Source organism: Photobacterium sp. DNB22_13_2, from assembly GCF_052873915.1.
The window spans coordinates 1-230,686 of record NZ_JBNNXU010000003.1 but is presented as its reverse complement, the minus strand read 5'-3'; the positions used below and the strand labels follow the sequence as shown (position 1 = coordinate 230,686).

Annotated in this window: 207 protein-coding genes, 1 tRNA gene and 1 pseudogene (1 of these 209 cut by a window edge); 128 read left to right on the top strand and 81 right to left on the bottom strand. The window is 46.8% G+C overall.

From position 1 onward, the window contains the following. A protein-coding gene (gene rne / locus ACVA58_RS06560; protein ID WP_446509803.1) for a ribonuclease E crosses the window boundary here: on the bottom strand, nucleotides 1–3,322 show its 5' portion. The gene continues 59 nt to the left of window position 1, outside the view; only the first 3,322 of its 3,381 coding nucleotides appear in the window; it begins with the start codon at nucleotides 3,320–3,322; its stop codon lies beyond the left edge, outside the window. Nucleotides 3,323–3,769: 447 nt separating this feature from the next. On the opposite strand from rne, the gene rluC reads away from it, so the two are divergent. After that, entirely contained in the window at nucleotides 3,770–4,720 is a 951-nt protein-coding gene (gene rluC, locus ACVA58_RS06555) for a 23S rRNA pseudouridine(955/2504/2580) synthase RluC (RefSeq protein WP_446509802.1), read from the top strand. Nucleotides 4,721–4,838: 118 nt separating this feature from the next. Here the strand turns inward: rluC and ACVA58_RS06550 are convergent, their stop codons facing one another. Further along, entirely contained in the window at nucleotides 4,839–5,420 is a 582-nt protein-coding gene (locus ACVA58_RS06550) for a Maf family protein (protein ID WP_446509637.1), read from the bottom strand. A 302-nt stretch (nucleotides 5,421–5,722) separates the two neighbouring features. Here ACVA58_RS06550 and yceD point away from each other — a divergent pair, with 302 nt between their 5' ends. From yceD to ptsG, 14 genes are all read left to right on the top strand, one after another. After that, nucleotides 5,723–6,238 carry a 23S rRNA accumulation protein YceD gene (gene yceD / locus ACVA58_RS06545; protein WP_255041421.1) on the top strand — a complete coding sequence of 172 codons (516 nt, stop codon included), beginning with the start codon at nucleotides 5,723–5,725 and terminating at the stop codon, nucleotides 6,236–6,238. 19 nt (nucleotides 6,239–6,257) lie between these two features. Continuing rightward, nucleotides 6,258–6,428: a 50S ribosomal protein L32 gene (gene rpmF / locus ACVA58_RS06540; RefSeq protein WP_006231206.1), complete on the top strand. Its 171-nt coding sequence runs from the start codon at nucleotides 6,258–6,260 to the stop codon at nucleotides 6,426–6,428. A gap of 9 nt (nucleotides 6,429–6,437) precedes the next feature. Beyond that, entirely contained in the window at nucleotides 6,438–7,463 is a 1,026-nt protein-coding gene (gene plsX, locus ACVA58_RS06535) for a phosphate acyltransferase PlsX (protein ID WP_446509636.1), read from the top strand. 5 nt (nucleotides 7,464–7,468) lie between these two features. Continuing rightward, nucleotides 7,469–8,425 (top strand): beta-ketoacyl-ACP synthase III, encoded by a 957-nt coding sequence (locus ACVA58_RS06530; RefSeq protein ID WP_446509635.1) that lies wholly within the window; start codon nucleotides 7,469–7,471, stop codon nucleotides 8,423–8,425. Nucleotides 8,426–8,521: 96 nt separating this feature from the next. After that, nucleotides 8,522–9,445: an ACP S-malonyltransferase gene (gene fabD / locus ACVA58_RS06525; protein ID WP_446509634.1), complete on the top strand. Its 924-nt coding sequence runs from the start codon at nucleotides 8,522–8,524 to the stop codon at nucleotides 9,443–9,445. 25 nt (nucleotides 9,446–9,470) lie between these two features. Continuing rightward, nucleotides 9,471–10,205, top strand: a complete 735-nt coding sequence (gene fabG, locus ACVA58_RS06520; RefSeq protein WP_428652796.1) for a 3-oxoacyl-ACP reductase FabG — start codon at nucleotides 9,471–9,473, stop codon at nucleotides 10,203–10,205. Nucleotides 10,206–10,362: 157 nt separating this feature from the next. Then, nucleotides 10,363–10,599: an acyl carrier protein gene (gene acpP, locus ACVA58_RS06515; protein ID WP_016961388.1), complete on the top strand. Its 237-nt coding sequence runs from the start codon at nucleotides 10,363–10,365 to the stop codon at nucleotides 10,597–10,599. An 88-nt stretch (nucleotides 10,600–10,687) separates the two neighbouring features. After that, complete coding sequence (gene fabF / locus ACVA58_RS06510) at nucleotides 10,688–11,926, top strand: beta-ketoacyl-ACP synthase II (protein ID WP_446509633.1); 1,239 nt, start codon at nucleotides 10,688–10,690, stop codon at nucleotides 11,924–11,926. Nucleotides 11,927–12,015: 89 nt separating this feature from the next. Then, a complete protein-coding gene (pabC, locus tag ACVA58_RS06505) occupies nucleotides 12,016–12,825 on the top strand; it encodes an aminodeoxychorismate lyase (RefSeq protein ID WP_446509632.1) in 810 nt (269 codons plus the stop codon). Beyond that, entirely contained in the window at nucleotides 12,819–13,829 is a 1,011-nt protein-coding gene (gene mltG, locus ACVA58_RS06500) for an endolytic transglycosylase MltG (RefSeq protein WP_446509631.1), read from the top strand. Before pabC ends, mltG begins: the two co-directional genes overlap by 7 nt. A 2-nt stretch (nucleotides 13,830–13,831) precedes the next feature. Next, nucleotides 13,832–14,461: a dTMP kinase gene (gene tmk / locus ACVA58_RS06495; protein WP_446509630.1), complete on the top strand. Its 630-nt coding sequence runs from the start codon at nucleotides 13,832–13,834 to the stop codon at nucleotides 14,459–14,461. A 1-nt stretch (nucleotide 14,462) separates the two neighbouring features. Further along, the gene (holB, locus tag ACVA58_RS06490) at nucleotides 14,463–15,440 is read left to right on the top strand and encodes a DNA polymerase III subunit delta' (RefSeq protein WP_446509629.1); all 978 of its coding nucleotides are present in this window, start codon (nucleotides 14,463–14,465) and stop codon (nucleotides 15,438–15,440) included. A gap of 51 nt (nucleotides 15,441–15,491) precedes the next feature. Then, nucleotides 15,492–16,271 (top strand): TatD family hydrolase, encoded by a 780-nt coding sequence (locus ACVA58_RS06485; RefSeq protein ID WP_446509628.1) that lies wholly within the window; start codon nucleotides 15,492–15,494, stop codon nucleotides 16,269–16,271. A 464-nt stretch (nucleotides 16,272–16,735) separates the two neighbouring features. After that, entirely contained in the window at nucleotides 16,736–18,166 is a 1,431-nt protein-coding gene (ptsG, locus tag ACVA58_RS06480) for a PTS glucose transporter subunit IIBC (RefSeq protein WP_446509627.1), read from the top strand. A gap of 327 nt (nucleotides 18,167–18,493) precedes the next feature. Here ptsG and ACVA58_RS06475 read toward each other — a convergent pair whose 3' ends face one another. From ACVA58_RS06475 to ACVA58_RS06465, 3 genes are all read right to left on the bottom strand, one after another. Next, nucleotides 18,494–19,393, bottom strand: a complete 900-nt coding sequence (locus ACVA58_RS06475) for a lysine exporter LysO family protein (protein ID WP_446509626.1) — start codon at nucleotides 19,391–19,393, stop codon at nucleotides 18,494–18,496. Between the two features lie 194 nt (nucleotides 19,394–19,587). Then, nucleotides 19,588–20,511, bottom strand: a complete 924-nt coding sequence (locus tag ACVA58_RS06470) for an HDOD domain-containing protein (RefSeq protein WP_446509625.1) — start codon at nucleotides 20,509–20,511, stop codon at nucleotides 19,588–19,590. A gap of 98 nt (nucleotides 20,512–20,609) precedes the next feature. Beyond that, the gene (locus tag ACVA58_RS06465) at nucleotides 20,610–21,191 is read right to left on the bottom strand and encodes an LON peptidase substrate-binding domain-containing protein (protein WP_446509624.1); all 582 of its coding nucleotides are present in this window, start codon (nucleotides 21,189–21,191) and stop codon (nucleotides 20,610–20,612) included. 290 nt (nucleotides 21,192–21,481) lie between these two features. Here ACVA58_RS06465 and ACVA58_RS06460 point away from each other — a divergent pair, with 290 nt between their 5' ends. Both ACVA58_RS06460 and dsdC read left to right on the top strand, forming a co-directional pair. Further along, nucleotides 21,482–22,069 carry a TfoX/Sxy family DNA transformation protein gene (locus ACVA58_RS06460; protein ID WP_446509623.1) on the top strand — a complete coding sequence of 196 codons (588 nt, stop codon included), beginning with the start codon at nucleotides 21,482–21,484 and terminating at the stop codon, nucleotides 22,067–22,069. A 143-nt stretch (nucleotides 22,070–22,212) separates the two neighbouring features. Then, complete coding sequence (gene dsdC / locus ACVA58_RS06455) at nucleotides 22,213–23,115, top strand: DNA-binding transcriptional regulator DsdC (RefSeq protein ID WP_446509622.1); 903 nt, start codon at nucleotides 22,213–22,215, stop codon at nucleotides 23,113–23,115. 102 nt (nucleotides 23,116–23,217) lie between these two features. Here the strand turns inward: dsdC and ACVA58_RS06450 are convergent, their stop codons facing one another. The 4 genes from ACVA58_RS06450 to ACVA58_RS06435 all read right to left on the bottom strand — a co-directional run bounded on the left by ACVA58_RS06450 (nucleotide 23,218) and on the right by ACVA58_RS06435 (nucleotide 27,576). After that, nucleotides 23,218–23,766, bottom strand: a complete 549-nt coding sequence (locus ACVA58_RS06450) for a hypothetical protein (protein WP_446509621.1) — start codon at nucleotides 23,764–23,766, stop codon at nucleotides 23,218–23,220. A 231-nt stretch (nucleotides 23,767–23,997) separates the two neighbouring features. Beyond that, on the bottom strand, nucleotides 23,998–24,987 hold the full coding sequence (locus tag ACVA58_RS06445; protein WP_446509620.1) for a 2-hydroxyacid dehydrogenase: 990 nt from the start codon (nucleotides 24,985–24,987) through the stop codon (nucleotides 23,998–24,000). Nucleotides 24,988–25,120: 133 nt separating this feature from the next. Beyond that, nucleotides 25,121–25,627 (bottom strand): response regulator, encoded by a 507-nt coding sequence (locus ACVA58_RS06440; protein WP_446509619.1) that lies wholly within the window; start codon nucleotides 25,625–25,627, stop codon nucleotides 25,121–25,123. Beyond that, on the bottom strand, nucleotides 25,624–27,576 hold the full coding sequence (locus ACVA58_RS06435) for an ATP-binding protein (protein WP_446509618.1): 1,953 nt from the start codon (nucleotides 27,574–27,576) through the stop codon (nucleotides 25,624–25,626). The genes ACVA58_RS06440 and ACVA58_RS06435 overlap by 4 nt, the downstream gene beginning before the upstream one ends. 268 nt (nucleotides 27,577–27,844) lie before the next feature. Between ACVA58_RS06435 and ACVA58_RS06430 the strand changes: the two genes are divergently transcribed. The 6 genes from ACVA58_RS06430 (at nucleotide 27,845) to ACVA58_RS06405 (ending at nucleotide 34,917) form a co-directional block, all read left to right on the top strand. Continuing rightward, nucleotides 27,845–29,158: a DUF945 family protein gene (locus ACVA58_RS06430; protein ID WP_446509617.1), complete on the top strand. Its 1,314-nt coding sequence runs from the start codon at nucleotides 27,845–27,847 to the stop codon at nucleotides 29,156–29,158. A 279-nt stretch (nucleotides 29,159–29,437) separates the two neighbouring features. Beyond that, nucleotides 29,438–29,854, top strand: coding sequence for a CBS domain-containing protein (locus ACVA58_RS06425; RefSeq protein WP_446509616.1), 417 nt, complete (start codon nucleotides 29,438–29,440; stop codon nucleotides 29,852–29,854). A gap of 176 nt (nucleotides 29,855–30,030) precedes the next feature. Further along, complete coding sequence (locus tag ACVA58_RS06420) at nucleotides 30,031–31,452, top strand: MATE family efflux transporter (protein WP_446509801.1); 1,422 nt, start codon at nucleotides 30,031–30,033, stop codon at nucleotides 31,450–31,452. 231 nt (nucleotides 31,453–31,683) lie between these two features. Further along, nucleotides 31,684–33,099, top strand: coding sequence for an SLC13 family permease (locus ACVA58_RS06415; RefSeq protein WP_446509615.1), 1,416 nt, complete (start codon nucleotides 31,684–31,686; stop codon nucleotides 33,097–33,099). Nucleotides 33,100–33,109: 10 nt separating this feature from the next. After that, a complete protein-coding gene (locus ACVA58_RS06410; protein WP_446509614.1) occupies nucleotides 33,110–34,432 on the top strand; it encodes an ATP-binding protein in 1,323 nt (440 codons plus the stop codon). Nucleotides 34,433–34,443: 11 nt separating this feature from the next. Continuing rightward, nucleotides 34,444–34,917, top strand: a complete 474-nt coding sequence (locus tag ACVA58_RS06405) for a response regulator (protein ID WP_428652774.1) — start codon at nucleotides 34,444–34,446, stop codon at nucleotides 34,915–34,917. 59 nt (nucleotides 34,918–34,976) lie between these two features. On the opposite strand, the gene ACVA58_RS06400 is transcribed toward ACVA58_RS06405, so the two are convergent. Beyond that, entirely contained in the window at nucleotides 34,977–35,258 is a 282-nt protein-coding gene (locus ACVA58_RS06400; RefSeq protein WP_446509613.1) for a hypothetical protein, read from the bottom strand. A gap of 192 nt (nucleotides 35,259–35,450) precedes the next feature. On the opposite strand from ACVA58_RS06400, the gene ACVA58_RS06395 reads away from it, so the two are divergent. The 5 genes from ACVA58_RS06395 (at nucleotide 35,451) to ACVA58_RS06375 (ending at nucleotide 41,572) form a co-directional block, all read left to right on the top strand. Next, nucleotides 35,451–37,880: a zinc/cadmium/mercury/lead-transporting ATPase gene (locus ACVA58_RS06395; protein WP_446509612.1), complete on the top strand. Its 2,430-nt coding sequence runs from the start codon at nucleotides 35,451–35,453 to the stop codon at nucleotides 37,878–37,880. A 207-nt stretch (nucleotides 37,881–38,087) separates the two neighbouring features. Further along, a complete protein-coding gene (locus ACVA58_RS06390) occupies nucleotides 38,088–40,214 on the top strand; it encodes a methyl-accepting chemotaxis protein (RefSeq protein WP_446509800.1) in 2,127 nt (708 codons plus the stop codon). A 216-nt stretch (nucleotides 40,215–40,430) separates the two neighbouring features. After that, nucleotides 40,431–40,880: a methyltransferase family protein gene (locus tag ACVA58_RS06385; protein WP_446509611.1), complete on the top strand. Its 450-nt coding sequence runs from the start codon at nucleotides 40,431–40,433 to the stop codon at nucleotides 40,878–40,880. A 46-nt stretch (nucleotides 40,881–40,926) separates the two neighbouring features. Beyond that, complete coding sequence (locus tag ACVA58_RS06380) at nucleotides 40,927–41,229, top strand: antibiotic biosynthesis monooxygenase family protein (protein WP_446509610.1); 303 nt, start codon at nucleotides 40,927–40,929, stop codon at nucleotides 41,227–41,229. Between the two features lie 82 nt (nucleotides 41,230–41,311). Continuing rightward, entirely contained in the window at nucleotides 41,312–41,572 is a 261-nt protein-coding gene (locus ACVA58_RS06375; RefSeq protein ID WP_446509609.1) for a hypothetical protein, read from the top strand. A gap of 107 nt (nucleotides 41,573–41,679) precedes the next feature. On the opposite strand, the gene ACVA58_RS06370 is transcribed toward ACVA58_RS06375, so the two are convergent. After that, nucleotides 41,680–41,841, bottom strand: a complete 162-nt coding sequence (locus ACVA58_RS06370) for a CCGSCS motif protein (RefSeq protein ID WP_446509608.1) — start codon at nucleotides 41,839–41,841, stop codon at nucleotides 41,680–41,682. 107 nt (nucleotides 41,842–41,948) lie between these two features. On the opposite strand from ACVA58_RS06370, the gene ACVA58_RS06365 reads away from it, so the two are divergent. Then, entirely contained in the window at nucleotides 41,949–42,392 is a 444-nt protein-coding gene (locus ACVA58_RS06365) for a CopD family protein (RefSeq protein WP_446509607.1), read from the top strand. Nucleotides 42,393–42,456: 64 nt separating this feature from the next. Then, entirely contained in the window at nucleotides 42,457–43,221 is a 765-nt protein-coding gene (locus ACVA58_RS06360; RefSeq protein ID WP_446509606.1) for a GNAT family N-acetyltransferase, read from the top strand. Between the two features lie 6 nt (nucleotides 43,222–43,227). Here the strand turns inward: ACVA58_RS06360 and ACVA58_RS06355 are convergent, their stop codons facing one another. Next, entirely contained in the window at nucleotides 43,228–43,851 is a 624-nt protein-coding gene (locus tag ACVA58_RS06355; RefSeq protein ID WP_446509605.1) for a LysE family translocator, read from the bottom strand. A gap of 393 nt (nucleotides 43,852–44,244) precedes the next feature. Between ACVA58_RS06355 and udp the strand changes: the two genes are divergently transcribed. Together udp and ygjK are read left to right on the top strand one after the other, a co-directional pair. Beyond that, nucleotides 44,245–45,012, top strand: coding sequence for a uridine phosphorylase (udp, locus tag ACVA58_RS06350; RefSeq protein WP_107349594.1), 768 nt, complete (start codon nucleotides 44,245–44,247; stop codon nucleotides 45,010–45,012). 660 nt (nucleotides 45,013–45,672) lie between these two features. Further along, a complete protein-coding gene (ygjK, locus tag ACVA58_RS06345; RefSeq protein WP_446509604.1) occupies nucleotides 45,673–48,249 on the top strand; it encodes an alpha-glucosidase in 2,577 nt (858 codons plus the stop codon). An 85-nt stretch (nucleotides 48,250–48,334) separates the two neighbouring features. Here the strand turns inward: ygjK and ACVA58_RS06340 are convergent, their stop codons facing one another. Continuing rightward, nucleotides 48,335–48,646, bottom strand: a complete 312-nt coding sequence (locus tag ACVA58_RS06340; protein WP_446509603.1) for a hypothetical protein — start codon at nucleotides 48,644–48,646, stop codon at nucleotides 48,335–48,337. Between the two features lie 18 nt (nucleotides 48,647–48,664). After that, complete coding sequence (locus tag ACVA58_RS06335; protein WP_446509602.1) at nucleotides 48,665–48,856, bottom strand: hypothetical protein; 192 nt, start codon at nucleotides 48,854–48,856, stop codon at nucleotides 48,665–48,667. A 328-nt stretch (nucleotides 48,857–49,184) separates the two neighbouring features. Between ACVA58_RS06335 and ACVA58_RS06330 the strand changes: the two genes are divergently transcribed. The 7 genes from ACVA58_RS06330 (at nucleotide 49,185) to ACVA58_RS06300 (ending at nucleotide 55,595) form a co-directional block, all read left to right on the top strand. Next, on the top strand, nucleotides 49,185–49,865 hold the full coding sequence (locus ACVA58_RS06330; protein ID WP_446509601.1) for a TetR/AcrR family transcriptional regulator: 681 nt from the start codon (nucleotides 49,185–49,187) through the stop codon (nucleotides 49,863–49,865). Nucleotides 49,866–49,891: 26 nt separating this feature from the next. Continuing rightward, nucleotides 49,892–50,641 (top strand): outer membrane lipoprotein-sorting protein, encoded by a 750-nt coding sequence (locus tag ACVA58_RS06325; RefSeq protein WP_446509600.1) that lies wholly within the window; start codon nucleotides 49,892–49,894, stop codon nucleotides 50,639–50,641. Between the two features lie 23 nt (nucleotides 50,642–50,664). Then, nucleotides 50,665–51,894, top strand: coding sequence for an ABC transporter permease (locus ACVA58_RS06320; protein ID WP_446509599.1), 1,230 nt, complete (start codon nucleotides 50,665–50,667; stop codon nucleotides 51,892–51,894). A gap of 1 nt (nucleotide 51,895) precedes the next feature. Beyond that, entirely contained in the window at nucleotides 51,896–53,152 is a 1,257-nt protein-coding gene (locus tag ACVA58_RS06315) for an ABC transporter permease (RefSeq protein ID WP_446509799.1), read from the top strand. Nucleotides 53,153–53,193: 41 nt separating this feature from the next. Further along, nucleotides 53,194–53,877, top strand: coding sequence for an ABC transporter ATP-binding protein (locus ACVA58_RS06310; RefSeq protein ID WP_446509598.1), 684 nt, complete (start codon nucleotides 53,194–53,196; stop codon nucleotides 53,875–53,877). A gap of 29 nt (nucleotides 53,878–53,906) precedes the next feature. Further along, nucleotides 53,907–55,097: a hypothetical protein gene (locus ACVA58_RS06305; RefSeq protein ID WP_446509798.1), complete on the top strand. Its 1,191-nt coding sequence runs from the start codon at nucleotides 53,907–53,909 to the stop codon at nucleotides 55,095–55,097. 93 nt (nucleotides 55,098–55,190) lie between these two features. Next, on the top strand, nucleotides 55,191–55,595 hold the full coding sequence (locus tag ACVA58_RS06300; RefSeq protein WP_446509597.1) for a VOC family protein: 405 nt from the start codon (nucleotides 55,191–55,193) through the stop codon (nucleotides 55,593–55,595). A gap of 14 nt (nucleotides 55,596–55,609) precedes the next feature. On the opposite strand, the gene cyaB is transcribed toward ACVA58_RS06300, so the two are convergent. Both cyaB and ACVA58_RS06290 read right to left on the bottom strand, forming a co-directional pair. Beyond that, a complete protein-coding gene (cyaB, locus tag ACVA58_RS06295) occupies nucleotides 55,610–56,164 on the bottom strand; it encodes a class IV adenylate cyclase (RefSeq protein ID WP_446509596.1) in 555 nt (184 codons plus the stop codon). A 26-nt stretch (nucleotides 56,165–56,190) separates the two neighbouring features. Then, a complete protein-coding gene (locus tag ACVA58_RS06290) occupies nucleotides 56,191–56,754 on the bottom strand; it encodes a sugar O-acetyltransferase (RefSeq protein ID WP_446509595.1) in 564 nt (187 codons plus the stop codon). Nucleotides 56,755–56,873: 119 nt separating this feature from the next. Between ACVA58_RS06290 and ACVA58_RS06285 the strand changes: the two genes are divergently transcribed. After that, nucleotides 56,874–57,818: a LysR substrate-binding domain-containing protein gene (locus tag ACVA58_RS06285; protein WP_446509594.1), complete on the top strand. Its 945-nt coding sequence runs from the start codon at nucleotides 56,874–56,876 to the stop codon at nucleotides 57,816–57,818. A 9-nt stretch (nucleotides 57,819–57,827) separates the two neighbouring features. Here the strand turns inward: ACVA58_RS06285 and ACVA58_RS06280 are convergent, their stop codons facing one another. The 8 genes from ACVA58_RS06280 to ACVA58_RS06245 form a co-directional block, all read right to left on the bottom strand. After that, on the bottom strand, nucleotides 57,828–58,700 hold the full coding sequence (locus ACVA58_RS06280) for an AraC family transcriptional regulator (RefSeq protein ID WP_446509593.1): 873 nt from the start codon (nucleotides 58,698–58,700) through the stop codon (nucleotides 57,828–57,830). 113 nt (nucleotides 58,701–58,813) lie between these two features. Further along, the gene (locus tag ACVA58_RS06275) at nucleotides 58,814–59,038 is read right to left on the bottom strand and encodes a hypothetical protein (RefSeq protein WP_446509592.1); all 225 of its coding nucleotides are present in this window, start codon (nucleotides 59,036–59,038) and stop codon (nucleotides 58,814–58,816) included. Continuing rightward, nucleotides 59,035–60,306, bottom strand: a complete 1,272-nt coding sequence (locus tag ACVA58_RS06270) for a 4Fe-4S binding protein (RefSeq protein WP_446509591.1) — start codon at nucleotides 60,304–60,306, stop codon at nucleotides 59,035–59,037. The genes ACVA58_RS06275 and ACVA58_RS06270 overlap by 4 nt, the downstream gene beginning before the upstream one ends. 76 nt (nucleotides 60,307–60,382) lie before the next feature. Further along, nucleotides 60,383–60,700, bottom strand: a complete 318-nt coding sequence (locus ACVA58_RS06265; protein ID WP_446509590.1) for a hypothetical protein — start codon at nucleotides 60,698–60,700, stop codon at nucleotides 60,383–60,385. Further along, complete coding sequence (locus ACVA58_RS06260) at nucleotides 60,700–62,214, bottom strand: reductive dehalogenase (RefSeq protein ID WP_446509589.1); 1,515 nt, start codon at nucleotides 62,212–62,214, stop codon at nucleotides 60,700–60,702. Before ACVA58_RS06260 ends, ACVA58_RS06265 begins: the two co-directional genes overlap by 1 nt. Before the next feature lie 16 nt (nucleotides 62,215–62,230). Beyond that, nucleotides 62,231–63,370: a tetratricopeptide repeat protein gene (locus ACVA58_RS06255; RefSeq protein ID WP_446509588.1), complete on the bottom strand. Its 1,140-nt coding sequence runs from the start codon at nucleotides 63,368–63,370 to the stop codon at nucleotides 62,231–62,233. A 192-nt stretch (nucleotides 63,371–63,562) separates the two neighbouring features. After that, nucleotides 63,563–63,868 (bottom strand): isoamylase early set domain-containing protein, encoded by a 306-nt coding sequence (locus ACVA58_RS06250; RefSeq protein ID WP_446509587.1) that lies wholly within the window; start codon nucleotides 63,866–63,868, stop codon nucleotides 63,563–63,565. A gap of 340 nt (nucleotides 63,869–64,208) precedes the next feature. Beyond that, complete coding sequence (locus ACVA58_RS06245) at nucleotides 64,209–65,375, bottom strand: Card1-like endonuclease domain-containing protein (protein WP_446509586.1); 1,167 nt, start codon at nucleotides 65,373–65,375, stop codon at nucleotides 64,209–64,211. Between the two features lie 435 nt (nucleotides 65,376–65,810). Here ACVA58_RS06245 and treR point away from each other — a divergent pair, with 435 nt between their 5' ends. The 3 genes from treR to treC all read left to right on the top strand — a co-directional run bounded on the left by treR (nucleotide 65,811) and on the right by treC (nucleotide 70,195). Beyond that, nucleotides 65,811–66,755, top strand: a complete 945-nt coding sequence (gene treR, locus ACVA58_RS06240; RefSeq protein WP_446509585.1) for a trehalose operon repressor TreR — start codon at nucleotides 65,811–65,813, stop codon at nucleotides 66,753–66,755. A gap of 219 nt (nucleotides 66,756–66,974) precedes the next feature. Beyond that, a complete protein-coding gene (treB, locus tag ACVA58_RS06235; RefSeq protein WP_446509584.1) occupies nucleotides 66,975–68,399 on the top strand; it encodes a PTS trehalose transporter subunit IIBC in 1,425 nt (474 codons plus the stop codon). 116 nt (nucleotides 68,400–68,515) lie between these two features. Further along, nucleotides 68,516–70,195, top strand: a complete 1,680-nt coding sequence (treC, locus tag ACVA58_RS06230) for an alpha,alpha-phosphotrehalase (RefSeq protein ID WP_446509583.1) — start codon at nucleotides 68,516–68,518, stop codon at nucleotides 70,193–70,195. A gap of 109 nt (nucleotides 70,196–70,304) precedes the next feature. Here the strand turns inward: treC and ACVA58_RS06225 are convergent, their stop codons facing one another. The 3 genes from ACVA58_RS06225 to cfa form a co-directional block, all read right to left on the bottom strand. Beyond that, nucleotides 70,305–70,715 (bottom strand): hypothetical protein, encoded by a 411-nt coding sequence (locus ACVA58_RS06225; RefSeq protein WP_446509582.1) that lies wholly within the window; start codon nucleotides 70,713–70,715, stop codon nucleotides 70,305–70,307. A 162-nt stretch (nucleotides 70,716–70,877) separates the two neighbouring features. Continuing rightward, the gene (locus ACVA58_RS06220) at nucleotides 70,878–71,384 is read right to left on the bottom strand and encodes a hypothetical protein (RefSeq protein ID WP_446509581.1); all 507 of its coding nucleotides are present in this window, start codon (nucleotides 71,382–71,384) and stop codon (nucleotides 70,878–70,880) included. Between the two features lie 113 nt (nucleotides 71,385–71,497). Continuing rightward, nucleotides 71,498–72,640 (bottom strand): cyclopropane fatty acyl phospholipid synthase, encoded by a 1,143-nt coding sequence (gene cfa / locus ACVA58_RS06215; RefSeq protein WP_446509580.1) that lies wholly within the window; start codon nucleotides 72,638–72,640, stop codon nucleotides 71,498–71,500. 368 nt (nucleotides 72,641–73,008) lie between these two features. Between cfa and ACVA58_RS06210 the strand changes: the two genes are divergently transcribed. Beyond that, nucleotides 73,009–73,239 (top strand): hypothetical protein, encoded by a 231-nt coding sequence (locus tag ACVA58_RS06210; RefSeq protein WP_446509579.1) that lies wholly within the window; start codon nucleotides 73,009–73,011, stop codon nucleotides 73,237–73,239. Nucleotides 73,240–73,321: 82 nt separating this feature from the next. On the opposite strand, the gene ACVA58_RS06205 is transcribed toward ACVA58_RS06210, so the two are convergent. Beyond that, complete coding sequence (locus ACVA58_RS06205; protein WP_446509578.1) at nucleotides 73,322–73,960, bottom strand: LysE family translocator; 639 nt, start codon at nucleotides 73,958–73,960, stop codon at nucleotides 73,322–73,324. Nucleotides 73,961–74,545: 585 nt separating this feature from the next. Here ACVA58_RS06205 and ACVA58_RS06200 point away from each other — a divergent pair. The 6 genes from ACVA58_RS06200 (at nucleotide 74,546) to ACVA58_RS06175 (ending at nucleotide 80,563) form a co-directional block, all read left to right on the top strand. Next, complete coding sequence (locus ACVA58_RS06200) at nucleotides 74,546–76,984, top strand: DMSO/selenate family reductase complex A subunit (RefSeq protein WP_446509577.1); 2,439 nt, start codon at nucleotides 74,546–74,548, stop codon at nucleotides 76,982–76,984. Between the two features lie 12 nt (nucleotides 76,985–76,996). Continuing rightward, on the top strand, nucleotides 76,997–77,614 hold the full coding sequence (locus ACVA58_RS06195) for a DMSO/selenate family reductase complex B subunit (protein WP_446509576.1): 618 nt from the start codon (nucleotides 76,997–76,999) through the stop codon (nucleotides 77,612–77,614). 3 nt (nucleotides 77,615–77,617) lie between these two features. Then, entirely contained in the window at nucleotides 77,618–78,394 is a 777-nt protein-coding gene (locus tag ACVA58_RS06190) for a dimethyl sulfoxide reductase anchor subunit family protein (RefSeq protein WP_446509575.1), read from the top strand. 111 nt (nucleotides 78,395–78,505) lie between these two features. Beyond that, nucleotides 78,506–79,096, top strand: a complete 591-nt coding sequence (locus tag ACVA58_RS06185) for a molecular chaperone TorD family protein (RefSeq protein WP_446509574.1) — start codon at nucleotides 78,506–78,508, stop codon at nucleotides 79,094–79,096. A 92-nt stretch (nucleotides 79,097–79,188) separates the two neighbouring features. Beyond that, nucleotides 79,189–80,019 (top strand): MaoC family dehydratase, encoded by an 831-nt coding sequence (locus ACVA58_RS06180; RefSeq protein ID WP_446509573.1) that lies wholly within the window; start codon nucleotides 79,189–79,191, stop codon nucleotides 80,017–80,019. 148 nt (nucleotides 80,020–80,167) lie between these two features. Then, nucleotides 80,168–80,563, top strand: coding sequence for a DUF2391 family protein (locus ACVA58_RS06175; RefSeq protein ID WP_446509797.1), 396 nt, complete (start codon nucleotides 80,168–80,170; stop codon nucleotides 80,561–80,563). Nucleotides 80,564–80,623: 60 nt separating this feature from the next. Here the strand turns inward: ACVA58_RS06175 and yccS are convergent, their stop codons facing one another. After that, on the bottom strand, nucleotides 80,624–82,822 hold the full coding sequence (gene yccS / locus ACVA58_RS06170; protein WP_446509572.1) for a YccS family putative transporter: 2,199 nt from the start codon (nucleotides 82,820–82,822) through the stop codon (nucleotides 80,624–80,626). A 515-nt stretch (nucleotides 82,823–83,337) separates the two neighbouring features. On the opposite strand from yccS, the gene helD reads away from it, so the two are divergent. From helD to ACVA58_RS06115, 11 genes are all read left to right on the top strand, one after another. Then, nucleotides 83,338–85,425 (top strand): DNA helicase IV, encoded by a 2,088-nt coding sequence (helD, locus tag ACVA58_RS06165; RefSeq protein WP_446509571.1) that lies wholly within the window; start codon nucleotides 83,338–83,340, stop codon nucleotides 85,423–85,425. A gap of 321 nt (nucleotides 85,426–85,746) precedes the next feature. Continuing rightward, nucleotides 85,747–86,445, top strand: coding sequence for a hypothetical protein (locus ACVA58_RS06160; RefSeq protein ID WP_446509570.1), 699 nt, complete (start codon nucleotides 85,747–85,749; stop codon nucleotides 86,443–86,445). Between the two features lie 193 nt (nucleotides 86,446–86,638). After that, nucleotides 86,639–87,070, top strand: coding sequence for a GNAT family N-acetyltransferase (locus tag ACVA58_RS06155; RefSeq protein WP_446509569.1), 432 nt, complete (start codon nucleotides 86,639–86,641; stop codon nucleotides 87,068–87,070). 368 nt (nucleotides 87,071–87,438) lie between these two features. Next, complete coding sequence (locus ACVA58_RS06150; protein WP_119912617.1) at nucleotides 87,439–87,696, top strand: type II toxin-antitoxin system Phd/YefM family antitoxin; 258 nt, start codon at nucleotides 87,439–87,441, stop codon at nucleotides 87,694–87,696. Continuing rightward, on the top strand, nucleotides 87,684–87,986 hold the full coding sequence (locus tag ACVA58_RS06145; protein ID WP_446509568.1) for a type II toxin-antitoxin system RelE/ParE family toxin: 303 nt from the start codon (nucleotides 87,684–87,686) through the stop codon (nucleotides 87,984–87,986). Before ACVA58_RS06150 ends, ACVA58_RS06145 begins: the two co-directional genes overlap by 13 nt. A gap of 383 nt (nucleotides 87,987–88,369) precedes the next feature. Next, nucleotides 88,370–88,723, top strand: coding sequence for a DUF6404 family protein (locus ACVA58_RS06140; protein WP_446509567.1), 354 nt, complete (start codon nucleotides 88,370–88,372; stop codon nucleotides 88,721–88,723). A gap of 82 nt (nucleotides 88,724–88,805) precedes the next feature. Then, nucleotides 88,806–89,495, top strand: a complete 690-nt coding sequence (locus tag ACVA58_RS06135; RefSeq protein ID WP_446509566.1) for a pseudouridine synthase — start codon at nucleotides 88,806–88,808, stop codon at nucleotides 89,493–89,495. Between the two features lie 938 nt (nucleotides 89,496–90,433). Next, nucleotides 90,434–91,312, top strand: a complete 879-nt coding sequence (locus ACVA58_RS06130; protein WP_446509565.1) for an efflux RND transporter periplasmic adaptor subunit — start codon at nucleotides 90,434–90,436, stop codon at nucleotides 91,310–91,312. A 22-nt stretch (nucleotides 91,313–91,334) separates the two neighbouring features. After that, nucleotides 91,335–92,564 (top strand): ABC transporter permease, encoded by a 1,230-nt coding sequence (locus tag ACVA58_RS06125; protein ID WP_446509564.1) that lies wholly within the window; start codon nucleotides 91,335–91,337, stop codon nucleotides 92,562–92,564. Between the two features lie 35 nt (nucleotides 92,565–92,599). After that, nucleotides 92,600–93,280 (top strand): ABC transporter ATP-binding protein, encoded by a 681-nt coding sequence (locus ACVA58_RS06120; protein WP_446509563.1) that lies wholly within the window; start codon nucleotides 92,600–92,602, stop codon nucleotides 93,278–93,280. A 176-nt stretch (nucleotides 93,281–93,456) separates the two neighbouring features. Further along, entirely contained in the window at nucleotides 93,457–94,233 is a 777-nt protein-coding gene (locus tag ACVA58_RS06115) for a ribonuclease H1 domain-containing protein (protein ID WP_446509562.1), read from the top strand. Between the two features lie 69 nt (nucleotides 94,234–94,302). Here the strand turns inward: ACVA58_RS06115 and ACVA58_RS06110 are convergent, their stop codons facing one another. Together ACVA58_RS06110 and ACVA58_RS06105 are read right to left on the bottom strand one after the other, a co-directional pair. Beyond that, nucleotides 94,303–94,542, bottom strand: a complete 240-nt coding sequence (locus ACVA58_RS06110; RefSeq protein WP_107351609.1) for an RNA recognition motif domain-containing protein — start codon at nucleotides 94,540–94,542, stop codon at nucleotides 94,303–94,305. Nucleotides 94,543–94,615: 73 nt separating this feature from the next. Next, nucleotides 94,616–95,491 carry a radical SAM protein gene (locus ACVA58_RS06105; RefSeq protein ID WP_446509561.1) on the bottom strand — a complete coding sequence of 292 codons (876 nt, stop codon included), beginning with the start codon at nucleotides 95,489–95,491 and terminating at the stop codon, nucleotides 94,616–94,618. Between the two features lie 266 nt (nucleotides 95,492–95,757). Here ACVA58_RS06105 and ACVA58_RS06100 point away from each other — a divergent pair, with 266 nt between their 5' ends. Together ACVA58_RS06100 and ACVA58_RS06095 are read left to right on the top strand one after the other, a co-directional pair. Beyond that, entirely contained in the window at nucleotides 95,758–96,747 is a 990-nt protein-coding gene (locus ACVA58_RS06100) for a zinc-dependent alcohol dehydrogenase family protein (RefSeq protein WP_446509560.1), read from the top strand. A 182-nt stretch (nucleotides 96,748–96,929) separates the two neighbouring features. Next, nucleotides 96,930–97,838, top strand: a complete 909-nt coding sequence (locus ACVA58_RS06095) for a LysR family transcriptional regulator (RefSeq protein WP_446509559.1) — start codon at nucleotides 96,930–96,932, stop codon at nucleotides 97,836–97,838. Nucleotides 97,839–97,876: 38 nt separating this feature from the next. Here the strand turns inward: ACVA58_RS06095 and ACVA58_RS06090 are convergent, their stop codons facing one another. From ACVA58_RS06090 to torT, 8 genes are all read right to left on the bottom strand, one after another. Next, nucleotides 97,877–99,196 (bottom strand): ferredoxin reductase family protein, encoded by a 1,320-nt coding sequence (locus ACVA58_RS06090; RefSeq protein WP_446509558.1) that lies wholly within the window; start codon nucleotides 99,194–99,196, stop codon nucleotides 97,877–97,879. A gap of 141 nt (nucleotides 99,197–99,337) precedes the next feature. Then, nucleotides 99,338–100,753 carry an MATE family efflux transporter gene (locus ACVA58_RS06085; protein ID WP_446509557.1) on the bottom strand — a complete coding sequence of 472 codons (1,416 nt, stop codon included), beginning with the start codon at nucleotides 100,751–100,753 and terminating at the stop codon, nucleotides 99,338–99,340. A gap of 161 nt (nucleotides 100,754–100,914) precedes the next feature. Next, nucleotides 100,915–101,346: an EamA family transporter gene (locus tag ACVA58_RS06080; RefSeq protein ID WP_446509556.1), complete on the bottom strand. Its 432-nt coding sequence runs from the start codon at nucleotides 101,344–101,346 to the stop codon at nucleotides 100,915–100,917. Between the two features lie 20 nt (nucleotides 101,347–101,366). Then, a complete protein-coding gene (locus tag ACVA58_RS06075; protein ID WP_446509555.1) occupies nucleotides 101,367–102,554 on the bottom strand; it encodes a multidrug effflux MFS transporter in 1,188 nt (395 codons plus the stop codon). Next, nucleotides 102,554–103,198: a recombinase family protein gene (locus ACVA58_RS06070; RefSeq protein WP_446509554.1), complete on the bottom strand. Its 645-nt coding sequence runs from the start codon at nucleotides 103,196–103,198 to the stop codon at nucleotides 102,554–102,556. Before ACVA58_RS06070 ends, ACVA58_RS06075 begins: the two co-directional genes overlap by 1 nt. Nucleotides 103,199–103,322: 124 nt before the next feature. Beyond that, nucleotides 103,323–104,306 carry a zinc-binding dehydrogenase gene (locus tag ACVA58_RS06065; protein WP_446509553.1) on the bottom strand — a complete coding sequence of 328 codons (984 nt, stop codon included), beginning with the start codon at nucleotides 104,304–104,306 and terminating at the stop codon, nucleotides 103,323–103,325. Between the two features lie 220 nt (nucleotides 104,307–104,526). Further along, on the bottom strand, nucleotides 104,527–104,985 hold the full coding sequence (locus tag ACVA58_RS06060; RefSeq protein WP_446509552.1) for a methylglyoxal synthase: 459 nt from the start codon (nucleotides 104,983–104,985) through the stop codon (nucleotides 104,527–104,529). Nucleotides 104,986–105,275: 290 nt separating this feature from the next. Then, the gene (gene torT, locus ACVA58_RS06055) at nucleotides 105,276–106,346 is read right to left on the bottom strand and encodes a TMAO reductase system periplasmic protein TorT (protein WP_446509551.1); all 1,071 of its coding nucleotides are present in this window, start codon (nucleotides 106,344–106,346) and stop codon (nucleotides 105,276–105,278) included. Between the two features lie 149 nt (nucleotides 106,347–106,495). Here torT and torS point away from each other — a divergent pair, with 149 nt between their 5' ends. Further along, nucleotides 106,496–109,462, top strand: coding sequence for a TMAO reductase system sensor histidine kinase/response regulator TorS (torS, locus tag ACVA58_RS06050; RefSeq protein ID WP_446509550.1), 2,967 nt, complete (start codon nucleotides 106,496–106,498; stop codon nucleotides 109,460–109,462). Between the two features lie 38 nt (nucleotides 109,463–109,500). Here the strand turns inward: torS and ACVA58_RS06045 are convergent, their stop codons facing one another. The 5 genes from ACVA58_RS06045 to ACVA58_RS06025 all read right to left on the bottom strand — a co-directional run bounded on the left by ACVA58_RS06045 (nucleotide 109,501) and on the right by ACVA58_RS06025 (nucleotide 114,457). Beyond that, on the bottom strand, nucleotides 109,501–110,811 hold the full coding sequence (locus ACVA58_RS06045) for a rhodanese-like domain-containing protein (RefSeq protein ID WP_446509549.1): 1,311 nt from the start codon (nucleotides 110,809–110,811) through the stop codon (nucleotides 109,501–109,503). Nucleotides 110,812–110,895: 84 nt separating this feature from the next. Then, nucleotides 110,896–112,419, bottom strand: a complete 1,524-nt coding sequence (locus ACVA58_RS06040; RefSeq protein WP_446509548.1) for a DEAD/DEAH box helicase — start codon at nucleotides 112,417–112,419, stop codon at nucleotides 110,896–110,898. Between the two features lie 177 nt (nucleotides 112,420–112,596). Next, the gene (locus ACVA58_RS06035; protein WP_446509547.1) at nucleotides 112,597–113,442 is read right to left on the bottom strand and encodes a TPR end-of-group domain-containing protein; all 846 of its coding nucleotides are present in this window, start codon (nucleotides 113,440–113,442) and stop codon (nucleotides 112,597–112,599) included. Nucleotides 113,443–113,652: 210 nt separating this feature from the next. After that, nucleotides 113,653–113,808 carry a hypothetical protein gene (locus ACVA58_RS06030; RefSeq protein WP_446509546.1) on the bottom strand — a complete coding sequence of 52 codons (156 nt, stop codon included), beginning with the start codon at nucleotides 113,806–113,808 and terminating at the stop codon, nucleotides 113,653–113,655. Between the two features lie 157 nt (nucleotides 113,809–113,965). Then, a complete protein-coding gene (locus ACVA58_RS06025; RefSeq protein ID WP_446509545.1) occupies nucleotides 113,966–114,457 on the bottom strand; it encodes an NUDIX hydrolase in 492 nt (163 codons plus the stop codon). Nucleotides 114,458–114,603: 146 nt separating this feature from the next. Here ACVA58_RS06025 and ACVA58_RS06020 point away from each other — a divergent pair, with 146 nt between their 5' ends. Continuing rightward, nucleotides 114,604–115,098, top strand: coding sequence for an RNA-binding S4 domain-containing protein (locus tag ACVA58_RS06020; protein WP_446509544.1), 495 nt, complete (start codon nucleotides 114,604–114,606; stop codon nucleotides 115,096–115,098). A 78-nt stretch (nucleotides 115,099–115,176) separates the two neighbouring features. On the opposite strand, the gene ACVA58_RS06015 is transcribed toward ACVA58_RS06020, so the two are convergent. Further along, complete coding sequence (locus ACVA58_RS06015; protein WP_446509543.1) at nucleotides 115,177–116,934, bottom strand: sigma 54-interacting transcriptional regulator; 1,758 nt, start codon at nucleotides 116,932–116,934, stop codon at nucleotides 115,177–115,179. Between the two features lie 560 nt (nucleotides 116,935–117,494). On the opposite strand from ACVA58_RS06015, the gene ygeW reads away from it, so the two are divergent. The 5 genes from ygeW (at nucleotide 117,495) to arcC (ending at nucleotide 124,208) form a co-directional block, all read left to right on the top strand. Next, a complete protein-coding gene (gene ygeW / locus ACVA58_RS06010) occupies nucleotides 117,495–118,682 on the top strand; it encodes a knotted carbamoyltransferase YgeW (protein WP_446509542.1) in 1,188 nt (395 codons plus the stop codon). A 187-nt stretch (nucleotides 118,683–118,869) separates the two neighbouring features. Next, nucleotides 118,870–120,072 carry a diaminopropionate ammonia-lyase gene (gene dpaL, locus ACVA58_RS06005; protein WP_446509541.1) on the top strand — a complete coding sequence of 401 codons (1,203 nt, stop codon included), beginning with the start codon at nucleotides 118,870–118,872 and terminating at the stop codon, nucleotides 120,070–120,072. 204 nt (nucleotides 120,073–120,276) lie between these two features. Further along, the gene (locus ACVA58_RS06000) at nucleotides 120,277–121,488 is read left to right on the top strand and encodes a YgeY family selenium metabolism-linked hydrolase (protein WP_446509540.1); all 1,212 of its coding nucleotides are present in this window, start codon (nucleotides 120,277–120,279) and stop codon (nucleotides 121,486–121,488) included. Nucleotides 121,489–121,733: 245 nt separating this feature from the next. After that, the gene (gene hydA / locus ACVA58_RS05995; RefSeq protein WP_446509539.1) at nucleotides 121,734–123,191 is read left to right on the top strand and encodes a dihydropyrimidinase; all 1,458 of its coding nucleotides are present in this window, start codon (nucleotides 121,734–121,736) and stop codon (nucleotides 123,189–123,191) included. A 99-nt stretch (nucleotides 123,192–123,290) separates the two neighbouring features. Beyond that, complete coding sequence (gene arcC / locus ACVA58_RS05990; protein ID WP_446509538.1) at nucleotides 123,291–124,208, top strand: carbamate kinase; 918 nt, start codon at nucleotides 123,291–123,293, stop codon at nucleotides 124,206–124,208. Between the two features lie 110 nt (nucleotides 124,209–124,318). Here the strand turns inward: arcC and ACVA58_RS05985 are convergent, their stop codons facing one another. Next, nucleotides 124,319–125,203 carry a LysR family transcriptional regulator gene (locus ACVA58_RS05985; protein ID WP_446509537.1) on the bottom strand — a complete coding sequence of 295 codons (885 nt, stop codon included), beginning with the start codon at nucleotides 125,201–125,203 and terminating at the stop codon, nucleotides 124,319–124,321. 149 nt (nucleotides 125,204–125,352) lie between these two features. On the opposite strand from ACVA58_RS05985, the gene ACVA58_RS05980 reads away from it, so the two are divergent. Next, nucleotides 125,353–125,958 carry a short chain dehydrogenase gene (locus tag ACVA58_RS05980; protein WP_446509536.1) on the top strand — a complete coding sequence of 202 codons (606 nt, stop codon included), beginning with the start codon at nucleotides 125,353–125,355 and terminating at the stop codon, nucleotides 125,956–125,958. A 243-nt stretch (nucleotides 125,959–126,201) separates the two neighbouring features. Here the strand turns inward: ACVA58_RS05980 and ACVA58_RS05975 are convergent, their stop codons facing one another. Both ACVA58_RS05975 and ACVA58_RS05970 read right to left on the bottom strand, forming a co-directional pair. Next, nucleotides 126,202–126,981 carry a hypothetical protein gene (locus ACVA58_RS05975; protein WP_446509535.1) on the bottom strand — a complete coding sequence of 260 codons (780 nt, stop codon included), beginning with the start codon at nucleotides 126,979–126,981 and terminating at the stop codon, nucleotides 126,202–126,204. Nucleotides 126,982–127,279: 298 nt separating this feature from the next. After that, nucleotides 127,280–127,507, bottom strand: coding sequence for a hypothetical protein (locus ACVA58_RS05970; protein WP_446509534.1), 228 nt, complete (start codon nucleotides 127,505–127,507; stop codon nucleotides 127,280–127,282). Between the two features lie 284 nt (nucleotides 127,508–127,791). Between ACVA58_RS05970 and ACVA58_RS05965 the strand changes: the two genes are divergently transcribed. Beyond that, nucleotides 127,792–129,555: a glycerophosphodiester phosphodiesterase gene (locus tag ACVA58_RS05965; protein WP_446509533.1), complete on the top strand. Its 1,764-nt coding sequence runs from the start codon at nucleotides 127,792–127,794 to the stop codon at nucleotides 129,553–129,555. Between the two features lie 283 nt (nucleotides 129,556–129,838). Here ACVA58_RS05965 and ACVA58_RS05960 read toward each other — a convergent pair whose 3' ends face one another. The 5 genes from ACVA58_RS05960 to ACVA58_RS05940 all read right to left on the bottom strand — a co-directional run bounded on the left by ACVA58_RS05960 (nucleotide 129,839) and on the right by ACVA58_RS05940 (nucleotide 138,892). Next, nucleotides 129,839–130,057 (bottom strand): dodecin, encoded by a 219-nt coding sequence (locus ACVA58_RS05960; RefSeq protein WP_446509532.1) that lies wholly within the window; start codon nucleotides 130,055–130,057, stop codon nucleotides 129,839–129,841. Between the two features lie 215 nt (nucleotides 130,058–130,272). Then, nucleotides 130,273–130,410: an adenosine deaminase gene (locus tag ACVA58_RS05955; RefSeq protein WP_446509531.1), complete on the bottom strand. Its 138-nt coding sequence runs from the start codon at nucleotides 130,408–130,410 to the stop codon at nucleotides 130,273–130,275. 23 nt (nucleotides 130,411–130,433) lie between these two features. Beyond that, complete coding sequence (locus ACVA58_RS05950) at nucleotides 130,434–130,676, bottom strand: hypothetical protein (protein ID WP_446509530.1); 243 nt, start codon at nucleotides 130,674–130,676, stop codon at nucleotides 130,434–130,436. A 429-nt stretch (nucleotides 130,677–131,105) separates the two neighbouring features. Next, entirely contained in the window at nucleotides 131,106–133,874 is a 2,769-nt protein-coding gene (locus ACVA58_RS05945) for a sulfide/dihydroorotate dehydrogenase-like FAD/NAD-binding protein (RefSeq protein WP_446509529.1), read from the bottom strand. 2 nt (nucleotides 133,875–133,876) lie between these two features. Continuing rightward, nucleotides 133,877–138,892, bottom strand: coding sequence for a 2-oxoacid:acceptor oxidoreductase family protein (locus ACVA58_RS05940; protein ID WP_446509528.1), 5,016 nt, complete (start codon nucleotides 138,890–138,892; stop codon nucleotides 133,877–133,879). Between the two features lie 364 nt (nucleotides 138,893–139,256). Here ACVA58_RS05940 and yddG point away from each other — a divergent pair, with 364 nt between their 5' ends. The 4 genes from yddG (at nucleotide 139,257) to ACVA58_RS05920 (ending at nucleotide 142,137) form a co-directional block, all read left to right on the top strand. After that, nucleotides 139,257–140,144 (top strand): aromatic amino acid DMT transporter YddG, encoded by an 888-nt coding sequence (yddG, locus tag ACVA58_RS05935; protein WP_446509527.1) that lies wholly within the window; start codon nucleotides 139,257–139,259, stop codon nucleotides 140,142–140,144. A 26-nt stretch (nucleotides 140,145–140,170) separates the two neighbouring features. Next, the gene (locus ACVA58_RS05930; RefSeq protein WP_446509526.1) at nucleotides 140,171–140,362 is read left to right on the top strand and encodes a hypothetical protein; all 192 of its coding nucleotides are present in this window, start codon (nucleotides 140,171–140,173) and stop codon (nucleotides 140,360–140,362) included. Nucleotides 140,363–140,426: 64 nt separating this feature from the next. Beyond that, nucleotides 140,427–141,125 (top strand): IclR family transcriptional regulator, encoded by a 699-nt coding sequence (locus ACVA58_RS05925; RefSeq protein WP_446509796.1) that lies wholly within the window; start codon nucleotides 140,427–140,429, stop codon nucleotides 141,123–141,125. A gap of 19 nt (nucleotides 141,126–141,144) precedes the next feature. Continuing rightward, a complete protein-coding gene (locus tag ACVA58_RS05920; RefSeq protein ID WP_446509525.1) occupies nucleotides 141,145–142,137 on the top strand; it encodes an arginase family protein in 993 nt (330 codons plus the stop codon). Between the two features lie 16 nt (nucleotides 142,138–142,153). Here the strand turns inward: ACVA58_RS05920 and ACVA58_RS05915 are convergent, their stop codons facing one another. After that, nucleotides 142,154–143,011 (bottom strand): polysaccharide lyase family 7 protein, encoded by an 858-nt coding sequence (locus ACVA58_RS05915; RefSeq protein WP_446509524.1) that lies wholly within the window; start codon nucleotides 143,009–143,011, stop codon nucleotides 142,154–142,156. A 250-nt stretch (nucleotides 143,012–143,261) separates the two neighbouring features. Between ACVA58_RS05915 and ACVA58_RS05910 the strand changes: the two genes are divergently transcribed. Further along, nucleotides 143,262–143,990: a DUF1007 family protein gene (locus tag ACVA58_RS05910; protein WP_446509523.1), complete on the top strand. Its 729-nt coding sequence runs from the start codon at nucleotides 143,262–143,264 to the stop codon at nucleotides 143,988–143,990. Between the two features lie 59 nt (nucleotides 143,991–144,049). Next, nucleotides 144,050–145,003: a nickel/cobalt transporter gene (locus ACVA58_RS05905; protein ID WP_446509795.1), complete on the top strand. Its 954-nt coding sequence runs from the start codon at nucleotides 144,050–144,052 to the stop codon at nucleotides 145,001–145,003. Nucleotides 145,004–145,077: 74 nt separating this feature from the next. Here ACVA58_RS05905 and ACVA58_RS05900 read toward each other — a convergent pair whose 3' ends face one another. Next, nucleotides 145,078–145,653: a cytochrome b gene (locus ACVA58_RS05900; RefSeq protein ID WP_446509522.1), complete on the bottom strand. Its 576-nt coding sequence runs from the start codon at nucleotides 145,651–145,653 to the stop codon at nucleotides 145,078–145,080. Between the two features lie 236 nt (nucleotides 145,654–145,889). Between ACVA58_RS05900 and ACVA58_RS05895 the strand changes: the two genes are divergently transcribed. Both ACVA58_RS05895 and ACVA58_RS05890 read left to right on the top strand, forming a co-directional pair. After that, the gene (locus ACVA58_RS05895) at nucleotides 145,890–146,483 is read left to right on the top strand and encodes an MliC family protein (protein ID WP_446509521.1); all 594 of its coding nucleotides are present in this window, start codon (nucleotides 145,890–145,892) and stop codon (nucleotides 146,481–146,483) included. A gap of 44 nt (nucleotides 146,484–146,527) precedes the next feature. After that, nucleotides 146,528–147,229 carry a DUF3157 family protein gene (locus tag ACVA58_RS05890; protein WP_446509520.1) on the top strand — a complete coding sequence of 234 codons (702 nt, stop codon included), beginning with the start codon at nucleotides 146,528–146,530 and terminating at the stop codon, nucleotides 147,227–147,229. Here the strand turns inward: ACVA58_RS05890 and ACVA58_RS05885 are convergent. The 4 genes from ACVA58_RS05885 to ACVA58_RS05870 all read right to left on the bottom strand — a co-directional run bounded on the left by ACVA58_RS05885 (nucleotide 147,194) and on the right by ACVA58_RS05870 (nucleotide 152,900). Beyond that, nucleotides 147,194–147,469, bottom strand: coding sequence for a hypothetical protein (locus ACVA58_RS05885; RefSeq protein ID WP_446509519.1), 276 nt, complete (start codon nucleotides 147,467–147,469; stop codon nucleotides 147,194–147,196). The two genes, ACVA58_RS05890 and ACVA58_RS05885, sit on opposite strands and share 36 nt — an antisense overlap. Nucleotides 147,470–147,684: 215 nt before the next feature. Beyond that, a complete protein-coding gene (locus ACVA58_RS05880; RefSeq protein ID WP_446509518.1) occupies nucleotides 147,685–149,085 on the bottom strand; it encodes a nucleobase:cation symporter-2 family protein in 1,401 nt (466 codons plus the stop codon). A gap of 75 nt (nucleotides 149,086–149,160) precedes the next feature. After that, nucleotides 149,161–149,649 carry a (2Fe-2S)-binding protein gene (locus ACVA58_RS05875; protein ID WP_446509517.1) on the bottom strand — a complete coding sequence of 163 codons (489 nt, stop codon included), beginning with the start codon at nucleotides 149,647–149,649 and terminating at the stop codon, nucleotides 149,161–149,163. Then, nucleotides 149,646–152,900, bottom strand: coding sequence for a molybdopterin cofactor-binding domain-containing protein (locus tag ACVA58_RS05870; RefSeq protein ID WP_446509516.1), 3,255 nt, complete (start codon nucleotides 152,898–152,900; stop codon nucleotides 149,646–149,648). The genes ACVA58_RS05875 and ACVA58_RS05870 overlap by 4 nt, the downstream gene beginning before the upstream one ends. Nucleotides 152,901–153,445: 545 nt before the next feature. On the opposite strand from ACVA58_RS05870, the gene ACVA58_RS05865 reads away from it, so the two are divergent. Further along, nucleotides 153,446–154,819: an 8-oxoguanine deaminase gene (locus tag ACVA58_RS05865; protein ID WP_446509515.1), complete on the top strand. Its 1,374-nt coding sequence runs from the start codon at nucleotides 153,446–153,448 to the stop codon at nucleotides 154,817–154,819. Nucleotides 154,820–154,915: 96 nt separating this feature from the next. Here the strand turns inward: ACVA58_RS05865 and ACVA58_RS05860 are convergent, their stop codons facing one another. From ACVA58_RS05860 to yqeC, 4 genes are all read right to left on the bottom strand, one after another. Next, the gene (locus ACVA58_RS05860; RefSeq protein ID WP_446509514.1) at nucleotides 154,916–155,494 is read right to left on the bottom strand and encodes a rhodanese-like domain-containing protein; all 579 of its coding nucleotides are present in this window, start codon (nucleotides 155,492–155,494) and stop codon (nucleotides 154,916–154,918) included. Nucleotides 155,495–155,544: 50 nt separating this feature from the next. Then, nucleotides 155,545–155,991, bottom strand: a complete 447-nt coding sequence (locus ACVA58_RS05855; protein WP_446509513.1) for a MauE/DoxX family redox-associated membrane protein — start codon at nucleotides 155,989–155,991, stop codon at nucleotides 155,545–155,547. 118 nt (nucleotides 155,992–156,109) lie between these two features. Continuing rightward, nucleotides 156,110–157,708, bottom strand: coding sequence for a selenium-dependent molybdenum cofactor biosynthesis protein YqeB (gene yqeB, locus ACVA58_RS05850; RefSeq protein WP_446509512.1), 1,599 nt, complete (start codon nucleotides 157,706–157,708; stop codon nucleotides 156,110–156,112). A gap of 26 nt (nucleotides 157,709–157,734) precedes the next feature. After that, nucleotides 157,735–158,646 carry a selenium cofactor biosynthesis protein YqeC gene (gene yqeC, locus ACVA58_RS05845; RefSeq protein ID WP_446509511.1) on the bottom strand — a complete coding sequence of 304 codons (912 nt, stop codon included), beginning with the start codon at nucleotides 158,644–158,646 and terminating at the stop codon, nucleotides 157,735–157,737. A gap of 36 nt (nucleotides 158,647–158,682) precedes the next feature. On the opposite strand from yqeC, the gene ACVA58_RS05840 reads away from it, so the two are divergent. From ACVA58_RS05840 to ACVA58_RS05805, 8 genes are all read left to right on the top strand, one after another. Further along, the gene (locus tag ACVA58_RS05840; protein WP_446509510.1) at nucleotides 158,683–159,276 is read left to right on the top strand and encodes an NTP transferase domain-containing protein; all 594 of its coding nucleotides are present in this window, start codon (nucleotides 158,683–158,685) and stop codon (nucleotides 159,274–159,276) included. A 448-nt stretch (nucleotides 159,277–159,724) separates the two neighbouring features. Next, nucleotides 159,725–162,841: a putative selenate reductase subunit YgfK gene (ygfK, locus tag ACVA58_RS05835; protein ID WP_446509509.1), complete on the top strand. Its 3,117-nt coding sequence runs from the start codon at nucleotides 159,725–159,727 to the stop codon at nucleotides 162,839–162,841. 14 nt (nucleotides 162,842–162,855) lie between these two features. Beyond that, nucleotides 162,856–164,184: a putative aminohydrolase SsnA gene (gene ssnA, locus ACVA58_RS05830; RefSeq protein WP_446509508.1), complete on the top strand. Its 1,329-nt coding sequence runs from the start codon at nucleotides 162,856–162,858 to the stop codon at nucleotides 164,182–164,184. A 14-nt stretch (nucleotides 164,185–164,198) separates the two neighbouring features. Next, nucleotides 164,199–166,430 (top strand): xanthine dehydrogenase family protein molybdopterin-binding subunit, encoded by a 2,232-nt coding sequence (locus ACVA58_RS05825; protein WP_446509507.1) that lies wholly within the window; start codon nucleotides 164,199–164,201, stop codon nucleotides 166,428–166,430. Next, nucleotides 166,420–166,890, top strand: coding sequence for a (2Fe-2S)-binding protein (locus tag ACVA58_RS05820; RefSeq protein WP_446509506.1), 471 nt, complete (start codon nucleotides 166,420–166,422; stop codon nucleotides 166,888–166,890). Before ACVA58_RS05825 ends, ACVA58_RS05820 begins: the two co-directional genes overlap by 11 nt. Continuing rightward, nucleotides 166,884–167,765, top strand: coding sequence for an FAD binding domain-containing protein (locus ACVA58_RS05815; RefSeq protein ID WP_446509505.1), 882 nt, complete (start codon nucleotides 166,884–166,886; stop codon nucleotides 167,763–167,765). Before ACVA58_RS05820 ends, ACVA58_RS05815 begins: the two co-directional genes overlap by 7 nt. A 253-nt stretch (nucleotides 167,766–168,018) precedes the next feature. Beyond that, nucleotides 168,019–169,422 carry an ApeA N-terminal domain 1-containing protein gene (locus tag ACVA58_RS05810; protein WP_446509504.1) on the top strand — a complete coding sequence of 468 codons (1,404 nt, stop codon included), beginning with the start codon at nucleotides 168,019–168,021 and terminating at the stop codon, nucleotides 169,420–169,422. A gap of 475 nt (nucleotides 169,423–169,897) precedes the next feature. After that, the gene (locus ACVA58_RS05805; RefSeq protein ID WP_446509503.1) at nucleotides 169,898–171,535 is read left to right on the top strand and encodes a hypothetical protein; all 1,638 of its coding nucleotides are present in this window, start codon (nucleotides 169,898–169,900) and stop codon (nucleotides 171,533–171,535) included. Between the two features lie 136 nt (nucleotides 171,536–171,671). Here ACVA58_RS05805 and ACVA58_RS05800 read toward each other — a convergent pair. Further along, nucleotides 171,672–172,951: pseudogene (locus ACVA58_RS05800) on the bottom strand (SGNH/GDSL hydrolase family protein). Nucleotides 172,952–173,360: 409 nt separating this feature from the next. Between ACVA58_RS05800 and ACVA58_RS05795 the strand changes: the two are divergent. Continuing rightward, complete coding sequence (locus tag ACVA58_RS05795; RefSeq protein ID WP_446509502.1) at nucleotides 173,361–174,269, top strand: dienelactone hydrolase family protein; 909 nt, start codon at nucleotides 173,361–173,363, stop codon at nucleotides 174,267–174,269. A 123-nt stretch (nucleotides 174,270–174,392) separates the two neighbouring features. Here ACVA58_RS05795 and ACVA58_RS05790 read toward each other — a convergent pair whose 3' ends face one another. Continuing rightward, entirely contained in the window at nucleotides 174,393–174,953 is a 561-nt protein-coding gene (locus ACVA58_RS05790; protein WP_446509501.1) for a hypothetical protein, read from the bottom strand. 551 nt (nucleotides 174,954–175,504) lie between these two features. Between ACVA58_RS05790 and ACVA58_RS05785 the strand changes: the two genes are divergently transcribed. The 9 genes from ACVA58_RS05785 to ACVA58_RS05745 all read left to right on the top strand — a co-directional run bounded on the left by ACVA58_RS05785 (nucleotide 175,505) and on the right by ACVA58_RS05745 (nucleotide 187,695). Further along, nucleotides 175,505–176,317, top strand: coding sequence for a hypothetical protein (locus ACVA58_RS05785; protein WP_446509500.1), 813 nt, complete (start codon nucleotides 175,505–175,507; stop codon nucleotides 176,315–176,317). Nucleotides 176,318–176,390: 73 nt separating this feature from the next. After that, nucleotides 176,391–176,972, top strand: a complete 582-nt coding sequence (locus ACVA58_RS05780; RefSeq protein ID WP_446509499.1) for a hypothetical protein — start codon at nucleotides 176,391–176,393, stop codon at nucleotides 176,970–176,972. A gap of 444 nt (nucleotides 176,973–177,416) precedes the next feature. Further along, a complete protein-coding gene (ygfM, locus tag ACVA58_RS05775; protein ID WP_446509498.1) occupies nucleotides 177,417–178,211 on the top strand; it encodes a molybdopterin-dependent oxidoreductase FAD-binding subunit in 795 nt (264 codons plus the stop codon). Nucleotides 178,212–178,213: 2 nt separating this feature from the next. Continuing rightward, nucleotides 178,214–181,084 carry a molybdopterin-dependent oxidoreductase Mo/Fe-S-binding subunit gene (locus tag ACVA58_RS05770; RefSeq protein WP_446509497.1) on the top strand — a complete coding sequence of 957 codons (2,871 nt, stop codon included), beginning with the start codon at nucleotides 178,214–178,216 and terminating at the stop codon, nucleotides 181,082–181,084. 244 nt (nucleotides 181,085–181,328) lie between these two features. Continuing rightward, nucleotides 181,329–182,735, top strand: coding sequence for a nucleobase:cation symporter-2 family protein (locus ACVA58_RS05765; protein ID WP_446509496.1), 1,407 nt, complete (start codon nucleotides 181,329–181,331; stop codon nucleotides 182,733–182,735). 89 nt (nucleotides 182,736–182,824) lie between these two features. Further along, on the top strand, nucleotides 182,825–184,141 hold the full coding sequence (guaD, locus tag ACVA58_RS05760) for a guanine deaminase (protein WP_446509495.1): 1,317 nt from the start codon (nucleotides 182,825–182,827) through the stop codon (nucleotides 184,139–184,141). A gap of 305 nt (nucleotides 184,142–184,446) precedes the next feature. Then, nucleotides 184,447–185,829 (top strand): NCS2 family permease, encoded by a 1,383-nt coding sequence (locus tag ACVA58_RS05755; RefSeq protein WP_446509494.1) that lies wholly within the window; start codon nucleotides 184,447–184,449, stop codon nucleotides 185,827–185,829. A gap of 221 nt (nucleotides 185,830–186,050) precedes the next feature. Further along, nucleotides 186,051–187,262 (top strand): serine hydrolase domain-containing protein, encoded by a 1,212-nt coding sequence (locus ACVA58_RS05750; protein ID WP_446509794.1) that lies wholly within the window; start codon nucleotides 186,051–186,053, stop codon nucleotides 187,260–187,262. Between the two features lie 16 nt (nucleotides 187,263–187,278). Beyond that, entirely contained in the window at nucleotides 187,279–187,695 is a 417-nt protein-coding gene (locus ACVA58_RS05745) for a hypothetical protein (RefSeq protein WP_446509493.1), read from the top strand. 13 nt (nucleotides 187,696–187,708) lie between these two features. Here ACVA58_RS05745 and ACVA58_RS05740 read toward each other — a convergent pair whose 3' ends face one another. Continuing rightward, nucleotides 187,709–188,434 carry a sulfite exporter TauE/SafE family protein gene (locus tag ACVA58_RS05740; protein WP_446509492.1) on the bottom strand — a complete coding sequence of 242 codons (726 nt, stop codon included), beginning with the start codon at nucleotides 188,432–188,434 and terminating at the stop codon, nucleotides 187,709–187,711. Between the two features lie 467 nt (nucleotides 188,435–188,901). On the opposite strand from ACVA58_RS05740, the gene ACVA58_RS05735 reads away from it, so the two are divergent. Further along, complete coding sequence (locus tag ACVA58_RS05735; RefSeq protein ID WP_446509491.1) at nucleotides 188,902–189,654, top strand: hypothetical protein; 753 nt, start codon at nucleotides 188,902–188,904, stop codon at nucleotides 189,652–189,654. A 53-nt stretch (nucleotides 189,655–189,707) separates the two neighbouring features. Here ACVA58_RS05735 and ACVA58_RS05730 read toward each other — a convergent pair whose 3' ends face one another. Beyond that, a complete protein-coding gene (locus tag ACVA58_RS05730) occupies nucleotides 189,708–190,169 on the bottom strand; it encodes a DUF302 domain-containing protein (RefSeq protein WP_446509490.1) in 462 nt (153 codons plus the stop codon). 149 nt (nucleotides 190,170–190,318) lie between these two features. Here ACVA58_RS05730 and ACVA58_RS05725 point away from each other — a divergent pair, with 149 nt between their 5' ends. Both ACVA58_RS05725 and ACVA58_RS05720 read left to right on the top strand, forming a co-directional pair. Beyond that, the gene (locus ACVA58_RS05725) at nucleotides 190,319–190,660 is read left to right on the top strand and encodes a MerR family transcriptional regulator (protein WP_446509489.1); all 342 of its coding nucleotides are present in this window, start codon (nucleotides 190,319–190,321) and stop codon (nucleotides 190,658–190,660) included. Nucleotides 190,661–190,717: 57 nt separating this feature from the next. Beyond that, entirely contained in the window at nucleotides 190,718–191,290 is a 573-nt protein-coding gene (locus ACVA58_RS05720) for an NAD(P)H-dependent oxidoreductase (RefSeq protein ID WP_446509488.1), read from the top strand. A 48-nt stretch (nucleotides 191,291–191,338) separates the two neighbouring features. On the opposite strand, the gene mobB is transcribed toward ACVA58_RS05720, so the two are convergent. Then, nucleotides 191,339–191,860 carry a molybdopterin-guanine dinucleotide biosynthesis protein B gene (gene mobB, locus ACVA58_RS05715; RefSeq protein ID WP_446509487.1) on the bottom strand — a complete coding sequence of 174 codons (522 nt, stop codon included), beginning with the start codon at nucleotides 191,858–191,860 and terminating at the stop codon, nucleotides 191,339–191,341. Nucleotides 191,861–192,229: 369 nt separating this feature from the next. On the opposite strand from mobB, the gene ACVA58_RS05710 reads away from it, so the two are divergent. The 6 genes from ACVA58_RS05710 to ACVA58_RS05685 all read left to right on the top strand — a co-directional run bounded on the left by ACVA58_RS05710 (nucleotide 192,230) and on the right by ACVA58_RS05685 (nucleotide 197,182). Further along, nucleotides 192,230–192,715, top strand: a complete 486-nt coding sequence (locus ACVA58_RS05710) for a hypothetical protein (protein ID WP_446509486.1) — start codon at nucleotides 192,230–192,232, stop codon at nucleotides 192,713–192,715. 117 nt (nucleotides 192,716–192,832) lie between these two features. Then, the gene (locus ACVA58_RS05705; RefSeq protein WP_446509485.1) at nucleotides 192,833–193,060 is read left to right on the top strand and encodes a hypothetical protein; all 228 of its coding nucleotides are present in this window, start codon (nucleotides 192,833–192,835) and stop codon (nucleotides 193,058–193,060) included. Next, a complete protein-coding gene (locus ACVA58_RS05700) occupies nucleotides 193,026–193,979 on the top strand; it encodes an endonuclease/exonuclease/phosphatase family protein (protein WP_446509484.1) in 954 nt (317 codons plus the stop codon). Before ACVA58_RS05705 ends, ACVA58_RS05700 begins: the two co-directional genes overlap by 35 nt. Nucleotides 193,980–194,067: 88 nt before the next feature. Continuing rightward, nucleotides 194,068–195,201 (top strand): bifunctional 2-methylcitrate synthase/citrate synthase, encoded by a 1,134-nt coding sequence (gene prpC / locus ACVA58_RS05695; RefSeq protein ID WP_446509483.1) that lies wholly within the window; start codon nucleotides 194,068–194,070, stop codon nucleotides 195,199–195,201. After that, the gene (locus tag ACVA58_RS05690; RefSeq protein WP_446509482.1) at nucleotides 195,188–195,793 is read left to right on the top strand and encodes an alpha-ketoglutarate-dependent dioxygenase AlkB family protein; all 606 of its coding nucleotides are present in this window, start codon (nucleotides 195,188–195,190) and stop codon (nucleotides 195,791–195,793) included. Before prpC ends, ACVA58_RS05690 begins: the two co-directional genes overlap by 14 nt. 222 nt (nucleotides 195,794–196,015) lie before the next feature. Next, nucleotides 196,016–197,182, top strand: coding sequence for a DUF3541 domain-containing protein (locus ACVA58_RS05685; RefSeq protein ID WP_446509481.1), 1,167 nt, complete (start codon nucleotides 196,016–196,018; stop codon nucleotides 197,180–197,182). Nucleotides 197,183–197,285: 103 nt separating this feature from the next. Here ACVA58_RS05685 and amrA read toward each other — a convergent pair whose 3' ends face one another. Both amrA and amrB read right to left on the bottom strand, forming a co-directional pair. Continuing rightward, the gene (gene amrA / locus ACVA58_RS05680) at nucleotides 197,286–197,876 is read right to left on the bottom strand and encodes an AmmeMemoRadiSam system protein A (RefSeq protein WP_446509480.1); all 591 of its coding nucleotides are present in this window, start codon (nucleotides 197,874–197,876) and stop codon (nucleotides 197,286–197,288) included. Beyond that, nucleotides 197,845–198,648 carry an AmmeMemoRadiSam system protein B gene (gene amrB, locus ACVA58_RS05675; protein ID WP_446509479.1) on the bottom strand — a complete coding sequence of 268 codons (804 nt, stop codon included), beginning with the start codon at nucleotides 198,646–198,648 and terminating at the stop codon, nucleotides 197,845–197,847. The genes amrA and amrB overlap by 32 nt, the downstream gene beginning before the upstream one ends. A gap of 139 nt (nucleotides 198,649–198,787) precedes the next feature. Between amrB and amrS the strand changes: the two genes are divergently transcribed. The 3 genes from amrS (at nucleotide 198,788) to ACVA58_RS05660 (ending at nucleotide 201,138) form a co-directional block, all read left to right on the top strand. Continuing rightward, complete coding sequence (gene amrS / locus ACVA58_RS05670) at nucleotides 198,788–199,876, top strand: AmmeMemoRadiSam system radical SAM enzyme (RefSeq protein ID WP_446509478.1); 1,089 nt, start codon at nucleotides 198,788–198,790, stop codon at nucleotides 199,874–199,876. A 100-nt stretch (nucleotides 199,877–199,976) separates the two neighbouring features. Further along, a complete protein-coding gene (locus tag ACVA58_RS05665) occupies nucleotides 199,977–200,285 on the top strand; it encodes a glutaredoxin domain-containing protein (protein ID WP_446509477.1) in 309 nt (102 codons plus the stop codon). Between the two features lie 166 nt (nucleotides 200,286–200,451). Further along, entirely contained in the window at nucleotides 200,452–201,138 is a 687-nt protein-coding gene (locus tag ACVA58_RS05660) for a TPR domain-containing protein (RefSeq protein WP_446509476.1), read from the top strand. 347 nt (nucleotides 201,139–201,485) lie between these two features. Here the strand turns inward: ACVA58_RS05660 and ACVA58_RS05655 are convergent, their stop codons facing one another. The 5 genes from ACVA58_RS05655 to ACVA58_RS05635 all read right to left on the bottom strand — a co-directional run bounded on the left by ACVA58_RS05655 (nucleotide 201,486) and on the right by ACVA58_RS05635 (nucleotide 206,681). Further along, nucleotides 201,486–202,718: a hypothetical protein gene (locus ACVA58_RS05655; protein ID WP_446509475.1), complete on the bottom strand. Its 1,233-nt coding sequence runs from the start codon at nucleotides 202,716–202,718 to the stop codon at nucleotides 201,486–201,488. 244 nt (nucleotides 202,719–202,962) lie between these two features. After that, nucleotides 202,963–204,060 carry an alkene reductase gene (locus ACVA58_RS05650; RefSeq protein WP_446509474.1) on the bottom strand — a complete coding sequence of 366 codons (1,098 nt, stop codon included), beginning with the start codon at nucleotides 204,058–204,060 and terminating at the stop codon, nucleotides 202,963–202,965. A 10-nt stretch (nucleotides 204,061–204,070) separates the two neighbouring features. Continuing rightward, entirely contained in the window at nucleotides 204,071–204,700 is a 630-nt protein-coding gene (gene grxB / locus ACVA58_RS05645; protein ID WP_446509473.1) for a glutaredoxin 2, read from the bottom strand. A gap of 38 nt (nucleotides 204,701–204,738) precedes the next feature. After that, nucleotides 204,739–205,926 (bottom strand): MFS transporter, encoded by a 1,188-nt coding sequence (locus tag ACVA58_RS05640; RefSeq protein ID WP_446509472.1) that lies wholly within the window; start codon nucleotides 205,924–205,926, stop codon nucleotides 204,739–204,741. A gap of 86 nt (nucleotides 205,927–206,012) precedes the next feature. Next, entirely contained in the window at nucleotides 206,013–206,681 is a 669-nt protein-coding gene (locus ACVA58_RS05635) for an SDR family oxidoreductase (protein ID WP_446509471.1), read from the bottom strand. Nucleotides 206,682–206,803: 122 nt separating this feature from the next. On the opposite strand from ACVA58_RS05635, the gene ACVA58_RS05630 reads away from it, so the two are divergent. Then, nucleotides 206,804–207,736, top strand: a complete 933-nt coding sequence (locus tag ACVA58_RS05630; protein ID WP_446509470.1) for a LysR family transcriptional regulator — start codon at nucleotides 206,804–206,806, stop codon at nucleotides 207,734–207,736. 52 nt (nucleotides 207,737–207,788) lie between these two features. Here ACVA58_RS05630 and nrfA read toward each other — a convergent pair whose 3' ends face one another. Then, nucleotides 207,789–209,228: an ammonia-forming nitrite reductase cytochrome c552 subunit gene (nrfA, locus tag ACVA58_RS05625; protein ID WP_446509469.1), complete on the bottom strand. Its 1,440-nt coding sequence runs from the start codon at nucleotides 209,226–209,228 to the stop codon at nucleotides 207,789–207,791. Between the two features lie 550 nt (nucleotides 209,229–209,778). Here nrfA and nrfB point away from each other — a divergent pair. From nrfB to ACVA58_RS05590, 7 genes are all read left to right on the top strand, one after another. Continuing rightward, nucleotides 209,779–210,384, top strand: a complete 606-nt coding sequence (nrfB, locus tag ACVA58_RS05620; RefSeq protein WP_446509468.1) for a cytochrome c nitrite reductase pentaheme subunit — start codon at nucleotides 209,779–209,781, stop codon at nucleotides 210,382–210,384. Nucleotides 210,385–210,394: 10 nt separating this feature from the next. Then, the gene (nrfC, locus tag ACVA58_RS05615) at nucleotides 210,395–211,084 is read left to right on the top strand and encodes a cytochrome c nitrite reductase Fe-S protein (protein ID WP_446509467.1); all 690 of its coding nucleotides are present in this window, start codon (nucleotides 210,395–210,397) and stop codon (nucleotides 211,082–211,084) included. After that, entirely contained in the window at nucleotides 211,081–212,040 is a 960-nt protein-coding gene (gene nrfD / locus ACVA58_RS05610; protein WP_446509466.1) for a cytochrome c nitrite reductase subunit NrfD, read from the top strand. The genes nrfC and nrfD overlap by 4 nt, the downstream gene beginning before the upstream one ends. Before the next feature lie 65 nt (nucleotides 212,041–212,105). After that, nucleotides 212,106–214,079: a heme lyase CcmF/NrfE family subunit gene (locus ACVA58_RS05605; protein WP_446509465.1), complete on the top strand. Its 1,974-nt coding sequence runs from the start codon at nucleotides 212,106–212,108 to the stop codon at nucleotides 214,077–214,079. A gap of 40 nt (nucleotides 214,080–214,119) precedes the next feature. Then, nucleotides 214,120–214,677, top strand: a complete 558-nt coding sequence (locus tag ACVA58_RS05600) for a DsbE family thiol:disulfide interchange protein (RefSeq protein WP_446509464.1) — start codon at nucleotides 214,120–214,122, stop codon at nucleotides 214,675–214,677. Beyond that, nucleotides 214,670–215,140, top strand: a complete 471-nt coding sequence (locus tag ACVA58_RS05595) for a cytochrome c-type biogenesis protein (protein ID WP_446509463.1) — start codon at nucleotides 214,670–214,672, stop codon at nucleotides 215,138–215,140. The genes ACVA58_RS05600 and ACVA58_RS05595 overlap by 8 nt, the downstream gene beginning before the upstream one ends. A 370-nt stretch (nucleotides 215,141–215,510) precedes the next feature. After that, nucleotides 215,511–216,131 carry a hypothetical protein gene (locus tag ACVA58_RS05590; RefSeq protein WP_446509462.1) on the top strand — a complete coding sequence of 207 codons (621 nt, stop codon included), beginning with the start codon at nucleotides 215,511–215,513 and terminating at the stop codon, nucleotides 216,129–216,131. 291 nt (nucleotides 216,132–216,422) lie between these two features. Here ACVA58_RS05590 and ACVA58_RS05585 read toward each other — a convergent pair whose 3' ends face one another. Next, on the bottom strand, nucleotides 216,423–217,373 hold the full coding sequence (locus tag ACVA58_RS05585; protein WP_446509461.1) for a hypothetical protein: 951 nt from the start codon (nucleotides 217,371–217,373) through the stop codon (nucleotides 216,423–216,425). 152 nt (nucleotides 217,374–217,525) lie between these two features. Here ACVA58_RS05585 and ACVA58_RS05580 point away from each other — a divergent pair, with 152 nt between their 5' ends. After that, a complete protein-coding gene (locus ACVA58_RS05580; RefSeq protein WP_446509460.1) occupies nucleotides 217,526–218,002 on the top strand; it encodes an Lrp/AsnC family transcriptional regulator in 477 nt (158 codons plus the stop codon). A 97-nt stretch (nucleotides 218,003–218,099) separates the two neighbouring features. On the opposite strand, the gene brnQ (ACVA58_RS05575) is transcribed toward ACVA58_RS05580, so the two are convergent. Beyond that, nucleotides 218,100–219,401, bottom strand: a complete 1,302-nt coding sequence (gene brnQ, locus ACVA58_RS05575) for a branched-chain amino acid transport system II carrier protein (RefSeq protein ID WP_446509459.1) — start codon at nucleotides 219,399–219,401, stop codon at nucleotides 218,100–218,102. Nucleotides 219,402–219,967: 566 nt separating this feature from the next. Continuing rightward, entirely contained in the window at nucleotides 219,968–221,302 is a 1,335-nt protein-coding gene (gene brnQ / locus ACVA58_RS05570) for a branched-chain amino acid transport system II carrier protein (RefSeq protein WP_446509458.1), read from the bottom strand. Nucleotides 221,303–221,724: 422 nt separating this feature from the next. Here brnQ (ACVA58_RS05570) and gloA2 point away from each other — a divergent pair, with 422 nt between their 5' ends. Beyond that, nucleotides 221,725–222,108 (top strand): SMU1112c/YaeR family gloxylase I-like metalloprotein, encoded by a 384-nt coding sequence (gloA2, locus tag ACVA58_RS05565; protein ID WP_446509457.1) that lies wholly within the window; start codon nucleotides 221,725–221,727, stop codon nucleotides 222,106–222,108. 12 nt (nucleotides 222,109–222,120) lie between these two features. Here the strand turns inward: gloA2 and ACVA58_RS05560 are convergent, their stop codons facing one another. Both ACVA58_RS05560 and ACVA58_RS05555 read right to left on the bottom strand, forming a co-directional pair. Beyond that, a complete protein-coding gene (locus ACVA58_RS05560; protein WP_446509456.1) occupies nucleotides 222,121–222,321 on the bottom strand; it encodes a hypothetical protein in 201 nt (66 codons plus the stop codon). Nucleotides 222,322–222,574: 253 nt separating this feature from the next. Further along, a complete protein-coding gene (locus ACVA58_RS05555; RefSeq protein WP_446509455.1) occupies nucleotides 222,575–223,849 on the bottom strand; it encodes an amino acid deaminase in 1,275 nt (424 codons plus the stop codon). A gap of 173 nt (nucleotides 223,850–224,022) precedes the next feature. On the opposite strand from ACVA58_RS05555, the gene ACVA58_RS05550 reads away from it, so the two are divergent. From ACVA58_RS05550 to ACVA58_RS05520, 7 genes are all read left to right on the top strand, one after another. Then, nucleotides 224,023–224,886 (top strand): MurR/RpiR family transcriptional regulator, encoded by an 864-nt coding sequence (locus ACVA58_RS05550; protein WP_446509454.1) that lies wholly within the window; start codon nucleotides 224,023–224,025, stop codon nucleotides 224,884–224,886. A 67-nt stretch (nucleotides 224,887–224,953) separates the two neighbouring features. Further along, on the top strand, nucleotides 224,954–226,393 hold the full coding sequence (locus tag ACVA58_RS05545; RefSeq protein WP_446509453.1) for an N-acyl-D-amino-acid deacylase family protein: 1,440 nt from the start codon (nucleotides 224,954–224,956) through the stop codon (nucleotides 226,391–226,393). A 53-nt stretch (nucleotides 226,394–226,446) separates the two neighbouring features. After that, nucleotides 226,447–226,839: a RidA family protein gene (locus ACVA58_RS05540; RefSeq protein WP_107348617.1), complete on the top strand. Its 393-nt coding sequence runs from the start codon at nucleotides 226,447–226,449 to the stop codon at nucleotides 226,837–226,839. Between the two features lie 279 nt (nucleotides 226,840–227,118). Beyond that, complete coding sequence (locus ACVA58_RS05535) at nucleotides 227,119–228,609, top strand: sodium:solute symporter family protein (protein ID WP_446509452.1); 1,491 nt, start codon at nucleotides 227,119–227,121, stop codon at nucleotides 228,607–228,609. Nucleotides 228,610–228,736: 127 nt separating this feature from the next. Continuing rightward, on the top strand, nucleotides 228,737–229,630 hold the full coding sequence (locus ACVA58_RS05530; protein WP_446509793.1) for a sugar kinase: 894 nt from the start codon (nucleotides 228,737–228,739) through the stop codon (nucleotides 229,628–229,630). Nucleotides 229,631–229,658: 28 nt separating this feature from the next. After that, complete coding sequence (locus ACVA58_RS05525) at nucleotides 229,659–230,291, top strand: bifunctional 4-hydroxy-2-oxoglutarate aldolase/2-dehydro-3-deoxy-phosphogluconate aldolase (RefSeq protein ID WP_446509451.1); 633 nt, start codon at nucleotides 229,659–229,661, stop codon at nucleotides 230,289–230,291. Nucleotides 230,292–230,610: 319 nt separating this feature from the next. After that, nucleotides 230,611–230,684 (top strand) — tRNA-Cys (locus ACVA58_RS05520). The last annotated feature ends 2 nt before the right edge of the window (nucleotides 230,685–230,686 follow it).

The following is a 230,686-nucleotide window of genomic DNA, read 5'->3' as shown; positions in this document are numbered from 1 at the left end:
GGCTACCGGCCTGGCGAGCAGCAAAGCGAGCATCGCGAAGTGGTGCAATAGCAACCACAGTCGACTTAGCGGCTTCAACTGGAGCGGGGGCCTTAGCCATCGCAGCAGTAGCATGTAGCCCTTTCGGAGACGTTGCACAAACCTGAGCAGCCGCTTCAACGTTCGAAACAACCGTTTCCGCGCGAGTTACAACAGCTTCTGGCGCTTTGGTTTCAGTCACTTCCACAGGTGCTTCAGGCTCAGTAACCTCTACAGCTGGTGCTGCTTCAGTCGCTTGTTGAGTCTGCATACCCAGCATTGCGGCTTGAGCAGCTGCGATAGCGGCGGCTACGTCTGATTCTGCCGATTGTGTTTCAGCAGATTCAGCAGCAACAGGTGCTTCAACCTTTGGCTCTTCAGTAACTGGAGCTTCAACAACAGGCGCTTGCTCAGTTGTTTCCTCTGCAACATCAGCACGTAGCGGGAAGGCTTTGCCCATTGCTAGCTCCGGCATGGCAACACCACCCAATACTGCAGCAGTTTCAGCAGTTGCTTGCTCAGCAACAGCTGGTGCTTCAGTTTCAGTTGCTTCAACAACGTCTGCTACTGGCGTGTCAATAGAGACAACGGCAGGCTTAGTTGCAGAAGGCCATACTTTGCCCATTGCCATTTCAGGCGATGCAACACCGCTTTTCAGGCGAGCAATCGCTTTAGGCTTCTCGACGATAGAAACAACATTTTCGATATCGTTAAGCGTATCTGTCGCTTCAACAACGGCGTGACCAACAGCCTCTGTTACCATCTGTTCCATTTCTTCACCCTTCTCTGGGCGAGTATCACGGATACGGCGACGGCGTTGGCCGCTTGCACGAAGGTGGCGAGGAGAGCGACGGTTGCGGCGTTGGCCTTCTTGCTCACCGTTCTTCTCTTCAGCATTATCAGTCACAGACTTCGCTTCCTGAGCCATGGCAGTGCCAAGCTCTTGTAGCTCAGACTTAGCAACAGGTGCTTCAGCTACAGCAGGTTGAGTCGTTTCAACTGCTTTCACTTCTGCATTATCAGTAATACGTACGGTTTTACGCATTTCACGACGCTGGCGACGTTGTTTCACCTTGACCGTTTTTTCCTGATCTTGACGTTGCTCTTGACGTTGCTCTTCAACAACCGGTTTTTCAGCTTTGGCTTTTTGCTCCTGATCGCGTTCGCGACGAGGTTTTTGAGCCTGGACATCATCACGGTCGCGACGCTGGCGTTTCTGATCTTTGTCTTTACGCTGCTGCTGGGTTGGTTTCTCATCGTTTTGCTCTGGCTTGTCTTTCGCTTTTTCATTGCGACGACGAGCTTGGCGTTGTTCACGCTGTTCAGCAACCTGCTGCTTTTTGTTATCAGTCTCTTGGCGATCCTGACGCTCCTGACGGTCAGGGCGCTCCTGACGACCACGGCGGTTATCTTTGCCACCACGACGATTGTCTTGCTGGCGATCTCCACGGCGGCCTTCCTGACGTTCACCGCGACGGTTGTCTTGATTACGACGGTTGTCCTTGCGGTCACGACGGTTACGCTGGTTGCCTTCTTTCTTCTCTTTTGGCTGCTCTTCCTGCTCAGGGCCTGAGAAGAAGTTCGCAATGGCAGAGAAAATACGGCTGAAGAAACCTGGCTGTTCTTCGACAGCTTGTGCCGGTGCAGCCGCTTTCTTTGCTGGCTGAGGCTTAGCTTTCGGAGTAACAGGCGCTTGAGTTGGCGCACTGAAGCCCTGTAGAACAGGCTCTTCACGTTTCTTCGTCACACGCTCTTGCGGTGCAGAAGACTCCGCCGCTTCAGCTTCGCGCAGTGCTTCTAGGGCGCTTGGCAGGTTGTAAGACAACGCATCGTGCTCATCACCAGAACGGACACGGACCACTTCGAAATGAGGTGTTTCCATGCTGGCGTTAGGTACGATGATTGCACGTACATTGTGCGATTTCTCTATGTACTGTACAGAACGACGTTTTTCGTTGAGCAAGTAAGAGGCAATCGCCACAGGCACTATTGCCAACACCTGAGAGGTGTTGTCTTTCAGCGCTTCTTCTTCAATAAGACGAAGAATTGAAAGTGATAGTGATTCGCTGTCACGAATGACACCTGTACCCGTACAGCGAGGACACACATGGTGGCTGGCTTCAGCTAGCGATGGGCTTAGGCGCTGGCGCGACATTTCCAATAGACCAAAGCGAGAAATTCGACCGATTTGAACGCGTGCACGGTCCATGCGGACGGCTTCGCGTAGTCGGTTTTCAACTTCACGCTGGTGGCGTACTGGTGTCATATCGATGAAATCGATAACCACTAGACCGCCAAGGTCACGTAGGCGAAGCTGGCGCGCGATTTCGTCAGCGGCTTCAAGGTTGGTCTGTAGTGCTGTTTCTTCGATATCACCACCCTTGGTTGCACGGGCGGAGTTGATATCAATAGACGTCAGTGCTTCAGTCGGGTCGATAACAATAGAACCACCAGAAGGCAGACGAACTTCGCGCTGGAACGCTGACTCAATCTGGTTTTCGATCTGGTAATGGTTGAACAGTGGTGTTTCACTGTTTTCGTATAGTTTTACCCGTGACAGGAAGTCTGGACGAACCTGTTGGATATGATCGCGGGCACGGTCAAAGATTTTTTTGCTGTCGATAACGATTTCACCGATGTCACGGCGAAGGTAGTCACGAATAGCTCGGGCGATGACGTTACTTTCCTGGTGGATAAGGAAAGGCGCAGCAGCCGAGTCAGCAGCGTCTTTTACACGCTCCCAGTGGCTAAGTAGGTAGTTAAGATCGTATTCCAGATCTTCTGCTGATTTACCAACACCGGCAGTACGTACAATCAGACCCATGCCCTGAGGCAATTCCAGCGTGCTAAGTGCCGCTTTTAGCTGTGTACGTTCTTCACCCTCGATACGACGGGAAATACCGCCAGCACGTGGGTTGTTCGGCATCAGTACCAGGTAGCTACCTGCTAGAGAGATGAAGGTAGTAAGGGCGGCGCCTTTGTTGCCTCGCTCTTCTTTATCAACCTGAACTATTACTTCCTGACCTTCTTTCAGCACTTCCTTAATGTTCGGTCGGCCTTGGTAAGAGTAGTCAGAAGGGAAATAGTCACGGGCGATTTCTTTAAGAGGGAGGAAACCGTGGCGTTCGGCACCATAGTCAACGAACGCTGCTTCCAGACTTGGTTCGATGCGTGTGATGCGTCCTTTGTAGATATTTGCTTTTTTAGATTCGTGGCCAGGACTTTCGATATCAAGATCGAACAGCTTCTGCCCGTCAACTAATGCGACGCGCAACTCTTCCTTCTGAGTTGCGTTAATCAACATTCTTTTCATTATATTGTACTCGTTTTTTTTCATGTGCTAGTGCACTTAGTTACGTGTCTTTACTGGTGGTGCCGGACCCCAAGTCTGATCTTAAATGCAACCTCACGGCTGGAATTCAGGGGTGCTATGTGGCAACACGTATCATCCAACTGTACCAAGATGTTTAGATCTGAAAATGCACAGCTGGTTCACCGATGGTTACGGCGGTATCTGTCACACCAGTAATTTTTTCGTTGCTAAAGGACACTAAAAAAACACTCCGAAGAATTAAACGTCTTACGCCACATGCTGCGTTTTTCATCAGAGCGGTATATATAGTCATCAATCGGGTGTTATTCTGTTCACCCTGTCGGCAAAGTAGGCAAATTTTCCTACCTGTGCACGCCAATGATAGCAGGGTGACTTTTTTGCGGCAATCTGCTTTGCATGCATGTTAGAATGAAACCCATGAAAGATGATAAACCAAAAGTGCACTTCATCGAAATATCTGATGACTTTGCAGGCCAGCGGATCGATAACTTTCTCCGTGCACGGCTAAAAAATGTACCAAAAAGTATGATTTACCGCATTTTGCGTAAAGGCGAAGTGCGAGTGAACAAAAAACGTATAAAACCAGAATACAAATTGCAGGACGGTGACCTGGTTCGGGTTCCTCCGGTAAAGATACCGGAAAAAGAAGACCAAGCACCGATCAGCACCAAGTTGGATAAAGTGGCAGAGCTTGAAGCATGCATTATCTATGAAGATGACCACATGCTGATCCTCAACAAGCCATCCGGTACGGCAGTACACGGTGGGAGCGGCCTGAAGTTCGGTGCTATCGAAGCATTGCGTGCATTGCGTCCCGATGCACGCTTCCTCGAATTGGTACACCGCATCGACCGCGATACGTCAGGCATTCTGCTTGTGGCAAAAAAACGCTCCGCGTTGCGCAAGCTGCAAGAGCAGTTCCGTAATAAGACAGTACAGAAGTACTACTTTGCCTTGGTGATGGGGGAATGGAAGGCGAACTGCAAGAAAGTGACTGCGCCGCTTCTGAAGAACGAGGTGAACAGTATCGTCCGGGTCAACCCGAATGGTAAGCCGTGCGATACTCGCTTTAAGGTACTGGAGCGTCTTGACCAAGCGACCTTGGTGCAGGCTAGCCCGGTAACGGGCCGTACCCACCAAATTCGCGTGCACTGCCAATATACCGGTCACCCAATTGCATGGGATGATCGCTATGGTGACCCACGTTTTGATGCCTTTACTAAAAAGGTAGGTTTGAACCGCTTGTTCCTGCACGCAGCGAACATTAAGTTCACTCACCCGCAAAGCGAAGAGCTGATGGACATCAGTGCGCCGATGGAGCGAAAGCTTCAGCTGGCAGTGGAGAAGTTACGCAGTAGTAAGGTGTAATAATAAAGGTGTAACTTTTTCCATAACGCGAGTTCAATACAGTAAAACGGCAGGATTTCCTGCCGTTTTTTGTTCGCGGTGATGGTGGGGCTACAACATTGCCTTTATTTAACCATGCTTATAGTACGCTGATACCTTGCTTGGCAAGCATTTCTCGCAGGGCAATCAATGGCAAGCCGACAAGGGTATTAGGATCTCGGCCTTCAAGCCGTTCAAACAGGGCGATACCTAGTCCTTCACACATAAAGCTTCCCGCGCAGTTGAGTGGTTGCTCGCGTTCAACATAATGGTGGATCTCGGTATCAGTGAGCTGGCGGAAGTGGACATGGAAGGGTTCGCAGATCACCTCGCTCTCGCCTGTTTTGGCGTTGTGCAGACACAGACCAGTATAAAAGGTGATGGTTTTACCACTAGCAGCCTTCAGTTGGCGGCAGGCATTCTCAACCGTGTGGGGCTTGCCGATGATCGCGCCATCAATCACACAGACCTGATCGGAGCCTATAATGAGGTGCTTGCTATGCTCGCCGGCACATGCCATGGCTTTGGCCTGGGCTAAGCGGCTGACGAGCTGCTGTGCTTGTTCGCCGGGGAGTGGTGTTTCATCGGTATTAGGCTTGGCTGTCGTAAAAGGAAGGCCGAGTTTTTGCAATAACGATTGGCGGAAAGGGGAGGTTGAAGCCAAGAGTAAAGGTTGGCGCATGACTATTACCGGGTTAATGCTAGGTTGTGATAGTCTACGCACCTTGCTTTGCGATGGCTACGTTATAATGGTAGGTAAAGCAGGTCTATCGGTTGGGTTTTCGCCAGTTTTTGTGTGTTATTTGAGCTGATATTTACTGCCGCACAAGTTATTGGTGGATAGGCAGATAACAGACAAAATGGTGGAAGTGGCAGTGCTGCAGTGCTTGTATCTGACACTGAGTATACGAATTGGCTAAATGCTGTTAATTCACGCACATTTCCTTTGACTCAAACTGATTACAAGGCTAATATTCGCGCCCTATGCAAAAGGTAAAATTGCCGCTTACGGTTGACCCGGTTCGCGCTGCTCAAAAAAAACTCGACTATGATGGCATCATCAAAGCCGAACTACTTGAGCGTTTGACCGAGTCAACGCAGAGCGTAACACGTGATGCAAACGTCACCTTGTCATTTGACTTGGATCAGCGTCGAATCGCATTTATGCGCGGTAGCGCAGATGTTGAAGTGATGCTGACCTGTCAGAGATGTCAGGAAGGATTCAAACACGAATATCGTGTTGAGTTCTGTTACAGTCCGCTCCTCAAACCAGAGGCAGCAGACGATTTACCGGAAGCTTATGAGCCGGCTGATGTCGACGAAAATGGTGAGATCAATCTGGTTCAAATCGTCGAAGACGAATTGATTCTGGAATTACCTCAAGTCGCTATGCATGAGGAAGCTGACTGCAAAGCCAGCGGAAACATGACTTTTGGTGAGATCCCCGTTGCTGATGAGCGTCCGAATCCGTTTGCAGTATTGAAAAATCTAAGTAAGTAATTTAACAGGAGTAGGGTTAATGGCCGTACAAAAGAGCAAAAAATCACGTGCAGCACGTGGCATGCGTCGTTCACACGATGCACTAACAACTGCAGCTGTGTCTGTAGATTCTGCAAGTGGTGAAACTCACCTACGTCACCACGTGACAGCTGACGGTTTCTACCGTGGCCGCAAGGTTATCAACAAGTAAGGTTGAGCCTTGAATGGTCTAACCGTTGCACTTGATGCAATGGGTGGGGATTTCGGTCCTCAAGTAACAGTGCCTGCCTCCGTGCAGGCACTGTTGCAATTCCCTGAGCTCAAAGTCATATTATTTGGTGATCAAAGTGCGATCACTACCCAACTATCCCTCCTGAATCAAACGAATCACTCTCGTCTTCGCATTGTCCATTGCGATCACGTCATCGCAAACGATACCCGTCCTTCTCAGGCTTTGCGCCGGAGTCAGGGATCATCCATGCGCGCCGCTTTGGAAGCTGTTTCCGAAGGCACTGCTAATGCCTGTGTCAGCGCTGGTAATACCGGGGCTTTGATGGCTTTGTCTCGTTATATCCTCAAGCAATTACCCGGAGTGGATCGTCCCGCGCTGGTGTCTGCTATTCCAACTCAGAACGAGACCAAGACCTGGCTGCTAGACTTAGGGGCCAATGTGTCATGCGATGCCGATACCTTGTTCCAGTTCGCGGTAATGGGGGCGGTGCTTGCTGAACAAGGCCATGTGACGCCCCCCCGGGTTGCGTTGCTCAATATCGGTGAAGAGGAGATCAAAGGTAACGATCTCGTCAAGCGCTGTGCTGAGATGCTGGCCGAGTCACCGGATATCAATTACATCGGCTATATCGAAGGGGATCAGCTCTACAGTGGTAAAGCCGATGTTATTGTCTGTGATGGCTTTGTAGGCAATGTCAGCCTTAAAACCAGTGAAGGGGTGGCAAACCTATTTATTGGTGCGATTAAACGTGCTATTTACGGTAATCCACTGAAACGGTTGATAGCGAGGTGGCTATTTAGTGACCTATTTAACAGCTTGAAACAGTTGAACCCCGACCAGTATAACGGCGCGAGTCTGTTAGGATTGCGCGGTATTGTGGTGAAAAGCCACGGAAGTGCTGATACAACCGCCTTTACTAATGCGATTGGTGAAGCGGTACACGAGGTCAAACGACAAATACCGACAAAAATCAGTGATCGTTTGGAAGAAGTCTTACTCGAGAGGCATTATTAGTCTTCATGTATAGCAAAATTTTAGGTACTGGCAGCTATCTGCCAGAGCAAGTACGTTCTAATGCCGACTTAGAACACATGGTCGAAACCAATGACGAGTGGATTGTCGCTCGCACCGGTATCCGAGAGCGTCGCATTGCCGCCGAAGACGAAACTGTCGCGGTGATGGGGTATCAGGCTTCATTGAATGCTATTGAGATGGCAGGCATTGAGAAAGATGACATTGACTTGATCATCGTTGCGACGACCAGTGCGAGCCACGCGTTCCCATCGGCGGCTTGTCAGGTTCAGGGCATGCTCGATATCAAAGGCTGTCCGGCGTTTGATATTGCTGCTGCTTGCTCTGGTTTTGTCTACGCGTTGAGTGTTGCCGATCAGCATATCAAAACAGGTATGGCGAAAAACGTCCTGGTGATTGGTGCTGATGCGTTATCGCATCGTTGTGATCCAAATGATCGTTCGACGATCATCCTGTTTGGTGATGCTGCTGGTGCTGTTGTTATCGGTGCCAGCGAAGAGCCGGGTATTATCTCGACCCACCTTCATGCTGATGGCCACTTTGGTGGGCTGTTAAGCCTTGGCTTGCCTGAGCACGGTAAAGACTTCAGTGATGATAAGTGGTTATACATGGCCGGTAACGAAGTGTTCAAGGTAGCTGTAACCCAACTATCTAACTTGGTTAAAAACACTTTGGCAGCCAACAACATGGATAAGTCCGAGCTGGATTGGCTGGTACCGCACCAAGCTAACCTGCGGATTATCAAAGCGACAGCGAAGAAGCTTTCGATGTCGATGGATCAGGTTGTTGTCACCCTTGATCGTCACGGTAATACCTCGGCGGCAACCGTGCCAACGGCACTGGACGAAGCGGTACGTGATGGCCGTATCCAGCGTGGCCAGACATTGCTGCTTGAAGCCTTCGGTGGTGGTTTCACCTGGGGTTCGGCGCTAGTGAAGTTCTAAGCACCTTCTTTATATTTAGTTTGGGCGGATTGGCGTTGCCATCTCGCCCGATTTAGCAAAACTGAGTTTTCAGTTACATAGAATAAGGATTCTCGAATGTCTAAGTTCGCGATTGTATTTCCGGGTCAAGGCTCTCAAGCCGTAGGTATGCTGGCTGAATTGGCTGAGCAGTATGATGTGGTTAAGCAAACTTTTGCTGAGGCATCTGAAGTATTAGGTTATGACCTGTGGGCATTGGTACAAAACGGCCCAGCTGAAGACCTAAACCAAACTCACCGCACCCAACCTGCGCTGCTGACATCTTCAGTTGCTATCTGGCGTGTATGGCAGGAGGTTGGCGGTGCCCAACCTGAAGTAGTGGCAGGCCACAGCCTTGGTGAGTACTCAGCATTAGTATGTGCTGGTGTTATCGATTTCAAAGATGCGGTTAAACTGGTTGAATTACGTGGTCAGTTGATGCAAGCAGCAGTACCAGCGGGTGTTGGTGCAATGTCTGCCATTATCGGTTTGGACAACGACGCTATTGCAAAGGCGTGTGCAGAAGCCGCGCAAGATCAGGTGTGCTCACCGGTAAACTTTAACTCTCCAGGCCAAGTTGTTATCGCAGGTAACAAAGACGCTGTTGAACGTGCGAATGTACTTTGTAAAGAAGCAGGTGCCAAGCGTGCGTTGCCGCTGCCTGTGTCTGTGCCTTCACACTGTGCACTGATGCAGCCTGCTGCTGATAAGCTGGCAGAAGCGCTGGAGAGCATTACTTTCTCAGCACCAGTACTACCGGTTATCAACAATGCTGACGTGGCGACTGAGACGGATCCTGCGGCAATTAAGGCTGCGCTAGTTAAGCAGCTGCACAGCCCTGTACGCTGGACCGAGTCTGTTGAGCGCATGGCCGGTGAGGGTATCGAGTCTCTGCTTGAGTTTGGCCCTGGCAAAGTATTGACTGGCCTAACCAAACGAATTAATCGTTCAATGAGCAGCGCAGCGGTCAACGACATCGCTAGCCTTGACGCTGCCAAGTAACCAATTTCATCAAAGAGGATTAACAATGAGCCTGGAAGGAAAAATTGCGCTGGTAACAGGTGCGAGCCGTGGTATCGGCCGTGCAATTGCCGAGATTTTGGTTGAACGCGGTGCGAAAGTTATCGGTACCGCAACCTCTGAGAGCGGCGCAGAAGCGATCAGCGCTTATCTGGGTGACAATGGTAAAGGCCTTGCGCTGAATGTCACTTCCCCTGAATCTATTGAAGCTGTACTTAAGCAGATCAAAGAAGAATTCGGTGATGTTGACATCCTAGTTAACAATGCAGGTATTACCCGTGATAACCTTCTGATGCGTATGAAAGATGACGAGTGGCAGGACATCATGGATACCAACCTGACGTCTATCTTCCGTCTGTCTAAAGCGGTATTGCGCGCAATGATGAAAAAGCGTCATGGCCGTATTATCAGCATCGGTTCGGTTGTGGGTACCATGGGTAACGCAGGTCAGACTAACTATGCAGCCGCTAAAGCGGGTCTGATTGGCTTTACCAAATCGATGGCTCGTGAAGTGGCTTCTCGTGGCATTACAGTAAATGCTGTGGCTCCGGGCTTCATTGAAACGGACATGACCAAGGCTCTGACAGACGATCAGCGCGCCGCGACACTGTCTGGTGTTCCGGCTGGCCGTCTTGGCGATCCGCGTGAAATTGCAGCCGCTGTGGCTTTCCTAGCCTCTGAAGATGCTGGTTATGTGACCGGTGAAACATTGCACGTCAATGGCGGCATGTACATGATTTAATCAAAAAAGTTGCATAACTTGATGATGCAAGTCAAACTCAACTTGTTTTCACTGAAAATCGTGGTTTGACCAGCATCTTGAGTATTGCAACTTTTGCAGTATTGAATAAACTACAGCAAATCGCATTAGCGAATTCTTGTTTTAAGGAAATAGATTAATGAGCAACATCGAAGAACGCGTAAAAAAAATCATCATCGAGCAACTAGGTGTAGACGAAGCTGAAGTTAAGAACGAAGCATCTTTCGTTGACGATCTAGGCGCTGACTCTCTAGATACAGTTGAACTAGTAATGGCTCTTGAAGAAGAATTCGACACTGAGATTCCAGACGAAGAAGCTGAAAAAATTACTACAGTACAAGCTGCAATCGACTACGTTGTTGGCGCTTCTGAGTAATTAAAGAACTCCCCCCAGGCGGTCACCATGACCGCCTGACTTTTTCTATTGAAATCTGTTTTATCCTCAATTCCCGGAGAAATAAATCGTGTCTAAGCGTCGCGTAGTTGTTACTGGCATGGGTATGCTGTCACCGGTAGGTAATTCTGTTGAATCATCTTGGAAAGCACTTCTAGCCGGTACTAGCGGTATCAGCACTATTGAACATTTTGATGCTAGTGCATTCGCTACTCGTTTTGCTGGTTTGGTCAAAGACTTCAATTGTGAAGAATACATGACGAAGAAAGATGCCCGTAAAATGGACTTGTTTATCCAATACGGCATTGCAGCAGGCGTGCAAGCATTAAATGACTCTGGTATTGAAGTTACTGAAGAAAATGCAGCCCGCGTGGGTGTTGCTATCGGTTCTGGTATTGGTGGTCTTGGCTTAATTGAAGCTAACCATCAATCTTTGATGGAAAAGGGCCCGCGTAAAATCAGCCCATTCTTTGTTCCATCAACAATTGTAAATATGATTGCTGGCCACCTGTCGATCATGCATGGTCTACGTGGTCCAAACATCGCAATCTCTACCGCGTGTACAACTGGCCTTCACAACATTGGTCATGCTGCACGTATGATCGCATACGGTGATGCCGATGCGATGCTAGCAGGTGGTGCTGAGAAAGCATCTACACCTCTAGGTATGGGTGGCTTCGCAGCTGCGAAAGCACTATCTACCCGTAACGACGATCCTCAGGGTGCATCTCGCCCGTGGGACAAAGACCGTGACGGTTTCGTACTTGGCGACGGCGCCGGTATGATGATGCTTGAAGAATACGAGCACGCAAAAGCACGTGGTGCGAAAATCTATGCTGAGCTTGTTGGCTTTGGCATGAGTGGAGATGCTTACCACATGACATCGCCAAGCGCAGATGGCTCTGGTGGCGCATTGGCAATGGAAGCATGTATCCGTGACGCGGGTATCAATGCTGATAAGATCGGCTACATCAATGCACACGGTACATCCACCCCTGCTGGTGACGTGGCTGAGACGCTTGGCATCAAGCGTGCAATGGGTGCGGCGGCTGACAAAGTGTTGGTGTCTTCGACTAAGTCTATGACAGGTCACCTTCTGGGTGCTGCGGGCTCTGTTGAAGCTATCATCACGGCGATGACGCTGATTGATCAGGTTGTTCCGCCTACAATCAACCTTGAAAATCCTGATGAAGGCTGTGATCTGGACTATGTACCAGGTGAAGCGCGTCAGGCTAACCTTGAGTACGCATTGTGTAACTCGTTCGGTTTCGGTGGTACAAACGGCTCATTGCTGTTCAAGAAAATCTAGCGATAACCTGTTATCATAGAACGGCCTGGTGTTATGCACCGGGCCGTTTTTTTTTATCTATCTTTTGAATAAATCGAGCAGGAAACTTGATGATCCTGATCAACGGAAAATCTGACAACCATGTATCGGTTACCGATAGGGCGCTGCAATACGGTGATGGCTGTTTTACGACTATGCTGGTAGAAAGTGGTGAAATCCGGTTGTGGCTCTTTCACCTCGAAAGGTTGAAGGAAACGCTCGCGTTACTGGATATTACCGAGCCTGACTGGGATGAATTAGCTGTAACCGTCAATAAGCTTGCAACCCATTACCCGGACAAGGGTGGTTTGAAGGTGTTGATAAGCCGCGGAAGCGGTGGCCGAGGTTACAGTGCTTCTGGCTGTGCTGATACACAAGTTATTGTGTCGGAGTTTACGTGGCCCACACATTACCGACAGTGGCAGCAAGACGGTATTGTCTTGGGAATTTGCCAGCAACGCTTGTCGCACTCGCCGATGCTCGCTGGGTACAAACACCTTAATCGGCTTGAGCAAGTGCTGCTCAAGCGGGAGGCAGAGCAGAACCAGTGGTTGGATGCCGTGGTGCTGGATGTCACTGGCAATGTGGTGGAATCTATTGCTTCGAATATCTTTTGGCGCAGAGGCAACACGTTATATACACCAAGCTTAAAACTGTCTGGGGTGAGGGGAGTGATGCGACGGCATATATTACAGTTGGTAACTGAACTGGATTATTGTTTAGAAATTGTCAATTCGCCGCTCGATGACTTGCTTTGTGCTGATGAAGTCTTTATTACTAATGCCCTTATGGCGTTAGTGCCGATTAATGAAATCAATGGAATAACATTTACCCAGCAGACCTTGCTGGGTGAGTTGAACAAGAGGTTGTATTCGTGCTAAAGAAATTGGCGATTGCTGTAATCCTGCTGGGCCTAGTGGCTGCCGGTGGACTGGGTTGGTCGTATCAGCAAGTGAAGTCATCACTTGATGTACAAGTGGGAAACCAACAAGAAGTCTTATTGACGGTAAGAGCCGGAACATCATACCGTGGATTGCTCAATCAGTTGGCTAGCCAAGACATCATAGTTGAGTCGCCATGGACGCGATGGATCCCAAGGCTAGAACCGCAACTGGCAAACTTGAAGTCAGGTACCTACCAAATTGCCCCTGCAATGACACTGAAAGACGTGTTGGCTTTAGTGGCTTCTGGGCGCGAATACCAGTTTGCTATCACGTTGGTTGAAGGCGAACGTTTCGTTGATTGGCTTGCTCAACTACAGCAGGCTCCTCATGTGACCCATGCAACCGAAGGTATGAGTGAAGCCGATATCGCCAAGGCGCTGGGCGCTGACGTTGAAAAACTTGAAGGTTTCTTACTACCAGAAACGTACCATTACACTGCAGGTACATCAGATCTTGAACTTCTGCGCCGAGCGTACCGTGATATGCAAAGCTTACTGGGTACCGTCTGGGACGAGCGTGATGCCGAAATTCCACTGAAGAATGTTTATGAAGCATTGATCATGGCCTCGATCATCGAAAAAGAAACTGCGGTTGATGATGAGCGTGGCTTAGTGTCATCGGTATTTATGAACCGCCTCCATAAAGGAATGCGCCTACAGACGGATCCAACGGTCATTTATGGCATGGGCGATAGCTATGAAGGGAATATCCGCAAGCGTGATCTGCGTAAGCCGACACCGTATAACACCTACACCATTTTCGGCTTACCACCAACACCGATTGCTATGCCGAGCAAAGCGTCTGTGCTGGCTGCCGTGAACCCGGATGACAGTACCTATTACTACTTTGTGGCTGATGGCAAAGGCGGCCATAAATTTTCGAGAACACTGACAGAACATAACCGTGCTGTGCGTGAATATCTAAGAACATTAAGAAAATAATAATGACTGGTAAATTTATCGTAATTGAAGGGCTGGAAGGCGCAGGGAAAAGCACTGCCATCCAGCAAGTGACCCAAGTGTTGGCTGAGCAGGGGATCGAAGAGTTTACGTCGACCCGCGAACCGGGCGGTACACCGCTGGCCGAGCAAATGCGAGCCTTGGTCAAGGAAGGTCACCCTGATGAGCCTTTGACAGACATGGCGGAGCTGTTACTGCTTTATGCCGCTCGCTCGCAATTGGTCGAAAACGTGATCAAACCGGCCTTGAACCAAGGCCGTTGGGTGGTTGGTGATCGCCATGATATGTCTTCTCAAGCCTACCAAGGTGGTGGTCGTGGTTTTGACCGTGCCGTCATGGAGAGCCTCCGTGATACGGTGCTGGGAGATTTTCGTCCTGATTTTACTATATATATGGACATTGACCCGGTACTTGGTCTTGAGCGCGCTCGTGGCCGCGGCGAGTTGGATCGTATCGAAAAAATGAATATTGACTTTTTCCACCGTGCTCGTGCCCGTTTTTTGGAATTGTCAGAAGCCGATCCTAGTGTTGTCATTATCGATGCTAGCCAGTCGCTAGAAGTCGTTACGGCTGATATTCGCGGTGCGGTAAAACACTGGCTGGAGCAGCGGTAACATGCTTTATCCGTGGCAGGAAAACGTATGGCAAGGTTGGCAACAGCTACTGGCACAGGGACGGATGCATCATGCTATCCTTCTTGTGGCGCCTAACGGTAGCGGACGAGAAGCGCTCGCTAGACACTTGGCAAAAACCGTGCTGTGCCAGAATGGGGCAGCAGGAGCTGGTGGTGAGTCTTGTGGTGTATGCCATAGCTGTAAGTTGTTTGAAGCTGGCACCCACCCTGATTTTCATGTAATTGCCCCTGTGCAAGAAGGCAAGCAGATCGGCGTTGACGCGGTCAGGCAATGTAACCGCTGGGCTGTTGAAACCTCACAGCTTGGTGGTGAGCGGATTATCATGATCGATGGTGCGGATGCCATGGGGGAAGCGGCGGCAAATGCACTGCTGAAAACCTTGGAAGAGCCTCCATCGGGCTGCCAGTTTGTTTTGTTGGCATCATCGCTGGATAACTTGTTGCCTACCATCAATAGCCGCTGTAACAAATGGCGGTTGGCGATGCCGCAAGAGCAGGAAACCAAGCGTTGGGTGGAAAAGCAGTTGATGCAAAGCATCAAACTGGAGACTGTTAGGCTTAATGGCTCAGCACCGATTGCGACCCAGCAGTTTATCGAGCAGGGACAAGACATCCGTTATGGGAAGTTATTGACTGCCTTTGCTGAATTTTTGCGCCCACCCTTTTTCGGCTTATATGATGTCGCTGGTTTATGTACCAAAGAAGGCCACCACAGCCTGAAATGGCTGAGTTACTTCCTTGTTGATTGCATGAAGTGGCAGCAGGGTGTGACGTCGCATTTGGTCCACAGTGAATCTTTGCCATTGGTCGAGCAGGCTGCCGGGGCAATTGCACCCATGACCCTGATTGAGCAAACCAGACAAGCCAATACCTTGTATCAGAAACTGGAACGCCATCCGGGACTGAATGCTGAGCTCTTGATTGTCGAGTGGTTGACAGGTTTCATGAACCACACATAGTACCTCTATTAGAGAGGTATCGTAACTTTATAGAATATTAAGGAAAAAAACGTGCTAGTTGATTCGCATTGTCACCTGGATAAATTGGATTACGAACAACTTCATACAGGGATTGATGATGTGTTGGCCAAGGCAAAAGCCCGTGGCATTGATTACTGCCTGTCGGTTGGTGTAACGCTGAAAAGCTTCCCAACCATGATGGAGATGATTACGCCGCATGACAATGTATTTGCATCATGCGGTGTCCATCCTCTGGATATTGAAGAAGGCTTTGATTTCGAGACGCTGAAAGAGTTTGCCCAGCACGAGCGTGTGGTAGCTATCGGTGAAACTGGCCTTGACTACCATTACCAACCAGAGCTTGCCGAGCAGCAAAAAGAGATTTTCCGTCAGCATGTGCGCTTGGCGGTTGAGCTTAATAAACCTCTTATTATTCATACTCGCATGGCCCGTGAAGATACCTTGCAGATCTTGCGCGAAGAAGGAGCCGAAAAGTGTGGCGGTGTACTGCACTGCTTTACCGAGAGCCTTGAAATGGCGCAGGCTGCTATCGAGTTGGGTTTCTATATTTCGATCTCGGGTATTGTTACTTTCAACAAAGCCTCTGAGCTTAAGCATGTCGTTAGTCAGTTGCCACTGGAGCGCCTGCTGGTCGAAACGGATTCACCGTATCTTGCCCCGATCCCATACCGCGGCAAACAGAATCAACCGGCTTATGTGCGTGAAGTTGCGGAACATATTGGCCTGCTGAAAGGTGTTTCGGTCGATGAAGTCGAACGGGTAACCACCAACAACTTCTTTACCCTTTTTTCGCACGCAAAACGAAGTTAAGGGTGAATAGGGATATAAAAGGAGCTAAGGCTCCTTTTTTTTATACTATTTGTCTCCCCGTCATACATAATTCAAAATAATTAAATTAATCCTGCAATTAAAAGAAAAAAACACTAAAAAAAGTTGATAGTTAACTTCGTAACGTAAAGTAACACAGCTTACATTACTGAAAGATAATTACAGGTTGTTGTAGGTGTTGATTTTGATGTTATTTCTTTTTTATTTCAGTTGTTTATATTTATTTCGCGTCTTTAGTAGTCGAAATTTCAACTGTGATCTATATTGAGTTTTGAAATTATATTTCATGACCTGTTGGTAATTTTGACGGCCATCAAGTTATATTTAGCACCACATTTTATACTTAACCTGTATTAAAAATGACGGTCTTATCAGCAGATGGCTACGGGGGTAGGCCGCTGATAAAGACTGAAAATCTAAATAAAACACTCACTCAGGAGCACATTATGTTTAAGAACCTTTTTGCAAACCTGCAAAAAGTCGGTAAGTCGCTGATGCTGCCAGTATCAGTACTTCCGGTTGCTGGTATCCTACTTGGGGTTGGTGCTGCCAACCTTGGCTTCATCCCTGAAATCGTATCTAACCTGATGGAACAAGCAGGTGGTTCAGTATTCGGCCAGATGGCCCTTCTATTTGCTGTTGGTGTAGCGCTAGGCTTTACTAACAACGACGGTGTTGCAGGTCTTGCGGCTATCGTTGGCTACGGCATCATGACTGCAACACTAAGCGTAATGGCTGGTGTGATGGGTGTTGAGTCAATCGATACAGGTGTACTAGGTGGTATCCTAGTCGGTGGTGTTGCGGCTTGGGCTTTCAACCGCTTCTTCCGTATCCAGCTTCCAGAATACCTAGGCTTCTTCGCTGGTAAGCGTGCTGTGCCAATCATCACTGGTTTCTCAGCTATCGGTCTTGGTATCCTGCTGTCTATCGTTTGGCCACCAATCGGTGCTGCTATCGGTGCATTCTCTGATTGGGCTGCTCACCAGAACCCAACAGTAGCATTCGGTATCTACGGTATCGTTGAGCGCTCGCTGATCCCATTCGGTCTACACCACGTTTGGAACGTACCTTTCTTCTTCGAAGCAGGTACTTGTGTTAACGCTGCAGGCGAAACACAGAACGGCGTTCTTACTTGTTACCTAGTTGCTGATGAAGCTTCTCGTATCGCTGGTAACGGCTTCGGTCAGCTAGCGGGCGGTTACATGTTCAAGATGTTCGGTCTTCCAGCTGCTGCAATCGCAATTGCTCACTGTGCTAAGCCTGAAAACCGCGTAAAAGTAATGGGTATCATGGCGTCAGCTGCTCTGACTTCATTCCTAACAGGTATTACTGAACCAATCGAATTCTCTTTCCTATTCGTTGCACCAGTACTGTACGGAATCCATGCTCTACTAGCAGGTTCTGCATACGTTGTTGCTAACACGCTTGGCTTTGTACACGGTACATCGTTCTCACACGGTCTAATCGACTTCCTAGTTCTGTCTGGTCACGCACAGAAGATGGTTCTAATGGTTGGTGTTGGTCTAATTTACGCTGCAATCTACTACGTAGTATTCCGCACTGTAATTACTAAGCTAGATCTTAAAACACCTGGTCGTGAAGAAGAAGAAGCTGGCGAAGGCGTTGCTTCTGAAGGTACTGAGCTAGCGAAAGACCTAGTTATGGCATTCGGTGGTAAAGACAACATCACAGGTCTTGACGCATGTATTACACGTCTACGTGTTGCTGTAGCAAGCGTTGACAACGTTGACCAAGATCGCTTGAAGAAACTAGGTGCAGCCGGTGTGGTTGTAGCTGGTGGCGGTGTTCAGGCTATCTTCGGTACTAAGTCTGACAACCTGAAATCTGACATGGATGAGTGGATTCGTAACAACTAATACGAATTACTAATTCATAATTCAAAAGGGAGCTTCGGCTCCCTTTTTGCTTTTAAGAGCTTGGCTAGAGGCGCTAGGCCATGGGCTAGTGGTAAAGAGATTGGCACTACTGGCTGGCAGTAAAGTGACTTAGCCTAAGGCACACAGTTATTGGCTAGTGTTATAGGAATGCATTGATAAGAGTAAAAGAGGATACCTGATATTTTGGGTACCCTCATTTAGGTAAACAAGGATCTGAGTTAATTGACGCAAAAATAGCTTTGCTTAAACTCTTTTAGCCAATAGCCAATAGCCAATAGCCAATAGCCAATAGCCAATAGCCAACTCTTACAACGACAAGAAAAACAGCATCAATATAGGCACTAATAGGCTGAGGATAAACCCGCTGACAATCGCAATCGGTACACAGCGGATTCCGCCGCAGTTCTGGATCACCGGTAGAGTGAAGTCCATGGCGGTGGCTCCGGCATAGCCAATAGCAGTACTTGGATAGCGGCTGATCATCATAGGGATCAGGCTAAGTGCAACCAGTTCGCGCAATAATTCGTTAAGGAAAGCAGCTCCCCCCATAACAGGGCCAAGGTTGTCACCAATCAAAATACCCGCCAGTGAGTACCAGCCAAATCCGGACGCCATCGCTAAGCCTTGGTTGTAGGGTAGGTCAAGCAGCCATGCGGCAATTAAGCCACCGGGCAGAGAGGTTGCGATAATCGTTAAGGCGATGATCATGCCTTTCTTGTTGAGCAGAATCTGCTTCAACGTCATCCCGCTGTTTCTGAGCTGGATCCCGATGAGGAAGAGTAACAATAGCAATATTACTTCACTGGCTTGATCGACCCAGCCTAGTTCAATACCTGTTAAGAGCCCGACAATTAACCCCCCTGCGACCACCACAATGAGTTTCATTGACTCTAAAATCATGTCGCGAAGGGGCAGTGTTTGTTGGCCATGTGCGGTTTCGGTTGGCATCAATTTGTCTAGCAGCGGTAGGGCAAGCAGATTACAGGCGCTGATCACCGAAAAAAACACAAATGTGTAAGTGATGATTTGGTTAAGGTTTTGCCCAATATTGTCCAGTCCGGCCAAGCTGAGTCCCATAAGGGTCAGGATCACCAAGATCAGTCTGCTGGTTTGGGTGTTGATAAACGCCAGTACCGTAGGCTTATTAACGGTAATGAAGTAGCCGATAATCAGCGGCAGGAAAATATAGAGCATGCCAGAGAACATGTTGGTCCTTTTTATTGTCGGTGGGGCATTAGACGGGGTTATCCATAAACCCGATTTTATGAGCAGGTGATCAACATCACTATTTTCAGCAGCTTATCAGCTAGGCTGAGAACGGGTCAATATCCATTCTCAGCCAATTTATGTAGGTATGGTATGTTGGAGGAAGAGTTACAGGGCCAGAACCTGTAAGAGCGCTAAAGGCCGCTATTGCTAATGACCATTTTGAGGCGCAGATTAAATTCTTGCGGAGGAAGGTTGGTTAAATCATACATCACTTCGGCACCAGCAAGATCTAGCTCGACATGGTGCTCGTCGATAGCGTCGTCGTTGCTTTTAAACATCAGGAGGTGATGGGCCATACGTGCGACATCAAGATAGCCAGTATTGTCATTTAGCGTTGGGTGTTTAAGAGGTTGGTTGGTTGCGACTTCAAGGTAATCATCGTCGAACCCCCAGTGCTTAAGGATCACCTTGCTGGCTTCTTGGCAGCTATGCTGGAAAACATACTTGGCGATATCGATATCGAGATAGTTGCCACTATCAAGATAAGACTGGTATTCATGGATCAGGCTGAATAGGCCAATATCGGCAAACAGTCCTGCGAGCAGCGCTTTTTCCGGCTCTAGCTCTTTGGGAAACTCCTCGTGATTGGCCAAGTCATGGCTGATCAATGCCATGGTGGCTGCGAGTTGACGCGAGCGCACGGCACTCTGCTTGAGTAACTGGTTACACTCTTTACTGAAGTGATAACGTAGCTTGAGCTCCTCGATGGCCTTTGCGGTAATGATATCCCTTACTCTAAAAATGCCTAACCGACTGACTGCGTTGTAGATATCATGGCAAATGACATTGCGCCGGTTGAACATCATGGTGTTTGAAATTTTGACGATATAGGCGGTGATACCGGGATCATCGATAAGTAGATCGGCAACATCACGGACGGTTGTTTCGTCGTCATTGCATAGCTGTTGAAGTTTGCTGAGAACGGACGGGATAGGGGGAAGGATAAGCCGGTTTTTTTGCACGGCTGATTTAACTAGAGAGCAAAACTCTGACTCTAACCCCTTGATTATCTTGTCGTTTTCAGGGCTTAGCCAAAAAAAAGATACGTGAGTCATTACTGTATTATGAAAAGTCTGGACACGACTATTCTATCGGGACTGAGAGGGGATAGATAGTAGCGATGGCACAAATTCATTACAGGATGTTTATCTGGTTAAATATCAGGCGAGTGAAACAGTCTGTGAAGAAAACGGGTGGTTAACTTTGCATTATCTTGCGTGATCAACAGTTGTTTGTAGTGGACTTCAAGTGGGAGTACTTCAATCCACCGCTGGCAAACCCAAGATATATCATCCCACTGTGGCGACGGATACAGGGAGCCGATCTCTGGCATGGACTGGAAAAAGAGTTGTAGCTTATCAACCAACTCTTCATGCTGGAGTTCCAACGATGCACTTTCCCAGTTGGGATAAAGTGTGCAGTTGCCCTTCATCAATCCATCTCGTTCGAGGTGAATGTCATGAATACGAATTTTCTGGACCCCTTCAACAACAATAGACAATAAGCCGGACTCCAGCTGATCAAAGTTGATGATGGCGCATTGGGTTGCAATAGCTGGAATTTGTTTGAGTTCGCTCTCAGCCTCAGATTCGTTAATCATACAAACGGCAAAGGGAGGCGCATGAGCTAACGCTTCCTTCAGCATCCTCAGGTAACGACTTTCTATCAGGGTAAATGCAGCCCTGCCACCTGGCAGTAGATGGATACTGGATGGATAAAGGGCGATTTCATTCATGATGTTGCCTAATAAGGATACCTGATACGAGCATGATGATGATAAGAATAAAGATAGTGTCTACTGTATATTTTGGGATATTCGTTCAACTTTCACCCCAAAAAATACGGTCGAAATTGCCACAAGATGCTTATTTTTTGCTCCGTAATATGTCTGAATTCTCACTTTTAAGTGTTCATTGTTTCATATGTGGCGAATATTATTTTTGTGTGTCAAAGTCAATTTAATGACGCTATGCAGTGCGGCGCTTCAGGAAAAATAAGCCATTAACAATTAATGGGAGATAAATTTTGCTAGGGTTCAGGGAAGAGATCTTTAATTATTTGCGCGAATTTGGTGGGTTTGAAAAACGTTCCATGTTCGGTGGTACAGGTATCTTTATAGAGAGTGCAATGTACGCAATCATCAACGATGAGGCTATATTCCTTCGTGGTGGTAGCAATCTCGACCAACATTTTACTTTGCTCGGTTGCGAAAAGTTCAGGCACATCAAACGTAGCACCACTGCGGTTGTAAACTATTACGATATTACCCATATATACAAAACAGATTCAGAGACTTGTTCGGGCTTGGTCAAGGAGTCAATTGCCATCTCAACCTCTGATAAATGTTATAAAATGTCTGATAAAAGCAAAAGAATCAGGGACTTGCCTAATATGCGGTTGACACTGGAGCGAATGGTGAAAAAAGCCGGCGTTCCGGATGTCAGTAGCTTCCTCTCATTGGGAGCCGTAGAGGTTTTTCGTAAAGTCCGACAGAGCCATGGTAAAGATCTTGATGTGAAGTTGCTGTGGATGTTTGCCGGAGCCATTGACGGTTGTCATTGGACATTGCTGAAAGAAGAGCAGAAGCAGCGCTTATTACGTGATGTTCAATAAGTTGTAACCATTAATTTTAAAAGATAAATAAGCCACTGCCATAAGCAGTGGCTTTTGTCTTTATGCTCTTGATGGGTCGAGGGAGGAATCTCAGGACATTTAGGTATATCATGTGTTGATAAATCCATGTTGTTTAAAGATATATGCGACTACCACGTTTGACTGGACCCGTGCTGTCTGGGCTCCATTGCTTTCTTATTGCAGCCGATCAAATGAGTTTTACTCGTGCGGCGGAGATTCTATGCCTGACGCAAAGTGCGGTAAGCCATAAGATCAAAAATTTAGAAGATTCTTTAGGCGTAAAGTTGTTTATCCGCCAGCCTAGAAAGCTCACACTGACCGATGAAGGCAAACGGTTAAAGGAAGTTCTGGCACTTAACTTTGGCGATATAGCCAATGAGCTAAGGGATTTACGTACCCTTGAGTTAAGCGGCGATCTCAATGTGTCTGTGCCGCCGACTTTTGCCCAGCGTTGGCTGTTACCAAGACTGAGTAGTTTCTTGGAAAAATACCCCGCACTACGCTTTCACTTGCGAACCCGAAATGAGCTAGTGGACTTCCATACCGAGTCTTTCGATTGTGCTATTTATTTTGGTAATGGGAAATACACTGGACTGCATGTGGTCAAGCTGATGGACGAAAGCATGGTACCTGTTTGTAGCCATGAGTATGCCCAGCAGCATTGTTTATACGGTAACCCTGCAAAATTGACCTCGTGCATGTTGTTGCATGATGCTGCGCCATGGGCTAGAGCAGGAAAAAACGATGAATGGCAATACTGGGCACAGCAAAATGGTGTGGTGCTACCGGAGGCCGGGTGTACTTTTGACCGGGCTGATTTGGCTCTGCAGGCTGCGGAGCGGGGTATTGGTGTCGCTATCGGGCGGGCGTCGTTCATCGCCGAGCAGCTCGAATCCGGACGGCTTGTTACACCCTTTACACTTTCGGTATCTTCACCTCAAAACTATTTCTTGGTGTGCCGTAACGAGATGGCGACGTCACCTCGGGTGAAAGCGTTTATCGATTGGCTGGGTGAAGTGCAGTAGTACTTATACCAGCCCACATATCCAGGTTGGTATTAACCTTCACAAATAAAAACGCCCTGCATTAGCAAGGCGCTTGTAATCTGTCTGTGTCTATATGGAAGATTAGAACTTAAATCGCGTTGACAGCATGACTTGATCGCCGTAAAGCTCGTTGAAACGACCGGTAACGCCGACAGAGAATAGTTCTGTGGCGTGGAAGCGGCCGTAAACACTGCCAGTGACTTCTTCGAACTCGTCAATGTTAATGTGCCCGATAGTACCGCCAACTTCTAGTTGTGGACCTAGCCACTGGCGAACACCCAAGTTCACTTCAACACCAAACTTACCGCTTGAACTTTTCAGTGCGCTTTTGTTTTTAGCACTGCGTGCTTTGAGTTCACCGGTGATATCTGCCCAGTTGTTAACGGGGGCATGGAAGCCTACACCGAGTGTTGCATCCCAATCGCTCTCGAACTCAGTGTCGACGCTACCGGTGATGTGGGCATTCGGGTGGATTGAAGTGCTGAAACCAGCACCGTAAGTCAGCGGGCTAATACCAATACGCGCTTCAGCGTAGTCGTAGCTGAAGTTGCTCATTGTCGGCTGGGCATTCGCCTGTACCGCTGAAACAGATGCCAGGACAAGACCTGAAGCAATTAGGGTTTTACGCATGACAAATTAGTCCAATGGGCTAAAAATAATTGAACTATTTTAATAGACATAAGCGAGTGTTCATAGCAGTTTTGTAGAATTTTGCTGTCTTGTTTTTAAAGTATTGAACATAAAAGCCGACAAAATTGGTAAAATTATGTGATCAGTCCCCATGGGATGGTAATGATGGGGCGAAGGGCAAGAGTAAGCCTACCCTTCGTTTATATCCGTGCATGTTGTAACGGTGAACACCTACACCAGCTCGTTACCTGAACGCTGTCCACTCTCAAACTGCTTCATACTGCTCAGCGTGGTATCCGCGATGTTGCCCAAGGCTTCTTCGGTCAGGAAGGCTTGGTGCCCAGTAAAGAGAACATTATGGCAGGCTGATAAACGGCGGAAAACATCATCTTTGATTACGTCATTAGACTTGTCCTCAAAGAACAGATCTTTTTCATTTTCGTAGACATCAATGCCCAAAGAGCCAATTTTACTATTTTTCAATGCCTCGATAGCATCTTTGGAATTGAGTAACTCCCCGCGGCTGGTGTTGATAATCATCACTCCATCTCGCATTTTGGCAAATGCGTCGGCATTGAGCATATGGTAGTTTTCTTCGGTCATCGGGCAATGCAAAGTGATGACATCTGCTTGGTGGTATATTTTTTCCAAGCTGGTGTATTCCACGCCTAACTCAATAGCAATTGGGTTTTCATATGGGTCATAGGCCAAAATATTCATGCCGAGTCCTTTTAGGATACGGATTGTTGCAATACCTATTTTACCCGTACCGATCACCCCGACCGTTTTACCATGGAAGTTGAAACCTGTCAGGCCTTCCAGCGAGAAGTTGGCATCGCGGGTACGCTGGTAAGCGCGGTGGATCCGGCGGTTGAGGCTCAGCATCAGGCCCAGTGTATGTTCGGCAATGGCTTCTGGGGAGTAGGCTGGAACGCGGACAACTTGAATGCCCAATGATTTTGCTGCCTCAAGGTCGACCTTATCGTAGCCGGCACAGCGCATTGCGATCAGCTTCACTTGGTTTTGCGCGAGGGCTTCTAGCACCGGACGGCTTAAATCATCGTTAACGAAGGCACAGATTGCATCATAGCCCTGAACGATTTTGACAGTCTGTAGCGTCAGACGGAAATCATAGAAGTCGAGCTGATGGTGATAGTGTTGATTAATCAGTTCGAAGGCGTTTTGGTCATACTTTTTGGTGCTGAAGACTGCAACTTTCATGGATCACCTTTTCGGGTTGACTCTACCTCGGCATAAGCCTTGGAATAGTGTAATTGATCTTGTTGTTTTGTGACCAAGATAACACTTTTTGCCCTATCCCGAAAAGGTTTGTATGACAATTAAATTTGTAGGGTTATACGTCAGACAGCGATAACCTGCGATGGCTCAGTGCTTCCATGATCCGATTGGCATCAAGGATCTGGATCCATGCCATCAACCCCGTATCCGATTCGTTGTCGATCACAAAGGTGGTCAGCTGATCAATAACGATCTGTTTGAGTTGGTCACCGTTCCAAGGCTTGGCGATGTAGTAATCCAAGCTGGCATTGTTGACTGCTTGCACGGTTTCCTCAAGGCCTGCTTGCCCGGTAAGCAGCACCTTTCGGGCATTGCTGGATTCTTCCTGGTGCTTGAGCTCAATGAGGAAATCGATACCTGTTTCACCTGGCATAATGTGGTCACACAGGATCAGTGCTAACGGAATATGATCGGCAATGGTATCGGCGAGTACCTCTTTGGCTTCGTCAACCGATTCCGCTGCTTCGATAACGAAATGCTCTTCCAGCGAGCGCAGATCATTGATGACGCTATCGAGTACTTCCCGCTCATCATCTACGCAAAGGATCAGGTATTTGTTCATAGGCTCTCCTTAAGTGCCTCGCCCAAAGGCAAAGTAACTATCATTCTGGTAAAAAGGCCGGGTTCGGATTCGACCCTGATACTGCCATTATGTTGGTGGATGATCTGCTGGCAGACAGATAATCCAATCCCAAGGCCGAAGTTGCCTTCTCGCTTGGTGGTGAAATTGAGTTCGAAAATTTTGTCTTGTTGTTCTGGCGGGATCCCCTTGCCATTGTCCTCAACCATGACTTCAATCGCTTGTTTTGCGGGATCATCAAGTGTGACTTGTCGGGTGGTGACTTTAATTTGTCCCGGTTCGTCAACGGCATCAAGCGCGTTGGAGATAAGGTTAGTCCAGACTTGTTGCAATGCGATAGGTTGGCAATGCAGTGGCGGAAGCGAGCTGTAATCTTTGATTAATTGGTGACGCTTGAGTTTGTTTTCGAAGATCACCAAGGTGTCTTCCAGCCCTTCATGGAGGTCAACAGAATGTACGGACTCATCATCTTGCCGCGCATAGCTCTTCAGGCTTTTGACCAGATCGGCAATCCGCTGCGCGCAGATATTAATAGATCGCAGGAAATTACCCATCTGATAGTAATTCTCCCACTCGGAAAGTACTTCTGGAAGCTTGCCTTTTTGCGGGAGTAACCATTGACGAATATGGTCGTCGTCATCAATTCCCATCTGTACCGTCTTACGGGCAAGCTGCCTATCACCGAGCACATCGGTTAATTGCTTGGCACGTTGCCGGGCTTCAGAGGTAGACAGCGGTCTTGATAGCATTGCCTGTTGCATGATGTCGTTACCACGATCTTGGTTCTCATGACTGAGTGTGGTTTTGGTAATGCTGCCGATGGTTTGTTTGAGGGTATCACTGCCGCGCAAGATTGCAGAAACGGGGTTATTCAGCTCGTGGGCCACACCTGCTACCAACTGCCCGAGCATCGCCATTTTTTCTTTGTCGATCAGCTGGTGATAAGCTTCATCCAATGATTTCAGGGTTTGTTGCAACCGCATTTCGGTTTGAATGCTCCCTTTCAGGCGGCGGTTGAAGTTGCGCATGAGAAGGTTAGTAAACAGGGGAAGTAACTCACTGCGTGAATTCATGACTTTATTAAAGAGCTCCCTGTCAAGTTTGATGACATCGGTGCCGCACAGAGTCACGCCGGTTGAAAATGATGTTTCCCCAGAGATAAACGACATCCCGCCGACGAGATGGCCGGGTCCTGCCCTTACCACCTCATGGCGACACCCATGCTCATCCTTTTTATATAGCGCAACCTCGCCACAAGTGATGAACCAGAGGAAGTCATTGGGTTCGCCTTCCTGGGTAAGGATATGATTGGCGCTGTAGCTGCGGCAAGCGCGGGTGTCATCGTTGCTGGCAAAGAAATCATGCAGGGCATCGATCACCTGAGTGGCCAGGGTGGTATCGTCGAGGGTGTGGCTATGCTGGATAAACCCTGAGCGGAATCGCGACATCTGTCGTTCTATATGGGCATTGAGGATCCTACGGTGATCAAGCAGTTGGCTGTACTTGAGGCAGTCTTCATCCGGATGTTTCAGTACGAAATGCGTGAGTTCTTTCACGAGGACTTGTTTGAGCTCTTGTGGCTTCCACGGTTTGGTAAGGCAATAGTGCAGACGCCCTTCGTTGACCGCCTGCATGATGACATCAAGCTGCGGCATATCATTGAGTAGCACTGAGCGAGCCTGCTTGCTGGCTGGATACTGGTCGAGTGAAACCAGGAAGTTGACACCTCTGTCATCGCCCAGCTCGTTGTCACAAATCACCATCGCAACCCGCTGATTCTTAGCTTCGATATCAGCCAGTATCTCGTTGGCTTCGTTAATGCTGTAGGCATTATAGATATCGAACAGGTCGGCAAAAGCCGCTAAATCCTGATTGAGCTTTTCCACGACAAGCGGGTCGTCGTCCAAACAGACAATCGCAAAACTATTCACCTTTACACCCTTCACGTCAAAATATTGCTATGTTGCTGTTATGATTAGATACTTTGTATTAAGTGTATAAGAATTCAACACTCCTGACTGAGAGCCATCTAGCAATCGTGTGAGAATAATATTGCAGATGATCCAAGGTGTGACTGTGGACTAATCTGCGGGAGCACTGACAACAATGCTCTCTAAATCAATGAATATTGATAAATTTATTGTTCAGCAAGCTATGATAGACTGAGTTTTTCATCTTTAGATCTGGGACCTAATAATAATGCTAGGAAAAATCGGTGCGGTTGGCGGTGCTGTGGTTGTGGCACTGTGCTGGCCTTTTGCCACGGGGCAAATTGGCGAGCGCATTTATCTTGATACGCTTGGTCAATATGAAAACCCGTATCTTGCCGTGTCCAATGACACCTATAAGCGCGGATACCTAACATCCGAAGCGGTATCTAAAATTGAGCTAAAAGATGAGCTGAAATTTCTTTTTGAAGATGAAGGCTTACCAACCGTTTGGTTTGTTAAGCACCACGTAAGCCATGGCTTTATGAGTGTTTCTTCCACGAGTGAGCTGCTGGTGGATGATAAACTCAAGCCAATGGTGAAGACATTATGGGGTGAGGGTGTTGCACCTGTTACCTTTACGACCAACACGGCGATGACCCGTAAAACGGACTTTACTTTCCAGATCAATCCTATCGAAGAGACAGAAGTTAGCGGAACCAATGTTGCTTTGTCATCGTTTGTTATGCAGGGAACGGTCAATGCGAAAGGCGCGGGTGAATTCCAATACCAACTTCCATCCGCGAACCTCACCACAACAGCGCATGAAGAGATGGTGCTTAAAGGCTTAAAAGGGGGCGGTAAAGGATATCTCGACGGTCAGTTCTGGATTGGTGACCAATCTCTGAGCCTTGATGAAGTGCGCTTTAGCGATTTGAATTCCGATCAGAGTGTGGATGTGGCGCAGCTCGTCGTTGGCATGGAAAATGTGCTTATTCAGCCTGAAACTCCGGAGGGAGAAGAAAAGCCTGAACTTCAGCTTTCTAATTCAAACCATATTCAGGTGGGTAATCTGGTAATGCTGGACGGCAGCGAATACCAAAACTTCAACTTCCAAATGGCTTTCTCTGAGCTCGATTACCCGTCGTTGAGTCTATTGGGAGATATGACTGATGATTTGGAAGAACCATTGACTGAACAACAAGCAATGGAAGTGTCTGCAGCATTGGATTCGTTGGTAGCTAAAGGACTTACCTTTTCTATTGGTGATTTAAGTGTTTTAGCCCCGGAAGGGCAGGTAACTAGCAGTTTGAACATGGCTGTCGAGCCGGGTATCAGCAATATCTCCCAAAATATCGGTCAAATTGCCGAGAAACTGGGTGGTGATATTCACCTTAGCTTGCCTGTAGATTTAGTTGAAGCAGATCCGCTACTGAGTGAGCGTGTTGACATGCTGGAGCAGAGTGCGATTGTGGAACGCAATGCCACCCATTATCTATTGGATATGAAGATTGAAGGTGACAAGGTGATCCTCTCCAATGGTGACCAACTGCCGTTTGCTATGTTGTTTATGTTATTCATGTAATCTTTCAATTGGACCTCCATAATGAAAAACCGCCGTTTCCAACGGCGGTTTTTTGTTTTCTATTTCCCTCAGAGAACTGCCTTATCAAAGTGTTTTGGTATGATGATAGGTAATCTCTATTGATAAAATCGCTTATTTCAATTTAGTAATTTCAAGGAAATAGACGACACTTATATCAAAAGGAGGTGCTCCCGGAGTGGGAGAGCCAATCTAAAAAGTTATAGTCAGGGCAATCAGCAGAGTAGTGGGTTGTCCGGCGATCATGAATTAGGGGGATGTATGGAGTCGTTGAAGGTTAAGGATTATATGAATGTGCGTCCGGTGACATTCGAACCAAAAATGTCTCTTTCCAAAGCTCTGGACAAGCTACTTTCAGCAAAGCAGATCGGTGGGCCGGTTATTGATGAAACTCGAAAAGTGGTTGGTTTTCTGTCTGAACAGGACATGATTCATAAACTCCTCAAGGTAGGGTATTACTGTCAGGACACCCATACGGTTGAAGAATGTATGCACTCTGAAGTGCTTACTGTATCTCCTGAAGATTCTATTATTGAGCTGGCAGATACAATGGCTGGACAAAAACCGAAAATCTACCCTGTTGTAGAAAACGGTCGCTTGGCAGGGGTTATTACTCGACGTGATGTGCTAACGGCGATTAGTAATCAAATTGGTGACTGTTTCAAGCACCCTGTTTAACAGCTATCGACTAAATTAAAATAGAAAAGGCGCCATGGGCGCCTTTCTTATATACCTAGCGTTAGGGGTAGCCTGAATACCAGCAAGGAGAACCTGTGGCCAAACATCCCCGTCGTCCCTCTTTAGATGTGAACAAATCACATCCTAAAGACGCTAAATTCATCATCGGATCTACCATGAAGCATATCGTAGTGATGTCCGGTACTGGTGCGGTTGGCTTGATGGCGCTTTTCTTGGTCGATTTGCTTGATATGTTCTTCATCAGTTTGCTTGGTGAAATTGAATTAGCGGCGGCGATTGGCTTTGCAGGTACCCTGATATTTTTCTCTACCTCCGCCTCTATCGGCACCTCTATTGCCATGGGGGCCTTAGTATCTCGGGCCTTGGGGGCCAACCAACGGGATAAAGCCCGCTTGGTTACGGTCAACGTAATGATATTTGCCGTTATTTTCAGCGCTCTTCTTGTCTATGGAATGATGTCTAATCTTCAGGCTTTGCTATCTATGATTGGGGCTGAAGGAAGAGTAGCGGAAGCCGCAACGGATTATCTGACCATTTTGTTGCCTAGCGCGCCGATGATCGCGATTTCCATGTCGGCTGGCGCGGCATTGCGTGGTATCGGTGACGCTCGCCGTTCGATGTATGCCACATTGATCGGTGGAGGTGTGAATGCCGTGCTTGATCCCTTGTTCATCTTTGGCTTTTCGATGGGGGTTGAAGGGGCCGCGATAGCTTCCGTTTTTGCTAGGCTTGCGGTAATGGTGTTCTCCTTATACGCCATTATTGTTCATCATAACTTGGTCGCACGTCCCAAGGTATCAGCATTTTTCTCCTCTTTGTTGCCTATATCTGCCATTGCCTTACCAGCGATACTAACCAATACTGCGACACCGATAGGTAATGCCATCGTAACCAGCAACATTGCGCAGTTTGGTGAGAGTTATGTCGCTGGGTATGCTGTTATAGGCCGTATCATGCCTGTGAGTTTTGCTCTGGTCTTTTCTCTTTCTGGCGCAATTGGCCCTATCATTGGGCAAAACTTTGGTGCCGAGCGTTGGGATCGTATTTTACGCTCACTATCAGATGCGTTGTTATTTGTGAGTGGTTACTGCGTGCTGGTGTCTATCATACTGTGGTCTTCGCAGGATTGGCTGATAGCAGCATTTAGTTTGCAAGGCGATGCTGCCAGCATACTGTCGGTGTTTTGTAGCTATGTTGCGATTACCTTTATTTTCAATGGCGCAATGTTTGTCGCCAATGCGGCCTTCAATAACCTCAATCGGCCGACATGGTCGACGGCACTCAATATGGGCAAAGCGACCTTGGGGACGATTCCTTTTGTCTGGCTGGGCGGAAAACTTGGCGGAGCCGAAGGGGTATTGTTAGGTCAGGCTGCGGGAACCATAGTGTTCGGGATTATTAGCGGTATGTTAGTGGTTAATCAGGTCAGAAAAATGGCCACTGAGCATGAACAGAAACTGGAAGAGCAAGATATTCTCGAGCCAAGTGTGCCATTAACCCCGTTCTGTTCATCACGGACCTATATGGGGCATGAAGACGTGATTGAAGAGACGCTCGCAACAGAAACCAAAGTTTGATTTTTTTTGGTTAATGTCAACCATCAAAAAGAGTTATATTTCACTGGTTTATTGATCTGTTTCGGTGAAACTTCCTACCTTTAGACGCACAATTACCCAATCTAGATTTTTACCGGTAGACAAGAAGCGCTACCGGTACCGCTGATCCTGCTGCGCTAATTCATTGATGAAGTATCTCTATCAGCAGTGACAGACACAAAGATTCTGTGTTTTTAAGGGAATAATGTAAACATGCGTCAATATCTAAGGGTGATCATACCCGTTCTCATTCCACTCATCATTCTGATGTTACCAGCGTCAGCGTTTCCCGTCGAAGGGCTAACTATTGTCCAGCAGCGTGTCATCGCGATCTTCTTATTGGCGGCCTTGTGCTGGGTGTTGGAGCCGATACCTATTTATGCAACTTCCGTTGTCATTATCGTATTGGAACTCATGTTGCTCTCCGATAAAGGGCTATATTTGTTCCGCTCGGCAGAAGGGCAGCCGCATTTTGGTGAATTGCTCAGCTACAGCGACATTATGGCGACTTTTGCTAGTCCAATCATTATGCTGTTCTTGGGGGGCTTCTTTCTCGCAATGGCGGCAACCAAATTCCGCCTTGATGTCAACTTGGCACGTGTGTTGTTGAAGCCATTTGGTACCCAGCCGAAATATGTCATGTTCGGACTGATGTTGATCACCGCGATTTTCTCTATGTTCATGTCGAACACCGCGACCACAGCGATGATGCTGTCTATTTTGGCGCCGGTTATTGCGCTATTTGGTGCCAAGGATCCAGGTAAAATTGCGTTTGCTCTGTGTATTCCAGTAGCGGCAAACATTGGTGGTATTGGTACTCCTATCGGTACCCCGCCTAACGCGATTGCACTGAAATATCTGACCGGTGACAACTTGATCACTTTTGGTGAGTGGATGTTCTTCGGTGTACCGTTTGTGGCAGTGCTGCTGGTTTTTGCATGGGTGCTGATCAATGCATTTTATCCTGCCAAGCAGGAAAAAATAGAGCTAACCATCAAGGGCAAATTCTTGATGACGCCGAAGGCAATCACCGTCTATGTCACCTTCGCCCTAACGATTATTCTGTGGTTGATGGGCTCATCCCACGGTATGAACTCTTACACTGTTGCCTTGATCCCGGTTGCTGTGTTCTCACTGACCGGCATTATTAATAAGGAAGATTTGAAAAAGATCTCCTGGGATGTGCTTTGGTTGGTATCGGGTGGTATTGCGCTTGGTTTAGCCTTGGATCAAACAGGGCTGGCAAGGTTGATGGTGCACAGCATTCCGTTCGATAGCTTCTCGCCATATATCGTACTGGCTGGCTCAGCGCTACTATGTTTGGTGATGGCTAACTTTATGTCCCATACCGCGACGGCGAACTTGTTGATGCCAATTATGGCCGCATTAGGTACGTCTATGGTGTCGCTTGTACCGCTGGGTGGCGAGATTACCTTGATCCTAGTTGTAACTTTTGCTGCATCGCTGGGTATGTCGTTGCCTATCAGTACCCCCCCGAATGCCCTTGCCCATGCCACCGGTCATGTGCAGAGTAACCAGATGGCCCGTGTTGGGGTGATCATTGGCGTTGTGGGTGTACTGCTGAGCTTTGTCATGATTTGGCTGTTGCACTTGATTGACCATATTTAAGAGAGACACCATGCATCAACCAAAAGCCATGCAGCGGATCATCGATGTGTACTTCTGTGACCCAGCTAGGACTGAAGCGGTCAAGGCCGGGACACAGGTGTTGGTACAAGATGGTTACAACGACAAACTGTATTGGGTGAAAAAGGGTGAGTTGTCTGGTTACCTCAAGAACGACGCTGATGTGACGGCAAAAGTGTTTAGGGTCGAGCAAGGGATGTTCTTCGGGGTTCATAGCTTCTTTGCCCAAACATTGATGGCGTCGACAACGGTTGTGGCGGAAAAAGACAGCGAAATCGCGTGGATTGATCTCAAAACCCAACCAGTTGAACCTACAACGTTTGGTTCTCTGGCCGAGCAGTTTATGCCCGTCATGGTCCATGAACTGGCCCAGCGGCAAATGATGACTGGACTGCAGGCGATCGAAAAAGAAAAGGCACTGCAAAAGCTCTATGCGGCTGAGCAGATGACGACTTTGGGTCAACTCGCTGCTGGTATCGCCCATGAGCTCAATAATGCGGTCGGGGTCTTGAGCAGTAAAACTGAAGGGTTACAGCACGGCATTTGCCGCTTTCTGGAAGAGAACAAACCGGAAGTCAGTCCGTTTCTTGATCTTGGTATTTGCGATGGTCAGGCTGTGACTTCGGCACAGGCCCGCAAACGCGCTAAACAGCTACAGCAAGATCTTGGTCTTGAAAGGGAGCCGGCCAGACAGCTTGCTCGTGCGGTGCCAGACGGTGAAGTACCAGCTTACTGGCTCGAGAATCTCGATGAGGCCATACAGTATTGGGATATCGGACGTGATCTGCACGATATGCGGCTGGCCTCGAAACATGCCGCCAGTATTGTCCGCTCGGTGAAGCAGCTTGGTGGGACAGACAATGCACGCCAGCCTGAGGTTGATGTTAACGATACAATCCACAAGTCACTGGCTTTGCTACAAAGTAATTTAAGGCGGGTCAATGTGGTCTTGCGCCCGGCAGTACTGCCGACCATTACCGCCAGTACCACTGAGCTGGTGCAGGTGTGGGTCAATATTATCAAGAATGCGTGTGATGCCATGGAGCATACCGGTGAGCCGCATATCGAGATCATAACGCGGCATTCTAAAAACCGTTTGTTGATCACGATTAGCAACAACGGGCCGATGATCGATGAAGCGACACGGCGCAAAGTATTTCAACCTAACTTTACAACCAAAAAAGGTGGGTTGTCGTTCGGATTAGGGCTGGGCCTTTCGATAGTACAACGGATCGTCAACAGTTATGGTGGCACCATTGCACTGAAGAGTGACCCGGAAAAAACGAAATTTCGTATTAAATTGCCAATCGCGTAAGGGAATGGTTCATGGAAAAACTAAACATTATCTGTGTAGATGATCAAAGGGAAGTACTCAGCGCTGTATTGAAAGATTTGTCACCGTTGAATGATTTCTTCCATGTTGAAGATTGTGAGTCAGCGGACGAAGCACTTGAATTGATGGACGAACTGGATGCCGAAGGCGAGTTCATTGCGTTGGTGATCTCAGATCATGTGATGCCGGGTAAAACTGGTGTAGAGCTTCTGACAGAGATCTCGCAGGATGCCCGTTTTCACAAAACCAAGAAGGTCTTGCTGACCGGTCAGGCAACACACCAAGACACGATCGTGGCGATTAACCGCGCTCGTATCGAAAGCTATTTCGAAAAGCCTTGGAAAGCCGATAGCTTGCTGACGACAGCACGCAGCCTTATCACCGAATATATCTTTGATATGGGGATGGATTACCAGCCATGGATGGAGATCCTTGATAATGGTGTAGTTTTCAGGCGTTTGAGTTAAGGACGTAAATAAAACAAAAAAGCAGGCACAGCCTGCTTTTTTGTATATGAAATTCTTGTCTAGGCAGCCACAATATTATTTCTAACCAAACCACGCTTGATGTTCCGGCACATTTTGCCAAAGCGAGAAATGTCGTCGAAATCCGGCGAATCGCCTCGCTCTAATGAACACTCCCAGTAAGAAACCTCAGATTCCAACATTTCCATCAGTTTTTTGGGGCAACCGATGCAACTGTTATCAGGGCCACAGACAAAAGTATCTGAATCATAAAGTGGCAGCTCAAGCTTAACTTGCTCGATTATCTGTAGCATTGCCGTGCGGCGATCGGGTTTACGGGACATAGTGAGCATTCATTAGGAGTAAGGAGCGTGATTATAAAGTGCTTGTAGTAATTGTCTATGACTCAAAAGAGGAGATTTTAGTAGGTTTAAACGTTGAACTGCATTTTGAATCTTGACCTTAGACTTAGCTCCAAGGTTTATAGTTATAGACATGGTAAGCAAACCATAGATAACAAAAACAAGGAGAAGGCCATGTGTGCCCAATGCAATAATAAGAAGTTACATGTTCATTCTGTGAAAGCGGCCAGCGTAGGCCAGTCTTCGGTTGTGGTTGAAAACAGCAGCCCCGATTCGTGCTGCACATCAGGCAGTTGCCAATCAACGTCAACGCAAGCCTCATCAATTTCGCAAGAATCGGAACTATCGTCGGGTGATGACGATCCTGCTTCCGGTGCCTCTCCAGGATTTTCAGTTAATAAAATCACTTCCGCAGAGGTAGCGGCTGAATCGTCGTGTTGTAGCTCTGGTGGCTGTAGCAGTCCAGCGAGCGAAGAAAATACGACCGATGATGTTCCTCCTGCCCCTCATAGTACAACGTTAAGTTGGAAAGTCGGCGGTATGGACTGTCCAAGTTGCGCCAGTAAATTAGAAAAGGCCATTAATGGTCTTGATGGTGTTGCTTCCGCGAAAGTGATGTTTGCCACTGAAAAGTTGGTCGTCAATTGTCAATCTGCTGCAATATCGGACGATATTGTAGCTAAAAGCCGAGAAACGGGGTTCCCGCTTTATACCGCTGGTGGCGCATCAGAAGAAGATAAGCCTGCAAGCTTACTCAAGGAAAACCTGCCTGTTCTGATGATTGCGGCGATGATGCTGATTTCATTTTTAGTTAGCAGGCAGTCTGAAACCATGGGGTTAGCGGCATTTACGGCAACCACGCTGGTAGGGTTACTGCCCATCGCACGCAAGGCCATCAGGCTGGCAAAAAGTGGGTCACCATTTTCTATCGAGACCCTAATGAGTGTGGCTGCCATTGGTGCTCTGTATTTGGGTGAAACCGCAGAGGCGGCCATGGTGCTGCTGTTATTCCTTATCGGTGAGCAATTGGAAGGCTATGCCTCAGCAAAAGCGCGCAGTGGGGTGAAATCGCTGATGGCCTTGGTGCCGGAAACAGCTAGCCGTATTTTGCCCGATGGGAGCAAAGAGCAAGTGTCGGCCAGTGAGCTTCAACAGGGTGATGTCATCGAAGTGGCACCGGGTGGTCGTTTGCCCGCGGATGTAGAGCTATTGGATACGGCGGCTAGTTTTGATGAAAGTGCATTAACCGGCGAATCCGTACCGGTTGAACGCTTGCCTGGTGAGCAGGTAATGGCGGGCGCTCTGGTGGCAGATAAAGTGGTGCGCCTGCGTATAATTTCAGAGCAGGGCGCGAATGCCATTGATCGTATTTTGCACCTGATCGAGGATGCGGAGTCGCGCAAAGCGCCACTTGAGCGTTTTGTGGATCGGTTTAGCCGTTGGTATACCCCTGCCATGATCGTGTTGGCGACTTTGGTCGTCGTTATCCCACCGATGTTATTCGGGCAAAACTGGGACGAATGGTTGTACAAAGGCTTAACCCTACTCTTGATTGCTTGCCCATGTGCTCTGGTTATTTCGATTCCGGCGGCGATTACATCTGGCTTGGCAGCGGCAACGCGCCGTGGTGCCTTGATTAAAGGCGGTGCAGCGCTTGAACAGTTAGGAAGAATCGACACCGTTGCTTTTGATAAAACCGGTACCCTGACTGAGGGTAAACCTGTGATGACAGATATTGTCAGCTGGGATGGTGATGAAGTGCGCTTATTGCGTCAGTCAGCAGCGGTAGAGACGGGCTCTGCCCACCCGTTGGCACAGGCTGTGGTCAATGCTGCCAAAGAACGTGGCTTGTTAGTTGAAGAAGCACAAGAACGACAAGCGTTACCTGGACGTGGTATTCAGGGGAATATCGAAGGTGACACTTTGATGCTGGTAGCCGCAAATCGCTTGCCTGAAAGTGTCGTGCTAACAGCGCAGCAGTCAGAGCAAGCTTATGGCCTAGAGGGAGAAGGGAAGACCTTGGTGGTTGCGCTTCGGAACTTGCAGCCAGTAGGGCTCATTGCTTGGCGTGATAACTTGCGTGCAGACAGTGCCAAAGCGGTACAGAAGCTCAAAGAAATGGGGATCCACTCGGTGATGCTAACGGGTGATAACCCGCGAGCTGCAGCCGCAATTGCTGGCGAAATCGGTATAGCGTTTGAAGCAGGCTTGTTACCGGAAGACAAGGTACAGCATGTAGAGTTGGCCAACCAGCGTACCAATGTCGCTATGGTCGGAGACGGTATTAACGATGCGCCTGCAATGAAAACGGCATCGATTGGTATTGCGATGGGCGGTGGTACCGATGTGGCACTGGAAACTGCCGATGCAGCGTTGACTCATAACCGGGTCGCTGAACTACCTATGATGATCGCGCTGTCGAAAGCTACCTTGGCCAACATCAAACAGAATGTATTCTTGGCACTGGGGTTGAAAGGGGTTTTCTTGATTACCACTTTGCTGGGTATGACAGGCTTGTGGGTTGCGGTATTGGCCGATAGCGGAGCAACGGCATTAGTCACCCTTAATGCACTGCGTCTGTTGAAGTTCAACTACAAGGAATAGATTGACTTGGAATGATTCGCCCAAAATTGGTGCAACACTTCAATGTGATGCACCAATTTTGACTGGAAGTGGTCATGCTAAGTTTTTTATCATTTATCTCAGTGTGTTATCCCTATGATCCACTATCAAACCATAAAATACCAAATTGTTGAGTTTGGTATTTTTTTTGCATTTAAAACAATAGGATGATGTATATGGATGGATACAATGCAGCTCTCACAGCAAGAAAAGAACTGGCTCCCAATTTTTGGCCCTAATGGTAAGCTGGCGATGCGCAAAGCGTGTTGGCTAAACCGAGATAAGATCTCTTACCTTGAAGAGACATTCGACAGTATTTCGAATACGCGGGTAAGGCTGCTCCATACTTGGACAGAAACACAGTGGGACTTCCTGCAAGATGCGATGTTCTACCTCGCGACAAAACCCACACAAGAGCAGCCTAATGTTCTGGGTCAATTGCTAAAACGAAATAATGACTTTTCAGAACTATTTATTGTTAATGCCGACGGCATGATCACGGCAAGCAGTTTTCCCGCTCATGCTGGTCAAGTTCATCGCCAACAAGACGCATTGGCTCAAGGGCGTGAAAAGCAATTTCTGCATGGGCCGTATATCGATAAGCAGACGTTGGCACCGGGCCCTTCAAGTTCAAGTTTCCACGATGAAGTCACATTGATGTTCTATCAGCCGATAGAAGTGTCTGGCACTTTCATCGGTTGCCTATGTGGCCGCGTTCCGAATGATGTGCTGGGGGATCTGATCCAGCGAGAAGCCGGGCATATCTATAGTGAGTCGGGTGATAACTACATATTCATGGTTGATTCGAAGTTCGAACCGTCAATTCAGCCTGGCATTGCCCTTTCTCGTTCACGTTTTGAAGACAGCACGTTTTCTCATGGCGAGAACCTGAAATCGGGTATTGGAACTGATTGGGGGGCGGTCAAGATAGAGAAACATACCGAGTTTGAAATTGTATTCACCGATCCGGCGACCAAGAAGCTGCATCCAGGCGTCAGGGAGACAATTGCCAAAGGTGAAAACCTGTATGTTGAATATCCTGGTTATTCCGACTATCGCCATATTCCGGTGATAGGGAAGGGGGTGACATTCCAGCTTCGTGGCTCTCCCGACCGCTGGGGGATGATGTGCGAGGCCGATCTTGAAGAAGTCTACCGTCACCGTTCCCTTGCCAAGAAATTGAGTAATAAGTACTTACTGATTTGGTTGTTTACCGTTGTGCCTCCTTTATTTCTCGCGCACTTTCTGTCATTGAGGATCCCAGCTTTAGGCCTGATGATGGTCATGTCACTGCTGATTGGCTACGGCGTGTTCAAGTATATGGTCGCAATGCCTATGGTAAGGCAGCTTGAGCAAATGACAGGGGTGATAAAAACCATTGCGGAAGGTGATGGGGATCTAAAGCGCAGACTTGATAGCCAGCAATTTCATCCCGATGAGACGGGTGATTTAGGCCGATGGATTAACAGCTTCATTGATAACCTCGAGGGAGTGGTCGGCGGCATTATCTTTGCCTCCAGTGAAGTTGAACAGGTGAGTAATTCAATGCTGCGCCGCTGCAGTGTGGTGGATGATTGTACCGTTCAAACCTCTGGCTCTATCGACTCCCTGTTAACATTAACCCACCATCAGCAAGCTGAAATCCATAAAGCAGAGCAATCAGCGCAGCAGTTACAAGAATTGATGCAGAATATGGTCGATTCCGCACAAGAAGAGTATCAGCAAGCGGTAAGTAATACTCAAGAGATCAAAGATATCGTGAAAGCATCCGCAAATAGTGTGAATGATATCAACGATGAAATGAAGCATATAGAAGAGGTTGTGCGGTTGATTTCTGAAATTACTGAGCAAACAAACTTGCTTGCGCTGAATGCGGCAATAGAGGCAGCAAGAGCGGGTGAGCACGGGCGTGGGTTCTCTGTGGTGGCCGATGAAGTTAGAAACTTAGCGACGAAGACATCACAAGCGGCTAACCATATTGGAGATACGGTTAGTAAATTGCGGGTGCAATCTAAAACTGCCGTGGGCTATATGGAACAAGGGGTTCAAAATGTAGAGCAAAGCTCGTTAATCTTAGATGCTAGCCAGCGAAGTGACACGCTTCAACAGGCCGTAGAGTCAATGTTTAGCACTATTAACGTTATTGCATCTACCAGTGAACGTCATAGCTATACCGCGGAAAAAGCGCAGAGCAGTATGTCATCCTTGGAAGTGTCTTCACAGCAGTTGACGCGCCGAACCACTTTGGTCAAAAATTCAATTATTCGATTGCATCAATTAGTTGATCGTTTTGAAGTGTCTTCACAAGCTAGATAAAGTGATAAATTTACTGACGGGCATCTTTGGGTGTCTTTTTGCAGCCTAGTTGAAAGTGTTAACTGGCACGAAATAAACCAGTAAGTAGTTCGGAATTTCAACAGATGAAATCCATCACTGCAGGTTAGATGTACAGGCAATAAAGGTATCAAGGTGGATGTCGATAGTAGCAGTAGTAACCAGTGCAATAAACGGTATAAGCCAAGGAGAGACCGTATGCTTGAGTTAAAAATCCCCCCCTTATTGTTGTTTAATATCTTTGCTGCGGTGATTTTAGTCCCTGCAGGTTATCCTATCGCATTGAATACCTTGGGCTTCTTTACCGGTGCTTTATTACTGAGTGTAGCGGTCGGTATAGCGCTGGTCGCGACAATGACGTTCAAACAGGCTAAAACAACGGTCAACCCTTATAGCTTTGATAATGTGAATACCTTGGTGACTTCCGGTGTGTTTGGCTATTCAAGAAACCCAATGTATCTTGCGATGGCTATCGCCCTATTGGGTGTTGGGTTAATTGTAGGCTCTGCGGTAACGGCAGTGTTGGCCGTTATTGGGTTTGTTAGCTATCTCACGAAATTTCAAATCCTTCCAGAGGAGCGTTTGTTGGCTAACTTGTTTGGCTCGGAATATAGCCAGTACTGCCATCAGGTTCGGCGTTGGATATAGCAACCGGTATACGAATTTCTAAATATCTATTACCAAGGAGTGGTTAATGTTTGCGGTTATTTTCAGGGCGAAAGCCGGTATTCAGGATCCCCAGTATTCAGAAATGGTAGCTGTAATGCGTGAGCTGGCATTTGAAAAATATGGGTGTTTGGATTTTATTGCCGTAACAGAAGGCAAGCAGGAAATTGCCATCTCCTACTGGGAAACGGAAGCCGATATTCAGCGTTGGCACCAAGACAGCCAGCATGCAGTGGCCCAGCAGTTAGGCCGCGAGAAGTGGTATCAGTCATATACAGTACAAGTGGTTGAAGTGAAAAGGCAATATAGTTTCGATCGGGATAAGGTTTAATTTTATCTAATTGTTATTGACCTCATAAAGTGCGTAGCAGAAAAGGGTTATGTTTCTTTCTCATCTTTAATTGAGGCTAACAATGATGAAATCATCAAGAAACAAAAAAATCGCCATAATTTCAGCGCTCTTTTTTCTTATAGGACTCGCGACATTTAATGTGAGTGGACTCGGTATTGTTCCGATATTTATTATCGTGATCTCCTTTTTTACGTCGCTGATACATGGCTGGTTATACCTATCAGGTCAAAAGGATGTTGATGTTTTTACTGCTTATCAGGATGGCACCAAGACCAAAGCGAAGGCATTACATTCTGGTTTGAAGGGAAAGTCAGGAAAATAAAGATGCTATTGCTTCGTATACTGTCGTGCCGGTGGAACTGATTAAGCGGCAGGGATATATGCTGTTGATGCAAGCATCATATGAAATATCCCTGTATGCACTCGTGGTTACGAGCAAGAACCGCAACAAAAACCGGGTTCACCATGTTTCTTCGCTGGTTTAGTCTCTTCAGCCTGCTGAACTTCACTTGAAGCAGGATGCTCCACAAGTTTTTTATCTTCGGATTTCTCGTTGTCTTTCTTAAAAATCTTGGTAAATGAAATAGCCATTCGACTTCTCTCCTGATGCTGTTGGGTGATAACTTAACTAAGTTGTATTCTGAATGCATGTTATGATGAGTTTATCATGACTGTCAATGATCATTTAGGGAGAAAGCATGTTTGGCTTGTTACTTTCATTACACATTATTTCTGCAACTATTTGGACTGGTGGGCATATTGTGTTGTCGCTGGTGATCCTTCCGTCGGTGTTAAAAAATCGTAACCCACAGCAATTAACGGATTTTGAGCAGGTATATGAAAAAATCGGTATGCCTGCGTTAATCGTTCAGGTTGTAACGGGGTTAATGCTGGCTTATCGCATGTTGCCAGATATCACGCTGTGGTTTGATACCAGTATTCCACCGGCCCATGGAATCATGGCTAAGTTACTCTTGCTGGCAGCGACCGTACTCTTTGCGCTGGACGCAAGGTTCAGGGTGATCCCAAAACTGTCCCCCGCTAACTTATGGGATATGGCTTGGCATATTATTCCCGTGACAGTGATCTCGGTATTGTTTGTACTGGTCGGTGTCTCCTTCCGTGTTGGATGGTTGGTATGATAAGCAAATACAAAGGGTAGATAGAAACAAACAATTTCAGTGGGTTAGTTAAGATTAGGGCATCATGAATACAATGGACGTAATGCATGCTTATAACAAGTATGAAAGAAAAATCATAAAGCCGATAGACGGTACGGTGATTGCGACTGACAACGTCGTTAAATTTGTCGCAGATAATCCTGAGGGCAGCTATGTTTCCTTTTTCTCTGTGACAGAAGAAAATGCAAAATCTGTCATTGAGCGGGAGAAGGCTTATTTTATTGAGCACGGCCAATCGTTCGAGTGGAAAACATATTGTACCGATTCACCGCATAATATCGGTGAGCTATTGAAAAAAAGTGGCTTTATAGAACAAGAGCCCGAGTCATTTATGGCATTAGACCTCTCAACCGTATCTGAAAATAAGATTGATGAAAGCCTGTATGTTGAGGTCTTTGACGCCAAAGGGATCAGAGATGCTGTCAGCGTGCAGGAGCATGTATGGGGTGGGAATTATGATTGGCAATATACCCACCTGTTGAACATGAAAACCCAATCGCCCGATGATATTTCAATCTACGTGGTATATGACGACGGCAAGCCAGTGACTTCCGCTTGGATTGTATTCAATGGCAATAGCCCTTTTGCTGGGATTTGGGGCGGTAGTACCGTAGCAGCTTATAGAGGAAGAGGACATTATTCACTATTACTCAATAAGCGGATCAATGAGGCAAAAGCTCGAGGTAAGCAGTATCTGATTATCGATGCATCAGAGATGAGCCGGCCGATAGTCGAAAAGCGTGGTTTTGTCTTTATCTCCAAAACCACGCCTTACATTTTCCAAACCTAAACGGGGTTACCCTGCCGCTAGCCAGATCCCGACGCCCATCATCAGTGAGCCGGCGATGCGGTTGAGCATCTGTACATTGCCACGCTGTTGCAGAAACCGGCGTAATGTTCGACCACCGCTGGCATAAAGCAATAGGCAGCTGAATTCAGTGATTAGGATAATGGTGATCAGTACTGATAACTGCGGCACTAATGCTTTGTCAGTATTGATAAAAGGGGGCAGTAACGAAATCATAAACGCCCAGCCTTTAGGGTTGGCGATAGCGGTTACAAAGCCTTGAATCGCCAAACCGATTGGTGAGGTATCAACCTCATTATCAAGGTTATCAGGAATAGCCAGCTTGCCCCGAGAACGCCACATCTGAATGCCCAGCCAGAATAGATAGCCGCCACCGATATATTTTAGGAATAAGAACACGGCGGGGTAGTTGAGCATAATGGCTGCAACACCTATTACTGAGGCAATGGATACAAGCGCCACCCCGATAAGCTCTCCCCACATCATGGGCAAGCTTTTGCGAACCCCTATGGTCATACCTAGTGTCATCGATAAGGTCATACACATGCCAGGTGTCACTGAGACGAAAAAGAAAGTGGGAATAAAAACAGCCAATATGGCGAAGTCGATCATTAAATAACGTCCTTGCAGTTAACTATACTGACGGGGCAGTGTGGGAAATAGATAAAATAAGGGGCTATTATCGTTTAACTCAGTAATAAAAAATAGTGTGATAAGCCGCACGAGCAAACGATTTTTGGTGATCTGCGTCACTAATACTTGCAACGTGAAATTACTTCAATTTCTCTTAGTGTGATTGTGATCACTCAAAAGCTTTTTTTTATCGGCTATCGTAATTAAGTGTTCTACGAGCTCTTTTATGAGTATGTGTTTATACCCAAGTGACTTCAATATATTGATTAAGCTGTTAAAACAGCGTATTGAAATTATTTAGGTATAAACAAAACTAACCAGCCGCTGACCTCAAACTCCCTATCAGGCGGCAAAGATAGAAAGGATATGATTATGTCTGACAACGCAGTATTCCATTTGGGTGTGAACAAAGCGGACCTTAACGGTGCAGAACTAGCGATTATTCCTGGCGACCCTGCTCGTGTGGAAAAAATCGCTAACCTAATGGACAACCCAGAGTTTCTTGCAAGCTCTCGTGAATACACGGTGTACCGCGCGAAGTTAGATGGCAAATCTGTTGTTGTTTGTTCTACTGGTATCGGTGGTCCATCAACGTCTATCGCTGTTGAAGAATTGGCACAGTTGGGTGTACGTACTTTCCTTCGTGTTGGCACCACTGGTGCAATTCAGCCACATATCAACGTAGGTGATATGATTGTTTCAACAGGCTCTGTTCGCCTAGATGGCGCGAGTCTGCACTTTGCACCAATGGAATTCCCTGCAGTTGCTGACTTCGATGTAGCAACAGCAATGAAAGCGGCTTGTGTTGCCGATGGCGCTAAAGTTCACACTGGCGTGACAGCATCAAGCGATACTTTCTACCCAGGTCAAGAACGTTACGACACATTCTCAGGTCGCGTTGTTCGTCGTTTCCAGGGCTCAATGAAAGAATGGCAGGAAATGGGCGTGCTGAACTTCGAAATGGAATCAGCAACCTTGCTAACTATGTGTGCAAGTTCTGGTCTACGTGCGGGTTGTGTTGCCGGCGTTATTATCAACCGTACTCAGAAAGAAACACCAGATCACGCGACGTTGAAAGAAACAGAAGCGCGTTCAATCAAGGTTGTAGTTGAAGCTGCTCGCCGCATGCTTGCAGAGTAATAATTTAAATTACATAGCCAACTAATATAGAGAAGCCAGCTCAATAGAGCTGGCTTTTTTTATGTCCTTTTTACGGGAGGGCGGGAGCTGATGTGTAGATTGTCATCTATTGATGACTGCATAAATATACAGCCTGTATTTTGCTCGTACTGATTAGTGTTTTCGTTGTTTCCACTGTTACATAAGCAAGGTTGGCGTTACATTTGCAATGAAGTGTTGTTGAGATTGTTACCCGAATAAATAGTGCTTCGATTATTTATGATAATGAACAAGTAGTATTGTGTGATGTTAAGCTCAACCTTACCAGTATTGCCCAAACTGGAGCGTTTCTTTAGGTAACAAATAAACTGTTTTACCAACAGTGATCTGCTTTCAATAAAGTAAAAGTTAGTAAAATATTAACTGTGATATTGATTCCGTGTTTATGGTGCATTTGTGAATTATTTTTCAGTGGGTTACGGATGGTTATTCAAGTTTATGTGATTAATTGTTTTACTAAAAAAATTTACTGTGATGGCGATCTGTTTTACTTAAATCTTTACTCTTTATTATCCCTCTTGAAAATAAACAAGCTTGTTATGTCTTAATAAAAATAGCGCCTGTCAGCCAATACAAGAATCAAACAGATCACGGCGGCGGGTGGCATTAGGGGATTTTTTAATGATTTTTCGTAAAACGTGTTTAGCCGTGTTGATGGGCTCTGTCTTCGCATTGGCGGGATGTAATAGCAGCAGTAGTACGAACGAAAAAGTAGCAGGGCTACCAAGCAGTGAGTTCATTGATGTAATAGACCGCAGTGGCTCGCCAGAATTTCTGCGTGATTACGATCAATACAGTAATTTGAAGTTTAATGCGTTTGTCGATAACGGCGCTTGGCATGGTCATTTGCTACCTGCTGATGAACAAGGTTACGGTTCGTTTGGTGGGATCATGCAGGTGACCCAAGAATATGCTCACTTCATGTCAGGCCAGACTTTCGACAAACTTCATATCACAGATACTATCAGCGGTGAGGTCATTGACTTATCTTCTGCTGACGCCAAGGTGTATAGCACGCCAGGCGCACTGGTGCAGATCCTTAAGACTGACAAGCTTGAAGTGCAAATGGTACTGCGTTTTGTCACCGATCGTACCTCGTTAGTTGAAACCACATTGACCAACCTTACAGCGCAAGAGATGGATCTGCAGTTGTTGTGGGATGGTGAACTGTTGCAAAAAGCCCGCTCGACAGAAGGTTATGAAACACAAACGGTTGAACAAATGTACCCAGACTACAACCGTCAGATCCACACCACGGATAACGGCTTAACCATCACCTTTGGTGATATGAAAGGCAACTGGGCGATCCGTAATGACGATGACAGTGAGCTCCGTATTGCCCGTTCTGTCAGCACCCAAACCCACGTGATGCCTAACGAGATTTCGTTTGCCTCAGTGGCTCAACAGCCCCTAGCAGCAAAGGGAACCGCGAGTATTTACACCACTTACTCCCATTTGCATAACAGCGACGAAGTCAGCAAAGAGAAAGCCAAGATTTCTGATATCCTCGCTAATCCTCAGCCTTACATGATTGCGGCGGATGAGCGTTGGGCAGGGTACCTCAATTCTGGGATGGTGAACGACCAAGCCACGGATGCACAGGCCCGGGTAGGCGTAAAAGCCATTATGACCCTGAACGGTAACTGGCGCTCTGCGGCTGGGGATGTTCATCAAGCAACAGTCACACCATCGGTAACGGCACGTTGGTTCTCTGGTAACTTGACGTGGCCTTGGGATACGTGGAAACAAGCTTATGCCATGGCGCACTTCAACCCTGATGTCGCGATGGACAATATTCGTACGGTATTCGAATACCAAGTACAGGAAGGCGATCCTATCAGACCGCAAGATAAAGGTTATTTGCTCGATGTAGTGACCTATACCTTACCGGAAAGCCGTGATGGTGCTGGCTCAGAAAACTGGAACGAACGGAACACAAAACCGTCATTGGCAGCTTGGTCGGTGATGGAAGTCTATAATGCGCTGAAGCATGAGTTTGACCGCCCAGCAGATGCCCAAGCGTGGATTGATGAGATGTATCCTAAGTTGGTGGCCTACCATGACTGGTGGCTGACTAACCGTGATCATAACAATAACGGTGTGCCGGAATATGGTGCAGCGGTTGATCCGGCGCATAATACCGAAGATGGCCACATGTATGTGTGGGTGACGACAAAAGAAGATCTTGTCGCTAAATTTGGCCAAGAGAATATCCTTGAACAAGATGGCGATGAATACAAAGTTAAAGGAATGGATAACTACAATACCATTCTGGATGACGTTATATACCAAGAGCTGCATGTCGGCGCGCAGGAAGCGGCTGGCTGGGAGTCGGGTATGGATAACGCTGCCCGCTTTGGCTTTATCTCTGCAGAACAACTGAAAGACTACGCTGATGCTAACCATAACGGTGATGTAGAAGCGGCGAAGAAAGACTGGGAAGTCCGCTTTGCCGAGAACCGCGGTAGTAATGATGAACTGCTAGGTTTCTCTATGTTGCAGGAGTCAGTCGACCAAGCGTCATACATGTATTCTGACAACAAGTACTTGGCAGAAATGGCGACCCTTGTCTCAAGCAGTGTCCCAGGTAAGCAACGCGGCCAGGAATTCTTGGATGGCGCTGCAGATATCAAGAACTACATTAATACCTGTATGTTCGATGCTGATACGGAATTCTTCTACGATATTCACATGAATGTTGACTCAAATGGCACACCAGTTCCTGTAATGAAAAATGGCATTGCTTGTGCGGGTGAGCCAATTGTTGAACGTGGACGTGGCCCTGAGGGGTGGGGACCATTATTCAACGGCGCTGCGACTCAAGAGTTGGCCGATAAAGTGGCGCAAACCATGATGAATCCAGAAGAGTTCAATACATCTGAAAAGTATATCGGCGAGGGGATTTCGCTTCCGACGGCATCACAAACGAACCCTGCTTATCATGCTGATATCTATTGGCGTGGCCGAGTATGGCTAGACCAATTCTACTTTGGTGTCCGTGCGATGGAACAATATGGTTATGGCAGCGAAGCGGTTCATATGGCCAATGAGCTATTTGCTAACGCCGAAGGAATGACAGAAGACGGCGCGATTCGTGAAAACTACAACCCAGAAACTGGCGCTGTCCAGGGCGCAACTAACTTCTCGTGGAGTGCAGCCCATATGTATATGCTTTATCGTGAATTCTTTAAGAACTGATCATCAGTTGCTTGATGCATAAAATGAAGCCAGCTCAATAGAGCTGGCTTTTCTCATTGAGGCTCTTAGAAGTGCTCATTTCCGGTTAATCAAAGCTATCAGTATGCAGACTCAGGCGAGTATATTCATTCCACTCTTCCGTAAGTATTGAATAAGTTAAGGTGCTGGAATTGTGGGTATGCAAAGGGATAAAGACTTCACCGTGTTCATTGGTTTTATACACTTTGCCGCGGTTGGAAGGATTGCTAACACTAACCCTTGCGTTGGCCGCGGGTTTGCCATCTTCCATCACTTTGACCCAACTACCTGCTTGGGTATCAATAATGCGGATATCAGCAAAAGCTAACGAACTAGCAGACAACATGAGTGCTGCGATACTTGCTTGTTTGAATGTCATGTAAACCTCTCAGACAACTTACCCTGACATTGTTGTGTTACCACCTTCTTCACTGATCACATGTTCAATAAGAAGAAGATGATGCTTGGTTTCGATAGAGTAGCGAATAGCGTCGGTAGATAGTTTCTTCAGATCAGTATAGATAAGGTAGTTCACACCCGAGAATAAACTGACGACGAGAACGAGCGTCATGACTACTCTACGCCACATTCTTCGTTCCATTTCAGCAAGGTGTCGCTCAAGCAGGCGAGTGACATCATAGTTGGTTAAATTAGGTCTGATTGGTTTCATCGTGATAAGAAAAGTTAGGCTATTGCAGCAGTGTAAATCAGCCAAGGTCAACGTGATCCGTTGAAGTGCAAAGCTATGTAAAGGCAGGCATGTAAGCGGACTAAAAAAGATGGACGTTGAGCGCTCAAAAAGAAATTGCCTGTAGCAAAACAAGTAATAAGCTTTAGCCTTGAAACTTGAGATATTTATGGGTAAGGCATAAGGTATATACATACCGACCGTCGGTCGGTCTGTGGCAGAGTATGTGATGGTCAGAGTGATTAAATCACCGCAAGAGCGGCGGGCAGAGTTTATTTCGGCGGCCAATGCGCTGTTTTTCTCCAAGGGGTATGCCAATACCTCGGTCAATGATCTTATTCAGTATGTCGGTGTGTCTAAAGGGGCGTTCTATCATCATTTTGATTCCAAGCAAGCCGTGTTGGAAGCCTGGAGTAATGACATGCTGGTGCAATACCGCAAGATGATTGGAGGGCTGGTGGATGATCCCAGTTTAAGTGCTTTGACCAAATGGACTCTTCTGTTGCGCCGAACCAACCAGTGGGAAATTGGCCAGAAAGAGATCATGTTGGGGTTTGTAAAAATCATCAACCTGGATGAAAACCTTCAGTTGAAGCATAGCTTTATGCAAAAAGTGAGTGCCTTACTGGCCAGTTATTACGAGGCCATCCTCCGCCAAGGTAATCAAGAGCAGGTATTCGATGTACCTTCGCCTGCGGTGACGGCTAGGTTAATGGTGACCGTTCTTAACGGTTTTTCTGAAGAGCTCACTCGAAAAATGCTTCAAGCCGAGCAGATGCAAGATCTGTTTGATGGTGTAGTTGAAGAGGTGGAAGCGACACAACAAGTTCTAGAGCGAATGGTAGGGGCAGAAGCAGGCAGTATGCCTTTAATTGATGACGAACAGCTACATGCGTGGTTCACCGATTAATATTCAGTTTGATAAAAGGATTAGAGATGCGATTACTTACCGTTTTACTGGTTATCTTGCTGAGCTTTCCGGCTTGGGTTTCGGCTGAGACGGCGACATCCATTATTACTCAATCTGATCAACAGATGCGCGGTGATTCAAGCTATACCGAGGCAACGATGCGAATTGTCCGTCCGGATTGGACCCGTACCATGAGCATGAAAAGCTGGACCAAAGGGCAGGACTTGTCCCTGGTGTTGATTACCGCTCCAGCCAAAGATAAAGGCAGTGCCTCCCTCAAGCGATACCGAGAAATGTGGAACTGGTTACCGAGTATCGAGCGAGTCGTTAAAATCGCCCCTTCGATGTTGGGACAGTCGTGGATGGGCTCGGATTTCACCAATGATGATTTGATCAACCAGTCATCCATCGTGGTCGATTACACCCATAAAATGGTGGGTAAAGAAGTGTTCGATAACGATCCGAGTTGGGTGATAGATGCTAAAGCAAAGCCGAACGCACCCGTTGTTTGGAGCAAGGTGAGATTATGGGTTTCACAAAAGACCTACTTGCAACGCAAGGTGGAGTTTTACGATGAATTCGATGAGCTTATCAATACTATGAATACCTACGATGTGAAGATGTTGGGTGGGCGCCAGGTTGCTTCACGAATGGAAATGATCCCCGCCGATAAACCGGGAAACAAAACCGAGATCATTACCCATCAGGCCCAGTTTAATTTTCCGATCAAAGAGAGTTTTTTCTCCCAAAGCCAGATGAAGGCCCTGCGTGACTAATGTGATTTTCACAAGGAAAGACCATGTTACTGAAATTGGCTTGGCGTAATATCTGGCGACAGAAGAGGCGGACAATTTTAACCGCGTCTGCTCTGGCGCTGACGTTGGCATTGTCGTTGTTCATGCGCAGTCTGCAAGAAGGTACGTATGCCAATAACATTGAAAATGCGGCGAGGTTCTATACCGGACTCATTCAGCTTCAGCACCCAGAGTTCGCCGAAAGTCACAGCATTGATGACTTGTTGCCGATGGATGATGCTTTTCTTCAGCCTGCAGCGTCTCATTCGAACATAGCCCGTATCTTGCCGCGTATAGAGTCGTTTGCCTTGGCCGCCTCAGAGGATAAGTCCAAAGGAGTTATGGTGCTTGGGGTCGATACTATGGCAGAAGACCGTTATTCAGGTATTTCCAACCGCTTGGCGAAGGGGGAGTTTCTGGCGCCTGATGATCAGCAAGTGTTGATTGGCGAAGGTGTTGCCCGTTATTTCGGTTTGGATGTCGGTAATGAATTGGTTCTGTATGGGCAAGGATACCGGGGGCAAACCGCTGCAGGCTTGTATCGGATAAAAGGGATCCTAGATTTTCCTGTGGCCCAACTCGATAACCAATTGGTGTATATGCCTATCGCACTTGCCCAAACCCTTTATAGCACAGGAGAGCAAGTGACGGCGTGGGTGATGGATGTTAAGCCACTGGCTCAATTACCCATGACGCTCAAACAGTTGAGTGATGACTATAAAGGCGAGGTGAATGTCAGGGATTGGCAGGATCTGGCGCCGGAGATGGCTCAGCAGATATTAATGGATAAGGCCGGCGGTATCTTCATTATGTATTTGCTTTACGGTGTGGTGGGGTTTGGCTTATTCGCCACCTTGTTGATGATGACCTTAGAGCGACAGCGTGAATTTGGCGTTATGCTCGCCACAGGCATGCTCAAACGCAAGATCATCGCGCTGATTGGGTTGGAGTCGTTGATGATAGGGATACTGGGTGTTGTGGTCGGTATGGTGATCACCTTGCCTGTGTTGGTGTGGTTCTACTTCAACCCGATTGCGTTAACTGGGGAAACAGCCGAACTGGTAATGGAAATGGGCTGGGAGCCGATTTTGCCGATGGCACTGGATCCTTTACTGATGCTTGACCAAGTGTTCATTGTCTTGGTGCTGTTAGTTATTTGCCTGGTATACCCGATGTGGCGGATCCGCCGCTTGGATGTGGTGAGTGCCTTGAAAGGGGGTAGCCATGCGAACTGATATGTTATTCAAATTGGCGTGGCGTAACCTTTGGCGTAATAAATTACGTACCGGGATCATGATGGGGGCAATGATATTTGGCCTGATGGGTGTAGTCGCCATGATGGGTTTCCTTTCTGGCATGTACGGTAGCATGGTCCACAATGCCATTGCTTGGCAAACCAGCCATATCCAAATCCAAAATCAGCTGTATCTCGATGATCCTGACATTAAAAATACGGTTGTTGATTTGGCCGAGGTTGAAAAAGCGATAGCGACCTTACCGGGGTTGAAAGGTTGGTCAGCAAGGTTTGTGGCCGATGGCATGGTGGCATCCGCGCGCAGTAATCGTGGTGTGCGAATCAATGGCATCGATTTTGAGACCGAATCAACAGTCACCCCACTGGCAGAGAACATAACCCAAGGTGAGTGGCTAAGCGAAGAGGGGAGAAATCCGGTTTTAGTGTCAGAGAAAATAGCATCTCGCCTCAAGCTGCGTATTGGATCCAAAGTGGTGCTGACTTTTACCGATGCGGTCGGCGAGGTCGGTGGGGCAGCGTTCAGGGTAAGGGGGATGTTCAAGACCCCTTCAACTAGTTTCGACGATGGTAATGTTTTTGTCCGCCGAGTGGACTTAACCGCACTTGCTGGTATTGATGGTGCCCACGAGATTGCCATTTTGCTCGATAGTGATAACGCCGCTATGGTGCAAGCTAAACGGCTGAAAGAAGCGCTATTGATAACGAATAATCGGATGAATCAGAACACTAGCAAATATATTGGAAACCGCATCAGGGACTGGCAGCAGGTACAGCCGATGTTGGCCTCGATTATCAATCAGCAGGGACTGAGCAATGCCATTATGTTGGGTATCTTCGTCGTCGCAATGGGCTTTGGTATCGTTAATATTATGCTGATGTCGGTTTTTGAGCGAACGCGGGAGTTTGGTGTGCTGATGGCTGTTGGCATGCAAAAACATCGGGTCTTTGTACTGATTATGCTGGAAACTGCATGGTTAGGGATTGCCGGGGCTGGACTTGGCTTGCTAGCAAGTATCCTGTTGATTAGTGTGCTGCAGTACACCGGGATCCCGTTAGGGGCGATGGCGGAAGGGTTGGGGGCATTTGGTGTTGATACCTTGCTATACCCTCATGTGTCTTTTGCCGAATACCTCATGATTTTTTTAACTGTCGTTGCGGCAAGCCTTCTTGCGGCGCTTTATCCTGCGCGGCAAATTCTCAAGCAACGCCCTGTTGATGCCATGGCAGAAAAACACTGATAGGCACGAACTGACAGATCAGCAACGATAGCGAGAAACGGATGACTATTTCAATAAACCAACTGTGCAAAACCTATAATCCGGATAGTGACTTCCCTGTTCACGCTGTCAAAGATCTCGATCTAACGGTCCAGCAAGGGGAGTTTGTCGCGATCATGGGGCCATCAGGTTCAGGAAAAACAACCCTGCTCAATATGATCGGTGGTATTGATACTCCCAGTTCAGGCAGCGTCCATATTGATGATTGCGATATTTGCCAGCTGGATGAGAAGGCACTGATTGCTTTTCGCCGTGATCACATTGGCTTTATCTTCCAAGATTACAGCCTGTTGCCGGTATTGACAGCGTTGGAAAATGTCGAGTTCGTGATGCAGCTGCAAGGGCATGATGAAGCGACATGTCGCCAGCGGGCCAGTGAGCTGCTGGCTCAGGTTGGCCTACAAAGTCAGCAGTATAAGCGTCCTGCTAAACTGTCTGGTGGGCAGCAACAGCGAGTTGCGGTGGCGAGGGCGCTGGCTCCTCGTCCGCGTTTTGTCATGGCCGATGAACCGACCGCTAACCTTGATGCGCAAAGTACCGCAGAGCTGCTTGATATCATGCAACAACTGAATGAAAAAGAAGGGACAACCTTTATTTTCTCCACCCATGATCCTAGGGTGATAAGACGAGCCAAGCGAGTGATTGTATTTGAAGACGGGCAGCTGAAAGAGGATCGCCGGCAGTGAGTAGTTATCAATATGCTCTTTCCAAAGCCATGACTAGGTACCCGATCAGAAACGTATCGCTGCTACTGGCTTTATTGGGCGTTTTTTCCCCGAAGGTAGATGCACAGATCCCGGGATTAGAGCCGGAAAAAGATTGGGATCTTAATGGCTACGTGAAATACATGGCAACAGGAACTTTGCCTGATAGTGGCTCCAATGGCCTCGATCACTTAATTCATCAACGTTTCAATTTTGAATATCGCTTCAATGAGCAGTTGCGATTTAACGTAGGTATGAGAAACCGTTTATTGTTTGGTGATACCGCAGACATACCCGGTTACGGCGATTTGGTGGCGATAGATACCGGTTATATGGATCTGTCGAAAAACTGGCTGGATAAGAAAGGGGTGGTGGGTAATAGCCAGTTTGACCGCTTGTATGTGAATTGGCAACGTGATGACTGGCAGGTACGTGGTGGGCGGTTCCGTATTAACTGGGCAATGGCAACGTTGTGGAATCCGAATGATATTTTCAATTCCTACTCTATCTACGACTTTGATTATGAAGAGCGCTCTGGATCCGATGCGGTGATGGTCAGCCGTAAGCTAGGATTTGCCAGCTCAGTGGATCTGGTCTTCAACCCAAACTCAGATAGCGACCTAAACAGTTATGCCGGGCGCTATTTGTTTAATCACAACGGCTGGGACTATCAGATGTTGGCCGGAAAGTCCCTGCTGGATAATGTGATAGGTGCGGGCTTTGCCGGCGATATTGAAGGTGCAGGGGTAAGAGGAGAATTTAGCTGGTTTGAACCTGATCAGGACGAGTGGCAAGGAGAGGCGCTTGAGCATACCGCAGTCGCTACCCTCGAAACCGATTACAGTTTCGGTGGTCAGAGAAACTGGATGGCGCGAGGGGCGGTGTTGTATATATCGAACCCGCAAGACCCACAAAATGCCATCGCCTTTTTGAATTTGCCCCTGACCGCCAGAACGTTGAGCTTTACCCGCTGGACCACTTATGCTGATGCCAGTTTAGATATCACGCCGCTTAGCCGCCTGACTTTATCTGCGTCGTATTATGATGACGGGTCGTATTTTGTCGGTGCAAGCAACAGCTATTCGCTGGCCGATGACTGGCAATTGCTCGGAGTGATTCAGCGTTTTGATGGCAGTGGCAATAGCTTGTTTGGGGAAACGGCCAGTACTTTGCTATTTGCCCAGATTCGCTGGAATTTCTGAATTAGTCCAAACTGGGTAATCGCTCGCAATAAAGGCAATAATTGTTATTTATGCGTGCTTATTGGTATCAATGACAGTGTAACGGGAAATGTGATGATAAAACTCGAAGGGATTGACCATGTGGTGCTCAGGACCACCCAACTGCCAGATATGCTGCATTTCTATTGTCAGGTATTAGGCGCGCATGTGGAGCGTGAGTTGCCAACGGATATGGGGTTGGTACAACTTCGTGCTGGTAATGCTTTGATTGATCTCGTAACCGTCGATAGTCAGTTTGGCCAACTTGGCGGCAAACCGCCAAGACAAAATGGCCGTAACCTCGACCACTTCTGCCTGCAGATAGCATCCGTTCCAGAAGAAGAGCTTCTTGCCTATTTACGTCAACACAACATTCCTTGCGAAGGCTTTGCTGATCGCTACGGGGCCGAAGGCTTCGGTCGCTCGGTATACATTCATGACCCCGAAGGTAATGTGGTGGAGCTCAAGCCGAAGGTATAGCTGACATACCTAAGCTAGAGCGTTGACTGCATTTGATATAGCGTGCGGTATGAGCGATGTTCAAGATCATCATCCTTCAAGCCAAACTGGCCAGCCAGCTGCTTAAGCTCTGTTTTATATTCTGCTAATTTCGATTCATCATCCGTCATGATGGCAAATTCAGCAAAATGCCCAATGCCTTCTAGATAGTCCAAGGTAATGTGGTACTGACCGACGAAGTATATGCTGCGTATTTTATTCATCACCAAGCAGGGCTCATAACCCATAGTCGCCAGCATACTTTTGGCTGCGTTGGCATTGGTGATATTGGTTGCTTCGCAGCGATCAGCCTCTGGGCCTTTCACTATCCATAATTTGATGCCGGAAGGTTCCATTTCGCGAATAGAAACACTCTTGTTTTGGGCTGAAAGAGAATGATCTGGTGTGTCAAAGTACCAATCGGTTTCGCTGTTGTCGATCACCATAACCTCATGGGGAATAGCAATGAGTACCTGTAAAAAGTCAGGCTTAGATTGAACCTTGTACTTGAGTTCAACCTCATATTTACCTTTGAAATGCTCAACGCTCATTCTGGTTTACCTTTCCGTATCTGTTTTCAATCTTGCTCATTTTCGTGAATGTGGCGGATCAGTCTGGCTGGCGTACCGCCGTAGAGGCTATCAGGCGGAATATCGGAATTGACGACTGAGTTGGCTGCAATCACAGAGCGGGCACCGATGGTGACTCCTTGATTGATGATGACGTTTCCACCTACCCACACATCATCTTCGACAGTGATTGGTTTGCACACCGTTGCCCATTTACGGCGTTCGAGGTAGTTAAGTGGATGACTGGCGCAGTAGAACTGGGTGTTAGGGCCAATGAGCACATTGTTACCAATGGTAATTTTGGCACCGTCCAGCATGGTGACATTCATATTGATGAAGGTTTTTTCGCCAATAAATATGGTTTTACCGAATTCGCAGTGAAAAGGAGATCGGACGATACTACAAGCAGCTATGTCACCCATAAGGTTGTTGAGAAGCACTCCACGTTGTTGTTCATCGGTGGTTTGGTTAAGGGTGTGCATTACTTTTGCCGCGTTGTCACGAATGTGATTGATCCCCTGATCACCACCATCAAAGTCTTCGCCTGCCAGCATTTTTTCGAATTCGGTCATTGTCTTTCCAATCTGTTTCTAATTGGGCCTGTTAAACAGCCAAGTACGTATTCTACCAAGAACTATAGCGACCTCATGATATGATTAGAAGCTTAATACAGTAGGATCAAGGGAATATCATGATTGATCTATCGCGCTTACTAAAAAATGATATGAACCTGTTGATTTGCCTGTATGTGTTATTGCAAGAGCGCAGTGTCAGCCGGGCGGCAGAAAAACTGTATTTGTCGCAATCTGCGGTCAGTAAACAGCTGACAAAGCTTCGCCAAGTATTTGATGACCCCTTGTTTGAGCGGGAGTCAAAAGGTTTGCTGCCAACCCCTAAAGCGCTGGCGTTGGAATCCAAGCTACAACAGATTTTACTTCAGGTTGACCAACTCAGTGATCCTGACCGGTTTGAGCCTGAAACGAGTACCCGGTCGTTTAATATCGATTTGATTGAAACGGCCTATTCGACGATTTATCCCCGTTTTGTGCCAGCGGCGCTAACCGAAGCTCCTAATATTAGTATCAATAGCCGAGACTGGAATGAAAATAGTATTCAGCGTTTGCAGAGAAGGGACGTTGATTTTGGCATCGGTATTTTTGAGTGGGACAACCGGGCGAAAACGCATGTCCAGACCATTCCAAACTCACTCAGTTACGTAGAACTGGTGCGAGATGCTTCCGCTTGTGTGATGCGCAGAGGACACCCTGCGTTGCAAGAAGTGTGGAGCTTAGAGACGTTTTTGAAATACCGCCATATTCAGGTTGTAACAGGCGGGGTTACCAGCTGGCTGCTGCATGAAGTGCTGGATTCAAAACGGTTGAAGATTAACAACGCGGTGAATATGTCGGATATTGCCAGTGCGGTTAGGTTGTGTGAAAAGAGTGACCTGCTAACGACATACCCTTATGAATGTGTGCGAGAGTTTGTCGATAGCGCCGATATAGAGATCAAGAACTTGCCTATAGATCTGGAGCCAGGCGGCCAGTTTTTGCTGTGGAATAAACAGTTTGATAATGATCCTAGCCACAAGTGGTTACGCGAACTCATTATTAATCAGTTTGCTGGCAACGAATAGAAGTAAGGGCTACTTCTGGTGTAACCCCATTTTGCACAGTTGTCTGAAGTCCTTGGGGCTAACATCGGTATGGCGCTTGAAGAATTTGGTCATGTTAGTGGCTTCATTGAACCCCAACCGGTTGGCGACATCGGTAATCGAATGCTGGCTGAAGGCCAATAGGCGCTTGGCTTCAACCAAGACCCGTTCATCGACTAACTCTTTGACACTGAGGCAGGCATGATCTTTAGCGAGCTTGTCTAATTGCTTGATACTTTTCCCCAAGGCTAATGAGATATCACCTGCTGTTGGCCTGTCCTGAAAATGCTCATCGATATACTTTTTTAACCGGTAATAGTCGTTGTGGCCGATGCGCTGAGTCGATTGCAACTGTTGCTGATAACTTGGCACCACCGCTTTGAGAATGATAGAACGGATGAGATTGCGGATGATCTCATCTTTAAATTCTGAGGTGGATTTAAATTCATCAACCATGGTATGGAATAATAACCCGATGTCATCTTCAACTTGGTGTATGCAATTAATGTGGCCCATGGCGGCTAGCAACAGGTCAAAATAAGGGTCGTTTTGGCCGTTGGATAGAAAGCTGCAATCAAAGGAGAGTACGTAGCCATCGACTGTTCTTTCTTTGGCAAATGCATGGATTTGGTTTTTACCCAAAGCCAGAATGGAGCCAGTCCGAAGCCGGTGTTGTTGATGTTCGACATAGTGTAATCCTTGGCCTTCAGTAATATAAATTAACGCACTGAAGTTCAAGCGATGCGGACGCGAGACGGCTTCTAGCCCTCTGAGGGTATAGAGATCTGATATCCGATTGATGAAGGGGCTGATAAGGTTCACTTCTCTTTTCAACCGCTCGAGGGGGATGCACTGACTCGTCATATGTCTCTTCAAAAAAAGGAGCTTAATGGTATTAGAAGACATTAAGCTCTTATTACTCGATTTAATTTAGAGCACAGAATGTAAAGTAATTAGCCGAAGCTTACTTTCTCGCTCTAGTATTTTTCTTGTGTTAAATCTTTAGCCATTTTCTGGAAGTCGATTTTCGGCTCTGTGTTCTGCTTAATCATCTTGGTTTGCGATTCAGATTGACGCGATACCATATGCACTAACGAATGTTGGTTTTCCTCACCACTCAATGCCATCAGGCTCGATGCAATTTGCAGCATGATGATACCCGATGCCAAGCAATAGAAAACGAAGGAAATACGCTGCCTCATTGTGTGCCTCCACCTTGCTTTTCGTTTGCAGATCGCTGCTTTTTCACCGCACGCTTAGGCTTGGTCATCTGTTTGAGCCAGTGCTTATTGAATACGACAAAGTCAGTGAGAGTATTGATCGGACACAAACTTTGACACCACGGTCGACGGACGATGAGCGAGGTTAGGAGGATCATCACAGTTAGGATAAACAGGTACATACCACCAATCATGCCAAAAGCGATACCGAAGGGTTCATAGACAAAAGCTGCTGGGTTACGGAAATAGGCCCCAAGACACAACGTGGCCAGTAGCAAGAAGCGTGGAAACCAGATAAAGAACGTTTGGCGTATCGGTGATGCCTTGGCCTTACCGACTTTAGCCAAGCATTGCTGAACAGCACCGAACGGACAGAGACTTTGGCAATACACGTTGCGGTTGTAGTAAAGGATGTAGCCAATACTCAGGACCAGCAAAATAAATGGGGTGTAGTTAGCCACACCACCAATCCAAGTACCGAAAATCAAGCCTCCCATGGTTGACGCCGAATAAAGCGATGCGGAGTGGAAACCAAACAGAAGGGTAGAGCCTGCCAACAGGGCAACATTCATTTTGACCTTGTGTTCGGAGCGGGTGCGATTGACCCATACTGCCGCGGCGAAGAAAACGAAGGCTGCCACATCAAGCCATTTCAGGTAATGCCATGCAGGTTTTGTCTCGGTAAAGTGGTAGCCAAAGAGCTGCATCCGTACCGGATCCGCCGCTTGGTTCAATGCCTGGGTATAGGCTTCTGAGGTCAGTGTCGCACCGGATATCGCATCTACCGACAGGGCCGTTTTGATATTTTGGGCGAGTAATGCTTCAGGTAGTTTCTGCTCGACCACCTTATCGAAATATGACGTCGTTTCTTTGGTGTTTAGTAAGGCTATTGTTTCCACTTCTCCTTGGTTGGAAAAGACCGCGCCAATCGTTAATTCGCCACCATACCCCACACCAGAGCCAAAGCCGATCCATTTCAAAGGCTCGGATGTGTTGCTGTTTTGCGGCTCTATGTCTGCGCTATGTCCTGGAGTGCTATGCCCAGAACTATTTGCCATAACCAGATAAAGCTGAGGTGTTACTTCAATCAGTTTTTCGTCACTGGCTATCACGGACTCAAAGAATTGAGCTTGGGAGTCATTGGTGCGTTGTCCGCCCAAGTACCAAGCAAATACTAATACCAATATCGACAAGATGCTGACGAACTTATCGAAGGTGTTGTTACGACGGGATTTGGTCTTTCTTTCCATAGCTTTCTAAAGCCACAAGGCAATCTATTGAGAATGCCCTATGGCTTGTTCCTATCATCATAAAATCAAAACGGATTTAACTCTCGATACCGTGTTTAGGCTTCAAGGCAATGAGTACCCTTAACAGAACGGCACCGGCGATGATGAGGCCTGTACCGACAAAGCCAAGGAAGTACCAACCAGCTAGTCCTTCGTTTTCACCCAGCAAGGTGAATGCCCCTGCAATGGTGAGAACCAGTGATGCCCACCAGGTACCGACCAAAGCCCATTTCCAGCTGTTCATGCCTAACTGATATTGCTTGGCCCACTGATTGGCACCGGCAAAGACCAGTACTTGCAATGCGCCGAATGCCATCCAAAATAGCGGGTCTAAAATTGTTGATTGCGGAAACATTAGAAGCCCTCCCAGTTACCGTCATAATCCCAAGTCTTTTCGACATTGAGGTAGTCTTCACTGCGCAGCCATTCCGGTGGCTGGTGGTAACCCGCAAATCGTCCACCGTTCCAATCGCCGTGGTACGCATCAGCTTCTGGGTAGTAGAAGAAGTTATGCTGCATTGCCAACAGAGTTTTGCGTGTCAACCCGGTTGGATCTCGTGGATCGGTTTCTTTAACCAAGGCGTGGATCCAGTTGTTCTTGCGGGTATACGGGCATACCGCAATACACACTCGGCACCCCATGGCTGTTTCGGTTGGGCCTTGGCGCCACATGGTCCAGCAACTGTCTTGGTTGAAGTCGAACTTGCGAAATCCCCTGACGACGGCATCGGGTTTATCGGCTTTGCTGATAGAGCCACTTGGGCAAGAATCTGCGCAAATTTTGCACTCTTCACAAAAGTGTTTCACCTTGGTATCGATAGGCCTATCTGGCTCTAAATCTAAATCGGTGATCACGGCGGCAAGGCGGATATTTGGTCCAAGCTCCGGAGTAAGTAAGATGCCATTACGAGCGGCTTCACCCATACCGGCTTGAATCGCAAGCGGCGGGACAACAATTTCATAATCTGAGCCAGGCCATTGTGGGCGGGCGGCATAGCCTAATTCACCCAAGAAGGCTGCCATCAAGCCTGAGGCATTCTTGGCGCGGAAGTAGCCGTCATAGGAGGTTGAGTAACCGATAGATGCGTACATCGGATCCCAGTTCATTGGGGTGCCGAAGATAATAACGTTCTTCCAGTGCTTAGGAATGCTTTCGTCCCAATCGGGCATACCACGCATAGTATTTTTGAACACAAAGCTTGGGTCTAGTTTAGTAATACCGACAATGCTCATGCCGAACTTAAACGCCATCTTCTTGATGAGCTCTGAGGCATGTTTCGGCGATTTAAACGGCTTAGGCTCGCGTTTTACCCATTGAAAATCAACTTCTTCGGGGTGGCCCTGCGGTTTAGGCGGAAAGTTACTGCTATTGCCTTTTAAGTAAGCTGCAGAATAGGCCCAAGCGAGAGCAAACCGGTCTCGATGCTGCTCAATATTTTGTTCGTGTTTGGCTTTTTCTTCGAACGATTGGTACATATCATCCCACCGTTCAGGGTGACGGGAGTAGTACTCCTTGACCCGCTCATTGGGAATATCGCGCCAGTCTCGGGTGGGTACCCAGCCATTGCTCATATCTTTACCCAAAGCACGGGTTCGGTGGAATAGGAAGTCGTTCCATTCAGGACGAATCGGCTCGCTGACCACTTCCATTGTCGGTGGGACATCCACTCGGAAGGGTTCGCGGTTAAAATACATATCTTTTCCCGCTTCGGTACGACCCCAGCCGACATTGGCATCCGGATCGCGTCCTAGCACAAAGCCAGCCCCAGCAGCAGCTCCGACGGTGGCTGTCGCAGCTGCCACACCACCTAGCTTTAAGAAGTCGCGCCGCGATGTATTGGCAACGCCTTGTTCTGTTTTCTCTCTCACGTTTGCTCCCTGTGTATTAGTTTAATTCGACAACGTCGAGGCTCAGTTTCTTGTTGATGGTATTGATGAGCTCTCGGTGAGTAATTTTGTAGTGGGCTGATAACTTGTTGAGGTCAACCATGACGTGCTGTGCCTCTGCCCATTGCTCGGTATGGAAGTAGCAAAGGAAAAGTTGTTCGAGTCCCCACTCGTCATGTGGCTCAAAGGTCAGTAGTTGCTGTAGATCAGGCTCCAAGTCGTCATAGCGCTTGAGTTCAGCTTTGATGTGGGTACGGATATTGAGCACATCAAAGTTGTTAGGGGTGACGCTGAGGTATTGATCCAACGCCTCTAAGGCTTCCTCAAGACGACCCTGTTGATGGGCACAAATCCCCGCCAGTCGCACCAGCTCTATAGATGAAACGTTGTTATCGAAGGCGCGAGTGATCCAGTTATCAGCTTGATCGTTTGCTCCCAGCGCCAAATAGCTGCTGGTGGCCGTAATGTAGGTAGATATCAGTGATTGGTCTTTTGAATAGGCCTGCTCTGCATATTGGGCTGCAAGATCAAATTTACCTTCTTGGTAATACAGCCCGGCAAGGTTTTGGTATCCGCCGATAAAGGCTGGATCGGTTGTAATGCTCTGTTTGAAGCTCTCTTCGGCAAGCTCACTGTCACCAAGATAAAGATGGGTAAAGCCAAGGTGGCAGTGCAGTAATGGGTTGTCGGCATTGAGGGCGATCGCTTCTCCAAACATCGATTTTGCCATGTCGTAATCACCTAGCTGCTGGTACACCAAGCCACAGCTAGTTTTGAATTCGTCTTCAGTTAGCAAGTGTTTATGCTTATTGATGGCCACCATCGCGAGCTGACACATTTGTGCGGCCATCAGGGTTTCGAACAAAAATTTTAGCTGGGTAGGGTTGAGTTCTAGCCGTGCTATCTCGTCACTCATGACAAAGGTAAAAGCTTCATGCTCTAACCAATCGGCATGACTTTGCTCTTGTGTCTCGTCCAAACCCCAATTCGCGTGTTGGCGATGCTGTTTTTTGGGAAACTGCACCTCTAGAAACAACAGGCGCTCATTGAGCGGTGTTAATACGTCGGCAGAATCAGGGAGGTGTTCAATGTGCCCCTTGATATATTGGTAAAGCTCAATCCACTTACTGCTAATCATTCGAGTGTCCTTGGTGAAAGATCAGCTTAAGTATTGTGGAATCAGGAAATGGTCAAAAGGTATAAATTCCCCCGTTTTAGGTAGAAAATATCCCTTTGCTAGTAATTATGATTTTGATCAATAGATTTAGTCGGGATGAAAGGGCTAAATGACTCTTAGCCCTTTGTATTTATTGGTAAATATTTCTAATTGTTACAAGTTACTGTGTGTTGATAGCAGCCCATTGTCACTACCAAAACTATTTTGAACATAGTCATCCGCACTAGGATCGTTTTCCCACTCTGACCCATTAATTAAATATCGGAATTGATACTGACTATTTTTGGGCAGACGCAGCTTCAAGCTGAAGATTTTCTTCTTATTGAGCTTCAGCGGGGTTGCCTGCCAGTGGGTAAAGTCACCTGAAACAGCCACTGTTTTTGTTGTACTTCCCCCTTTGGGCCATTCAAAGGTCACTTCCACTTCATCTTTGGTTTTAAAAAAGCGCTTTTTAATCATTTTCACTCCTTGGAAAAATCCATTGAATAAAAATAAGCAAATTAAATGCCAATAATCAGAGGGTTAGTTGGTAGGAGGTGCCGGGTGTGCACTGGTTAAAATGAAGATAACTGCTCCACAATGGTGCATCATTGCACTGAATTTGTACTCCATGACTATTTGGTGTTGTGTCAGAGGATAATTTGTGGGGGAGGGCTGATGGCCTCTGCGGTACTGTTTGTCTTCATTCCTGAACGACGGGACGTTGTTACTGGGTAGTTATGTCGTCTGTAGGGGCAAAGAAAAGGGCGCTGTATTTACAACAGCGGCCCTCTTGTTCAGTGGTTAGCCTTCTTCTTAACTAGGCAATATTGTGGCTCTGGCCACCGGCATCTTTGAACCAGTTATGGAGATGCGTTTGCAAATCACTCAGCTGATCGGGGCCGATAATTGCCAGACCAAGATCTTGAGCGCGAACCAAATCGTGGTGACGCAATGGACGGAAGCTAACCAGCATGGCGCGGGCTTGAAGGCCACCAAGGAGATCTCGTAGCGATTCAAGTTTGTATAGGGTATCGTCACCGTCGTCACGCATTCCCTTGGTTTTACATTCGATAATATGGAGCTTGTTGTTCACCACTGTCGCGACATCAAGCTCGTTACGAACTTCTCGGTCGCCAATTTGACGGTAAACCTGAACCCCTAGCGAATGATCTTGAATGGTCGGAAGATCATTCTGGATAGCGCGAACAGTACTGTGCACCAGGTTCTCCAACCATTCACCATTGGCAAAGCGGCGAGCTTCTTCATGTTTGAAGGTTAGGATGCCGTCATGGTAGGTCGCAAGGCCGGTTTCTTCCAAGTCGTTGAGCAACATGCCCAACTCTTTGTAGCCTTGCTGTTTCTCGCTCAATCCCACATCCAGCTTTTGCTCCTTTCGGCACGTTGTCGCCAAATAATTGAGGGTCGCAAGGCCAGGGCCAAGTTCTAGCGCTGAGCTCGCCCAGCGTTGCCCCAACTCCCACAGTTGGTCGTTAAGCTCTTCTGGCACCAAGTTTTCTGGTAGCTCACAACGGGCACCGAAAATCGTTAGGTAATCGGATAATTGGATGCGGTCTTCAACTTGCTGTTGTTCACGATCTGCTGGATATAGCCAACACATTTCATCACTGAACGGTTCAATCACATAAATTGGCCAGTGGTAGGTGCGAAAGACTTCATAGGCGGATAACAAGCGGTGACGTAGGCCGCAGCTGGCATTGAACCAGATTTCGGTTTGCGCCGCTTTGAGTGTTTCAGCAAGTTCGATAATACGCGCACGAATGCTGGTGATGTTAATGGAGTCAGGGATGATGAAAAATTCGGCCTCAATATTACGAGGTAGAAGAATAGACGCCAGTCGGTCGTATTGTTCTTGTTGTGACTCTGTACCGATAAAAATCATCTTATCGGCTGGGACGCCGTGGTCGAGAAGTGGGGTGATCAGCCTTACGGGGTCCAGATCGATAATGCCAACATGTGTAATCATATTTATCCTTACGCGTTATCTGCGACTGCGCCGGCTCATCGATAATGGAATACAAAGGGTGGCCCGTGCTTACTAGTCTGTCAGTGACGCTTTTTATTTATCATACTTAATATATGCGGACAGTGTTCAATAAAATCAAGTCGCACTGTTGCGTATGCCCATATTATTTCAGTTTGATATTCAGTGTTGGGAGCCATTTGGCTAACCAAGTAGTTGAATACATAACTTAATTGAATAATTTCAAAGAAATGTCTGAGCTATGTAAGTGTTTGTCAGGATAAATGAAGTTTTGTTCCCTAAATTGCACATATTTTGGCAGAAAATTGTGTAGCCTACGGCACCCTGCTGATTTGCAGCAGGAAAAGCATTGAAATTATTACGCTGTCGGTGACAATAGGGGTTAACTAGGCTGTTGCCCTAAAAACCAGAATGATTATGACCCAAAAACTTACAATCCTAGATATTGCCAAGCTGGCAGGAGTTGGCAAATCAACCGTTTCCCGCGTACTCACCAATGATCCGAAAGTTAAACCCGCGACTAGGGAGAAGGTGGAACAGGTGATCCGCGAGTCTGGCTATGTGCCGTCCAAGTCAGCGCAAGCGATGCGGGGTGGCAGCGCCAAGGTGGTTGGGATCATTTTGTCGCGTTTGGACTCTCCTTCGGAAAACAAAGCGGTCAGCGGTATCCTCGACGTTATCTACCAAGCTGGGTACGACGCCGTGATTATGGAAAGTCAGTTCAGTGCCGATAAGACCAATGAGCATCTTGCGGTGTTGCAAAAGCGGAATGTGGATGGGGTGATTGTGTTTGGTTTCTCTGGGTGTGATCTTTCGAGTATCGAAAAGTTGGGTCATAAAGCTGTCGTTATCGCCACGGATACCGATACCATTTCCTCGGTCGATTATGATCACCAAGGCTTGATTTCACTTGCCATGGATAAACTGGTGTCTAACGGTAAGAAAGTTATCAGCTATATTGGGGTCGATGAGTCTGACCGCACTACGGGTTTGCTCCGCCTTAATGCTTACCTTGATAGCTGCCGTAAGCTGGGGATCGAACCTTGCTATCAGACCGGCCAACTCAGTTATGACAGCGCCTATCACATCACTGACCAAGTACTAAGCGAGGGCACCGAAGCGATTGTCTGTGCCAGTGATACCTTGGCGATGGGGGTTGCCAAGCGCTTGCAGGAACTTGGCCGTACTGATATTCAAGTCTCCGGTGTAGGGGCGACGGATCTGCTATCGTTTTTATTCTCGAATACCTTCAGTATCGATCCTGGCTATTTTGAAGCTGGTAAAGTGTCAGCTCAGTTACTGATCAAGCAATTGTCCGGCCAACAAGAAATCACCCATCTGATCCAGCAAGCTTCTTACTGATTGATGAACAACTGATAATCTAGATCTAAATCACATTATTGCTACTAGCCTATAGATGTGGGGTGTGAACTGATTCACGAAATGGGAATGTTCCCATTTCAATCAGATAAGGGATCTGAGAGTATTTGAGTTATCGAGTGGGAACATTCCCATTCGTTCGAGACAAATAATGACAGACAACCCAACACAGACCTATTTTTATAACGATGGACAATCGGCATGAGTAAGATTAACCAACAGCAGATAGAGCGTTTGGTCGAGTTAATCGGCGGAAAGGACAACATAGCAAGCGTCAGCCACTGCCTAACCCGTTTGCGCTTTGTTTTGGCAGACACCGACAAGGCACAAATCAAAGAGATCGAAAAACTGAGCATGGTGAAAGGCTGTTTCACCAACGCCGGCCAGTTTCAGGTCGTGATCGGTACTGAAGTGGACGAGGTGTACAAAGCACTGAATGCGTATACCGGCAACTCTGGTGCCAGCAAGGAAGAAGCCAAAGTTGCTGCTCGCCAGAATATGAGCCTGTTGGAGCGTGGGATTTCCCATCTTGCTGAAATCTTTGTCCCATTGCTTCCTGCAATTATTACCGGTGGTTTGATCCTCGGTTTCCGTAATGTCATCGGCGATATCAAGATGTTCGATGGCCAGACATTGACTGAAATCAGCCAGTTCTGGGCAACCGTCCACTCTTTTCTATGGTTGATTGGTGAAGCGATCTTCTTCTTCTTGCCTGTCGGCGTCTGTTGGTCAACCGTGAAGAAGCTGGGCGGCACCCCAATCCTGGGTATCGTCTTGGGGGTAACACTGGTTTCCCCGCAATTGATGAATGCTTATTTGATAGGGCAACAACTGCCTGAAGTGTGGGACTTTGGCCTCTTCACCATTGAGAAGGTTGGTTATCAAGCCCAGGTGATCCCAGCGATGCTGGCTGGTATTGCGTTGGCATTGATTGAAACCAACCTGAAAAAAATCATTCCCGCTTATCTATACCTGGTGATTGTACCGTTCGTCTCGATCATTACTGCCGTTATTCTGGCTCACGCATTTATCGGTCCGTTCGGCCGTATGCTAGGCGATGGTGTAGGTTACGCAGCACAAGCAGCCATGACCGGTGATTTTGCCATCTTCGGTGCGATGATCTTCGGCTTCCTATACGCCCCATTGGTGATTACCGGTATCCACCACACAACTAACGCCGTGGATTTGCAGTTGATGCAGTCGATGGGCGGGACGCCGATCTGGCCTTTGATTGCACTATCAAACATTGCCCAAGCTTCCGCGGTAGTGGCCATCATTATCATCAGCAAGAAAACCAATGAGCGTGAAATTTCGGTTCCGGCAGCGATTTCGGCTTACCTTGGTGTGACAGAGCCAGCGATGTACGGCATCAACTTGAAATACAAATTCCCAATGCTTAGCGCCATGATTGGCTCTGCGATTGCAGCTGCGATTTGTGGTAGCGCGGGTGTGATGGCGAACGGTATCGGTGTCGGTGGACTACCGGGTATCCTATCGATTCAGCCACAGTATTGGCTGGTGTACTTCATCGCGATGGTCGTTGCGATTGTGGTACCGATGGCACTGACCTTGTTCATGTACAAGCGTGCCGAAGCGAAAGGCGAGCTGAGTGAAGCGACAGCCTAGCTTATGGCCGAAATTACGGCCTAGGAGCAGGAAACCCCCTGAGTGATTTTGTAGCTGGTCGAAACGATTTCTAGGGCCAGCTACCTTTTTCTGATTTATTAAGTGTGCAGGTTATTATGTTGAAAGAGCAACTTGAATGGTGGCGTACTGCTACGATTTACCAGATTTATCCAAAGAGCTTCTGTGATAGTGGCAGCAAGGGAACCGGTGATATTCAAGGGATCATTGCTAAGCTCGACTACCTCAAAACTTTGGGGGTCGATGCGATTTGGCTAACGCCGGTATATAGCTCGCCAATGATTGATAACGGTTACGATATTTCTGACTACTATAATATCAACCCTGATTTTGGCACCATGGCCGACTTTGATCAGCTATTGGCACAAGCGCATCAGCGCGGTATCAAGATTGTCATGGATATTGTGGTTAACCACACTTCAACCGAACATGCTTGGTTCCAATCGGCGCTGGGTGATATGAACAGCCCGTACCGTGATTACTACATCTGGAAAGATCCGGTAGACGGCGCTGAGCCGACCAATTGGCAGTCGAAATTCGGTGGCAATGCCTGGGCACTGGACGAAGCCACTGGCCAATACTATTTACACCTGTTTGCCAAAGAGCAGGCTGATCTGAACTGGGAAAACCCTAAGGTTCGTGAAGAAGTCAAAGGCGTGATCAGCTTCTGGGCCGAGAAAGGCGTTGATGGCTTCCGCCTGGATGTGATTAACCTAATTTCCAAGCAGCAGGATTTTCCTAACGATGATATCGGTGATGGCCGCCGTTTTTATACTGATGGCCCTCGTGTCCATGAATACCTGCAGGAAATCAGTGAAGCCGTGTTCCAGAAGTATGGTTCGGTGACAGTCGGCGAGATGTCTTCGACCACACTTGAGCACTGCCAGCAATATTCATCGCTCGATGGCAAAGAGCTGTCGATGGTGTTCAACTTCCACCACTTGAAAGTCGATTACCCAAATGGCGAAAAGTGGACCAAAGCACCGTTTGATTTCCATCAGCTCAAATCGATTTTCAACCACTGGCAGTTAGGGTTGAATGGCAAAGGCTGGGGCGCATTGTTCTGGTGTAACCATGACCAACCCCGCGTCGTGAGCCGATTGGGCGATGACAAGCAATTCCGTGTCGAATCAGCCAAGATGTTGGGGGCATCGGTTCACATGATGCAGGGAACACCGTATATCTTCCAAGGTGAAGAAATTGGCATGACCAACCCGGGTTATACCTCGATAGAGCAATACCGAGATGTAGAAAGTACCAACATGTATGACATCATGGTGAACCAACAAGGTGTAGCCCATGATGAGATGATGGCTATTCTGGCACAAAAGTCCCGTGATAATGCCCGTACTCCAATGCAATGGGACGATAGTGAGTTTGCCGGTTTCTCTAAAGCGCCGCCTTGGTTGCAAGTCGCGGACAGCTATCCACAAATCAATGCCAAAACTGCAGTGGAAGATGAAAACTCCGTATTCCACTTCTACCGTCAGCTTATTCAGTTGCGAAAGGAAGTCGCAGTGATCACCGACGGTGATTACACTGATTTAATGCCAGAGCACGACCGTATCTACTGCTATAAGCGAGAATCAGACAGCCAGATCTTACTGTGCGTAAATAACTATTACGGTGAGGACGTGGAGTGTCAGTTGCCACTTGAGCTGGATGTAGCGAGCGGCGAATGTTTACTGTCGAACTATGCTGAGTCGATGACAGTGGTTCAGGAGAATCACTTCACATTGAAGCCTTATGAGACGCGGATTATCGTCATTGCCAAGTAAGCCGGAATTGACTTGAAGTGGCTGAGAGCTCCTGCATAGTTTAATGATCAAAATGGTAAAATAAAAAAAGCGCCGAGTGGCGCTTTTTTTGTCGTTGAACTCCCCCCCATCATGACGCCATTGCCAGATAACCTTGAGTAGGAGCCGTATTGGCTGTCACGGAGTCTTTAAGCTGACAGTATGTTTCAATACGGGCATTTGCTCTTTCTACCTGTCCCGGTAGCGGCCGCGCTGAAGCATAGGGACGAGTTCCCCAATAGAACTGATAGAAGGTCTCGAAGCAGCGGGCAACGCGATTGGGGGTAGACTCTTTTAGGCAACCATCAATGAGCTTCCATGCTGGGCCCTGAGGGGGAAAGTTTGGCTTAACTTTAGTGAGATATGCCGTTATCCACCGACCGCGATCGAGTGGCTTGTTCATACAAACACCAATCGCAGTATGCGATAAGACCGTCATTAAATCATCCGTATTGGCATTGAATTCATAGTGGGTTTCTAAAATGAATTTCAAAGGCGTCATAAGTTCGTCCTCTTTTTTATACTCTAATTAGTGAATATATTTTGTTAGGTAGTTATTTATTTTTGTGTTTATTTTCAATACTGAGCGCCACCTTAGCGGCAATGATCAGGAATACTGCAAATATTACGATGTTGTGCAGAACTGCAAGGAAATCATGAATATTCATATGACGGCATTCGCCATCATATATACTTGCGAAAATTCATTAACATTAATTTCAGATGGCATTTTTTCGGTGTCTTTTTTTATAAGAGCAACTTTGAAATCTTTGATATCGGGAAAATGTGTCTTCAAAGACATTCTGGCTAAGTCACTAGCACGGAGTGGGTGACTGGATGAATAGTGATAATGGCCATCGGCGATATCGACTTGAAAGATATACGTGCATGTGTCACGTACCGCCTGAACATATACTTTGACGGTGGCAGGGAAGTAATAGGCATAAACCGTCAACTCAGTGTGATCTCCAGACTGTGCCAGTACTTGGATGTCTCTTATTTCCACCGTTCCTTTCGCCGCAATATTATTACAGACCAATAGCTTTGCTACAGCCTCTGTCCGAGACATGGAAAAGTCAGTCATGAGCTCGTATTTCTTTGAGTGTATGTTGGTGGTGTAGAGTACAGAGGTTTCTGACTCGAAAATTTTTACAACGGTAGATTCCATCATATTTCTCAATGTGGGTGTTTTGAATGCGATACAGTTGATCTATTGAAGGGCAGAAGCCGCAGTGGTCAGTACGGCTTCTTGGTCGGACTTGATGCAACGGTCCTAACGATAGGTCAAACAGCGCGAGCGAATTGAGGCAACTGGGTGCCTTCTTTAGTGAGGGCGAGTTGCCAAACACTTAAATTGCGGCTGCGGAATGCGCCGGCACATGACAGCAGGTAATAACGCCACATTCGATAGAAGGTATCATTGTATTTATGGGAAATTTTATCCCAGTTATCTTCAAAATTACGGCACCAGGCCATGAGCGTTTTATCGTAATCTGGGCCAATGTTATGCAAGTCTTCAATATTGAATGTATCTTCCATCGCGGTCCCTAGCTGGGAAATTGATGGGATCACACCATTAGGGAAGATGTACTTGTTAATCCAAGGGTCGGTTTCGGACTGAGACTTTGGACTTCCGATGGTATGGAGTAAAAACATGCCGTCGTCTTTCAGGAAACGGTTAGCGCAGGTAAAGAAATCTTTGTAATTATCTGGCCCGACATGCTCTATCATCCCGATAGAGACTACACGATCATAGGAAATAGCGGGGACATACTGTCGATAATCCTGAAGGATAAAGCTAACTGGCAGTTTTTTGCTGCGAGCTGTTTCTATTCCTAATGCGGCTTGCTCTTTAGACAATGTCAAACCATGGCATATCACGCCATAATGCTCGGCGGCATAGTTCATGAAGCTGCCCCAGCCACAACCAATGTCTAGTATGTGCATACCTGGTTGTAAATCCAGTTTGCGGCATATCAAATCGAGTTTTGCTGTTTGGGCGCTATTTAAATCAAAAGACTCTTTCCAGTATCCACAGGTGTAGGTCATTCGGTCATCAAGCATAACCTTGAATAAATCATTACCAAGGTCGTAATGAAAAGGGACATCTTTATTACAACGTTCCACACTTTGTCGATTAAAGAAATTAACGACTTTTTGTCTGCCAAAGTGCGCGCCCAGTAAGAGCTTCGCTTTGACCCCGAGCTTCTCTTCTAAGTTGTGTTGTGTGATACGACTGACTAACTCGTCTATCCTGTCGCAGTCCCATAAGCCTTCCATGTAAGTTTCACCCAACCCCAATGAACCATCGATAAGGATTCTGTCGAGTACAGTCTCATCGTGTAGTCTAATATCCCAATCTCGTGTACCGTTTATTTTAATATCGGCTGGGCTTAATAGTTCATTGAAAAGTTTTAAATATGACATAACTTACCTGCTGAGTTTTACATAACAGTGTGAGATTTGAAAGTATCATGATATTGATATTTATGATGTTCATTTTTATCTAACATGCTATTTAGAAGAATTAACACTGGAATTATGTAAATGATGATTCAGGTTAATATTGATTGTTATTAATACAAAAAGTAGCCAAGCGATATTTGGAATGTATATATGTATGTGATAATAATACATTGTAATTTCGATGATTTTATATCAGCTAATGTTTATAGTAATGCCCGCACCCATTGATTGCGCTATTTTATAAACCTTAAAGATAATGGAATTGTCTTTGTATTCATCGGCTGATCTGCAAATAGGAATAATAGTCAGCATGTATATATGGTAAAACAATGACTGATACCACTACGATAAAATTGGCACTAAAAGCCAGATATGACATTCAAAAAGCAAATTCGTCAGTATTAAAACTTCTTCCCTTTATTGATCTTGAACATAGCTCGGTTGCTTTTCTGCCAAGTGACGTAGATGAGCTTAAGCTTGCAATTCTCAATATTCAGCGCTTTATGTATTACGTTGAGGCTGTTGCTGAAGAAGGAAGGATTATCAAAAAAAAGATGTGATGATCTAGAAAAAAGGCGGGCAGGATAAGCAAAAGGGCATCTTGATAGATGCCCTTTTTTGATGGGGGATTAATACTGCAAGCTATACGGTAGGAACCTGCGAAGCTAATAGCCAAATCGCCAATACAAAGAAGATCAGGCCCATAAATTTGTGCTGATTGGTACGGAACTTTTCATTTTTTAGCAGCGGCTGACCTAGGCTGCCGATCATGGTCACCAAGAACAGGTTGAACAGTAGACCGAGTACGTTAAGAAGTAGGCCTAGTACCAGCATTTGTTCGCCGGAAGTCGCTGTGACTTGAGTGGATACAAACTGCGGCAGGAACAGAACAAAGAATATCAACGCTTTTGGGTTAAGTAGGTTACTTACCACCGCGCGGCGATATAGGGTTTTGGCTATGCTTTTGCTTTGTTCTACTGTCGGTGCGTCAGAAGGTTGGGTACGCATACAGTCCCAGCCCATTTTTAATAAGTAAGCTCCACCTAGTAGGCGAAGAACTTGCAATGCTATAGGGTTCATGGCAATTAAAGCTGAAACACCCATGGCTGCAAGCAGTGTAAGAACCAACCCTGAAGTCGCATTGCCCAAGCTGGCAAAGACACCCACTTTTTTACCGTAGCTCAAGCTAGAGCTGGCGATTAGCAGCATATCAGGACCTGGAATGAGTAGCAGCGCAATAACAGCGGTCAGATAAACGGGCAAAACGGATAGATCAATCATGGCAATTCGGCGTTGGTTTACAAGGTGCTGGATTCTAGTCCTTTTTGTGGTCGATTTAAACGCATAGATTGTATTTTTTAGTTTGTTTATTTGCTTTGTGAGTGTTTTGTTTACTATTTGTTCTGTTGGTGTTTGCTTTATATCTGCATGTATTTTAAACGTGCGCTGAGTGTGAATTGATATCAACGTGGAATAAAAACAGTATATGCAGATGTTACTCAGTGTAACGAAATTTATCATGCAGAGGTTTGAAGAGCCGAAATACTCAAATAAATAATGCTATTGGTTTGATATATCAAGCAATAACTCCCCTTGGATTGTGGCTGATAAGCATGTTTTACTACTGTGATAGCAGTGTAATCAGCTCTCTTAAGGCGTAATTTGACGTCGAAAGGTCATTAAGAATGGTTAGTATTTATTGCTGCTTATTAAGCTGTTGTTTTAATTCAATTTTTATTTAAAGTAGAAAGCATTTAATAATGTGTTACAAACTTTAATAATGAGCCCTGTTGGCGTTGATAGAGATCATATTTACTTACTACTTATTAGTTAATAGTGCCTGTAAATTAAAAAGAGGCATTATTAATGACTATAACAAAAAAAGTTCAGTCCTACTTATTAAGTAGACGGAAGTTTATGCAACAATCAGCAGCTGTTACTGGTGCAGCTGCTGCAGCTAGCTCAATGGCCTTACCCTTTAAAGCGACTGCTTCTAATAATCCAGAGGTCGGTGAAGAGTCTATTAAGTACAGCGCGTGCTTGGTTAACTGTGGCAGCCGTTGCCCATTCAAAGTGCATGTGCGTGACGGTGTAGCTGTGAAAATTTCTCCAGAGGATGGTGTAGATGAGGCGATTTTTGGCCAGCATCAGATCCGTCCTTGTTTGCGTGGTCGCTCGGCACGTTTTCGTGCCTATAACCCAGATCGCCTGAAGTACCCGATGAAGCGCGTTGGTAAGCGTGGTGAAGGAAAATTCAAGCGCATCAGCTGGGATGAAGCCACTACGATTCTTGCCAATGAATTAACCCGCGTTATCGATACCCACGGTAATGAAGCGATTTATTACAACTACGGCTCTGGCTTGACTGGCGGTAACCTGCAAGGTCCGAACACCTGTCGTCGCTTGTTGAATGTGGCTGGTGGTTTCTTAGGCTCGCACAACACTTATTCAGAAGCGCAGATGAATGCTATCCAGCCATATGTCTTTGGGCAGGCTGGAAACATTTACGGGACTGAACAACAAACGCTGTTTTCTGAGATCAAAAACTCTGATCTTGTTGTGATGTTTGGTCAAAACTTGGCAGAAACCCGTATGTCGGGTGGTGGTCAGATTGCCGAGATCTACCATGCACTTGAACAAAGCAATGCCAAGGTGATCCTGATTGATCCTCGCCGCACCGATAGTGTGACAGCATTCGCCAGCGAATGGCTGCCAATTCGTCCAGGTACCGATGCTGCCCTTGTTGCCGCGCTTGGTCATACATTGATCAAGGAAGATCTTCTCGATGAGGAAATGTTGAACCGATTCGCTGTCGGTTGGGATGAGTCTACTCTGCCTGAAAGCGCACCGGAAAACAGTTCTTATAAGTCATATATCCTTGGTCTTGGTGAAGATAAGGTTGAGAAAACGCCTGAGTGGGCAAGCGATCTAACCGGAATTCCAGCTGTCCGTATCAAGCAACTGGCGCGTGAAATTGCAAGCGCGAAAGCGGCGTGGATTTCTCAAGGCTGGGGGGTTCAGCGTACCCAAACTGGCGAGCAGGCTTCCCGTGCAATCATGATGCTTCCTATCATGACCGGCCATTTTGGTCGCCACGGTACCAACATCGGTACGTGGGGCGGCAGCGTCCCTTATGTGCTATCGGGTCTTGGCTTGCCTAACCCGGTGAAAGCCTCTATCCCTTGCTTCCTTTGGACGGATGCTATCGTTCGTGGCACGGAAATGACGGCCAAAGCGGATCACGTCCGTGGTGTCGAGCAGCTATCGAGCAGCATCAAGTTCCTGTGGAACTACGCCAGTAATGTTGCGGGTAATCAGCACTCTGATCTAAACCGCACCCATGAAATTCTGGCTGATGAGTCTTTGCTTGAATTCAACCTGGTGTGGGATAACCACATGACGCCGACAGCACGCTATGCAGATTTGCTTCTGCCGGATGTGGCGACGATGGAAACGGATGATCTGATCAATAACTCTTACCAGTCTGGTGCATACCACTACATGGTTCGTGTACAGCAAGCGATTGAACCTATGTGGGAAAACCGCCGTGTGTACGATGTTTTGGCGGAAGTGGCCCAGAAGATGGGCTTGAAAGAAGCGTATACCGAAGGTCGCACCTACGAGCAGTGGTTAGAGCACGCTTATGGTCAAGTTCGTCAGAACAACCCAGCATTGCCAACGTTCGCAGAAACCGACGGTATGGGTGTGGTTGACCGCCGCTTGGCAGATTCTAGTGAGCATATCGCGCTGAAAGACTTCCGTGAAAACCCGGAAGCGAATCCGCTGAAAACACCATCAGGAAAAATTGAGATTTATTCTGAGGCATTGGCTGAACTTGCGAGTGAGCGTCCGTTACTTGAAGGTGATGATATTTCTCCAATTCCGGTTTATCACCCTGCGGTGGAAGGGGTTGAAGATCATGAGATGCTGAAGAAATACCCGCTACAGCTAACAGGCTTCCACACTAAAGGTCACACCCATTCGACCTATGCGTCGGTTGCACAGCTTAAAGAGGTCGCACCGGATACTGTGTGGATCAACGATATTGATGCAATGCAACGCGGTATTAAGCACGGTGACTTGGTCGAGGTGTTCAACGGCCGTGGCCGTTTGCGCATGCCTGTTAAAGTGACAGCACGTATTATTCCTGGAACGGTAGCGATTCCAGAGGGTGCTTGGGCACAGAAGAACAAAGATGGTGTTGATGTCGGTGGTTGTATTAATACCTTGACGACACAAAGGGCGACAGCCTTGGCGAAGGGTAACCCGCAGCACACCAACCTAGTTGAAATCAAGCGAGTCTAAGGAGAATAACAAATGAAGCAATACGGTTTTTTCGTAGACTCAGCGAAGTGTACTGGCTGTAAAACGTGTTCGGTAAGCTGTAAGGATGAAAAGGATCAGGATATTGGTCCTAAATTCCGCCGTGTTTATGAATATGGTGGCGGGATCTGGAAGAAAGACGGCAACACTTGGACCCAGGATGTCTTTAACTACTACCTATCAATCTCTTGTAATCATTGTGATGAGCCAACATGTGTCGCGGGCTGTCCAACGGGGGCGATGCACAAGCGTAAGGAAGATGGCCTTGTTGTTGTCAACCAAGATGCGTGTGTGGGGTGTCGTTACTGTGAAATGCGCTGTCCGTATGGCGCGCCGCAGTTTGATGCCGAGAAGAAGGTGATGTCCAAGTGTGATGGCTGCTTTGAGCGTGTCGCTGAAGGCAAGAAGCCGGTGTGTGTGGATTCTTGTCCACAGCGCGCGTTGGATTTCGATGAAATTCAGGTGTTGCGCGAGCGTCATGGCCAGCAGAATGCGATTGCGCCACTGCCAAGTCCAGAAATGACCAAGCCAAACCTAGTCGTAAAGGCACATACTGATTCGCGTCCGACCGGTGACTCGACAGGCGCCGTACTGAACCCTGAGGAGATTTAAGCCATGCATGAATTACCATTAGTCTTTTTTACGGTATTCGGTCAGGCAGCTGTCGGTATCTTCCTTTTGTCGCTATTGGCACATACTTCTAAGCAGATTGACGATGTTCAATTGAAAACGGCGAATATTGTTGCTGCAGCCTTGTTGCTCATTGGCTCAGCTGTGGGCGGTCTTCACATGGGACAACCACTGCGTGCGTTCAATTTGCTGTTCGGTTTGGGCCGTTCACCAATGAGTAACGAAATCATCCTGAGTGGTTTGTTCATGGCGTGTGCTGCTGCGACGGTGGCGTTTAGTTTCATGCCGGGTAAAGAGTCACTGTCGAAACTTGCCAACAAGGCGACGGTTGTGGCCGGCTTGCTGTTTGCTTGGTCTATTCCTCAGGTTTACCAACTGACGACAGTGGCAAGCTGGGATACGGCTCACACGTCACTACAAATGTGGCTGACCGTCCTGGTTGCCGGTGGTGCGTTTGCCTTGATGTTAGGTGCACACAAGCTAGGCTTTGCGACATTGGTTGTTGGTGCGCTGGTATCTCTGGCGGCAAAACCTGATTACATTGGTTTTGTTACTCAGGCAGCGCCTGAGTTGGCTGTAAACCAATATGGTTTGTGGGGAACACAGGCCGCTGCGCTGTTGGTTGCTGTGCTGATTGGTTGCGGTATCTTCACCCAAAAAGGGGTGGCAAAACCATTGTTGATTGCAGGTGCTGGTGTCATGCTAGCGGGTGAGCTGATTGGTCGTGTTGCCTTCTATAATTTGTGGGCAATTCCAATGTAAGCTGATGCTTAATGTTGCCCGGCTAGACCATATTGCTCGAAGGCGTATGGTAGGGTTGGGCAACGGCAGGCTTCTCGTTGGTATAATCACATTTCGTTCAGGGAAAAATAGATGATAACCCTTGTACCTAGACTTTTAGGTTTCCTTTTTTACTACTCTCCAACGCACCCATCCGCTGAAGCAATTCTACCGGCTCTTGCCGATTTGCCAGAGCATTTTGAATCGCAAGGCCAAGAACAAGTCAGTGCTCTAATCCAAGAGATAAATGGCTTACCTGTTGAACAACTTGAATGTGAATTCAGTCTGTTGTTTGAAGGGTTGGGTGAGATGTCTGCGCCACCATGGGGATCGGTGTACCTTGATAAGGAAAGCATCGTCATGGGAGAGTCCACGGTTGAATATCGACGTTTTTTGGCCAGCAATGGGATAACGCTCGATACTCACATGCGTGAGCCGGATGACCAGTTTGGTTTGATGTTGTTGGCTTTCGTTGAGTTGATGGAATCAGAAAAATACGATGCCAGTGCCGAGCTACTTGAACAGCACCTGCTGCCATGGGCTTTCCGCTATCTGGAAACGGTACAACAGGTCGACAACATTTCGTGTTTCTATCCCAACCTTGCCAAAGTGGCGCAATGTTATCTCACTTCATTGGTTGAAAGATTGGAGCTATCACCAGCCTCTAAGCCTTTACACAAATAAGGCCCGGCCAATGTAATGGGTAAGAGCATAGTCCTAAGGAGCGTGACGTTACTTGGGACTATGACTTTCAGCCTCAAAGTCAGGATGAAGATGTGACCATTGTTTCCATCAACCAAAGCCAACTACCGTCTTCCGTTTCACTGTTGGTAAAAGCGGTGTTTAAAAAGGGCTTTGAACCTTTGCCAAAGATAGCGGTTACTATCGACGGCTTTATTTTTGAGAGCGATGACGTCAACCGTTACAACGCTTGCTGTGGCTTACCGCAAGATACCCTCCCACTTCCTTTCTTGTTTGTCGCTACTCAACCCGCACAGCTGTTGTTGCTTACCCATCCTGAAGCCTCACTGAAGCTACTGGGTATGATCCATACCTATGTCAGTTTTCAACAAGAAATGCCGTTGGAAATAGGAAAGCCGTATGATTTCACTCTTGACGTTATTGCGTGTCGTAAAACTGATAAGGGAATGGAATTTGAGCTGGAAGGGGTCTTCAAACTAGAGGGGCGCTATCAGGCGGGATATCGCAGCCGTTGTTTGGTTAGAGGGCGAAAGTCAGATTCAGGTAAGCAAATAAAGCCTCCCTGTCCTTCCGAAGCACAAGAGGAGCATACTTGGTCAAGGCTTGAAACTTTATCTCTAACTCCTAAGTTAGCACGTGGTTATGCTTCTGTCTCTGGTGATTATAATCCCATTCATCTCCATTGGGCGACGGCCAAGATATTTGGCTTTAGAGCACCAATCATCCATGGCATGTATTCGGTGGCACGGATGTTCGCCGCGATTGAATCTCCTGTTCAACATGCTGAGTTTACTTTCCGTCGACCTGCTTTCTTGCCATCGAACGTAGAATTGGAAGCGCAAGAAGGGGAGTTAAGGATACTCAACAGTGAAGGGAAGCCGTTGGTCGAAGCAAAGTACGGCTGATCCGAACTTGCTGGTTGAAATGGCGTTTGTAGCGGCGGCGGGATAATTTCATCAGCGCGCTCTATGAAAAAAACCAGCCTTACGACAAAATTTTCTTTTTTGGCGTGATGAGCCATCATGATGTTGTACGTTAATGTTGCTGGATAACATCATGTTGAATTTTAATATGGAAGATGCAAGTCAGGTGTGCGTAGGCGCATTTGCACTTGCTGTCCCAATCTCTTTCTCTGAGGAAGCATGGCGATTAGGTGAAACGTTACCCACGTTAAACTTGGTGATGTTGTTCTGTTTAGCGGTGTTTTTCCTTGGTATCTTTACCTATGAGAGTGTATTTCAGAGAAACATAAAGCACCGCCTTGGTGGTTTTATCTTCCGTATCGTGATTGCTTATATTATTACTGCGGTCGTCGTCTCTCTTATCTTATTGGCATTAGATAAATTACCGCTACTTTCAGACCCTCTGATCTCATTCAAGCGCATTGTCGTTATCGCGATGCCTGCTTCGATGGGCGCGATTATTGTTGATAGCTTTGATAAAGAATAAGCCTAAACGAAAAAGCTCCCCAAACCATACCAGGTTTCAAGGGAGCTTGTTCTCATTCAGTTAAGTGGCTTCTTTGCTTTTAGTCTCAATATCTCCACTTGTTCTCGCCGCGAGTTTATTGGCAAGAGAATGGAGCTCAGGCAGCATGCGCTGAATAAGGTGCAGTTGCTGCAACACCATACGAGCCGATGTTGAATCTTCATCTCGCCATAACGATAGGCGTTGATCCAGCTCGCTATCTGACTCTGGCGCTTGGGCGCAGTGGTTTCCTTCCAGTTGGGCTGCCAAGCAATCCAAATGCTGGTGGATTTGCCTGTGGGCCAGCGAAACTAAGTGATGGGTACTTTCATCTTCCAGTTGGGTACGGTGGGCACCCAGCGCTGAAATATAGCTCAGCATGGCATGGTTTAGCGTGAGGAAGCGGAAGCTCTCATCGGTTGCCATGCGATAGCGACCTGGCTCCAGCAACATATTACTGATCGCTGAACTAAGCTGGGCATCGGTGTTGTGGGCATCGCGGCGGGCAATACGATAGCTCAAGCAGTCTCTTTTGCCGATACGGTACTGGCCAATAATTTGCGCCAAATAATCACGGTTTTTCTCTACGGCAGTCGACATCACCTTGTGTAAACGGCGAGCCTGCCAATCCGGCAAGATAAAACTGACCGCCAATACTGCCAGTAAACAGCCCAGTAGGGTGTCGCCAAGACGAGGCAAGATAACCGCAAACCCTTCGCCAAGCTGGTTGAAACAGAACAATACCAGCAAGGTGATAAACATCGTCGCTACCCCATAGTTGGCGGTACGGAAAGCAAAGAACATCACACCGGTAAATACCATTAATACCAGCTGGCCTTCTTGCCCCGGGAACAGGAATAGTAAAGGCATACCGATAAGCAAACCGGCGATGGTGCCGATAACACGTTGTTTGAGTCGCTGGCGGGTCGCACTGTAGTTAGGCTGGCAGACAAACAAGGTTGTCAGCAAGATCCAATACCCCCGTTCGAGATCAAGCCCGAGAATGATCCCATAACCGACCGTTAGGGCGATAGCCATCCGCAGCGCATGACGAAACAGCATTGAGCTAGGGTCAAGCTGAGTGCGGATCCGCTGCCAGCGTTCTTTCATGCTGCGGGCTTCGGTATCTGATAGCTCATTATCACGGGCGCTGTCGGTGGTCGACACATCCGGGTTGCTGACGTTCGATAGCTGGCGCTCAACCGTCGCGAGGTTGTTAAACAGATACTCTAGCTGGTTGATAAACACGCGACGCTTGGGGTCGTTCTGGTTTTTGAGGTAGAACAAGGACTCTTGCAGTTCATCCAGCGCCTTTACGCTAGCAATGCCATGACTGTAGGATTTCCCCATTGCCAGGGCATGAGCAATTTCTCGACACGCTTTCGCTTGTTGCGCGAGCAAACGCTGGAACCGGAACAGTACATCACTGCGCTGGAATTCTGCGGCCAAATCCTGGTAGCGGTAGTGGGAGGAGCTCGCACGCTCGTGGATATCCTGCACCAAGAAGTAGATATTGAGGAACTTATCTCCGGTTTCATTCGGGTGGCCGCGTCGGGCACGGTGCAGCAGCGTCGCTTTGGCATCGTTGAGTGCACTAACCACTTTGGCATTCTTGGTCGCGGCTTGTAGGCGAAGCGGTTGCGGGACCAAATCGGCAATAGGATCGAATAGTTGGCTTTTGCTATCAAGGTAACAGGCCAGTTCGTTAAACACTTTTGATAGGCTCTGCTGAACCGGTTGGTTCGGCCATATAACCTGCCAGCTCAGTGACAGTAGTCCGTACCATGTTGCGCCACCGAGCAGCAGCATGGGCTGATACCATAAATTCGTACTTTGATCGGCACCCAGCATGGTGTAAACCGCCAGTAGCAGCGAAGCAAAAGCGATGCTGGCGTATCGAGCGCCCATTGACCCCAGCATGATAAAGCCAAAGGTGGAAGTAAAAAGTCCAATGGCAAACAGTGGTGGGTAAGGGAATAAGATTTCGATAGAAAAAGAAGCGAGAACGAAACAAAGCAAGGTGGTGATTAAGGCCTTGATCCGCCCGGTCAGGTTGTCATCGGTTTCAGCCAATGCTGAAGCAATGATCCCGAGTACTAATGGTGTAACTTCTGACGTTGCTTGTAGGTACCAACAGGGGAGAGCAACCCCAACCAAGGCGATCAGTACGCGTATGCTGTAGTTTATTCGGTCGTTCGCCCAGTAACGACGCAAAGTCAATTGTAAGCGGCTATTTGTCATTGTTTTTATGGTCTTCCTAGTGAAGCGCTAAAGATAGCAAACTTACGTAACCAAGCGGAATAAATCCCTATAAAAATCATTGTTTCTAGGTCGAGCTGACCGTTTGCGCTTAAGTTTTGTTCGCCAGGGGGCATCTAGCCGAAGCCTTCGGGCAGCGTTTGTTGGCAATGTCTATTGCGTTAGCGGTTTATCAAGTCACTCAACGACATATGAAAGCCTTGTCTGTATAAAATCCCAACAACTCACTGTAAAAAACATCACAAAAGGTCAGCTTACCCATATTAATTAGCAGAAAATTTACGCATAAATTATTTTTGGACGCTATTGTATACCCAAGTGACTTTGAGTGGCAGAAATGGCACCTTGGTGAACGCCCGCAGGGTGAGTGTGCTTGGGTAAATTTATATAACTTGATACTCTAAGTCCAAGTCGTTTTTTCGTTATTAGGTTAGATATATCTAATAATATGCGCAAAAGTTAGCGTAAGTAGAAGTAAGTTGAGTGTTGGTGACAGAATGCGTTTAACAGCAGGGTGGCTGGCCCAATGGCTCGCCCAAGGTGATTATTGCAGTATCGCTCTTGGTGATAATTGTTTAGTACTTGATAGCCAGACAGAAACAGAAGAAATTCCTTTCGATGAGTGGGATGGCGCCATAGAGGTTCATCGTGGTGTGATGTGGGGCAGTTTTGAATTGACCTCCGCTGATCAAGAGTATTGTTGGACAATACATGGTTTGCCATGGCAGCAGTGTAAGGCATTTGCCAACATGTTGCTTGAAGCCTACCGTAACTGGGCGCAGGGTCGGGTAGAAAGGCTGGATAACATGTTACCGGAAATGCTAACCCGTATTAATGGCTATGCTGAAGCCGAAGGGTATCTGCGTGAATCTTCCCACCGCCAGTTACACCGTTACCTAGAGAACTCCTTAGCGGCAACCGGGTTAACCCGTGAATTGGCGGCATCCTTCCGACCGTTGGCATTCGAGAAAGTTGAGCCATGGCTTGAAGGGAATGAAGAATGGGTGGAAGAGGCTAACAGCCTGTGGTTGGAAAAAGAAACCGAAAAGTGGTCATCATGGTTCGATAAGTTTGAATCTTCGCCGTTAAACCCAACTCAGCGTGAAGCGGTATTGATTAACCAGGACCATAACTTGGTGCTTGCAGGTGCCGGTAGCGGTAAAACCAGCGTGTTGGTTGCCCGTGCTGCTTACCTGATTGCCAATCAACAGAGCCAGCCAGAAGAAATCCTGATGTTGGCCTTTGGCCGCAAAGCCGCCGAAGAAATGAGCGAGCGCTTGGCTGCCAAGGTCAGCGATCGTATCAAGGTTGCCACCTTCCACAGTTTGGGCACACAAATCATCAGAGCTGTTGAGAGTGAGATGCCAAGCGTCTCGCCGGTGACGCTGGATGAAAAAGCCCGTGCAGAATGGATCTCTAAAATATTGACTGAGCAATGGGAAGCGGCCGCTTCAGCTAAACGTTGGCAGAAGCACCTTACCCAATGGCGTATTCCTGGTTTTAAATCGGATAACTCGATGGAAAAGCAGGCCAAGAGTGAGCAACTGGCCGCTTGGATTTGGCGTCATATTGAATTGATTGGCCAGCGCGGTGCGAACAAGTCCCAGTTGGTCGAGAGTATTGAGCAGCACGAGAACGAATCGGCGCGTGCTCGGATGAAGAGCGAGCTGGCGTTGCTGTGGCCGTGTTACCGTGCCTACGAGCAGCACTTGAAGACCAGCAAACAGATTGACTTCAACACCATGATCCAGCGGGCGACCGAGTACGTCAAAGAGGGCAAGTTCATCCCGCCTTGGAAGTTTGTCATGGTAGATGAATACCAAGATATCTCACCGCACCGGTTGGCGTTGATTGAAGCACTTTGCCAAGCCGGTGACAAAGTGCACCGACCGACCTTGTTTGCCGTCGGCGATGACTGGCAGGCGATTTACCGCTTTGCCGGTGCCGATGTGAACCTGACAACTGGATTTGAACAGCGCTTTGGTGCTTGCCATATTACCGAGCTGGATACCACTTACCGCTTCAATAATATGATCGGCGAAGTGGCGAATGCCTTTATTCAGCAGAACCCGAACCAGCTGAAAAAAGATCTCACCAGCTTCAAAAAGCAAAAGCGCAAAGCTGTGACCTTGTTATGTCAGGATTTGATTGATCAGGAATTGGCACAACTGGCGACGCAACAAAAAGGCGACGTGACCACCTTGCTATTGGGGCGCAATAACAACCAGCGACCTGAAAAGCTTAAGCAATGGCAAGAGAAGTGGCCGCATCTTGGTCTGAACTTTATGACCTGCCATGCCAGTAAGGGCCGTGAAGCCGACTTTGTGTTTATCTTGGATGTTAACCGCGGTGTGTTCCCGGCGCCTGACCGTGATACAGGATTGGCTGCTTGCCTGCAAGCCCGCGGTGAAAGCTTCACCGACGCCGAAGAGCGCCGATTGTTCTACGTTGCAATCACTCGTGCCAAGAAACACGTATGGGTTTGCGCCGAGCCAGAGAAGCCATCAACGTTCGTCAATGAACTGATCGATGATGGTTATCCGGTAATGAACAAAATCAAGCGAGTGAAGACGAAGCAAAAGTAATATTGCTTTAACCTTCAGCCACTCATTAATAAGCGAGTCAGCTACCGTTAGCTGGCTCGTTTTTTTGTCGCTATCGCTCGATCATTCTTCAAATTTGAAAGGTACAGATAATAATTGCGAGGTACATTAATTATCACAAATAATGAATGTGATATGACGAATTATTCATCATTGCAACTCACAGAGATTGATGTATGCCATTGTTTTATAAGTGGATTAATGGATGATCAAAATATCTGTTTTGAGTGGTATGATGAATTGTAATGATGCACGATTCTTTATATAAAGCTGTTAGGTGCTAATTTGGTTGAGGAAATATCTGTGCTAAAGACAATTTATGATGGAATGTGGGATTCTTCTTATCCAAGAATAGAAAGTGGTCAATGTGATATCGATACGTTAATTAATGATCCTAACGATACTCGAAGAGGTATTACTGCTTTAACTTATCTACAAAACAATGGTAATGAAGTTAGCCGAAAGATAACTGATTTCTTATGTGAATTACAGAAAGTTGAGCCAGAGCAATATTACTATCCAGAAGAAGAATTACACCTAACTATTCTCTCTATTATTAGCTGCATATCTGGATTCCAACTGGATGACATCAATGATTTTTCATATGTTGAAATTTTTAAACAATGTATGCAAGCCTCAGAGCCGATAGATATTAAATTTGAGGGGATTACAACGTCAACATCTTGCGTTTTAATTCAAGGGTTTCCTATTGGGGAAGGTTTGAATGAGTTACGAAATAAATTTAGAAATAGGTATAAAGAATCTTCACTACGCACCACGATTGATAGCAGATATAGACTTAGTACAGCTCATGTAACAGCAGTTAGATTTACGTCTCAATTAATTAATCAACAGAAAGTGACTGATGTACTAAATAGATACAGATATTATGATTTTGGTACGGTGTCTTTTACTGAATTTGAATTGGTTTTTAATAATTGGTATCAAAACTTATCAGAAACTAAACAATTAGCTAGCAGTTCAATTAAGCTGCGCGTATAACAAATGCATCAACACGATTAACACGCGGCATTTTCAGTTTGAATTGGCTTTTGTGATTACGGTGTAATGTTTGGATTTAAGGCGGGCAACTTCACAAGGGCGTTATGTGATTTGTGGACAATTTATACATCTTATCGCTAGAATGCGAGTTCGCGGCTGCACATGAATTTCAGTCAACTTTAGAGCAAACACAATGATTGTAGAAAATGTGCTTCCTGACAATTACGCAGAAATGCTTAGTGTTTGGGAAAATTCAGTCCGAGCAACTCATGATTTCATCTCAGAAGAAGATATTGAGTTTTTTAAACCAATTATCATTGAGCAGGCTTTTCCTGCTGTCACGTTAAGGTGTGTGAAAAATGAAAGTGGTTCAATTCTAGGTTTCGTGGGTCTTCACGACTCAAAGGTTGAAATGCTGTTTATCTTAAATGAGGCAAGAGGACAAGGTGTTGGAAAAGTGCTACTGCAATACGCAATAGGGCAGTTAGGCGCAACCAAAGTCGATGTAAACGAACAAAATCCACAGGCAGTAGGTTTTTACGAGCATATGGGTTTCAAAGTCGTTTCGCGCTCACCACTTGATGATATGGGAAACCCCTTTCCAATTCTGCATATGACACTTTAAAGCTCGGTTTGTCGTAACCAGTTTGTTAGAAGAAGCGCCCAAAGCTAATAACTTTGGGCGTTTCCGTATGTGGTGAGAAAAATCACATATACCCAAGCTACTTCAAGATGCAGGTTCAGCGATAATTTATAAGCTTATAGACAAGGCATTGTTTTGAAGATCTAGTGGCTCTAAATCAAGAGTATATAAGCAATTCAAGCACCAAAAACACGAGGCAGTTTAGATGTGCAACGGCTTGGGTGTTTACGGCGGTGTGCTGAAGTTGCAGTTATTGTTTTGGCTGCTTAGCGAGGCATTACTCGTCATGGGGCTTGCTATACTAAAGTGATAGAATAGTATCACTTTAGTATTCCTCTGGAGCGGCTCTTATGAAAGTAGAACTAGTTACATCACTCAAACGTCAAGCAACTAAAATTCTTGCAGATCTCCACGATACTAAGGAACCTGTCTTAATTACCGAACACGGCAAGCCATCGGCATATTTGGTTGATGTTGATGATTACGAGTTTATGCAAAATCGTTTGGCAATTCTTGAGGGAATTGCTCGAGGCGAGCGTGCATTATCTGACGGTAAAGTGGTTAGTCACGAAGAAGCCAAGGACAAGATGTCAAAATGGCTGAAATAATCTGGACTGAACCAGCGTTATCTGGCCTCACTGATATCGCTGAATACATCGAACTTGAAAATGTCGTAGCGGCAAAACAATTGGTTCAAACGTTCTTCTCTAAAGTCGAACGTCTAGAGGCTTTTCCTGAATCGGGTCGTATTCCGCCTGAGTTAGAACATCTAAGTTATCGTGAAGTTGTCGTGAACCCGTGCCGTGTTCTCTATAAACAAGATGGCGACAAAGTATATATTCTATTTGTTATGCGTGTTGAGATAGATTTGCGTAAGTTCCTGTTGAGTAAACAATAACCTTTGGGGATGAGCGGCCATACAAATTGTTTAAGTAGGCAGTGACTTCTGGTTCCAATGATTTTAAGTGTAATCGTCGTGTTGCTTTAGGTTGCTCATTGCGTTGGTCTGCAACTTAACAGGGCTACATGTACTCCCCCGGTTGTCAACAACAGCGTCAAGTAATGAAAGGTTGGGATTGCCGCTCTACATTCGGTCTGTTTACTGGCTTTCGATGCCATGACCCTGGTGACACTACGCGGTTGCGGTTCCTCATTCGTTAGAAGGACTTATCGTTTTGTGAGTCAGTAACTTGTTTTGGTGATCTTCGCTGTGGATACTAGAATTAATTCTGGTTAGTAGGTTCTTCCGCCGTCAAACACGGAAGTCATGGAGTCAGTGTCATGGATTATGAAACGAAGCTTAAATTCGCACATAAAGAGCTGAATGAAAAGGGAGTATGGAAGTCAAATTACAACCCACCAATGGCTAAGCTACTGCGCAGAATTGGTCTGTGCTTTCCGCCTCCTTACTATCAGACTTTCATTAATAATTGTGCAATTTCAACGGTGACTTTTGCCCCGATTTGGGGAGTTCTAAATTGGTTCATGGCTTGGAACGATGCAGGTAAGCCAGTACTAGAAGCTGTTTATATGGCGCTGATTGGTGGCGTTCTGTTTGGGCTAATTATGTCTACGTTTTATTTTGTTAGGCGGACACAATTAAAACTTACGGACTGGCGTTCTTTGGGGGAATAGCTCTTCTTTTTTGTGAATTGTTGATAATTGGTCGTAAGACAGGATAATGGGCAACCGCTCTTCACCTTGAGAAATACCTGTAATGCGCCTTGATAAGTTTATTTGTAAAAGTACCGAGTTAACCAAAGCCGAAGCCGTCAAACGGATCAATTCTGGGCAGGTGGATGTTAATGGCATGGTTGTAACAAATGAAGCCGCTCAGGTTCATGAAAATAATACGATATTGTTGAATGGCATGAAGTTGAAGGCACGAGATTTTCGCTATATTCTCATGCATAAACCTGCGGGCACTATTTGCTCTAATATTGATGAAGTTTACCCATCTTTATTCAATCACTTAAACGTTGAGAACGTTTCTGAACTTCACATAGCGGGTCGTTTAGATGCAGACACAACGGGTATGGTTTTGATTACCGATGATGGACGCTGGTCATTTAATATCACTACGCCAACGAAAGAGTGCAGTAAGGTTTATCGTGTCGGTTTGTCTCGTGCGATTGCAGACGATGTAGCGTTAAAGTTCAAAGAAGGCATCCAGCTGCAAGGCGAGAAACAATTGACACGGCCAGCGGTCTTAGAAATTCTTGGTGCCAAAGAAGTTCTTCTAACAATTACCGAAGGTAAATTTCATCAGGTAAAACGGATGTTTTCTGCAGTTGGTAACCGAGTGGTTTCACTTCACCGGGAAGCGATTGGAGACGTTCGCATTGATATTGAGGTTGGTCAATGGCGCTATTTAACTGACAGTGAAGTGCAGTCATTTGTTAAGTAAGATCAGAGATTTTTAACGCTTGGCATTCTCCCTTCAGGTTGCGGTATTTCATCCAGTTGGTAACCCAACCCTTAAGGAACTCTCCTGACAAGTTACACTATGCGTGGACTCCGAGTGTTGAACACACTCGTGCTGCTCATGTCGACAACCATTATACCGTCTAGTTAATGTATAAAACGCATTGGTAGATGCTGTTAAATAGCCGTAATTCACCCCGCTTAATACTTAATGGTTAACGCTGAAGTAGTACATAGGATAAAATATCGCGTTTTTTTGGCTTTTTAGCTGGAAATAAATAACCGCTTGGAATTGTTAATAAGATAGTTAGTCCGTCTCAAAAATAGGATGGTTGTTTATCTTTGTTTTTTGCATATTTATTAGCCTGTACCTATAAATATTACCTGTCTAATGGAGTAGACATGTGAATACAGGAGTAACATCAATATTGATAACTAGGATACTATTCCAATGAATATTAAGTTAGTTGGCATATTCACTGCCTTAGCACTGGCAGCTGCGTCATCAGGTGCTCACGCTTACAGCTATAAATCCTATTATAAACATGATTATAAGCCTGATTATAAACACGAATACAAGCCACAAATTAAGTATAAAAAAGCCAAGTATAAGTCGAAAAGCTGTAAATCTAGCAATGAGTATTACGGGTCTAAGAAAAAATACAGTTATTCCAAGTGTGACCACTACTATGGTTACTAACTAAATATATGGTAGCGACAGCACAAGTTGTTGTCGCTAACTCATTGTCTTGTATGCAAAGGATGTTTTTCTTTAAGGTGATATATGTTTTTTAGTTCGGAGTTATTATATCGATGTATTCTGTTTATTGGTTTCGCTCTATAATTTACCTCATATTTCCTTTGCTTGTGGCTTGTAATGATTTTAACCATGAGCCGGAATATTCCCCACCACTTGGATTAATGCAACCGGATAAGCCTGATTCCACCTATGAACCGGAACCCTTGGTGATTGCCTCGGGAACCTTGAAGCCCGTAGGTGAAGTAGAAGTCGGATCTGAAGTATCAGGCAGGATAATTGAGTTACTGGTTGATTTTAATGATGTTGTCCAAGAGGGACAAACGATCGCACGTATCGACCCGAAATTTTTTGAAGCCCAGATTCGTCAAGCCGAGGCCTCTTTGCTTAATGCAAAGGCGTTGGTCGCAATGAAGAAGGCATCTTTACGTCAATCTATACGTTCTTTGAAGCGAATAAAGGCCCTTAATAAACGTAAAGCTGTGTCGCAGAATAGTTTGGAAGAAGCAGAGACGAATGTATGGGTTGCGGAGGCTGAACTGGAGCAGGCACTGGCTGTTGTGATTAGCCATGAGGCTGAGTTGGAAGAAGCAAAAGTGACCTTATCCCGCACCGAAATTCTTGCCCCCATTGATGGTGTAGTGCTATCCCGTGAAGTAATGAGTGGACAAACCGTTGCGGCGAGTCTCGAAGCGCCTAAGTTATTTAAAATCGCCCACACTTTAAATGAAATGGAAATTCACGCCAGAATTGATGAAGCCGATATTGGCCAGATCCGTTCAGGACAGGAGGCTGAATTTACCGTACCGGCTTATGGTGAGAGACGGTTTATAGCTAAGGTTGAACAAATTAGAGTCGCCCCATTGGTTGTTGATAATGTCGTGACCTATACCGTTGTTTTATCGGTAGAAAACACAGGTGACTCATTACTGCCCGGCATGACAGCCGTGGTTGAGATCACCACCGATGAGACATCTGACAGCACAAATGCGAGTTACACTTCACGCATTGAGGAGTCGATGACGTCAGGCGGGATACGCTAAATGTTAATTAGGTTTTAACGCAATGAGCTACTGGTTGTATCTTTCTAATGCGCTGAGAGTTATATATCGTCATCGACTTCGTAGTGCCCTGACGATTTTGGGCATAATGATTGGTGTGACGGCAGTCGTTACCGTGATAGGCGTTGGTGCGGGCAGTCAGCATCAAGTATTACAGCAGGTCGAAAGCTTAGGTGCCGATTTACTGTTTATCGAACCCGATGTGATGGAAAGCGGTGGTGTGAGAATGCAAGGGCACTCATCGACGCTCACAGTCGATGACATTACGGCTATACGGAATTCAGTCCCCAATGTCTTAGCCACCTCTCCGTCTGTCTTTGCCGAGGGGCGGGTCATTTACGGATCTCGTAACTGGATCAGCAGGATACAAGGTACGACTCGTGACTATCTAGTACTCAGAAAGTGGGGAATAGCGCAAGGACGCATGTTCAGCGAGTATGAAGAAAAGCGAGCAAAGAAGGTAGCAGTACTGGGAGAAAGTGTCGCCACTGCATTGTTTGATAGTGATAGCGCTATAGGCAACACCATTCGAATAGGACAAACCCCTTTTAAGGTTATTGGGGTATTACAACGTAAGGGGCAGTCCCCTGGAGGGATGGACCAAGATGACAGGGTACTTATACCTCTTTCTACGGCCAAGCTACGTATTATTGGGTTGAGTAAAACCCGTCCAGGAACTATCCACTATGCCCACATTCGGGTTGATGACCAAGATAAGATCAGTGAGAGCATCAGTCATATACAGCGACTCTTGCGGCGTCAGCACCGACTTCCAGATAATAAACCCGATGACTTTATCATTAATGATTTAACTGAACTTCAAGAGAGCATGGCCGATGCCACTCGCTCGATGACCTTTTGGTTGGCATGTGTTGCGGCCATATCGCTGGTCGTGGGCGGAATTAGCATTATGAATGTGATGCTGGTGGCGGTTCGTGAAAGGACCGAAGAAATTGGCCTGCGCCGGGCATTGGGAGCAACGCATAAAGACATCAGAAACCAGTTTATTATTGAGGCAACTTGTCTTACCACGATTGGGGGGCTTTCTGGTCTCGCTTTGGGAGCTGTGCTGGTGTTTGTGGTTGCAACAATGCGTAACTTTCCGGTGATGATCACACCAAGCGCCCTTGTGTTAGCGCTTGGCTCAGCTTGCTTAGTGGGACTTGTTTCGGGGCTGTATCCTGCTCTAGTTGCCTCTCGGCTTGACCCTATTCGGGCGCTGAAGCGAGAGTAATTTTTGCCGATACGAAAAAGCATGAGGATAAATACATGGGGGAAAGTGTATCGTCATTGGTGCAGTTGGACACAGTTAGCCGAATTTACGCGATGGGCCAAACGGATGTCACTGCGCTAAACGCTGTTTCTCTTTCCATATGTGCCGGGGAATACATTGCGATAACCGGTACGTCCGGTTCTGGCAAATCGACTTTATTGCAGATCATTGGATGCTTGGATACACCGACAACAGGGCGGTATGTCCTCAATGGTACCCGGGTGGACGAGCTCTCAGACTTTGATCTTTCCCATGTACGCAACCATCAAATTGGGTTTGTCTTTCAAGCTTTTCATCTGCTGCCGCAATTTAATGTTTGCGAGAATATCGAATTGCCTCTTCTTTATCGAAAACTAACTAGCCAGCAGCGCGAGAAAAAAGTCAAAGAAGCGTTGGGCAAGGTCGGATTGAACAAGCGTGGTCTCCATAAACCTCATGAGCTTTCAGGTGGTGAGCGGCAAAGGGTCGCGATAGCCAGAGCGTTGGTTGGCTCGCCGTCACTTTTGCTAGCTGATGAGCCGACGGGTAACCTGGATCATAAGACCGGTGAAGAAATCATGCATATTATTGAAAGACTAAACGCTGAGGGAGTGACGGTGGTTATGGTGACGCATGATCTCGAAAAAGCACAGCGTGCTCGTCGTCGAATTGAAATGCAAGATGGCAGGATCTTTTGACCTTAACGGTGATCACCGTACCGAGTATGTTCAATATCAAGTTTTAATAACAAGATGATTGGCCATGAAGTGACGTTAGTATAAATGCATACTTTTCAGTTTGGTCGCTTGCCTTGATGATCTTTGCCATAGATACTGGTTGTCGATTTAAGGAGCTTGCTTAGGAGATCATTGGGTTGGCTAAAAAGTATTATGTCGTCTGGAAAGGACGAAAAACGGGCATTTTTACATCTTGGGCTGAGTGTAAGGCGCAAGTTGATAAATTTGCAGGCGCAAAATATAAGTCGTTTCCAACGAGAGAAGAAGCAGAGTGTGCATTTGGGGGACAGCGAGCGGGCAACCCGTCGGCTCAGAAACCAAGCAGTGCTAAATCCGTTTCTAAGACAAGCAAGCCTAAAAAAGCACCGCTGACTCAGGCTCAAATTGATGATATGCCATTTGAGATAAAGATATTCACTGACGGCGGTTGTGATCCTAATCCCGGTGAAGCTGGCTCAGGGATTTCAGTTTACGAAAACAATACATTGACCGAGTTGTGGTACGGCATGTATCAATCATTAGGTACCAATAATACCGCGGAGCTCAATGGTTTAAATCAGGCATTTTTACTGGCAAAAGAGAAAATAGCTAAAGGTTATACCGTGGCTATTTATTGTGACTCTAATTATTCGATCCAGTGTATCACGCAGTGGGCGAAAGGCTGGAAATCGAAAGGATGGGTGAGGCCTGGAGGTGATATTAAGAACCTCGATCTGATTAAACCTATGTATGCGTTATACCAAGAAATCGAAAAGAAAGTGGTGATACATCATGTTAATGGCCACGTCGGGATTGAAGGTAATGAACTGGCTGACCGTATGTCGATTGTTGCCATTGACGCTAAAGAGGAAGGTTTGAGTTTGTATCGTGAGACCTCTGATATTTCAAAAATTCTCGCATTGCGAGCTGGCTAATTAAGCGTAGACCCAGAAAAACAAAAGCCAGCGTGTTACACGCTGGCTTTTTCAGTATTAGAAACTGAATTACGCGTCAGCTTTCTTAACTCGAATTTTGCTTTTAGCCAAACTGGTCAGATTCAGGGCTGTGATGGCTGCTTTCGCTTCATCGTCATTTGGCATTTCAACAAATGCAAAACCTTTTGACTGGCCTGTTTCTTGGTCTAAAACCAGAGTACATTCTGCTACTGAACCATGAGTTGAGAATAGAGCACGGATTTCATGCTCAGCAGTGGTGCGCGCTAGGTTGCGAACTAATAGTTTCATGATTATCCATCTGGATGATAAGTTACGTGCGGATTGTCGCAGGTTCGCCTACGCAAACCAAGATAAATAATACCTACCAAGCAAACGTCTGAATCATGTTCTGTTTAGTGATGGGATTATGGGCAATATCCTGATTGATTTTGTCCAAGAACGGCTGGCGTGCCGCTGGTAACATACCGCGCATTGGCGAGATATTATTACCGTGGTCGCCCCAGTAGTAACACGGAAAGTCAACCAAGCTCTCCAGCAAGTATTTTTCTTCTTCCAGTATTTGCAGGGGAGTCGGCAGGGTGAACTCACCGCGATTAATTTCCCTTTCTAACTCCGAACCCGGTTGTACTGCCAGCGCCATCGGCGCAATGGCATCCGGCTGCATGATATTGAGCAGGCTAGTGGTATTGACCGCATGCTCCACAGAGCGTGCTTTTCCACCAAGGCCGAAAATAAATGATGCCAGTACCTTTATTCCCGCCTCTCTTGCCATATCCATCCCTTCGATAGCGTGTTCACGGGTCATGCGCTTCTTGATCCGTTCTAGGACAATCGGATCACCCGACTCCAAACCGGAATAGGCCATGCTCAAGCCTGCCGATTTCATTTCTTTTAGTTCAGCAATGCTTTTGCGACGAAAATCATTGAAGCCAGAATAAAGCGAGATGTTCTTGAGCTCTGGAAACGTGGTTTTGAGCTTGTCCAAAATCTTCAGCAGCATGTCAGTTCTAATTGCCATCACATTGCCATCGATCAGGAAGATTGATTCTACACGAGGGTAAAGCATTCGCGCCTCGTCAATATCGTTGAATATGTCTTCAATATCCCTGACTTTGAACCGCTTATCGTCAAACATGGTACAGAAAGTACATTGGTTGTTACTGCAGCCGAGTGTTGTTTGGATAAGTACGCTCTCGGCCTCCATCCAAGGGCGATAAATTTTACCTTCATAGTGCATAAGACACTCCTCGAACATGAATCGGAATTGATGCGGTGCAGTCTAGCGAGACGTAATGACGTTGATAACTCGGCTGGACGTGAAATGACAGTTAATGAAAATTTAATAATGAAGGAATTGTTAATAAAAACTTAAAACTCATTCGCTGTTGAGCTGAATTATCATTTTCGGTACGCCACATATAATTGTCGCCAAGCAGTCAATGATGAGCCCGACTGAAGTGTGTTGGGCCATTTATCACGCATTCTATAAAGAGGTTATTTCCCATGAAAGCAATGGTCATTCGTGAATTTGGTGGTGTTGAAGGCTTTGAACTGGTACAGCTTCCTAAACCAGAGGTAAAAGCCGGTAATGTGTTGGTGCGCATTGCCTCAACCAGTGTGAACACTATCGATATGATGATCCGTGAAATGGGTGAGGGCCTACCGTTTTCACCTCAAGCTCCAGCCGTATTGGGTATGGACTTCGCGGGTGTTGTTGAAGCCGTTGGTGAGGGCGTCACAGAGTACACAATAGGCGATGAAGTCTTTGGTTGTGCGGGTGGTTTGGGTGATTTACCAGGCACATTGGCTGAATATATTTTGGCGGACGCTAAGCTGATTGCATACAAGCCGAAGAATTTATCGATGACAGAAGCCGCAGCCCTACCATTGGTTGGCATTACGGCTTTTGAAGGCTTGCAGCGTGCTGGTATCGACCAAGGTCAGAAGGTATTGGTACATGGTGCTGCTGGTGGTGTGGGTCACGTTGCCCTTCAGCTTGCCCGTCATTTTGGTGCTGAAGTGTATGGTACTGGTGGTGCAGGCGAGCAAGCAGCCCTTATCGAAGAACTCGGTGCGACAGCGATTGATTTCAAAGCTGAGTCTGTGGCGGATTATGTGGCAAAGCATACTGATGGCGAAGGTTTTGATGTGATTTTTGATTCGGTCGGTGGTGCAAACCTCAATAACTCTATTGAGGCGGCAAAGCTCAATGGCCAGATTGCGACGACCTTGTCGTTCCTGGAGTTGGACCTTTCGATGGTTCACATGAAAGGCCTTTCGCTGCATGTGATCTTCATGCTTATTCCGATGATCCACAACAAAGGCCGCGAAGAGCACGGCAAAATTCTAGAGGCGCTGGCTAAAATTGCAGAAGCCGGAGAGCTGAAGCCAGTCGTTGATGCTCAGCGTTTTGCTCTGGAAAATGTTGCAGCGGCACATAATCACCTCGCGAGCGGTCAGGCGATTGGCAAGGTCATGATTGATATAGCTTAAAGGACAGAAGCTCTTCTCTTATTTTAAGGCTTGCCTAAGTGCAAGCCTTTTCATCTTTTCATACCCCTATCAACCTCGTTGGCTATTTGGAGTACATTGGCCAAGCAAAACAAAAGTGAGATTCCGCTATCAGGGGATGTTGTTGTAAGCTAATAAAACCTTCGTGTATTTGGTTCCTGTTGATGAATATTGAACACCTTCGGCTGTTTGTCCGGATAGCGTCTACCCATAACATTAGTCAGGCTGGGCAGGAGCTAGGCCTTTCACCGCCTGTGGCTAGCATGCATATCAGTAAGTTGGAGGAAAGTTTGGGCGCGCGTTTGATACATCGTACAACGCGCAAGGTGTCATTGACCGAGGAAGGGATGGCATTTTTGCCCCACGCCGAAGAAGTGCTACGAAGTGTCGACTCGGCCCGTGCGTCAGTGGGTACTGCTGCTGGTGGATTGCCGCATGGGACATTACGCATCACTGCTCCGGCGTCTTTTGGCCGTATGCACCTTATTCCCGCACTTAAAGGCTTTTTGGCTAAATATCCCGATCTTTCGGTTGATATAAGGCTGACCGATTCCATTATTGATCTGGTTGAAGGGGGATTTGATGTTGCTATTAGAAATGCCGAACTACAGGATTCGAGCCTGATCGCCCGCAAGCTCGCCGTTGATAAGCGCATCATGTGTGCCTCGCCGCAATATCTTGCTGAGCATGGTAAGCCGTCTTCCCCAAAAGAACTTATTAACCACCTTTGTATTAATCATACAGGGTTGGAAGGGTGGCGCTTTGATACCCCTGACGGTGTACAGAATATCAAGGTGAAAGGCAGTATCAGAGTCGACCATGGTGAAGCGGTGCGTGATGCCTGTGTGCATGGGATGGGCATTGCAATGTGTGCGACTTGGATAGCCTACGAGCACTTGGCGCGGGGAGATCTTGTCCAAATTCTCGAAGACTACCCGTTGGTGGATGAAGCTGCGATTTGGGCAATTTACCCTAGTTCACAGCTCCTTGCGCCAAAAGTGCGGGCATTTGTCGACTATTTCGCCCAGCACTTCGGTGCACCACCTTATTGGGATCTGGAATTGAAGGGGTAGGGCCAAGAACATTGCTTCGCCCTCGATGATTGATGTCACTAGCGGAAATCAAATAACTCTGTATGGAAATGTGCCATATCGAAATCTTCATTTTTCAACTGCTGGGTAATGGCCTTGCCAAATGCCGTAGGGCCGCAGAACCAAACGCTCGAATTCAATAAATCGTCGGTGCGTTGCTTTATATCGGCAACAGTCAAAAAGCTATTTAGGCGATTATCAATAACATGGAACTCAACATTCGTCCCATAGGTCGCTGATTCTAAATCGCGAATGAGCTGAGGTGATGGGTGTTCAGTACAATAGTAAAAGATCACCCGTTTATTGCTACTGTGTGATTTCAACTCGGATAATCTTGCCTTGAAAGCTGCACAGCCTATACCGCCTGCAATCCAGATCTGCGGCTTGTTGTCATTGAAGTGAAAGTGCCCATAAGGACCTTCTACTTCAACCTGCTCACCGACCTGTATTTGGTTGTGGATATTCGAGGTGAAGTCACCCAAGGCTTTTACCAAAAACTGCACGGTTTTGTCTTTGCCTCCCGCAGACGTGATGGTAAAGGGGTGCGGCTCCTCCCCTTTGATGGTTAAGAAAGCAAACTGCCCAGAGTCATGACCTTTCCATTTCGGCACATCAATATCGATAAGAGTGGTTTTGTTTAGCTCGTCGTGTTGGAGGTACGTTACTGTGCCTTGATATTTTTGCTGTTTGCCAATGAGTCCGAGTAGGCTAATAAACGCACTGACCGTACCTATTAATACGATGCTGATAACGACAGGGGTGATTAAGCTGCTCCAGTATGCATGTTTTAGCAATACTACAGAATGATAGGCAATAACTATAAAAGCGACCGCCATCAGCTTATGGATAAGCTTGAATCGCTTGTATTTTATCGGGGCGAATAGCGCAATCAATGTTAGCGCGATGAATAGATACAATGTCCATTCACCCATCGATTCAGCACTACTTCGCAGACCGCGGATCGTGTTGTAAAACGAATCAGGATCGATCGCGTGGTTGGGTTTGGCTCCTCTATCGAGTAGACCGTAGCGAACTAGTTGCTTTGGAATGATCGCGAGTAACCAGTGAACGGCACCTAGCAGTACACCGTAAATAGCTAACCATTTATGCAATCGATATGACTTGTCGAGGCCAGAGGTTAATCGCTCAATAAACGGTAGGCGTAATGCCAGGACCATGACCATGGTCAATAGTAGGATCGAAGTGATCCCTGTGATTTGGATAAGGGGGCTCCGCCATTGCATCAATGTGGAGTTACTGAATAAGTTTGGCTCAGCTTGTAGCCAGATAAGGGCGCATAAGACAATAAGCCCAACAGCTGTCAGATAGAGTTTTTTCATAGTACAAGCTCCTGTTGAGCTTATACTTTACCGCGCTGAATGTAATCGAACGCCAGTTGGGGTAAAGGTGTGTAAAGGGCGGGAACTTTCCCCCTTAAACAGAAAAGTTGTTCTGGTTAAGGGGGATATAATTCACTTTAATTAGGCCGGTTGAACTTGCTGAATGCCGATAGCATCCCGGTTGCGGATAACAAAGCGAAGGCGAAGTAGCATCAGTAGCGCTGCAACGGTCAGGCCGGTAACAATCCCGACCCAAAATCCGGTCTCGCCCATGGCGGGTACCACTTTATCTGTTAGCCCCATCACCATACCCAGAGGCAGGGCTAGGCCCCAGTATGCGCTAATCGCCAAGATCATCGGTATCTTGGTATCTTTGTAACCACGCAGGGCACCATTTGCTGAGGTTTGCAGCGCATCACTCATCTGGTAAACCGCGGTATACACCAGCAGTGTTGCTGCTGTTGCACTGATCACCGGATCGTTTGTGTAGAGGCGGATGATCCAGTCTGGGAACAGCAGGAAAAATGCCACAGAAACCAGTGATAGCATAGCGGCGACGATAATACCGAACAGGCTTCTTTCCTTCGCACCTTGTTCGTTCTTCGCACCCAGCGCGTGGCCGACACGGATAGTAATACCGAAAGACAGGCTCATCGGGATCATATAGGTCATGCTGGAAATGTTCAGGGCGATTTGCGCGGCTGCCACATTCTCGGCACCGATACGGCCGATAAGCAAGGCAATAACTGCAAAAATACTGCCGCATACGGCGATATTCATACCAATTGGCACCCCAAGTTTTAGCAGGTGCAGACAATCTTTCAGCCTTGGTTTGATGTCGGCGAAATGAATGATTTTCTTATAGTGATGATGTCCCTTGATGTATGAATACAACAGCCCAGACATAACCCAGTAGACAATACTGGTTGCCCAGCCACAACCAACGGCGCCAAGGGCTGGGAAGCCAAACTTACCGTAAATCAGCACATAGTTAATTGGGATGTTGAGCAATAGTCCGATAACCGAAACCAGCATCGGGGCGCGGGTGTTGTTCATTCCCTCACAAAAGCCGTTCAGGGTGTAGAACAGGGCAATGCCTGGTACACCGAAAGCCAGTGCCAGTACATAATCACCGGCAATAGGAATGATCTCCGGTGCAACCCCAATACCACTGAGTATATTGCCACCTTGCGACAGGTAGATGATCACTAGGCTGCTGACGAAGGCCGCAACCCAAATCATTTGGATAAATTCGATACGTACCTTGTCGAGCTTATTCGCACCACGGTGAAAAGCTACCACCGGTGTTAATGCCATTATGATCCCGCGCAGCAGCAGCGAAACGGGTAGCCAGAGGCTGGTCCCCAGAGCGATAGCGGCGAGATCGGCTGCACTGACCTGTCCGGCCATAGTGGTGTCGACAAAGCCCATCGCTTGAGTCGCGAGCTGAGTCATAATGATAGGGATCGACAGATGTAGCAGCGAGCCGGATTCTCGGCGAAAACGAGAAAAAAATGTTGTACTTTGTTGAGCGAGTTTTTGAGTCTTATTTTGCATTAGGATTTGATAACACCTATATAAATGCACCAATGAAAGCAGGATGGCGGGTGTGCATTTTAGGGTGTGCCCTTCAGGGCGGGGGGAATATATCCAGCCTTTGCATAAAGTGCAAGGCCAGATATGTAAGTGGTTATGGTAATCAGACGATTAAGTGCTAGCTATGCTTGCCACGCCACCAAAATCACCCCAAGGGTGATCAAGGCAACACCCAGCCAGTTTATGGCACTGAGGTTTTCGCCAAGTAACAACACGCCAAATACAGCGACCAGAACCACACTGAGTTTGTCTACCGGCGCAACCTGTGCAGCTTGGCCTAGGCTCATCGCCCGAAAATAACATAACCAAGAGGCCCCCGTCGCTAGGCCAGATAGCACCAAGAACACCAAGCCTTTTGTCGATAAGGTGTCCAGTGATTGAAATTGTTTGGTGAAAAAAGCAATGCTGCCGACCATCACCAAAATTACACAGGTACGGATAAAAGTGGCAAAGTCGGAATTTATGTTACTTACTCCGAGCTTGGTTAAAATAGCCGTGAGTGATGCAAATATCGCGGACAAGGCTGCCCAAAAAAGCCAAGATGTTTGAAGCATGGTGATATCTCTGAAGTCAATTAGATCGCTTGTACGTCTGGGCTTACTTTGAAGCCCCGGATGATATTGCTCAGGGTGATTAATGCAAAGACAATAATGACACTTGATAAGTGCCACGGTTGGCTAAGACCTAATTTCACCAACCCCATACTGACAATTGATGAAGCGATCATTTGACCGCCGCCCGACATGGCCGCTGCTGCGCCGGCTTGCTTTTTATATGGCTGCATCACCATCGCCTGTGAGCAAGGAAGGGCAATACCGTTACCTAGAATCATCAGGAACTGACCCAGCATCAGGTATAGCGGTTCAACTGGGCAGAAGAACAGCCACAGCGCGGCACCTACATGCAATACAGGAGTGAAGTACAGCATTTTTTGTGTGCCGATCTTAGGTCTTACCCTGTTCGTCAGGGTGGTACCTATCAGCATGCCTAGGGCTGGGATCAATGCCCACATTGCGTATTCATCGGACGTCATGCCAATCTGGTTCTGCATAATAAAAGGCATCACCGACACGGTAGTGATCATCAGGCTGAAGTTGAGCCAGCTAATACTGGCAAAACTCATGAAGTAGCTTGAAGTAAGCAGTTGCCAGTACTGCTGAGCCATTTTCTTGGGGGATGGCACTTTTGAAGTCTGTTTCATGGTTTCCTTGAAGCGAAAAGCAATCACCAGCCAGACCAGACTGACATAGCCAAGCAGAGAGGTAAAAACCATGGTCCAGCCAAAGTGGAAGTTAATGAAGCCGCCAATGACAGGTGCCATCAACGGGGTCAGTGAAGCGGCCATTGCGATGTAAGACATCGCCAATGGTAGCTCTGCACCATTGAATCGGTCACGGGTCGAAGCTCGAGCAAGTACTGCGCAGCAGCCGGTCCCCAGGCCTTGGAGAAAACGCCCCATTACCATCCCGGTAAATGAATGGCTTAGCGAGATGATCATTAACAACCCACATAGAGCAATCAATAAACCGGTCATCAGAACTTTCTTGCGACCTAAGGCATCCGAGACTGGGCCATAAAGAAACTGCGAAGGACCAAAGCCAAGTAAGTAGACACTGACGAGAAGCTGTGCTTGGTCGAGGGATATTTCAAAGTCTTTAGCAATCCAAGGCAGGGATGGGAACACCAAACCCATACTCAATTGGCCAACACTGATGATCAGGCACACTAGCCCCAAGGCTTTCCAGAAATTACGGTCGGTCATTACAGGTTATTATCCTTGTGGCGAGTATTTTTGTGACGGGTACGCAATGCGCCTTCATCATCGAATTGGCTTAGCTTGCTTTTCACACGTTTGACGGTGGAAATACTGACCTCACAGCTGTCTGCAACATGCTGGAGCTTGTGGCCTTCAAGTAGCAAGGCGGCTATTTGTTGGTGCTTCTCGCGATCAGCTGGGCGGCCACGGAATTTTTGCTGCCATAATTCAGGATCTTGCTTCATGGCTTTACGGCTATGCTCGGCGGCAAGCAGTCTGCGACGGGTTTGTACTGTGCCATAACCACTGAGCAGTGATAGCAGTACTCGGCTAGATTCTGAGTCAGGAATAAAGGTCAATGGTTCGGACAGTGTTATTAGCGTTACCCCTTTGTCGAGTAGTGCTGATACGGTTGCCTGAACCTGATTGAAATCATGCCCAAAGGCCGTTAGCCACCATACCCATACCCGATCCCCTCTTTTGAGGTTATCGAACATGTGGCGAAAGCCCATACGCTCAAATGGTTCGACATCTCCACGCACACGATCTTGCACCTGTTCAGCTTCTGGTTCGGCGGAAAGCAAGGCATCAAGTTGTTGCTGGTGGTCGGTATTTTTGGGGGAATAGCGTGAATAGATGTATTTCGCCATAAAGCAAAATTCAGCTCACTTGATGTAATGGCTCATAAATATACCTTGAGAGGTCCATAAACGCAATGAATAGAGATTGGCGAGGGTCTATTCTGCGTTGACCGTCAGTGACTTCACCAGGCTGTTATTTATTCACTTGCATCACCAGCTTACCGCTATGTTGCTGCTCTCTAAGGTGCTTGAGAGCCTCGGGAAGCTGCTCAAATGAATAGGTGTGATCCACCATGGGATCTAGCTTACCTTCGCTTACTAGGTTGGCGAGTTGGTTACCGATATCGGCGAGATGCTGAATATGTTCGATGTGCCCGTGGGCGTAGGTGCCGTGCAGCGCGACCTCATGCAAGCTGAGTGCTTTAGTGGTGGCTAATAGAGGGATCTGGTTGAACTGATCGGCTATCATCACAATATGGCCGTTGTAGCGAACCAAGGCGCTCATGGTGCTGCCGGATTTGGCCGATACACAATCAATCACCCCGTGGACAAGCTTATCTTCGGTGTATTCAATGAGCCGCATGGCGATATTTTCAGTCTGTGGGTCAATGACTTCGTCAGCGCCATAAGAAAGAAGCCGTTGGTGATGCTGTCCGCCGGCAATGGCATAGACGGTGGCGCCTAACTGTTTTGCCAGTTGGACCGCGAATCCACCCACGCCACCCCCGGCGCCGGTAATGGCAATGCTTTGTCCTGCTTCAAGCCGCAACTTGTCATGAATCGCAATCCAGGCTGAATAGCCAGCACAGGGAAGAGCGGCAGCTTGAGTAAAGCTGACATTATCGGGCAAGCGGCTAACCGCATAGGCTTTGGCTTTGGCGTATTGGGCGAAGCCACCGCCGTCGCGTGGATCGATAAACGCCATTACCCGATCGCCTGGTTGGAAGTGGTGTACATCTTTTCCGACTTTGGTGACTGTGCCTGCAATGTCCAATCCGATAATTTGCGGGTAGTCCCAGGTAGCGTAACCCCAATGGGCAAGCTTATAGTCGATAGGGTTTAGACCGACAGCTTCAACCTTGATACAGACATCGTCAGCTGATGGAGTCGGTGTCGAGGCCGTTGTCAGTACCAATTGGTCGATACCTTCCGGCTGGTTTAATTTCCATGCTTTCATTGGCCACCACTGTAATCTTTATTGTATTTTTTTTCCTTTATTAACAATAAACCAAATTTTCTATTTTGGGCTGTAAGACAAGAGTTAGTCGGATTGAAGTGCAAGTAGATGTTCGAAGGCGATGAAATAGGGCTGTTATAGGTCAGGTTGAGCCAATAAAAAACGCCTCTTGATCAAGAGGCGTTTGATATATAGAGCACTGAAGCGAGATAGGCTTGGCTTAGCCTAGGCGCTCGTTGAGGTACGCTTCGTAATCTGGGATTTCGATTTCTACTTTTTCCGCCAGTTTTGGCGAAGAAATCATAAAGTTTGCACTGGCGCGGTTGGTGGCAACCGGAATGTTCCATACCGCAGAAATACGAAGCAGTGCTTTCACATCGGGATCATGCGGTACTGCATTGAGCGGATCCCAGAAGAAAATCATCATATCAATCTTGCCTTCGGAAATCAGTGCACCAAGCTGTTGATCACCACCCATTGGGCCGCTTAGCAAACAGTTGACTTCAAGACCCGATTCTCGCGCAATCATATGGCCGGTTGTACCTGTGGCATACAAGATATGATTTGTTAATTTATCTTTGTGCTCATTGACCCAGCGAAGCAGGTGGGTTTTACAGTTGTCATGAGCGACAAGCGCGATATGTTTTGATTCTTCCATTGTTCGGGTTGTTACGTGCATCTACTACTCCACAGAGACAAAATTGATAACAGCTATCGGACACAGTGTATTGCTAGAGTGTGACAGCTGTGTGGTACTATCTTTTAGCCATATGTAATGGATTGCACTTGATGTGAGAAAGCTTGTGCAACTCAATTTGAGGCGTTGAGTATAAGTACCAGAGCTCGTATAGGAAGTACAAATAAATCTTTCCAAACCATTGGTTCGGTAACAGAAATCGACTATGTGGGACCAGCGATTGCTGGCCCCAGGATAGAATTACAGCAAACTGAATATTATTGAGGTTGATATTACGGTGCTTCTACATGGAAGACTGGGCGAAACTCTGCAGGGGAAAGGGACTCGGCGATCACCTTACTGTCTAGGTTTTCTGGTGTCAGTAGAGCAAGGATCGGGGCGAGATCTTTTTTCAACGGTTTGCCTTCAAGATACCTGACTGCTTGATCGACAGACAACATCGCCTGCTGGGCCATTTTGTCGGTTGGAGCGAAGAGAATCTTGCCGCGAAGCAGTCCACGGTAAACACCATGACTGAGGTAGGTCGATAGGATCTTGGTTTCTTTGTTTAAGTCTTTGGCCCTTAGTTCACTTATCGCCACTTCTGCCGACACTGCGCCTCCGACGATGTAGTCGAAGTGCTGCTCGGATGCCAGTAGTTGCTGGATCAGGTTGCGTTGCAACTCTTTGCTATGATCAGCCCACAATGTGGTGACAATATGAATATCGCTACCTTCCGTGGCATCATAAAAGCCTTGCACAACGGGTTTTGTTCCGCCACGTTTCTGTGGGCCAGGCAGTAGGGCTACATTGACCATACCACTGCCACTGGGGTGGCGCTTAGCTAAAAATTCACCAGTACTATAGCCCATTTGATACCAATCTACTCCCACACGGGCGATGACTTTGTCATTGCTGTCTTGGTTACTGGTATCGAGATAATTGATGGTGGCAAAAACCGGAATGTCGTCAGTTAATTGAGTCAGCCTATTTTCATAGGCTAGGCTATCAACTGTACCCAAAATAATGGCGTCAGCATGCCATTCTCGGCAGTCCGCAAGTTGGCTCTGCTGTTTGTCGAGGTTCGGATAACCACCGGCTTCGAGCACTTTAAGCTCAACGCCTAGTTTTTTTGCATGTTCTACCATGCCGTAATTGACGGACAACCAATAGGAGTCCTTCAGGTGCGGGTATACGGCACAGAGCTTCCAGGGTTTACTGGCTTTATCTAACGGTTGGTATTGGATGTGTTTAGCTTGTTTGTCGGCCTCAAAAGGAGGGGTATAGGCGATAACCTCCGCTGCATAGGCGGTTTGGCTGATACTGGCAATTGCCAGCAATGTCATCGCTATGGTCTTTATCATGTTGTAACCGTCAGGAAATAGGGCTGTTTGGGTATCTTAAGCTGGTATAATAGCATTTTTACTGTTTCCTGTTAGGTGTGCTTGCCCGTTCCCATGTTGTCATGGTTGATTGAGCTGCAGGCCTTCTTTCTCTGCCACGGTTTATATATATGACCCTTACTCCCAGTAGCATTGGCCAGAAACTGCTGATTGCTTTTTCCATGATGGCTGGCTTGATGATCATTGCAGTGGTGATTGGTGTTGCCGGTTTTTCCCTGGTGGCCAAAACCGAGCGGACGGTGATCAATACAGCTGTTCCTGCCTTAGTTGAAGCCCGCCAATTATCTGATCTCAGTACTCGTATTATCTTCAACGCCCAGGTATTGGCTAAATCGAAAGATGAAAAAGAGCGCGAGCAGCAAGGGAAGTCGTTGACACTTCATATTCGCGCACTCAATAACAGCCTGAATTCCCTTGATCAATATGCGTTTGAGCCTGAGTTGATGACACAGCTAGAAACGGATGTGAGGAACATCGTTAACAATCTGGCCATGTTGGGGATGTTGGTCGGCAAAAAGCTTGAGTTAAGTGCTCAAGTGCGGGGGCTTAATGACACCATGACGCTGGCGACTAAACAAATCGATGAGCTATCCCAGTCACAAGTATCCAATGCTAATACCATTGCCGTTGCGAATGTTTCCCGTATCTATGATTTGGTTGAAAGAGGCAACAAGGAGGCGGTGTTTAATGCCCTCGATAGTTTGGTTGAGGTCGATATGGATCTCAGTGAGCGCCTTTTCGAGCTGCGTTTTCTCTCATTGCAGGTTATCAATATGCTTGATGACAGCGAGCAAGTAAGCACCCTCAACGACTTGAATAAACTGAAGCAACGTTTTGAGTATGCGGTAGGTGTGATCCAGCAACGGGTGAAATCGGTCGAAGATCCAAGCCGTTCTGAACAATTATTAGAGCAGGTAAAGGCGCTCAATAATGATGGTGACTTCTTCGCAGATATGGAAGCGTTGATCCATGCCAATCAGGATGTCGAACGGATGGAGCAGCAAAACTTGGTGCTGTTCCAGCAGTTGAACCAAACTGTAGACGGTATTATTCAGGCAGCCAATATCGGTACTCAAAAGGCGGTAACCCAAGTTGATGAGACCCTTACCATCGCAAGAAATAGCCTGATTGCGATTTCTGCTTTGGGGATGGTGGCACTGGTGTTGATCATGTGGCGGTACGTTTATGCTCGAGTGATCCGTCGAATCAATGATTACAGCAAGGCCTTGATGGCGCTGGCACGGGGTGACTTGGAAATTCGGTTGCCAACACAAGGTGATGACGAATTGGCGCAAATGGGACGGGCTATTATGGTTGCCCGCGATACTGCTTACGAACGCCATAGGTTGGCACAAGTCGAGTCGAAAATCCGTTCCGAGTTGCAACAGCACAAAAACAGTCTTGAGCAATTAGTGGCGGAACGAACTAGCCAATTGGAAAAAACCAACGAGAAGCTAAACCAAGAGGTTTATAACCATGCTAAGGCCCGCTCGGAAGCTGAGCAAGCCAACCGGGCGAAATCAGCATTCTTAGCCACGATGAGCCACGAGATCCGAACGCCGATGAATGGGGTTCTTGGGACGGCATCCTTGTTAGCCGATACCGGGTTAAATGACAAACAGAAGGAGTATTTGAAGGTCATTAACCGTAGTGGTGAAACCCTCCTCGATATCCTTAATGATGTACTGGACTACTCGAAAATCGAAGCGGGTCACTTGGATATCCGTCCTGCGAATTTCTCACTGCATACTTTGGTGAAAGACGTCTATAGCCTGTTTGCTGGCAGGGCGCTGTCTAAGCACATTCGCTTGGTTACCGACATTGATGACACTGTCGGTGAGCACTGGGTAGGAGATGCGACACGTATCCGCCAAGTTCTCGCCAATTTAGTCGGTAATGCCATCAAATTTACCGAAGATGGACAGGTTACCGTGCTGGTATCGGCATCGGCCCATGAGCCGTCTCGTTTGCATATTGAAGTGGAAGATACCGGTGTTGGTATCCCGTTGCATGAGCAGGAAATGATGTTCACTGCTTTCCACCAGTCCAGTGAAGGCCGTCAGGCTGTAGGAGGGACTGGGCTAGGCCTTGCCATCAGCAAGCGGATCATCGAAGCCATGGGCGGTGAGATTGGTCTTAGTTCGTCGCCCGGCGAGGGGAGCTGTTTCTGGTTTACCTTAACGCTTGAGTCCGGGGAGCAGACTGAGAGCCTGAGTGTTGAGATGGGAGCGAGCTTGCCTGCGGCGAAGGTACTGCTGGTGGAAGATAACCCGGTAAACAGCTTGGTTGCCGAAGGCTTCTTGCGCCGTTTGGGCCACCAAACGTTGATTGCAGAAGATGGCCATCAGGCAAGAGAGCTCTATGCTGAGAATGACTTTGATATTGTATTGTTGGATATCAACCTGCCAGATACTGATGGTGTAACCTTGCTGGGCGAACTCAAGCAGCTGAAAGCAGCGAGTGATAGCGAAGGGGAGGGAAACAACACCCCGTTTGTCGCTTTTTCTGCCCATGTCTTTAATGAAGAAGTTGAACAATATTTGGCGGCGGGCTTTGCCGGATTCTTGCCAAAACCACTGGTAGAGCACCAGTTAGTCGATGTGCTGAATACGATTCTGGGCGGTATTGAACGTGTTGGCGTTATTGAAGAAGATAGCGCTGGGGAGCAAGTCCCAGCTGAGCGAAACAGTGATAATGATAAAGAGCATGAGGTAACCACAGCAATGACAGGACAAATGCCGATATTGGATAAATCTGTATTGGGAAGCGATCTTCAAGTGCTAGGCCAGGAAATGGTCGAGAAAATGATATCCCTGTTTGCACAGTCGTCGAAAGAGACAATGGCGAAATTGCTTCCTGCGATGGAGAGCGGCGATCTAAGCTCTGTATCCAGCTTGTCTCATAATCTTAAAGGGGCTGCAGGTACCATGGGGCTGCGCCAGCTTCATCAGGTGTGTTTGGAGATTGAGCAGTCGGCAAAAGAAGGATATGTTGACCCAGGGGCGGCCAATGAATTGGGAGCAGTGCATCAACAATCACTTATCGCATTGAACCAGACTTTTTCACCTGGAAAATAAAAGGTATTGTAAAAGGCTGCGAAGTCGCAGCCTTTTTATTATTTTTCGCTATAGAACGCTGATTTTGGTGCGTTGGGGATGTCACCCGTTTCGGTCGGGTTGCTAGGATCCCCGCTCCATTCAAACCAGCCACCATCATAGACACTGATGTCTTTCCACCCCATCACATGGGCGTAGAAAAAGACTTCTGACGCCCGCCAGCCTGTTCCGCAATAGAATGAAACGGTCTGTGATGCGTTGATCCCCCAATCATTCCAGAACTGGGTCATGATACTTGGGCTCATCATGGTGTCATCCGGGTTGCGAAAATCTTCCAGATGATAAGCATCCGAACCGCCGTGGCCCCATTTTGAGCCCTTAATCCGGCCTTTGGGTTCGATGTAGCGGTAGCCGCTGGTTTCACCGGTATATTCCGCCCAGCTACGAATACTGACCAAAGACTGGTGCTGAGGATCAGCCAGAATGTCTCTGGCTTGCGGGACATCGACAATATATTGCGGGTTGGCCGGAATTGCTCGGCCGAATTCTACTGGCTCGGCGCGGTTGCGTAGCGGTTGGGTCGATAGTCCTGCATTGACCCAAGACTGCCAGCCGCCATTGAGTAGGCGAACATCATCGACACCGGCGTACATTAACAAGCTTGCGACGCGGGCGGCAGCGGTATTGTCGCGGCCATACAGGATCACAGTCGTGTCGTGGGAAACACCCAACTCTCTGATAACGGCTTCCAGCTTTTCATCATCAACGCGGTTCCACCAAGGTTCAGACTCTATGGTGTTGGTATTGAGGTAAAGGGCTGAGGGAATATGGGCTGCTAGGTATTTCGTTGGCGGTCCCCAAGCAACTTCTACGATTTTAAAGCCTTTGGCTGGCGGGTGGATCACCTTTTCGTCATTAATCAGCTGATTAAGCCATTGCGCAGGTACTAGCTGCTGGTAGTTGTCTAGCGCAGTCAATTGCCCTGAATAGTTGGCAATGGATTGGTCGATTGACTTAACGTTATTGCTGCCTAAGGCTTCAAGCTGAGACTGTAAAATGTCGGCTTTCTCTGGCTGACAGTAGAGGTATGTTGGCTTAGTAAGGTCAATGCCACGGTTTTCTAACTCGGCACGGACAACCTGAGGGCGAAGCGTTGATAGCCAGTCGGCATCGAAATTGATAGCGCCGGGGAAGTGGCCACCACGTGTATGGTTGGCTTCAGGCCAGCCGATATAGTGATTACTCGACCGACAGTCGATGACTTGGAAGTCTTGGTTATTATCGGCGGCTAACTGGTCAAAAGTTGCCGCCATAAGTTGGGGACTGATAATTGTGGCGGTGGAAAGTAGTGTCCACTTCATGAATTTCATATGAAATACCCAGCATAAACAACAAAGCCAGCATTATATAATGCTGGCTAGGTATTTTATTGATATAAGTAACGTTTGAGTCGCTTAATTGGCTGGCGTCGCCGTATTTCTCGAGCGGCTCACATTATTACCATTAGGCTTACGGTTACGTTGACCCGGCTTTTGGCCGCGTGGCTTTGCATCGCTACTACGTGTATTTTTGCCATTGCCATTGCCATTGCCATTGCCATTGCCATTGCCATTGCCATTGCCGCTGTCCTGACGTTTGCGCTGCTGGCCATTAGCATTGCGAGGATTTTTTTTGTCGCCTTGCGATGAACGATTAGCACCACCATTGCCGCCCCGGCGTGGGCCAGATGAACGTTTTGGCTGGTTGCCCTTCTCAGCGTTGTTTTCCGCAGACTCTTTAGGAGCCTTAGCTTTCTTTGGTTTTTTCGCTTTTAGCGGTTTGATCGCTAGCGAATTAGGCAGTGCAGCTGTTGGCTTAAAGCCCACCACATCTTTACGCTCTAGGTGTTTTTGAATTAATTGCTCAATGGCATTTAGCTCTTTGACTTCTTCTGAACATACTAGAGAAACAGCATGACCATTAGCACCAGCACGGCCTGTACGACCAATACGGTGAACATAATCTTCTGCAATATTTGGCAGGTCAAAATTCACAACTTGTGGTAACTGATCAATATCAATACCACGAGCGGCTATATCTGTTGCAACCAAGATGCGAACTTCACCGGTTTTGAAATGTGCCAATGCTTTGGTACGCGCTCCTTGGCTCTTGTTACCGTGAATAGCCGCTGCTGTGATATCACGCTCTTCAAGGTATTTTGCCAATCGGTTAGCACCATGCTTGGTACGAGTGAAGACAAGCGCCTGTTGCCACTTTTTCTCTTGGATAAGCTTGGTCAGCAGGGCTGGTTTTTTCTTTTTATCCGTTGGATAAATCCATTGCTCTACCGTTGTTGCTGTACTGTTGCGCGGGGTCACCGAAATCTCAACCGGGTTGTTGGTCAGATCACGAGCCAATTCACGAATTTCTTCAGAGAAGGTGGCAGAGAACAGCAAGTTCTGGCGTTTAGCGGGTAGCTTCGCCAGAATTTTTTTGATGTCGCGGATAAAGCCCATATCCAGCATACGGTCGGCTTCGTCCAGAACCAGAACTTCAAGTTGGTTGAACTTAACGGCATTCTGACCCATAAGATCCAGCAAGCGGCCAGGAGTCGCAACCAGTACGTCAGCACCTTGGCGCATGCGCATCATCTGTGGGTTAATTTTTACACCACCGAAAACAACAGCAGAGCTAAGCGGAAGACGCTTTGAGTAAGTTGCTACATTTTCGCCCACCTGAGCGGCAAGCTCGCGGGTTGGGGTCAGTACCAGTGCGCGGACTTGGTTTGCGCGTACTACTGGGCCTTTAGACAGAAGCTCGAGAATTGGCAGGGTAAAGCCTGCAGTTTTACCTGTTCCTGTCTGTGCAGCTGCCATGACGTCACGGCCTTCCAATACCGCAGGGATAGCCTGAGCTTGGATCGGAGACGGGGTTTCATAGCCTTGGTTGGCAACAGCTTCAAGGATTGGGGTACAAAGGCCCAAAGAGGCAAAACTCATAGATAATTCTCATTCGGAAGAAAAATTTGATCTGCCTCACACAGGCAGCAAGCCGGCTAGCTTACAGCAGGATCGAGAAAAGTCCTAATTCTATGCGTTTGAAGTCTGCAGTAATAATCTCAATATGTTGTTGTCTCAATACAGTATCGTCATGTTGCCGATACAGTTTGTATACTGTCAGCTCTCTACGGGCGCAATGAGAAACTCAAACCGTTCATTGCCACGGAGAGATTCAAAGTCTGGTTCTTCTGCGGCTAGCTCACGTAATGAGGCACTGTCAGTCACGGCTTTCTCTAAATCATCAATGGCCAATTCTTCGGATCCGAGACAGGCATAAGCGCAGGCGCGTTGGTAAAGAGCGTGGGCATTGCTAGGGTCAAGTTCCAGTACCCGGTTACAAAGGCTCAGCCCCCAGTGGAACTCGCGAATTTCGATGATGGCATCGGCTTTATAGATCAACGCTTCCAAGTCACCGGGGCGAATTTTCAAGATATCGTCATACACTTCGATTTTTTGCTCAGGGGTCTGCAGACCTTGCGAGCGTAGCCACAAATTGTGGATTTCGTTGATGGTTTCAATCTCTTTGTTATTCTGCGCAATAATCCGAGTTTTGCGTTTCAGATCTTGCTCTAGGCGCTGGAATTTCTGCTCATACTGTTGGGCGATAGATTGAAGCTGTTGGTCGGCAGCTTTCTTGGTATTTTCACGAAGTTCGCGCAGTGATTGCCAGCCGACGAAAGCAAACAGCGAAGCAGCGCCGGCGATAAGATAGAAGAAATAGGTGACGGTGACGTTGGCATAGTTCATCGACTTATCGGCGACGGCTAGCTCTCGGTCGGTGATCTCTATGACCATGCGGCGTTCGAGATCTTGCTGATCAGTTCGAAGGGATTTCAGTTCATCAAGGACATACCTTTCCATTAAAGGACGTTCCAGAATTTTATCTTCTGCTTGTTTCATCTCGGCACTGGCCAAAGCCGATGGTGCGAAGACAATAAATAAGAGTAGATAACGTAAGAACATAGGGACTTCCTTGAGCAAATATACTTTAAGGAATAGTAGTCTAAAGGAATGTGATTTTGATGGGAAATGGATGTTAGAATAGCGCTGACGGCCTGAGTATGTTGATTGCTTACTAACAACGAGGCACAGGAAGAAATTGGTTGGCGGCCAAAACCTTGGTTACCATCAGCGCTGGAGAGACGTCGAATCAGGATTGCTTTGGTAGTTAAATCACTCTACCAAACCACCTTCTTGTTGTACTGAGGCTAGCATGGCTTTGCGTTTCAGCTCTTTGTCGGCTTCTTGCTGGCAATGCACATTCTTGGCTTCTTCGAAGCTGGTTTCTGCGTTGTTTGAAAAAACATAATCTTTATTAAAAGTCAGCATGACGTTTTACCCTCAAGTCATCATGTTGGTTATGGGTCACATCCTGTCTTGATTTGGTTAAAAAACCATCATCCCTGATTAATTATTTTAAGGAGGAGGAAAGAGGCGTAGTTCACACTTATTCCATTCCTGTAGGCGTAGAACGACCAAAAGGCCGTTATTCTACACCTAGAAGTTTTAGTGCGCTTCTGGCTGAATCGAAAGCAAAATCCATTGGTTTAATGTTATCGCGCTTGACCCAACGTATAGCTGCAACATCATCATTTGCTTGCATTTTTGGTTTGTTATCAAGCGCTATGTGATAGAAAGCATCGCAGGTTTTGTATTCGATATCTCGGTAAACATAAGTATTAGGAGCCGAACCAATGTAGTGAACCTCGGTAGGCTGAAAGCCTAGCTCCTCTTGCAGCTCTCGGCACAATGCTTGCTCCAGGGATTCGTCATAATCAACAAAGCCACCAGGAAAATCGAGCATACCTTTTCCGGGCTCTCGTGCTCGCTCGGCCACTAAAATCTCATCTTCAAAGCAGATAACAGCCAATACTGCTGATGCCGTATTGTGAAAATAGGTAAATTGGCAGTGTTCACAGCGAAAAGCTTTGTCGTCGGTGCGCGCTAGTGTGGCTTGTCCGCAAGAAGGACAGTACATGTGGCTTCCTTTACTGGAGAGGTTAGCTGAAGAAACAAGCGGCGAGAATAACGTAGCTAACCCGTGAATGCCAAGCGGGAATAGGTTAAAATTCAGTAAGAACGTCAGCGTGAGCTGAATAATTGAAGTCACCACTGGTTGAAAGAATGTCTGAAGAACACGAAGAATATGAAGTTGAAGCCCTTGGGGTTGAGGTGAATGCCCAACCTATTGAGCTTTATAAGGTGTTGAAAATTGCCAATGCAGTAAGTGGTGGCGGTGAAGCGAAATTTGCCATTTCCGAAGGCTACGTGGCTGTTAACGGTGAGTTAGAGCAGCGCAAGCGTCGCAAGGTTTACGATGGCGACGTGATTGAATTCAATAACGAGTTCTATTTGGTGCTTTGCGATCAGCCTGTGACCGAAGTAGCCGAAAGACCGAAAAAGGAAGCAGAGCCTAAGCCTGCTCCCCGTGCTAAGCCAAGTTCAAAAGCGGCAAAAGGCAAAGAGCAGGGGACAAAAGCGCAAGATGCTGGCTCTAAAGATAAAGGCTCTCGCAGTCAAGCGGCTAAGGCTAATAAAGGCCGTAGAGGTAATGCAGCAAAAGAAATTAAAAAAGGGCCAGCAGATAAAGCGACGGGCCGTAAGCCGATTAGCTTTTAAGTCCCAGTGAACATGAAGTAATACAAAAAAGGCCGCATTTATTGCGGCCTTTTTAAGTTTCAGAAAGCTTGATGATTGTTATGCTGGGCGATGGTTACTGAGCCCGAATTTCTTGATTTTACGGTACAGGGTAGCAATACCAATGCCTAGTTCATCTGCCACCATCTTGCGGTTGCCCAGTCGGGATATCGCCTCTTCGATACGTATCTTTTCCATTTCTTCTAAACTCATTGAGCAATCATCACTCAATACTTCCTGTGGAATGGCGCATTCAGGTGTTTCTTCAAAATAAGGAGGAAGCAAATCGACGTCGATCTGGTCGCCTTCAGGCACAACATTGACAAGATATTCCACTAAGTTGCTAAGTTCTCGCACGTTACCCGGCCAGTGATAGGCATTGAGACGACACATGGCCTCGGCACTGATCCCTGGATACGTCACACCGATTTTTTGGGTGTGGTGCTCAAGGAAGTAATTAATCAGTAGTGCAATATCTCCTTCACGCTCCTTGAGTGGTGGTAAATTAATGGGGATCACGTTTAGGCGGTAGTAGAGATCCTCGCGGAATTTATTAGTAGCGATCATTTCCTGGAAATTCCGGTTAGTGGCCGAAATAATACGGATATCCACCGGCACGGCTTTGTTCGAACCGATCGGCATCACTTCTCGCTCTTCTAGCACGCGTAATAGTTTGGCTTGCAAAGTCATCGACATGTCGCCAATTTCATCCAGGAACAAGGTGCCTTTGTTAGCGGCTTGGATCAGACCTGTTTTACCTTTGGTGGAAGCGCCAGTAAAGGCCCCTTTAACGTAACCAAACAGTTCGCTTTCCAATAGCTGATCGGGGATAGCAGCACAGTTGATAGCAATGAAAGGGGAGTGACCTCGATCGCTGAGGTTATGTACTGCATTGGCGATTACTTCCTTACCGGTACCGCTTTCACCGTTGATCAATACACTCGAAGGACTGTTGGCAATACGAGTAAGCAACTTTTTCAATTGGCGCATCTTGGTACATTCACCAATGACCGTAGCGAACTGTGGTTCGTGATCGGGGATCATTAATGCACTATTTGGCTGGTGGTAAGCCATGAGGAAAAGTTGATGGCCGTGGGCGTTGTAAAACTGCCCGACTAATAATTCCTGCCTACCTCCCAGTGAAATAATATGCTGCTGGTGGCCTTTCATTTCATTGTTGTGAAGGGACAACGGTTGGATATTTATTTCAATGCTATGCAAGGCATCTTGCGTTATATTTAAGTTATTGAGTGCCGGTTGGTTGCCATATTTTACCCGGTTGGTTTCATCGAGAACTAATACGCCCTGGTCCATGTTTTCAATAAGATTGGTAAACACCTCATCAAGAGCTTCACTATTACTGTTTTTCTCAACAACTTTAGATACCACAATTTGGGCAATATGTTTGATGTAGTCTGAGAATAGCTGAACATTATCTTTGATCCGCTCGCGTGATTCCTCGGTAAATGCCACCAAGCTGATCACTCCTAAGCAGCGCTCTTCAATCATGATTGGCACGCCTAAAAAGGCCATTTCACGACATCCGTTTTTGTTGGTACAGCCTTCACACAAAGGGTCAGTACGTGATTTAACGACAACCTTTTCCTCATGTGTTTCAAGGATGTACCTGAATATTCTTGAGCTGGTATTTTGCTTTTTTCCAAAAAACTTACTATACGGACCAGTACCTGCAATTCGTACCAAATCGGCATCGACCACTTCGGCATCTATTTTCAACACTGCCGATAGCATCTGCGTGAAGCGTAGGATGGTGGGTTGCAACTGCATTAATTCTGATGGTCTTGGTGTATTCAGCATATTGACTGGCTTATTCCTTTAATGACCGAATTAACATAAAGAAAAACCCTGCCATGCTGTTTGATATGTGTCAGGGTTTTTCAAATGAACTTTTTTCAAAGAAATATTTTGCAAGCAATGTCACACGGGAATATCAATATGATAATCCCCCTTTTTTATCACTATCATTTTGGTCTCAAGGCATGATACCTCGGTGATAGCGTACTTTTATCAATGCGTCTTCTTATGGCTTTCAAAAAATTAATCTGAAGAGCGAAACCCTTTATGAATGCGGCCTGTAGAAGTGAGATGAGAAATTATTTTCCGCAAAAAGAGTTTTGGCACAGTTATTGATTGTTAGTTAATTAAGTACGAAATCATATAATTTTGTTAACCCTTAATTTAAGCCTGAAGATTAATAGACATTTACCTTTTGCTTGCAATCTCAATGCCTTAAATCAAAACCCAAAGAATGACTGCTGAGTGAGCAATGCTAAAGGCTGTCATAACCCATTAAGTCGCTGGTCAGTACTGTAATGCGCTGCCAGGGAAGAATAACAATTGAAACCGGGAAGAAAATCATGAAGAGCATCAACGAACTTATCAAGGAAATTAACGAGCTAAAATCTGAACTACATGACAAAGACTTTTTGTTGACGTGGGAGCAAACCCCGGAAGAGCTTGAACGTGTATTGAAAACGGCCCAAGCCCTAAAAGCGATGCGTCAGGAAAATATTGCCACTAACGTGTTTAATAATGGCCTCGGAATTTCCCTATTCCGCGATAACTCAACACGTACCCGCTTCTCATATGCTTCAGCTATCAACATGCTAGGTCTTGCACAGCAGGATTTGGATGAAGGCAAATCTCAAATCGCTCATGGTGAAACCGTCCGTGAAACAGCCAACATGATCTCATTCTGCGCTGATGCTATCGGTATTCGTGACGACATGTACCTAGGTGCGGGTAACGCTTATATGCGCGAAGTCGGTGCGGCACTGGATGACGGTGTGAAAGAAGGTGTGCTACCTCACCGTCCTGCATTGGTTAACCTACAGTGTGATATCGACCACCCAACCCAGTCTATGGCTGACTTGGCATGGTTGGAAGAACACTTCGGTGGCTTAGATAAGCTGAAAGGTAAGAAAATTGCCATGACTTGGGCTTACTCGCCAAGCTACGGTAAACCACTGTCAGTGCCTCAAGGCATCATCGGTCTGATGACACGCTTTGGTATGGATGTGACATTGGCTCACCCTGAAGGCTATGACCTGATCCCTGAAGTGGTTGAAGAAGCGCGTAAGAATGCGGAAGCATCTGGCGGTAGCTTTACTCAAGTTGCCAGCATGGAAGAAGCATTCGAAGATGCCGACATCGTGTATCCAAAATCTTGGGCACCTTACCAGGTCATGGGCCGTCGTACCGAACTATTACGTGCTAACGACCATGATGGCCTGAAAGCACTAGAGCAAGAATGTCTGGCACAGAATGCCAACCACAAAGATTGGCACTGCACCGAAGAAATGATGAAGCTGACCAAAGCAGGCGAAGCGTTATACATGCACTGCCTACCAGCGGATATCACTGGTGTGTCTTGTAAGGAAGGCGAAGTGGAAGAGTCGGTATTTGAGAAATACCGTATTGCGACATACAAGGAAGCCAGCTGGAAGCCATATGTGATTGCGGCAATGATCATGAACCGTAAATACCAGGAGCCAGGACTTATTCTGCAAGAGCTGCTGGACGATGCGAAGAAGCGCGTTAAATAACGCTGTCGCATTACTCACTTTCACCTGCCTTGACGATACTTTTAAGGTGTTAGCAGGGCAGGGAAAACCTAGTCGATCTATCTGTATCTTTATGCTTGGGTCATGCTAGCCCACTAGCGGGGGAATACCCTTGGGTTATTTAATAAACCCCCGCCTTTTTCTTTCTCTTATTCTACGAGGTCTGGTCGTGTCTACATTCACTCTAAAAATGGAGATCGCCGATAACCGCCACTTTAACGGTCAGCTTTCTCCACTATTTACCGCCGCCGAGGCTGAAAAAGCCCGTGCTTTCCACCAAGCAGTGGAAGGTTACCAACCGACACCATTGCACTCTCTTGACTGCCTGGCCAAAGCAATCGGTGTTGGAAAAATCTTAGTCAAAGATGAAGCCTACCGCTTCGATTTGAATGCTTTCAAAATGCTGGGGGGCGCTTATGCGATTGCCCGCCTGCTGTGTGACGAGTTCAAGCTAGATATCAATGCCTTTGATTTCGGTAAGCTGAAAAACGACATCACAGAAAAAATGACTTTCGCAACCGCAACCGATGGCAACCATGGTCGTGGTGTTGCGTGGGCTGCTGATAAGCTCGGTCAGAATGCCGTGGTGTACATGCCAAAAGGCGCGGCAGATGAGCGTGTGAACAACATCCGGGCCTTGGGTGCCGAATGTATTGTCACCGATATGAACTATGACGACACCGTGCGCCTTGCCATTAAAACCGCTGATGAAAACGGTTGGAAAGTGGTGCAAGACACAGCGTGGGAAGGGTATACCGAAATTCCTACCTGGATCATGCAGGGCTACACCACCATGGCGGCAGAAGCCGTCGATCAAATGAAAGCCATGGCTGTTGAACGTCCGACTCACGTTTTCCTTCAAGCTGGCGTTGGTGCGATGGCCGGTGGTGTGCTTGGCTACCTTTGTGACCAGTACGGACCTGATAAATTGCACTCTGTCGTCGTTGAACCTGATCAGGCTGACTGCATCTACCGTTCTGGCGTTAGCGAAAAAGGCGAAATGATCAATGTTGATGGCGATCTTGCCACCATCATGGTCGGCTTGGCCTGCGGTGAGCCAAACCCTATTGGCTGGCCTGTGCTTCGCGATTGCTCTACCCAGTTTGTTTCCTGCCAAGACAGTGTTGCAGCTCTCGGTATGCGTGTACTGGGTAACCCGCAAGGCAGTGACCCAAGAGTTGTTTCTGGTGAATCCGGTGCCGTTGGTGCTGGCTTGCTTGCAGCAGTGCACTTCCATCCTGAGAAAGAAAAACTGATGGAAAAACTGGGCCTGAACAAAGACTCAGTGGTACTTCTGATTAATACCGAAGGGGATACCGACCCTGTCCATTACCGTGAAGTAGTGTGGGGCGGTAAACACCAAACTATTTGACCATTTATTTTTGCTAGTTAGCACAATGACGGTATCGAAAGTGCCGGCCTTTGCACTAACTAGCGTCACTAAGTGCCAAAAATAATTAGCTCAAATCCAAAAATTCTTAATTTAGCGCTGTGTTGGTGTCATCAAAAAACAGGGTGCCATGAAAATCGATCATACCGGGTGTGATGACCACCGCTCGGTTCAAGGAGAATTATAATGAACGTCCCATTTGCCCAAGTACTAGAAAAAGCCCAAGAATACAAAGCGGATATGACCCGCTTCCTTCGTGACATGATCGCTATCCCAAGTGAAAGTTGTGATGAAGAAAAAGTAGTACTGCGCATTAAAGAAGAAATGGAAAAAGTCGGTTTTGACAAAGTAGAAATTGACCCAATGGGCAACGTACTGGGTTGGATTGGTCACGGTCCTCACCTTATTGCGATGGATGCACACATCGATACAGTGGGTGTCGGTAACATGGATAACTGGGACTTTGACCCATACGAAGGTATGGAAGATGACGAAGTGATCGGTGGTCGTGGTGCGTCGGATCAGGAAGGCGGTATGGCGTCTATGGTTTACGCCGGTAAGATCATCAAAGATCTGGGCCTAGAAGATGAATACACCCTGCTAGTTACCGGTACGGTTCAGGAAGAAGACTGTGACGGCCTGTGCTGGCAGTACATTATTCAAGAAAGCAATATCCGTCCTGAGTTCGTGGTATCCACTGAGCCAACAGATTGCCAGATTTACCGTGGTCAGCGTGGCCGTATGGAAATCCGTGTTGAGGTTGCAGGTGTGAGCTGTCACGGCTCTGCGCCAGAGCGTGGTGACAACGCCATCTTTAAGATGGGCCATATGCTAAGCGATATCGAGACTCTGTCTGCCAATCTTGGTGATGACCCATTCCTAGGTAAAGGCACACTCACCGTTTCAGAAGTATTTTTCACTTCGCCAAGCCGTTGTGCGGTAGCCGATAGCTGTGCTGTTTCCATTGACCGCCGTTTAACTTGGGGTGAAACATGGGAAGGTGCAATCAAGGAAATCGAAGAGCTGGAATCCGTTAAGAAGTTTGGCGGTAAAGTGACTATGTATGACTACGACCGCCCAGCCTACACGGGTTTGGTTTACCCAACTGAGTGTTACTTCCCTGCTTGGGTTATCGATGAAGAGCATGTCGCAACTAAAACATTAGAAGCTTCTTACGAACTACTGTTCGACAAGAAACCAACAGTTGATAAGTGGACTTTCTCTACCAATGGCGTTTCTATCATGGGCCGCTACGGTATCCCTGTCATCGGCTTTGGCCCAGGTAAAGAGCCAGAAGCTCACGCGCCAAACGAGAAGACTTGGAAAGACCACCTAGTGACTTGTGCTGCGATGTACGCTGTTATCCCGCAGATGTATTTGAAAGAGTTAAATAAGTAAGTATTGCAATGACAGGGCACTGATATAAGGCCCTGCTCATTCACCCTTTCCGTCCTGGGGGCGCCGACTGCTCTGCCTAACGTTGGCCACATATCCCCCCCAGGATGGATTTCTTGTTTATAGCTGTTTCTTTTGTCCATTAATTCGAGTTGACGATCCTTAGTGGGCAAAATAAATAGTTAGTGAAAATAAAACCCTCGAATGGGTCTGCAGCAAGGCAGAGAATAAATCGAAGGAATAGGAATATGTTTTCAGCGGCTTCGAAAAAATCATCAGAATCCCAAGCGGCCATCTTGAATCAGCCCCGTCCGGGGACCATGTTGATCCGACAAGGGATAGTCGTTGATCACCTACAAGCTCAAAAAGCCGATATCCTCATTGTTGACGGCAAGATCGCCGATATTGCGCCTGAAATCCACATCATTCCCAAGCAGTGTGAAATTATCGAAGCTGCTGGCTTGTATGTGATGCCGGGGGGAATTGATGTCCACACCCATTTCAACATTGATGTCGGTATTGCCCGTAGCTGTGATGACTTCTACTCTGGTACCCGATCAGCCGCCTGTGGTGGTACCACGATGGTGGTAGATCATATGGGGTTTGGTCCCAAAGGGTGTAGCCTCCATCACCAGCTCAATGTCTACCAACAGTACGCCAAAGAAACAGCAGTCATTGATTACAGCTTCCATGGTGTGATCCAGCATGTAAATGACGATATCCTCGGCGAAATGGCATCGATGGTCGAAGAAGAGGGGATATCCAGCTTCAAGTTGTATCTAACCTATGGCTACAAGCTTGATGACGAAGAAGTGCTTAGGGCGTTGAGTCAGCTTAAACAAGTTGGTGCGTTGGCAACGGTACATCCCGAAAACGATGCTGCGATTGCCATGCGACGTACACAGCTGCTTGAGCAGGGTAAAACAGAACCTAAATACCATGCCGTAAGCCGTCCGCTTGAATGTGAAGCCGAAGCCATTGCCAGAATGATCAACCTGGCCAAACTTGCCGGTGATGCACCTTTGTATATAGTTCATCTTTCTAATGGGCTGGGATTGGATTACACCCGCCTTGCTCGTGACAATCACCAACCGGTGTGGGTAGAAACGTGCCCGCAATACCTGATGTTGGATGATAGTTGTTACGAGCGCGAAGATGCGCTGAAGTATATTCTTAGTCCGCCATTACGCCCGGCAGCCGAGCGAGAAAAGCTATGGTTAGGGCTGGTGGATGGCAGTATTGATACCGTTGCAACTGATCACTGCTCGTTTACCTATCACGATCAAAAACAGCGCGGCAAAGACAATTTCAGCGCCTGCCCTAATGGCATGCCTGGGGTTGAAACTCGAATGCCGTTGCTTTTTTCCGAAGGCGTAATGAAAAGCCGGCTCAGTCCGAGCCGCTTTGTGGAGCTAACCAGTTATCTACCTGCCAAACTGTTTGGTCTCTATCCGCAGAAAGGGGCGCTACAGACAGGATCGGATGCCGATTTAGTACTGTTTGATCCAGAACAGCACGTCACGATTACTCACGATTTATTGCACGACAACGCAGATTATACCCCGTTTGAAAATATCCCCACCCAAGGCTGGCCCGTGATGACCATTAGCCGTGGGGACGTTGTTGCGTGTAATGGCGAATTTATGGGGAAAGCCGGGAATGGCCGCTTTATTCGCCGAAAACCGTTCGATGCCAGTGCGCTATGAAACATCACTAGCTCAAGAGAAGAGCCGAGTTTAAGACCAGAGCCGAGCGGATAGGGGGTGTATAGCCCCAATACAAAAAGGATAATTCAAGGAGTTACAATGAACACCCCAACCAAGAAGAGTACTGCTGTTGTCGCCCTAGGGGGAAATGCACTGTTGCGCCGAGGCGATGCACCCAGTTTTACCAACCAGTTAGCCAATATTAAAATTGCCGCCAAAGCGATTGCGGAAATTGCCAAGGAATACCAGGTGGCAATTGTCCATGGTAATGGTCCTCAGGTGGGCTTATTAGCCCTACAGAATCTGGCTTACGACAAGGTTCAGCCATACCCACTGGATGTACTGGGTGCCGAAAGTGAAGGTATGATCGGTTATATGCTAGCGCAAGAGCTGCAAAACCTGATGCCGGAAACAGAAGTCACCAGTTTGCTAACCCGCATCGAAGTCGATCCAAACGATCCGAGCATGTTGGATCCAACCAAGTTTGTTGGGCCGGTCTATAACGAAGAAGAAGCGGGTATTTTAGCTGAAGCGAATAACTGGACCATGAAACGTGATGGTGAGTTCGTCCGCCGCGTTGTGCCATCGCCAAAACCACTCAATATTCTCGATAAGAAATCGATCGAAACGCTATTAAATGCCGGTGATATCGTCATTTGCTGCGGTGGCGGCGGGATCCCTGTACGTAAAACAGACTTAGGTTTCACTGGGGTAGAAGGGGTGATCGACAAAGATCTGTCTGCCACCTTGCTTGCCAAGCAGCTAAAAGCCGACAAGCTGTTGATCCTGACCGATGCCGATGCGGTTTACCTTGATTGGGGCACCGAAAACCAGCGTGCACTGCGAGCAACAACTCCATCACAGTTGAGTGAATACCAATTCCCAGCAGGTTCAATGGGGCCGAAAGTCGAAGCGGCAGCAGACTTTGCTCAATTCGGTGGCAGAGCCTATATCGGTGCCTTGGAAGAAGGGCTTGATGTACTGGCTGAGAAAGCTGGGACGTGTGTTAGTGCCTAGATGCCAGTTACGTTATTGCGAGTTGCGTTAATGCGAATGGATTAATTCCGAATAATGAAAAACAGCAATCCAGTCATTGGGTTGCTGTTTTTTAGTTTGAAAGCCATTAATTACTCAGTGTCGAGCAAGGACACGACCCACAGCTGTAATGGGTCATCATGGTAGCGAGGGTGCCATGCCGCAATGACATCAAAGCTATCAGGGGAATGGTCGAGCGGAATGGTGACGACATCCAGTCCTTCTATGGCTCGCGAGGGTAAAAATGCAATAGAATCTGTTGTTTCCAGATACATAGGTACAATAGAGAAGCAGGGTGCTGAGACAACAACGTTTCGTTTCAAGCCAAACTCTGAAAACCAATCATCGATAGAACCTTTGAAATTCGGCCTGGATGGCGAGGCGATAATCGTCGGGTACTCGGCCACTTCGGCTAATGATGGTTTTTTTCCTGAGATGGATGACGTTGATGAGGTTACGCAGACATGGTGTTCTTCAAACAGTTTTAAAACCCGGTAGCTTTCAGGAATGTAATCAGGAAATGCGATAGCTAAGTTGACCTTGCCACTTTCCATTAGCTCATGAAGTGTGTCTATTTCGAAATCCCTGACAATTAACTTTAGGCTGGGGGCTTGTTTTCTTAGCTTGGCAATCAAAGGGGGTAAAATAACTTGCTGGGCATAGTCCGTTGCAGATATCACAAATGTCCCTTTGGTCTTTTCAGGTACAAAACGGCTGGTTGCCATTAGTGCATTGAAGTCAATCAATAGCTTATCGACTTTAATGGCGAGTTCTTCTGCAAATGGCGTGGGAACAAAGGCATTGGTTTTTCTGACGAATAATCTGTCATCAAACACACCTCTGAGCTTTTTCAGATGCTCACTGACCGCTTGTTGAGTCAGTCCTAACTGGCTCGCGGCCTTGGAGGCGTTCTCTTCACGTATCAGTGCTTGGAAAACCCTCAATTGCTTTATGTCTAACCGATCTAACCTGCTCACATTTCACCTTGCTTCAAACGCTGCTTTGGTTACGATTGTATCGAATAACAAGTTTGGCTTGTATCATGTACAAAATAATATTGTTTCAGGTTGTTTTAGTGGTTGGTTAAAGTCTCTCCATCGAATAAATCCAAAGGCTGGAGAGAAATATGAAAACTGTCATTCTAATTGGTGCACTGGGTAAAATGGGTCAGGCTGCGCTGTCAGGGCTAGGTAACCACAAGGTGATCACGGCGGGTCGCTCTGGTGATGTTGACCACATCGTGGACATTACCGATGAAAAATCCATTGAGGCACTTTATGAGAAAGTCGGCCATTTTGATGCGGTGGTCAATACTGTCGGTGTCTGTGAATATGAGACTTTTGCCGAGATGACAGAAACGCAATGGATGACTACCGTCATGAGCAAAATGATGGGGCAAATTAACCTAGTGCGCATTGGCCAGAAATACATTGCTGATGGTGGTTCTTTCACCTTGATCAGCGGCATTTTGAATGTGAAGCCAATTCCCTATGCTATTGCCGATGCCACTACAAGTGGCGCGATTGACACCTTTGTCAAATGTGTTGCCTATGAAATGCCACGCAACACGAGGATTAATGTCGTAAACCCTACTGTTCTTGCCGAAGCGTGGGATGTCTATGGTGAGATGATGCCAGGGTTTGAACCGGTACCGGGTAAGTTAGTCGGTAAAGCATTTGAGCGCTCGGTTGATGGGTTTATAAATGGTGAAGTCTTATTCGTTGATGCTTAAATAGTACTGGAGTTTAAACACGAGCACACTTTTTAAAGGTGTGCTTTTTTGTGTAAATAAAGTGCTAACGTTAACAACGTTTGGGGCAAAGGCGAATTAAGTTAGGCTTGGTCAGCACACCTTTGGACAGAAATCATTTACAGGCTTTTGATAATTTAGCGTCTAGTGGATTATCTGAGGTATTGAAAATCTTCCAATTGACTAGCCAAAATCACTCATTCACTACAGTTCATTTAGTCAGCATCAATGAACTGCACTAATAGATACAAAAGCAAAATATGCAGAAGCCAATGCAGCCATACAAGTAGCAAAAGTTGTGACCTTGGTAACACGGAGAACTTGAATATGTTTATTCATTTCTGATTCCATTTTTTGGAATGTTAGAAATAATTTGGGTCGAATTACATAACCCATTCCATCTGATTCAATGTCACCAGATTCTACTAAAGCCTCTAGTATCAAGCGATAATGAGCCTTTGCTGCCTCATAATCTTCATGAGTATTCTTTCCCTTCCGCATATCAAAAAGTTCATCTAAAAAGGGATTGAAAGCCTTTAATAATTCATCTTCGTCAATGTGAGGTTTTCTATAGCCAGCTTTTGCCGCCTTTTCGACAAGTATTGCTACTGTAGTGTGTAGGTCTGTTCTCTTCACTGACCATTTCATTAGGATGTTGTGTTTTGTATTTCTAATGAACCGCCTAAGTCGAATGATGGGATTCCGATGGAAGAAGTAATAGCTAGCTAGGCTTTTATAAATAAAACTCTCGTACAAGTTACCGTATGAAATTCTGAAGTCTCTATTACTGAGATCACTGTATTTAATTTTTATTGAGTCCGAATCCTCAGTAGAGCCAAACTCAGCAGTAAGCTCATCAAGACCAATGTTAGTAATATAACCCTTACGATTTCCACTAGTGACTATTATACAGAACACATACTCCTCATTGATTGAGCGAACCAACAAATCATTGCTTACATAATTCTGGGCTTTAACCAATGCATGCTTAACAAAGGTTTTCATTAGCTTTTCCACCAATAATTCAGGTGGTTAGCATACACGTATAGAAGAAAGCTGGTCAAATGGTGAAATGAGAGACAGTTGGTAAGACCCAGATTCAGAAGAGACACTCGAGGTATGAACAAAAGTATGGAAAGTGCTAGTAGCCTTCACTGAGACCACACTATCCCAAACGCGGAATGGGGCAAATTCGAGCTAGCGGTTCTGTTTGGATTCCGAACATCGGAGCTGTGTTAGTCATAATTGAGGCTGCAACATATTAGTTCCCCCCTTGAAGTGAAATAGACTAACGGCGTTGTTGCTAGGTGAGATTGTCGTTAATCGTTTTTTTACCGCATTTTTCGCAAATACTATGGCGTGAAAAGTCATCCATAGTGGCTTCAAACGCTCCAACAGCAGAGCTTTTAATAAAACCTTTCAAAAAATCTTTAATTTTATTTTGTTCAGGTTCATCACGAACTAAAATAACCACATGCTTAGTTTCCATTGAGCATATGGAACAGTAGTGAATTTCTTCATTTGTTAGCATAAGGCGTCCTGATGTTATGTGTAGAGTCTTTGAACCGTAACATATTTGGAAGTATAAATTTGCAACGTGGTTCTGAGTTAATACATCGAAGCTAGAACACTCTGCCTGTACCAAGCCTTTCCATCACTCTTCTTCAGTGAGCACCAAATCAACTCCGGTGTTATCATACTCATACAAAAAGAACACAACCTTGGCGAAACACACTTTTGAGCAGCGCAATTTTTCATCGCAGTCGACATATTTTATATTTCATTTGGCATCGGCTCAGAACCAGTGGTTTGCAGATGCTGGCCAGTTTCCTCTTTGTACGGTGCGCACTGCTGACCTTGTTTGTCCCCCTTGATATATGGATCAGTTCCAAGTTGATGGCGCTTCACGGGGTAAGTGCGATTGCCAACCAAGAGCTACTTGCTTTTTTCCTCTCGCCAGCGGGTTTTTTGCTCAGCTTGTGGTTTGTTACCCAACTGAGTTTTGCTTTCTTTGTAGAGCACTCAACCATCAGTATCCTGCTAGCCCAACATGATTTAGGCAAACGCTCGATATTAGATACTTTTGGACTGCTCCTTCAACGCAGTTTTCGGGTGGCTAAAGTACTGCTGGCCCAGTCAGTAGGGATCAGTTTACTGCTTTCCACTTTGGTTTGGTGCGGGCGCTGGGTCTACGGACTGATGCTCAATGACTGGGATATAAATTATTATCTCAGCCATCAAATGAGTTCATTGTGGCTTGCTGTTGGCTTATTAGTTTTAATCACTTTGCCATGTGTATTGTTAGTTCTTCGCTATTGGGCAAGCTGGTGGTTGGCATTACCGCTGAGCCTTTTTCAAAATTGCTCCCAATGGCAATTGTTCAAACAAGCTCAGCGTTTAAGTCAGGGAATTTATCCGCATATCTTATTGGGCCATATCGCTTGGTTGTTAGGCCGGGTCGTTGTTATTGCCATTATCGCCAAGAGCATTTTGTTTGTTCTTGAGCCAGTACTGCACTGGGCTACTTATGATCCTGAGCGCTATCCTTGGTTAATGCTTGCTACAATCCTGCTGATTGGGGTCGGATTTCTACTTAGTTTTGTTGACCGGTTTATCTACGCAAGTTGCCAATATTATGTGCTGCGGCTGCAAACCAAACGCCTCAAATTGGTCAATGAAGAAGATCGTTTTGCTGGTTTAATGCAAAGTACAGAGCGGCGCATTTTGCTCAGCTGTGTGATGGCGTTGCTCATAATCTTTGCTTCCGTCAATGGATACTCAGATGTTCGCCATTTCGTTGGACATTTACAAACGAATACATCGGGCTATGTTACAGCGCACCGTGGGGGTGGTTTTAAACATCCTGAAAACAGTGAAGCGGGTATACAGTACTCAATTTCACTGGGGATCCAAAGCACTGAAATCGATGTGCAGGTCACCAAAGACGGGCAAGTTGTTGTGTTTCATGACCGTGATTTAGGTCGCATGATTGGTGCTCCCTTGGTGGTTGAAAATTCAAATTATTCCGACATTGTCGCAGCCTACCAAACACGCAATCGCGTACCACCGCCATTGTTAACACACCTACTCGATAATTATGCCCAAGATATCGAATTCAATATTGAATTAAAACGCTATAACCGCGGCTTTGATCTTGCTCTCGCAATGGCTGAGCTGTTACCAAATTATCAGCCAGCAATGATTGTTTCGAGTCTTGATGCAGAATTACTGGCGCGGGTGATGAGTAAGATGGAGGCTTCACGCCCTGAACAACTTCGCTATGCGTTGATCTATGCGGCAAGCGTTGGTGAATCTCAGCTCGAACGAGATGTTGATATGTTGATGATCAGCGATCAATGGCTCAATGCGTGGCGAATAATCGAAATACAACAACGTGGCCAAGAGGTTTTAGTTTGGACAATTAACAATTCAGCAGCCATGCAGCGGCTTTTCTTACTCGGTGTTGATGGCATTATTACTGATGAACCAAAACTAGCGTTGGATACAAAAGCTGCGATTGAGAACATGGATTTTTCCGAGCGAGCACTTCGTACCTTGCGTCACTGGTTACTACTTTAATAACAGCTGTGACTTTAATTAAAAAAAGGGGAGTGAAACCTCCCCAGACAGTCGCTTATCTAAAATAGGTGATAAACACAATTAGCAATCATTGAATAGGATTCAACGTAGTTAAGGATCACTTTCGGCATTGATAATGTTACGGAATGGATAGACAGGCAATAGGTACTGCGAGGGTTTAATATTTCTTTTATGGAATTTTATATCTTTAAGTTTACCCATTAAGCCTTAATAGGGTTGAGTTGCCGCTGGCATTCAGGCGAACGATCCAGCAGCTTTTAGCTTACTCGTTTAACGTAAACCCGATTTTTATGGTGACTTGCCAATGGGCAACTTTGCCATCTTCAATGTGCCCACGGGTTTCAACTACCTCAAACCAACGCATGTTTTTAATGGTTTCATTAGCACGTTCTATAGCGTTACTGATTGCATCTTCAATACCGTCTGGTGACGAGCCAACGAGTTCCATTTTCTTGTAGGTATGATGATTCGAACCACTCATAAACATTCTCCTGAGATGGATAATGCTGTTAAGTGTAGTCGGTTTTAGGCTTACTCATCGTGAAGTACGAGTGGCTTTAGCTGCAGTTCCTAGGAAGTACCGATTCTGTTTGTCTTGAGTGGGTTCCGATCACCGACAAGGTTTGCCTGCATGCAAAGATATTAGCTTTAGTGTGGGTGATTTTAACCCTTTTGAAGGGGGATTTGACAGCGTAATTACATATTGAATAATTTATCAAACTCTCGCTTATCAAGAATATCTTCAATTTTTCTTCGTGTCACATTAGCGCTTTTATTCTGGTTTTCAGCCGGTATGTTTTTCTTTTTGGATGACTTTTTTTGATTCTTTTTCATTTTTACCCCATTGTTAAAAGATATCACTGCGTGATTTTAAAGGTTCCTAGTTTGACGCCATGCTCTGACAAGATGTTTCCTTGGCTATCTAGTTCAGAGTATGAGAACTGAAGGTCATACAGGTTAGCGTTTATCTTAGGATAAATATGACGACGTAAGATATCGCTATTTAATTGGTTGATTTCTGTTGACCAATTTTTGTTTTCACTTTCTAAATAAAATTCTATTTTAAACATATTTTCTTTTTGATATTTGTGATTTTTCATCACATGATTTCTTGTACCAGAATCTCTGGCGGCTTGTTCTTCTAGACATTATATTCCTAGGTATTACGTGTAATATGAATATTAAAAAAGCAATAAAAGAAGCTATCACAGGAGCTAAACGAAGAAGATCGAAAGATAACTGAGAGGTGGCTTGAAGTAGACTTTCTTTAACAGCTCTTTTACAAGAGCTTCATATACTATACAGGTTGTTTGGATAATGAACAGTTTTATTTTTACTTTTAATTTTTTAGGTGGCTTATCCTAAAACCGTCTTTTCACATTTATCAGGCTCTGAATCCTCATAGGGGGATATAGGCTATGTTTAACTAAAAAAAAGACCCTGCTGTATGCAAGGTCTTTTTAGCGTTACTGGCCTGAGCTGAGGTGACCATTTTTATCAATCGGTGACGTTTTTCTATCTCCGATTATTTACTCCTCAATCAACCTATGCGCAATCTGGCTCTGGCGCTCTTGAGGTTTAAATTGATTAAACCTTGGCAAGAATTTGTCCCAGTCGATGACATGGCTGTTGATTTCAGGACCATCGATACAGGCGTGTTTACGGATCAGCTTGCCATTCTCCATGACGGGTACCATACACGCGCCGCACATACCGGTAGCATCGACCATGATGGAGTTAAGGCTGGCTACACAAGGTACCTGATAGCCCAGTGTCTGATCGCTCACCGCGCGCATCATCATAGGTGGGCCAATGGTGATGACTTCTGCAATCGTATGATCGGAGTCAGCATCGTTCGCTTCTCTATGCTGTACCAAGCGCTCTTCCAGCGGGTTAGTCACAAAGCCTTCGAGGCCGAAAGTACCATCATTACTGGTGTAAACCACATCAAATAAATCAGGGTAGGCCGTACGGAGGTTTTCAACCTTGTCACCGTCTTCAGTCCAGAAGCTATGGGTTTTGCTCCTGAAACCGGAGATAAGGGTGACCTTATTACCGATTTCCAGATGGGCACGCATGATTGGATGAACAGCCGGTAGACCAACCCCGCCTGCAGTGAAGATTACACTCTGGTTGTCCGGGTGTTTCACTACATGGCTAGCTTGTCCTAAAGGCCCGGCAATGGCTTCGAAACAGTCACCTTCCTGCATCTGGTTTATCAGCTTGGAGCTGGTACCCAAACCTTGGATCACCAGTTCAATCGTACCGGCCTCGGCATCCCAGTCAGCAAGGGTTAACGGGATCAATTCACCTTTTTCATCCGCGAGCACCCTGACAAATTGTCCAGCTTTAGCCGACTGAGCGATCAGCGGTGAGGTGATGGTGAACTCGACAATTTCATCAGTTAATTGACGACGTTTGACAATCTTAGGCTCAGTTTGGCCAATGTCCGTATATCGACTGGCTTGTGCCACCAGACCTTCAACTTCCTTAGCATTGAAATCAAGGTGGCCCATGATCTCTCTCGCCGCTGCCTGTCCGTCACCGGCTGCCTTGATGGCGGTAGAACCACCACGGGTGGCATCACCACCGCTGTACACACCGCTTAGCGAGGTCTCTTGCGAGCCTTTGTTGAGCAGTAATGTACCCCACTTGGAGGTATTCAAGTCTGGGTTGGCATCTTTGACGATTGGGTTCGAGCTGTTGCCTAAAGCCATAATGGCAAAATCAACCTTCATCAACTCAAATTCACCGGTAGACTGCGGGCGTCTTCGGCCTGATGAATCAGGCTCGCCGAGCGCCATCACGTCCAGTTTTGCGCTGGCCAGGGTATGGTTTTTATCGCCGTTGAATTCGCAAGGTGAGCGTAGCTCTTTGAACATAACCCCTTCTTCGAGTGCATGGTGCTGCTCTTCGACACGGGCTGGCATCTCTTGCTGGGTACGACGGTAGACAATGGTGACATTAGCACCCAATCGACATGCGGTTCGGGCGGCATCCATCGCGGTGTTACCACCCCCGATGATCATCACTTCCTTACCTTCCATATCAGGCATTGGTGTTTCGTAGTCAGGTTCGTTAGCGTGCATCAGGTTGACACGGGTCAGGAACTCATTGGCCGACATGATGTTCAGCAAATGCTCGCCAGGTACATTCATAAAGCGCGGCAAACCCGCCCCAGTACCGACGAAGATACGTGTGAAGCCTGCGCGTTTCAGATCTTCAAGGGTCGCTGTTTTACCTACGATGTAGTTGGCCACAAAGCGGCCGCCGAGTGCTTTGATTTTCTCGACCACATCATCAACCAATTGGTTAGGCAAGCGGAATTCAGGGATCCCGTACCTCAGCACGCCGCCCAAGACATGGAATGCCTCGAACACCGTGACGGGGTAGCCCGCTTTGGCAAGCAGGTAAGCATTGATCAGCCCTGAAGGCCCAGATCCGACAATCGCAACTGGCGGCTTGGTTGCTGCAACCCAAGGGTTAACCTCGGCCGGTGTTGGTGGTTTGCCGTTGGAGAGCTCGCGCTCACGCTGGGGCAGGAACCATTCCAACTGTCCAATTTCGATTGGTCGGTCGTTGTGGGTACACACCCCTTGGCATTGCAGCTCTTGCGGGCAGACCCGCCCGGTGACATTTGGCAGTGGATTGGCATCGCGAACCAGCTCGAACGCGGCTTTAAAGCGGCCTTCACCCATCAGGTTTAGGACCTGAGGAATGTGGATCTTGACCGGACACCCACCGTCATTTTCTTCCGCTGGGTTGCCGTCACGGTCGCATTGGGGAACGCCGATTTCACACGGACGATCTTCACACTGCTTATCGCGGATCACTTCTAGCCATACGAATAGTTCGACTTCGCGCAGGCTATAACCCAATCCCATGTAACCCAAGTAGCCTTGGCTGACCAAGTCAAAGTCTTTGTTGCGCTCTTCGGCTGGGCGCACGTATGGCGGTATGTTATTGCTACCGGGCCATCCAACGGAAAGCCCTTTGAACATCGGGTAGCGCACAGATAAATGGGTATCCAATGCTTGCACAAAAGCACGCTTTTGTTTGAGCGGGATACGCCATAAATAACGCTGCAGGGCGACACTGAGTTCATTGTTAACGAGCAATAGCTGCCACAGTTTCTCGGTAAACTCGGCAGAGAGTTTACCTTGTTTAAGTGTCTCGCGGATGAGCTGCATACTCTCTTCGATGACCATCTGTTGGAAGCGCTGTGGATTTTGTTCCATGCGCTGCAACATCAGCTCCCGTTGAGCTTGTGATAGTTCTGGTTTTGTAAGGGTTGCCATAACTACACCTCCACCGACGCAGGCGCGTTGAAGTGAATGATCTCTGCATCACACTCATCGGCAATACGAGAAGCGCGTTTCACTAACTCATCGCTGAGCTGAACGGTTTCCAGTGCGTTAGGGATCACCTGGCTGATGACCTTGGCTTCTCCGTTCTCAACAATCGTGGTTTTCTCGAACAACTCGCTCAATTGCTGGTAACAGGTTTTGCAGTCGGTACACTGGCCCTTTTCATCCTCATTGATGGCAACGAGGGGGAGGGTACCTTCAGCATGACTGGATGCTTGCGGAGCCGTTGAACCTGCCTCTATTTGGGTGACCGGAATGGCGTTGGCAACATTGGGTGACGCTGCCATTGCCAACTCAGCCAAACCATTGGCAATCGATTCGATGGTCTGCTCGTTGCTATCCATCGCGTTCTGATAACGCTGTTTCCACTCATTGATTTGCAATTGGTATTGCTGGTCAATGTTGGTGACATGCTGGCCGCTAAGGTATTGCAGCATATGCCAGTTGCGTAAACGCTCTTCGGTCAGTGCTACAATCGAGCTGGAGACTTGCAGCTTGATCAGGTGCTGCTGTTTGTCGGTTGCCCAGATAAACGGTGTTTTGCCATTGCGTTCATCAGCACTCATTGCAACGTATTCTGCCACCTCAATGGCGCTTTGAACTTCCGTTACTGGGGTGAAGTGCTTCTTGAAGCGTCCTTCATAGAGTGAGAAGTCAGCCGGGGTGAACGGCACTTGTTTCAACTGAGTCATACCATCGCTGTCGATATAGCTGATGGTATGGGTTGCCCAATCCTGTTGCAGTTCAGGGTTCCCTTCGATACAGAAGCGTTCGGACAAGGTTTCGCCCTTACGTGGGTCATGAACAAAGACCGGACTCATGCGGCTTTCAACCGCCAAGCGTGAGTGGCGAGTACTGGCATCATCGGCAATACCGTGTTCGCCCATACATGGGGTATAGACATCAAACAGCGCAGGGGCATCTTGATAGTTCAAGTACTCCATCAAGTTCGACATAAAGTGTCCCTGCAAGGCTGTCGAGGTTTGTACCACCATAACTTTCGGGTGGAAGGTCGCAATAATCCCAAGTTCTTTACGCGATTCCTGCTTACCACTGTGGGCACTGCCAAAGCGGCTTAAGTCGGAGTCCTGTGCAGTGAAGCTGGCAGTAGACGCCTGACCACCGGTGTTGGAGTAGCTACCGGTATTGAGTACTAATACCTTGATTGGGGTGCTGGTAGCCAGCAAGCGCGATAGGGCACCGAAGCCGATGTCATAGGTCGCGCCGTCACCACCGATACTGAATACGGTCGGTAACAGTCCGAGCTCCTGATCAGATAGATGGCTCCATTCTAGGTAACGAAGCTGGCTATCATGCACGTTGGTATCGTACATATCTTCCAGCTCAAGCTTGGCGGCACGTAGCGCCTTGAACTGCTCTAGTTGGTTCGCTGCTTCACCTTCGAATAAGCCTTTTGCAACCGCTGGGGTGTCTTGGAACAAGCTGTTCACCCATGGGTCGTTGTATGGATTGGCTGGGAAGGTGGATGCGTAGACACTACTACAACCGGTCGCGTTGGCAATCAAAGCATCAGAAGGACCATTACCTGTTGGGCCGTGCTCGAAGTGGAACAAGCGTTTCTCAAGCACTTTAACGGTGCGGGCAATACGTTCGGCACGTGGTTGTTCTGCCTCGATATTAACCAGTGATTCACACTTATCTTCCAGCTTCTCAATCATGTCCTCAAGGCTAACAATGTGCGACTGGTAACGCTGTTGTTGCAAGGCGCGGTTAACTGAAGTCGCAAGGCGCAGTGCGGTGACCTCACCACACCCACGGCACGCACCGTGACCTGAGCTCATGGCATAGTAGTTACTGCGATCAAGCAGCAGGCGCTTCGATTCGCTGGCATCGGTGATACCTTGCTGCAGGAAGCGGGCAGGAGTATTTGGCATTTCAGCCAATGTAGTGAACAGCTCGTGCATTTGTTGATTCATTTCAGTGGTCTGGCGAACCTTCTGCAGTGCGTTTGGTCCGCAGACATCAACACACTCCATACAACCACTACATTTGCTTGGATCGATGGCGACTGAGAATAACCCACCGCTGCCGGGAACCGCTTTCTCCATTGCGTCGAAGAATGGCTTGGTACGGCTGACAGGTAACGATTCTAATGCGACACAAATACCGGCCATTTGCTGAGTGACAGCAGGGTCGTCGAAGGTCATGGTGTCGACCACGTTGGCAACAACTTGGTGCAGCGGCAGTGACTCGTTTTTAGGTGCGGTGCGGTAGTACTGGCGCACTGCATCCAAAATCGGTGGCATCTTCGCTTTCAGGCCATCACGCTGCATAGGTGGGATATTAAGCTTGTCGATAGCCACGTACAGGATATCGTGCAGTTCATGTACCGCATTAGGGATCGCGCCGTCAGGACAGGCAATGGTACATTCCATACAGCCGGTACACTTATCTGCGTCGAACTTAGGTGCATTGAGCCTGAACAGGCCTTTATCTTTGGTGATTGCGCTGGCTGGTGGCATAAACATGCCTGAGCCTGGAATAACCGGTGCTTCACCGATTGTGCCATCAGCGTAGTGCTGACCTGCGATATTACTGAAGTAGGATGGATCGAACAGGCCACAGCTGGCTTGTTTTTGTTTTGGTGCTTCGCTAGTTAATGCAACGGTTGCCTCAACCTCAATATCGTTGAAATCGGCGTAGCAAACCTGCTGGGTCGCGTGGATCCCTTCGCGGATCACCGCCATGTTACTTTCAACAACTCTTTCACCCTTGGAACCAAACTTCTTGGCAATTTGTTGGGTGATACGCTCAAGCATCGATGACTCGTCGGACCCTTGGGTAACTTGAGTGGCGTGACCACAAAGCGCACCGATAAAGGCGATACCCATCATCCTGATCTCAAGATCAGCTGATGGTGCTTGTTCTCTGGCAACCTTAAAGGCATCGACGATGTAGAAGTTGATATTGTTTTCACGAATAAACTGACGAGCACTGGCTGGGATCTCTTGCCACACTTGCTCTGGTTCGTGGTGGGTTTGCAGAATGAAGGTACCGTTGCGAGTCAAGCCGGCCAACGGGTTGGTGTGCATAAACACCTTATGGTCTGGCGACAGGACAATTTCAACTTCCTGCAATTCGGCATTGGTGATCTTTATTGGCTCTGGCGATAGCGTGATAAAGAAGTTGGTTGGCGCACCACTTTTCTCCGAACCATATTTAGGCATTGACTTAGAATGCAGTCCCAACGCGCCGGATAGGATATCTGTCAACAACTTACCGGTTGCAATGGTGCCGTAGCCACCGACAGAGTGGAAACGTACCCGCATGGCAGATTCTGGCAGCAGATTAGGATTGTCGCCGGTTTCCAATGCCATCAGCTCGGTATCAGGGTAAGCTTCGCGCAGGCGGTCTTGGATTTCCTTCAATTCGCCGGTTGCTTTGGCATCAAAGAACTGGCTGCCCAAGTAGAAGAATGGCTTGGTGTTCTCTTCACGCATGTTATCAAATGCGGCGATGAGGTGTTTAGGCTGTAGGTCGTGACCGCCAAGCCCGAAGATGCCGGTGTTGATCATCGGGATATGCTGTAGCGGTTTAATGCCATGGTGGCGAGTCTTCTGAACATTTTCTTGTGCTTTGAATAGTGCGCGGGAAATACGAGCAGTTAAGCGAGTTTCATCACAGCGCTCAAGAACGGTTACCGCTAATTTGCCTGCGAGTTTCTCGACGATCTGTGCTTCTGGGAATGGGTGCAACTGTTTGATCGAAATAACACCGACTTTCTGTCCTTGGGCACGCAAATGCGTCGCGACAGCTTCGGCATCATCAGTGACTGAGCCTAGGCCTACAATCACGTAGTTGGCATCGTCACACATAAAGTCCATTACCGGCTCATAGAAGCGACCGGTTAGCTCGCCATATTCCTGCATTGCTTGTTCGATGAACTGCGGCACATCGTTCTGGAAGTGGCTGCGATGATCGACGATCCCTGCTTGATAATCAGGCTGGTTTTGTACCCCACCGGTGAGGCCTGGGTTGTGGGTATCGACCAGTGCTGGAACACGTTGACGGGTGTCTTTTTCATAGGCGTTGAGCCAAGCGCGTTGCCATTTCTTTTGCAGGCCGTCAGGCAAGAATGCTTTGGTCGACTCGATGAATTGACCTTCACTGTCCGTTTCAATCGCTTCGCTGTTGTTAGCGATGACGCCTTTTAGGTCATTGAGTTTTTCAGGCCAGAATTGGTCTTGGTATTTATCGATAAATTGACCTAGCTGCCAAACACGTCCTTTGGCACCGTAAAGCATACGCTGCGCTTCGGTTGGCGCCACAATACGGTCGGTTGGATCACCAAGGTACTGCTTGAGTAATTCAGGCTCGGGAAGTTTCACTTCACTTTGGATATGGCTGGTGGCAAAACCATCCATGGTATTGGCAACCGGGATCAGTGACTGGGCGCTGACTCGGTATGAGATCGCCGCGAGATCCGCAGCTTCTTGCGCGTTACTGGCAAACAGGGTGGTGTAGCCTGCAGAAAGCAGGGCGTAAACATCATCATGCCCGGCCATGACATTCAATGAATGGCGAGAGACCGAACGCGCAGCAACATGAAGCACGAAGCCAGCGGTTTTTTTACCTACCGTGACATAGTGTGATTCCAAAGCATAAAGAATACCTTGGCTGGAAGAGGCGTTTGAGATGTATTTTCCGCCGGTCAGAGCCGCGCCTAGTGCACCACTTTGTGCTGAATGCTCGCCTTCAGGTTCGAAGAAGAAGGGGTGCTGTCCCCAAACATTACAACCACCTTGCGCCCTGAATGCTTCGTATAATTCTGATATTTCAGTCGAAGGGGTGATGGGGTATCCAATGACACCGCCACAAACATAATCCATGACATGCGCGACGGCGCCATTTCCATGTATTACGGTTGATTGGCCTGGGTAAGTTGGTGTGCCCTGGGACGTATTGCTCCTTTGTGTCAGTGTAGACATACGACATAGCTCCTTGGTATGTGATTATTATTTAGCCGACTTCCTTAAGGGTCGATTCTTTACTTCCTCACCAAAATACTTCACGGCTTATGTGCCGCATTGCACCTTATCAACCAGAGCATTTTGGTGAAAAATCACATAAAACAAGTGATAGCTCTCGATTTGACCAACTGATGCTTATAACAACAGATGCTACACTAGTTGCATTTGTAGCTTTGCTCATGCGGTCACAAATTAAACACAAAAACCTCAATAAAAATGCGTGTATATGCTAACTGATAATCGATAACAAAATAGGTTAACTGCCTTGTCCAAAAGCTTGATAATCTAGCCGCTTTCCTTGTTTACTTGTGGTGGTTTTTCTTTGTTTTCTCAGCACAAATATACCTTGGCCGGATGTGTCGCGATCTTGCTGTGGAGCACCATTGTTGCCTTCATCCGCAACGTCGCCGAGCAATTGGGGCCAGTCGGTGGTGCAGCGATGATTTATACCCTGAGTTCGGTATTGCTGGTGGTGGTTGTCGGCGCGCCTAAACCTAGCCGGTTTTCTCCTCGTTATCTGCTAATTGGTGGCAGCTTGTTCGTTAGTTATGAGATGTGCTTGGCACTGGCGTTGGGGATGGCTAACGACAGGGTCCAGACGGTTGAAATGAGTGTGATCAATTATCTCTGGCCTGCCTTAACGGTGCTGCTAGCAGTAGTCGTAAGCCGACAACCAGTCAGTAAATGGTTGTATCCAGCGATGGCGATGGCGTTCTTCGGGGTGGCTTGGACAGTTTCCGGCGATCAAGGGCTATCACTGACTCGGCTAGTAGAAAATGTCGCGACCAATCCGGTGAGCTATACCCTTGCATTCACCGGTGCGTTTATTTGGGCTATCTACTGCAATATCACCAAACGCTTGGCTAACGGCCAGAACGCGATAGCCTGGTTTTTCATTGCCACCGCAATGGCACTGTGGGTGAAGTACTTCCTGAGCGATCAACCGCCGATGATATGGAGTAGCGAAGCGCTGTTGAACTTGGTATTGGCGGCGGTCGCTATGGCGGGTGGCTATGGACTTTGGAATATAGCCATTATTGGCGGCAACATGGTACTGCTCGCCACACTATCGTATTTCACGCCCATTTTATCAGCCTTTTTCTCTGCCATGATATTCGGCATTAGCTTGGGGGCGACTTTCTGGCAGGGCGTGGTGATGGTGACGCTTGCCTCGCTGAGTTGCTGGTATTTGACTCGTAAAAAGCACTGAGTGAATGTTACGTAAGAATAGGTAAGATGACGAACCTCAAAACGCCGGCCCACAAGGTCGGCGTTTTTATTGTCACTATTCCATTATCAGATGGTGGGAATGAATGGTTTGTATATCATGGTAATTATCACCCTGTAAGAATGGTGGTTGAACCATGGCTAGCGTTGCGCGTAAATAGAGGGGTCGGCGCGATGGTAGCTACTGAACGTGTCGCCTAACCAGAGAATACCGACAGGAAACGCTTTGAAAACAGATAAATATAAATTAAATGCAAATGAGAAGATGCTTCAGGTACTGATGCATATTGCGTCAGAAAATGAACCTGTAACAGCACAAGCGATAAGTGAACAGACAGGTATGCCGCAAAGTAGCGTTTATCGCTATTTGGTAATCCTTAAGAACTGGAACTTGATTGAGGAGAGCCCGAGACAGAGCTGTTACAGCATTGGTCCGGCGGCGCTACAACTACTGCGTAATTTCCAGCAATTCTCACCGCTTTCGAGCGGGGTACATCAGGTACTGAAACGGATCCAGCAACAGACCGGAGAGATGGCCGCTTATTTGGTGCCTGTTGGTTTCAGGGCTTTGTGTACAGCTAGGGTAGACAGTCCTCATGCGTTGCGTTGTGCCTATGAGGAAGGCCAGAGTCAACCTTTGATCCGTGGTGCTTCGGCCAAGGTGATTTTGGCTCACCTGCCGGAACAAAGGGTAATGTCGACATTGCATCATTTTGGTATTACAGAGCCTGAAGACGTTACCCATTGGCTGCAAGATTTAGCGCAGATAAAAAAAGACGGCTACGCCATCAGTACTTCGGAATATGACGTTGGTGTTTCTGGAGTGAGTGCCCCGGTATTTACCGGCAACAAGATTGTTGGGGCGGTGAGTGTTATGGCGCCGCAAGAGCGGGTTCAGAAGAGTAAGAACGCGATAATTTTTTCAGTCCTTCAGGCGGCGAGGGTATTGCCACCGGACTTGTAACCGAACATAAGGAGCAATCATGCTGGATGTAAAACGTTGGTTTCCATTTTCCTTCCTAGGTCACCCCGTCAATACGCATTCTAGAGTCATGATTGAGCCTTATGCCGAGCAGCGAAAGGTTGGGGCCGTGATATTGGGGCTCGCCAGTGACTTGAGCCTAAGTGATTACGATATATACACTGGGGCCAAAGAAGGGCCGGACAGCATCAGACAGATGTTGGTTAGAACGCCGTATTCAGGCGCATTACCTATCTATGATGCGGGTGTAATTGAAGCAAAGAGCTACTTCGGTATCAAAGAAGACGAATTTGATACCATGAGGACTGCTCAGTATGCCAAGTTGTGTGGAATGCTCAAGCTTGGTCATTTACCTGTGATGCTCGGTGGAGGACATGAAGTAGCGATCGGTAGCTATCAGGCGCTATCTGATACCGTGAATCAAACGGGTAATGACAGCTCTGGTGAAGAGAGCCAGAGCTTACCGTTTTTAGAAGGCAATCGGATAGGTATTATCAATATCGATGCCAATTTCCAGCTCCGGCGATCACTGGCTGTGAAGGCTGGCTCTGCATTTCACTCCGTTGCCGCCTTTTGCCATACCAATAATCGTACTTTCCATTATTTGGGGTTGGGGATGTGCGATCACATCAATACAAAGGCGACCATGGCCTATGCCAATGAACTAGGAGCGCAATGGTTGCTTGATAGCGAAATGAAGATGAAAAATCGTAAGCGGATCCAGGCGATCGTTGCGAAGTATCTTGATCGAGTCGACCATATCCAGCTGAGTATCGACTTATCGGTATTTTCCTCAGCTATCGCGGGCGGGGTGAGTTTATCTCGGGTCTTCGGCGTCAATTTGGCGGTGGTAGAAATGGTGATTAGCCAAGCGATGGCCAGCAATAAAGTGAGGGTTGTCGATATTGCTGGCCTCAATCCGGAATATGATTATCAGAACCAGACGGCGCGTTTGGCTGTCTCACTGCTTCATCATGCCCTAAAGTCTCGCTGAGTATTAATATGAAACGTTAGTGTGATACATCAATTCGATAAAACGTCGCTTTCACATAGTCTTCTGCAAGGCCGGTACTATTTTGGTTATAGACACCGGCTTTGAAATACATGTACTGGCCACCTTGGTCATAACCGCTTTTCGACATATCGATTGTCTTATTGATGTCTGGCTTTCCTTCTCTAATGATCGTAGTGCTAAGTTGATTGCCGACCACTTCAATACGATATGAGAAGCGCTCATTTAGCTCGATACCATCTTCAGGCTCGTCGATTGCACTCGATTTGCCACCAATCATTTCATACCACTGCTCATCGCCAGATAATGGCTCGTGGGCAAAATAAATCGAGCCTTTGCTGTGATGCGGAAGCTTCCTGTAATAAAGGCGGATAGGTTCATCGTCATTGGCATGGATCTGGCCAATAATTACACGTCCAACCTGGTTTCTCTTACCTGTTGTAGTGACATGGTTTACCGACAAGTCGGCCTCCAGTATCCCATCGATTCCACCAGCTGCATGCTGATCTTCTTCAGGCGCTGACGAGAATACCCAGTTGTTGGTAGTGACGCCCTTAGTGCGAATTTTTGTATCGCCACGCCGCATCATTTCACGTAACTCTGAACGGGTATATTTAGTGTTCTCTGACGTTTTTGGCCCTGCAATAGGAGCGAGAAAAATAAGGCTACCATCTGCATTTTGCTCAAAATACGGAGAAAGCTGATAACTGTCGGCTAACTGATTTTCCGAGATATTGTCAGAGCGACCTTCTCCCGTTGTATCGACGGGGACACTGAGTGTCCATTGTTGAAGGTCAGTTGCAGCGAAGCTACTGCTAGCCATTAAGCCAAGGGTTAGTAACATTATTTTGCGCATAAAAATCAATCAAATTAAGAGCTAAGGTCGGCAGGCTACCAATCTGAGGTATGGGTTTATGTCAGGGTTATGTCAATAATAATACAAATAGATTAACGCCAATTTGACATGCAAGGATTGTTGTTAGGCTGGTATTGTAAATATCGAGTAAAGGTATCACTTTTTGATAAAGAAATAATTGGTGGTGGCACTCTCTGATGTTATAACATAACACCTGTTCATGAAGACAACGCAATACACAAGGCTTTTAATGTTTTACCGCAAAAAGGCAAACAACCGGACATATGCCGCAATCAAGCTTGCAGTCACCGGTCTCTTTTTTCTCTTCTTTCCGCTGTTTGCTTCAGCGCATCCTCATTCCTGGATTGAAATGAAAACGTATGTCGATGGCAAAGACGGCATGATCACCGGCTTTCGGATGGAATGGTCTTTTGACCCAATGACGTCGGCGTACATGCTGGATGGTGAAGATACCTCTCCGGAAATGGAAGCCCATACCTTCACCAAGGTCACGGCATCAGTGCTTGATAACATGATGTACGAGCATTACTTCACGTACTTTTATGACGGTGAAGAGCCAATCAAATACCAGCTAGCGCGCTATGGAAAGCTCACCAGAGATAGAGCACGGTTAGTGCTCACTTTCGAATTGCCACTATCAAAACCACAGCCGGTAACGTCTGACTCGCTTAAACTGCTGATTTTTGAACCAAGTTACTATGTGGATATGTCCTGGCTATCAAAAAGTGATGTGGAATTATCTGGCGACTTAGCTGACTACTGCGAGCTTGAGATGATTGCGCCAAATCCAACACCGGAGCAAATGAGCTACGCCATGTCGTTGCCAGCTGATGCAGATCCTGACAATGCACTTGGTCAGCTCTTCACACAATCTGTTCGATTCCATTGCAAAGCTGTTGACCGTGAAAATACAGGCGACAATCCGATAGTGACCAAAAAGCATGAGGGCGCCAATTAATGACACAGCAAACCAATAATACACAAGCGCGTAAGCCCTTGGTCAAAAAAGAGTGGTTGATGCTCTCGCTGCTGATGGTAGCGATGCTGATAGGGGGCTATCAACTATGGTTGGCTTGGCCAAGCATGGTACTCAAAAGTATTGAATGGCAGAGGGCAGTGAACAACCAACTGGCCGACTTGCTCTATGACGCTAAGGATAACCCGCTGGTATCTGGGGGCTATTTGGCAGGTTTCAGCTTCCTATACGGGGTGCTACATGCTCTAGGCCCAGGCCATGGTAAGGTGATAGTAACGACTTACTTAGCAACCCAGCCGACCAAGGTGAAAACCAGCCTGATGCTGACGCTGGTGTCGGCGGTTTGTCAGGCATTGGTCGCAGTTTTACTTGTAAGTGTGCTGTTGTGGGGTTTCAATGCATCGATGCGTGAGGTCAGTTCACAGGCAGTGAAGTTCATGACCATTAGCAGTGTCCTTGTTAGTGTGTTGGGGGTAATGATCTGCTGGCGTGCGTTCAAGGGAGTACGACGCAGTGTTGCTCAATCCCAAAAAATGGGCTGCGCTGACCACCATGACCACCATCATTCGACTGAATGTGGTTGCGGACACCGCCATATCGCTTCGCCGGAAGAGGTTGACAATGCTAAGACCTTGCGCGAGTACATTGGAGTGATCATGAGTATTGGTTTGCGGCCATGTACAGGGGCAATCATGGTATTGCTGTTCGCCAATATGGTCGGCCTATATTGGATGGGAGTAGTTAGTGCCCTCGTGATGTCTTTGGGTACGGCCTTGACGACCTCAGCTTTGGCTTTGTTGACCTTGTCTGGTAAGCGTATTGTCCATCGCTATTTACAGCAAGGGAATGGGCAGCCTGGAAAGTCAGATTCACGCCTTGGTTTAATATGGGCCGGATACAGCTTGCAGCTAGTGGGAGGTATCATTCTGGTGCTGCTTGGTTTATTGCTGGCCAGTAGCCAGAGTACAGGGTTATCGCCAGTCCTACTTGGTTAATGACACTTGGAAGTGGCCCCACTTTCGTGAGGCCTGTCGCCTAGCCAGGTGACGTTTTTATAATTCTTTCCAGATTATTCTATTGTCGGCTCAGCCTTTGGCTGGGCCGCATTTGTTTTACGCGTGGGCATTATACGAATAAGCGTGTTGTCTTTTATGATGTAGTGGTGAAAAAGCGCAGCGATAGCGTGGATTGTAATGAAACTAAGAAGACTAAAGCCCAACAATGCATGACGTTCTCGAATTGTGGCCGTTAAGGCCCGATTGGGTTCAACAATGGCCGGTATATCAAGGCCAGCTATCGATAGTTGGCTCCCTGTACTATTAAGCAAAGCCAGACCAGCGAGTGGGATCAACAGCATCAAAACATACAATGCGAGATGAACGAAGTGGCTCAATTGTGTCTGTAGTCGGCTTGGTTGTGGCTGTATTTCTGGCTTGCTGCTGAATTTTCTGACGACTAAGCGAAAAAGTGTTACGACAAAAAGAGTGGCGCCGAGATAGTAGTGAATATGGCTGAACAGATCACGGGTAGAGGAGCCTCGTTCAAAGCTGATTGCTATTTCAATCGAAGCGAAAAGGGCTATGACCGTGCAGAACGTCAGCCAGTGTAGGAATATACTGACAGGGTTGAAATGTTTTTTATCCATATTTTGTGTTTATCCATGTTGATGTTGAGCGTGTGAGCACGGCTCATACTATGGATTTGCGACATTGCGACAAGATAAGCGGGTGATAATTTATATGAATTATTGAAGAACCGATCATTATGATATTTCTTGAGATAATTTAGGTGTCAGGCTCAAAGATGAAAAAACACATTGGAGCGGAAGCGCTAATAATATAGTAAGCGCTTGTTGATATTAGCTGGCAACGTGGAGTCTATGTGAACAATTTGCAGTGGAATAAACAATTACTGGTTCTCGGCGCTTGGTGTTTGATGGTAACCCCATCTGTTGCCAGTGAACCCGCTTTTGATTGCACAAAAGCAGATGGGGCGGTCGAAACCCTGATATGCCAAGATACATATCTGGCCTCAATGGATCAGAAGATGCAGCAAGTGTTTGATAAGGCTATGGCCCATCTGCCTGCTGAAGATGTGAAAATCCAAAAGGCGATGCAGCGTGGTTGGATAAAAGGACGAAACGATTGCTGGAAAGCCAATGATGTACGTGACTGCACAGACTTTGCGTATAAAAGCCGGATTGTCGAACTGCAAGTTATCAGCGGTCAGCTAGAAGTACCAAAAGGTGTTTCATTAGACTGCGACGGTAACAGCCAGCCATTTACTGCGGTATTTTACAATCAGACAGACCCGGCAAGCGTGGTATTAACGCGTGGCAATGACCAGGTGATTGCATTGGCTGAGCCGATGGCAAGTGGTATTAAATATTACGGACAAAACGTGGAATACGGTGAACATCAAGGTGAGATCATCATTAAGTGGTTCGATAACACGTTCGAATGCCAACAGAAGTAGTAAAACAGGCAAGGCAATAAAGAGAAACGTTGAGGGGACAGAGCATGCGTTTAGCTCGGCAAGTTTTTATAAAGGTAGCGATTGCTAGCCTTTTGTTTGGCTTTATTCAATTTGTCCAGGCGGCATCAATGATAGCGACGCTACCTGATGGCAGGGAAGTTATTTTACTTGATGATAATACCTGGCAGTTTGTGGGCGAAGATAAAACCGCAGAGAAAACGGTGATAGCTGGCGGCGCTGCGGCCGTGGGTACATCTGCTGTGGTTGGTAGTGTAAAGGCTGAGGGGGCCAAATCGGGAGAGCCTAGACCTGAGGAAACTAGATCGGGAGAAGTTAAGACTGTGCCTTCTTTATCATCGGTTGCCTCTGCCTCTGCTTCTGCGAGGACAAACGGTGATCTCGTTGCCCCTAATACTGGTAGGGTCGTCGGTGAATATCAACGCAGCGGAGTCGTCGTCGTCGCTCAATCTGCCAGTTATCAGGAGGGTCGGTTAACGATCCCGATTTCGTTAAGAAATGAAGGTACCGATTCAGTGATTTTGGTTGAAGTGGCGACCATACTTCGCAATGAAAAAGGCGAGGTGCTCAAGCGTGATAATCATGTTGTCTGGACATCCATCAAGCGAATGCCTGAAACCTACTTTCGACCGGGCACCGAGCGGGAAGGAAAAATTCTGACATTTTCTGTTCCCAAGCAAGAACATTATTTCTTAGAAACTGACATTACAACTGTCGAGCGTTGGTGAGGCATCTAACGGTTTGTTGATGCTATGATATTTGGTTAATGCCAGCTCGATATGGGTATTCTCAACCTCAAGTAACGTATCTAAATGATTAGGGTATTCATTGCCCTGGCTTTTCATATAGGCTGCCAGTAACTTAACATCGTCAGGCCTTGGGCGATAACTCAAGTTTGGAAACGTCTGATAAATATTGGTAATCGCTGCTTTTAGCGTATCTGCAATAGGTGCCACTGAAATTGTCATATTTTGCTACGTCTAGGGTTAAGTTAATTGATAATGGTCGTCAATGTGAGCATGGGGATTGTAGATGTGGTTTATGACAGGGATTTTTCAGAGCTTAAAATCTCTTCAGATTGTTTCATGGAACGGTCTAGGAAAAAAGCTCTCAGCTAACTTGTCGAGATAACAAGGTAATTGAGAGCATATCGTTAGTGATATTCGGTAAAACTGTATAGATACTATTTTGATGCTGCCAGTTGTTCGGCACGGCGAGCTTTTGCTGCCACCAAGCGAGCAGCGCGCTTATCAGGTTTGATTAAAATACTTTTCGCAGTAACTTGGGTATCTTCAGTGCTTTTCTTACTTTTCGGTAGCAGTTGGTTTAATACGATAGTGGCTAACGTCCCTGTAGTGATCCCGGAGTGAAACACCGTTTTTAATGAGTCAGGGAAGTGCTGAAGCAAGTGCGGCTCAAGGGTTACCGCCATACCTGACGCCAAGCCAACACAAACAACGAGCGCATTTCGACGAGAGTCAGCAGCTTTGAGCAACATACGGATACCAGCATAGGCAATCATACCGAACATAACGAAGCCGACGCCACCTAATACTGGTTTCGGAACGGTAACGGCCAGCGCTGCGACTTTTGGAAATAAGCCTCCCGCGACCAAAAGCAAACCGGTTAGTGCAACCACATAACGGCTGGCGACACCACTGATCCCCACAATTCCAACATTTTGGCTAAAGCTGGCTACCGGCATTGCCGAGAACATAGCCCCAAAAGTACTGCCAAGGCCATCGCCAAGCAATCCTCGTTTGAGGTCTTTTCCTGACACATCAACATGACAGTTGCTGCCCAGTGCCATAAAGTCGCCTGTAGCCTCAGCAACGACCACTAGGTATACCAAGGTCATACTGATAATCGCTGGGATTGAGAAAGTCATTCCGTATTTGAAAGGCTCAGGGGCTGCAACCCAATTCGCTTCGTAGAGTTGGGTCAGGTCAACCATGCCAAGCGGTATTGCCATCAGGTAGCCTGCGGCCAAACCGATAACGATAGCCGAGGCGGCGATGGCTCCTTTACAGAATACTGATACGCCGATCACAACGGCTAGAGATGCGGCAGCAAGAAATATCTTGGGCAAGGAGGCAAAGCTGGGATCGCCAGCCGGCGCATCGCCGATCCAGTTCATCGCGACGGGTAAAATCGTCAGACCGATAAGGGTGACGACCACACCGCTAACCAGGTTGGGAAACAGCTTGCGAATTTGATCCATATAGAAGCTGGCGATGATGACAAAAAACGAGCCAACAAAGGCGGACCCGAGAATCGTCGACATACCGCCGGTTTGGCCAATGGCAATCAATGCGCCGAGAAAGGCGAAGCTGGCACCCATGACCACAGGTAACCTTATCCCCACGGGACCAACTCCGAGACACTGGACGATAGTGGCAATGCCGGACACAAACAGAGAAGCGCTGATAAGGGTAACGACATCGGGCTCAGGTAACCCGATGGCCCCACCGACAATCAAAGGTACGGCGACAATACCGCCGATGGAAGCCAGCATGTGCTGGAGAGCAAGGAAAAAGGTGATCCCATGGGGGGGCTTTTCATTGAGTTGGTAGAGTAGCTGCATTGTTCAATCCTTATGTACAACAACATGTATTTTGGATAAAAAAGCTCCCCTGCGAGTTAGGCAGGGGAGAAAGACTTACGGTGTGATGTCTTCAATGACAGCATTGATGGCATTCAGGATGGGTTGATAGCCCGTACAGCGGCATAGGTTACCCTCTAGGGCATCTAACACCTGCTGTTGGCTGGGGCGATGATATTTCTTCAGCAAGGCCCAGGTACTCATCAGAACGCCCGGCGTGCAAAAACCACATTGCACACCTCCACGCTTGATAAAGGACTGTTGCAGCTGCTGGGCGAGAGGATCGGCTTTTAGCCCTTCGATAGTCACCACTTGGCTGTTTTGGCATTGGGCTGCCAAAATCATGCATGAGCAAACAGCCTCGCCGTCCATGACCACGGTGCAGGCGCCACACTCACCAACGGCACACCCTTCTTTAGTACCTGTTAGCCCGAGATCTTGCCGTAGCAAGTCGAGTAAGCGGGTATTACCAGTGACCGACAATTGGTACGGGCGGTCGTTGACAGAAAGTGACAATGGGATCAGGTTTTCAGCAAGCAGGCTCATTGCACTTCTCCTTGTAGTGGCTGATGGGGTTGCTGATAGCGAATATCGTTCATGAGATCGCGGAACATATTAAGGTAGACCGGCTGCTTGTAAGCGGCTGACCAGCGTCCGCCGATAGCTTGGTCAATCATCTCTTCGAGTACGGTACAGGCGTGCTCTATGTTCTCAGTGTTAAGTGTGTGGCCGAGCAAAATGTTCTCAACCGGAGTTAAGTGCTGTGGTTTACTAAACAGCGCACCATCAACCAAGCAGCAAGTGGTGATTACACCACTGTTGTTGCGCTCCATTATGCAACTTAGGCTTAGCCTAGTGATGTTGAGCGCATTACGCCTGCCAAGCTGGCGGTATTCTTGGATCCTTCCTGATGGGTTGTGTTTCGCTGGGCTTGGGATCGGCAAGATAACCTTAGTGAGTAACTCTCCGGGTTTTAGCTCGGTGCGATAGCCCCCAGTAATAAATTCACTGATTGGAAGCGTCCGGCGACTGTCATGGCTTTGTAGCATTATCTTGGCTTCATAGATCACCAATGGTGGGACAGAATCAGCACAAGGAGCGGCATTGACAATGTTGCCACCGATAGTTGCGCGGTTGCGGATCTGGTGCGAGCCAATGGTGTGGCAAGCTTGGGTGAGTAATGGATAGTGTTGCTTGATGTCCGGATGTTCGGTCACACGGGTGAAGCAAACGCCTGCGCCGATATGCCACTCGCCTTTGACGCGTTCAATTTCAAGCAGCTCAGGCAGTCGAGCAATATTGATCAATGTCTTAGGCTCATTTTGCAATCGGCCTTGAACTATCACATCGGTCCCACCTGCCAACGGGGTGGCACTACCGTCAGCAAGCAGGGCCAATGCCGAGGCTAAGGACTCGGGGTTCTTAACCGAGAAACTATTGAGGCGATGGGTTTGCTTTTTCTCGGCAGCGGCATGAAGAAGCTCGCTCTGGCGGGCTGGCTTTTTCAAGTTATAGCCAAGGACAACCTGTTCGAGAGTCAGCGGTAGTTGGCGATGGCGATTTCCGGTCGCAAAGGCGACGGCATTGGTAATCGCCGCTGCGGCAAGCTCTGCCGCTGGCTCACCGATACTCTTGGCACCGAATGGCCCTCCATTGTCTTCATTTTCGACGGCATGGATAGAGAGTGAAGGGATGTCTTTAATGGTAGGGAGCAGGTAGCTATCGAGGTTTTCAGATTTCACCTGACCGTGCTCGATGTTGTAGTCCTCTAACATGCCAAGGCCAACGCCTTGGGCAATGCCTCCGGCCACTTGTCCTTCATAGCCAATTTGGTTGATAACCTGACCAACATCATGAACAGCTGTAATATCGAGAAGATCGATTTTCCCCGTACTGGTATCGACTTTTAGGTCGACGATTTGGCAGCCATACACCCAAGTGAAGTACGGTGATCCTGTCCCTTTCTCTTCATCCCAATGGATTGCAGGTTGGTCGAACCAACCATAGGCCGCAAGGTTAACCCCCGCCCATTTAGTGGCATTGGCCGCCTCAGCAAAGCTGACCGACTTATCCCGCGCATGGCGGTTGCAGATCACGCCATCGGCCCACCGTGTGTCTTTAAGACTGGTAACACAAAGTTGCTCTTTGATGACCTCGAAAATGCGTTGCTTGATTTGCTCAGCACCGTCTTTAACGGCATTACCGCCCGTGACGGTGGCACGGGAAGCAACGGTTGGTCCGCCATCGGCAATCAGTGAGGTTGGTGGCTCGACAAAGGTGACTTTGTCTACTGATAAGCCAAGGACTTCAGCAGCAATGGTCGCCATGGTCGTTTGTAGCCCCTGGCCATTTTCACATACACCGGTCGAGACATTGACGCTGCCGTCACTGTTCACGGTGACCAATGCACTTGAGGTGTCTACCCCTTCAGCGCCCATCGAACAACCACGGTAACTCAGCGCCATGCCGATACCGTATTTAATGTGTCCTTTTTGGGCATTGATTTCCGCATAGTGTTCACGTTTGGCTTGGAACTCACTGCGTTGAACTGCTTTGTCGAGTACTTCTATGGCTGATACATTATGGTTATCAAACACTTGATTGGTAATACTGCGACCGCCCTGACGCAGGGCATTACGCTCCCTGACTTGTACCGGGTCGAGCTGACAAGCCTGGGCGATTTCATCCATCAGCGATTCGTTGGCAAAGATGATTTGCGGCGAGCCAAAGCCACGCATTGCACCGGACATGCTGTTGTTGGTATACACGCCTTTGATATCGACCCGGACATTCTCGATGTCATACGGACCTGCTGCTTGAATCACCGAGCGCCAGGTTACAAAGGGAGTACATGCAGCATAACCACCGGCATCGGCCAAGATATTGACCTTCATACCTTGGATTTTACCGTCTTTACTGACCCCGACCTTGTAATGCATGTGATAAGGATGACGCTTGGTACTTTCGATGATGGATTGTTCACGGGTGTATGAGAACTTCACTGGACGCCCGGTTAGCGAAGCGAGCAATGCAGCACGGCAGGCCAGATGATCAATACCATCATCCTTACCGCCAAATGACCCACCCATCACGGCCCGCTTGATATTGACCTTGGCTTGGTCAATATCCATAAAGCTGGCAACGAAGCCTCTTACCCGGTGGGGGTTCTGGATCGAACCTGTGATCACGAGTTCACGCGACGTCGGATCGATGTAGGCCGTTACCGATTCTGGCTCAATATAGCCATGTTCCTGAAAACCGACCTGATAGGTGTGTTCGAGGACAATGTCAGCATCGGCGATCGCTTGTTCGGCATTGCCTTTTTCAGTGTGGTGACGGTTGACCACATTCGAACCGCTTTCTGGATGGATCAGGCGCGCACCATCGGCAAGGGCATCATGCACATTACCTATGGGGGTAAATGGTTGATAATCGACTTTGATCTTATCGGCTGCCAAGCAAGCCGCTTCGTAGCTTTCTGCGGCGACGATGGCAACAATATCACCACTGTAGCGAACTTGTTCGTTACATATAGGGTGGTAATCACGAATTATGACCCCAGTCGAAGGGTCTCCGGGGATATCTTTGAAAGTGGCTATCCGTACTACGCCTTCAATGGCGTCAGCTTCAGATGTGTCTATGCCTAGAATTTTGCCCGCTGGAATATCGGTATAGCGACACACACCATACAGCATGCCGGGCAGTGAAATATCATCTCCATATATGGCCGTACCGGTAACTTTGGCTTGGCCGTCTACGCGGGGTAGGCTTTGGCCTACATGATTGAAACGCGTCATTAAACACTCCCTCTTACATTGGCGACGACGATCGCCAATGACAAACAATGTGCAAAAGATTGCTGCATCGAGGATGTCTAACTAGGAAATTACGCGAAATGGATAGTGAGTTAGCGTCATTTCGTAGCGACTTCGACCCAGCTACAGAGGCATTAATCAGGCCATAACCCAGCTTGTTTTTGATTGTGCGAGCAAAATGTGAACTCAAGGGGGGAAGTTTGTCGGTAGGTTGAGCGTTTTGTTGCTTACTGAGATCGGGGTCAAAAAAAAGTAATATTTATCATATTGATTAATAATACTTATTTTCATTTAAGCTCAAAGGGTATCATTTTGATAGTCTCACTTTGGGAATGAGAGTTGTCCCGGCCGTTACTGATACCATGAGAGTATTGGTTTATCAGTGGCTTGGAATAGTTTTCGTGGACTAGGTAACGTCTTTGCAAGACTGGTAGGGGTAATATAAAAGCGGTTTTTGTGTTCAATAAAAAGTACTTAACAAAGTCCTTCTCCCCTGCAATGGTTGCGAAGGCTAAGGAATACTATGGATGAAAACAACCTGGATTAAAAATCCTCTGGCTATCTTTACTGCCAATCAGCAAGATAATCATACTGGCCAAAATATTAAAGGCGGTATTGTTATAGAAGGTAACCGTATTCTCGAAACCGTTGTCCTCGGTGAACGCCCTTCCGTCCCCATTGATATCACAGTCGATGCCAGTCAGCATGTCGTGACACCGGGACTCATCAATGCCCACCACCACTTCTACCAAACCCTGACCCGTGCCTATCCCAGTGCACTCAACAAGGAGCTGTTCCATTGGCTTAAAAGCCTTTATCCCGTCTGGGCCGGGCTTGATGAAGAGATGATGCAGGTAGCGACAGAGTTGGCTTTGGTCGAGATGATGATGTCTGGCTGTACGACAGCGTCTGATCATCATTATTTACTCCCGAATGGGCTTGAGCATGCTATCGATATTCAGGTTGAAGCCGCCCAGCAGCTCGGGATCCGAGCGATCTTAACCCGTGGTTCAATGAGCTTGGGGGAAGATCAAGGTGGCCTACCGCCACAACATACGATCCAAAATGAAGATGCGATTATTGAAGATAGCCTAAGATTGATCCGTCAATACCATCAAGCGGAAGAAGGCGCCATGATACAAATTGCGCTGGCACCGTGTTCGCCTTTCTCTGTCACTACCGAGCTAATGAAAGAGACAGCTCGAATAGCCCGCCTGCATGGCGTTATGTTGCATACTCACCTATGCGAAACTAAAGATGAAGAGCAATTCTGTCTCGACAGTTTTGGTTATCGTCCGGTGGATTATCTAGACGAAGTCGGTTGGTTGCATGAGCGAACCTGGCTTGCCCATGGTATCCATTTCAATGATGAGGAAGTGCGCCGATTGGGGCAGGCGCAAGTCGGGATATGTCATTGTCCAACCTCGAATATGATGTTGGCATCGGGTATTTGCCGCAACAAAGAGCTTGAAGCGGCGGGAGCCAAAATAGGGCTCGGTGTTGATGGTTCGGCCTCCAATGATGGCTCGAATATGATAGCCGAGGTACGAATGGCGATGTATTTACAGCGTTTGCGTTATGGCTCGGCGGAAGTGACCCATTTCGATGCGTTGCGCTGGGCAACAGCAGGCTCTGCAGCCGCAATGGGGCGCAGTGATATTGGTACGCTGCAAGCAGGAATGCAGGCGGATATCGCGATGTTCAAACTGGATGATATCCGCTTTTCAGGGAGTCATGATCCATTGGCCGCTCTATTGCTATGTGGAGCTCAGCAGGCCGATAAGGTGATGGTGGCTGGTCAGTGGCGGGTACTTGATGGCAGAGTTCAAGGTGTTGACCTTGATGACTTGATGGCTAGACATTCTGCTGCGGCCCAACGGTTAGCAGTAAAAGCTGGCTAGTTGTTTATTGTCTGAATAAGAAAAATTGAAATGAAAAGGCTGAATCTTTGAATAAAAGATCCAGCCTTTTTAATGTCGAGTTCTATTTAGTAAAAACTACAGCGATGAGGTGTTAAACCCAGCACCTTTCCAGGCAAATATGCCGCCTGGGTAACGGTAGACATTGGTGTAACCCAGCTTCACCGCCCAAGCTGCTGCATTATGGCTGCGACCACATTTCACAAAACCGCAGTAGAAAACCAAGGTTTTAGCTTTGTCTTCGCCTAGTAACTGAGTAAATTCCTCTACGGTTTGCTGATTGGTTAATGCAGGATCCCATTTGGGCATATCCGGGATCGGGAATTCGAATTGTTTGGCGCTAGGGATATGCTCTTTTTTGTAGCTGTCTTTGAAGGGCATGGCATCGACGATCATGACATTGGTATTTTGTTCAATGAGTGTTTTCAGTCCATTGGTATCAATAAGCTGGTAGCCACCGGCAAGCGTATCGTTATGGAGTTTGATCGCAACCTGCTCGGTTTCTACTTCTGCTTTGAACTTACCGCCAAACAGTGCAGCGTTAGCGCTAAAGGGTAGGACTAACAATGCACTGGCGATAATGAACAGGTTGAGCCAAAAGCTGCGCCCAGCTCGCCGGAAAGAAAGAGCGTGCAGAGAAGCCTTGTTCTTGATCATGATCGTATCCTTATCAAAGACTACTTTCACTACGTCACACGTTTAATAAATCAAACTGCTGGTGTAACAGAGCGGTGAGTCGTTAAGTTGTTGAAGTAATAGAGTGCTGCAGAAACGAGAAGTACTAGCAGCATGATGAGAAATTGTGGCTCAAGGGTACTGTAGACATCTGATTGCACCGTACCCGGTAGGTAGCAGCCGCAATCAAAGTGCAAGCCTTGGTACAGAGCGAGTCCAGACAGTGCAATATGTAAGCCAAAGCCAGCAACGACAGGGAATAATGTGGTAATACCCAAGTAGGCGGTGAGTGCACTGATGCCAAGGGCGAGAGGTATAGCAAAAGCGATAGGTTCGACGTACATAGCTGGCACGATACCGGTGTCGGTTAGCAGCAACCCAGTATGTTCAGGTAAGAAAAAGCCTTTTACCGTCAGCGCTGCTGCGCACATCAATACAAAGGAGGTGACAAAGTGATGTAAATAGCCTGTCGTTTTCATAATTAGATCTCTTCCTGTCGTATAACCCAGCACCTGTTTGAGGTTGTAAACCCAATCAGATCTGGGTAAAAATGTCTGGCCTGAATCCATCAAGCCAGACTGCAAGTGGCCCTAGCCCTTAACTCATTCTGCTTTGCTCCAGGTGTAACATGGCTTCCAATACACTGCCGGCAATTGCCCGTGCTTTATCCGATACGGTGGTGTAATCCGCTTCAGGGCCTCGTGGGTCAATATCACCAATCTTGAAGCCTTCGCGAACGGTAAGACCGTTGTTCAAAAGCCCGCGCATCATACCGGTAAGTGGTGCCACTACCGGGCTGTCACCGATATGGGCAATGACATCACCCTCTTCAACCAGATCACCGAGTTTGACGTGGTTATGCATGACGCCGGCGCATGGCGAGCGAAGTACTCTCTGGTGGGTGTAACCGGCAATATTGCCGGGAACACCGGTATTAGGTTGGGTTGACCCTTGATAAATTACCCGGCCCAAATGGTGGCCACGGTTGGTTTCAATCACCGCATCACAATCCTTGCCAGCGGTAAAACCTGGGCCAAGGGCGATGGTAATAGGGGCCATGTCTTTTTGGGTGCCGACGTTGTGTTTGGCGAGGATGGCATCGACCAAGAAAGTCGGCTTGAGGGTATCAGCCGAGCTGCAGTCTTCATCAACCACGACCGGAATTTGGTTACGGTCGATGATGTCGAACACTTCGTCTTTGTTGTTGGCTTTACAGGCTGTGATCCCTTCGACTTGCACCGGTTCGCCATAGAGACATTGGCCAAATGATACGGTGCAGCGGATCATGGTTGGCTTGGCGATATCGGTCATCACCACTTTGTAGCCAGCATTGAACAACCTGACAGCGACACCGGTCGAGATATCTCCGGCCCCGCGAAGCAAAACCAGCTTGTTACGGTTAAGGCGGGTATCGTCTTTCATCTGGCCGCCAACCGATTCATGTTTCACCTTGAGGATTTCAGCCATGATGCTGATAGCAATCTCTTCCGGGGTTTCGGCACCGATATTGAAGCCGATAGGGGAGTGGATATTCTTGATCCGGGTCTCATCGACACCGCTTTGGCGCAGGTGGGTAAACAGTGTCTGTACTTTACGCCGACTGGCCATCAGGCCGGTATAGCGAGTTTCGCAATCCACTACCTTGGAAATGGCATCCTGATCTTGGTGGTTAGTCGCGATGACAATATAGCTGTCTTTATTAATATCCAGCTGCTCGATGGCCCCTTCCATGGTATCGCCCAGTAAACGCTTGGTACCGATCGGGAAATGCTCCTCGGCGAGGCTGTCGGCGTAGGCATCAGCGACCGAAATATCAAAACCCAGCACATGGGCTGCTTGGGCGACGGCACGGTTGACGTGCCCGGCACCGATGAGAATTAAACTAGGGCGAAGGCCGTAGACATCGATAAACACCGTCATGGCGCCACCGCAGTCCATGTCCATAGCATCAGGGCCATTGCGGGTCATACGCCCTTTTACAACACGGGGTTTTCTTTCTCTCAGTGCTTCCAAGGCTTGTTCGATCACATAGCGCTCAATCATCCCACCGCCAACGGTGCCGATGATTGTGCCATCGGCCTTGACGATCATTTGGCCTGAATGGCGCGGCGCGGAGCCGCGAGTTTCTATAATATTGGCAAGAGCGAATGGAACGTTGTCTTGTTCTAATTGGGCTGCCTTGGCAAAGATGTTCATTTTCAATGACCTCTGTACTGACGAAGTCAGGTAGCAATCGCTACTTGTTCCTTCAAAATTACTTTTTTGATTGGTGTTTCCGCCTGCATTTCCGCTAGCCACACAGCATCGAGTTGAGGGCTGTTAACCAACACCTCTTGTGCAATCTGGCTTATCACTTGGGTATTATTTGCCTTATCTATTTTGTTTATCAGCCAGATTTTTTTTGCTGTTTTGGGGGTCGACTTAAAGAGACCCAACGGATGAGAAATCAGCGGTTGTAACACTTGGGCGTCAATCACATCACCTGATTGGCATTGAGTCAGGGCTGAAAAATCCTGCCATCGATGTATGTGTTCAGGGATCGCCCTACGGTTAATTGCTTCTGCGCCGGTGACACCAATCACCATATCCGAGTAACTTGGAATGCAAGGCTCATGCCCGTGTGGGGCTTTTATTGGTAATGAGCGCGAGCCATCGCCTTCAATAATAAAAACTGTGAAGGGGAAATCATTTTTAAGCTTTTTAATCTCTTTTTCAGATAAGCCTAATACCTTTAATTGGTCGGGTTTTAATAAGTCGGCAAATAAAGATTTGTAACAAAAAGTGATAGCTGGATCAGAAAAATTAAAATCATCTTGTGCTAAAGACTTATTAGGTTCTTTTACTTTTTTTCCATTTTCTTTTTCATTACAGTACATCGCATCTAACGGAAGTATATAATCCGTTTGATGGGCATCGGGTAAATACATCTTAGTTGTGGTTGTTAGGCAGACAGCATGCCCCCATTGTTTGAAGATTCTGGCTAGCCAGAAAGCGGCAGATGTCTTTCCTCCGCCACCGACGAGGGTAATAAATATTGGCTTTTTTTGCGCGGTCAAATGACGTTGATATAACTCCGATAAGATAAATTGGTCTGGAGTTTGCTCTATTAATCGTGCGTGAGTGTTATATACCATACGACCGCCATGAATTTCAGTTAAGGAGTAGATTAAGTGATTGATAAATCGATACGTCCCGAACGTTTAGACTGCGTTATGCCTGCAGCAGGCTTATCATCTAGGATGGGGGACTGGAAGCTCATGCTACCTTACCAACAGTACACAATCCTTGATGCAAGTATCGAAAATGCGCTCTCGTTTTGTCGCCGTGTTATTTTGGTTGTGGGATACCGGGGCGCGGAACTTATTGAAAAATATAAATTTGATCCGCGAGTAAAAATTGTGGTTAACGGTGATTATCAAGAAGGTATGTTTGGTTCTATTCAGCAGGGAGTAAAGCATGTTGAAAGTGAGTATTTCTTTATTACTCATGGTGATATGCCTTGTGTCCCGCCACATATATTTCGCGATGTGTGGTTCAACAGAGGGGGATGTACGGTATTCCCTGGTACCTCTGTACGCCCCGGTCATCCGGTATTGATCCCTAGTCGCTTAAAGAACATGGTTATCAATGCAGATATTCACTCGTCGATGAAGAGGATTATATTTCGCTATCCTGTTAAATATTTAGGTCTTAACTGCGACGAAATATATTTAGATGTCGATACGCCACAAGCGTACGATGAATTGTGTGCAGCGTCACATTAGTGCTATCAACTTGATAGTTGAGAGAGGTGTTATTATCAATCTGATATAGTAAGTGTGTTTATCTCACAGTTTATTTTTATTTTTTCTAAGATGTTTATTTTCTTATGGCAGTTAAAATCTATCATTATAGCTGATATCAAACTGATAGCTTTTTATTAATATGATAGATAATTATTTCTAATCAATAATCATCCTCATTTGTGAGGAATTAATCCTTGCTGTTTTATTAATTTAATTGAATTTATTTATTGGTTATCCGTCACAAAATGTAGCTAACTTTCGACTTTGCTCACGAATTTAATTAATAAAATCGCTTGTTTGGCAGGGTCTGAAAAGTTTGGCTCAGTAGTTGCTCCATAGCCAATAACTATTTTTCACATTATTAGCCCTACACATTGCGCAAATAAATGTGCCAAGAAGAACAAGAATAGCATCAAGGAGATCCATCATGGGAGACATCATGCGCCCCGTCCCGTTCGGTGAGCTACTTAACCGGATGTTTAGTGAATACAAGCAAAGTAAGTCTATCTTTGGTATTCCAGAAAAGCAGTTCTACCGTAAAGCGATCGACTCGTCTTTGTCGGTATGGGGAGAGAATTGTGAAACCCCTGTCGGCCCAGCGGCTGGACCACATACCCAACTTGCCCAGAATATTATTACATCATGGTTGGCCGGTGGCCGCTTCATGGAGCTGAAGACCGTCCAGAAGCTCGATCAGCTTGAGATTGCCAAGCCATGTATTGATGCTGAAGATGAGTGTTTCAACACTGAATGGTCAACAGAATTTACGCTGATCAAAGCTTATGACGAATATTTGAAGGCGTGGATTGCCCTGCACTTATTGGAAGAAGTGTTTGCTCCAAGAGCTGATGGTGAGGCTAAGTCATTTATCTTCAATATGAGTGTTGGCTATGACTTGTCTGGGATCCAGACTCCCCCAATGCAGAAATATATCCACGATATGCTCGACTCTAGCGATCACCCCAATTTTGGTGGTTATATCAGCGAGATGAAAGCCTTCATCCAGCAGCCTGAATTCATTCGTGAGTATCAACTAGAAGAAAGACAAGATCGCTTAAATGCGATGGTCGATGCTATTCCTGCCCAGTTAACCCGTGGCGTTACCCTTTCAACCATGCACGGTTGTCCTCCTCATGAAATTGAAGCGATTTGTCGTTACATGATTGAAGAGAAGGGGATTAATACGTTCGTTAAGCTTAACCCAACGTTATTGGGCTTTGAGCGTGTCCGTGGCATTCTCGACAACGCTGGTTTTGATTATGTCGCACTGAGCGAAGAGTCTTTCAGCCACGATCTACAAATCGACGCGGCTAAAGAGATGCTGCACCGTTTGGTTGACCTAGGTAAAGAGAAAGGCATCGGCTTTGGTGTCAAGCTCACCAATACCCTAGGCACTCTAAATAAAAAAGGTCGCCTGCCTGATAAAGAAATGTACATGTCTGGCCGTGCCTTGTTCCCGCTGTCTATCAATGTGGCGCTAGAACTGTCCCGCGAGTTCAACGGTACTTTGCCAATTTCTTACTCCGGTGGTGCCAGCAAATTTAATATTCGCGAGATCTTCGAAGCGGGTATTCGCCCTATCACTATGGCCACTGATTTGCTTAAGCCTGGTGGTTACCTTCGTCTGTCAGATTGTGCCAAAGAGCTGGAAGGCAGCGACGAGTGGGGCATGGGCAAGGTGGACTTGGTCAAGCTAGAGGCATTAGCAGCAAAATCATTAGATGCTGATTATGTCCAGAAGCAGTGGCGTGGTCCTGAAGAAATCAGTGTTAAGAAAGCGGTACCGCTGACTGACTGCTATGTCGCACCTTGTGTAACCGCATGTCCTATCAGTCAGGATATTCCTGAATATATCCGTTTGATGGGCGAGCATAAGTACACCGAAGCGCTAGAAGTCATCTACGCCCGTAATGCATTACCTTCTATCACCGGCCATATCTGTGATCACCAGTGCCAGTACAACTGTACCCGCCGAGATTATGAAGGTGCGCTGAATATCCGTGAAATGAAGAAAATCGCATTGTCCAAAGGCTGGGATGAGTACAAGGCTAAATGGCATGAGCCAAGCCTAGATACTGCCAAACACCCTGTTGCGGTGATCGGTGCTGGTCCTGCAGGACTTTCTGCCGCTTACTTCATGGCACGTGCGGGTCATCCTGTCACCGTGTTTGAGAAAGAGAAAAATGCCGGTGGGGTGGTGAAGAATATTATCCCTCAGTTCCGTATTCCTGCTGAAGCGATTGAACACGATATCCAGTTCGTGAAAGATCACGGGGTCAATATTGAATACGGTTGTAACCCAGATCTGACGGTGGATGTACTTAAGCAAAGTGGCTTCAAATATGTCTGCTTGGGTATAGGTGCTGATAAGGGCAACCCAATTGCACTGGCTGGTGGTAACACCAATATTTACAAGTCGCTGGAATTCCTACGTAGCTTCAATGATGGCGAACTGCAGCAGTTAGGTAAACATGTGGCCGTTGTGGGTGCCGGTAACACCGCAATGGACAGTGCTCGTGCTGCATTGAAAGTACCGGGTGTTGAGAAGGTGACGATTCTTTATCGCCGTACTATCGCTGAAATGCCTGCCTACAAAGAAGAATATGAAGAAGCAGTGGAAGATGGCGTGCAGTTCATGTTCTTGACCAACCCAGAGCAGTTTGAGGCCAATGGTAAGTTGACCGCACGTGTGATGGAACTTGGTGAGCCAGATGAGAAGGGTCGTCGCCGCCCTGTTGCTACAGACATGACGGTTGAACTTCAGGTTGATGCCTTGATCACTGCGGTTGGTGAGCAGTCTAACTGCGAAGTGCTTTCTCGCATGGGAATCCCTATGGGTGAAGACGGCTGGCCAGTTGTAGACAGAGATAGCTGTGAAACAGAGGTTGAAAATGTGTTCTTGATGGGTGATGCCCATACAGGCCCATCATCAATCGTGTCGGCAATCTCAGGCGGCCGTAAAGCGGCAACAGCTATCTTGGCCCGTGAAGTACAGGCCGATGAACAACTTGAAGCTAAATCTGATGTTCAGGTTGAAGCGGTATACGCTCGTAAAGGTGATATCCAGGTTAAGTTGATTGCAGCAAACCAGCTGGAAGAAGCGGACCGTGAGGAATTCATCGATCAAGAAGCAAAACGCTGTTTGGAGTGTTCGTACATCTGTAGCAAGTGTGTCGATGTCTGTCCGAACCGCGCCAATATTTCGCTGCCAATTCCAGGCTTCCGTGACCAGTTCCAGACATTACACCTAGATGCATACTGTAATGAATGTGGTAACTGTGCTCAGTTCTGCCCATGGGACAGCAAGCCGTACAAAGACAAGTTCACGCTATTCAACTTGCGTGAAGATTTCACCAACAGCACCAATGCCGGATTCTTCGTTGATGGTGAAGAAGTGTTGGTTCGCAGTTACAGTGAGATTTATTCCTTCCGTATTAATGAGCAGGGCAATGTGGACATGCCAGAATCGCTAGCTGATGAAGCAACGATTATCAATTATGTCATAGCTAACCACAGCTACCTGCTAGGCAAAGTAGACGTATAGTGAGGAGCCAGGGAATGTTAGTACTCAGAAACGCAACAGCGGTGCAGTTTGAGCCTGCACTGATCAAAGAAGGCGTCGATATTGTTATTGATGGCGATAAAATCAAGGAAGTTGGGGCCAATTTGGCCGCCAACTACCCTGGTGCCGTAGTCAAGGATATGAACGGCAAACTGGTTATGCCGGGTATTGTCTGCTCCCACAATCACTTCTACTCGGGATTGGCGCGCGGGATCATGGCGGATATCAAGCCAAGCCCTGACTTCATTTCGATACTGAAGAACCTGTGGTGGCGAATGGACCGGGCATTGGATGAAGAAGCTGTGTACTACAGCGGCTTGATTTGTTCACTGGAAGCGATCAAGTGCGGTTGTTCGGCGGTCATTGATCACCATGCATCGCCAAACTATATCGCGGGCTCTCTGAACACCTTGCGCAAAGGGTTCATGAAGGCGGGCTTGCGTGGCATGACCTGTTTCGAAACGACTGACCGTAACCACGGTATGAAAGAAATGGTGGCCGGCGTTGAAGAAAATATCGCGTTTGCCCAGTTGATTGACAGTGCTAAGGAGAAGGGTGAGGAACCTTACTTGGTTGAAGCCCATATCGGTGCACACGCTCCGTTTACCGTAACCAATGATGGCTTGTCTATGATGGCCGAAGCGGTGCAGGCAACGGGTCGTGGGATCCATGTTCATGTGGCAGAAGATCGTTATGACGTGACCCATAGCCACCACCACTATAGCCAAGACATTGTTGAGCGTTTAGATAGCTTCGGCTTGATCAACGAGAAGACGTTGCTGGCGCATGGTTTGTTCTTATCTGAGAAGGACATTGCCATTCTGAACGGTAAAAACGGTTTCTTGGTCCATAACTCCCGTTCGAATATGAACAATAACGTGGGGTATAACGACAAACTGACACGCTTCCAGAATGTCGCGTTGGGTACTGATGGTATTGGTGCCGACATGTTTGAAGAATTGAAGTTTGCCTTCTTCAAGCATCGTGATGCGGGTGGTCCGTTATGGCCTGATAGTTTCCTACGTCATTTGTGGAACGGTAATGAAATTCTGGCTCGTAACTTCGGCGCGAAATTCGGTCGTCTAGACGCTGGAAACAAAGCCGACTTAACCATCCTTGATTACACCAGTCCGACGCCATTGGTTGCGGACAACCTAGCGGGGCATATTGCCTTTGGTTTTAATGCCGGCAATGTAAACAGCGTGGTGGTTGAAGGTCGCTTTGTTTATGAAGACCGAGCATTCCCGTTCGATGTCGCGCCGATATACGCAGAAGCCCGCAAGGTCGCTATGCGTCTATGGCAAACAATGGATAAGTTAGACTAATGTGAGATCCCGTTATGGATACGGTTAATACGCGCTTTAAGTGGGAGGAAGCCACAGGAGCTGCGAAATATATTGCCGATCGCCATTACGAGGGACTATTAGAAGGGCGGTTTTACCGCTCTTCTTGCCCTCGCGGGCGGATTAAATCGGTAACACTTCCATCCTTGCCTGACGGCTACCATATTTTTGGCGCAGATGATGTCCCTGGACAGAATGTGCTGCCAATTGTCGAAATTGACTGGCCGGCTTTTGCTGATCAAGAGGTGCGGTTTGTCGGTCAGGTGATCTTCTTGGTCGTCGGCCCCGACCCCGATGTCGTCGATTCACTGCTCAATGATATTGACGTTGATTATGAACCACTGGCACCCGCCTACACGATTGAGCAATCCAAGGCGCTGAAAGACGGTGCCATCCATGCAACAGACAATGTTTTGGATACCCATGCGCTGACCAAAGGGGACATCCAAGCCGGCTTTGCTAATGCGGTCACGATCATTGAAGAGACCTGCTCGACCGGTTATCAGGAGCATATCTACCTTGAGACTCAAGGAGCTGTTTGTTATCCACAAGATGGCAAGGTGGTGTTGGAAGGCTCGATGCAGTGCCCTTGGTATGTCCACCATACCATGGCAGTGGTACTGGGCCATGACAATGTCAGGGCCATTCAGTGTCCAACCGGTGGTGGATTCGGCGGTAAGGAAGACTTTCCTGATGTGCTGGCAGCGCCATTAGCCGTCGCGGTCGCGAAGCTGCAACAGCCAATCAGGCTTATCTTCGAGCGCGGGGAGGACATTGCGACCACCTCAAAGCGTCACCCTGTCACTTTTCATTATAAAACCGGTGTTGATGCCGATGGCAACATTGTTGCTATGGATATCAAGTTCGATGTTAATGCCGGTGCCTACCTGAGTTTGTCGGGCATTGTGCTGCAACGCTCCATCACGACCGCAACCAATGTGTATGACATTCCCAATGTCCGGGTAGAAGGCCATGCCTGGGCCACCAATACGGTCCCAACAGGTGCATTCCGAGGCTTTGGTTCGCCACAAAATTGCTTCTGTATGGAAACCCATATTCATCACGTCGCCAAACAGGTCGGTGTTGATCCGCTAGCCTTCAAGCAGCGGCATATGCTGACATCTCATTCTCATTCTCTGACTGGCGCTGAAATATTTGGCGAACTGGTGCTTGATGAGATGCTGCAAAAAGTGCTCGATATGTCGGATTATCAGCGCAAAATTGCTGAATATAGCCAATTAGAAACCAGTAACTCTGAGTGCCACAGCGGTAAAAGCAAAGGTATAGGTTTGGCAATATTCCAGCACGGCTGTGGTTTTGCTGGCGATTTGGAAGACACCTTAGTCAGGGCTAAGGTCAAACTGCTTAAAGAGCCTGACGGTACGGTGCAAATCCTCGCCTCCAATACTGATATTGGCCAAGGTTTGAGTCTGACTTTCCGTAAGATCGTCGCAGATACCCTCAATAAACCGCTGGATCAAGTTCAGGTAGCAGTGCCGGATACCGGTATTGTGCCAGATTCTGGTCCGACAGTGGCATCACGCTCGATCTTGATTGTCGGTTACATCCTCGAAAAAGCAGCGAAAAAATTGAAAAAGTCGTGGATAGACGGAGAACCACAAGAGATAGTCGAAGTGTACTGTAAACCAGATTATCACCAGTGGGATCAAGATACCTATCAAGGCAATGCCTACCAAGCAACCAGTTACGGCGCCAATGTCGTAGAGGTTGAGGTCGATATGGCAACCGGTGAAGCGGATATTACTGGTGCCTGGGCTGTGTATGATATCGGCAAGGCCATCGACGGCACCATATTCAGAGGCCAAATTGAAGGCGGTTTGGTGCAGGCGCTGGGCTATGGCAGCTGTGAAAAATTAGAGCTCACCCAGGATGGCGTCTTTGCCCAGCGTTCAATGGCAGACTATGTGATCCCGACAGCGCTCGATGTACCTGCTATTGGCAGTGATCTCGTCGATAACCCCTACCCATATGGGCCAAATGGTGCAAAAGGGGGCGGCGAATTGACCCATAATGGTGGCGCGGCAGCATTTGCTGCAGCGGTTGAGAATGCCATTGGTATGCCACTTTCGTCGATACCGGTGACGCCTGAAAAAGTGTGCGAGGCGCTTGCTAGTGGTAATACACCTCAGCTAAAGGTGACTCAGCTTAAAGCTAATCAAATCAAAGCAACGGGTTTTGGCAAAGGAGAGCCTATCAATGAAGATTGAATTTTATCTCAATAGCCACCTTGTCGTTGTCGACGTCGAACCGATGCAGTCACTGCTCCATACCTTGCGTGGCGCAATGAGTCATACCGCAACCAAAGAAGGCTGCGGAGAAGGGGAGTGCGGTGCATGCTCTGTGCTGTTCAATGGACGGTTGGTCAATGCTTGCATGATGCCTATCGGCCAAGTTCAGGGCGGCGATGTCATGACCCTTGAAGGCTTACGGGAGACAGAAAAAGGTCAGTGTGTGATCAATGCGTTGCTTGAAGCCAAAGGGGTGCAATGCGGGTTCTGTACACCGGGAATGGTATTGGCGCTCTATGCCTTGCTTGAGGTTGATCCTAACCCCACCGAACATACCATTCGCACTGCTATTTCAGGCAACCTGTGCCGCTGTACAGGCTACGGTATGATTGTCGAAGCGGCTAAGATTGCGGCTCAGAAAGGAGAAGGCTTATGGTAAATATCTATCGACCAGAGTCTTTGGCACAAGCACTCGATACTTTGTCGATGGGCGAGCTAATGCTGTTCTCCGGTGGTACGGACTTGATGGTTCAGCATGGCGTGAGGGCGGGGATGTCGCCAAGGTTTGAACAAGATGTCCTGTTTGTCGATGCCATCGAGGAGCTGCAGTATATTACTGCTTCTGAACATGAGCAGGCCCTGTATATCGGGGCTGGGGTCGTACTGGCTGATATCGAGCAGCACCCTCTGGTGCCATCGGTATTACGCCAAAGCGTTGCTAAAATCGCCGCGCCAGCATTGCGAAATCGTGCCACTTTAGCTGGCAATATTTGCAATGCTTCACCTGCGGCTGACTCTCTGCCTGCCTTGTACTTGCTTGATGCCCGCGCTGTATTGTCATCAATCAGAGGGCAAAGGGAAGTGCGGCTGGAAGATTTCATCTTGGCCCCACGGGTCACTGCCTTGAAGCCGGATGAAATGCTCACCCATATTGTGATCCCACAGCAGGATTTACCCGAAGTGTTCTATCACAAGGTAGGCACACGGGCAGCCAATGCCCTGAGTAAGTTATCGGTCGCTGGTTTGGCGCGTATAAAGCGATACCCGAAGAAAGCACCAGTACTTGAAGATTGGCGAGTGGCATTTGGCGCTGTAGGGCCAACAGTGGTTCGCAGCCGCGAGTTGGAGTCCTTGGTTATCGGCCAGTCACTAGAAACGCTCGCTAAACCGGGTTTTATTGCACAGGTCACCGACTGTTATCGCGAAATTATCCGACCTATAGATGATCAGCGCTCAACGTCAGCTTACCGTCAGCAAGCTTCGCTTAATCTACTCACCCGTTGGCTTGAGCAGCTGTCTCATTGCAACGGTTAACAAATCCCTTCTTGTATATATTTTTAGTTTACCTTTTTGGTTGGGGCCGCTAGGCCCCTTTTTTTGGTTAGGCTCCAAAGTCGTTTTTGCCCCGAAATGTGTTAGAACAGATACGGGCAACATTTCCTCCTGCTCCTCTTTGACTTAATTAATCTAATACATTTAGTATGAAAAAATGTCTATCAATTCGGTAGTGATTCACTTGTCTCAGATGATAGTATGATTTCAGTTGAGTATCTGTTTGAAGGAATTGATGTTGCTTAGTGAAGATAAGATTTTGAACCTCAATCAATCATACGAGTTTAAGGTTTCAGTAGAAGATGAAGATAAAAAGTTCGCTGGTAGGCTTATTCTATCCCCTGAAAAGTGTACTCTGAGGGTAATGGGAGAGCGTGAACCGTCAATGGATTTCTTTTTATCAAAAGAGATAAAGTGTAATTCTTTCAATAGGTACTTTTGGTTATTTGATTTGTCTGAGGTTTACAGGGGGAGTCAGTGTTTAAGAACGACGGTAGATGAAAATATAGGATTCTTTGAGTTTGAATTTGAAATCGGCTTTATTGTCAGTTCAGAAACCTATTATCCTTCAGATTGCGCTGCACTTGGGTTTTCTATCGATTCTACAATGATTGGGAAGTGGGTCGGAATGACCAAAACTCAAAATAACCTTGTAGAGAAGTATCATAAGAAAACACTAAGACCAATGACTGACGATACTACAGAAGTCATACAACCTATTAATGGTTATGGTGCCTTGATTCTTTACTATCATCTTGAGACACATTATAACCCTAAGAGGTTTAGTTCAGGTTTAAACTTTCCACCAAGGCTAAATATTGCTTTCGAATCCTATATACCGCTGAACAAATTAAGTCATGAAATACACAAACTGTATGACCTTATGACTCTTTATGTCGGTTCAGATTTTGATATGGAAACGATTGAGATTAGCACTTCTCAGATAGGCTTCTCAGTGAAAACTAGTGCCTACTACCCTAGAACAAACAGAACTCATGAAATGGATTATCCTGTTTATCCGTTAGGGCATGACTTGCAGTTTAATGACTTACCAATTCCTGCTCTTTCTCTAGATAGTGTTAATCAATATTTCAACCTATCAGAGGGGGATAGAGTTTCGTTTTCTAAGTATCTTAGATACAAAAGAATGAAATCTGACGAAGAAAGATTCTTAGGATATTTCAGGATATTAGAGAGGCTTACCAACAAGAAAGGAACTTATGTTGAACAAGGCTCCCTCGATAACCTGCTTGATAGATCGGAGGGATACCTTCGTAAGAAGTTGAATGGTAAAAAGAAAGATGTAAAGAACTTAATTGGAAGAATCAAAAAAATGAATGGTGCTAAGTACAATACAGATAAATGTATTGGTGATTTTTATGATTGCCTGCCCCCTGAGCTAAAAGATGGTTTATTGTACGACAAACAAGGCATTCAGAAAATTTGTAAACTTAGGAACGATATCACCCATGCTAATGATTATGTAGTCAGCGATAGTGATTTATCTAAGTACTCATCATTTATTGAAGTGTTGTTGTACTTAGCATTGTTGAACAAGATTGGGATTCATCCCGAAGTTAGTTCTTCACTAGCTCATCGCCTTAAAAGATTTCATTTTGTTCAAAAGTTTGATGGTTGAGAACGTTAAAAAGTGTGTTTAAAAATGAGTACATAATTATTGTAGTGGACTAGCGAATCTGGCCACACATTTATAGCTTATTACCATGTTTTGGCATATTAGAAGTTATCTGAAATATCAGTATTCCCCAAACTTCGTAACAAGGAAATGTCCAGCTTCGAGCTAGCGGATAAGGCTAGTCCAGAAGATGGGGAACCTATGTGATGGGAACCAGCCCCAACAAGATTCGACATTGCCGGGGGTGTCAAAACACCATGATGTAGACAAAGACATAACCCTGTACTTGGAGCATCACCGGGCAGGTTTTTTACCTATACTTTCTTCAATCAAGCTTCTATACCGCGTTATTGTTTCTTGATTTAGATCCACTAGATCATCAAAACAATGTCTTGTCTATAAGCTTATAAATTCTCGCTGAACCTGCATCTTGAAGTAGCTTGGGTATAACCAATTACCTATGTTCTGGAGTAAGAAGATGAGTATGAATAGTCGGCATGGCCTGCGATTGATGGCGGCCATATTTATCAGCTCAACATTCCTTGGCCAGAGTGCTCACGCAACAAAACACTCCGATGACAAGGACAAACTAGGCACCGTTCACTTTGCTACCTCTTGCAATTCAGAAAGCCAGCCTAAGCTGGAAAGAGGGCTGGCTTTGCTGCACCACATGACCTATGTCGGTGCTCAGGCAACGTTCGAAGACGTCATTAAAAGTGATCCTGATTGCGCTATGGCCTATTGGGGAGTGGCAATGTCAATGATACATCCTCTTTGGTCTGATCCGCCTGATCAAGATGAATTTGCTAAAGGCCAGTCAATGCTTGAGTTAGCCGCTAGCAAAGGAGAGAAAACTCCGCGGGAGCTTGCCTATATTGAGGCGGTGGAAAGTTACTATGCTCAGGGCCGCAATACCAAAGAAGCGGCTAACCTCAGCGCTTTCGAGCAAGGCTGGAAAAAAGTGATGGAGTCGTTTCCGGATGATCCTGAAGCAACCGCCTTCTATGCGCTGGCCCATTTGGCGACGGCTTCACCAGATGATAAAAGCTATGTAATACAGAAGAAGGCGGGTGAGACCGCAGCCACTGTTTTGGAAAAGATCCCTGAGCACCCGGGAGGGCATCACTATATAATCCATGCTTATGATTATCCCGAGCTGGCCCCCAAAGCATTAGATGTAGCTCGCAATTACGGTGATATTGCCCCATCTATTCCTCATGCTTTACATATGCCAACGCATATTTTTACCCGGCTTGGTTTATGGCCAGAGTCAATCACCATGAATATCCGCTCGGCCGAAGCTGCCAAGAACCATCCTGCTGGTGATATGCTCTCTCTTCATTACCTCCATGCATTTGATTACTTGGCGTATTCATACCTTCAACAGGCACAGGACGCGAAAGCACTGGAAGTAGTCGAAACTATTCAAGGGCTCGATGCTCCGATTCAGCCGCATGTTGCTTCGGCCTATACGCTGGCCGCTGTGCCGGCAAGGTATGCACTAGAAAGACAGCAATGGTCAGCAGCAGCAGAACTAGTACCTAAAACACCTAGCAGTTATCCATGGGATAACTATCCGGCTATGGAGGCGATTACTCACTTTGCCAATGCACTTGGGGCAGCCCGAACGGGTGATAAGCAAGGCGCCGAGAAAGCGCTAAAAAGGCTGGGAGAACTGAAGGCTCAAGCCGAACAAAACTCGGCCTATTGGGGTAAACAGGTTGAAATCCAGCGCCTGTCTTCGCTGGCCTGGCATCAATTTGACCTAGGCGAGCGTGAACAAGCATTGCAGACCATGGAAAGTGCTGCTGATCTAGAGGCGACTACTGAAAAGCATCCTGTGACACCTGGCGAAATCATACCGGCTAGAGAGTTGCTGGCTGACATGCTGTGGGAATTGGAAATGTATCAACAAGCATTGGATGAATATGTCATAGCCTTGATCCGAAGCAAGAATCGCTTTAATAGCCTCTATGGCGCAGCCCGTTCGGCGGAGATGGCTGGAGATAAAGACAAGGCTGGGCAATATTATCAAATGCTGATTGATGTTGCTGGAGAAGGGGATGCCGATCGGCAGCGATTACAGCAGGCAAAAGAGTTTCTCGCTGCCAAGTAGCATTACGAGAATAACAGTAATAAAGGGTAGGCCTCTATATTCGGGGCTAATGCAAAGCCACCTTCTTTAGAAGGTGGCTTTTGACTTGTCATTTAGATAGCTAACTTCTAGTTTAAATTCGTATTGAAAATCGTAGTTAAAAAACGTAATGATTGATAACCCCAGCTAGGATCTTGTCAGCAATGTATTTGTGCGTTGAGGTGGTTGGGTGGGTGACACCCCAGAACACATATTTGTCAGAGCCATGATAAGCACAGTCATTGGTTAGGCTGTGGCTGTAAAGGTAATCCATCGCGCTGCTGCGGTTGATATTAAGGCATGCGTCTTTGGCATTATCAAAACCATGGGCTTTTGGTGCTGTAGTTATATCGTTGAACATCTGCGCGGCATCGACCAGCGCGACGTTGATTCCTTTGTCTTGATAGAGCTGAGCCTGTTCGCGGATATAGACATTGAATAGCTGAATTTTAGCCCGAACTTTCTCAATTTCATCCTGGGTCGAGTATTTAAACTGCGGAGCCTTGGTGGCATCCGGCAGGGTAAACAACATAATATTTTGCGCACCAGCGTCTGTCAGGTGAATAAGCGCGCTACTGAAGTCTGATTTGACTTCAGACACATCACGGTTGTAGTTCATGAAGTCGTTGAGGCCGAACTCCAAGGTAAACAGAGTACGCTCAGGCTGATAGTTTTGTGCCATTTTCATATAGGTCAGATAAGAGGTGACCTGATTATATATACCGGTCAGCGCTATGTACTGATTGGTGCCTGCTGCGCCACCGACTGCCCAGTTGTAAAGCGGGATATTTTTGTCACGGGCTAGGTATTCTGTCCATACCAATCCATTGGATAAGCGACCCAAGAACCAAGAACCAAGAACCAAGAATTAGGGTTGGGGAATAGCCATTGTGAGGCGTTAAATATATTGCCGGTATCAGACAGGCTATCACCAAAGGCAACCATTTTATTGATGGTACTTGGCTGGAAGACAGGATCATTGAACCAAATAGAATGGTTAAAAGATAGCCGGTTATCTGCGGCATAGTAACTCATATCAGCCGTTTCATGTTCGACGCCAAGTGTCGCCTTGCAGCGCTCGATAATTTTTTCTTGGCTAGCATCGGTATAGAACATATTTTTATATGACACCGATGACCACCAATATCCGTCTAGAGTGAAGTAGTCACCGTTTTCGTCTAGCGCCCATTCCCAGGTAGTCGCCGGGTCGTCATGATTATAATGGGGGCGGTACCAGCAGCGAACATAGGTATAATTTTGGTTAGCCTGAACATTGCTAACCTGATATGAAGTAATGGCCTCAGGGGTAAGCGGTTCTAAAGCTGCTGTTTCTAAACCTACAGCCTCTGAAGCGTATGCCGCGAAAGACAATAATAGAGAAAGTAGTAATTTATTCATTGTATTCTTCTTCTTGTTAATGAAGTTAACGCTATTAACTATATGATTAATTGAATAATTGTTGGTTAACGTGTTGAAAGCGGCATTTTGCTTGTGAATGGTTTTATATCAATGGCTTTGTTTTTGAAATGTAATAACTTGGTATAAGGATCGCTTTATAAACAGAAATGGAAAAATAGTTTTGTCAATAAAGTTATCTGGAAGTGAGGAGCAGTTAGTTGAAGCCTCATCTATATAGCGCTTTATTACTTACCATATTTTATTTGAAGTTATTTTTGAGTGACCGTTCAATAATGTTGAGATTTCTACTATAGTTATCGGGACTAACTAAGGGACGCAGACATTAAGGCTGTACAGCATGATCATTAGGTAAGCTAAGACTGAAAACTAATCAGAACAAGGAAAAGTTATGAAGCAGAATACCGAGTCTTTATCAACATCAACAAGACCTATTCCACAAGAAGCCTTTGATTGGTACGACGAATATGCCCACGGTTTAATTGATCGACGGGAGTTTTTGACAAGGCTCTCAGGGTTGGCTGTGCTTGGGTTTACCATGACGACATTAACGTCTGCTCTAATTCCTAATTATGCGCAGGCGGAGCAGGTATCTTTCAATGACCCATCAATCAAGGCAACCTATGAGAAGTTTCCTTCCCCTAAAGGGCATGGCAAGGGACAAGGTTATCTCGTCGTCCCAAGAGAGTTGCAAGGCACGGCTCCAGTTGTATTGGTTGTTCATGAAAATAGAGGGCTCAATCCATATATCAAAGATGTAGCACGAAGGCTTGCGGCTGCGGGTTATATTGCTTTTGCACCGGATGCACTATTCTCGTTAGGCGGTTACCCCGGTAATGATGATGAAGGTCGTGAGATGCAGAAATCTCTGTCGAGAGAGCTTATCGAAGAAGACTTTATCGCGGCAGCTAACTTCATTAAATCGCATGAAAAAAGCAATGGGAAATTAGGCGCTGTAGGGTTTTGCTTTGGTGGCTATATTGTCAATATGTTGGCTGCTGTTATCCCTAACCAGTTAGATGCGGGTGTCCCGTTTTACGGTACCCCTGCAGCTCAAGATTTAAGAAAAAATGTCAAAGGTCCGTTGCTGATACATTTTGCCGGAATCGATAAACGTGTAAATGCAACTTGGCCGGAGTATGAAACGGAGCTTGAAGAGATTGGTGCAGAATACACTGCTCATGTCTATGAAGGTGTTAATCATGGCTTCCATAACGATTCGACAGGCCGGTATGCTGAAAAAGAGGCGGAGTTAGCCTGGAGCCGTACACTTGAGTTCTTTTCTAAACAACTAGCATAATTTTGTTAGCTGATAAAAGGGCAGATAATTTATCTGCCCATATATTTCTCATGTTTTTATTTCTATACCTGTTTTAGTGACATTTAAAGAAATAAACAGTAGAACAGTTTAATTACCTTCACTCTAACGAGTCCACTCCTGATAATACCTTATACAGCGTATTTCAGATGCTTTTTGAGGGAATTTAATATCGTGGCCTGTCACTTTGATGTTTCTTTCATCTCCGTTATAGTCAATTGAATATAAGCGGTAGTTTTCTGCGTACAATATCGGCCCGCTGCAATCGCGTTCGCCGTGAAATGAGGCCCTCAACCATAATACCCATGTCACGCCTTCATCCGTGCTTGTGTTGCGATAGTTAGCGATGCGATCGGCGTAAAACTCCCAACCCCCGTTATAAAACATTGTGAATTGAGCCGGGTTTTCGTAATCGAGGCCTTCTCTGAAGAAGTCTAAATTTTCCAATAAGAAGATAGGGTAAGAAAGAGATCCTGGTTTACCTTTTGGCGGAAGAAGGCTCTGTGTTATTGCAACAGCAGTAATTTCTGGCCCTTCTTCATTGACAGGCTCGTTGGCAGCAGCGTCAACACTTTCGTCTTCATTCGACGAACTGCACCCAAACAATAACAGAGAGAGAATACAACTTACTAAGACTGACTGAATACGACTAGTTTCAAACAACATAACAGCCCCAATCTATAGACAGTTTGATATGTAGTACAATTAAAGTTTGCCACATAGAATGTTCGATATAAGTTTCAGTCAGGCATGCCCCTAAAGGAGCTATCACTCCCATCCATATCATTTTGATAGTACCTCCGTGTTTGGTGGTAACTGTTATTATATAACTGATATTAAAGGGTTTTACCCTGTGTGGAAAAGTGACATGTGCTCTGAACGTGTTCGCATTTTTGTTCAAGTTTCGACATTCAATAAGCAAAAATAAACCTATAACAAGGCCAAATTTACACTTTTATTAAGTCATCGATACTGAACGAATTTGTAAAAAGAAGTCAGCTGTTTTTTTGAACGGTATACCTTTAGTGTAATTTGTATTCGTAGCAGTTTTGCTTATCTCTATGATTTAAAAGCATTATTTTGTGTTCTTTAGTGTGTTGGATCACATATCAGAAGTGCAATAGCATGAATAATGACACTTTTCTGGTTGCTTTCTGTACACGGGAAATGGAACCAATATCATACTAATACCTTTGTTGTGATAGGAAACTTGTTGTATGAAAAAGGAATTGCTTTTAACTTTTCTTGCGTCATTTCTACTTGTTGGTTGTGGGGGGGGATCTGGCGGTGGTGATAGTATTAATGATGAAGATCGTGATGGTGAGGCTGGTAATGGATCAGTAATCGGTTCAATAGATACTTCAGATTATAGTGGTGCATATTTCGGTGCAGGGGAAGACATAACTCAAGTGCTAGGAAAAATTTATAATTTTGATGTTACAGATAATGGTTATGTGGAGTTTTCCTATATATCTACTAGTAGCCAGACTTATCAAGGTGGTGGTTATATTGACACTGGTGAAAACTTCACAATTAAAGTTCCATTTTTCAAATTGTCATTGTTTGGAGGTACAGAGTATGTCGGTGATGCTACATTAAATACTACTTTTTTGCCGTCGAATAACCCTCAAGTACCTTATCAAATTAATTATACATTGAGCACTCCAATAGATGATTCTTCCATTGGTAAGTTAATTTTTACCAGTCGGGTTAAGCTTGACTCTGATTTATCCATGCTTGAAGGAATAATGACTAGTAATACAGAGTTTACCTATGATTCTTCAGAAAATTTGATTGTATTCGTTTCAGATCAGGGTTGTAAGTTTTCTGCAACACCAAACCCCAGCAAATATGTTGGTTTGATGCGGTACAATTTTGATGCGGTTATAAAGTCTGCTACATGTGACGTTAGAAAAAATACAGCAGTTGCGATCAGTGCAATTAATGATTTAGTTATTGGGACGCAAGTAAAAATTAATGTTTTTGCAAGTGATGAGATACATACATTTTTTGGCACTATTAAAAAATAAATGTACTTTATTTTTTGTTGATATGTTTTATGTATTTTAATTCTCAGTACGGAATATTAACAGGGAGATTGTTATGATCTGGTTTGTTTTGTGGGTTATTTTTGGGGTTTTTGTTGGGATTTATGCTTCTGGAAAAGGTATGTCAGGAATCCTTTTCTTTATATTATCTCTTATTATCTCACCTCTAGCTTCGTTTCTGATTGTTTTCATCGTGAGTAAAATCACAAAGGACTCGGTTAATCAGAGCAAAGTTGAAGGGAGTGTTAATCAAGATGATTCTAAATGGGATACAGCATTGAAATATGTTGATTCAATAAAAATTGCTAACCAGTCTTTAATTGAAAGGGTTTCACCGAAGTACCTCCCTCAAGCACAATCTGAGTTGAAGTCGATATACTTCAATTTGGGCGAAGAGGCCATAAATGCTTCAACAATAGAAAAGATCATAGAAGAGACACGGCAAAGCAGAAAATATCAAATATTTAATAAAGGATCTTCTACAAAGGCGATTGATATAGGGATTTTCACTAGTCCAGATGATATTTCAGATTGTTTAGAATCTGGATATAATTCAATAGGCTTTGTTAAGGCGGAAACAGCTGAAGAAGCTATTGCTAAGTATACTCGAGGTGAAGTGCTCGAGCCTACTGCATAATCAGATATAGCTTAATATAAGGCCGGTATTCCGGCCTTATGTTTGTTTATAGTCGCGTTGATCATTATACATACTTGTAACACAATTTGCTCGAAACCGACTGCTTCTACTGATAGAAACACTATCACTCCCACTCATATCATTTTGATAGCTCCCTGATATTATTTTGATATCACCTCTTCGTTTAGTGATAACCGTTATTATCTGCCTGATAACCTAGGGATTTATCCGGTGTGGAAAAAGTGACATGTGTCCCGACAGTGATCTCATTTTTACTGAAATTTAGGACTATGCTCACGAATCTTTGCCTCAGCAGGCCAGTTTCAGCAGTTTGGCGTGTTTGTTGCCTTTTAAGTATTCAAGACATCAATAACGTTCCGTAAAAGCCATTAGGCCGAACGCATGGTGCAGGAATAACAATGAGAATGCGAAAAGGCAAATAACATGATTGAACAATATCTAACGCCTGATACCCCTGCTCAGGCACTTGAATTAAAGCAACAGCATGGCTGTGAGGCCATCTGGTTTGCAGGCGGATCCAAAATCAATGCAGCACCAACCAAAACCGACAAAACTGTTGCTATTTCTTTGGGCAAACTGAATCTTTCCCATATCGAGCAGCAAGGCGATAGCCTACATATCGGTGCAATGTGTCATATCCAGCAATTGATTGACCACGAACTCGTGCCTGTGGCCTTGAAGCAATCTGCTGCCTTTATTTACTCCCGTCACATCCGTAACCAAGCCACCTTGGGTGGTGAAATTGCCGCACGACAGCCAGAGGCATTATTGATACCTAGCCTGCTTGCGCTAAAAGCAAAACTGAAGCTGGCTAATGGGCAAGAAATGGATGTTGAAGATTACATCAATAGTGAAGAGCGTGATCTCATCGCGACTGTCATTATCCCGGATAGAAGCCTGACTTGTATCGGTTACAACATTGCCCGCTCAGCGGCGGGGTTAGCGATTGTGACTGCTGCAGTATCTATTGATAAGCAAGGCAACAAGGTGATAGCGCTTGATGGCGTTTCGCCTCTGCATCAAGGTGCGGCCCGTCCAGTCCGTCTGCGCGATGTAGAAGCGCAAGATTTAAAAGGGGAGCTGCTGGAACAAGCAGTTGCCGATGCCATTTACCCTGAAGCCGATATCCGCGGCAGTGTGGAGTATAAGCGATATATCGCAGGCGTTGTAATCACGGATTTGATGGCTGAATGTCAGCACTTGGTAGAGGAAGCATAATCATGACGATTCAATTTACCTTAAATGGCCGCCCTCAATCTTTGGATTGCCGTCTTGGTGAAAATGTTCAGACATTGCTTCATTCCATGGGCTTTCACTCGGTTCGTAACAGTGATGATGGCTGGGGTTACGCCGGATCAGATGTGGTCTTGCTTAACGGTGAACTGATCAATGCCTCTTTGTTGATTGCCGCCCAACTTGAAGGCGCGGAAGTTAAAACCGCAGAATCCTTGGGTGAGTGGAACCAATTGAGCTTGGTTCAACAGGCGATGATCGATGTGGGTGTGGTGCAATCAGGCTACAACGATCCAGCATTGGCGTTGATCTTAACTGAAATGCTGGAACGTATTCCGCAACCAACCCGCACGGAGATTGATGATGCTTTATCAGGGCTATTTAGTCGTGATGCCGGTTATCAGCAGTTTTACGAAGTGGTCGAATTGGCTGTGAAACGCCTTGGCGACCCCGCATATACCCAGCAATTTGCCCCAGAATTCCGTGATGACTTGGCAGTGGTCGGTAAGAACTGTCCGAAGATTGATTCGGCGAAAATGGTGCAGGCCAAGCCTTGTTATGTTGAAGACCGAATCCCTGCCAACGCTTGTGTTATCAAGATGCTGAGAAGCCCTCATGCTCATGCATGGATCAAGCATTTGGATGTCTCCAAAGCAGAAGCACTTGCGGGTGTGGTATCGGTTATCACCTATAAGAACTGTCCAGATATTCCGTACACCCCTGGTGGCCAGAGTGCCCCAGAACCATCGCCGCTCGACCGCCGTATGTTTGGTCAGAAACTGCGCCATGTGGGTGACCGTGTTGCAGCTGTAGTGGCTGAGTCGGTGGAAATCGCCGAGCAGGCACTGACGCTTATCGACGTCGAGTTCGAGGTGTTGGAGCCAGTGATGAGCATTGACGAGGCGATGGCTGCCAATGCGCCGATCATTCACAATGAGCCTATCGAATATGGTGTAGGCGCGCCTGAAGACTTGGAAGAGCAGAACCGCAACGCTGATCCGCGTGAAGGTAAGCTGATTGTGAACTTCCCTATTGGTTGCTTCCCGCGCAAGAATATTGCCGCTAGCGTCCGCGGTCATATCGGTGATCTCAATAAGGGCTTTGCTGAAGCGGATAAGATTATCGAACGTACTTACGAGTCGAAGCAGGTTCAGCAGTTACCGGTTGAAACCCATATCTGTTACAGCTACATGGATGGCGATCGTATCGTGATGCACGATTCGACTCAGGTGCCTTGGCACGTGCGCCGTCAGGTTGCCAAAATCCTCGATGTGAAGCAGAACAAAGTACACATCGTTAAAGAACGTGTTGGTGGTGGATACGGCTCGAAGCAAGATATCTTGCTGGAAGATGTGTGTGCATGGGCAACATGGACCACTGGCCGTCCGGTGTATTTCCACCATACCCGTGAAGAAGAATTTATTTGTAACTCAACCCGCCACGTTGCCAAAGTGACGGTGAAACTCGGCGCCAAGAAAGACGGTACGTTAACCGCCATTGATATGGACTTCCGTGCCAATACTGGCCCTTACGGAAACCATGCGCTGACCGTACCATCAAACGGTCCTGCCTTGTCGCTACCTCTGTATCCTTGTGACAATGTGGACTTCAGGGTAACGACTTACTACTCCAACATCTGTCCGACCGGGGCTTACCAGGGCTACGGTGCGCCGAAAGGTAACTTTGCACTGACCATGGCGATGGCCGAAATGGCTGATGAATTGGGTATCGACCATCTTGATATGGTTGAGAAGAACCGTGTGGTTGAAGGCCAAGAGCTGAAAATCCTAGCAGCAATCGGCGAAGGTAAGATGCCGACCTGTGCACCGAAAGTTCACAGCTGTGCGCTTGAGCCAATCCTACGCGAAGGGCGCAAGCTGATTGAGTGGGACAGTCCGAAGCAGGATGATGGTGAATGGAAAGTGGGCCGCGGTGTGGCAATTATCCAGCAGAAATCCGGTATTCCAGATATCGATCAGGCTAACTGCCAGATCAAGATGGCGTCAGACGGTACCTTCATTGTTCATTCAGGTGCTGCCGATATCGGTACAGGCCTTGATACAGTGATCAGTAAACTGACCGCTGAAGTGCTTTGTTGCCCGATGGATGAAATCACTATTCATTCTGGTGATACCGACCACGCACCGTTTGATAAGGGGGCCTACGCCTCATCAGGAACATGCTTCTCTGGTAATGCGGCCAAGCGTGCTGCTGAAGCAATGCGCGAGAAAGTTCTTAAGTGCGGCGCTGAAATGCTGGGTGAACCTGTGGAAGATGTCGCTATTGTGGCACCGGGCATGGTGAAAGGTAAGCAAGGTGAAGTGAGCTACTTCGATATTGCTCACAAAGCGGAAAGTGGAACAGGCTGGGGACAATTATTGGCTTCAGGTTGCTTCACCACTCCGGAATTTGCCTTCCCATATGGTGCGAACTTCGCCGAAGTTGCGGTGAATACTCGAACTGGTGAAATCCGTCTTGATAAGTTCCATGCTTTACTCGACTGCGGTACCCCGGTTAACCCAGATTTGGCTCTTGGTCAGATTTATGGTGCCAGTATGCGAGCCATCGGCCATAGCTTATATGAAGAGCTGATTTACGATGAGCAAGGTGTGCCCGTGACCCGTGATTTGAAGAGCTACGGTGCACCGATGATTGGCGATATACCTCGCGACTTCAAAGCGGTGTTGGTACCAAGTGATGATCCGGTTGGCCCTTACGGTGCGAAATCGATCTCTGAAATTGGTGTTAACGGTGCAGCCCCAGCCATTGCCAGTGCGATTCATGATGCATGTGGTGTGTGGATGCGGGATTGGCACTTTACACCAGAGAAGGTTCTACAAGGTCTGAATAAGCTTTAATCAATGCACAAGCGGCCGTTTCCAGGGGATGGGAAATGGCCGTTTTGTTTTCGGCCACGGTTTACCGGGCTGGTGTTATGGCAATTACGCCGTCATAACTTGGCGAGTATCGACTGTTTCCCATGAATTTGGGGCGGTCAGGGTATAAGCGGGTAGGCAGGCACAGGCTCTGGTTGAGCTTGTTGTAAAGGGCCCAGGAGTTTCTGGCTAGGTTATCAAATCATAGATTACGGATGGAACTGAAATGAAACTGCTTTATAACGTGGAAGACAGGCCTCCTATGGGCGCAGCGATCCTCCTTGCTCTTCAACATATGCTTGCCGCGATGGGGGCTATCATTGCCGTCCCTTTGGTGGTCGGTAGTGCGATTGGCCTACCAACCGATCAAATGGTGATTTTGGTCAACGCAGCCCTGATGGTATCGGGCGTGGTGACTATCATCCAGTGCAAAGGAGTAGGTCCTGTTGGGATCCGGCTTCCGGTGGTGATGGGAACCAGCTTTACCTTTGTTGCCATCTCCATTTCCATTGGTATGGACTCGGGAATTTCCGGGATATTTGGCGCATCATTAGTCGGCTCGTTGGTGATGATCATCGGTAGCCGCTTCATGCCGCAAATCAGAAAGCTCTTTCCACCAGTGGTGTCCGGTACCGTGGTGGTCTTGATTGGTCTGACAATTTTACCGGTATCTGTTGACTGGTTCGCGGGTGGCTTTGTCGGGCAGGAGCATTACGGTCAAATCAATAACCTGATGTTGGGTCTGTTGGTGTTGGTTGTAGTGATTGTGCTGTCGCAACTTGGCAAAGGGCTAGTCTCTGCTGCTGCAATCGTCATTGGTATGATGGTTGGCTACATTGTCGCGATATTCATGGGTGTGGTTGACTTTACGCCAGTAAAAGAAGCCAAGTTTTTCTCCTTGCCTGAATTATTACCATTCGGATTGAGCTTTACCGTCAGTGGCGTTATTGGGATGTCTATCGCTTATCTGGTCACTATCATGGAGTCGACGGGTGACTTCCTGGCCTTGAGTGATGCAACCCATACCAAATTGACCGGAAAGAAACTGTCGAAAGGTATTTTGTGTGACGGTATCGGTAGTGCCCTTGCCTCGGTATTTGGTGCCACCCCATTTTCATCCTTCAGCCAGAACGTCGGTATTGTATCAATCACCGGTGTTGCTAGCCGTCATGTGGTTGCGGTAACTGGTGTGATCATGCTGATCGCCGGTATGTTCCCGAAACTGGGTGGTATTGTGGTTACTATCCCATCTCCAGTACTAGGGGGAGCTGGACTTGTGATGTTCGCCATGATCATCTCGGCCGGTATTGGCATCCTGTCACGAATTAATTTTACCAAACGCAATATGCTTATCATCGCGGTCGGTGTAGCCTCAGGTATGGCGGTTACCGTTCGTCCCGAAATCTTGACCTATATGCCTGATTCAATGCGCGTCATCCTAGGCTCGGGTATTACTACGGGCTCTCTAGTGGCACTGGGTCTTAATATTGTTTTGGGTATTAACCGCGCCGATGAAGCAGAAAGTGCGAATGAAAAACGCGAAGCGTTGAAAGAGCAAATCAAAGAATGTGAAGAGTGTGAAAAAGCATTGGCCGAGGAAGAGGCAGTGCAGTCACGTGAGCAACAAGTTTAAGTCCCACAACAGAACGAATTTAATAAAAATAAGCGCTGGAAACAACGGTGTCCCTACCACTGACCAGCACAGAAAGATAAGAGGTAATCATGGAATATACCCAATCAGTTAAAGCGATTAGAGCGTCTATCTTAGATATCGCAAAGGTTGTCGACAAACCGGAAGATATAGAGCAAAACATCCGCTTTATTGAAGATGGTTTGATGTTAGTCGACAACGGGCGTATCGAGTGGATCGGCGAATGGGAAGAAGGTAAAGATCAAATCCCGCCAACGGTCCGGATTCGCAGTTATCCTGGTAAAATTGTGATGCCCGGCTTCGTCGATACCCATATTCACTATCCACAGGCCGAAATGGTGGGTGCCTATGGCGAGCAGCTACTGGAATGGCTGAACAATTACACCTTCCCGACCGAAGCGCGTTATAAAGATAAAGACTACTCCCGCGAAATGTCGACGTTCTTTATCAAGCAGCTACTGCGAAACGGCACCACAACGGCCTTGGTATTTGGCACGGTTCACCCTGAATCAGTTGATGCACTGTTTGAAGAAGCCGAGAAGATCAATATGCGGATGATCGCCGGTAAGGTGATGATGGACCGCAATGCACCGGAGTACCTGCTGGATACGCCGGAAATCGGCTACAACCAAACAAAGGAATTAATTGAGCGTTGGCATAAACGTGGCCGTTTGCTCTATGCCATCACACCGCGCTTCGCACCTACCTCGTCGCCTGAGCAGCTTGCGATGGCTGGGCGCCTCAAAGAAGAATATCCTGACACCTATGTTCATACCCATTTATGTGAAAACAAGAATGAAATTGCCTGGGTGAAAGAGCTTTATCCTGAACAAGACGGTTACCTGGATGTTTACCACCACCACGGTCTGACGGGCTCTAAGAGTGTGTTTGCCCACTGTATCCATCTTGAAGACGAAGAATGGGACTGCTTACAGGAAACCGACTCGGCCGTTGCCTTCTGCCCAACTTCAAATCTCTATCTTGGCAGTGGTTTGTTCAAGTTACAGGAGGCGTGGAAGCGTAAGGTGAAAGTCGGCATGGGGACTGATATCGGCGCAGGAACCACCTTCAATATGATGCAAACCCTCAATGAAGCCTACAAGGTCATGCAGTTGCAGGAGTACCGTTTGTCGGCATTCGAGGCCTTTTATCTGGCGACGCTTGGCGGGGCTAAATCACTATCGTTGGATCATTTGATCGGTAACTTCGAAGTGGGCAAAGAAGCGGATTTCGTCATTATCGACCCATGCTCGACACCGCTCCAGCAACTTCGTTACGACAGTTCGAAAGATTTGCCTGAGAAATTGTTCATGCTAATGACCTTGGGCGATGACCGTAGCATCTACCGAACCTATGTTGATGGCCGATTAGTGTACGAACGCGGTTAAATTTTACGCAAACGGTTTCGGTGGAAATAATTTTTTGACAATGCAGGGTGAGTGAAGCGTATAATCGCCGCCAATTTACCTTGCCCAGCCCCGGTTATTTGCTCTAGGGATATTCCAATTTGGAAATTGATGGGTTCTGTTAACTGGGGTTGTGTCGATAAAAGTCAGCAACATTTATTACGTGACGGACAAGTCACAGCCCCCAAAAAGCAATCGATTGCGACGGGGCGGGTTGAGAGGAAGCTCAACATTTTTCAGGTGATTAGGCCAAGAGCCTGACACTAAATTTTACAAGGAATCACATCATGTCTGAAAATAGTTCGATTCATCATGAATCTACAGTAGTAGCAGAAGACACTCCCCGAAAAGGCGGGTTGGATGGGTATTTTAAGATTTCCCAGCGCGGCAGTAGTGTAAAGCAGGAAGTAGTCGCCGGTTTGACGACATTCCTGGCAATGGTTTACTCAGTCATTGTTGTACCTAGCATGCTAGGTGCCGCTGGGTTTAACCAAGGAGCGGTATTTATCGCTACCTGTTTGGTTGCCGCGTTTGGTTCGCTACTGATGGGTCTATGGGCAAACTTGCCAATGGCTATTGGTTGTGCGATCTCCCTTACCGCGTTTACCGCATTTAGCTTGGTATTGGGGCAGGGGATCAGTATTCCGGTTGCACTGGGTGCCGTATTCCTGATGGGGGTGGTGTTTACCGCCATTACCGTCACCGGTGTACGTCAGTGGATACTGACTAACCTGCCGTCTGGTATTGCGCACGGAACAGGGATCGGTATTGGTTTGTTCTTGCTACTGATTGCTGCCAATGGTGTTGGCTTGGTAGTGCAGAACCCTCACGCGGGCCTGCCTGTCGCGCTGGGTGAGTTCACGTCACTACCTGTAATAATGTCGATTGTTGGTCTGGCAGCGATCTTTGGTCTTGAGAAGCGTCAAGTTCCTGGTGGTATTTTGCTGGTGATTGTAGCTATTTCGATCTTCGGCCTGATCTTCGACCCGAATGTAACCTATCAAGGTCTGTTTGCGATGCCATCGTTTGGCGCGGAAGGTGAGTCGCTATTGGGTACCATGGATATCATGGGGGCATTGAACCCAATCGTGATCCCAAGTGTGTTGGCATTGGTGATGACAGCGATTTTCGATGCAACCGGTACTATCCGTGCGGTTGCCGGCCAAGCGAACTTACTGGATAAAGACGGTCAAATCATTGATGGTGGTAAGGCTCTGACTTCTGACTCAGTAAGTAGTATTTTTGCGGGCTTCGTTGGTGGTGCGCCAGCGGCTGTGTATATCGAGTCTGCTGCAGGTACTGCTGCTGGTGGTAAAACGGGTCTGACCGCAACGGTTGTTGGTGGTCTATTCGTATTGCTACTGTTTTTATCTCCGATCAGCTATTTGGTTCCGGCTTACGCAACGGCTCCGGCTTTGATGTACGTAGGTCTGCTGATGATGAGCAACGTGAGTAAATTGGATATGGCTGATTCGGTTGATGCGCTATCCGGCCTGATGTGTGCGGTGTTCATCGTGCTGACCGGTAACATTGTCACCGGTATCATGCTGGGCTTCGGCTCATTGGTGATTGGCCGTGTTATTTCTGGTGAAGCGAAACGCTTGAATGCAGGTACAGTGATCATTGCGATTGTACTGGTGGCTTTCTACGCTGGTGGCTGGGCTATTTAAGTTCCGTTAAAGCATCACTTTTTACGACAATAAAATTAGCGCCCCTCATTGAAAAATGAGGGGTGTTTTTGTTATTTGACTCGCAATATTTTCAAGCACTAACAACCGACTCAACAGTTGTCGTAAAGGCCACTTTATTCCCTTTTATTAATAGCCTACCTTCACATTGATTGTTTGTGAGTAGTGGAAATTCCGTCTTGGGAAAGGGAGTATTATTGGCTATGGTGGAAAGTAGAGCGAAGGTAACAAATAAAGCTTTCAAGCGTTTGGTTATCGCTTTGTGTGTGATGATGCCTGCGTTAATTATTGTTTGGGTCATTTCCAATCCGCCAACAGCTGATATGGAAGGTTTCCACTGGGTGCAAACATCAAATCAAAGTGATTGGGAGGTTAACCTACCCGAGCAACAAGGTTTTAACGCTGTGATACTCGTCGACCTGCACAACCAGGTTACATTACGAAAAACCAAGAAAGTGCAGTCTTTATTGATAGCACGAAATGGTAAATTGGTGTTCGAGCAATACTATCCAGTAAGAAGCTCGGCGGATGGTACACCGATGCCAATGTATTTTCCTCCTTCGCCTGACACCTATCACCAAATGCGATCGGTCACCAAAACGATCACCTCGACCTTGATCGGCAATCTACTCTACCAACAAGCGATACCGAGCAAAGATATATCATTGTTTGATTATTATCAGGATGAAGTCGTTGCAGATACGGTGCGCAAGCAGCCAATTACCATCAGGCATGCGCTCGATTTCAACAGCGGGTTAGATTGGAATGAATGGGGCGCTTACCCCAGTGATGCGATGGAGATGTGGTTATCCAAGGATCCGTATCAATATATATTTTATAAACCAATGGCTTACCAAGTCAGCGAGGTGTGCGTCTATCAAGGTGCTATGAGTGTGTTGCTCGGGGGTGTTGTAGAAAAAATTACGGGAATGAGCCTAAGGCAATATGCCGAACAGGCTTTATTTCACCCCCTTGGTATCAGTCATTATGATTGGTTTGCTCATGAAGTGACTGGTGAATATTTGGGCTCCTCTGGCTTGTATCTCCGTTCAAGGGATTTAGCCAAACTAGGGCAGCTTTATCTCAATAAAGGGGTATGGAATGGTCTGCGTATCTTTACGGAGGAGTGGGCCGAAGCGAGTTTAAAGCCCAAAGGAAAGTTCTGGACCAACAAAGCGATAGAATATGGCCACAATTGGTGGTTTCCATTCATTACTGTCGATGGGGAGAGGCTGACAATTGCCGGGATGCGCGGTTTTGGTGGTCAGGAGATGTTTATCATTCCAGAGTTGAAGTTAGTCATCACAATGACATCCGGGGCTTTTATTGGTCAAGATGAAGATTATCCCTTTGAGTTAATTGTTGATTATATTTTGCCTTCACTCGGAATAAAAAAAGCAAAATATATTAGTTAATACTAAAGAGATTAAAATGAATAAAGGTTTCTATATTTTCACAGTTGCCGGCCTACTGGCCTTTATGATAGTAAAGTTAGGCAATAATGAAAGGCAGCCGATTAATGCTGCATTACCGGAGAAGCCCTCATTCGCTATATCAACCGCATTTGATGGGCAATGGGAAGGCGAGAGAATAGATATCAGCGGTGATAAAATTTGTCTTGAAACCCGAGTGACTGGCACGATAACGCATGGCGAGGTTAAGTTGACACTGATGTATAACAATACCGTACTTCGCGGTTGGATCTCTAAGAATGGAACGTTGGAACTCTATGCTGATAGCCCACGCTGGGGCTACCGCTTTACCGGTACGGCACAAAAGAACCGTATCGACGGAGAATGGAGAGTGACTAACGCGCCATGTAGTGGGATATGGTACGTTGAACAGTGAATTTTATCTTCGTTTACCAGACAGTGGACAACATTAAATTTGCACCAAGTAAAAAAAGTAAGTAATTGACTATCTTTTTGTGTTTGTCGGGTGATATTTTATTGTGAGCCCAACTTCCAATGAAAACACTTAAAATAACAACAGGTAAGCAATATAAGTAAGCTGTTATTACTTCCATGTTGTAATTTCCAACTAGTTGATGACTGGCGATAGCAAAAATATTAGTAGCAAAGACATGTGCCTGAATTGTTGTGCGAAATTTACTAGGTGTCCAACCGACTAAAGAAGCAAAAAGAATGACGGGTGGACCTCCCATACCATATGCGCCAGCAAAAACACCTGAAATGAAGCCAAACCAATGTGCTGATTTTTCACTTACTTTATTGGTCTTTTTTATTTTTAGTAGATTCAGTGTTGAAAACAAGATGATAGTTGCAGCTAACGTTGATTTTACAATTGACTCATCTAAACTAGCAACAAAGTAGATACCGATTGGTATACCAATACAAGAGGATATAATAAGTCGTGATGCGCTTTTGAAATCAATGTTACGCCATGAGCTGGCCAAAACGAAAATCGAAACCGTAAAAGACATTAGGGTCATCAAGGCGGCAGCATTACCAACGTCAAAGAAGTATATGAGTAATGGCAATGCAACTAAGGCTCCACCGAAGCTAAATGTAGATTGGATAACACTTGAGAGCAATATTATTCCTAGTATTAAAATGTAACTATCCACAATGACCTCTGTTATGTGCGAGTATTTAACGGCATGTATACAGCTGGAATAACAATTGGCCTTTTCACGGGTAAACACAATTGACTGCCATAATATTAAACTTTTTATCGTGGTAAATATATGCCTCATTATGATTTTTTGTGGTGGTAGAAAGTTGCTGATGATAAGGAGGGGGGATTTTAATGTAATATTGGGTGGTGAATTGTTGCTATCAATAGAAGTCGATGACTGGAGAAATCCGATTGATTATCGAATTTTTGGAAAGCACAAAGGGACGCAATAATTAACTTATATTAAACGCTTTGAGTAACTTTAGCGTTTTTGATTACATAAAACAGACAAACTGTTTGGCTCGACATCACATATCTCATTTTTTTGGGGGGCTTTACATTAAAAACTGTTCATCCCTCGTCGCTTTTCAATATCAGAAATTTTAATAGTTAAATGTAATCGACGGGAAGGTTTGTATGGTATCTGAAAAGGTTTGGCCATGGATTGGGATAGCCATACTCTTTTTTGGGACTTCGGTTGTGTTTGCTCAGACATCTGATGATGAAATATTAGAGCTTTTTGTGGTTCCTTTTCATATTGAACTCAGCGATGGTGAAACGCTAAAAATGTCAGCGGATGCATTTTATGCTGACGGGACATATGTAAGAGATGTGCAAGGTGTTGAGTGGCACAGTAGTGACCCCGAGAGTGTGTCGATTGTTCAAAAAAGAACTATTTTTGCCGCAAAACCTGGTGCAGCTAGTCTTTATGCAACTCTTAACGGCTTTGAATCCGCTCAGCCTGGTACGGTTATTGTCGGTGACTCTTCGGTTGATGAGATGAATATTGAAATGAACATCACTAACGTCATGGTAGGGCAGACTGTTGATGTTAAGGTGTCGGCCACTTTTAATGATGGCGAAATAGAAGATATTACCGGCGCTGTTACTTGGCAGCGGGTGACGAATGATGATGCATTTGAAGTTGATGGACGCCAATTGACGGGTCTTAACGAAGGCTACGGATATTTGATTGCTCACTTTGATGGTAATAAATCAGATGCGCTTCGAATTGATGTTAATGATTCGGGGCATTTGGACTTGAAGTTGTTGGAGGGCGCGACAACGCTGGCGGTTGATTCCAGTGTTACACTCACTCCCCGTGCTGGTTCTTTAACGGTAATTGATAGCGATGATGTCGATGTTTATGTCACTGCGGGCATTATTTAAAGCAGCCAGTCTGTGGCTGCTAACGTAGAGAAACAGCTGTCCCTAAACAATGCTTACTTAGTTGCGCTGGTCATAATAGCATTGAGCGCTTTACTGACATTTTCTATCACAGTACGACACTTTTCATCCTCCAGGTTAATCACGTGGCGGTTCGCCAAGTAGGTCGGGTTGTTGTACATCACCCAGACGTCTTTGTTCTCATCTTCCATCACTAAGGCTTTTTGTGGCAGGTCGATGGCCGACGATTGTTGACAGGCCATAATCTTAGATCCGACTTTAGGGTTGCCGAAGATCAATAGTTCTGTTGGCCGTAATTCAATACCCACTTCTTTTGCTGAATTGCTGTGTTTTATATGGGCAAATAGAGTCATGCCTTTCTCGTTCAATACCCGTTTTATCTTTGCGGTGGTCTCTGGGGCTGTATAAGGGCTTTTGATGGAAACTATCCCATTGCTTGCCAATGCGGGGTAGCTAACATTAATGAAAAATAAAAATAGTAACAGTTTGATTTTCATTTGTTTATTCTCCATTAATACACTTGTCCTTGTTCGTTTAAAACGTAATGAATATAGACTTAAGTGACTTGTTTATAGTCATGAAGATCAGATTTAGCAAGCTGGCTAAGTAAAGAAAAAATGAACCATAGACTTGGAAAGGGAGAGCCATGTACATAGGCGAAGCTGCGAAAAAATCCGGTGCTTCGGAGCGGGCAATTCGGTTGTATGAGTCGATGGGATTGCTGAGGGTATCGAGGGCTGGAAAGTATCGTGTTTTCTCTGAAGCTGATGTTGAGTTTATTCGCCTTATCAAAGAGGGCCAATCTCTCGGGCTCCATCTTTCAGAGTTGAAAGAGTTGGTAGATGGTGAGCAGGATTTCAATTGGACCAAAGTGTTACAGCTTCTTGAAGAGAAGCAACAGAGCATAGCATCTCAGATAAAAATGCTAGAAATGCAATATTTACGTATTGGTGAATACCGGCAAGCGATTGATCAGTGTAACTATTGACTCTGACCCTAGGGTCAAGGTTTAAGATGCCTCTAGCTCGAATAAGGAGGTACGGTGATGAAAAAAGTCTTGGTTATCAATGCAAATCCAAAGCAAGAAAGCCTTTGCCAGTCATTGGCGGAGCACTATGCCAGCATTGCAGGCAAAAAACACGAAATCAAACAAGTGAACCTTGCTGATATGTCGTTTGAGATGGATCTTCAGCAAGGTTATGACAAGGAAACCCCACTGGAAGATGATTTGAAATGCTTTCAGCAACACGTGACTTGGGCGGAGCATATCGTCATTGTCAGCCCAGTTTGGTGGGGCACGATGCCAGCTAAATTTAAAGGGGTGATTGATCGGACGTTCCTTCCCGGCTTCGCGTTTAAATATCAAGAAGGGAAATCGATACCACAAAAGTTGTTGAGCGGACGTACATCGGAATTGATCATTACCCTCGATACACCGCCATTTTGGTATAAGTATGTTCAGGGAAACCCGATCTATAAACAATTGAAGCACACGATTTTGAGTTTCACTGGCATCAAAAATCGGACATCGACCTATTTGGGACCGGTGCTAACCGCAACAGAACAACGACGTCAGTCGTGGTTTGATACGGTCTCCAAGCGGGCGGCACAGCTTTAGTTTTATTTAGCCCTAGCTCGTATTTTACTCTTAGTTATTAGCCATTGGTTATTTATCACGGATTTTTAGCCACTGAAAAATAAAATCAGCGATGCTCTGAGGGGTGTTCAAATCCAAGTAAGGGAGGTGGCATCCCTCAGGAGCAGGTTGATCGCTGGCAAAAGCAATAATGTTTTCATCGTTAGGGTAGAAAAGTGGTTTACCGTAACTTGGGCGGTGTACTTCAATTTTTGTGATAGGCTGGTCGCGAAATCCTTCAACCAAAATCAGATCAAGCTGGCTGTGATCCAGTTGTGATAGGCACTCATCAAGTTGAGGCTCCTCTCGCTCAGGCTCTGGGTATTCGAAATACAGCATGTGTCTTTCTTTTGTCGCAAGCAGTGTTTGACTGCAACCGGCATGGCGTAAACGGTAGCTATCTTTGCCGGGTTTGTCCGGGTCAATGCTGTGATGGCTATGTTTGACTAAGCCAATGCGAAGCCCCTTAGATTTCAGCAACGGAATGAGGTTTTCTAGAAGGGTTGTTTTGCCTGAGCCACTATAGCCAGCAAAGCCAATAATTGGTGCCATGTTGAGTCTGTATCATTTATAAATAATCTCCTGAGTGTAATATTAAACTGAGTCATAGTCTTTTAATATCAGTGTTATCTCTGTCGTGTGAGAGAACAATAAATTGATAAGGAAAGAGTCACTCCACATCCAAGCCATTTAGGGTATATCTCGAGCTACAGCGTTTCAAACGGTGTATCAAAGTTGAGTTTCTTTAGTTTTTTCTCCAACAACATCATGTTTCCTACTACATTTATTGAGTACATCGCAGGCATCTGCTATTACCTTAAAGTAAGGTATCAACATGCCTTAATCGCTTGCCATACAGTTTTTTGACAGGAAGTCGTGGTATTGGTGGTAAGTACTCATAATCGCATCAGGGAGAGTGCAATGTGGGCAACATTGGATTTTGAAGCATCCGGCCTTTCCGGCCAGTCCTATCCTATTGAGGTGGGATACTCGTTACCAGACGGTTCTGCAAACAGTCTGCTGATCAACCCGCTCACCGCAGGTGATCCTTGGCAACATTGGGATGATCATGCTGAGCTCAAAATACATCAAATTTCTCGCCAGAAACTTCATAATGAAGGGCTTCAGGTCGTTGATGTGTGTCATCATCTCAACGCTGTGTTGGGAAAGTACGAACGTGTCTTTTGTGATAGCCAATGGGATCTTTTCTGGCTCGGTCGGTTATATCATGCGGCGCATATGAGGCCCTCATTTACCCTGACTGAAGTGGGTCTGTGGCTGTTGCAGGAAAATGGTATCGAGAGGGCGCATTTCCAACAAACAATGGCAGAGCTTGGCCCGGTATCGCATCGTGCAGAATCGGATGCCAAACAGATCAGGATGGCGATCACGCAGCTGACTGAATAAGCCTTTTTACTCAGTAAGATAATCCAGTTTTCTTAAGTACAGACAAACCCATTTCTGATGTGTGGAATATCAGAAGTGGGTATACTGATTACTAATATTCAGTTCTGAGTGAATCGCTTGCAGACCTCATCTTTTCATCAAGTATCGCCAAGTACCTTACCGCCATCTATTCGTGCTGCTGTGTTTAACATTTCGATGTCAGCCCCTGTTGCTGGCGAAATTCTTGGGCTGTTGGCGCAGTCTAAAAACGAGCGCTTTTCAAAACTTGCCGCCATCATTCAGCATGTCAGTCCGGATGTGTTGATGCTGTGTGAATTTGACCACCCCGGAGAGGGGGGGGGATGATGGGGCGCTAGAGAGATTTTGTCAGCAATACTTGGCCTCTTCTCAGCATGCTCAGCAAGCCGTGTCTTATCCCTATCGGTATTGCCCGCCATCGAACACCGGGTTGGCAATGGTGAATGATCTTGATGGCGATGGAAAAATCACGTTACCCAATGATGCACAGGGATTTGGTGAACATCATGGTCACTTCAGCTTTGTGATCCTGTCTCGCTACCCCATCATTGAAGACGAGATAAAAAGTTGGCAAACCCTCGTTTGGCAAGATTTGCCCGGACACAAAATGCCTGAAGGCTACTATTCTGCAGCTGCAAGTGCAGAGCTGCGGTTATCTTCCAAAAACCATGTCGTTGTGCCAGTGGATGTTGGCGGTAAGATCCTCAATGTATTATGTAGCCACCCGACGCCTCCGGTGTTTGATGGTCATGAAAAGCGCAATGCCCGCCGGAACCATGATGAATTAGCACTGTTAAAAGCCATTATCGATGGGGCAGATCACCTTGTTGATGACAACGGTCATTTGGGCGGCCTCTCTGCGGATAGCCAATTTGTAGTATTGGGTGACTTGAATGCGGATATGGCTGATGGTGATGGTATGAAGAAGGCGATTCGTGATTTGCTGCTGCATCCGAAAATCCATCGAACCGTATCAGCTGGCCGAATGACGCCTAAGAGTTTGGGGGCGCGTTTTCTTCGGCCTTGGCAACAGCGGAGAGGACGGCCAAGTGAGTGGACTCATATTTCAGGGCTGCGCCTTGATTATGTTTTGCCGTCGGCTAATTTGGACGTATTGCAAAGTGGGGTTTTTTGGCCCGATAAGAAAGATCCACTGCGGCATTTGATTACCGATGAACACGGTCGAGAGCGCTCGCAGGCGGGTTCAGATCACCGCTTGGTGTGGGTGGATATCGTTTTGAAATAGGCTATTGGATATAAGCGGTCACAGGTGGTTTTATGATGCTTCCTGACCTAGGCTTTTGAATAAAGGTTGATTCGACAGGGAGCACACCATGCCTGATTCACACAAACCACTGGGCGGTGAAGGTTTACGCGGACAAACTGCCGGTAGCACGGCACTGTGTACCGTGGGTAAAACCGGCACTGGCTTGACCTATCGTGGTTATGACATCTCTGACTTGGCAAAGTATGCCGAGTTCGAAGAGGTTGCCTACCTTCTACTGAAGGGAAAACTGCCGACTCGCACTGAGCTGGCGGCATACAAGACCAAGCTGATTTCTTACCGTGGTTTACCGTTGGCATTGAAATTGGTGCTTGAACAAATTCCTGCCGATGCCCATCCAATGGATGTCATGCGGACAGGTTGTTCCATGCTAGGCAACCTTGAACAGGAGCATGGTTTTACTGAAGAGTATGATAAAGCCGATAGGCTGCTAGCTTTGCTGCCTGCCATCATTTGTTACTGGTACCGTTATAGTCATCATGGGGTGAAAATAGAAACCTACTGCGATCAAGACAGTATTGCTGGGTATTTCTTGAAAATGTTGACTGATGAAACGCCCCCTGATTTACATACACAGGTAATGCACTGCTCGCTGATTTTATACGCAGAGCATGAGTTTAATGCCTCGACCTTTGCCGGGCGCGTTTGCGCTTCGACTTTGTCGGATATCTACTCTTGCGTGTGTGCCGCAATCGGTACGCTTAGAGGACCTTTGCATGGTGGTGCTAATGAGGCCGCCATGGATATGATTGAGCAATGGCAAAGTCCGCAAGAAGCGGAAGCGGGGATTTTGGCAATGCTGGCGAACAAAGACAAGATCATGGGCTTTGGTCATGCTATCTACCGGGAATCGGATCCACGCAATGCTTTGATTAAGGTTTGGGCTGAAAAGTTGGCTAAAGATGCCAGTGACCCTGTCCTATATGATATTTCAGTCACGGTGGAAGCGGTGATGAAGCGAGAAAAGAACCTGTTCTGTAATGCTGACTTCTTCCACGCTTCCGCATACCATTTTATGAGGATACCAACCAAGTTGTTCACGCCAATTTTTGTGATGAGTCGGGTGACCGGTTGGGCAGCCCATGTGTTTGAGCAGCGCGATCATAATCGGATCATTCGCCCGAGCGCAGAGTATATAGGCCCAGATCATCAAGACTGGTTACCCATCGATGAGCGTCACTAGCTTGAATTATACTCACTCAGGCTATTGGCAAACTTTGCCCCAAGGCAGGGTGTATTGGCAACCGAACTTTCTTGAGCCCAGCTTAGCTGTTCAGTGTTACCGCCAGCTTGATAGTGAACTGAACTGGCAGCAGCAGAAGATAAGAATGTTCGGTAGGGAAATACTGCAACCACGGTTGCAAGCCTGGTGCGGTGAGGCTGAATATACCTATTCAGGCTTAACCATGCAGCCTGACCCTTGGACGCCCACATTGCAGGCTATTCGTCAGCAGTTGTCTGCTCTGTTGGGGCAGACTTTTAACTCTGTGTTGGCCAATCAGTACCGCAATGGTGACGATTATATGGGGTGGCATCAGGACAACGAGCCCGAATTGGGTGAAGAGCCGGTTATCGCCTCCATCAGTTTAGGGGCGACACGACGTTTTGTATTGCGGAATCGGCAAAGTAAAGAGAAGAAAGAGTACCAGCTGACGAATGGCTCGTTGCTCGTAATGGCGGGTGAGCTACAAAGCTTCTGGCAACATACGGTGCCGAAAACGAAGCGGCCAACGGAACCTCGTATTAATCTAACGTTTCGTCAGATAACGCGCTAACTTTCTGCTCTGGTGTTGTCTTCTTAGATATTGTCTTCTCAGGTATTTGCTGCTCAGGTAGTGTCAGTTGCAGGGGCTGGTTCTTATTGAAGCACGTTCTTTTTCGCTATTGTTATAGCGATCACAGATGAAAGCATTAATTTACAGTTTTCTGACGTAATGGATTCAAGGCTTTGTTAGCGTTCTGGCTAACTATTTACCGTAATGAGCAGGGAGTCTTCAATGGGATGGGTTAGCAGTCGATTACACAGGGCAGTTGTTTCTTCGCTGATCGTAGGGGCGGTGGTCACCTCACCACTGCTTTTAGCTGACGTTCAATCCGCTACAGAGCAAGGATTGACCCTGAGTGCTGGCGATGCCAATGCCAATGGTATTTCTAGCGGCGATACAGCAAGCTTTCAGCAAGATGCCGAGCGTATTCGCCAAACCTATGAAAGTCAGCTTTTTACCCTCCCTGCTTTTAAGATGGGCCACTATGGCTTGCGGATGTACCGCCAGACACAAGACTTCAAATATCAAGCGGCCATTTGGTCTGATATGGCACGTGTCGCCAGCCGGCTGAACTTCTTCGCGACAGAAGTGCATACTGCGGAGCAAATTGACGCTTACTCTGCAGAGCGACTTGCTCGTTATGACCACAAAGAAGATGTCCGAAGTGACTTGCGCTATGAAGCGACCAAAGACAAACCGGAATATTACTATCTCGGGGTTGATCTGCTGGGATCAATGGCCCGTGCTAACGAGTATGGTTTGAAGCACCGTGAAGATGGCAAGCTCAGAGAAGTGATCCGCCGGTATGATTTCAAAGATTATGCGACCGATCCTGAAATGATCAGGGCATGGGCGGCACAGTTGGCTAATCAAGTGTACTGGCTGCGCCAGTTAGGGGAGCAGGATGTGGTTGATGATTTTACTGCCGCTTTTAAAGAAACCTATCCCGACAGCCAAGATAGCAAGCTGACTGATCAGCAATTTATGAACAAGGTTTATGGTTTAACTCATATCATTTTTGCGGCGACCGAGTACTACCAGCATCCGGTAAAAGAATCTGACTATCAATGGATCTATGACTACTACCGCGACAATATCGATACCATCATTGCGCGCTCGAAAGAAGATGTGATTGCAGAGGTCGGCATCAACTTCCTATTGGCCGGATTGGAGGATGATCCTATCGTTGACAAGACCCGAAAGGCAATCCAGCGCTCCTTAAACCGACATGCGGGTATTGTCCCTGCGGTAAACGGTACTACCAGTTTGCTGGATGGTGAGCACCGCAATGTACTAGCAATTATGTTGTTGGATTGGCGTGGAGCCAATGCCGTACCGACTATTCAGAAGCAGCCGGAAATTTTCACCGGCAAGCCATATGGCTTGATTACTAAGTAATACCTAGCGTAATAGACAATGGATTCGAAATACAGCGCCCCTATTTAGGGGCGTTTGTCATTAAGGTGGACGTTGAAATCTTAAATGGCCAATAGCCAATAGCCTAGTAGTGATATTTTCCACTAATGCTGTTGACGTTGAAGGTTTGGACCTTCATGGATGGTGACCAGTAAACACTGTTCCAACCAGCCTTTATCTTGAGTTGACGAATGAAGTCTTCGGGGGTGGGAAGTTGTTCCCATACTTGTGGCAAGAACAAGGCTTGCTGATACTGATCCGACAGGATCACGCCGACTTTTTTATTTTTTAGGTAGTCAATAAGCGCTTGCTCTGAGTCGACGACTAGATCTTTGGGTGGGGTCAGTACAGACACTTCCACAACTAAATCATCAAGCTGTTCTTCGACTAGCGGCATAAAGCGGCGATCTTGGTAAGCACTTGCTCTGGCTTTGTTGTGGACTTCCATCACCAGCGGTGAATGAGCCACGGTTGTACCGAGGCAGCCCTGAAGCTGTCCATCGACAGTAAGAGTAACAAAGCAAGCGCCAGGTTGGAGTAGCCTCTTGCTGTATAAATCTAATTGGGGAGGTTGGGGAATAGTATCCGAAAAATGGCCACGAATAGCATCGCGAGCCACATCTAAAAGCTGGGTTAACTCACCTTTATTGAGGTTCTGAAACGAGATAGCTGACATATCCTACGACTCTCTCCTTATCTCCGGCGTCGGTGTCGCCTGAGTTTATTAATGTTTTACGTATAAGTGTGTATCCCCTTTTTTTGGCTAACAAAAGCAATGTATTAATCCCTGTTGAGCCACAGGCTTGTTCCGGAACGAGCGTTGGCTCATAGTTATCGATCATTGTGCAGGTCTGGCGGTCTATGCGCTGTGCTTCCGAATAAGAGTGGAAGTGGCTTAGATCACTACTGACAACAAGCAGACAGTCGTCACCTTGCCAGAGGGAATCAATCAGCTTGGCGACATTATCCGGATGTACATTACTGGTTAAAAGCGGTAACAGGGTGAAGTCATGTAAACATGACTGCAGGAAAGGCAATTGCACTTCGAGACTGTGCTCAAGGGCATGAACCTGATCCGATACTTCAATATCATCTATTTCCTTCAGCTTTTCAACAAATTGTGTGTCAATTTTTATTTTACCTAATGGTGTTTCAAAATGATCCACTGCAGGGATAGCACAGCCTTGGAAATAGTAACGATGACTGGGCCCTATCAGGATCACCCGACGAATACGTTTGGCTTCAGGAAGTAGGTAACGGTAGGCATCAGCAGCGACTTTGCCTGAAAATATATAGCCGGCGTGCGGCACAATTAGAGCACGGATAGGGGGGGTGTGATTGGGTGCCGTATGATGGGGTGTCCGAAGCCATTCAACCATCTGGCTTTTAAGGGCAGCTGCAGAATGGGAATAAAAATGGCCTGCTACCGCTGGTGGACGCGTATTCATAGGCTACCTACCGATATAAAGTCATAAAATATGGACTAATCTTAAGTATAGGAATAAATATACCAAAGTGGTCTCAAGGTGCCAGAATTCAGAGCTACATCAATGTGTTCAATTCAAGAGAGATAACCATTAAGGGACTATGATGTGCCAGCCTCCGGAATTTTATCCCACAAAATATTGGCATCGGCTTGATGATGGCAGGGTGGTGTGTGACCTTTGCCCACGTCAGTGCCGGTTGAGAGAGGGTAAGCGTGGAGCATGTTTTGTCAGGCAGGCTCACGAGGGTGAAATAGTTCTAACAAGTTATGGCCGGTCCAGCGGATTTTGTATTGACCCTATCGAGAAAAAGCCACTCAATCACTTTTACCCCGGAAGTTCGGTGCTTTCCTTCGGTACCGCGGGGTGCAACCTAGGTTGTAAATTCTGCCAAAACTGGAATATCAGTAAATCCCGCCAGATAGATACTTTGGGTTCATCGGCGATGCCTGAGCAACTGGCACTGGCTGCGCAGCGCTATGGCTGCGACAGTATTGCTTTTACCTATAACGATCCGGTGATCTTCATGGAGTACGCAGTGGATGCCGCGCAGGCATGCCGGGAGTTAGGCATCCATAGCGTTGCGGTGAGTGCGGGGTATATCTGCGATAAACCACGGGTTGATTTTTACCGCCATATGGACGCGGCCAATATTGATTTGAAAGCATTTACAGAGCGTTTCTACCATAAAATATGTAGCGGTCATCTTGCGCCTGTGCTCGATACTTTGTTATATCTGCGGCATGAAACCGATGTGTGGTTTGAAATTACCACCTTGTTGATCCCTGATGAAAATGACAGCCCACAAGAAATAGATGCCTTGACTCGTTGGGTGTATGACAACCTAGGTCCTGATATTCCGATCCATTTCAGTGCCTTCCATCCGGATTTCAAGATGCTAGACAAGGAGCGAACGCCACCTGAAACGGTGAAAAGAGCGCGGGAGATCGCTGTGGCAAATGGGTTGCATTATGCCTATGTGGGGAATATTTACGACCAAGCAGGTGACAGTACCTATTGCCCTGGTTGTGGCAAGAATGTACTTTCTCGCAACTGGTATCAATTGGGGGATTGCCACTTGACCAGCCAGGGACAGTGCCATTACTGTGGCTATCAGTTAGCCGGGCGCTTTAAGCCGATTGAAAAAGCATTTGGACGACGTCGGATCCCTGTGCAAATTGCCAGCGAATAATGATAGATCTTCGCATAACAGGTGGTCTGGACTTGTCAGCAGTATAAGCAATCCGATATCTTACAGACCTAATTACAAACACCCGAATGAGAAAGTAAACATGTCTGATATGACGATGGAGCAGCTTGCGAGCTACCACAACCTTGTGATCACCCAGCCTAACTGCCCGTTTTGTGTTAAAGCCAAAGCGATTTTGGATGAGCGCGGTACTGAATACACCACATTGGTATTGGGCACTGATCTTGCCAAAACCATGATGGTTGATTTTATCGAGCAGCAAACGGGTAATGTTGTACGCACTGTTCCGCAAATCATTTTGGATGGCCAATACATCGGTGGTCACGATGACTTGGTTGCTTTCGTCGAGCGTCAGGTAGAAAACGACGCATTTGGTGGTTTTGAGCTGTAAGCTCTGGGGGATATCTAACCTTTCCACCAACGGTAATAACCGAGGCAGCGCAGTAGCGCTGCTTTTTTTTGGCTTGATCTAGGCTAAATATCCTGCATTATTTTCAGGCTCTACAGCGAGGCTCTGGTAAACTGGTATTTTAATTACGCTATATGGATTTTCGGCAATGCTTAGTTATCAGGGACTGTTTTTCCTGCTGTTGTTAGTGATGGCATCTGCATTGATTATTGGTCATTCGTTTCGATACAACCGCAAGATAACGCCTATTTCTTTTATGATTATTGGTGTGTTATCAGTGATTTCAGTGACTACTTACGTCTTTTTAGGTCATGAGCCGATCAATACCGTCAAGCAGCCACTGGCCTCTTCAACGCTTTCCGAAGAGCAACTGCTCCCAGAAGAAATGCTGATGAGTGCGGCAGAACTAAATCAAAAGCGTGTTGAAGAAATACAAGACAAGCTTCGAGAAGACACCCAAAATGGTGAGCTATGGTATGCGCTGGGGAATGCCTATATGTACAGCAGTGAGTTTGAGAACGCTGGCACGGCATTTCTTTATGCATTACGGTTAGCTCCTGAGCCCCAATCCAATATCTATTCGGCAATGGCAACAGCCAGCTATTATCAAGAAAAGCAGTATTTCACCGCGCAGAGTAAGGCTTGGCTCGATCGTGCTTTGGAGTTGGATGAAAACAATGTTTCTGCTTTGATGTTACTGGCTTCTGATTATTTCCTTAATGCGCGTTACCAAAAAGCGATTGATACTTGGCAGCAGGTCTTGGATACCGAGCGCACTGACTTGGATAGGGTCGAAGTCATTAATGCGATAAACCGGGCAAAGAATTTTATTTAGCACTGAGGTCTGAACTCTAGCAGAGACCTAACAGTTAGAGCTTAGTATTAGGGGGCTAAACAGCTCCTTCTCATTTATATGGTATTAGAGTTTTTTGCTATTAATCATAGTTTACACTTCAATTTTAAATGTGATTGAATATTGATATTTAAAACTATAATTACCTTTAATTATGAATAATGACCGATTAAACCGCGGTTGATACCGAATTAAACCTGTCCTACCAAGGCAAATATGTCATGGCGTAGGATTTGGATGTGTATTGATAATTGAGTAGAAACGAAGCCAGCAACTTGGTGCTGGCTTTGAACGTGGCTGATTGATGGTTGTTATCACATAAAGATGGCCTAAATGATGCTGTTAAATGTGCCTGCAATTATTGAAGAGATGATCATAAATACAGATAAGATCCCTTGTGAATAGTCATGTAACCAAGTGCTGTATTCAGGTATATCAAAAATAACGAGGATCCACATCATCAGGAAAACATGGGCAACCAGCCCCCACAGGATATTTTTCCAGTTAAATCGCATAACAAAAGGGATGAAAACGATGCTGAAAAAAACATAACTCCAGAACATTACCGACTTAAGCCAAGCCAAAGCATCAATGCTAATAAGCATGTCTGTAAATCGAGCCATACGGTGGGCATTCAATACGTCATTTAATACAGTTACGGACAACCAGCAGCTACCAATGGTCAGCGCAAGGATGATAAATCGACGGACAATACTATATTCATTACTCCCAAGGGCTTTTCCCAGGCCATAACAGACACCCGTTTGGGTTGCGACAATAATGCTCCAGAAAATGCTAATTCCCATTAAGCGGTAAAGATCGAAACCAACTTCTTTATCTCCGCTTTGTACCATAACTAAATTATCAGTCTGGCCTGTGTAAGTGAGATAGCAGCAAAAAAACACCAGTGCGATCGCGATATGCATGGGGTCTAGAATTGCTCGCCAGTTGCGAGGGGCATAGACATAGTAAGCTGATGTCATGATCAGCGAAGAAGCTAAAGGGCGAAATAGAAGGTAATAGCTACAGAAAGGGATCACAATTGCAGCGATTAGCAATTCATACCATTGTCTAGCTAAAAGCGACTCATTATTTATCAGAATAAAAACGGGTAATAGCAGTGCACATCCTCTTACTGCCAAAATCAACCAAGCGGGTTTACTGGTTGAGTTTATGTCCCATGCTGCCATTGCACGGTCTAAACGAGAGCGACCAAACTGAGCAAAAAAGCCAGCGACAAAAAGCGGTATCATCAAAATACCCCAGCTATTGAGTAATACTTCCAGTGCAAAGCTAGCAATAGTGTTGGCGTAATAAAGCAAATAACCGATTGCAACAATCCCCAAAATAAATATAACCGTCCCATCGCCGTTTTCGATAGTGGTGTTTTTTGAGCCGTAACGATCAGTGCGTGTGACTCTATACTGTTTGCTCTGCTCAACTTGCGTAGAGTCTACTGTCACCATCAAGATTTTATAGGCCATTTTCAATACTTGAAAGAAGAAAGAAAGGACCGGAATGCACGCCAGTGGTTGCTGACGTAGTGTATATAAATTAGCCATGTGGGTTTATTATCGTTAGTTTATAGAAAATAAAATTATGATTATTTTTTATTTGAAGATAAAAGGATTGGCATGGTAGCAGAATTACGATGGTAACACTAAGTCATTGATTAATAACTTTGTTGTATTTGCTGAGGGTATATTTCTATAGGTCGAAGATAGTTGCAGAATATTATTGAGTCGAAAGGGGAGCCAGCACCTCGGTGCTGGCTATTATCATTGCGGATAAAATATGAAAAACGCTTTAGTCTTGTTTGAAGAATGAGTAATCGGTGTAACCCTGCTCATTGCCACCAAATAGGGTAGAGCCATCAAGGGCTGCGAGTTGTTGATTATTCTTCAACCGTTCGACTAAGTCTGGGTTGGACACAAATGGTCGACCAAAGGCAATGAGGTCGGCATAGCCTTTATCGAGTATCTCGTCAGCACGTTCTTGGGTGTAACTGCCCGCAACAATGATGGTGTTGGTGAAGTGTTCGCGTAATTCCATACGAAAACTTTCAGGGATCACGGGGGCATCATCCCAATCAGCTTCGGATAAATGCAGATAGGCAATATCTCGTGCTTGAAGTTGTTTCGATGCTTCAAGGATGGTCGGGACTATATCGGGGCAGTTCATATCTTTGAAGGTAATAAACGGTGCCAGTCTAACGCCGACTTTATCTGCGCCTATTGCGTCACTGACTGCATCAACAACCTCTAGCAAAAAGCGGATTCGATTCTCACGGGCTCCGCCGTAATTGTCGGTACGGTGATTCGAATTGGTACGGAGAAATTGGTCGATGAGGTATCCATTACCGCCATGGATTTCAACACCATCAAAGCCCGACGCAATGGCGCTTTTCGCTGCGTTGGCAAAATCTTGGACCACTCTATCTATATCGGCTTGAGTCATGGCGCGCGGTTGAATGCAATCAACCATGTTACCGTTGCCTTGTTCATCGGCAATCCAGACTTGTGTTTCTACGGGTGCTAATGCCGATGGAGCAATGGGCAATTCACCTTGTTGGAAGGTCGGGTGAGAGACACGGCCCACATGCCAAAGCTGACAATACATTGCGGCACCTTGGTGTTTAACGGCTTGGGTAACAAGTTTCCATCCATCTATTTGCTCATTGGTATAGACGCCCGGGGTGAACGAGTAACCTTGTGAATCATCGGAAATTTGAGTCGCCTCTGAGATGATCAATCCAGCGCTTGCACGCTGTTGGTAGTAGTTCGCCATCATCTGGTTGGGAATATTCCCCGGTTGACTGCTACGGGCACGTGTCATCGGCGCCATTACCAGGCGGTTTTGAAGTGCGAGGCTTTTAAGTTGGGTTTGTTCGAATAGCTTGCTCATGTTTTTATCCTTACTTCAATAATGCCACGTTGGTTTTTTTGCTGACAGATTCCATCCAGTTTTTCACCGCCGGCACCCACTGTATTTCTGGCTCACTAAAGAAGCCGCGTAGAATCGAGAAAACAATGGCTTCATCCACGAGGCTCACATGCTGATAAGACGGTAGGTTGAGCACTTTACTAACTTGTTGGATAAGCAATTCCACGTCTTTGGTGATAGCCGGGGTATTTTTGAGTAATGCGTCAAAGTTCAGATCCTCGGTTTCCTTTTTAGCTCGCCATGCTTTTCTTGCCGATTCTGTGTTGAATTCAGCGAGCCCCATACCGGACCAGCGAGGGTAGCCCACTTTCTGTAGCGGAAGAAAAGCACTCTGTTGCCATTTAAGGACGGTTTGTGACGGAAGATGCGATTCCGTTGAGTTTGCTATCTCTTGGAAGTATTTGATGATATCAAGGCTCTCGGCCACCGCTTCGCCATTATCTTTGACCAACACGGGCACTTGCTTACTGCCGATGATGTCAGTGGTGGTTTTATCATCGTCATAGTCGATATTGACGATATCCAATGGAGTGTTGAGCACGCCTGCCACGTAGCGAACTCGGGCACTGAAAGGGCAATGTTCATAGATATAGAGTTTCATGAGGTATCCTAATAATCTGCTTGATTAATAACTTGAAATTAGTGGTTCAGGGCCGGTGCTAGTGCAGGTTGAGCGTTTTCCCGGCGATTGGCTTTGGCAATGAATAGCAAGCCAATCAAAGGAATGACGATTGCCGCATAAGGGATCATGCCGGCCCCCATTTGGCTATCGAGTACCATGCCACCTAAGAAACCGCCAAATGCGTTGGCTAAATTGAATGCTGATATGTTTGCGGTAGCGGCGAGCTCTTGACCTTCTCCGCCGTGGTTCATTACCCGTAGCTGCATGGCTGGTACATTGGCAAAAGAAGCAATACCAAACACAAAGGCTGCAGCGACAAACATGACTTTGCTCTCGATAGTAAGTCCGATTAATACCAGTGCCACAATCATGGCAACGGCCCAGAACATAGAGGCTTTCTGTAAGTTCTTATCGGATGAGCGTCCGCCTAAAGTGTTACCGATAATCAGACCGAGCCCGACGACAACTAAAATCCAAGTAACAGAATCTTCACCAAAACCAGTAATGTGCATCGCGATAGGTGCCAAGTAGCCGTAAAGTGTCATGAAGCCGGACCAAGCAAATACGGTGATGGCAAGGCTGATGAGCAACATCGGGTTCTTGAACGCCAGTAGTTGTACTTTGACATCTTTGGCTTCGCCGTGCCCCGTTGATTTAATAACTGCAGCGATAAAGAACAGCGCGATCAGGCCAAATGCGGCAACGGTTAAGAAGGTGGAGTGCCAACCAAATTGCAAGCCAATCCAAGTCCCACCGGGTACGCCTAATACGTTGGCCAGAGTGAGTCCTGCAAACATTTGGCCAACCGCTCGACCGGCCATTTTTTCAGAGACTAAATTGGTCGCTACCACAGCACCTATGCCATAGAAAGGCCCCTGAACTAGCCCGGTAATCACGCGGCTTATCATCAGAACAAAGTAGGTCGGGGCATATGCAGACAGCACATTACCAGCGATGAACAGTACCATAAGGCCGGCTAATACGGCTTTCTTGTTAAATCGTGCAAGATAGATGGTGAGCAACGGCCCGCCAATAACGATAGCGAGTGCATAGGCACTGATCATGTAACCGGCTTGGCCTTCGGTAATCAAAAGGGAGTTAGCAACTTGTGGCAGAATACCGGCGATAACAAATTCAGCGGTGCCAATCGCAAAGGCTGCAAGCGTCAAGATCCATACCTGCAGCGGCATTTTTTCTGTTTTCATTATTGAGTTCTTTTTTGTGAAATATTTGATGAGCCAACGTAGATAGAAGCACATTGGCACTCGAATCAGTCTTGCTTGAGATGCCGTTAGCCGAGCAGGGCACCACCATCAACATCAATGACGGTTCCTGTCATGTAGGTATTGTTAATCAACAAGCGATACGCGCTGGCGATGTCACTGGCTTGGCCGACTTTACTAACCGGTAGGGCATTTTGCGCGCGTTGATACATGGCATTTTTGTCTTCTTCACTCATGTCTTGGTACGCTTCGGTTTTGGTTAAGCCTGGGCTTACCGCATTGACACGAATGGGAGCTAATTCTTTGGCAAGCACTTTCGTTACCGCTTCGATAGCGGCGTTGATTGCTGTTTTGACATAGTTACTGGCGACCACCTTGCGTGACAGCATGCCTGAAGTTAGCGTGATAGTGCCGCCTTGCTTGATATAGCGCGCTGCTTGTTTGGTCGTATTGATTGCTCCCCAAAACTTGGTGTCGAAGGCGGTTTTGGCTTGGGAAATATCCACATCAATCACTTTTCCTGATGGTGCGTAAGAGCCCGCAGTGATGATGAGGTGATCAAAGGCACCAATCGATTCAAAGTAGTGGTAAACCGACTGCTCATCATTAATGTCTAAACCTGTCTTGCGACTTGCAACATGAACAGTCGTGCTCTCATTTTGAAGTTGCTTGGCGAGTTCTGCGCCAATTCCGGAAGTTCCACCGATAACCACATAGACGGTCTTGTCTGATTTCATGATGTTTGTCTCCAATATTGTTTCGATGGAGTCAGTATATTGATTCAACAAAATTTGATAATTGGGTAAAATTTAAATTGATTATTCGGCTGAGATGAACAATCTTGCATTAAGGAGTGATAGTGGACAAGTTTTCGGATATGGCACTGTTTGTCAGTATCGTCAAAAACCAAGGCCTTGCGGCGGCGGGGAGAGAGCTGGGCTTGTCGCCAGCCACGGTAACGGCAAGGCTGCAAGCGCTTGAAGAGCGCTATGAGGTAAAGCTGCTTAATCGCAGTACACGCCATATCTCGTTGACCGATTCAGGTGCGATGTACCATCAAGCGTGTTTGGAGATCATCGACAGTGTGAAGGAAACGGAAAATCTGCTGCAAAGTGGCACGAAGCAGGTGAGTGGCACGCTAAAAATATCGGCACCAAGAGATATTGGTAAGCAGTACATTTCCCCTATTTTGTCGGCCTTTAGTGAGCAATACCCCGACGTAACCCCTTACCTTTATCTGAACGATAACTTGTCGAATTTGGCTGAATCAGGGCTAGATATAGTGATCCGCTACGGTGAGCTTGCAGATAGTAATCTGATCTCTCGAAAGCTGGCTTCTAGCCGTCGTGTGTTGTGTGCTTCCCCGGAGTATTTAGCTAAGAAGGGGACGCCTATCACGCCGCAGGACTTGGCGATGCATGACTGCCTGGCGATGGTACGTAGCAATGAGGAATTGAAAACGTGGCATTTCCAAGACAGCGATCAGCACAATGTCATTACTGTTGTGCCCAAGCGGTTTTCTGATGATGGGGAGGTCATACGTCAATGGGCACTAGATGGGGCTGGTATTGCACTGAAATCTATTCTGGACGTACAACAAGACATCAAGCAGCAGCGTTTAGTCACGGTTTTAAATGGTTATATGAAAAACTTCAATGCGTCCACATCTTCTGTTGGAGCGGATTTAAATGTGATTTATATGAGTCGGCAATATCAGCCTAAACGGATTCGATTGTTCTTGGATTATCTGATTGAACATTTCGATCAAGCTATTTGCTCCTCTCACAAATAAAAAAACGCCCCGATGAATGTCGGGGCGTTGTTCATAGATTTAAGCCTTTATCTTATTGATCATAGCTCGCTTCACGGGCTTTTGCTTCTTTGTCCCACTCAGGTATTACGGTTTTCAGGAAGTCTTCTTTTTCTTGATTCATTCCATCCATGTCCATCCCCAGTGCTTGCTGGGCTTTAAGCTTGGTAGAAATGTCTGGGATTTCAACTGGATCGGTAATGCCTTTGGTGGCCAGTAGGCGTACGACGTTAGCACGGGCGTCAGCAGCTTTATCTAACGCAGTACCGAGAACGCGTAGGGCAACTTCTGGTGCGTGCATGTGAACACCGTGAGAAGCAATCGCGTAATCCCAGCGCCATTGTGCGTGGCGGATATCGGTAAGGATTGGCTTCATTTCTTCTTCGGTAGCCCCAGCATCCCATGCTGCTTTCGCTTCAAAGTGTGCAGCGACAATCTGCTTCTCGGCACGAAGTTTCATTTCTAGCACTTGCGCTTTACGGGTAGATACGATGCCTTGTAGCGTTTCTTTGTCTTGGGTATGGCAGTTGGCACAGGTATCTTCGAAGCGGTCAAACGGGTTGCCGATCTTGTGATCAGTAAAGACGACGCCGTCTTCGTTCTGTACCTTCGGCATGTGACAGTCGATACATGTCACGTTGTTCTTGCCGTGGATACCGTCACGCCATGTTTCGTACTCTGGGTGCTGCGCTTTGATCATCGGAGCTTTAGATACGCCATGAGTCCAATCGCTAAAGCCGATATTATCGAAGTACACTTCCATTTCATCTACGCCGGTTCCCATGTCCCATGGGAATTTCACTGCGTTTTTGCTTTGTTTCTGGAAGTAGTATTCAACGTGACACTGGCCACATACTTGTGCTTGCTGGTCAAGGCGAGAGCCATCTTCGAATTTCTTGCCAATCGTTTCCATCGCGCGGGCAGCGTATGGACGTGACAAGGCGAGGGCGGGTTTACCCTGCTTGAAGTCTTCGCTATTGGTATTGTGGCAGTCGGCACAGCCGATGGCATTGTTGATTTCTGAACCTAGACGGGCCCATTTACCGTCGAAATAGCCATCTTCGCCACGCTCGTCAATGACACGGGCAACGTCAGGGCTCTTACAGCTCCAACAGGCCATTGGCATCGGGCCAGAGTTTTCGTCTTGTGGGCCACCGGTACGTAGGGTTTCGCGAACGTCCGTTACCGCATAGAAGTGGCCACGGGCTTTGTTGTAGTCTTTGGCAAAGCCATAGCCAGCCCAAAGGATGACCATATTAGGGTCGCCTTCGAGGGCATCTTCGATCTGTTCGCTTTCCTTGGTTGCTTCCCAGGTTTTGTATTGATCTGCATGGGCAGCGGCAAAAGCTTCGTTGCGTGCTTCAATTCTTTCTTTTTCAGCGGGTTGCTCAGTAGCAAACGCATTACCAGAAAGAAATATTGCAGACAGTAATGCTGCAACAGCGGCAGTATTTCTCGTCCATTTATTACTCACGATGTGCACTCCATAATTCTTGTTGTAAGTAGAGCCAAGCGTTGTGAGAGCGGCTTTCAATGCAAACAGAATCAGAGTTCTAAATAAGGATATCAGAAAGGAGAAATAACGAGATAAAAGCGATTTATTTTTTGTTTTGGATCAAAAGTGAAAAGTGAATAACGGGAGGTAGATTAATAATTTACCTATATACCCCTAAGGGGGTATTTACATAACCCTTTATTATTGAGTCTGGGGTTTCTATTAATGTTATTGTAAAACAACAGGTTAGCATGTTTTTTGAGATTGATCTAAATCAGAAAATAATCATATTCAATACTACTTTTAGTGTATTTGTTATTTGTCGCATATTTTCACATCTTGAAATATAGTTTAATAAGCTTGTTGAGCGTTGTGGCTTAAAGTTGATGCAAATAAGAATTGATTTCAAATGCAATGGATTATTAATTGCGAAATCAAACGGGCACTATTGTGCCTAATTTGTAATATCAGCACCGGTTACTTTTTGATTTTTGATTAAAAGTAATTGTGGAAGATGAAAAGGTGAAAAATGGGCAATCATAAAGTAGCCCTGAATAGCATGTTGACGTTGTTTGTCGCTATGTGTATTTGGGGTTTCTCAATCAATGTTGCCGCAGACTCCCAGAACACAGAAGCCACAGCAGCCAGCCCTTCTGTTACTACTTCGGAGTCCGGCAGACATGTCGTCGAATTCAACCGGGACAGGGATTACGCATGTACCCAGTGCCATAAGGATGAACAAGACGTCCTCAAAGGTGCGCACAGCACCGCTATTAACCCGCACACAAATCGTGATGTGACTTGCGTCGACTGCCACAGTAATGTAGGTAGCGATCACCGCAATGGCGCATCAGAGGTCACGAAATTTGCACCGGCGCAATCTGTAGCCGGCAGTGAAAAGCCGGCGGCTGATGTCGCTTGGATCACTCAGCAAAATGAAACCTGTGTGAATTGTCATGAGCCAGAGAATCTGCGTGAAGTTAATTGGACACACGATGTCCATGCGCTCGATCTCTCTTGTGCTTCTTGCCATAACATCCACCCAACATCTGATCCAATGAAAGGTATCGAGAGAAAGCCAAGAATCAAGCTTTGTGTCGATTGCCACTCTGATCAGATAAAAGTAAAAGAGTAGGGGAGAGATTATGACGTGTTCAAGACGTAACTTCCTGGCCGGTGCCGGGGCTGTCATCTTCACTACAGGGGTGGGAGCCTCAAACTTAGTGGGCCGTAAATCTTTAGCGGCCACTATGGAAGATGGTGTGAAGCGTTACGGTATGGTCCATGACGAAACACTGTGTATTGGTTGTACGGCATGTACTGATGCCTGCCGTGAAGTCAATAATGTGCCTGAAGGAGTCTCGCGACTGGAGATCGTCCGCAGTGAGCCACAGGGCGAATACCCAGATGTTGACTATCAATTTACCCGTATCTCTTGTCAGCATTGTGATAACGCTCCATGTGTTCATGTCTGCCCTACAGGAGCGGCCTATAAGGATGACGAAACAGGCATTGTTGCCGTAGACAACTTTAAGTGTGTCGGTTGTGGCTACTGCCTAGCCGCTTGTCCGTATCAGGTGCGTTTCTTCCATCCGGAAACCAAGTCGGCAGATAAGTGTGACTTCTGTCGTGAGACCAACCTTAAGGAAGGCAAGCAGCCAGCCTGTGTGGAGTCGTGCCCGACTAAGGCACTGACATTTGGCGATTTGAACGATCCAAACAGTGAAATCAGCCAGATGATCACGCAGAAGCCGGTTTACCGACAAAAAGTCGAGCTCGGCACCCAGCCTAAGATGTATAAGGTGCCACATGGAAAAGGGGAGATAAAAGGATGAGTACGACATTTGCAGATGCCTTTTATTTTGACTCGCTAGTCTGGGACTGGATCATAGCGGTCTACCTGTTCTTAGCAGGGATGTCAGCCGGTGCCGTCATGATTGCTATTTACCTCAAGCGTAAGGTGATCGAAGGGTATCCGGCGAGCAACGGTATTATCAAAGCAACAGCGATTCTGGCTCCATTTGGGATCATTGTCGGCTTGTTGATTCTGGTTTTCCACCTGACCAAGCCGTGGTCTTTTTGGAAGATAATGATCTTCTATAACCCAACGTCAGTAATGTCGATGGGTGTGGTGTTATTCCAAGTCTATATGGTTGTATTGTTTGCTTGGATTGCCATTATCTACAAGAACGAATTGCTGGCATTGTTGGGCGATAGGTTGCCTATTGTCGGCAAAGTCATGAAGGTATTGGACCGCTTCGAAAACAGCATTGAGCTGTTCTTGGGCTTTCTGGCATTGTTACTGGCAGCCTACACCGGCTTCCTGTTATCGGCGCTTCAGACTTACCCGATGCTAAATAATCCAGTATTGCCTATCTTGTTTTTGTTTTCGAGCCTGTCCTCCGGTGCGGCCGCTTGTTTGTTGTTTGGCGTGGTGTTCTTCAAAGAGTCGGCGAAGAGTGCCAGTGTCAGTTGGGTTCACAAGTTTGAGCGTCCGGTGGTGATGTTTGAGTTGTTCGTTATCTTTGCTTTCTTCTCCGGTTTGTACTTCGGTGGGGGCCAAAGCGAGGTAGCAGCACTGTCGGCGATCGGTGGCGGATTCTGGGCTAGCTGGTTCTGGTATGGTGTAATCGGTATGGGAATGCTGGTGCCATTGGGGCTGAATGCGGTTAGCCCTGCGGGTGTTAAGCATAACAAAGCCTTCATTATGCTGGTGACCACATTAAGTTTGATCGGTGTACTGATGCTACGTACGTTTGTGCTGTATGCTGGGCAAATGACAACCTTATAGGTTGATGTAACAAGAAATAGAATCGCCACAGTTAGCGCTGTGGCGATTTAGTACAAGGAATATAGATGCTCCCTGAAGTTGGACATTTTTCGTTAATCCTCGGTATGGTGTTTGCCTTGCTTGGTGCCACCGTTCCCGCAGTAGGATTAGTCAGAAAGGATTCATACCTTACTCGCTACGCTTGGCCATTAAGTTATGGCGCCTTTGGTTTTATTGGCCTATCGATTGTCTTATTGGGCGTGAGTTTCGCGCTGGATGATTTTTCAATCGCTTATGTTGCTCATCACTCCAACACCCAATTGCCGATTTTCTTCAAGATAGCTGCCGTATGGGGGGGGCATGAAGGGTCTTTCTTGTTTTGGCTATTCTCTCTTACATTGTGGACCGCCTGTCTTGCCAGAGCATGTCGGAAATTGGATGAGGCCTTTATCGCAAGGGTGCTTATTACGCTATCTGGCCTGATTCTTCTGTTTAGCCTGTTTGTATTGCTCACCTCAAACCCATTCGAGCGGTTGTTTCCGACCCCGCTTGAAGGACGTGACTTGAATCCTATGCTGCAAGATGTCGGGCTGATCTTCCACCCGCCAATGCTCTACTTGGGTTATGTCGGTTTTGCGGTTAGCTTTGCTTTTGCTATTGCGGCGTTAACGGGCGATCACGGCAAAGGAGAGTGGGCGAAATGGAGTCGACCTTGGACGCTGGCTGCTTGGGTATTTCTGACTGGCGGTATTGCGCTGGGCTCTTGGTGGGCATATTACGAGCTGGGGTGGGGTGGCTGGTGGTTCTGGGATCCAGTAGAAAACGCCTCTTTGATGCCATGGCTGACCGGGACAGCGTTGCTCCACTCCTTGATGATCACTGAATACCGTAAGGCATTGTCGGGTTGGAGCTTATTGCTGTCCATCGCGACCTTTTCCCTTAGCTTGCTCGGCACCTTTATTGTTCGTTCTGGGGTACTGACGTCGGTTCATGCCTTTGCCGTTGACCCGACTCGTGGTGTGACCTTACTGACCATGTTGGCATTGATCCTTATTGTTGCCTTGTCACTGTTTGCTATTCGATCGGGCCGTTACTTTGTTGCTGCCAAATTTGGTTTCTTTACCAAAGAAGCCATGTTTATGGTGGGGAATAGCTTATTTGCCGTCGCGATGCTAACAGTACTGCTGGGAACATTTTATCCATTGGTATTCCAAGCATTAGGCTTGGGCAATATTTCGGTCGGCGCGCCGTATTTCAACTCGATGTTTGTCCCGATGAGCTTCATTTTGTTCCTGTTTATGGGGCTCGGTGTGGTTGTACGCTGGCATAAGGTAGGGCTAGACGATGTGATCACCCGTTCATTGGCACCGATGTCGGTCTCTATTGTTTTAGGGGTGGCTTTATCGGTGATGTTTGAGCGAGGAGTGAACATCACGGTGTGTTTGGCATTCATGACCGCAATTTGGATTACATCAACGGCCTTCCAAGCGATGTACATTCGAATCCGTGCTAGACGTGCGAAAGGAATGAAGGGAATTGTGTGGAAGCAGGCGGCGATGGTCATTGCCCATACAGGGGTCGCCGCGACAATCATTGGCGCGACCTTGGTGAGCTTTTATGATGAAGAGATCAGCAGCAAGATGGGACCGGGAGACAGTGTCACCCTGGATGAATACCACTTTACCTACCAGCAGACTGACTTGTTAGTTGGCCCTAATTATACCGCCGAACAAGCCCAGATCACCGTAATCAAAGATGATGTACTTATAGCAACGATTCGCCCTGAGCGACGTCATTACACCGTGCGCACCATGAATATGAGTGAGCCGGGTATTAAATGGTTCTGGCATGGTGATATTTATATCACCTTGGGAGAGAAGCTTAACCGTACTGATTATGCGGTTCGGATCCAATACAAGCCATATGTTCGCTGGCTGTGGCTGGGCAGTATCTTAATGATGATTGGTGGGGCTATGGCAGTGGTGAGCTTGGCGAGTAAACGGGTGTCGCATAAGCTGCTGCAACCCAAGAAGATAGAAACTATCGTGCTTTGGAAGTAACGTAATGGAAATAGTGGTTAGAGAGTAATGGTGTAAAGAGATGAGAAAAAATAGCCGTTATCTTCCGTTAGGTGTAGTTGTTGTGATTTTGGTGATCATCAGTTTGTCGATGATGTTCACCCAAGAAGGCCATACCCCTAACCTTGAGAACAAACCGCTGCCAGCTTTTAGCCTGCAGCGATTAGATACTGCTGGCACAGCGGATGAAACACTATTAACCGGTAAGCTGCAGCTACTAAACGTGTGGGCCTCCTGGTGCGCTGTGTGTAAAAGCGAACATGCATTCTTGTTGCAGCTGGCTCAGCAACAAAACATGTCGATTATTGGGCTTAATTACCGTGATAATCGTCAGTCGGCAATGCGTGAGTTGGCCCATAGCGGCAACCCTTATCAAGCTGTACTGTTCGATCCTCACGGGTCATTGGCATTAGACTTGGGTGTGTATGGGACGCCGGAAAGTTATTTGATCGACAGCAATGGTATGATCCGCTTCCGCTACCTAGGGGTATTGGATGAAGACGTATGGCGGCAGAAATTTGTACCCGTTATCGAGTTATTGCAACAGGAAGTGCAACAGGAAAAAAGAGCGAATGGGTAAGGACGTGATTTACCGAGTGAAGTCATTGTTAGTGGCTATCAGCATGTGTTTATTGGTGGCGAGCGTATCGGCAGTTGCACAAACAGATCAAATTTTTGTTGCCGCTGATACTGAGTTGGTCGAGTCAGTCGAGACCTTCCAATTTCGTTCGAGTGCCGAACAGCGGCGGGCTATCGAGCTGTCTCGCCGCTTACGCTGCCCGCAATGTCAGAACCAGAATCTGATCGAATCTAATTCCCCTGTGGCGAAAGATTTGCGTCTCAAAGTCTATCAGATGGTAAATGCCGGTCAGAGTGATGAAGTCATCATTGAGTATATGACCTCACGCTTTGGTGATTTTGTGTTGTATAAACCGCGTTTGAATCCGCACACTTACTTACTGTGGGGGGGGCCATTTTTGCTGCTAGGCTTATTTGGTTCAATCATCTGGGTAACAATTCGTCGGCAGCAGCGAGAGCGATAAATTTGAAGCATGTTACCTAATGATGCTAATGCTTATTTAGAAATGTAATACCTACTGACATGATGATTCTGGGCTTTATTTATAATCATCAATAGCTTTATTTTACTTTGTTAGAAGTTGTCTAGAATGCCAAGCTAGATGTAAATATATGCATGCATCAACCACCCCTTGCATGCTTATTATTACATTGTAAGTGTGTTTTTAATGAATAATGTTTTTTTAATGTTGTAGTGCTGTGTTGGTAAGTGTAACTACAAGCATATGATCGACAAAAGATACATTCATTTACAATGAGTATACTGAAAATACAAAGATAGGTAGATAATCTCTGTGGTTTATTGTTTAGCTTAATCATATAAATCGAAAGAATATGTCTATATCAGTTTACGAAACAAGCAAGATGCATGTTTCTATAGGCGAAAAGGAAGTCATTAAGACCTTTAAAAAAAGGCCTGGTTATAAAAAGCGCTTTAAGCGAGAAAAAAAGGCCCTTCAACGATTAAAAGGTGTCGATGGGTTTCCTCAAATCATTAGCCATCGCAATAGCACTGTGGTGATGTCACGTGTTGCTGGCGGTAATCAAGAGCAATTGTCTAACCAAAGCCTAAAAGAACTAAGGGTATTGGTAAATAATATGCTAGAAGCTGGTGTTGCACGTCATGCAATTCCTGAACGTGATCTTCTGATTGATGATAACAAAGTCTCTATGGTTGATTTTGAGCGGATAACATTACGTAGCCACCGTTTATCACCTGGTTGGCTTTTCGCTAAAAAAGTCACCAAGTTTCACCTGCTGAGGTTAATTTCGAATCATAATAGTCAACTACTCACTGATGATGAGAAGAAAGAGTTAGAAACATTTACAAATGTTCGAAGTAAACTGCAGAAGCTCAAAAAAATCCGCTCGTCTATTCGTCAAGTTGCTCGAACTAAGCCTAAAGCAGGTAACTATACCAAAAAGTTTGAAAGCGGAAATTCTAATAAAGATTAAAATCATGCGGTGTGGCGAAAAAGTGCTGCTTTGGATAATGACAACTTATATTAGAATCTTTTGATAGTTATCCTCAGGATATTAGCCACTTAAAGTAAAGGAGGACACGAGTGTCCACCTTTATACCCAGTAACTTCAAGTGAACTCGCTGAACCAGCAACATGAAGTCACTTGGGTATATTATTAACACGTTAGTTGCTTCGAGACGGTGAAATTACTGCCTTCAACTGATTCTAATTTTTAAAATAATAGTGTCACCGAACATAAAATCAGGGATACGGTGGCGGGCACTCAAGAGTGTAGCTCTTGTTTATTCTTCCTGTTTACTAGTATCGTATACGCTTGAGAAATGATGGCCATGATGCAGACGGAGAAAACTATCCGCGCCCAGAGAACCATACTCAAGTCTGCCCCTAGAAGCAGTACCAGTGCGGTATCCTCCAGAATACTGTGTAGCAAATTGAGCAGCATGACGGTGATAAATGCATCCTTAGCGGTTAAATTTCCTTTTTTTGTTTCGTTAATGATTAATCCACCGCCGTAGGATAGCCCTAATGTAATTCCGATAATGGCTAGATTGGCAGCGTTTTTGCTCACTTGCAGTACTTTCAAAAGCGGCATCATTAACATTGCCATCAAATGTTCAATACCCAACAGCTTCAAGGCCCTAATTACAGTGATAAGAACAGCGATAATCAAGAAGATGCTTATAAGGTTCTCCGCTTGACCGACAGCCCAATCAAAGTAGTTGTTATAAGCCGAAGGTTCGTTTTGCCACAAAACTTGGGCAACATGCTGGTTGTTACCAGTAGTTTCATAATAAGTATTTTGAAGCCACGCAAAAATGATACCCCCACCAACTCTTAACAACAATGTTGACCAAAACGGTACACCGGCTTTTTTAGATATCATTCCTTCTAGAGGTAATCCGTGGCTTATCAATAACAAACTACTTAACACGGTAACCTGAGCAACAGTCAGTGCTACGTCTGTATTAATAAGCACCAATATCCCTGCATACAAGTTGGTAAGCATTGTTGTCGCCCAAACAAGAGCCATCGAGCTTGGAAGCCCAAGCAGTCCCATTAGCGGTTCTAACAGTTCGCCCAGCAGGGTTACTCCACCCAGATCATCTGCGATTTTGATCACAATAATCATAGGGATCATTATTTTAAATAATGAAACTGTCGTTGAGATAATGTCTTGGCTTAACTGTTTGAGTTCTACGACGACTCGGCGCATTGGTTGTCTCCATATCGGCTTTCTTTAATTCTGTTATGATAAGGGCAGTGCAAAAAATTTGTATTTTTCATATTGAGATAATGAGAGCTCAAAATTTCTTTTTTATTGGTTTTTTGGGTTTGAAGTTTTGTTTTTGGATAATTTAAGAAATTATGGATATCGACCGTATAGATCGCAAAATTCTCATGATTTTGCAAAAGAACAATCGAATACCTAATGTTGATCTTGCCGAAGTCGTTGGACTCTCTCCCCCTGCTTGTCTTAAACGGGTAAAACGCCTTCGTGAGGGAGGAGTAATTACCGGTGATGTTTCCTTGGTTAATCCTGCGCTTGTTGGAAATATAATGACGTTTGTGGTGTCGATCGAAATGGACAGTGATAGGGGGGATGTGTACCGAAGCTTCCGTACATCGATAATGAAGTATCCCGAAGTCACTCAGTGTTACCAAATATCAGGTAGTTACGATTTTTTACTTATCGTTCATGTTCGTGATATCCCAGAATATGAAAACTTTATTGAAGGCTCCTTGCGTAAGGACCTAAACATCCGAAAATTTCATACATCCATTTCTCTACGAACGGTCAAGTTCTCTACGGAACTCAATCTGAGTAACAGCGACAAGGAATAAGACTGAGTTTCTGTTTACAATAGATATACCCAAGTACTTTGACGTTACTCGGGTATACGCTAGAGGAAGTTGCCACGAGGCAACCTCCTTTCAAGAATTAGTTGTTCGTTGCAACGACTCTTGGCTTTCGAAAATTAGCCAACCTTTTTGATATGAGTATGAACCCACACGGTAACAGCCAGCTGGCATTGGCAGAGTAAAGTGGAAGCCATTCTTTAAAGTGAGTGTCCAGCGCACTAGGTACGACCTCAAGAATGCTGGCGGCATCAATACTGCCAAAGATAAAAGCGATAGCAATCGCTGCCATGTAAGTACCTTGATACTGCTTTTCCCCTGGATAGAATAGGGCGCATAAGATCAAGGCAATAGCGACAGGGCACAATACCAAAATAGCTGGCAGGCTTAACGCCAAGATTTGATCTAGCCCTACGTTGGCGATAATGCCAGTAAGCAGAACAACAATGGTTGCGATTCGGCGAAACGGCACCCCAAAGGTTTGTTGGTAATATTCGGTACAAGCATTGGTAAGGCCGACTGTGGTTGTCAGGCACGCCATGATAATAATTGCAGCCAGTAGCAACTGTCCGTATTCACCAAAGTGATAGGCTACGTATAGGCTCAGTAATTCACCGCCATTGGTTGCCTCCAAGGCAATAGGGCTAGATGTCGCGCCTACATAACCCATCGCCAGATAACACGCTCCCATTAAAACGATATAAATCATCGCAACTTGAAAGGTAGATTTTCCGACCGCTTTCTTGTCACTGACACCTTTGCTGTTTATCGCTTTGATGATGACCCAGCCAAAGCCCACAGCGGCGATAGCATCCATGGTCATATAACCTTGAACGAGCCCTTGGGTAAAGGCAAAGTCAACATACTCACCTTGCGGTGCCAGTGGTGTTGATAATGGATTGATAACCGCGGTAATTGCGAGCGTGCAGAGCATGATAATCAACAGCGGTGTCATTATTTTGCCAATGAAATCGACAAGTTTCCCGGGATGAAAGGCCAGCAGAAGGGTCAAGCTACAGAAAAGGAGTGAGAAAAGAGGTAGCTGGTCGTTGTCGACAAACGGGTTAATCCCCATTTCATAAGCCACCGTTACTGCTCGAGGCATACTGAAGGCAGGGCCGACAGCGGTAAGCAAGGCGACCCAGATCAGGGTAGCAAGCCAATTTGGTAATGGGTTGGTCAGTTGTTTGCTATCGCTCAGGCGGCCGAAGACGATCAAGGTGAGCGCGGGTAGACCGACGGCTGTTATTAGAAATCCAGCCATAGCAGGCAACAGCTGTGTACCGGCCTCTAAGCCGAGGAATGGTGGAAAAATAATGTTGCCAGCGCCGAGGAACATGGCAAAGGTCATCAAGCCGATGGCGAGTGTATCGTTAGTCTTCATTGGACGAACCCTGTGTTTGCTTTTAATGCTTGGGACCGTCAGGGGCTGGGAAGATAAACGTGATGATATGTTGATTCTCCGTCAGCCTGGCTGACGGAAATAGCCGCCAGCCTAGATAACGATGACTAGGACGACGACAGAGACGACTGATTGTGTTGTACGCAAAGCTGCACGTTTGGCACGAGCCAAAACGGTAGTAGCAGTGGTTTGAGTAATAAGGCTTAGCATAATGCTGATTTTCCTAATGCGAACAACAAATATATCAAAGCAACGCTAGGTCACTTGGGTATACAACATATAAGCAATTTTCTGGACTGTAAACAGGGGAGAGTAAAAAAAGTCATAACATTGATTCGTGGTTAATTATTTATCCGTTAGGTGTGATCTTCATAGTGTTTACTTTTGTTATCGGTGTTTTTTGTGGATTTTGTATCTTTCCATGAGCTCGATTTTACTGAGCGATGGTACGTGAGTCAGGGGTTCAGCCAAGGTGTGGAATCAAGCCACCACTTTTCTTTTGGTGGTGGCTTTTAGGATGTTGGCTGCTTAATCGTCTAATTTGGCGTCTATTTCGCCGATGTTGTGGTGGCGACCATCTCAAGATGGGAAAGTGTAGCATTAGCCAGCTGGCTGAAGAACAAGGTGGCTAAACACGGAAGCAGCCAGCTCGCATGGGCTGCATAGAGTGGCATGAAATCACTCAAAACCGCTTCCCATTGCGCTGGGATCAGACCGAGAATATGTAGGGTATCTATGGTGCCAAATACCAGTGTGACCGTGACTGTCGCGACAAAAATAGTTCGTTGAAATGGCGAAGATTTGACCACTAAGGCAGTGATGACCAAAGCAATAGCGACAGGGCAAAGAACTAAAATCACCGGTAGGCTGATTTCAAGGATTTGCTCTAAGCCGAAGTTGGCAATTAGGCCGGTAAGGGCACAGACGATCACAGTAGTGACCAAGAAAGGTGCATTAAAGGTTTGTTGATAGTACTCGGCACACGCATTGGTTAGGCCAACAGTGGTGGTCAAGCAGGCCATGATGATGATGACTGCCAGCAAGTATTGACCGTAGATGCCAAACAAGCTCGCGACATAGTTGGTTAGAATTTCTCCACCATTGGTTGCGCCATTTGCAACTGCCGACGAGGTTGCCCCCACATAGCCCATTGCGAGATAGCAGGCTGACATCAGCAAGGCATAGATCAAAGTGACTTTTACCGTGCTGGAAAACAGGGCCTCACGCGAGATCATGTCTTTATTTTGACTCACGCTTTTATCCTGAATCGTTTTGATGATCACCCATCCAAAGCCAACAGCGGCAATCGCATCCATGGTCATATAACCTTGAATCAGCCCCTGAGTAACCGCTTGGTGTTGGTAGTCTCCACTTGGCAGGGTCATTGGGCTGACCGGGGAAATACAGGCGGCAATCGCTAGCACGGTGAGAAGCAGAACCAGCAAAGGAGTCATGACTTTGCCAATGTAATCGACTAACTTACCCCGCTGGAAAGCAAGGATAAGGGTAACCGTTACGAAGATAAGCGAAAAAGGCAGCAGGAGATCGCCGTTGGTAAATGGTGCGATACCCATTTCATAGGCAACCGTTACAGCGCGGGGCATACCAAAAGCTGGACCGATAGCAGTAAACAGTAGTACCCAGAAAGCAGTCCCCATCGGTTTTGGTAGGGCTGCGGTCAGCTGTTGGCTGTGGCTAAGGCGGCCAAGGACAATCAACGTCAGTGCAGGAAGGCCAACGGCGGTGATGAGGAAGCCGAGCATGGCTGGCAAATAATGGGTACCGGCTTGCAGGCCCAGTAAAGGCGGAAAGATGATGTTCCCGGCGCCGAGAAACATCGCAAAAGTCATTAGGCCAATTGCAAGGGTGTTGTGTTTATTCATTCGAACAAGTCCTCTGAGATGACTCAGTTTTAGTTATGGACCGTCAGAAAGGCTGGAGAAAAACAGGTAGGAAAAAACGATGCTCCCGTCAGCCTGGCTGACGGGTGAATAGCCGCCAGCCTAGTTAATAATCACTAGAATAGCCGCAATAATTTCGCGCGATACAAACGTTCCGCCTGTCATCTTCACAGGCTTGCAAACTGAAAGCTGGCAAGTAGGTTTAAACATGGTGTTATCCTGAACGTAAATATCGAAATCATTTACAACATATAAATAAAACACTGGTCTGTAAAGGGATGCCATGAAAATACATTGTATTAATTTGCTTTCTTGGATGATATGACTGCCCAGTTGCGTTTGTGGTGATGGAGTGAGATAGTGATAATTGCTTACTTAGACGAATGATTAATAAAGGGTTATTCATGTTAAAGGCGATTCATCATGCTGCGATTATCTGCTCGGACTATCGCCGCTCGAGAGCATTCTACGTTGATATTCTTGGCTTAACTGTCTTGGCAGAGCACTACCGCGAGGCAAGAGATTCATGGAAGCTGGATCTGCAACTACCAGATAACAGCCAGATAGAGTTGTTTTCATTTCCTAATCCGCCACAAAGACCAAGTTTTCCAGAAGCGAGGGGACTGCGCCATTTAGCGTTTGTAGTGGACTCGGTTGAGCAAGTGGGTGGGTATTTAGAATCAAGAGGAATAGAAGTAGAACCAATCCGGATCGACGAATATACAGGGAAAGCTTTTACGTTTTTCCAAGATCCGGATGGGTTGCCGCTGGAGCTTTATCAAGCTTAAACAAGGGGGGCGTTAGCTGATAATACCTGTAAGCAGGCCAGCGAAGACCAAGCTGGCCACGCCGTAAAATCCGAATTCGATACGAGATTCAACAAGACTATTCCCGTCTGCGGGCTTTACCGTCGCCATGGTAAAGAAGGAGCCGCCTGCTAAGCCGATAAGCAGTACGATCAAACCAAATAGCGTACCTTCAATAAGGTAAGTGAAATTCATAAACAGGCCTAATCCTTTGTGGCACGTGAAATGATACAGGGATAATACACACCTTAATCGATCAGGCAAAGAATTATTAATCATAAATCTCATTAAAAACAGGGTTTTAGATGGATGTGTTGTGCATTTTAATGAATAGGCAGCAATAGGCGCATTGCTGCCTGAATTACAATCGCCGCGATGATGGATAAGTAATCAGCGCGGCAATGAGCCTAGTTCATGGGCTTGTTGTTCTAAACTGGATTCATCCACGCTAGAAGCAGGTTTCCACCACACTCGATACTTGGTGATCCTCATCGGCAATACAGATGTGCTTCCACTTATCAAACGTGAGGCACGGATGAGAGGTGGAAAAAGCAATCACATCGCCGACACGAAGATCACGGCCTTCCGGCACGGTAACAAATGTGTGCTGATCCATAATTGCAGTGGCTTCCAAGCCATTTACTTCGATACTGTCACCAGCGCGGTATCCTCGCTCAGGGATAGGCAAGCCAGCATCAAAAGCCACGTCTCGTTTGCCAAGACCTATCACCGCTTTACTCGGTTCTGGACGGGAGATCACATAGGCCCATACCTCAAGCGCCGATTCAAGATCGCCGCCAAGATCACATGCATAACCTTGGTTAACCTGCGCTCTTGTCATCACGTTGTGCTGGGCGTCTTGATAGATGCCTGTGTCGTGGATGAGATAGCACCCAGGACGGATGACCGCCAGTAAGTGTTGGCAGCTAGTGAAGCTTTCAGCCACCACGTCATACCATGCTGAGCCGGCGCCAGTAACTATTGGCCGTTCAAGTTGGATCAATCCACTTTCCTTGAGTTGCTCGACTGTGTGTACGGTTGTTGCCAAGAACTCACGGATCGCTTGCTCGGCATTGTCTCCGTGGATCACACCTTCATATACTTCAATACCGGCAAGGGTAATTCCTTCCAAGCTGTCGATGTGTTGTGCGAGCGAGACGACTTGTTCCGGGGTACGGCAACCACAGCGGCCACCTTCGACACCAAATTCGATCAATACATGGATCTTAACCTTAGAACCTGCAAAGAAATCTGATAGTTGCTTGGCATTATCTTCGGAATCGACACAGCAGTAGAAAGTCGCTTCGTGCTGAGTTAGCAGGCGCTTGATCATCGCCATGTTAGCCTTACCGACAAGCTGATTTGCCATCATGATGTGCTTGGCACCAGCAGATGCCGCAACCTCGGCATGAGGTGCGGTCGCAACCGTGAGCCCCCAGGCGCCAGCTTCTATTTGTTGCTCGAAGAAAGCCGGGGTCATGGTTGTTTTGCCATGTGGCGATAACTTCACATTGTGGTGATCAGCAAACTGTTGCATCCAGTTAAGGTTGTTATCGATAGATTGCTGCTTGATAACCGCTGCAGGTAAGCTTATTTCCTCGTTAATTAGGCTGTATTTTCCCTCCGTTTTTTCATCCACCCATATCCCTTTAGTCCCTACGGGAAATTTTTTGTGATGGGAGTCTTGGTATTTACTAACATGCTTTTTATTTGCTTGGGTCATTTATTATTCTCCTAACATAGCCCTCAGGGCTTGTTGTTACTGCCTTTTGGCGTGGTGATAATATTATCGGTGTTGGAAACTATCAAACATTGCTGGTCGATTTGTGCTGTTTCTCACTGTTTTTAACCTGCCCTGAAATTACTATTTGCCCTGTCGAGAGAAAGGTGAAAGCCGTGACAATCGAAGTTGATATTGTTTCAAGAATTACTGAACGCTTCTCGCAATTGCGTGAAGCCGAGAAGAAAGTCGCCATGTTGCTGATTGACGATTTAGCTGCTGCCTCGGGGTATAGCATTACCCAGATGGCAGAAGAAGCTGGGGTGAGTGAAGCGACGATCACCCGTTTCGCCAAAGCCGTAGGCTGTAAGAATGTGCGCGATTTGAAGCTCAAATTGGCGCAGTCATTGGCAATTGGTCAGCGCTTCATTCATGAATCGCCAGATCAGTCGGGGATCCAAGGGGTTTATGAGTCGATCAAAAACGTGATCAACATAAACCGCAAGGTTGTTGATGAGCAGGACATTGCAACCGCCGTCGATATTTTGCAAAACGCTCGCCAAATTTTGGCAGTCGGCATGGGTGGTGGTTCAACCATGCTATCGCAAGAGTTGCAGTTCCGCTTGTTCCGCTTGGGCTACCCGGTAACGGCATACAATGATGGCTTGTTGGCAAGAATGGTGGCTTCAACTGCCGATGCTAATGATGTGATGGTGGTGATATCCGCCACTGGTTATACACCAGAAGTGGTTGAGCCAGCATCGATTGCCAAGCAATACGGCTTGAAAGTGATTTCAATTACACCGAAAGAGTCGCCATTGGCTGAAGTCAGCGATTTGGTATTGCCGATAGTAACCAAGGAAACCGATTTTATTTACAAACCGTCGGCATCACGTTACGCCATGATGGCCTTGATTGATGTGTTGTCCACGGAGCTGGCCTTAAGCCACAAACGCCGAACCCGAGATAAGCTGCGCCGCTTGAAGCTGGCACTAGACAGTCACCGGGGTGGAGAGGATAGACAGCCTCTCGGCGATTAACACAACCTAGGCCGAACAGTTCGGGTTAACGGTTGTGAAGAATTAGCGTCATAAAGAAGGAAGTTTCATGCAGTTCGATACCGTTTTCCGAAATGTTCAAGTTGTTGATGGCTCGGGTAGTGAGCCTTACAACGCCGATGTTGCTATTACTGGGGATCGTATTGCAGCTATAGGGGATCTTGCCGGGTGTGAGGCTGCTGAGATCATTGATGGACAGGGCAAGGCGTTGGCGCCGGGCTTTATTGATGTCCATACCCATGATGATACAAACGTGATCCGCTATCCCGATTGTCTGCCGAAGATCAGCCAAGGGGTTACCAGTGTCATCGTCGGTAATTGTGGGATCAGCGCATCGCCAACGATTTTAGCTGGTGATCCACCGGATCCGATGAACCTGTTGGGTAAGAAGCAGGACTTTAAATACCCAACCTTTGCTTCATATGCCGAGGCGGTCACGGCAGCAAAACCAGCGGTGAATGTTGCTGCGTTGGTGGGCCATACCACTTTGCGTAATAACGAAATGGATGATTTATACCGAGCTGCCTCAAGCGAAGAGATTGCAGCCATGAAAGCCAAGCTCCACGATGCGATGTCGCAGGGCGCATTAGGATTGAGTTCAGGGTTGGCTTACGCCTCTGCAAAACAGGCTCCAACCGAAGAGGTGATGGCCCTTGCAGAAGAGCTTGCGGAGTTTGATGGTATCTACACCACCCATATGCGTACCGAGTTCGAGCAGATCCTTGAAGCAATGGATGAAGCCTTCACAACCGGTAAGCACGGCAAAGTACCAGTGGTGATTTCTCACCTTAAATGTGCCGGAGCGGGCAATTGGGGTCGTACGGTTGAAGTACTCAACTTGATGGAAAAAACCGCCAAGCACCAAGATGTCGCATGTGATTGTTACCCGTATTCAGCCAGCTCATCAACGCTTGATCTCAAGCAAGTGACTGATGAGATAGACATTTTTATAACTTGGTCAGAGAGCTACCCGCAGCATGCCGGAAAGATGCTCAAGCAGATTGCCGATGATATGAATTTGCCTTTAATGGAAGCGGCCGAGCAACTTCAGCCTGCTGGTGCGGTGTACCACTGTATGGATGAAGCCGATGTTGAGCGGGTACTGAAATACCGGTTAACCATGGTGGGTTCCGATGGCCTGCCAAATGATCCACACCCGCATCCGCGTTTATGGGGCTCTTTCCCTAGGGTGCTGGGCTATTACAGCCGTGAACGTCAGTTGTTCTCGCTGGGGCAGGCAATACACAAAATGACAGGTATGTCGGCCAAGCGCTACTGCCTGAAAGACAGAGGGGAAATTCGCGAGGGGGCGTATGCCGACATCGTGGTATTTGACCCGAACACCATTATCGATGTTGCAAGTTTCGAAAATCCGATTGCAGCAGCGAAAGGGATTGACGTAGTCATGGTTAATGGCTGCATCAGTTATCAAGACGGTCAGGTGAGTGATAACCGCCATGGTCGTTTTTTACACCGTCACCAAGACTAACAGCTTGATGACAGTAAATTGAACTCAGTAACACAACGTTGGAGAAAGAAATTATGACTATCACACGCTACGGCATCGAAGGCGGTACAGGCACCGGCGGTCAGCACCTACCTTTTGCTCGTGCAACTCAGGCGGGTGGTTTCCTGTATGTCTCTGGTCAAACACCAATGACAGACGGTGAAGTGGTTGAAGGTGGCATCGTTGATCAGTCGCGCCTAGCGATTCAGAACTGTGTCGACATTATGGAAGAAGCCGGCTACGGCTTGGAGCATGTCGTACACGTGAAAGTGGTACTGACTGATTCGCGTTACTTCCAGTCATTCAACAAGGTGTTCAAAGAGTTCTTCGGTGAGCACCCACCGGCACGTATCTGCATGGTATGTGACTTGGTTGTTGACGTAAAAGTTGAAGTCGATGTGACGTGCTACCGCGAAGATCGTCGTTAATTCAGGCATTATCTTCGGGCCCCGCATATAAACAATAAAGTCGCGGGGTCAGCTGAAGCCTATTTCAGAGTTCAAGTCAAAAGCGTTAGTTAAGAGACGTAGACTACAACGGAAGTTGGCGAGCTATTACAACAAGAGCCGAAAGGCCAAAGAAAAAAGGTTGGCAAAGTACCAACCCTAAAAATGCAAAATACTGAATGTTCAGTAATTCATGGGGTAGTAAGTGATGAGACTATCCCCAAGCAAATAAAAGCAATGACGGATTATAAGAGGTATGGGATGAACAGTACACTCTTTCTCACCGGTTTCGGTGCGTATGTGGTTTTTTTAATCTGGTTAGGTTGGTTCGTATCGCGTAACCAGAAATCAGGCGAAGACTTTCTACTTGGAGGTCGTGGTCTTCCGCTATTTTTAGTACTGGGTACGACTGTAGCCACCATGGTGGGTACAGGCTCGAGTATGGGCGCAGTTGGCTTTGGCTATAACAATGGCTGGGCGGGTGCTCTATATGGCATCGGTGGTGCGCTGGGTATTTTATTGCTCGCATACTGGTTTGCCCCAGTGCGTAAGCTGAACTTCATGACCATGAGTGAAGAGCTGTCTTACTATGTAGGCGCTAACAAAGTTGTCAAAAATGTCGTTGGTATTCTGATCTTTACGGCTTCTATCGGCTGGTTGGGTGCCCACATTCTAGGTGGTGGTATGTACCTTGCCTGGATTGCTGATATTGATATCAATACGGCGAAATTGATTATTGCCGCGGCTTTCACCATATACGTTGTTATCGGTGGATACACCGCGGTAGTGTGGACCGATACCATTCAGGCCGTTATCCTCTTTGGTGGCTTCATTTTGATGGCCGTGATGTCGGTTGACCACATTGGTGGCCTAGACAACTTGTATGCGGCAATGGAGCCTTCATCGATCAGCTTCCTTGGCTTGCAAAAGCTGGGCATGATCCCGGGCATATCATTGGCACTAGTGGTGGGTGTGGGTATCTTGGCAACGCCTTCTTTTCGCCAGCGTATCTACTCGGGGAAAGATGTATCGACTATCCGCCGCTCGTTCGTGATGTCGGGTGTACTGTACTTGTTCTTCTCTATCATCCCTGCGGTTATCGGTATGTCAGCGCATGCGATTAACCCTGAACTGAACAATGCGAACTTCGCGTTCCCCTATGTTGCAGCCACTGTACTTCCAGTTGGTATCGGCATGATTGTTCTGATTGCTGGTTTATCAGCAACCATGTCGAGCGCCAGCTCTGATGCGATTGCTGGTGTTTCTATCCTGCTGCGTGATATCTACATCATGTTTACCGGCAAAGTGCCGTCAAAAGACAAGATGGTGACATATTCGCGCATTGCGCTGGTTATCTGTATCGGTTTGGCACTACTGTTCGCCCTGACCTCAAATGACATTATCAGCTACATCACCAAAATGATTTCTACGGTAATGTCCGGCATGTTCGTGTGCGGTATGTTGGGTCGCTTCTGGGGCCGCTACAACTGGCAGGGTGCACTGGCTACCTTGGCAGGTGCTTCGGCAGCATCGTTCTCAATCATGTTCAATGCTGACTGGACGGCATTCTGGGGTAACCCGGTCATTCCATCAGTGACAACGGCTTTGATTGCCGGTGTGGTAGTGAGCCTAGTAACGCCAGCCAATGCGGTTTCTAAAGAAGAAGCCAAGGCGATCCTTGATGCAGAACGTGCAGAGATGGAAAAGCCTGAAGAGCAAGGCATCAACGCTGAACCAGCAACTGCAAAATAATCATCTAAAACTCGTCAAAATGCAGGCCTTTGTTGTGATGTAAGGCCTGCATCTTCAATTACGCTTTAATAACAGTTCGAATAAATATAAAGGTGGCAGTGTGAAAATTGCTTTTTTTGGTGAGTGTATGGTTGAGCTCAGTGGCCAACCGCTACAACGGACGTTTGGTGGCGATACGCTTAATACCGCGCTGTACTTGTCACGTCTGGGCACGAGCCGTGATATCGCTGTCAGCTACGCTACGGCCTTGGGTATCGATAATATCAGTCAGGATATGTTGAATGCTTGGGTGCATGAAAATATCGAAACGTCGATGGTGTGCAAACTACAGAATAAGTTACCGGGCCTTTACTTGGTCGAAACCGAGCCAAACGGCGAACGCCATTTCCATTATTGGCGCAATGACAGTGCAGCGAAATTTTATTTTGCCAGCGGCACATCACCGCTTGAGAAGGCTATTGAAAATCATGAATTTGATGCCTTGTACATCAGCGGGATCAGTGTGGCGATCCTCGCTGAGGATGCCAAAGCAACCTTGATCACCTTGTTGGAAAAACACAAGGCAAGGGGAGGCAAGGTTCTGTTCGATAACAACTTCCGACCTCAACTATGGACCTCAAAGCAAGCTCAGTACTGGTACTCTCAAGTTTTGCCGTTTGTGGATATTGCCTTGATCACAGAAGATGATGACCATTTGGTTTGGGGTGAGACGAATATCATTGACCGCTGCCAGTCATTTGGCTGTCAGGAAGTTGTGATCAAGCGTGGTAGCGAGCCATGCTTAGTTATTAGCGAGCTGCAATCAGCTCATCCACATGAGTCATACATCGCGGCAAACAAAGTAGAGAAAGTGATTGATACCTGTGCCGCCGGTGACTCCTTTGCTGCAGGGTATTTGGCTGGACGTCTAAGCGGTGGTAGCGAAACGACGGCAGCAGAACTGGGTCATCAGCTAGCTTCGATTGTTATTCAGCATCCTGGCGCGATTATTCCGGCGGATGCAATGAAAGATTTAATGTAAAAGATTTATTCAATAGGAACATTGAAACATGTCTCAGCAGATCATTGAAAAATTAAAAGCCTTTAAAGTTATCCCTGTTATTCAAATTAACGATGTGTCTCAGGCTGTGCCTTTGGCGAAGACCCTAGTAGAAAATGGCTTACCGGTTGCGGAAGTGACATTTCGCACGGAAGCCGCTGCGGAAGCTATCCGTTTGATGCGTGAAGCCTATCCAGAGATGTGCATTGGCGCAGGGACAGTCTTGAATGCTGAGCAGGTTGACCGAGCAAAAGCGGCCGGTTCTGAATTTGTGGTATCGCCCGGCCTCAACCCTAATACGGTTCGTTATTGCCAAGAGCAAGGGATCCCAATGGTGCCGGGGGTGAATAACCCAAGCCAGGTTGAGCTAGCCTTGGCACTAGGACTGACGTTTTTGAAGTTCTTCCCTGCTGAAGCATCTGGCGGTATTAGCATGATTAAGTCTCTTTTAGCGCCGTACGTTGATGTGTTTTTTATGCCGACAGGCGGTATTGGCAAGGGAAATGTACGTGATTACCTTGCTATCGACCGTGTTATTTGTTGCGGTGGAACTTGGATGGTATCGCCAACGTTGATTGAAAATGGTGAGTGGGACGAAATTGGCCGTTTAGTTCGCGAAGCGGTTGAATTGGTCAGTGAGTAACTGAATCTATATTCTCGTTATCGTGTTTATTGAAGCCCGCTTTTAGCGGGTTTTTTGAGGATTACGTTTAATCCCGCTAACGGATCACTATTGAATAAGTTGTAACGGAAAAGATAGGTGGGTTAATAACATATCGGCGCAAAGCCGTGATTGCTGGTATTCCATACGAAAGAGGTCGATTTTTTGGCTTGATGTGTTGGAAATTGTTCAGTTGAAGCAAGTTATTGTTTTTTTGTTTGACTCATCTCTGAAAATCAGTAAATTACACCTCCGTACCGCAGCGGCAATGACCGTTTTTTTGCGGCGAATAGAAAAAGATGGCGCGTTGGCAGAGTGGCTATGCAGCGGATTGCAAATCCGTGGACCTCGGTTCGACTCCGGGACGCGCCTCCATA

What these genes read in the sequence shown, in the direction of transcription:
- ACVA58_RS05920 (WP_446509525.1), top strand. Translation starts at nt 141,145, where the DNA reads ATGCTGGATGTAAAACGTTGGTTTCCATTTTCCTTCCTAGGTCACCCC.
- ACVA58_RS06370 (WP_446509608.1), bottom strand. Translation starts at nt 41,841, where the DNA reads ATGGCTATTTCATTTACCAAGATTTTTAAGAAAGACAACGAGAAATCC.
- ACVA58_RS05555 (WP_446509455.1), bottom strand. Translation starts at nt 223,849, where the DNA reads ATGACCCAAGCAAATAAAAAGCATGTTAGTAAATACCAAGACTCCCAT.
- ACVA58_RS05955 (WP_446509531.1), bottom strand. Translation starts at nt 130,410, where the DNA reads ATGAAAAAGAATCAAAAAAAGTCATCCAAAAAGAAAAACATACCGGCT.
- ACVA58_RS05910 (WP_446509523.1), top strand. Translation starts at nt 143,262, where the DNA reads ATGTTTTACCGCAAAAAGGCAAACAACCGGACATATGCCGCAATCAAG.
- ACVA58_RS05540 (WP_107348617.1), top strand. Translation starts at nt 226,447, where the DNA reads ATGACTATCACACGCTACGGCATCGAAGGCGGTACAGGCACCGGCGGT.
- dsdC (WP_446509622.1), top strand. Translation starts at nt 22,213, where the DNA reads ATGCGACTACCACGTTTGACTGGACCCGTGCTGTCTGGGCTCCATTGC.
- ACVA58_RS05925 (WP_446509796.1), top strand. Translation starts at nt 140,427, where the DNA reads ATGCTTCAGGTACTGATGCATATTGCGTCAGAAAATGAACCTGTAACA.
- fabG (WP_428652796.1), top strand. Translation starts at nt 9,471, where the DNA reads ATGAGCCTGGAAGGAAAAATTGCGCTGGTAACAGGTGCGAGCCGTGGT.
- ACVA58_RS06450 (WP_446509621.1), bottom strand. Translation starts at nt 23,766, where the DNA reads ATGCGTAAAACCCTAATTGCTTCAGGTCTTGTCCTGGCATCTGTTTCA.
- ACVA58_RS05965 (WP_446509533.1), top strand. Translation starts at nt 127,792, where the DNA reads ATGCTGGCCAGTTTCCTCTTTGTACGGTGCGCACTGCTGACCTTGTTT.
- ACVA58_RS06410 (WP_446509614.1), top strand. Translation starts at nt 33,110, where the DNA reads ATGCATCAACCAAAAGCCATGCAGCGGATCATCGATGTGTACTTCTGT.
- ACVA58_RS06225 (WP_446509582.1), bottom strand. Translation starts at nt 70,715, where the DNA reads ATGACGCCTTTGAAATTCATTTTAGAAACCCACTATGAATTCAATGCC.
- ACVA58_RS05820 (WP_446509506.1), top strand. Translation starts at nt 166,420, where the DNA reads ATGAAGATTGAATTTTATCTCAATAGCCACCTTGTCGTTGTCGACGTC.
- treC (WP_446509583.1), top strand. Translation starts at nt 68,516, where the DNA reads ATGTTGAAAGAGCAACTTGAATGGTGGCGTACTGCTACGATTTACCAG.
- ACVA58_RS05980 (WP_446509536.1), top strand. Translation starts at nt 125,353, where the DNA reads ATGAAAACTGTCATTCTAATTGGTGCACTGGGTAAAATGGGTCAGGCT.
- yceD (WP_255041421.1), top strand. Translation starts at nt 5,723, where the DNA reads ATGCAAAAGGTAAAATTGCCGCTTACGGTTGACCCGGTTCGCGCTGCT.
- ACVA58_RS06445 (WP_446509620.1), bottom strand. Translation starts at nt 24,987, where the DNA reads ATGAAAGTTGCAGTCTTCAGCACCAAAAAGTATGACCAAAACGCCTTC.
- ACVA58_RS06415 (WP_446509615.1), top strand. Translation starts at nt 31,684, where the DNA reads ATGCGTCAATATCTAAGGGTGATCATACCCGTTCTCATTCCACTCATC.
- ACVA58_RS06085 (WP_446509557.1), bottom strand. Translation starts at nt 100,753, where the DNA reads ATGCAAAATAAGACTCAAAAACTCGCTCAACAAAGTACAACATTTTTT.
- ACVA58_RS06190 (WP_446509575.1), top strand. Translation starts at nt 77,618, where the DNA reads ATGCATGAATTACCATTAGTCTTTTTTACGGTATTCGGTCAGGCAGCT.
- ptsG (WP_446509627.1), top strand. Translation starts at nt 16,736, where the DNA reads ATGTTTAAGAACCTTTTTGCAAACCTGCAAAAAGTCGGTAAGTCGCTG.
- ACVA58_RS06145 (WP_446509568.1), top strand. Translation starts at nt 87,684, where the DNA reads ATGGCTGAAATAATCTGGACTGAACCAGCGTTATCTGGCCTCACTGAT.
- ACVA58_RS05560 (WP_446509456.1), bottom strand. Translation starts at nt 222,321, where the DNA reads ATGAATTTCACTTACCTTATTGAAGGTACGCTATTTGGTTTGATCGTA.
- fabD (WP_446509634.1), top strand. Translation starts at nt 8,522, where the DNA reads ATGTCTAAGTTCGCGATTGTATTTCCGGGTCAAGGCTCTCAAGCCGTA.
- ACVA58_RS05815 (WP_446509505.1), top strand. Translation starts at nt 166,884, where the DNA reads ATGGTAAATATCTATCGACCAGAGTCTTTGGCACAAGCACTCGATACT.
- prpC (WP_446509483.1), top strand. Translation starts at nt 194,068, where the DNA reads ATGCCTGATTCACACAAACCACTGGGCGGTGAAGGTTTACGCGGACAA.
- nrfD (WP_446509466.1), top strand. Translation starts at nt 211,081, where the DNA reads ATGAGTACGACATTTGCAGATGCCTTTTATTTTGACTCGCTAGTCTGG.
- ACVA58_RS06385 (WP_446509611.1), top strand. Translation starts at nt 40,431, where the DNA reads ATGCTTGAGTTAAAAATCCCCCCCTTATTGTTGTTTAATATCTTTGCT.
- ACVA58_RS06205 (WP_446509578.1), bottom strand. Translation starts at nt 73,960, where the DNA reads ATGATTGATCTATCCGTTTTGCCCGTTTATCTGACCGCTGTTATTGCG.
- ACVA58_RS05765 (WP_446509496.1), top strand. Translation starts at nt 181,329, where the DNA reads ATGAAACTGCTTTATAACGTGGAAGACAGGCCTCCTATGGGCGCAGCG.
- ACVA58_RS05545 (WP_446509453.1), top strand. Translation starts at nt 224,954, where the DNA reads ATGCAGTTCGATACCGTTTTCCGAAATGTTCAAGTTGTTGATGGCTCG.
- ACVA58_RS06340 (WP_446509603.1), bottom strand. Translation starts at nt 48,646, where the DNA reads ATGACATTCAAACAAGCAAGTATCGCAGCACTCATGTTGTCTGCTAGT.
- ACVA58_RS05750 (WP_446509794.1), top strand. Translation starts at nt 186,051, where the DNA reads ATGGTGGAAAGTAGAGCGAAGGTAACAAATAAAGCTTTCAAGCGTTTG.
- ACVA58_RS06390 (WP_446509800.1), top strand. Translation starts at nt 38,088, where the DNA reads ATGCAGCTCTCACAGCAAGAAAAGAACTGGCTCCCAATTTTTGGCCCT.
- torT (WP_446509551.1), bottom strand. Translation starts at nt 106,346, where the DNA reads ATGATAAAGACCATAGCGATGACATTGCTGGCAATTGCCAGTATCAGC.
- ACVA58_RS06220 (WP_446509581.1), bottom strand. Translation starts at nt 71,384, where the DNA reads ATGATGGAATCTACCGTTGTAAAAATTTTCGAGTCAGAAACCTCTGTA.
- ACVA58_RS05720 (WP_446509488.1), top strand. Translation starts at nt 190,718, where the DNA reads ATGAAAAAAGTCTTGGTTATCAATGCAAATCCAAAGCAAGAAAGCCTT.
- ACVA58_RS06275 (WP_446509592.1), bottom strand. Translation starts at nt 59,038, where the DNA reads ATGAGGCAGCGTATTTCCTTCGTTTTCTATTGCTTGGCATCGGGTATC.
- ACVA58_RS06125 (WP_446509564.1), top strand. Translation starts at nt 91,335, where the DNA reads ATGAGCTACTGGTTGTATCTTTCTAATGCGCTGAGAGTTATATATCGT.
- treB (WP_446509584.1), top strand. Translation starts at nt 66,975, where the DNA reads ATGAGTAAGATTAACCAACAGCAGATAGAGCGTTTGGTCGAGTTAATC.
- ACVA58_RS06080 (WP_446509556.1), bottom strand. Translation starts at nt 101,346, where the DNA reads ATGCTTCAAACATCTTGGCTTTTTTGGGCAGCCTTGTCCGCGATATTT.
- ygeW (WP_446509542.1), top strand. Translation starts at nt 117,495, where the DNA reads ATGAAGAGCATCAACGAACTTATCAAGGAAATTAACGAGCTAAAATCT.
- ACVA58_RS06280 (WP_446509593.1), bottom strand. Translation starts at nt 58,700, where the DNA reads ATGACGAGTCAGTGCATCCCCCTCGAGCGGTTGAAAAGAGAAGTGAAC.
- ACVA58_RS05875 (WP_446509517.1), bottom strand. Translation starts at nt 149,649, where the DNA reads ATGAGCCTGCTTGCTGAAAACCTGATCCCATTGTCACTTTCTGTCAAC.
- nrfB (WP_446509468.1), top strand. Translation starts at nt 209,779, where the DNA reads ATGGGCAATCATAAAGTAGCCCTGAATAGCATGTTGACGTTGTTTGTC.
- ACVA58_RS05885 (WP_446509519.1), bottom strand. Translation starts at nt 147,469, where the DNA reads ATGACAATTTCAGTGGCACCTATTGCAGATACGCTAAAAGCAGCGATT.
- ACVA58_RS05745 (WP_446509493.1), top strand. Translation starts at nt 187,279, where the DNA reads ATGAATAAAGGTTTCTATATTTTCACAGTTGCCGGCCTACTGGCCTTT.
- ACVA58_RS06315 (WP_446509799.1), top strand. Translation starts at nt 51,896, where the DNA reads ATGTTATTCAAATTGGCGTGGCGTAACCTTTGGCGTAATAAATTACGT.
- ACVA58_RS05580 (WP_446509460.1), top strand. Translation starts at nt 217,526, where the DNA reads ATGGATATCGACCGTATAGATCGCAAAATTCTCATGATTTTGCAAAAG.
- ygfK (WP_446509509.1), top strand. Translation starts at nt 159,725, where the DNA reads ATGGGAGACATCATGCGCCCCGTCCCGTTCGGTGAGCTACTTAACCGG.
- ACVA58_RS06095 (WP_446509559.1), top strand. Translation starts at nt 96,930, where the DNA reads ATGAATATTGAACACCTTCGGCTGTTTGTCCGGATAGCGTCTACCCAT.
- ACVA58_RS06425 (WP_446509616.1), top strand. Translation starts at nt 29,438, where the DNA reads ATGGAGTCGTTGAAGGTTAAGGATTATATGAATGTGCGTCCGGTGACA.
- hydA (WP_446509539.1), top strand. Translation starts at nt 121,734, where the DNA reads ATGTTTTCAGCGGCTTCGAAAAAATCATCAGAATCCCAAGCGGCCATC.
- ACVA58_RS05690 (WP_446509482.1), top strand. Translation starts at nt 195,188, where the DNA reads ATGAGCGTCACTAGCTTGAATTATACTCACTCAGGCTATTGGCAAACT.
- ACVA58_RS06400 (WP_446509613.1), bottom strand. Translation starts at nt 35,258, where the DNA reads ATGTCCCGTAAACCCGATCGCCGCACGGCAATGCTACAGATAATCGAG.
- ACVA58_RS06380 (WP_446509610.1), top strand. Translation starts at nt 40,927, where the DNA reads ATGTTTGCGGTTATTTTCAGGGCGAAAGCCGGTATTCAGGATCCCCAG.
- ACVA58_RS06045 (WP_446509549.1), bottom strand. Translation starts at nt 110,811, where the DNA reads ATGAAATTCATGAAGTGGACACTACTTTCCACCGCCACAATTATCAGT.
- ACVA58_RS06110 (WP_107351609.1), bottom strand. Translation starts at nt 94,542, where the DNA reads ATGAAACTATTAGTTCGCAACCTAGCGCGCACCACTGCTGAGCATGAA.
- ACVA58_RS06265 (WP_446509590.1), bottom strand. Translation starts at nt 60,700, where the DNA reads ATGTTTCCGCAATCAACAATTTTAGACCCGCTATTTTGGATGGCATTC.
- ACVA58_RS05950 (WP_446509530.1), bottom strand. Translation starts at nt 130,676, where the DNA reads ATGAAAAATCACAAATATCAAAAAGAAAATATGTTTAAAATAGAATTT.
- ACVA58_RS05870 (WP_446509516.1), bottom strand. Translation starts at nt 152,900, where the DNA reads ATGACGCGTTTCAATCATGTAGGCCAAAGCCTACCCCGCGTAGACGGC.
- ACVA58_RS06185 (WP_446509574.1), top strand. Translation starts at nt 78,506, where the DNA reads ATGATAACCCTTGTACCTAGACTTTTAGGTTTCCTTTTTTACTACTCT.
- gloA2 (WP_446509457.1), top strand. Translation starts at nt 221,725, where the DNA reads ATGTTAAAGGCGATTCATCATGCTGCGATTATCTGCTCGGACTATCGC.
- ACVA58_RS06395 (WP_446509612.1), top strand. Translation starts at nt 35,451, where the DNA reads ATGTGTGCCCAATGCAATAATAAGAAGTTACATGTTCATTCTGTGAAA.
- ACVA58_RS06255 (WP_446509588.1), bottom strand. Translation starts at nt 63,370, where the DNA reads ATGATTAGCAGTAAGTGGATTGAGCTTTACCAATATATCAAGGGGCAC.
- ACVA58_RS06530 (WP_446509635.1), top strand. Translation starts at nt 7,469, where the DNA reads ATGTATAGCAAAATTTTAGGTACTGGCAGCTATCTGCCAGAGCAAGTA.
- guaD (WP_446509495.1), top strand. Translation starts at nt 182,825, where the DNA reads ATGGAATATACCCAATCAGTTAAAGCGATTAGAGCGTCTATCTTAGAT.
- ACVA58_RS06405 (WP_428652774.1), top strand. Translation starts at nt 34,444, where the DNA reads ATGGAAAAACTAAACATTATCTGTGTAGATGATCAAAGGGAAGTACTC.
- ACVA58_RS05710 (WP_446509486.1), top strand. Translation starts at nt 192,230, where the DNA reads ATGTGGGCAACATTGGATTTTGAAGCATCCGGCCTTTCCGGCCAGTCC.
- ACVA58_RS06065 (WP_446509553.1), bottom strand. Translation starts at nt 104,306, where the DNA reads ATGAAAGCATGGAAATTAAACCAGCCGGAAGGTATCGACCAATTGGTA.
- ACVA58_RS06440 (WP_446509619.1), bottom strand. Translation starts at nt 25,627, where the DNA reads ATGAACAAATACCTGATCCTTTGCGTAGATGATGAGCGGGAAGTACTC.
- ssnA (WP_446509508.1), top strand. Translation starts at nt 162,856, where the DNA reads ATGTTAGTACTCAGAAACGCAACAGCGGTGCAGTTTGAGCCTGCACTG.
- ACVA58_RS06305 (WP_446509798.1), top strand. Translation starts at nt 53,907, where the DNA reads ATGACTAGGTACCCGATCAGAAACGTATCGCTGCTACTGGCTTTATTG.
- ACVA58_RS06090 (WP_446509558.1), bottom strand. Translation starts at nt 99,196, where the DNA reads ATGAAAAAACTCTATCTGACAGCTGTTGGGCTTATTGTCTTATGCGCC.
- amrB (WP_446509479.1), bottom strand. Translation starts at nt 198,648, where the DNA reads ATGAATACGCGTCCACCAGCGGTAGCAGGCCATTTTTATTCCCATTCT.
- amrA (WP_446509480.1), bottom strand. Translation starts at nt 197,876, where the DNA reads ATGTCAGCTATCTCGTTTCAGAACCTCAATAAAGGTGAGTTAACCCAG.
- ACVA58_RS05735 (WP_446509491.1), top strand. Translation starts at nt 188,902, where the DNA reads ATGGTATCTGAAAAGGTTTGGCCATGGATTGGGATAGCCATACTCTTT.
- ygfM (WP_446509498.1), top strand. Translation starts at nt 177,417, where the DNA reads ATGATTGAACAATATCTAACGCCTGATACCCCTGCTCAGGCACTTGAA.
- ACVA58_RS05525 (WP_446509451.1), top strand. Translation starts at nt 229,659, where the DNA reads ATGTCTCAGCAGATCATTGAAAAATTAAAAGCCTTTAAAGTTATCCCT.
- ACVA58_RS06475 (WP_446509626.1), bottom strand. Translation starts at nt 19,393, where the DNA reads ATGTTCTCTGGCATGCTCTATATTTTCCTGCCGCTGATTATCGGCTAC.
- ACVA58_RS06135 (WP_446509566.1), top strand. Translation starts at nt 88,806, where the DNA reads ATGCGCCTTGATAAGTTTATTTGTAAAAGTACCGAGTTAACCAAAGCC.
- ACVA58_RS06200 (WP_446509577.1), top strand. Translation starts at nt 74,546, where the DNA reads ATGACTATAACAAAAAAAGTTCAGTCCTACTTATTAAGTAGACGGAAG.
- ACVA58_RS05780 (WP_446509499.1), top strand. Translation starts at nt 176,391, where the DNA reads ATGATCTGGTTTGTTTTGTGGGTTATTTTTGGGGTTTTTGTTGGGATT.
- ACVA58_RS06060 (WP_446509552.1), bottom strand. Translation starts at nt 104,985, where the DNA reads ATGCACGTAACAACCCGAACAATGGAAGAATCAAAACATATCGCGCTT.
- ACVA58_RS06550 (WP_446509637.1), bottom strand. Translation starts at nt 5,420, where the DNA reads ATGCGCCAACCTTTACTCTTGGCTTCAACCTCCCCTTTCCGCCAATCG.
- brnQ (WP_446509459.1), bottom strand. Translation starts at nt 219,401, where the DNA reads ATGAAGACTAACGATACACTCGCCATCGGCTTGATGACCTTTGCCATG.
- arcC (WP_446509538.1), top strand. Translation starts at nt 123,291, where the DNA reads ATGAACACCCCAACCAAGAAGAGTACTGCTGTTGTCGCCCTAGGGGGA.
- ACVA58_RS05650 (WP_446509474.1), bottom strand. Translation starts at nt 204,060, where the DNA reads ATGAGCAAGCTATTCGAACAAACCCAACTTAAAAGCCTCGCACTTCAA.
- ACVA58_RS06365 (WP_446509607.1), top strand. Translation starts at nt 41,949, where the DNA reads ATGTTTGGCTTGTTACTTTCATTACACATTATTTCTGCAACTATTTGG.
- ACVA58_RS06430 (WP_446509617.1), top strand. Translation starts at nt 27,845, where the DNA reads ATGCTAGGAAAAATCGGTGCGGTTGGCGGTGCTGTGGTTGTGGCACTG.
- ACVA58_RS05640 (WP_446509472.1), bottom strand. Translation starts at nt 205,926, where the DNA reads ATGAAAACAGAAAAAATGCCGCTGCAGGTATGGATCTTGACGCTTGCA.
- ACVA58_RS06075 (WP_446509555.1), bottom strand. Translation starts at nt 102,554, where the DNA reads ATGACCGACCGTAATTTCTGGAAAGCCTTGGGGCTAGTGTGCCTGATC.
- ACVA58_RS05755 (WP_446509494.1), top strand. Translation starts at nt 184,447, where the DNA reads ATGTCTGAAAATAGTTCGATTCATCATGAATCTACAGTAGTAGCAGAA.
- ACVA58_RS06140 (WP_446509567.1), top strand. Translation starts at nt 88,370, where the DNA reads ATGGATTATGAAACGAAGCTTAAATTCGCACATAAAGAGCTGAATGAA.
- ACVA58_RS06040 (WP_446509548.1), bottom strand. Translation starts at nt 112,419, where the DNA reads ATGAGTTTTGCCTCTTTGGGCCTTTGTACCCCAATCCTTGAAGCTGTT.
- ACVA58_RS06300 (WP_446509597.1), top strand. Translation starts at nt 55,191, where the DNA reads ATGATAAAACTCGAAGGGATTGACCATGTGGTGCTCAGGACCACCCAA.
- ACVA58_RS06030 (WP_446509546.1), bottom strand. Translation starts at nt 113,808, where the DNA reads ATGCTGACTTTTAATAAAGATTATGTTTTTTCAAACAACGCAGAAACC.
- ACVA58_RS06100 (WP_446509560.1), top strand. Translation starts at nt 95,758, where the DNA reads ATGAAAGCAATGGTCATTCGTGAATTTGGTGGTGTTGAAGGCTTTGAA.
- yccS (WP_446509572.1), bottom strand. Translation starts at nt 82,822, where the DNA reads ATGACAAATAGCCGCTTACAATTGACTTTGCGTCGTTACTGGGCGAAC.
- ACVA58_RS06270 (WP_446509591.1), bottom strand. Translation starts at nt 60,306, where the DNA reads ATGGAAAGAAAGACCAAATCCCGTCGTAACAACACCTTCGATAAGTTC.
- ACVA58_RS05685 (WP_446509481.1), top strand. Translation starts at nt 196,016, where the DNA reads ATGGGATGGGTTAGCAGTCGATTACACAGGGCAGTTGTTTCTTCGCTG.
- ACVA58_RS05585 (WP_446509461.1), bottom strand. Translation starts at nt 217,373, where the DNA reads ATGCGCCGAGTCGTCGTAGAACTCAAACAGTTAAGCCAAGACATTATC.
- ACVA58_RS05945 (WP_446509529.1), bottom strand. Translation starts at nt 133,874, where the DNA reads ATGGCAACCCTTACAAAACCAGAACTATCACAAGCTCAACGGGAGCTG.
- yqeC (WP_446509511.1), bottom strand. Translation starts at nt 158,646, where the DNA reads ATGGTATATAACACTCACGCACGATTAATAGAGCAAACTCCAGACCAA.
- ACVA58_RS06020 (WP_446509544.1), top strand. Translation starts at nt 114,604, where the DNA reads ATGTCTGAAGAACACGAAGAATATGAAGTTGAAGCCCTTGGGGTTGAG.
- ACVA58_RS06210 (WP_446509579.1), top strand. Translation starts at nt 73,009, where the DNA reads ATGACTGATACCACTACGATAAAATTGGCACTAAAAGCCAGATATGAC.
- ACVA58_RS05825 (WP_446509507.1), top strand. Translation starts at nt 164,199, where the DNA reads ATGGATACGGTTAATACGCGCTTTAAGTGGGAGGAAGCCACAGGAGCT.
- ACVA58_RS05915 (WP_446509524.1), bottom strand. Translation starts at nt 143,011, where the DNA reads ATGCGCAAAATAATGTTACTAACCCTTGGCTTAATGGCTAGCAGTAGC.
- ACVA58_RS06330 (WP_446509601.1), top strand. Translation starts at nt 49,185, where the DNA reads ATGGTCAGAGTGATTAAATCACCGCAAGAGCGGCGGGCAGAGTTTATT.
- ACVA58_RS05970 (WP_446509534.1), bottom strand. Translation starts at nt 127,507, where the DNA reads ATGCTAACAAATGAAGAAATTCACTACTGTTCCATATGCTCAATGGAA.
- ACVA58_RS06105 (WP_446509561.1), bottom strand. Translation starts at nt 95,491, where the DNA reads ATGCACTATGAAGGTAAAATTTATCGCCCTTGGATGGAGGCCGAGAGC.
- ACVA58_RS05790 (WP_446509501.1), bottom strand. Translation starts at nt 174,953, where the DNA reads ATGTTGTTTGAAACTAGTCGTATTCAGTCAGTCTTAGTAAGTTGTATT.
- acpP (WP_016961388.1), top strand. Translation starts at nt 10,363, where the DNA reads ATGAGCAACATCGAAGAACGCGTAAAAAAAATCATCATCGAGCAACTA.
- cyaB (WP_446509596.1), bottom strand. Translation starts at nt 56,164, where the DNA reads ATGAGCGTTGAGCATTTCAAAGGTAAATATGAGGTTGAACTCAAGTAC.
- ACVA58_RS06000 (WP_446509540.1), top strand. Translation starts at nt 120,277, where the DNA reads ATGAACGTCCCATTTGCCCAAGTACTAGAAAAAGCCCAAGAATACAAA.
- ACVA58_RS06025 (WP_446509545.1), bottom strand. Translation starts at nt 114,457, where the DNA reads ATGTACTGTCCTTCTTGCGGACAAGCCACACTAGCGCGCACCGACGAC.
- ACVA58_RS06015 (WP_446509543.1), bottom strand. Translation starts at nt 116,934, where the DNA reads ATGCTGAATACACCAAGACCATCAGAATTAATGCAGTTGCAACCCACC.
- ACVA58_RS05665 (WP_446509477.1), top strand. Translation starts at nt 199,977, where the DNA reads ATGTCTGATATGACGATGGAGCAGCTTGCGAGCTACCACAACCTTGTG.
- ACVA58_RS06120 (WP_446509563.1), top strand. Translation starts at nt 92,600, where the DNA reads ATGGGGGAAAGTGTATCGTCATTGGTGCAGTTGGACACAGTTAGCCGA.
- ygjK (WP_446509604.1), top strand. Translation starts at nt 45,673, where the DNA reads ATGATTTTTCGTAAAACGTGTTTAGCCGTGTTGATGGGCTCTGTCTTC.
- tmk (WP_446509630.1), top strand. Translation starts at nt 13,832, where the DNA reads ATGACTGGTAAATTTATCGTAATTGAAGGGCTGGAAGGCGCAGGGAAA.
- ACVA58_RS06325 (WP_446509600.1), top strand. Translation starts at nt 49,892, where the DNA reads ATGCGATTACTTACCGTTTTACTGGTTATCTTGCTGAGCTTTCCGGCT.
- ACVA58_RS06285 (WP_446509594.1), top strand. Translation starts at nt 56,874, where the DNA reads ATGATTGATCTATCGCGCTTACTAAAAAATGATATGAACCTGTTGATT.
- ACVA58_RS05805 (WP_446509503.1), top strand. Translation starts at nt 169,898, where the DNA reads ATGAGTATGAATAGTCGGCATGGCCTGCGATTGATGGCGGCCATATTT.
- ACVA58_RS05890 (WP_446509520.1), top strand. Translation starts at nt 146,528, where the DNA reads ATGCGTTTAGCTCGGCAAGTTTTTATAAAGGTAGCGATTGCTAGCCTT.
- ACVA58_RS05635 (WP_446509471.1), bottom strand. Translation starts at nt 206,681, where the DNA reads ATGAAATCAGACAAGACCGTCTATGTGGTTATCGGTGGAACTTCCGGA.
- ACVA58_RS06290 (WP_446509595.1), bottom strand. Translation starts at nt 56,754, where the DNA reads ATGACCGAATTCGAAAAAATGCTGGCAGGCGAAGACTTTGATGGTGGT.
- ACVA58_RS05655 (WP_446509475.1), bottom strand. Translation starts at nt 202,718, where the DNA reads ATGGCTAATTTATATACACTACGTCAGCAACCACTGGCGTGCATTCCG.
- ACVA58_RS05770 (WP_446509497.1), top strand. Translation starts at nt 178,214, where the DNA reads ATGACGATTCAATTTACCTTAAATGGCCGCCCTCAATCTTTGGATTGC.
- ACVA58_RS05880 (WP_446509518.1), bottom strand. Translation starts at nt 149,085, where the DNA reads ATGCAGCTACTCTACCAACTCAATGAAAAGCCCCCCCATGGGATCACC.
- brnQ (WP_446509458.1), bottom strand. Translation starts at nt 221,302, where the DNA reads ATGAATAAACACAACACCCTTGCAATTGGCCTAATGACTTTTGCGATG.
- ACVA58_RS05975 (WP_446509535.1), bottom strand. Translation starts at nt 126,981, where the DNA reads ATGAAAACCTTTGTTAAGCATGCATTGGTTAAAGCCCAGAATTATGTA.
- ACVA58_RS06375 (WP_446509609.1), top strand. Translation starts at nt 41,312, where the DNA reads ATGATGAAATCATCAAGAAACAAAAAAATCGCCATAATTTCAGCGCTC.
- ACVA58_RS06470 (WP_446509625.1), bottom strand. Translation starts at nt 20,511, where the DNA reads ATGACTCACGTATCTTTTTTTTGGCTAAGCCCTGAAAACGACAAGATA.
- ACVA58_RS06355 (WP_446509605.1), bottom strand. Translation starts at nt 43,851, where the DNA reads ATGATCGACTTCGCCATATTGGCTGTTTTTATTCCCACTTTCTTTTTC.
- ACVA58_RS05905 (WP_446509795.1), top strand. Translation starts at nt 144,050, where the DNA reads ATGCTCTCGCTGCTGATGGTAGCGATGCTGATAGGGGGCTATCAACTA.
- rluC (WP_446509802.1), top strand. Translation starts at nt 3,770, where the DNA reads ATGAAAGATGATAAACCAAAAGTGCACTTCATCGAAATATCTGATGAC.
- ACVA58_RS05785 (WP_446509500.1), top strand. Translation starts at nt 175,505, where the DNA reads ATGAAAAAGGAATTGCTTTTAACTTTTCTTGCGTCATTTCTACTTGTT.
- ACVA58_RS06195 (WP_446509576.1), top strand. Translation starts at nt 76,997, where the DNA reads ATGAAGCAATACGGTTTTTTCGTAGACTCAGCGAAGTGTACTGGCTGT.
- ACVA58_RS06035 (WP_446509547.1), bottom strand. Translation starts at nt 113,442, where the DNA reads ATGTTCTTACGTTATCTACTCTTATTTATTGTCTTCGCACCATCGGCT.
- ACVA58_RS05860 (WP_446509514.1), bottom strand. Translation starts at nt 155,494, where the DNA reads ATGATCAAGAACAAGGCTTCTCTGCACGCTCTTTCTTTCCGGCGAGCT.
- ACVA58_RS05900 (WP_446509522.1), bottom strand. Translation starts at nt 145,653, where the DNA reads ATGGATAAAAAACATTTCAACCCTGTCAGTATATTCCTACACTGGCTG.
- pabC (WP_446509632.1), top strand. Translation starts at nt 12,016, where the DNA reads ATGATCCTGATCAACGGAAAATCTGACAACCATGTATCGGTTACCGAT.
- ACVA58_RS05810 (WP_446509504.1), top strand. Translation starts at nt 168,019, where the DNA reads ATGTTGCTTAGTGAAGATAAGATTTTGAACCTCAATCAATCATACGAG.
- nrfC (WP_446509467.1), top strand. Translation starts at nt 210,395, where the DNA reads ATGACGTGTTCAAGACGTAACTTCCTGGCCGGTGCCGGGGCTGTCATC.
- ACVA58_RS05930 (WP_446509526.1), top strand. Translation starts at nt 140,171, where the DNA reads ATGACGAACCTCAAAACGCCGGCCCACAAGGTCGGCGTTTTTATTGTC.
- ACVA58_RS06150 (WP_119912617.1), top strand. Translation starts at nt 87,439, where the DNA reads ATGAAAGTAGAACTAGTTACATCACTCAAACGTCAAGCAACTAAAATT.
- ACVA58_RS06465 (WP_446509624.1), bottom strand. Translation starts at nt 21,191, where the DNA reads ATGAATGAAATCGCCCTTTATCCATCCAGTATCCATCTACTGCCAGGT.
- ACVA58_RS06360 (WP_446509606.1), top strand. Translation starts at nt 42,457, where the DNA reads ATGAATACAATGGACGTAATGCATGCTTATAACAAGTATGAAAGAAAA.
- cfa (WP_446509580.1), bottom strand. Translation starts at nt 72,640, where the DNA reads ATGTCATATTTAAAACTTTTCAATGAACTATTAAGCCCAGCCGATATT.
- helD (WP_446509571.1), top strand. Translation starts at nt 83,338, where the DNA reads ATGCGTTTAACAGCAGGGTGGCTGGCCCAATGGCTCGCCCAAGGTGAT.
- holB (WP_446509629.1), top strand. Translation starts at nt 14,463, where the DNA reads ATGCTTTATCCGTGGCAGGAAAACGTATGGCAAGGTTGGCAACAGCTA.
- mobB (WP_446509487.1), bottom strand. Translation starts at nt 191,860, where the DNA reads ATGGCACCAATTATTGGCTTTGCTGGCTATAGTGGCTCAGGCAAAACA.
- ACVA58_RS06320 (WP_446509599.1), top strand. Translation starts at nt 50,665, where the DNA reads ATGTTACTGAAATTGGCTTGGCGTAATATCTGGCGACAGAAGAGGCGG.
- ACVA58_RS05865 (WP_446509515.1), top strand. Translation starts at nt 153,446, where the DNA reads ATGAAAACAACCTGGATTAAAAATCCTCTGGCTATCTTTACTGCCAAT.
- ACVA58_RS05660 (WP_446509476.1), top strand. Translation starts at nt 200,452, where the DNA reads ATGCTTAGTTATCAGGGACTGTTTTTCCTGCTGTTGTTAGTGATGGCA.
- ACVA58_RS05940 (WP_446509528.1), bottom strand. Translation starts at nt 138,892, where the DNA reads ATGTCTACACTGACACAAAGGAGCAATACGTCCCAGGGCACACCAACT.
- treR (WP_446509585.1), top strand. Translation starts at nt 65,811, where the DNA reads ATGACCCAAAAACTTACAATCCTAGATATTGCCAAGCTGGCAGGAGTT.
- ACVA58_RS05530 (WP_446509793.1), top strand. Translation starts at nt 228,737, where the DNA reads ATGGTTGAGCTCAGTGGCCAACCGCTACAACGGACGTTTGGTGGCGAT.
- ACVA58_RS06310 (WP_446509598.1), top strand. Translation starts at nt 53,194, where the DNA reads ATGACTATTTCAATAAACCAACTGTGCAAAACCTATAATCCGGATAGT.
- rpmF (WP_006231206.1), top strand. Translation starts at nt 6,258, where the DNA reads ATGGCCGTACAAAAGAGCAAAAAATCACGTGCAGCACGTGGCATGCGT.
- ACVA58_RS05725 (WP_446509489.1), top strand. Translation starts at nt 190,319, where the DNA reads ATGTACATAGGCGAAGCTGCGAAAAAATCCGGTGCTTCGGAGCGGGCA.
- ACVA58_RS05535 (WP_446509452.1), top strand. Translation starts at nt 227,119, where the DNA reads ATGAACAGTACACTCTTTCTCACCGGTTTCGGTGCGTATGTGGTTTTT.
- ACVA58_RS06070 (WP_446509554.1), bottom strand. Translation starts at nt 103,198, where the DNA reads ATGGCGAAATACATCTATTCACGCTATTCCCCCAAAAATACCGACCAC.
- ACVA58_RS05590 (WP_446509462.1), top strand. Translation starts at nt 215,511, where the DNA reads ATGTCTATATCAGTTTACGAAACAAGCAAGATGCATGTTTCTATAGGC.
- ACVA58_RS06335 (WP_446509602.1), bottom strand. Translation starts at nt 48,856, where the DNA reads ATGTGGCGTAGAGTAGTCATGACGCTCGTTCTCGTCGTCAGTTTATTC.
- torS (WP_446509550.1), top strand. Translation starts at nt 106,496, where the DNA reads ATGACCCTTACTCCCAGTAGCATTGGCCAGAAACTGCTGATTGCTTTT.
- ACVA58_RS06420 (WP_446509801.1), top strand. Translation starts at nt 30,031, where the DNA reads ATGAAGCATATCGTAGTGATGTCCGGTACTGGTGCGGTTGGCTTGATG.
- ACVA58_RS06245 (WP_446509586.1), bottom strand. Translation starts at nt 65,375, where the DNA reads ATGATTACACATGTTGGCATTATCGATCTGGACCCCGTAAGGCTGATC.
- ACVA58_RS06130 (WP_446509565.1), top strand. Translation starts at nt 90,434, where the DNA reads ATGCAACCGGATAAGCCTGATTCCACCTATGAACCGGAACCCTTGGTG.
- ACVA58_RS05960 (WP_446509532.1), bottom strand. Translation starts at nt 130,057, where the DNA reads ATGAGTGGTTCGAATCATCATACCTACAAGAAAATGGAACTCGTTGGC.
- ACVA58_RS05855 (WP_446509513.1), bottom strand. Translation starts at nt 155,991, where the DNA reads ATGAAAACGACAGGCTATTTACATCACTTTGTCACCTCCTTTGTATTG.
- ACVA58_RS05595 (WP_446509463.1), top strand. Translation starts at nt 214,670, where the DNA reads ATGGGTAAGGACGTGATTTACCGAGTGAAGTCATTGTTAGTGGCTATC.
- udp (WP_107349594.1), top strand. Translation starts at nt 44,245, where the DNA reads ATGTCTGACAACGCAGTATTCCATTTGGGTGTGAACAAAGCGGACCTT.
- grxB (WP_446509473.1), bottom strand. Translation starts at nt 204,700, where the DNA reads ATGAAACTCTATATCTATGAACATTGCCCTTTCAGTGCCCGAGTTCGC.
- ACVA58_RS05605 (WP_446509465.1), top strand. Translation starts at nt 212,106, where the DNA reads ATGCTCCCTGAAGTTGGACATTTTTCGTTAATCCTCGGTATGGTGTTT.
- yqeB (WP_446509512.1), bottom strand. Translation starts at nt 157,708, where the DNA reads ATGAACATCTTTGCCAAGGCAGCCCAATTAGAACAAGACAACGTTCCA.
- amrS (WP_446509478.1), top strand. Translation starts at nt 198,788, where the DNA reads ATGATGTGCCAGCCTCCGGAATTTTATCCCACAAAATATTGGCATCGG.
- ACVA58_RS05795 (WP_446509502.1), top strand. Translation starts at nt 173,361, where the DNA reads ATGAAGCAGAATACCGAGTCTTTATCAACATCAACAAGACCTATTCCA.
- ACVA58_RS05730 (WP_446509490.1), bottom strand. Translation starts at nt 190,169, where the DNA reads ATGAAAATCAAACTGTTACTATTTTTATTTTTCATTAATGTTAGCTAC.
- ACVA58_RS06155 (WP_446509569.1), top strand. Translation starts at nt 86,639, where the DNA reads ATGATTGTAGAAAATGTGCTTCCTGACAATTACGCAGAAATGCTTAGT.
- ACVA58_RS06250 (WP_446509587.1), bottom strand. Translation starts at nt 63,868, where the DNA reads ATGATTAAAAAGCGCTTTTTTAAAACCAAAGATGAAGTGGAAGTGACC.
- ACVA58_RS05600 (WP_446509464.1), top strand. Translation starts at nt 214,120, where the DNA reads ATGAGAAAAAATAGCCGTTATCTTCCGTTAGGTGTAGTTGTTGTGATT.